The sequence below is a fragment of the Berryella intestinalis genome (assembly GCF_000814825.1).
Classification (GTDB): domain Bacteria; phylum Actinomycetota; class Coriobacteriia; order Coriobacteriales; family Eggerthellaceae; genus Berryella; species Berryella intestinalis.
This window is the reverse complement of the sequence record NZ_CP009302.1, coordinates 920183-1150868: the sequence shown is the minus strand read 5'-3', so window position 1 is coordinate 1150868 and position 230686 is coordinate 920183. Positions and strand designations below refer to the sequence as shown.

Annotated in this window: 202 protein-coding genes and 2 pseudogenes (2 of these 204 cut by a window edge); 124 read left to right on the top strand and 80 right to left on the bottom strand. The window is 62.2% G+C overall.

Annotated elements, in window-relative coordinates:
• Positions 1–161: the 5' portion of a 6-pyruvoyl trahydropterin synthase family protein gene (locus tag JI75_RS05105; protein WP_039689283.1), read on the bottom strand. Its footprint begins 259 nt before the window's first position; 161 of the gene's 420 nt are visible here — the first part of the coding sequence; its start codon is at positions 159–161; the stop codon falls past the left edge of the window.
• A 177-nt stretch (positions 162–338) separates the two neighbouring features.
• On the opposite strand from JI75_RS05105, the gene JI75_RS05100 reads away from it, so the two are divergent.
• Positions 339–833 (top strand): S-ribosylhomocysteine lyase, encoded by a 495-nt coding sequence (locus tag JI75_RS05100; RefSeq protein WP_039689281.1) that lies wholly within the window; start codon positions 339–341, stop codon positions 831–833.
• A gap of 2 nt (positions 834–835) precedes the next feature.
• Positions 836–1537, top strand: coding sequence for a 5'-methylthioadenosine/adenosylhomocysteine nucleosidase (locus JI75_RS05095; RefSeq protein ID WP_039689279.1), 702 nt, complete (start codon positions 836–838; stop codon positions 1535–1537).
• A gap of 10 nt (positions 1538–1547) precedes the next feature.
• Here the strand turns inward: JI75_RS05095 and JI75_RS05090 are convergent, their stop codons facing one another.
• Entirely contained in the window at positions 1548–3368 is a 1821-nt protein-coding gene (locus JI75_RS05090; RefSeq protein WP_039689277.1) for an elongator complex protein 3, read from the bottom strand.
• 40 nt (positions 3369–3408) lie between these two features.
• Between JI75_RS05090 and JI75_RS05085 the strand changes: the two genes are divergently transcribed.
• Entirely contained in the window at positions 3409–4176 is a 768-nt protein-coding gene (locus tag JI75_RS05085; protein WP_039689275.1) for a hypothetical protein, read from the top strand.
• A 19-nt stretch (positions 4177–4195) separates the two neighbouring features.
• On the opposite strand, the gene JI75_RS05080 is transcribed toward JI75_RS05085, so the two are convergent.
• Positions 4196–6289: an FtsX-like permease family protein gene (locus JI75_RS05080; RefSeq protein ID WP_039689273.1), complete on the bottom strand. Its 2094-nt coding sequence runs from the start codon at positions 6287–6289 to the stop codon at positions 4196–4198.
• Complete coding sequence (locus JI75_RS05075) at positions 6279–7070, bottom strand: ABC transporter ATP-binding protein (RefSeq protein ID WP_039689270.1); 792 nt, start codon at positions 7068–7070, stop codon at positions 6279–6281. The genes JI75_RS05080 and JI75_RS05075 overlap by 11 nt, the downstream gene beginning before the upstream one ends.
• Positions 7071–7310: 240 nt before the next feature.
• On the opposite strand from JI75_RS05075, the gene JI75_RS05070 reads away from it, so the two are divergent.
• From JI75_RS05070 to JI75_RS05060, 3 genes are all read left to right on the top strand, one after another.
• Positions 7311–8039: a response regulator transcription factor gene (locus JI75_RS05070; protein WP_039689268.1), complete on the top strand. Its 729-nt coding sequence runs from the start codon at positions 7311–7313 to the stop codon at positions 8037–8039.
• 1 nt (position 8040) lies between these two features.
• Entirely contained in the window at positions 8041–9591 is a 1551-nt protein-coding gene (locus JI75_RS05065) for a sensor histidine kinase (RefSeq protein WP_039689266.1), read from the top strand.
• A gap of 132 nt (positions 9592–9723) precedes the next feature.
• Entirely contained in the window at positions 9724–12078 is a 2355-nt protein-coding gene (locus JI75_RS05060) for a DUF2339 domain-containing protein (protein WP_039689264.1), read from the top strand.
• Between the two features lie 75 nt (positions 12079–12153).
• Here JI75_RS05060 and JI75_RS09395 read toward each other — a convergent pair whose 3' ends face one another.
• The 3 genes from JI75_RS09395 to JI75_RS05045 form a co-directional block, all read right to left on the bottom strand.
• A complete protein-coding gene (locus tag JI75_RS09395) occupies positions 12154–12438 on the bottom strand; it encodes a LysR family transcriptional regulator (RefSeq protein WP_039689263.1) in 285 nt (94 codons plus the stop codon).
• Positions 12439–12597: 159 nt separating this feature from the next.
• The gene (locus JI75_RS05050; RefSeq protein WP_039689259.1) at positions 12598–13221 is read right to left on the bottom strand and encodes a hypothetical protein; all 624 of its coding nucleotides are present in this window, start codon (positions 13219–13221) and stop codon (positions 12598–12600) included.
• A gap of 197 nt (positions 13222–13418) precedes the next feature.
• Positions 13419–15620, bottom strand: coding sequence for an efflux RND transporter permease subunit (locus JI75_RS05045; RefSeq protein ID WP_039689256.1), 2202 nt, complete (start codon positions 15618–15620; stop codon positions 13419–13421).
• 210 nt (positions 15621–15830) lie between these two features.
• On the opposite strand from JI75_RS05045, the gene JI75_RS05040 reads away from it, so the two are divergent.
• Entirely contained in the window at positions 15831–16748 is a 918-nt protein-coding gene (locus tag JI75_RS05040) for an NAD(P)/FAD-dependent oxidoreductase (protein ID WP_039689251.1), read from the top strand.
• Between the two features lie 180 nt (positions 16749–16928).
• Positions 16929–19034: a cell wall-binding repeat-containing protein gene (locus JI75_RS08790; RefSeq protein WP_052241618.1), complete on the top strand. Its 2106-nt coding sequence runs from the start codon at positions 16929–16931 to the stop codon at positions 19032–19034.
• Positions 19035–19146: 112 nt separating this feature from the next.
• Here the strand turns inward: JI75_RS08790 and JI75_RS05030 are convergent, their stop codons facing one another.
• From JI75_RS05030 to JI75_RS05000, 7 genes are all read right to left on the bottom strand, one after another.
• Positions 19147–19845 (bottom strand): phosphate ABC transporter ATP-binding protein, encoded by a 699-nt coding sequence (locus tag JI75_RS05030; protein WP_052241617.1) that lies wholly within the window; start codon positions 19843–19845, stop codon positions 19147–19149.
• On the bottom strand, positions 19833–20675 hold the full coding sequence (locus JI75_RS05025; RefSeq protein ID WP_205911718.1) for a PstA family ABC transporter permease: 843 nt from the start codon (positions 20673–20675) through the stop codon (positions 19833–19835). The genes JI75_RS05030 and JI75_RS05025 overlap by 13 nt, the downstream gene beginning before the upstream one ends.
• Entirely contained in the window at positions 20675–21556 is an 882-nt protein-coding gene (gene pstC, locus JI75_RS05020; protein ID WP_052241616.1) for a phosphate ABC transporter permease subunit PstC, read from the bottom strand. The genes JI75_RS05025 and pstC (JI75_RS05020) overlap by 1 nt, the downstream gene beginning before the upstream one ends.
• A gap of 105 nt (positions 21557–21661) precedes the next feature.
• Positions 21662–22609 (bottom strand): substrate-binding domain-containing protein, encoded by a 948-nt coding sequence (locus JI75_RS05015; protein ID WP_039689248.1) that lies wholly within the window; start codon positions 22607–22609, stop codon positions 21662–21664.
• A 198-nt stretch (positions 22610–22807) separates the two neighbouring features.
• Complete coding sequence (locus JI75_RS05010; RefSeq protein ID WP_052241615.1) at positions 22808–23773, bottom strand: DMT family transporter; 966 nt, start codon at positions 23771–23773, stop codon at positions 22808–22810.
• A gap of 40 nt (positions 23774–23813) precedes the next feature.
• Positions 23814–24350 carry a hypothetical protein gene (locus tag JI75_RS05005; RefSeq protein WP_039689246.1) on the bottom strand — a complete coding sequence of 179 codons (537 nt, stop codon included), beginning with the start codon at positions 24348–24350 and terminating at the stop codon, positions 23814–23816.
• Positions 24351–24546: 196 nt separating this feature from the next.
• A complete protein-coding gene (locus tag JI75_RS05000; protein ID WP_082019761.1) occupies positions 24547–25413 on the bottom strand; it encodes a MetQ/NlpA family ABC transporter substrate-binding protein in 867 nt (288 codons plus the stop codon).
• A gap of 356 nt (positions 25414–25769) precedes the next feature.
• Between JI75_RS05000 and JI75_RS04995 the strand changes: the two genes are divergently transcribed.
• Together JI75_RS04995 and JI75_RS04990 are read left to right on the top strand one after the other, a co-directional pair.
• Entirely contained in the window at positions 25770–26267 is a 498-nt protein-coding gene (locus JI75_RS04995) for a PaaI family thioesterase (RefSeq protein ID WP_039689244.1), read from the top strand.
• Positions 26268–26355: 88 nt separating this feature from the next.
• A complete protein-coding gene (locus JI75_RS04990; protein WP_039689242.1) occupies positions 26356–27621 on the top strand; it encodes a DUF2130 domain-containing protein in 1266 nt (421 codons plus the stop codon).
• A gap of 112 nt (positions 27622–27733) precedes the next feature.
• Here JI75_RS04990 and JI75_RS04985 read toward each other — a convergent pair whose 3' ends face one another.
• The 5 genes from JI75_RS04985 to JI75_RS04965 form a co-directional block, all read right to left on the bottom strand.
• A complete protein-coding gene (locus JI75_RS04985) occupies positions 27734–29818 on the bottom strand; it encodes a glutamine synthetase III family protein (protein WP_039689241.1) in 2085 nt (694 codons plus the stop codon).
• A gap of 219 nt (positions 29819–30037) precedes the next feature.
• Complete coding sequence (locus JI75_RS04980; protein ID WP_052241614.1) at positions 30038–30907, bottom strand: transporter substrate-binding domain-containing protein; 870 nt, start codon at positions 30905–30907, stop codon at positions 30038–30040.
• Between the two features lie 86 nt (positions 30908–30993).
• A complete protein-coding gene (locus JI75_RS04975; RefSeq protein WP_039689239.1) occupies positions 30994–31761 on the bottom strand; it encodes an amino acid ABC transporter ATP-binding protein in 768 nt (255 codons plus the stop codon).
• Entirely contained in the window at positions 31762–32439 is a 678-nt protein-coding gene (locus JI75_RS04970; RefSeq protein ID WP_039689237.1) for an amino acid ABC transporter permease, read from the bottom strand. It lies immediately after the preceding gene.
• Positions 32420–33079 carry an amino acid ABC transporter permease gene (locus tag JI75_RS04965; protein WP_039689235.1) on the bottom strand — a complete coding sequence of 220 codons (660 nt, stop codon included), beginning with the start codon at positions 33077–33079 and terminating at the stop codon, positions 32420–32422. The genes JI75_RS04970 and JI75_RS04965 overlap by 20 nt, the downstream gene beginning before the upstream one ends.
• Before the next feature lie 215 nt (positions 33080–33294).
• Here JI75_RS04965 and JI75_RS04960 point away from each other — a divergent pair, with 215 nt between their 5' ends.
• From JI75_RS04960 to JI75_RS04950, 3 genes are all read left to right on the top strand, one after another.
• Positions 33295–34917 (top strand): helicase HerA-like domain-containing protein, encoded by a 1623-nt coding sequence (locus JI75_RS04960; RefSeq protein ID WP_039689233.1) that lies wholly within the window; start codon positions 33295–33297, stop codon positions 34915–34917.
• A 40-nt stretch (positions 34918–34957) separates the two neighbouring features.
• A complete protein-coding gene (locus tag JI75_RS04955) occupies positions 34958–35740 on the top strand; it encodes a LysR family transcriptional regulator (protein WP_039689228.1) in 783 nt (260 codons plus the stop codon).
• 221 nt (positions 35741–35961) lie between these two features.
• Positions 35962–38175 carry an FAD-dependent oxidoreductase gene (locus tag JI75_RS04950; protein WP_039689227.1) on the top strand — a complete coding sequence of 738 codons (2214 nt, stop codon included), beginning with the start codon at positions 35962–35964 and terminating at the stop codon, positions 38173–38175.
• A 111-nt stretch (positions 38176–38286) separates the two neighbouring features.
• Here JI75_RS04950 and yaaA read toward each other — a convergent pair whose 3' ends face one another.
• A complete protein-coding gene (gene yaaA / locus JI75_RS04945; protein ID WP_240993230.1) occupies positions 38287–39057 on the bottom strand; it encodes a peroxide stress protein YaaA in 771 nt (256 codons plus the stop codon).
• A 301-nt stretch (positions 39058–39358) separates the two neighbouring features.
• Here yaaA and JI75_RS04940 point away from each other — a divergent pair, with 301 nt between their 5' ends.
• Both JI75_RS04940 and JI75_RS04935 read left to right on the top strand, forming a co-directional pair.
• Positions 39359–40270, top strand: a complete 912-nt coding sequence (locus JI75_RS04940) for an acetamidase/formamidase family protein (protein WP_039689223.1) — start codon at positions 39359–39361, stop codon at positions 40268–40270.
• Between the two features lie 40 nt (positions 40271–40310).
• Positions 40311–41699, top strand: a complete 1389-nt coding sequence (locus JI75_RS04935; RefSeq protein ID WP_039689221.1) for an APC family permease — start codon at positions 40311–40313, stop codon at positions 41697–41699.
• Positions 41700–41834: 135 nt separating this feature from the next.
• Here JI75_RS04935 and JI75_RS04930 read toward each other — a convergent pair whose 3' ends face one another.
• Together JI75_RS04930 and JI75_RS04925 are read right to left on the bottom strand one after the other, a co-directional pair.
• The gene (locus JI75_RS04930) at positions 41835–42176 is read right to left on the bottom strand and encodes an arsenate reductase family protein (protein ID WP_039689219.1); all 342 of its coding nucleotides are present in this window, start codon (positions 42174–42176) and stop codon (positions 41835–41837) included.
• A gap of 28 nt (positions 42177–42204) precedes the next feature.
• Positions 42205–43686, bottom strand: a complete 1482-nt coding sequence (locus tag JI75_RS04925) for a helix-turn-helix transcriptional regulator (protein ID WP_158407623.1) — start codon at positions 43684–43686, stop codon at positions 42205–42207.
• 222 nt (positions 43687–43908) lie between these two features.
• Between JI75_RS04925 and JI75_RS08785 the strand changes: the two genes are divergently transcribed.
• The 4 genes from JI75_RS08785 to nrfD (JI75_RS04905) are packed head-to-tail and all read left to right on the top strand — an operon-like array spanning position 43909 to position 48195.
• Positions 43909–44571, top strand: coding sequence for a molecular chaperone TorD family protein (locus JI75_RS08785; RefSeq protein WP_052241612.1), 663 nt, complete (start codon positions 43909–43911; stop codon positions 44569–44571).
• A 41-nt stretch (positions 44572–44612) separates the two neighbouring features.
• On the top strand, positions 44613–46793 hold the full coding sequence (locus tag JI75_RS04915) for a molybdopterin-containing oxidoreductase family protein (RefSeq protein ID WP_039689217.1): 2181 nt from the start codon (positions 44613–44615) through the stop codon (positions 46791–46793).
• The gene (locus tag JI75_RS04910; RefSeq protein ID WP_039689215.1) at positions 46793–47326 is read left to right on the top strand and encodes a 4Fe-4S dicluster domain-containing protein; all 534 of its coding nucleotides are present in this window, start codon (positions 46793–46795) and stop codon (positions 47324–47326) included. Before JI75_RS04915 ends, JI75_RS04910 begins: the two co-directional genes overlap by 1 nt.
• A complete protein-coding gene (nrfD, locus tag JI75_RS04905; RefSeq protein WP_240993132.1) occupies positions 47326–48195 on the top strand; it encodes an NrfD/PsrC family molybdoenzyme membrane anchor subunit in 870 nt (289 codons plus the stop codon). Before JI75_RS04910 ends, nrfD (JI75_RS04905) begins: the two co-directional genes overlap by 1 nt.
• Positions 48196–48430: 235 nt before the next feature.
• Here the strand turns inward: nrfD (JI75_RS04905) and JI75_RS04900 are convergent, their stop codons facing one another.
• Both JI75_RS04900 and JI75_RS04895 read right to left on the bottom strand, forming a co-directional pair.
• Positions 48431–49207: an SDR family NAD(P)-dependent oxidoreductase gene (locus tag JI75_RS04900; RefSeq protein ID WP_039689211.1), complete on the bottom strand. Its 777-nt coding sequence runs from the start codon at positions 49205–49207 to the stop codon at positions 48431–48433.
• A gap of 9 nt (positions 49208–49216) precedes the next feature.
• Positions 49217–50542: a coproporphyrinogen III oxidase family protein gene (locus tag JI75_RS04895; protein ID WP_039689209.1), complete on the bottom strand. Its 1326-nt coding sequence runs from the start codon at positions 50540–50542 to the stop codon at positions 49217–49219.
• 306 nt (positions 50543–50848) lie between these two features.
• On the opposite strand from JI75_RS04895, the gene JI75_RS09165 reads away from it, so the two are divergent.
• The 3 genes from JI75_RS09165 (at position 50849) to JI75_RS04885 (ending at position 54339) form a co-directional block, all read left to right on the top strand.
• Positions 50849–51019, top strand: a complete 171-nt coding sequence (locus JI75_RS09165; protein ID WP_158407622.1) for a hypothetical protein — start codon at positions 50849–50851, stop codon at positions 51017–51019.
• Between the two features lie 8 nt (positions 51020–51027).
• A complete protein-coding gene (locus JI75_RS04890; RefSeq protein WP_039689208.1) occupies positions 51028–52464 on the top strand; it encodes a cytosine permease in 1437 nt (478 codons plus the stop codon).
• Between the two features lie 96 nt (positions 52465–52560).
• On the top strand, positions 52561–54339 hold the full coding sequence (locus JI75_RS04885; RefSeq protein ID WP_039689204.1) for a phosphotransferase: 1779 nt from the start codon (positions 52561–52563) through the stop codon (positions 54337–54339).
• A gap of 35 nt (positions 54340–54374) precedes the next feature.
• Here JI75_RS04885 and ilvA read toward each other — a convergent pair whose 3' ends face one another.
• Entirely contained in the window at positions 54375–55586 is a 1212-nt protein-coding gene (gene ilvA / locus JI75_RS04880; protein WP_039689202.1) for a threonine ammonia-lyase, read from the bottom strand.
• A gap of 92 nt (positions 55587–55678) precedes the next feature.
• On the opposite strand from ilvA, the gene JI75_RS04875 reads away from it, so the two are divergent.
• Genes JI75_RS04875 through JI75_RS04865 form a run of 3 tightly spaced genes read left to right on the top strand, consistent with a single transcriptional unit; the run spans position 55679 to position 58190 of the window.
• Entirely contained in the window at positions 55679–56056 is a 378-nt protein-coding gene (locus JI75_RS04875) for a RidA family protein (RefSeq protein WP_039689200.1), read from the top strand.
• A 14-nt stretch (positions 56057–56070) separates the two neighbouring features.
• Positions 56071–57249 (top strand): MocR-like pyridoxine biosynthesis transcription factor PdxR, encoded by a 1179-nt coding sequence (gene pdxR / locus JI75_RS04870; RefSeq protein WP_052241611.1) that lies wholly within the window; start codon positions 56071–56073, stop codon positions 57247–57249.
• The gene (locus JI75_RS04865; protein ID WP_052241610.1) at positions 57246–58190 is read left to right on the top strand and encodes a DMT family transporter; all 945 of its coding nucleotides are present in this window, start codon (positions 57246–57248) and stop codon (positions 58188–58190) included. Before pdxR (JI75_RS04870) ends, JI75_RS04865 begins: the two co-directional genes overlap by 4 nt.
• A 65-nt stretch (positions 58191–58255) precedes the next feature.
• Here JI75_RS04865 and JI75_RS04860 read toward each other — a convergent pair whose 3' ends face one another.
• A complete protein-coding gene (locus JI75_RS04860; RefSeq protein ID WP_039689198.1) occupies positions 58256–60058 on the bottom strand; it encodes a glycerophosphodiester phosphodiesterase family protein in 1803 nt (600 codons plus the stop codon).
• Positions 60059–60285: 227 nt separating this feature from the next.
• On the opposite strand from JI75_RS04860, the gene JI75_RS04855 reads away from it, so the two are divergent.
• Positions 60286–60861 carry a xanthine phosphoribosyltransferase gene (locus tag JI75_RS04855; protein ID WP_039689196.1) on the top strand — a complete coding sequence of 192 codons (576 nt, stop codon included), beginning with the start codon at positions 60286–60288 and terminating at the stop codon, positions 60859–60861.
• A 78-nt stretch (positions 60862–60939) separates the two neighbouring features.
• The gene (locus JI75_RS04850; RefSeq protein WP_240993131.1) at positions 60940–62310 is read left to right on the top strand and encodes a uracil-xanthine permease family protein; all 1371 of its coding nucleotides are present in this window, start codon (positions 60940–60942) and stop codon (positions 62308–62310) included.
• 81 nt (positions 62311–62391) lie between these two features.
• Here the strand turns inward: JI75_RS04850 and trmB are convergent, their stop codons facing one another.
• The 3 genes from trmB to JI75_RS04835 are packed head-to-tail and all read right to left on the bottom strand — an operon-like array spanning position 62392 to position 65619.
• Positions 62392–63228, bottom strand: coding sequence for a tRNA (guanine(46)-N(7))-methyltransferase TrmB (trmB, locus tag JI75_RS04845; protein ID WP_039689194.1), 837 nt, complete (start codon positions 63226–63228; stop codon positions 62392–62394).
• Positions 63229–63237: 9 nt separating this feature from the next.
• Entirely contained in the window at positions 63238–64338 is a 1101-nt protein-coding gene (locus JI75_RS04840) for an endonuclease/exonuclease/phosphatase family protein (protein ID WP_039689192.1), read from the bottom strand.
• A gap of 48 nt (positions 64339–64386) precedes the next feature.
• Entirely contained in the window at positions 64387–65619 is a 1233-nt protein-coding gene (locus JI75_RS04835; RefSeq protein ID WP_039689190.1) for an MFS transporter, read from the bottom strand.
• Between the two features lie 257 nt (positions 65620–65876).
• Here JI75_RS04835 and JI75_RS04830 point away from each other — a divergent pair, with 257 nt between their 5' ends.
• The 5 genes from JI75_RS04830 to JI75_RS04810 all read left to right on the top strand — a co-directional run bounded on the left by JI75_RS04830 (position 65877) and on the right by JI75_RS04810 (position 71481).
• Positions 65877–66872: an asparaginase gene (locus tag JI75_RS04830; RefSeq protein ID WP_039689188.1), complete on the top strand. Its 996-nt coding sequence runs from the start codon at positions 65877–65879 to the stop codon at positions 66870–66872.
• A gap of 116 nt (positions 66873–66988) precedes the next feature.
• The gene (locus JI75_RS04825; RefSeq protein WP_082019758.1) at positions 66989–68422 is read left to right on the top strand and encodes a Na+/H+ antiporter NhaC family protein; all 1434 of its coding nucleotides are present in this window, start codon (positions 66989–66991) and stop codon (positions 68420–68422) included.
• Between the two features lie 90 nt (positions 68423–68512).
• Positions 68513–69280, top strand: a complete 768-nt coding sequence (locus tag JI75_RS04820; RefSeq protein WP_039689186.1) for a DUF364 domain-containing protein — start codon at positions 68513–68515, stop codon at positions 69278–69280.
• 72 nt (positions 69281–69352) lie between these two features.
• Positions 69353–70057 (top strand): winged helix-turn-helix domain-containing protein, encoded by a 705-nt coding sequence (locus tag JI75_RS04815; RefSeq protein ID WP_039689184.1) that lies wholly within the window; start codon positions 69353–69355, stop codon positions 70055–70057.
• Positions 70054–71481, top strand: a complete 1428-nt coding sequence (locus JI75_RS04810) for a sensor histidine kinase (RefSeq protein WP_052241608.1) — start codon at positions 70054–70056, stop codon at positions 71479–71481. Before JI75_RS04815 ends, JI75_RS04810 begins: the two co-directional genes overlap by 4 nt.
• Here JI75_RS04810 and JI75_RS04805 read toward each other — a convergent pair.
• The 3 genes from JI75_RS04805 to pdxS form a co-directional block, all read right to left on the bottom strand.
• Positions 71453–72505: an inorganic phosphate transporter gene (locus JI75_RS04805; protein WP_039689181.1), complete on the bottom strand. Its 1053-nt coding sequence runs from the start codon at positions 72503–72505 to the stop codon at positions 71453–71455. The genes JI75_RS04810 and JI75_RS04805 overlap by 29 nt on opposite strands.
• A gap of 123 nt (positions 72506–72628) precedes the next feature.
• The gene (pdxT, locus tag JI75_RS04800) at positions 72629–73195 is read right to left on the bottom strand and encodes a pyridoxal 5'-phosphate synthase glutaminase subunit PdxT (protein WP_052241607.1); all 567 of its coding nucleotides are present in this window, start codon (positions 73193–73195) and stop codon (positions 72629–72631) included.
• A 6-nt stretch (positions 73196–73201) separates the two neighbouring features.
• Positions 73202–74086 carry a pyridoxal 5'-phosphate synthase lyase subunit PdxS gene (pdxS, locus tag JI75_RS04795; RefSeq protein ID WP_039689179.1) on the bottom strand — a complete coding sequence of 295 codons (885 nt, stop codon included), beginning with the start codon at positions 74084–74086 and terminating at the stop codon, positions 73202–73204.
• A gap of 110 nt (positions 74087–74196) precedes the next feature.
• Here pdxS and pdxR (JI75_RS09435) point away from each other — a divergent pair.
• The 3 genes and pseudogenes from pdxR (JI75_RS09435) to JI75_RS09290 all read left to right on the top strand — a co-directional run.
• A pseudogene (gene pdxR / locus JI75_RS09435) lies at positions 74197–75150 on the top strand (MocR-like pyridoxine biosynthesis transcription factor PdxR); the annotation flags it as partial.
• 115 nt (positions 75151–75265) lie between these two features.
• Positions 75266–75673 (top strand): aminotransferase-like domain-containing protein, encoded by a 408-nt coding sequence (locus JI75_RS09295; RefSeq protein ID WP_052241605.1) that lies wholly within the window; start codon positions 75266–75268, stop codon positions 75671–75673.
• Positions 75674–75765: 92 nt separating this feature from the next.
• Positions 75766–76185, top strand: coding sequence for a peptide deformylase (locus JI75_RS09290; RefSeq protein WP_039689177.1), 420 nt, complete (start codon positions 75766–75768; stop codon positions 76183–76185).
• Here JI75_RS09290 and JI75_RS04780 read toward each other — a convergent pair.
• Together JI75_RS04780 and JI75_RS04775 are read right to left on the bottom strand one after the other, a co-directional pair.
• The gene (locus JI75_RS04780; RefSeq protein WP_039689175.1) at positions 76182–77816 is read right to left on the bottom strand and encodes an amidohydrolase; all 1635 of its coding nucleotides are present in this window, start codon (positions 77814–77816) and stop codon (positions 76182–76184) included. The genes JI75_RS09290 and JI75_RS04780 overlap by 4 nt on opposite strands.
• Positions 77817–77970: 154 nt before the next feature.
• On the bottom strand, positions 77971–78876 hold the full coding sequence (locus JI75_RS04775) for a LysR family transcriptional regulator (protein WP_052241604.1): 906 nt from the start codon (positions 78874–78876) through the stop codon (positions 77971–77973).
• Positions 78877–78966: 90 nt separating this feature from the next.
• Between JI75_RS04775 and JI75_RS04770 the strand changes: the two genes are divergently transcribed.
• Positions 78967–79836: a DMT family transporter gene (locus JI75_RS04770; protein ID WP_039689173.1), complete on the top strand. Its 870-nt coding sequence runs from the start codon at positions 78967–78969 to the stop codon at positions 79834–79836.
• 116 nt (positions 79837–79952) lie between these two features.
• Here the strand turns inward: JI75_RS04770 and JI75_RS04765 are convergent, their stop codons facing one another.
• Positions 79953–81908, bottom strand: a complete 1956-nt coding sequence (locus JI75_RS04765) for a leucine-rich repeat protein (RefSeq protein WP_052241603.1) — start codon at positions 81906–81908, stop codon at positions 79953–79955.
• Positions 81909–82049: 141 nt separating this feature from the next.
• On the opposite strand from JI75_RS04765, the gene JI75_RS09285 reads away from it, so the two are divergent.
• From JI75_RS09285 to JI75_RS04750, 3 genes are all read left to right on the top strand, one after another.
• Positions 82050–82382 (top strand): hypothetical protein, encoded by a 333-nt coding sequence (locus JI75_RS09285; RefSeq protein WP_039689170.1) that lies wholly within the window; start codon positions 82050–82052, stop codon positions 82380–82382.
• Positions 82304–83593 (top strand): vWA domain-containing protein, encoded by a 1290-nt coding sequence (locus JI75_RS08770; protein WP_240993128.1) that lies wholly within the window; start codon positions 82304–82306, stop codon positions 83591–83593. The genes JI75_RS09285 and JI75_RS08770 overlap by 79 nt, the downstream gene beginning before the upstream one ends.
• A gap of 118 nt (positions 83594–83711) precedes the next feature.
• Positions 83712–85223, top strand: a complete 1512-nt coding sequence (locus JI75_RS04750) for an ATP-binding protein (RefSeq protein WP_039689168.1) — start codon at positions 83712–83714, stop codon at positions 85221–85223.
• A gap of 29 nt (positions 85224–85252) precedes the next feature.
• Here the strand turns inward: JI75_RS04750 and JI75_RS04745 are convergent, their stop codons facing one another.
• The gene (locus JI75_RS04745) at positions 85253–85651 is read right to left on the bottom strand and encodes a (deoxy)nucleoside triphosphate pyrophosphohydrolase (RefSeq protein WP_039689166.1); all 399 of its coding nucleotides are present in this window, start codon (positions 85649–85651) and stop codon (positions 85253–85255) included.
• Positions 85652–85812: 161 nt separating this feature from the next.
• Here JI75_RS04745 and JI75_RS04740 point away from each other — a divergent pair, with 161 nt between their 5' ends.
• Positions 85813–86265, top strand: a complete 453-nt coding sequence (locus tag JI75_RS04740; RefSeq protein WP_240993127.1) for an FKBP-type peptidyl-prolyl cis-trans isomerase — start codon at positions 85813–85815, stop codon at positions 86263–86265.
• A 117-nt stretch (positions 86266–86382) separates the two neighbouring features.
• On the opposite strand, the gene JI75_RS04735 is transcribed toward JI75_RS04740, so the two are convergent.
• On the bottom strand, positions 86383–86721 hold the full coding sequence (locus tag JI75_RS04735) for a P-II family nitrogen regulator (protein WP_039689164.1): 339 nt from the start codon (positions 86719–86721) through the stop codon (positions 86383–86385).
• Between the two features lie 11 nt (positions 86722–86732).
• Positions 86733–88010: an ammonium transporter gene (locus JI75_RS04730; protein WP_039689163.1), complete on the bottom strand. Its 1278-nt coding sequence runs from the start codon at positions 88008–88010 to the stop codon at positions 86733–86735.
• 232 nt (positions 88011–88242) lie between these two features.
• Here JI75_RS04730 and thiM point away from each other — a divergent pair, with 232 nt between their 5' ends.
• From thiM to JI75_RS04715, 3 genes are read left to right on the top strand one after another with little or no spacing between them, the layout of a single operon-like run.
• Complete coding sequence (gene thiM, locus JI75_RS04725; RefSeq protein WP_052241602.1) at positions 88243–89076, top strand: hydroxyethylthiazole kinase; 834 nt, start codon at positions 88243–88245, stop codon at positions 89074–89076.
• A 3-nt stretch (positions 89077–89079) separates the two neighbouring features.
• Positions 89080–89382: a thiamine-binding protein gene (locus tag JI75_RS04720; RefSeq protein ID WP_039689161.1), complete on the top strand. Its 303-nt coding sequence runs from the start codon at positions 89080–89082 to the stop codon at positions 89380–89382.
• Between the two features lie 4 nt (positions 89383–89386).
• Positions 89387–90091, top strand: coding sequence for a thiamine phosphate synthase (locus JI75_RS04715; RefSeq protein WP_039689159.1), 705 nt, complete (start codon positions 89387–89389; stop codon positions 90089–90091).
• A 3-nt stretch (positions 90092–90094) separates the two neighbouring features.
• Here the strand turns inward: JI75_RS04715 and JI75_RS04710 are convergent, their stop codons facing one another.
• The 3 genes from JI75_RS04710 to JI75_RS04700 are packed head-to-tail and all read right to left on the bottom strand — an operon-like array spanning position 90095 to position 92815.
• Entirely contained in the window at positions 90095–90841 is a 747-nt protein-coding gene (locus JI75_RS04710) for an aminotransferase class IV (RefSeq protein WP_052241601.1), read from the bottom strand.
• Positions 90828–92210 carry an aminodeoxychorismate synthase component I gene (gene pabB, locus JI75_RS04705; protein ID WP_039689157.1) on the bottom strand — a complete coding sequence of 461 codons (1383 nt, stop codon included), beginning with the start codon at positions 92208–92210 and terminating at the stop codon, positions 90828–90830. Before pabB ends, JI75_RS04710 begins: the two co-directional genes overlap by 14 nt.
• The gene (locus JI75_RS04700) at positions 92207–92815 is read right to left on the bottom strand and encodes an anthranilate synthase component II (protein ID WP_039689155.1); all 609 of its coding nucleotides are present in this window, start codon (positions 92813–92815) and stop codon (positions 92207–92209) included. The genes pabB and JI75_RS04700 overlap by 4 nt, the downstream gene beginning before the upstream one ends.
• Before the next feature lie 150 nt (positions 92816–92965).
• Between JI75_RS04700 and JI75_RS04695 the strand changes: the two genes are divergently transcribed.
• From JI75_RS04695 to JI75_RS04670, 6 genes are all read left to right on the top strand, one after another.
• Positions 92966–93691 carry a DUF554 domain-containing protein gene (locus JI75_RS04695; RefSeq protein WP_039689154.1) on the top strand — a complete coding sequence of 242 codons (726 nt, stop codon included), beginning with the start codon at positions 92966–92968 and terminating at the stop codon, positions 93689–93691.
• Between the two features lie 193 nt (positions 93692–93884).
• On the top strand, positions 93885–94478 hold the full coding sequence (locus JI75_RS04690) for a cysteine hydrolase family protein (RefSeq protein WP_039689153.1): 594 nt from the start codon (positions 93885–93887) through the stop codon (positions 94476–94478).
• Positions 94479–94591: 113 nt separating this feature from the next.
• The gene (locus JI75_RS04685) at positions 94592–95530 is read left to right on the top strand and encodes a metal ABC transporter solute-binding protein, Zn/Mn family (protein ID WP_240993126.1); all 939 of its coding nucleotides are present in this window, start codon (positions 94592–94594) and stop codon (positions 95528–95530) included.
• A complete protein-coding gene (locus JI75_RS04680) occupies positions 95523–96188 on the top strand; it encodes a metal ABC transporter ATP-binding protein (protein WP_039689152.1) in 666 nt (221 codons plus the stop codon). The genes JI75_RS04685 and JI75_RS04680 overlap by 8 nt, the downstream gene beginning before the upstream one ends.
• Complete coding sequence (locus JI75_RS04675) at positions 96170–96976, top strand: metal ABC transporter permease (protein WP_039689150.1); 807 nt, start codon at positions 96170–96172, stop codon at positions 96974–96976. The genes JI75_RS04680 and JI75_RS04675 overlap by 19 nt, the downstream gene beginning before the upstream one ends.
• A 10-nt stretch (positions 96977–96986) precedes the next feature.
• Positions 96987–99035, top strand: coding sequence for a hypothetical protein (locus JI75_RS04670; protein WP_052241600.1), 2049 nt, complete (start codon positions 96987–96989; stop codon positions 99033–99035).
• On the opposite strand, the gene pstB is transcribed toward JI75_RS04670, so the two are convergent.
• The 4 genes from pstB to JI75_RS04650 all read right to left on the bottom strand — a co-directional run bounded on the left by pstB (position 98940) and on the right by JI75_RS04650 (position 102350).
• Positions 98940–99695 carry a phosphate ABC transporter ATP-binding protein PstB gene (gene pstB / locus JI75_RS04665; RefSeq protein WP_039689148.1) on the bottom strand — a complete coding sequence of 252 codons (756 nt, stop codon included), beginning with the start codon at positions 99693–99695 and terminating at the stop codon, positions 98940–98942. The genes JI75_RS04670 and pstB overlap by 96 nt on opposite strands.
• A 1-nt stretch (position 99696) precedes the next feature.
• The gene (pstA, locus tag JI75_RS04660; protein WP_039689146.1) at positions 99697–100554 is read right to left on the bottom strand and encodes a phosphate ABC transporter permease PstA; all 858 of its coding nucleotides are present in this window, start codon (positions 100552–100554) and stop codon (positions 99697–99699) included.
• Positions 100554–101420 carry a phosphate ABC transporter permease subunit PstC gene (gene pstC, locus JI75_RS04655; protein WP_039689144.1) on the bottom strand — a complete coding sequence of 289 codons (867 nt, stop codon included), beginning with the start codon at positions 101418–101420 and terminating at the stop codon, positions 100554–100556. The genes pstA and pstC (JI75_RS04655) overlap by 1 nt, the downstream gene beginning before the upstream one ends.
• A gap of 93 nt (positions 101421–101513) precedes the next feature.
• On the bottom strand, positions 101514–102350 hold the full coding sequence (locus JI75_RS04650) for a phosphate ABC transporter substrate-binding protein (RefSeq protein ID WP_039689142.1): 837 nt from the start codon (positions 102348–102350) through the stop codon (positions 101514–101516).
• Between the two features lie 209 nt (positions 102351–102559).
• Between JI75_RS04650 and JI75_RS04645 the strand changes: the two genes are divergently transcribed.
• Positions 102560–102898 (top strand): GIY-YIG nuclease family protein, encoded by a 339-nt coding sequence (locus JI75_RS04645; protein ID WP_039689140.1) that lies wholly within the window; start codon positions 102560–102562, stop codon positions 102896–102898.
• A gap of 184 nt (positions 102899–103082) precedes the next feature.
• Positions 103083–103757, top strand: a complete 675-nt coding sequence (locus JI75_RS04640) for an NAD(P)H-dependent oxidoreductase (RefSeq protein ID WP_052241599.1) — start codon at positions 103083–103085, stop codon at positions 103755–103757.
• A 49-nt stretch (positions 103758–103806) separates the two neighbouring features.
• Here JI75_RS04640 and JI75_RS04635 read toward each other — a convergent pair whose 3' ends face one another.
• Complete coding sequence (locus JI75_RS04635) at positions 103807–104958, bottom strand: ABC transporter substrate-binding protein (RefSeq protein WP_052241598.1); 1152 nt, start codon at positions 104956–104958, stop codon at positions 103807–103809.
• Positions 104959–105095: 137 nt separating this feature from the next.
• Here JI75_RS04635 and JI75_RS04630 point away from each other — a divergent pair, with 137 nt between their 5' ends.
• The 6 genes from JI75_RS04630 (at position 105096) to JI75_RS04605 (ending at position 113691) form a co-directional block, all read left to right on the top strand.
• Positions 105096–105638 carry an FmdE family protein gene (locus JI75_RS04630; RefSeq protein ID WP_039689138.1) on the top strand — a complete coding sequence of 181 codons (543 nt, stop codon included), beginning with the start codon at positions 105096–105098 and terminating at the stop codon, positions 105636–105638.
• Positions 105639–106721, top strand: a complete 1083-nt coding sequence (locus JI75_RS04625; RefSeq protein ID WP_039689136.1) for a FecCD family ABC transporter permease — start codon at positions 105639–105641, stop codon at positions 106719–106721.
• Complete coding sequence (locus tag JI75_RS04620) at positions 106718–107491, top strand: ABC transporter ATP-binding protein (RefSeq protein ID WP_039689134.1); 774 nt, start codon at positions 106718–106720, stop codon at positions 107489–107491. The genes JI75_RS04625 and JI75_RS04620 overlap by 4 nt, the downstream gene beginning before the upstream one ends.
• A gap of 363 nt (positions 107492–107854) precedes the next feature.
• On the top strand, positions 107855–110404 hold the full coding sequence (locus JI75_RS04615) for a Cna B-type domain-containing protein (protein ID WP_039689132.1): 2550 nt from the start codon (positions 107855–107857) through the stop codon (positions 110402–110404).
• A gap of 192 nt (positions 110405–110596) precedes the next feature.
• Complete coding sequence (locus JI75_RS04610; RefSeq protein WP_039689129.1) at positions 110597–112276, top strand: FAD-dependent oxidoreductase; 1680 nt, start codon at positions 110597–110599, stop codon at positions 112274–112276.
• A 107-nt stretch (positions 112277–112383) separates the two neighbouring features.
• Entirely contained in the window at positions 112384–113691 is a 1308-nt protein-coding gene (locus JI75_RS04605) for a hypothetical protein (RefSeq protein WP_039689127.1), read from the top strand.
• A gap of 86 nt (positions 113692–113777) precedes the next feature.
• On the opposite strand, the gene JI75_RS04600 is transcribed toward JI75_RS04605, so the two are convergent.
• The 6 genes from JI75_RS04600 to JI75_RS04575 form a co-directional block, all read right to left on the bottom strand.
• The gene (locus tag JI75_RS04600) at positions 113778–114182 is read right to left on the bottom strand and encodes a glycoside hydrolase family 43 C-terminal domain-containing protein (protein ID WP_039689125.1); all 405 of its coding nucleotides are present in this window, start codon (positions 114180–114182) and stop codon (positions 113778–113780) included.
• 96 nt (positions 114183–114278) lie between these two features.
• Positions 114279–115550 carry an SPFH domain-containing protein gene (locus tag JI75_RS04595; RefSeq protein WP_039689122.1) on the bottom strand — a complete coding sequence of 424 codons (1272 nt, stop codon included), beginning with the start codon at positions 115548–115550 and terminating at the stop codon, positions 114279–114281.
• A 37-nt stretch (positions 115551–115587) separates the two neighbouring features.
• Positions 115588–116322 (bottom strand): DUF4428 domain-containing protein, encoded by a 735-nt coding sequence (locus JI75_RS04590; protein WP_039689120.1) that lies wholly within the window; start codon positions 116320–116322, stop codon positions 115588–115590.
• A gap of 107 nt (positions 116323–116429) precedes the next feature.
• Entirely contained in the window at positions 116430–117059 is a 630-nt protein-coding gene (locus JI75_RS04585) for a response regulator transcription factor (RefSeq protein WP_039689118.1), read from the bottom strand.
• Between the two features lie 5 nt (positions 117060–117064).
• Complete coding sequence (locus JI75_RS04580) at positions 117065–118558, bottom strand: sensor histidine kinase (protein ID WP_039689116.1); 1494 nt, start codon at positions 118556–118558, stop codon at positions 117065–117067.
• Positions 118555–120222, bottom strand: coding sequence for a histidine kinase N-terminal 7TM domain-containing protein (locus JI75_RS04575; protein ID WP_158407621.1), 1668 nt, complete (start codon positions 120220–120222; stop codon positions 118555–118557). The genes JI75_RS04580 and JI75_RS04575 overlap by 4 nt, the downstream gene beginning before the upstream one ends.
• Before the next feature lie 169 nt (positions 120223–120391).
• Here JI75_RS04575 and JI75_RS08765 point away from each other — a divergent pair, with 169 nt between their 5' ends.
• Both JI75_RS08765 and JI75_RS04565 read left to right on the top strand, forming a co-directional pair.
• Positions 120392–123205, top strand: coding sequence for a Cna B-type domain-containing protein (locus JI75_RS08765; RefSeq protein ID WP_052241597.1), 2814 nt, complete (start codon positions 120392–120394; stop codon positions 123203–123205).
• Positions 123206–123409: 204 nt separating this feature from the next.
• A complete protein-coding gene (locus JI75_RS04565) occupies positions 123410–124135 on the top strand; it encodes a hypothetical protein (RefSeq protein WP_144299269.1) in 726 nt (241 codons plus the stop codon).
• Positions 124136–124211: 76 nt separating this feature from the next.
• On the opposite strand, the gene JI75_RS04560 is transcribed toward JI75_RS04565, so the two are convergent.
• The gene (locus JI75_RS04560) at positions 124212–125900 is read right to left on the bottom strand and encodes an FAD-dependent oxidoreductase (protein ID WP_039689110.1); all 1689 of its coding nucleotides are present in this window, start codon (positions 125898–125900) and stop codon (positions 124212–124214) included.
• A gap of 132 nt (positions 125901–126032) precedes the next feature.
• Positions 126033–126992, bottom strand: a complete 960-nt coding sequence (locus JI75_RS04555) for a LysR family transcriptional regulator (RefSeq protein WP_039689108.1) — start codon at positions 126990–126992, stop codon at positions 126033–126035.
• Between the two features lie 332 nt (positions 126993–127324).
• On the opposite strand from JI75_RS04555, the gene JI75_RS04550 reads away from it, so the two are divergent.
• The 18 genes from JI75_RS04550 (at position 127325) to JI75_RS04465 (ending at position 144568) form a co-directional block, all read left to right on the top strand.
• Positions 127325–128188 (top strand): respiratory nitrate reductase subunit gamma, encoded by an 864-nt coding sequence (locus tag JI75_RS04550; protein ID WP_039689106.1) that lies wholly within the window; start codon positions 127325–127327, stop codon positions 128186–128188.
• A gap of 3 nt (positions 128189–128191) precedes the next feature.
• The gene (locus JI75_RS04545; RefSeq protein ID WP_039689104.1) at positions 128192–129805 is read left to right on the top strand and encodes a (Fe-S)-binding protein; all 1614 of its coding nucleotides are present in this window, start codon (positions 128192–128194) and stop codon (positions 129803–129805) included.
• A 72-nt stretch (positions 129806–129877) separates the two neighbouring features.
• Positions 129878–131212, top strand: a complete 1335-nt coding sequence (gene hemA / locus JI75_RS04540; protein ID WP_039689102.1) for a glutamyl-tRNA reductase — start codon at positions 129878–129880, stop codon at positions 131210–131212.
• A 232-nt stretch (positions 131213–131444) separates the two neighbouring features.
• A complete protein-coding gene (locus JI75_RS04535; protein ID WP_039689100.1) occupies positions 131445–131633 on the top strand; it encodes an ATP-binding protein in 189 nt (62 codons plus the stop codon).
• A gap of 32 nt (positions 131634–131665) precedes the next feature.
• Complete coding sequence (gene dsrA, locus JI75_RS04530; protein WP_039689098.1) at positions 131666–132880, top strand: dissimilatory-type sulfite reductase subunit alpha; 1215 nt, start codon at positions 131666–131668, stop codon at positions 132878–132880.
• A gap of 30 nt (positions 132881–132910) precedes the next feature.
• Complete coding sequence (gene dsrB / locus JI75_RS04525; protein ID WP_039689095.1) at positions 132911–133966, top strand: dissimilatory-type sulfite reductase subunit beta; 1056 nt, start codon at positions 132911–132913, stop codon at positions 133964–133966.
• A gap of 187 nt (positions 133967–134153) precedes the next feature.
• On the top strand, positions 134154–135506 hold the full coding sequence (locus JI75_RS04520) for a YeiH family protein (protein WP_052241596.1): 1353 nt from the start codon (positions 134154–134156) through the stop codon (positions 135504–135506).
• A gap of 5 nt (positions 135507–135511) precedes the next feature.
• On the top strand, positions 135512–135886 hold the full coding sequence (locus JI75_RS04515; protein ID WP_039689092.1) for a hypothetical protein: 375 nt from the start codon (positions 135512–135514) through the stop codon (positions 135884–135886).
• A 152-nt stretch (positions 135887–136038) separates the two neighbouring features.
• Entirely contained in the window at positions 136039–136518 is a 480-nt protein-coding gene (locus JI75_RS08760) for a DVU0298 family protein (protein WP_052241595.1), read from the top strand.
• A 250-nt stretch (positions 136519–136768) separates the two neighbouring features.
• Positions 136769–136990, top strand: coding sequence for a hypothetical protein (locus JI75_RS04505; RefSeq protein WP_039689090.1), 222 nt, complete (start codon positions 136769–136771; stop codon positions 136988–136990).
• 82 nt (positions 136991–137072) lie between these two features.
• On the top strand, positions 137073–137579 hold the full coding sequence (locus tag JI75_RS04500) for an RsbRD N-terminal domain-containing protein (protein WP_039689088.1): 507 nt from the start codon (positions 137073–137075) through the stop codon (positions 137577–137579).
• Positions 137579–138568 (top strand): sulfate reduction electron transfer complex DsrMKJOP subunit DsrM, encoded by a 990-nt coding sequence (dsrM, locus tag JI75_RS04495; RefSeq protein WP_039689086.1) that lies wholly within the window; start codon positions 137579–137581, stop codon positions 138566–138568. Before JI75_RS04500 ends, dsrM begins: the two co-directional genes overlap by 1 nt.
• A 6-nt stretch (positions 138569–138574) precedes the next feature.
• The gene (gene dsrK, locus JI75_RS04490) at positions 138575–140266 is read left to right on the top strand and encodes a sulfate reduction electron transfer complex DsrMKJOP subunit DsrK (protein WP_052241594.1); all 1692 of its coding nucleotides are present in this window, start codon (positions 138575–138577) and stop codon (positions 140264–140266) included.
• Positions 140256–140660, top strand: coding sequence for a sulfate reduction electron transfer complex DsrMKJOP subunit DsrJ (gene dsrJ, locus JI75_RS04485; RefSeq protein WP_039689084.1), 405 nt, complete (start codon positions 140256–140258; stop codon positions 140658–140660). Before dsrK ends, dsrJ begins: the two co-directional genes overlap by 11 nt.
• Positions 140661–140666: 6 nt before the next feature.
• Complete coding sequence (gene dsrO / locus JI75_RS04480) at positions 140667–141479, top strand: sulfate reduction electron transfer complex DsrMKJOP subunit DsrO (RefSeq protein ID WP_240993125.1); 813 nt, start codon at positions 140667–140669, stop codon at positions 141477–141479.
• The gene (gene dsrP / locus JI75_RS04475) at positions 141472–142647 is read left to right on the top strand and encodes a sulfate reduction electron transfer complex DsrMKJOP subunit DsrP (RefSeq protein ID WP_205911717.1); all 1176 of its coding nucleotides are present in this window, start codon (positions 141472–141474) and stop codon (positions 142645–142647) included. Before dsrO ends, dsrP begins: the two co-directional genes overlap by 8 nt.
• Before the next feature lie 67 nt (positions 142648–142714).
• Positions 142715–143029, top strand: coding sequence for a TusE/DsrC/DsvC family sulfur relay protein (locus tag JI75_RS04470; protein ID WP_039689077.1), 315 nt, complete (start codon positions 142715–142717; stop codon positions 143027–143029).
• A gap of 75 nt (positions 143030–143104) precedes the next feature.
• Positions 143105–144568, top strand: a complete 1464-nt coding sequence (locus tag JI75_RS04465) for a cobyrinic acid a,c-diamide synthase CobB (RefSeq protein ID WP_039689074.1) — start codon at positions 143105–143107, stop codon at positions 144566–144568.
• 42 nt (positions 144569–144610) lie between these two features.
• Here the strand turns inward: JI75_RS04465 and JI75_RS04460 are convergent, their stop codons facing one another.
• The 9 genes from JI75_RS04460 to JI75_RS04420 all read right to left on the bottom strand — a co-directional run bounded on the left by JI75_RS04460 (position 144611) and on the right by JI75_RS04420 (position 153709).
• Positions 144611–145987 carry a hypothetical protein gene (locus JI75_RS04460; RefSeq protein ID WP_039689072.1) on the bottom strand — a complete coding sequence of 459 codons (1377 nt, stop codon included), beginning with the start codon at positions 145985–145987 and terminating at the stop codon, positions 144611–144613.
• Positions 145984–146730 carry a hypothetical protein gene (locus tag JI75_RS04455; RefSeq protein WP_205911716.1) on the bottom strand — a complete coding sequence of 249 codons (747 nt, stop codon included), beginning with the start codon at positions 146728–146730 and terminating at the stop codon, positions 145984–145986. Before JI75_RS04455 ends, JI75_RS04460 begins: the two co-directional genes overlap by 4 nt.
• A 126-nt stretch (positions 146731–146856) precedes the next feature.
• Positions 146857–148344, bottom strand: a complete 1488-nt coding sequence (locus tag JI75_RS04450) for a sensor histidine kinase (RefSeq protein ID WP_039689070.1) — start codon at positions 148342–148344, stop codon at positions 146857–146859.
• Positions 148332–148994, bottom strand: coding sequence for a response regulator transcription factor (locus tag JI75_RS04445; protein WP_039689068.1), 663 nt, complete (start codon positions 148992–148994; stop codon positions 148332–148334). Before JI75_RS04445 ends, JI75_RS04450 begins: the two co-directional genes overlap by 13 nt.
• Positions 148995–149046: 52 nt before the next feature.
• On the bottom strand, positions 149047–149472 hold the full coding sequence (locus JI75_RS04440; protein ID WP_144299268.1) for a hypothetical protein: 426 nt from the start codon (positions 149470–149472) through the stop codon (positions 149047–149049).
• Between the two features lie 15 nt (positions 149473–149487).
• Positions 149488–150336, bottom strand: coding sequence for an ABC-2 family transporter permease (locus tag JI75_RS04435; protein ID WP_052241593.1), 849 nt, complete (start codon positions 150334–150336; stop codon positions 149488–149490).
• Positions 150333–151139, bottom strand: a complete 807-nt coding sequence (locus JI75_RS04430; protein WP_205911715.1) for a lantibiotic immunity ABC transporter MutE/EpiE family permease subunit — start codon at positions 151137–151139, stop codon at positions 150333–150335. Before JI75_RS04430 ends, JI75_RS04435 begins: the two co-directional genes overlap by 4 nt.
• The gene (locus JI75_RS04425) at positions 151136–151849 is read right to left on the bottom strand and encodes a lantibiotic protection ABC transporter ATP-binding protein (protein ID WP_039689063.1); all 714 of its coding nucleotides are present in this window, start codon (positions 151847–151849) and stop codon (positions 151136–151138) included. Before JI75_RS04425 ends, JI75_RS04430 begins: the two co-directional genes overlap by 4 nt.
• A 195-nt stretch (positions 151850–152044) precedes the next feature.
• The gene (locus JI75_RS04420; protein ID WP_052241592.1) at positions 152045–153709 is read right to left on the bottom strand and encodes an FAD-dependent oxidoreductase; all 1665 of its coding nucleotides are present in this window, start codon (positions 153707–153709) and stop codon (positions 152045–152047) included.
• A gap of 465 nt (positions 153710–154174) precedes the next feature.
• Between JI75_RS04420 and JI75_RS04415 the strand changes: the two genes are divergently transcribed.
• The 5 genes from JI75_RS04415 (at position 154175) to JI75_RS04395 (ending at position 161252) form a co-directional block, all read left to right on the top strand.
• Positions 154175–155488 (top strand): helix-turn-helix domain-containing protein, encoded by a 1314-nt coding sequence (locus tag JI75_RS04415; RefSeq protein ID WP_158407620.1) that lies wholly within the window; start codon positions 154175–154177, stop codon positions 155486–155488.
• Positions 155489–155739: 251 nt separating this feature from the next.
• Entirely contained in the window at positions 155740–159219 is a 3480-nt protein-coding gene (locus JI75_RS04410; RefSeq protein ID WP_082019752.1) for a Cna B-type domain-containing protein, read from the top strand.
• Between the two features lie 132 nt (positions 159220–159351).
• On the top strand, positions 159352–159711 hold the full coding sequence (locus tag JI75_RS04405; protein WP_039689056.1) for a YccF domain-containing protein: 360 nt from the start codon (positions 159352–159354) through the stop codon (positions 159709–159711).
• Between the two features lie 217 nt (positions 159712–159928).
• Positions 159929–160675 carry a DUF4230 domain-containing protein gene (locus tag JI75_RS04400; protein WP_039689054.1) on the top strand — a complete coding sequence of 249 codons (747 nt, stop codon included), beginning with the start codon at positions 159929–159931 and terminating at the stop codon, positions 160673–160675.
• The gene (locus tag JI75_RS04395) at positions 160665–161252 is read left to right on the top strand and encodes a DUF4230 domain-containing protein (RefSeq protein WP_039689051.1); all 588 of its coding nucleotides are present in this window, start codon (positions 160665–160667) and stop codon (positions 161250–161252) included. The genes JI75_RS04400 and JI75_RS04395 overlap by 11 nt, the downstream gene beginning before the upstream one ends.
• A gap of 262 nt (positions 161253–161514) precedes the next feature.
• Here JI75_RS04395 and JI75_RS08755 read toward each other — a convergent pair whose 3' ends face one another.
• Positions 161515–166338: a Spy0128 family protein gene (locus tag JI75_RS08755; protein ID WP_052241591.1), complete on the bottom strand. Its 4824-nt coding sequence runs from the start codon at positions 166336–166338 to the stop codon at positions 161515–161517.
• A gap of 512 nt (positions 166339–166850) precedes the next feature.
• On the opposite strand from JI75_RS08755, the gene JI75_RS04385 reads away from it, so the two are divergent.
• The 5 genes from JI75_RS04385 to JI75_RS04365 all read left to right on the top strand — a co-directional run bounded on the left by JI75_RS04385 (position 166851) and on the right by JI75_RS04365 (position 174559).
• Positions 166851–167516, top strand: coding sequence for a 4Fe-4S dicluster domain-containing protein (locus tag JI75_RS04385; protein ID WP_052241590.1), 666 nt, complete (start codon positions 166851–166853; stop codon positions 167514–167516).
• A 17-nt stretch (positions 167517–167533) separates the two neighbouring features.
• The gene (gene nrfD / locus JI75_RS04380) at positions 167534–168772 is read left to right on the top strand and encodes an NrfD/PsrC family molybdoenzyme membrane anchor subunit (protein ID WP_052241589.1); all 1239 of its coding nucleotides are present in this window, start codon (positions 167534–167536) and stop codon (positions 168770–168772) included.
• Positions 168769–172005 (top strand): molybdopterin-dependent oxidoreductase, encoded by a 3237-nt coding sequence (locus JI75_RS04375; RefSeq protein WP_052241588.1) that lies wholly within the window; start codon positions 168769–168771, stop codon positions 172003–172005. Before nrfD (JI75_RS04380) ends, JI75_RS04375 begins: the two co-directional genes overlap by 4 nt.
• Before the next feature lie 153 nt (positions 172006–172158).
• Positions 172159–173880 (top strand): ATP-binding protein, encoded by a 1722-nt coding sequence (locus JI75_RS04370; RefSeq protein ID WP_039689049.1) that lies wholly within the window; start codon positions 172159–172161, stop codon positions 173878–173880.
• Positions 173855–174559, top strand: a complete 705-nt coding sequence (locus tag JI75_RS04365; RefSeq protein WP_039689047.1) for a response regulator transcription factor — start codon at positions 173855–173857, stop codon at positions 174557–174559. The genes JI75_RS04370 and JI75_RS04365 overlap by 26 nt, the downstream gene beginning before the upstream one ends.
• Positions 174560–174578: 19 nt before the next feature.
• On the opposite strand, the gene JI75_RS04360 is transcribed toward JI75_RS04365, so the two are convergent.
• Positions 174579–175490: a diacylglycerol/lipid kinase family protein gene (locus JI75_RS04360; RefSeq protein WP_039689045.1), complete on the bottom strand. Its 912-nt coding sequence runs from the start codon at positions 175488–175490 to the stop codon at positions 174579–174581.
• Between the two features lie 272 nt (positions 175491–175762).
• On the opposite strand from JI75_RS04360, the gene JI75_RS04355 reads away from it, so the two are divergent.
• From JI75_RS04355 to JI75_RS04345, 3 genes are all read left to right on the top strand, one after another.
• Entirely contained in the window at positions 175763–176392 is a 630-nt protein-coding gene (locus JI75_RS04355; protein ID WP_039689043.1) for a TetR/AcrR family transcriptional regulator, read from the top strand.
• 116 nt (positions 176393–176508) lie between these two features.
• The gene (locus JI75_RS04350) at positions 176509–176991 is read left to right on the top strand and encodes an HsmA family protein (RefSeq protein WP_039689042.1); all 483 of its coding nucleotides are present in this window, start codon (positions 176509–176511) and stop codon (positions 176989–176991) included.
• A 239-nt stretch (positions 176992–177230) separates the two neighbouring features.
• Positions 177231–177728, top strand: coding sequence for a DUF3267 domain-containing protein (locus JI75_RS04345; protein ID WP_052241587.1), 498 nt, complete (start codon positions 177231–177233; stop codon positions 177726–177728).
• A 37-nt stretch (positions 177729–177765) separates the two neighbouring features.
• On the opposite strand, the gene JI75_RS04340 is transcribed toward JI75_RS04345, so the two are convergent.
• Entirely contained in the window at positions 177766–178101 is a 336-nt protein-coding gene (locus JI75_RS04340) for an HIRAN domain-containing protein (protein ID WP_039689041.1), read from the bottom strand.
• 155 nt (positions 178102–178256) lie between these two features.
• On the opposite strand from JI75_RS04340, the gene JI75_RS04335 reads away from it, so the two are divergent.
• A complete protein-coding gene (locus JI75_RS04335; protein WP_039689008.1) occupies positions 178257–178751 on the top strand; it encodes a nucleotidyltransferase domain-containing protein in 495 nt (164 codons plus the stop codon).
• 71 nt (positions 178752–178822) lie between these two features.
• On the opposite strand, the gene JI75_RS04330 is transcribed toward JI75_RS04335, so the two are convergent.
• The gene (locus tag JI75_RS04330; RefSeq protein ID WP_052241584.1) at positions 178823–179905 is read right to left on the bottom strand and encodes an IS1595 family transposase; all 1083 of its coding nucleotides are present in this window, start codon (positions 179903–179905) and stop codon (positions 178823–178825) included.
• A 522-nt stretch (positions 179906–180427) separates the two neighbouring features.
• On the opposite strand from JI75_RS04330, the gene JI75_RS04325 reads away from it, so the two are divergent.
• From JI75_RS04325 to tet(W), 17 genes are all read left to right on the top strand, one after another.
• Positions 180428–180673 carry an excisionase family DNA-binding protein gene (locus JI75_RS04325; RefSeq protein WP_039689040.1) on the top strand — a complete coding sequence of 82 codons (246 nt, stop codon included), beginning with the start codon at positions 180428–180430 and terminating at the stop codon, positions 180671–180673.
• A 345-nt stretch (positions 180674–181018) separates the two neighbouring features.
• Entirely contained in the window at positions 181019–181504 is a 486-nt protein-coding gene (locus JI75_RS04315; protein ID WP_039689037.1) for a helix-turn-helix domain-containing protein, read from the top strand.
• A gap of 15 nt (positions 181505–181519) precedes the next feature.
• Entirely contained in the window at positions 181520–182353 is an 834-nt protein-coding gene (locus JI75_RS04310; RefSeq protein ID WP_082019748.1) for an ATP-binding protein, read from the top strand.
• A 169-nt stretch (positions 182354–182522) separates the two neighbouring features.
• Positions 182523–183047, top strand: a complete 525-nt coding sequence (locus JI75_RS04305) for a hypothetical protein (RefSeq protein ID WP_039689035.1) — start codon at positions 182523–182525, stop codon at positions 183045–183047.
• A 30-nt stretch (positions 183048–183077) separates the two neighbouring features.
• Complete coding sequence (locus JI75_RS04300; protein WP_039689033.1) at positions 183078–183626, top strand: hypothetical protein; 549 nt, start codon at positions 183078–183080, stop codon at positions 183624–183626.
• Positions 183623–185464, top strand: a complete 1842-nt coding sequence (locus JI75_RS04295) for a VirD4-like conjugal transfer protein, CD1115 family (RefSeq protein WP_039689031.1) — start codon at positions 183623–183625, stop codon at positions 185462–185464. Before JI75_RS04300 ends, JI75_RS04295 begins: the two co-directional genes overlap by 4 nt.
• A 174-nt stretch (positions 185465–185638) precedes the next feature.
• The gene (locus JI75_RS04290) at positions 185639–185854 is read left to right on the top strand and encodes a hypothetical protein (protein ID WP_039689029.1); all 216 of its coding nucleotides are present in this window, start codon (positions 185639–185641) and stop codon (positions 185852–185854) included.
• A gap of 9 nt (positions 185855–185863) precedes the next feature.
• The gene (locus JI75_RS04285; protein WP_039689027.1) at positions 185864–186274 is read left to right on the top strand and encodes a PrgI family protein; all 411 of its coding nucleotides are present in this window, start codon (positions 185864–185866) and stop codon (positions 186272–186274) included.
• Position 186275: 1 nt separating this feature from the next.
• Positions 186276–188732: a VirB4-like conjugal transfer ATPase, CD1110 family gene (locus JI75_RS04280; RefSeq protein WP_199909201.1), complete on the top strand. Its 2457-nt coding sequence runs from the start codon at positions 186276–186278 to the stop codon at positions 188730–188732.
• Between the two features lie 38 nt (positions 188733–188770).
• Entirely contained in the window at positions 188771–190315 is a 1545-nt protein-coding gene (locus JI75_RS04275; protein WP_082019747.1) for an NlpC/P60 family protein, read from the top strand.
• Between the two features lie 17 nt (positions 190316–190332).
• The gene (locus JI75_RS04270) at positions 190333–191031 is read left to right on the top strand and encodes a hypothetical protein (protein WP_039689021.1); all 699 of its coding nucleotides are present in this window, start codon (positions 190333–190335) and stop codon (positions 191029–191031) included.
• Positions 191028–192035: a VirB6/TrbL-like conjugal transfer protein, CD1112 family gene (locus JI75_RS04265; RefSeq protein ID WP_039689019.1), complete on the top strand. Its 1008-nt coding sequence runs from the start codon at positions 191028–191030 to the stop codon at positions 192033–192035. Before JI75_RS04270 ends, JI75_RS04265 begins: the two co-directional genes overlap by 4 nt.
• Before the next feature lie 116 nt (positions 192036–192151).
• Positions 192152–192628, top strand: a complete 477-nt coding sequence (locus JI75_RS04260) for a hypothetical protein (RefSeq protein ID WP_039689017.1) — start codon at positions 192152–192154, stop codon at positions 192626–192628.
• A gap of 7 nt (positions 192629–192635) precedes the next feature.
• Entirely contained in the window at positions 192636–195737 is a 3102-nt protein-coding gene (locus tag JI75_RS04255) for a VaFE repeat-containing surface-anchored protein (RefSeq protein ID WP_240993224.1), read from the top strand.
• A 49-nt stretch (positions 195738–195786) separates the two neighbouring features.
• Entirely contained in the window at positions 195787–196494 is a 708-nt protein-coding gene (locus JI75_RS04250; RefSeq protein WP_039689014.1) for a class B sortase, read from the top strand.
• Positions 196495–196617: 123 nt separating this feature from the next.
• Complete coding sequence (locus JI75_RS08750; RefSeq protein ID WP_082019746.1) at positions 196618–197010, top strand: helix-turn-helix transcriptional regulator; 393 nt, start codon at positions 196618–196620, stop codon at positions 197008–197010.
• 670 nt (positions 197011–197680) lie between these two features.
• On the top strand, positions 197681–199600 hold the full coding sequence (gene tet(W) / locus JI75_RS04240) for a tetracycline resistance ribosomal protection protein Tet(W) (RefSeq protein WP_039689012.1): 1920 nt from the start codon (positions 197681–197683) through the stop codon (positions 199598–199600).
• Between the two features lie 86 nt (positions 199601–199686).
• Here tet(W) and JI75_RS04235 read toward each other — a convergent pair whose 3' ends face one another.
• The gene (locus JI75_RS04235; protein WP_205911735.1) at positions 199687–201864 is read right to left on the bottom strand and encodes an AAA family ATPase; all 2178 of its coding nucleotides are present in this window, start codon (positions 201862–201864) and stop codon (positions 199687–199689) included.
• 288 nt (positions 201865–202152) lie between these two features.
• On the opposite strand from JI75_RS04235, the gene JI75_RS04230 reads away from it, so the two are divergent.
• Entirely contained in the window at positions 202153–203235 is a 1083-nt protein-coding gene (locus tag JI75_RS04230; RefSeq protein ID WP_052241584.1) for an IS1595 family transposase, read from the top strand.
• A gap of 71 nt (positions 203236–203306) precedes the next feature.
• Here JI75_RS04230 and JI75_RS04225 read toward each other — a convergent pair whose 3' ends face one another.
• From JI75_RS04225 to JI75_RS04195, 7 genes are all read right to left on the bottom strand, one after another.
• Positions 203307–203801 (bottom strand): nucleotidyltransferase domain-containing protein, encoded by a 495-nt coding sequence (locus tag JI75_RS04225; protein ID WP_039689008.1) that lies wholly within the window; start codon positions 203799–203801, stop codon positions 203307–203309.
• 159 nt (positions 203802–203960) lie between these two features.
• Positions 203961–204530: a hypothetical protein gene (locus JI75_RS08745; protein WP_052241583.1), complete on the bottom strand. Its 570-nt coding sequence runs from the start codon at positions 204528–204530 to the stop codon at positions 203961–203963.
• The gene (locus tag JI75_RS04215) at positions 204527–205780 is read right to left on the bottom strand and encodes a relaxase/mobilization nuclease domain-containing protein (RefSeq protein WP_039689006.1); all 1254 of its coding nucleotides are present in this window, start codon (positions 205778–205780) and stop codon (positions 204527–204529) included. The genes JI75_RS08745 and JI75_RS04215 overlap by 4 nt, the downstream gene beginning before the upstream one ends.
• Positions 205780–206202: a plasmid mobilization protein gene (locus JI75_RS04210; protein WP_039689003.1), complete on the bottom strand. Its 423-nt coding sequence runs from the start codon at positions 206200–206202 to the stop codon at positions 205780–205782. The genes JI75_RS04215 and JI75_RS04210 overlap by 1 nt, the downstream gene beginning before the upstream one ends.
• A 274-nt stretch (positions 206203–206476) precedes the next feature.
• Entirely contained in the window at positions 206477–207379 is a 903-nt protein-coding gene (locus JI75_RS04205) for a ParB/RepB/Spo0J family partition protein (protein ID WP_039689002.1), read from the bottom strand.
• Entirely contained in the window at positions 207366–208133 is a 768-nt protein-coding gene (locus tag JI75_RS04200; RefSeq protein WP_039689000.1) for a ParA family protein, read from the bottom strand. The genes JI75_RS04205 and JI75_RS04200 overlap by 14 nt, the downstream gene beginning before the upstream one ends.
• A 249-nt stretch (positions 208134–208382) precedes the next feature.
• Positions 208383–208751, bottom strand: coding sequence for a YraN family protein (locus JI75_RS04195; protein WP_039688998.1), 369 nt, complete (start codon positions 208749–208751; stop codon positions 208383–208385).
• 448 nt (positions 208752–209199) lie between these two features.
• On the opposite strand from JI75_RS04195, the gene JI75_RS04190 reads away from it, so the two are divergent.
• From JI75_RS04190 to JI75_RS04160, 9 genes and pseudogenes are all read left to right on the top strand, one after another.
• Positions 209200–210183 carry a helix-turn-helix transcriptional regulator gene (locus JI75_RS04190; protein ID WP_039688996.1) on the top strand — a complete coding sequence of 328 codons (984 nt, stop codon included), beginning with the start codon at positions 209200–209202 and terminating at the stop codon, positions 210181–210183.
• Positions 210184–210263: 80 nt separating this feature from the next.
• Complete coding sequence (locus JI75_RS04185; protein WP_039688994.1) at positions 210264–212342, top strand: type I restriction-modification system subunit M; 2079 nt, start codon at positions 210264–210266, stop codon at positions 212340–212342.
• Positions 212335–213474: a restriction endonuclease subunit S gene (locus tag JI75_RS08925; RefSeq protein ID WP_082019745.1), complete on the top strand. Its 1140-nt coding sequence runs from the start codon at positions 212335–212337 to the stop codon at positions 213472–213474. Before JI75_RS04185 ends, JI75_RS08925 begins: the two co-directional genes overlap by 8 nt.
• An 81-nt stretch (positions 213475–213555) precedes the next feature.
• Positions 213556–214929 (top strand): ISL3 family transposase, encoded by a 1374-nt coding sequence (locus JI75_RS04175; RefSeq protein WP_052241581.1) that lies wholly within the window; start codon positions 213556–213558, stop codon positions 214927–214929.
• Positions 214930–215363: 434 nt separating this feature from the next.
• Positions 215364–215504: pseudogene (locus tag JI75_RS09430) on the top strand (putative RNA methyltransferase); the annotation flags it as partial.
• 63 nt (positions 215505–215567) lie between these two features.
• The gene (locus JI75_RS04170; protein ID WP_052241580.1) at positions 215568–216269 is read left to right on the top strand and encodes a methyltransferase domain-containing protein; all 702 of its coding nucleotides are present in this window, start codon (positions 215568–215570) and stop codon (positions 216267–216269) included.
• Between the two features lie 48 nt (positions 216270–216317).
• Positions 216318–216596 carry a restriction endonuclease subunit S domain-containing protein gene (locus JI75_RS04165; protein ID WP_039688990.1) on the top strand — a complete coding sequence of 93 codons (279 nt, stop codon included), beginning with the start codon at positions 216318–216320 and terminating at the stop codon, positions 216594–216596.
• Between the two features lie 5 nt (positions 216597–216601).
• Positions 216602–217708: a type I restriction endonuclease gene (locus JI75_RS08740; RefSeq protein WP_052241579.1), complete on the top strand. Its 1107-nt coding sequence runs from the start codon at positions 216602–216604 to the stop codon at positions 217706–217708.
• Complete coding sequence (locus JI75_RS04160; RefSeq protein WP_052241578.1) at positions 217686–219953, top strand: type I restriction enzyme subunit R domain-containing protein; 2268 nt, start codon at positions 217686–217688, stop codon at positions 219951–219953. The genes JI75_RS08740 and JI75_RS04160 overlap by 23 nt, the downstream gene beginning before the upstream one ends.
• A 186-nt stretch (positions 219954–220139) precedes the next feature.
• Here JI75_RS04160 and JI75_RS09075 read toward each other — a convergent pair whose 3' ends face one another.
• The 4 genes from JI75_RS09075 to JI75_RS04145 all read right to left on the bottom strand — a co-directional run bounded on the left by JI75_RS09075 (position 220140) and on the right by JI75_RS04145 (position 222309).
• Entirely contained in the window at positions 220140–220589 is a 450-nt protein-coding gene (locus tag JI75_RS09075; RefSeq protein WP_144299264.1) for a hypothetical protein, read from the bottom strand.
• An 82-nt stretch (positions 220590–220671) separates the two neighbouring features.
• Positions 220672–221040 (bottom strand): plasmid mobilization protein, encoded by a 369-nt coding sequence (locus JI75_RS04155; protein ID WP_199909387.1) that lies wholly within the window; start codon positions 221038–221040, stop codon positions 220672–220674.
• 2 nt (positions 221041–221042) lie between these two features.
• Complete coding sequence (locus tag JI75_RS04150; protein WP_039688989.1) at positions 221043–222116, bottom strand: site-specific integrase; 1074 nt, start codon at positions 222114–222116, stop codon at positions 221043–221045.
• Entirely contained in the window at positions 222103–222309 is a 207-nt protein-coding gene (locus JI75_RS04145; RefSeq protein WP_039688987.1) for a hypothetical protein, read from the bottom strand. Before JI75_RS04145 ends, JI75_RS04150 begins: the two co-directional genes overlap by 14 nt.
• 135 nt (positions 222310–222444) lie before the next feature.
• Between JI75_RS04145 and JI75_RS04140 the strand changes: the two genes are divergently transcribed.
• Positions 222445–222858, top strand: coding sequence for a helix-turn-helix domain-containing protein (locus tag JI75_RS04140; protein WP_039688985.1), 414 nt, complete (start codon positions 222445–222447; stop codon positions 222856–222858).
• A 506-nt stretch (positions 222859–223364) separates the two neighbouring features.
• On the opposite strand, the gene guaA is transcribed toward JI75_RS04140, so the two are convergent.
• Positions 223365–224957 carry a glutamine-hydrolyzing GMP synthase gene (gene guaA, locus JI75_RS04135; protein ID WP_039688983.1) on the bottom strand — a complete coding sequence of 531 codons (1593 nt, stop codon included), beginning with the start codon at positions 224955–224957 and terminating at the stop codon, positions 223365–223367.
• Positions 224958–225331: 374 nt separating this feature from the next.
• On the opposite strand from guaA, the gene JI75_RS04130 reads away from it, so the two are divergent.
• The 5 genes from JI75_RS04130 to ilvB all read left to right on the top strand — a co-directional run.
• Positions 225332–226309, top strand: a complete 978-nt coding sequence (locus JI75_RS04130) for an undecaprenyl-diphosphate phosphatase (protein ID WP_039688982.1) — start codon at positions 225332–225334, stop codon at positions 226307–226309.
• A 112-nt stretch (positions 226310–226421) separates the two neighbouring features.
• A complete protein-coding gene (aroF, locus tag JI75_RS04125) occupies positions 226422–227222 on the top strand; it encodes a 3-deoxy-7-phosphoheptulonate synthase (protein ID WP_052241577.1) in 801 nt (266 codons plus the stop codon).
• Between the two features lie 77 nt (positions 227223–227299).
• Positions 227300–227569, top strand: a complete 270-nt coding sequence (locus tag JI75_RS04120) for a chorismate mutase (RefSeq protein ID WP_039688981.1) — start codon at positions 227300–227302, stop codon at positions 227567–227569.
• A gap of 421 nt (positions 227570–227990) precedes the next feature.
• Positions 227991–229664: a dihydroxy-acid dehydratase gene (gene ilvD, locus JI75_RS04115; protein WP_039688980.1), complete on the top strand. Its 1674-nt coding sequence runs from the start codon at positions 227991–227993 to the stop codon at positions 229662–229664.
• A gap of 41 nt (positions 229665–229705) precedes the next feature.
• On the top strand, positions 229706–230686 hold the 5' portion of the coding sequence (gene ilvB / locus JI75_RS04110) for a biosynthetic-type acetolactate synthase large subunit (protein WP_039690500.1). The gene runs 849 nt beyond the window's last position; only the first 981 of its 1830 coding nucleotides appear in the window; it begins with the start codon at positions 229706–229708; the stop codon falls past the right edge of the window.

The window sequence follows — 230686 nt, the reverse complement described above, 5'->3', positions numbered from 1 at the left end:
TCGAGCACCATGTCCTTGTGCGTGCCGGCGGTCTCGAGCGCTTCCTTGCCGATGTAGGCCACGACGCGCCAGCGATGCCCGTGCAGGTTCTCGCATTTGCCGTAGTAGTCGGTGAGGAAGTGGGCGCCGTCGAAGGCGGTTTCGGTTTTCAGTTCGTACATGGGTCCTCCGTCGCGTTGCGGTTGTCCGCCCATTCTAGCGCACGCCCGCAGCGCTCGGGCCCGCCGAAGGCGAAGGGGGGGGGTTTCCGTAACCGCGGAGTTTTGGGCCGAAGCCGCCCATCCCCGCTATACTACGGATCGCAACGATGAAACGACGCGCGCGAAAGAAGGAGAGCCATGGAGCGCATCGCAAGCTTCACCATCGACCATCTGCGACTGGAGCCCGGCGTGTACGTGTCGCGGATCGATCGCGATCCCGAGCACGGCAGCCCGGTCACCACGTTCGACCTGCGGATGACGGCGCCGAACCGCGAGCCGGTCATCGACACCGCGTCCGTGCATGCCATCGAGCATCTGATAGCCACCTACCTGCGCAACGATCCCTCGTGGGCAAGCCGGGTCGTGTACTTCGGCCCGATGGGTTGCCGCACGGGGTTCTACCTGGTGCTGTTCGGCGAATACGCGCCTGCGGACGTGGCCGACCTGGTGCGCGGCATGTTCGCGTTCGTGCGCGATTTCGAGGGGGAGGTTCCCGGGGCCACGCCGGTGGAGTGCGGGAACTACCACGACAGCGATCTCATGGGGGCGAAATGGTGGGCGCGCCACTACTTCGACAAGACGCTGTCGTCGCTTGACGAGGAGCACACGACCTACCCGCAGATCGGGGAGTAGCCATGGTGAGATTCGGGATCATCGCCGCCATGGAGGTCGAAGCCGAGCAGCTGAAGAACTCCATGAGCTCGCTTTCCGTGAGCCATCATATGTCGACCGAGTTCTGCGCGGGGGCGCTGGGCGGTACCGAGGTCGTGGTGGTGCGCTCGGGCATCGGCAAGGTGAACGCGGCTCTGTGCGCTCAGGTTCTGATCAGCGTGTTCCAAGTCACGCATGTGGTCAACACGGGTATCGCCGGGTCGCTCGACGCGTCTATCGACATCGGCGATCTGGTGGTGTCGACCGATGCGGTCCAACACGACATGGACGCCACGAACTTCGGATACGAGCGCGGGGTGGTGCCCCAGATGCCCATCGACTCGTTTTTCCGGGCCGACGAGCATCTGCGCGCTTGCGCGGTGGCGGCGGCGGACGCGGTTGCGCCCGGCGTGCGCGTGTTCCAGGGCAGGATCCTCTCAGGCGACCGCTTCATCGCCGACGAGGGCGACAAAAACGACATCGCGGGGACCTTCGGGGGGCTGTGCTGCGAGATGGAGGGTGCGGCCATCGCCCAGGCCTGCGCCTTGAGCAGGGTGCCGTTCGTGATCGTCCGAGCGGTGTCGGACAAGGCGGACGGATCGGCGCGCGTCGATTACCCTGCGTTCGAGAAAGAGGCCGCCTACCGCTGCGCGTCGGTCGTGCGGCATATGGTGGAGCATTTCTAGAGCCGGCTTTTCACAGGTTGCGGCGCTGGTAGAGGCCGCAGTCGGAAAATCCCAGGTTGCGATAGTAGCCGCGCGTTCCCACGGCGCTGATCACGTTCATGCGGCGGTACCCGGCGCTCCGTGCGATCGCGCAGGCCTCTTCCACCAGCCTGCGACCCAGGCCCAGATGCTGCGCACCGGTGCTGGTGTCGTGCAGCTGGGCCGCCTTCCCGTAGACGTGCACTTCGCGGATCATCGCGTCCCCGACGGACACGGGCAGCTCGCTTGCGTGTTCTCGGACGAAGTCGGCGTGGGGAAGCGACAGGCGCAGGAACCCGGCGATCTTCTCGGCGCCGTCGGATCGCATCGTCCACTGGAGGAACCGCTCGTCTGCATGGGCGGTTTCGTAGGGAAACACCGAGAGCTCGAGGGTTTCGGGAGCGGCGTCTGCGGTGCTCAGCTCGCGGTAGCGGATCTCGTCGACCGGTTTATCCGACCGGGCGACCGCGGCTTCGACCAGCTGCCTCAGGTTCGTCTTCTTGTTGCCCGCCATGATGTCGCGGGCCGATATGTCGCGGATCATGCGCGAGATGCGCGTGTAGGGCGGAGTGGCCAGAACGCAGCGGGCCAGAAGCTCGATGAGCTCGTCTTCCCCGTAAGGGCTCCAGGTTCCCTCGGCGAAGCGCTCGACGAGCGCGGTGCCGTCGACCAGCGCGCAGGGGTAGAGCTTCACCTCGTCGGGGCGAAAGGCGGGATCGCCGACCAGTCGGCGGTAGTCGGCCAGGTCGCTTTCGGGGGTGGCTCCGCAAAGGTTGGCCATCATGTGCGCATGGATCTTGAACCCGAACGCCCGCGCGAGCGCAAACGAGCGCGCCACCGCGGTCGCATCGCCCGCGCGGTTGTTCTCGCGCAGGATGGCTTCGTCGAGGCTCTGCACGCCGATCTGGACCTTCGTGCAGCCAAGGCGGCGGATGTGGGCCAGCCGGTCCGCCGTGATGCTTTCGGGCCTGGTCTCGATGACGAGCCCCACGACGCGCCGGTCGGCACGCTCGTTCAGTTCGTGCTGGGCCTCGAGCTCGGCGAAGGTCGCGGTCTGCTCGAGCGCGGCGCGCCGCCATCCGGCATGCTCGCCGTAAAGGCGCGAAACGGCCTGGTTGTAGGTCGTTTCGCGCGATGTCACGCGGTCCTGCTCGGCTTCCGCGTTTCGGGCGAGCGCCTCCGCGTCGGAGGGGATCTCCCAGCCGCGGTAGCGCTCGCGGATCCGCTCGGCCTCGCCCGCAGCCCGTTCCAGCGGGTCGTTCAGCGCGCGGAACAGCTCGCGGACGAACCATATCCGATAGCCTTCGGGGTAGTCGCACCAGGTTCCGCCGAGCACGATGAGCTCGATCTTGTCGGTGGGATGCCCCATTTCGCGCAGGGCGCGCAGGCGCGAGGACACCTGGAGGTAGGGGTCGAAGAAGTTGCGCTCGGCCCGCTGGCAGGCGGGTTCGTCGGATAGGTAGCTTTTGGGCATGCGCACGTCGTTGGGGCAGTACAGGCAGTCGCTGCCGCACGGCCAGGGCTTCGTGATGACCGTGATGGTTGCCACCCCGCTCGCCGTCCGGCGGGGCTTCATCTGTATGACGGCCAAAAGCCGTTTCTCGAGGTCGGGGTCGATGCCCCAGCCCAGCCAGCGTGCGGGATCCTCGGTTTTCACGCGCAGGTAGAAGGGGAAGAGGCGCTTTTTCGCCAGGTGCTTCGACACGTCGGCCACGTTTTCGTTGCGTGTGCGCACGAGCGCCGCAAGCTTGGCGGCATCGATCGCTTCACCCTGTTTGAGCAGGGCGAGTATGTCGAGTAAAAGGGCTTCCACAGTAGCCCCATTCTATCCTATAGAATGGGGCGCGTGACTTATGGATACTCCGGTGGCGAACATACTCTGCAGTCTGAACACGCGGTTCTACCGCGATAACGCGTGCTCGTTTTCGGCTACCCGCCAAGCCCCGTGGGAGGGGTGGGGCCGCTGCGTCGACATCGTGCGGAGCGAGGGCGTCTTCGACGGCCCGCGGGCGTCCGTGTTCGACCTGGCGTGCGGAAACCTCAGGTTCGAGGCGTATCTGCAAAGCTCGGTCGAAGGCGTCGCGTTCGATTTCTTCGCGGTGGACAACTGCGACGCCCTCGCGGCGGACGGTGCGCGAGCGGTGCGTTACCAGAGCGCAGACGTGTGCTCGCTTCTGCTTGCGGGCGGAAATCCGGCCGACGGCCTGTTCGCGCCGCCATGCTCGATCGCGGTGAGCTTCGGCTTTCTCCACCATGTGCCGACCGAGGCGGCCCGCGCGGCCGCCCTTCGCCTGCTTGCCGACAAGACGGAGGCGGCGGGATGCCTGTGCGTTTCCCTGTGGCGCTTCATGGACGACCCGCGCCTCGCGCGCAAGGCCCGCGCATCGACGGCGCAGGGCATTAAGCGGCTGGGCATCTCGGAGGGCGATCTCGAGCCGGGCGATCACCTGCTGGGGTGGCAGGATACCGGGGCCCTGCGTTTCTGCCACAGCTTCTCGGATGCCGAGGTCGAACGGCTCGTCTCGGCGGTTGCAGACGTTGCCGCGCCCGTCGGGCGCTTTCGGGCCGACGGGCGCGGTGGGAACCTCAACGAGTACCTGGTCTTCAAGAAGAAGGGGTAGGGCTTCGGGGCCTTTTCGGCTAGGCCGATGCGCCCTCGGATCGCTCGGAGGTAAGCGAGCGGGCTCCGATCCAGGTGAGCAGCGCGTACACGCCGTAGGTGGCGATGAAGGCGGCTGCTGCGATGAGCGCGGTCGTCTCGAGGTTGAAGATGCCGAACAGCTTCACAAGGTCGTCCACGACGTTGAGCGCGCAGGCGGTATGGCATACGGCAAGGGCCAGCGGGAACAGGAAGTACACGGCGACCTGGACCCCGAGGCTCCGCCCGATCGAGCCTTCCGCCACGCCCAGCCTGCGCAGCATCCGGTAGCGATCGGCGTTGTCGGACGCTTCGGTGAGCTGCTGGATGGCCAGGATGCCGGCACAGGCGATGGTGAGCGCGAACCCGATGTAGATCGCGAGGAAGGCGACGATGCCGTTGATGCCGAACCCTTGCTCTTGGACGGCTTCGCGCGTGGCGATCATGCTCGCGGCCCATCTTTCGGCGGTCTCTTCGCTATCGAAGAACTTGAACGAATCCATGAGGGCCTTCTCGTTCACGCCGTCGGCGCGCATGAGGTTCAGCGAAGTGGTCAGGCGCACGGCGGTTTCGGGCAGGGCCTCGTCGGGTATCACGATGGCGCCCGTCTGCAGGGGCATGAACTCGGTTGCCAGGGCCTCGTTGAGGGAGCGGTCGACGGTAAGCTTGGTGGAACCGACTTCGATGGCGGCGCCCTTGTCGGCCAGCAGTTTGAAGTAGCCCGCGGTGTAGTCGGTGTCGCTGATCGCCAGACAGGTTCCCGGCTTCAGTTCGAGGGGCTCCCGGCCGATCTGGGCGCGCACGGCGTTGACCTCGGAGAGCTTGATGAAGGGAACGCCGCCCTCTTTGTAGGAGGGACCCATCTCGACCCCCGCGACGCGCGGAAGCTCGTCTCCCGCCAACTCGTCGGTTTTCCCGAACGTAAGCGGGTTCTCGGGGTCTATCCACGTGTCGAGCTGCCGGACGCTGGAGGTAAGGCTGTCAAGGCGCATCTGCCCCTCTTCGGCCAGGCGTCCGTCGAGGTACGCCTTCATATCCCAGTTGCCCGCCTCGGCCGCAGCGACCTGGTTTTCGTCTGCGGTCTGTTTGAAGCCATCGTGGTAGATGCCCCACTGGGTGGTGAGCGTCGCATCGAACGCGGTGGTGCGCTGCAGGCTGGAGTTCAGCGCGGTGGTGATCCCGATGCCGCCGCACACGCAGATGAGCGCGAAGAACAGGGTCATGCACACCATGGTCATGGTGGCGGTGGCTCCGTTGATGCGCGAGTTGATCTGGCGCAGGGTGAACATGTTCAGGCCGCTTAGGTAGACGCCCTTGAACGACTGGATGAATCGCAGGAGGAATCCCGATATGGAGTAGAAGAACAGCCAGGTTCCCACGCAGACGATCACAGTCGAGGCGAGGAAGCTCGGCGAGGTGAAGTTGAGCCCGGTGTCGAGCAGCAGCTTGTACGCCACGCCGATGAGGGAGACGGCGACGGCGAACAGCACGACGGACAGAGGGAGGCTGCGCAGCTTCATCTCCTGGTTGGTGCGGTTCGCCTTCATGAGGTCGATGAGGGTGGTGCGCGAAACCGACACAGCGTTCATCAGGGACGATAGTATGAACAGCGCACCGAACACAACAAGGGTGCGCACGATCGAGGTGAGCGAGAAGCCCACGAGCCCCGGCACGGCTCCCGTGTTGTAGATGTTCGCGGCGACGTTGACGAGCGCCTGGGAGAACAGCCACCCGACACCCAGCCCGCAGGCCACCGATGCGGCTCCGACCATGACGGTCTCGAGCACGGCGATGAGGGCCACCTGCGACGTGCGCATCCCCAGGGCCAGGTACAGGCCGAACTCCCGCTTGCGCCGCCTGATGAGGAAGCTGTTGGCGTACAGGATGAGGAAGGTGAGCACGATGGTGACGAGCACCGTGGCGAACCGAATCGCCTGGGTCAGCAGCGCACGCGACTCGATGGCGCTGGCGACGTCCATGTCGGCGGTGGCGTTGAAGGCGTAGAACACGGTCACGCCCAGCACCACGGTGAGGAAGTAGATGCCGAAGTCGCTTATGGACTTGCGGACATTTCCCCATGCGATCTTAGCAAACATGCACGGCCTCCTCGGACATGCTCACGACGGAGCCCACGATGTCGGCGTAGAACTGCTCGCGCGTGCGCCCGTCCCGGGTGATCTCCAGCGCGGTCTTGCCGTCTTTGATGAACACGATGCGCTGGCAGTAGCTGGCGGACACGGGGTCGTGGGTCACCATGAGGATGGTCGATCCCAACCGGTTGATGCGCTCGAACGTTTCGAGCAGCGCGCGGGCCGACTTCGAGTCGAGGGCGCCGGTGGGTTCGTCGGCCAAGACGAGGCGGGGCTTGCCCACAACCGCGCGCGCCGTGGCGACGCGCTGCTTCTGGCCTCCCGACACCTGGTAGGGGAATTTATCCAGGACGTCGGTGATTCCCAGCTGCTGGGCGATGAAGCGGATGCGGTGATCGATCTCGCGGGGGCTGACTTTGCGGATAGTCAGCGACAGCGCGATGTTCTCGTAGCAGGTGAGGGTGTCGAGGAGGTTGGAGTCCTGGAAGATGAACCCCAGTTCGCGTCCGCGGAACAGGGCCAGGTCGCGGGGGCCGAGCTTGGAGATGTCGCGCCCGTCGATGCGCACGGTTCCCGAATCGGGCCTATCGATGGTCGATATGCAGTTCAGAAGGGTCGACTTGCCCGATCCCGACGGCCCCATGATGCCGACGATCTCGCCTTCGCGCACGTCGAAGTCGACGCCGTCCAAAGCGCGCGTGCCGCCCTGGCCGCCCTTCGAGCGTTTGGATCTCACCTTGTAGGTTTTCCCCAGGTTCCTGGCCTCGAGCACGACTTGGCTTTTCATAGCTTGCTTCCTCCTCCTTTGGATGTGTGCGGCGGCCCTTCCGACCGCCGCCGCTTTTCGGCGGTGCGGCCGAAGCGCGGCGCACCGTCTGCCCTTGGTGCGTCTCACAGATTAGAGAGGGGGGTTTGCGCCTACCTTGACGCATCCTTACATTTCCCTTATTTCGCCCCTCGGCTTGGCGCAACGTCCGCATCGACGTGGTTTAATGGTTGCGTTGAACGAGACGAAGCGAGGTGGCGCATGGGTTCGGTGGAATCGTATCTGCTTGAAAAGCATATCGTGGTGGTGGACGACGAGGCCGCGCTGCGCGATCTGGTCACGTCGATCTTCGAGCAGGAGGGTTTCAGCAAGGTCACGACGTTCGCCTCTCCTCTCGAAGCCCTGGCGTACTGCCGCCAGGCCAAGGCCAACGGCGAGACGGTGGACCTGTTCGTGCTCGACGTCATGATGCCCGTGCTCGACGGGTTCGCGCTTCTGGGCGAGATACGCGCCATCCAGGGGTTCCAGCGGACCCCGGCGCTGTTCCTGACGGCCAAAGACGAACCGTCCGACCGCATCGACGGCTTGGGGCGCGGCGCCGACGACTACATCGCGAAGCCGTTTCTGCCCCAAGAGCTGGTGCTGCGCATGCTCGCGGTCCTGCGCCGCTGCTACGCGCGGGAAAGCCCCTCCATCGATCTGGGCTTCTGCAAGGTCGACCTCGATACGGCGGAGGTCGAGCGCCCCGACGGGACGGTCATGCTCACCGCCAAAGAGCACGACATCCTCGAGGTGCTCGCTCAGAACCGCGGGCGCATCGTCACGATAGACGCGCTTTCCAACGCGTGCTGGGGCGACTCCTTCGGTTACGAGAACACCCTGATGGCGCACGTGCGGCGCCTGCGCGAGAAGATCGAAGAGGATCCCTCTAACCCGACGTCGCTCGTCACGGCGCGCGGGTTGGGGTACAAGCTGAACGTCAGGGGGTAGCGTGGCGCGCAGATCGGCTCGTCGGCTCCAGCGCCGCAAGAGCTTCGGGTTTCCCGCCTTCATCACCGGGCAGCTGGCCATGTTCTTCATGATGGGCGTGATCATCGTGGCCGTCGACTTCATGGTGCTCTCGGTGGTGTTCGCCATTGCGACCGGGGGCACCTCGTCTTCCTACGAATCGCCCACCGAGATCGCCGGGCGCGTGGACGACGCGTTGGCTCGCGGGGAAGACGGCTCGTACAGCCTGACCGATTACGATCTGGGCCAGAGCCTGACCGAACGGGGCTTCTGGGCGATGCTCGTCTCCGATGAGACGGGGGATGCGGTATGGGAGATGAACGCCCCCGACGACGCCGAGAGGTCGTATTCGCTGAGCAGCATGGCGCGCCTGGCGCGGTCGGGCTACGTCGGGTCGTCCCCGGCCTTTTTCTGGCAGCGCGACGAGGGGGTTCTGATGATCGTCGCCCCCAGCGAGGACTACGTCAACATCGTGCAGGCGGTTCCCGCTTCCGACATCGCGAGGATCCCGCTGTACATCCTGACGATCGTCTTGCTCGACGTGGCGATCATGTTCGTGTACGTGGTGCTTTCCCATCTCAGCACCCAGCGCTCGATCAGGCCCATATCCGAGGCGCTGGAAGATCTGTCGGAAGGAAAGCCCGTGTCGGTGAACGTGGGGGGCCGCATGGGCGTGATCGGCCAGACGCTGAACGAGGCTTCGGCCATCATCAGGGAGAAGGACCGTGCGCGCGAATCGTGGATCCGGGGCGTGTCGCACGATATCCGCACGCCGCTGTCGGTGATCACCGGGCGGGCGGACAAGCTGTCCAACGATGCTCGCCTGCCCGAGGACGCGCGCACGGAGGCGGCGCTCGTGCGCACCCAGGGGCTGCGCATCAAGGACCTGGTGAACGACCTGAACGCAGCCGCGCGCCTGGAATACGACACCCAGCCGCTCAACAAGGAGGGCATCGCACTTCTCTCGATGCTGCGCGAGCTTGCATCCGAGTACCTCAACGGGGGGCTTCCGAGCGGTTACGACCTGGAGTTCCAGGCGAGCTCCGCGGTCGGGCGGGCTGCGGTGACCGGTGACGTCCGCCTTTTGTACCGCGCCGTGCAGAACGCCGTCCAGAACTCGATGAACCACAACCCGCAAGGTTGCAGGATAGCCTTGACCCTCGATCGGTCGGAGGGCATCGACGATCTGCCCGTTCCCTGCGCCGTCATCGCGATCAGCGACGACGGGGTGGGGGTGGATGGCGAGAAGCTCTCCTTGCTGCAGCAGAAGATCGACGATGCGCAGAAAAGCTCGAAGCTGGCGGTGAGGCGCCTGACGGAAAGCCCGCTGCCCGTGGGAGCTCCCGAACCGCCGCCGGGATTCGTGCGCGCCCAGCGCGTGTCGGAGGCAGGCGATCACAAGGACGTCGATCCCGAACACGGACTGGGCCTGCAGCTGGTCGCGCGCATCGCTGCCGCGCACGGCGGGCAGGTTCGGGTCTACGCCCCGGCCGCCGGAGGGTTTTCCATAGCGATCTTCCTGCCGTTGGATTAATATTGCACCTGTAAGGTCGGAGATCAGGGGAACCTAGGCGGGATGCGGCGTCCCCGCCTCTTTTCGGAGCTGCGTCTGCTGTGCGGCGGATGCTCGCATCGGCTCTCCGAACCGAGGCGAAAGGGGTTTGCCATGGTTGAGAATCTCGTGCTTCTGCCGATGCTCGTCGTGGTGCTCGCGGTTTTCATAACGTATCTGGTCGTTTCCGTCGCCCGTTTGCGACAGGAGCTGCGCGATCTGCGCTCACAGGTCCTTTCGCTCTCGGCGCACCTGAACGCCGCGGATGTGCGGGTCCCGTCGGCGCCGGAGACGGCTCCTTCCGGCAAGGCGCCCGCGATGCCGGCGTCTGCTCCCGTGCCGCCTCATGTCGCGGCGACGTCTGGGCCTCCGGCGCCCCCCGTCGTTTCCCCGCAGGGTCAGGCGCCCGTTCCCCCTTCTGCCGCCCTCCCGTCGAACCGGGGCTCCTTCGAGAGCGTGCTGGGGAGAAACGTCCTGGGCATCGTCGCCTCGGTCCTCGTTTTTTTCGGGGTCGTGTTCCTGGGGGCGCTCGTTGTGCCGTATCTGGACGACGGTTTGCGCTGCGTGTCCATGTACCTGATCAGCTTCGCGTTTCTCGCTGCGGGCCTCGCGCTTTCCCTGCGCCGGCGCTCTCAGTTCTCCCTGGCCGTCCTCGGTACGGGTGCAGGGGCCCTGTTCATCTCGGTTCTCATGACGCATCTGCATTTCGGTTTTTTGGGAGAGCTGGAAACGTTCGCTCTTTTGCTGGTGTGGACGGCCGCCTGCATGGCGCTCGTTAAGCGCTTCGATTCGCTGCTGCTTTCCATCGTGGCCCATGTGGGCATGATCGTGTCGGTCTGCTTCGCTTACGGCGCGGGCTTCGACGATGCCCGCGCTGCCGCCATCATCGTCTACCAGCTTCTGGCCAGCGCGCTCGTCGTCGGGGGGAGCGCGCTGTGCTTCAGGCGGACCTACCGCTTCGGCCTGTTCGCCTCGCTCGGCCTTACGGTGGTCGCCAGCCTGTTCATGTGGGAGCGCTTCGGAGCGACGCTTTCCGTGGGATTCAGTTCGAGCTTGCCCGATGTCGCCATCGTGGCCGCATTCTCGCTGCAGTTCGCGGCCGCGTCCGTCCTTTCGGTCTTCCTCAGCGTTTCCGCCTCCCGACTCGAGTCCTCGGCTTCCCGCTTCGCCGTGCATGCGGCGAGCTTCGTCCTTTGGGTTGCGGCGTTGTTCGCGAACGTGTACTGGACTGCTTGGAAGTGCGCATCCCAGGTCGTTTTCGCGGGACTGGGCGACCGCGTGCTCGACGGTCTCGGCGCTGCGCCGGGCATCTACCATGTGGCGGGCGGGCTCGATGTCGCGGTCGCCGCGAGCATCGCGTGCCTGGTCCTCTACGCCGGGCTCATGCTGCTCATGTACGTCAGGCTCGGTTTCGACGCGGGCTTGGGGAGGTTCTCCGTCATCGGGTGCGCCGGGATCATCGCGGCGCTGATGCTGTGGCGCTGCACGGCCCCTTCTCCGACCCATGCGGCTGGAACCTTCCAGCTGTCGTTTTTGCTGCTGCTGGCAGTTGCGCTGTACGCGCTCGCCTATGCGCTGCGCGATGCGCGCTACGGTGTGGCCGGCAACGTCGCGCTCGGACTGGAGATGCTCTATCTGCTCGCGAAAGGATACGGGGAGCTTGCGAGGGTCGGCGTCTTTCTCGAGGTGTGCGCCATGCTGCTCGTGCTCGGCGCGCTGTTCTGGTGGTGGAGGGGGCTGCCCCAACCTGCGCAGAGCCGTCGCGCGATGCCCGCGGCGCTGGTGGGACTGGTTTTCTTCGAGCTTTCGGTCTCGTGGTTCGCAGGCAGGGAGTTCCCCTACCTGTCCGACGCGGTTTCGAGCTTCGTGCTGGTCTCGTCCGTCCTGGCGTTCTACCTGGCGGGTTTTCAGCGGCTTTCCCAGGAGGGGTCGGGTTGGTGGGTTGCCGCGTGGGTCAACGAGCTCGTTGCGCTGCTTGCAGCGGCGAGTGCGATTGGCGAAAGCAACCTTGGAGCCTTCGGAGCGGGCTCGATACCGCTTGTCGCGCTGTACTCGGCGGTTGCCGCGATGGCATTCGCAATCGTTGCGCTGCGCATTCGCTCTTTTTCCAGGCAGGGGGCCTGGGCGCCTGCCGTGCTGCAGGTCGTCACGGGCATCGTGTTCACGGCGCTGTGCCTGGCCGTCGTGAAGGGGTCGACCTCTCTGCTGGATTCGGGCTATGCGGTCAGCGTCTTGTGCATGCTGTGCGCTCTTGCATGCGTGGCCGCGGGATTCGCCTTGCGTCTGAAGCCGTTGAGGCTCTACGGCCTGGTATTCGCCATCCTCTGCGTTTTCAAGCTCGGCGTGGTGGATGTCGCTTCCGCATCGGCGTGGGCGCGCGTGGTGGCCTTCATCGGCGGCGGTGTCATCTGCTTCGCGATAAGCGCGCTGTACAACTATGCGGCGAAGCGCTTCGATGACGCTCTTTGATCGAGCAGTCCCGTTTTTCGGATGCGGGCCATCGTCCGCAAGGACGCGAGTGCGCCCTTGCGGTTCCTCATCGTGCTACTTGATGAGCTCTCCGGCTTCCTCGCCGACCTGATGCGCGTTTTTCTTCGCGGTGTCGATCTGGGCGAGGATGGTGCTGGTCTCCTCGTAGAACCTTTTCCCGGCGTTGGAGAGGGACAGGTTGCGGCCCCCGCGCTTGAACAGGGACACGCCAAGGTCGGTCTCGAGGTTCTTCATCTGCTGGGAGACGGCGGACTGGGTGATGTAGAGGCTTTGGGCGGCTTTGGTGAAGCTTCCGGTTTCGCACACCGCGCAAAAGCATTGGATCTGACGTAAAAGCATCGTGCACCTTCTCGACTGTAGTTGCGGCGCTTTGATCGCGCTTGTTGCCGCGATATTAGCATGTGCGATGAAAAAGGGTCGGTGCATGGAAACTGCCGTTGCGTTTATACAGATTCTCGTTACCGATCTGACGTAATCGGGGGCATTGCTCCGCAAAATCTACTTTTCAGCGGGTTGGGCGGATACGGCGGAAGCGCCGCCGTTGTCGGATCCGGCGTACTCCACGCTGATGGTCACCTCGTAAAACGCGTTGTAGTCCGAGGTTCCGCGCGAGATGGTGTAGGATTTCCCGCCGGCGGCCTCCCATGCGCCCGATTCCTTGGCCTTGCCGAAGGCGGCGTCGATGGACTCGCGGTTGAGCTCGGGCGTGGTGGAGACGATCCCGATGGAGGTTTTGTGCGCGGCGACCGCCTCGGCGATGATGGGATCGAGGTCCTCGGCGGCGCTCATGAGCGCAACGTCGCCGATGGCGGCACCCTTGTTCTTGTATTCCCACTTCACCTGGGCCGTTCCGTCCTGGGAGAGCGTGCCGTTGTACCCGTTGTAGAAGTAGAACAGCCGCGGGTCGCTTTCGAGGGCGGCCTTGATGGTCTCGTCGGCGTCGTCGGTTGCGAAGGAGAGCCCCTCGTCGAAACGCGCAAGGGATGCGGCGATGGCCTGCGGTGCGTTCTCCTTGCTGACGGAAGGGGCCGAGCAGGCGCACAGGGTCGCGGCGAGCGCGATTCCCGCGAAGGCGGTCAGGGTTTTCGCTCCGATGCGCGCGAACGGGATCGTAGAGGGCATGGTTCTCCTTTCGTCGGCGCAGGGCCAGCGCGGTTTCAAGCGTTGCTACGATACCCCACCGCATCCGATCCGCCGGGGTGATCGGCGTTCTCTGCGAAATCGCCATGCCCCGGCAGCCCCTGGGCGCTGGCGCCGGTGCGGCCGTGCGCTCGTCCGACGAAAGCGAGGCGGCGGCCTCGGGGCGCGCCGATCGGGGCCTACGCTTTGCCGGCGGCGCTTTTCGGCACGACGAAGCGGTCGAGGGCCGCGAGCGAACCGGGCAGCAGAAGCAGGATCGAGACGATGGCGATGGCGGTTCCGCGGGCGAGGGTGAGGCAGACCTGGGCGGTTGTGGGGTCGCTCGAGGTCAGGCCCAGCACCAGCGTCGCTGCGAACAGGATGGACCCCGAGGTCGTGAACGTGGGGATCGACGTGCGGTACGCCCGGGCGATCGAGGAGGCGACATCGCCGTCTTTCCGGGCATGGCGGTAGTTTTCCGTGTAGAGGATGGCGTAGTCGATGGTGGCTCCCATGAGGATGGCCTGCACCACGACGACCGCGATGTAGAACGTATCGTGTCCGAGTGCGCCGGTGATGCCCGAGGTCAGGTTGATGGAGCCTTGGATGAGGGCCACGAGGGCGATGGGGACCGCGATCGAGCGGAACGTGAGCGCCACGATGAGGAAGATGGCGGCGATGGTGAGGGCGGTGACGAGGGAGAGGTCGCGGTCGAAGGGCGCATGCGCCTCGGCGGCCACGACCGGATCGCCCGTCATGCCGAACGATCCGCCCAGACGATCCTGAAGGACCGATCGGACGGCCGCTTCGGTTCGGCGGGCCGTATCCGACTCGGCCGACGCGTCGATGTCGATCACGGCGCGCTGGACCCCGTTGGCCACCAGCTTGTCTTTCGCCGCCTGAACCGTTCGCAGGGCCTGGCTTACCTGCTGGAACGAGGCGGGATCGATCTGCCCGGCAAGAGCCGGGTTGCTTGGGGCGTCGTGGGCGAGCCAGTCCAGGAAATCGTAGAGCGAAACCGCTTCGACCGAATCGACCTGCTTGTCTGCCGCGTATATCGCGTAGAGGCGCTCGACTGCCTCGGCATCGAGTCCGAGCGACGCGGCCTGCGCTTCGGCAGACAGCGGCGCTCCGATCGTCGTCGCGTAGCTTGTCAGGCGCGCGATCCCGTCGAGGCTGCCGATATCGGCCAGAGCCGCGTCCGCCTCGTCAGAGTCGGCTGGGAGCATCAAGGCGATGCGCGTCCTGTCTCCGAACTCCTGCGCGATGGCCTTATCGTCTTCGGTCGAGGGCTGGGTGTAGAAGCTCACGCCCATGCCCGCCTTCAAAGCCATGCCGACGGCGAACAGGGCCACGAGGGCGACGACGAGGGGTTTGCGCAGCGAGAACTGCGCGCTGGCCAGTCCCTTCATTTGGGGTCGGGGGGCTTTCTTGGCGGTGCGCAGGATGACCTTGTCGCAAGCGAGGATAACGGCGGGAAGCAGCGTGAAGACCACGATCAGGCTGAAGGCGACCCCCTTCGCCAGCACGATCCCCAGATCGGCCCCGATGCCGAAGCTCATGGCGACGAGGCACAGCAGCCCGGCGACTGTGGTGGCGGAGCTCGCGCAGATGGCCGATCCGCCCCGTTTCAGGGCGCGCACCATCGACTCGTCGGGCTCTTTTCCGGCTTCGCGCTGCTCGCGGTAGAAGTTCATCAGCATGATGGAGTAGTCCATCGACAAGACCAGCTGAAGCACCGCTCCGATGGAGAAGGTGAGCTGGGAGATGCTGGGAAGCAGGAAATTCGTTCCCATGCCCAGCAAAACGGCGACGCCGATGGTGCCCAGAAACACGAAGGGCTCGACCCACGACCGGCTCATGACCAAGAGGATGATCAGGAGAAAGGCCATGGCAAGCGCGATGGTTGCCGAAAGGTTGTCGGAATTGGCCTGGACCACGGCCCCTCCCAGGAACGCGTTTTTGGATGCCCCGTCGGTTTCCAGGCCGAAATCGCGCAGCTCGTCCCGCACGCTTTCCAGCGCCGTGGCGGCCTTCTGCGAGTAGGTGCCTCCCTCCAGGCTCACCTCGAACAGCGAGAACCCGTCTTTGCGGTAGCGCGTATCGGCGCCGTCGTAGACGACGTCGGACACGTCGCCCAAGGATCTGATGCGCTCGGCCAGTCGGAGGGCTTCGTCGTCGGAGGCCCCTTCGACCATGACCGACAGCTCGCTTGTCTCTCCGAAGGCGTCGAACAGGGCTGTTAGCGTTGCCCGGCTGGGCATCGAGTCGGGGAGATACGACGACATATCACGGTTGACCTGCGCGAGCGTCATTCCGTAAGCGCTTGCGAGCGCGAGCGCGGCGAACAGGGCGACGACCGCGCGGCGATAGCGAACGACAGCACGTGCGAAGGCTTCCATCGGGTCTCCTCACCGATCGGGGGTTTCCATAGGGGTATTCTATCGTGAAAACAGGCTGCCAACAGGCTTGTTTCGGGACTGGCGCCGGCGCTTTCCCCTTCGGTCGCGCCGCTCCTGCGCGCTCTCACGGGCCCCTGTTGCGGCCGTCTTGCCGCAAGGGCGTTTCCGCGGGGGTAGAATGGGGGGAGGTTACCAGGAGAAGGGAGCGTTATGGTTGCATGCGACCTGATAGTGGCAGGGGGCGGGCCGGCCGGGGTGAGCGCGGCGGTGTACGCGGCGAGCCGCGGGCTGGACGTGATTCTCGTCGAGGCGCGCGCGATAGGCGGCGTGATCGGGAAGGTTTCGCTGGTCACGCATTACGCCGCGGTGCCCGACGGCCTCAGCGGGCAGCGGTTCGCGCAGCTCATGTCCGATCAGCTTGCAAGCGCCGGCGTTCGCGTGGTCGTCGATCCGGCGGTAAGGTTCGATCTCGACGGCGACGAGAAACTCGTCGCGTGTGCGAGCGGGGAAGAGTATCGGGCCCCGTTCGTGGTGCTCGCCCTGGGCACGACCCCGCGCTTCTTGGGCGTTCCCGGAGAGCGCACGTATCGCAGCATGAGCGCGGTTGCCGACGGCCCCGCTTTCGCGGGCAGGACCGTGTACGTGATCGGCGGGGCCGACGGGGCGGTGAAAGAGGCCCTGCACCTTTCCCGAATCGCCGCGAAGGTCCGGCTGGTGTGCGTCGAAGAGCGTCTCGCCTGCATCGCGCAGTTCCGCGAGCTGGTCGAGGAGGCGGGCAACATAGAGGTCGTGCCCGCTACCCGCCTCGCCGGGATCGAGGGCGACGGGTCCTCGGTTCGCCGCCTGCGCTTCGAGTCGGTTGCGTCGGGAGAGGTTCGGACGGTGGAGGACGAGGGCTGCGGGGTGTTCGTCTACGCCGGCGGCACGCCCAACACCGATCTCGTTTCCGGCCAGGTCGAGCTTTGCGGCGGGCGCATCGCGGTGAACGAGGGGATGGAGACGTCGCTGCCGGGCGTGTACGCGGCGGGCGATGTCAGGGACAAGCAGGTGTTCCAGGTCGCAACGGCGGTGGCAGACGGGTGCATCGCGGGAGTGCGCGCCTCTGCTGCGTTTCTCGCCCGCTCGTGAGGATGCGCCTCGCTTAAGCGGGGCCCGCTTGCAGGCACCGCGGCGTTTCGCCCGCTCGCACGGGGTCCGTTCATCAACGATGAACATTGTCGGGTTTTGGTGTGGAGCGCGTCCAGGATGGTTTCGGGTGCCGCTACAATAGGCCGACCTGTTCGCCGAACGTAGAAGGAAACACACCACATGAACATGACGAACAACGAGGTGCTTGCCTCGATCGCGCGCGTCCCCGTGCGCTGCGCCATCGCCGCGTCCCTGGTCGGGGCGTGCGCGCTTCCCCCCGTTGCGCTCGCCGCCGAGACGGGCGCATCCGAAAGCCCGGCCGTCCCCGCTCAGGACGCCGTCTCTGCGGCAAGCGAGGCTGCGCCCGGGACGGATGCGCCTTCTCGAGCGGTCGACCCGGCGAAGGATCCCCTCACCGGTTCTGCGCAGACTGAAGAGCAGCTTCAGGAATCGCTGAAGCCCGTCTACGACATCCTGTCCGAGACCGGGGACGACCTCGCCGCTTCGGGCGAGCGCGCAGCCTCCGCTTCCGCGTTCTCGCCTCAGGACTTGGCGTCTCGCTCCGATGTCGAGCGCTACCAGGGCGACACGATGTTCACCACCGCCGTTGCGGAGTCGAAGGCCGCCTATCCCGACGGATCGGATACCGCGATCCTGGCGGGCCCGGGCGATGCGTGGATCGATGCGCTGTCTGGAAGCGGGCTTGCCGGCGCGCTCGGCCCCATTCTGTTCACCCAGCTCGATTCGCTTGACGGCGATACCGCCGCCGAGCTCGAGCGCCTGGGCGCGCACAACATCGTCATCCTGGGCGGGACGGCCGCCGTGGGCGCCGAAGTGGAAACCCAGCTGCGTGCGGCGGGCAAGACCGTGACGCGCCTGGGCGGAGCCGACTGCTTCGGCACGCAGATGGCCATCTACAATTACGGAAAAGAAAAGGACCTGTGGTCGAACGACCAGGTATTCATCGCTACGGCCCGCGGTTTCGGCGACGCGCTGTCGCTGTCGCCCGTGGCGTTTGCGAACAGGGCGCCCATCTTCTTGGCGAACGGTGTGGACGGGTTCACCTCCGAGCAGCGCTCCGCGCTGTCGAAGGCGTTTTCCACCGGTGTGTTGGGAAACGTGGTGATCGGCGGCGGAACCGCGGCCATCTCGCAGGAGGATGAGGATTACCTTGCGGGGCTTTCCCGCAAAGCGGGCGGTTCGGTGGAGCGCCTCGCGGGCGACGACCAGTACTCCACCAGCTCGGCCATCGCCGAATGGGCGACCTCGACCCAGAATTTCGGATGGGACGCACTGGCGTTTTCCACGGGCAAGCTCCCGTACGACGCACTGGCGGGATCGGTTCTCCAGGGTAGGACCCAGGCTCCCTTGCTGCTGGTGGACGAGTATTTCCGCTCTACCGTCAAAGCGGCTGCCGAGCACCGCTCCGACGTGGCCCGCGTGCGCGTGTTCGGAGGCCCTGCGGCCGTGTCCGAGTCGGTGGTGAGCTCGATTGTTGCCCGCTTCAACGGGCAGGCCGATCCGTACGATCCCGCTTCGGTTCCCACCAGCGGCGTGCGCTCGTTTGCCGTGGGCACTTCGTTTGCGCATATGCTTGAGCTCGAGCAGCAGGCGAATCCCTACTTCTCGGGCGACCAGGTGAGCTCCGGGTTCGAGAAATCCGCCAACGCGCGCTTCGGCGAGAGTGCCTTCTTCTACCAGCATGCGCTGATCACCGGCGGTTATTCGGGCTCCGTCACCGCCGCTCAGCTGAACAGCTACATCGATAGGATAGTCCAGTACCAGGAAAGCCAGTACCACGTGACCTCCACTTTGCGCGGCCAGGGGCAGGCTATCATCGACGCCGCCCGCGAGTACGGCGTGAACGAGGTGTACCTGCTGTGCCATGCCGGCCTCGAGAGCGCCTGGGGATGCTCGCAGTTCGCCCAGGGGACGATCCCCGGAGCCGAGGGGTCGTACAACTTCTTCGGCATCGCCGCGTTCGATGACAACCCGAACAACGGCGGATCCTATGCGCACGGGCAGGGATGGACCACGCCCGAGCGCGGCATCAAGGGCGCGGCGAAATGGATCAGCGAGCACTATCTGAGGAACGGCTATCCGCAAAACACCATCTTCAAGATGCGCTGGAACTACAACTCCTCGACCGATGCAGTGGAGCATCAGTACGCCACGTCGCCCACGTGGACCAACGGCATCGCCGTTTCCATGGCGGCGCTGTACAAGTCCCAGGGCATCTCGATGGAGAACTCCGGGTTGGGCTTCGAGACCCCCTCGTTCTCGTAGGGCGCCGGCCCCCCTCGGGTTCCCAGCAGAACTGAAGCCAGCTGAAACCCCTTTTGCGACGTGCGCACCCTCGTTTACGGGTGCGCACGTCGTCGTTTCAGCCGGGTTCGGATCAGCGGTCGCCCCCTCGGTTTTTTGCAACGCGACCCGCTCTCAGGCGTATCTCATGGTCTGCGACGCGGCGCGCTTGGTCGAGGTTGTGAGTGACCAGCACGACCGCGCGATCACGGCTCAGGCGCATGACGAGATCCTCTATGATCTCGGTCGAATGCGCGTCCAGCGCCGAACAGGGTTCGTCGAGAAGCAGGACGTCGGGTTGCACGGCCAGCGCCCTCGCTATGCAGAGGCGCTGCATCTGCCCGCCCGACAGCTCGAGGGCGCTCTTCCCAAGATGGTTGCGGACCTCGCTCCACAACCCCACGGTTTCGAGCAGTTCGCGCACCTGGCGGTCCATCTCCGATTTGGCCGGTCGCTTGGGTGAGTGATATGCAACAACGCAGGTCAGATTCTTCTCGATGCTGAAGGGAAACGGAGTCGGGTTTTGGAACACCAGGCCGACGCGTTTCCTGAGGTCTTTGGCCTTCCAGGATTCGAACGGGCGCTCGTCGAGGAACCGCTCTCCCGAAACCTGAGCCGAAGGATCCTCGTCGATGAGGCCGTTCAAGCATTTGAGCAGCGTGGATTTTCCGCAGCCCGAAGGACCTGTGACCGCAGTCGTTCCGCGTGCGGGTATCGAGACGGATACCGACTCGAGGGCCGGTGTTCCGTTGTAGGATACGCTCAGGTCGCAGGTTCTCATCACGTTCGCCATTTCGGTCGGCTCCTTTGCGCAAGCGTTCGGGCAACGATGTTTCCCGCAAGCACCAGCACCATCATGACCAAGGCCGTTCCGTATGCCGCCTCGATGCTGCTTCCTCCCTGGGAAACCAAGAGGTAGAGGTGAAGCGGCAGCGCCATTGCGGGATGAAGCATGTCGGTCGGGGCGCTTGCGAAGGCGACTCCGCCCGTGAAGATCAGCGGGGCGGTCGCGCCCATTGAAAAGCAGGCTCCCAATATCAGGGCCGCAACGATCTCTCCCGAGCACATCGGCAGGATCACGAGCCCGAGGATCTTCATACGGCTGAATCCCAAGGCCCGCGAGCTTTCGATCATATGGGAAGGGACTTCGCGAAACGCCTTTTCGATGAGGGTCTCGATGTAGGGCATGATCATGATGCCGAGTGCGATCGAGGCGGAAAGGATCGAGCGGCCCCACGAGAGGTCCTTCACGAACAGGCTGTACGCGAACATCCCCAAAACGATCGATGGGATTCCGGCGGCGCACCGCAAGATGAGCTGCCCTGCCGCCTCTGCCTTTTCGGAGTTGCGCATGAAGGCCAGGTACACCGCGATGAGGAAAGCGGGAACGCCTCCGATCACCACCGATCCCGCGGTGAACCAGATGCTTCCGATGATGGCGGGGTAGATGCCGCCCTCTTCGCCGAGGACCGCGCCTTTCGGGGACGAGAAGAGGAAGTCGGCGTCGACGACGACAGCTCCCTTCCAGAACACGAAGGCGAAAAGCGCGCCGACAGACAGAAACATCGCGGTTGCGCCGAGCAGGGCCCAGGTTTTGACGAAGATGCCCTTCGATCGCATCATCAGAGCACCCCGCTTTTCTCGAAGCGGCTTTTGACGAGGTTACCTGCCACGTTGATGGCAAGCAGGGCGCACACCAGAACGAACGCAGCGGCATAAAGCGCGTGGTAATGGGCGGAGTCCGCCTGTGCGCCTCCCATCTCCAAGGCGATGAGGGCGGGTATGGTCTCGGCTTTTCCCAGCAAACGCGGGAACAGGTTTGCGTTTCCGATCACCATCATGACGGCCATGGTCTCGCCCATGGCGCGGCCCCAGGCGAGCAGCATCGCAACGGTTATGCTTTTGGCGCTCGTCGGCAGGATGATGGTCGCGATTGCATCCCAGCGATCGATTCCCAGGGAGAGGGCGGCATCGAGATAGCGCTCTTTCCTCTTCGCGAGGGAGTCGCACAGCGTTGAAACAAGGTAAGGGGCGATCATGATTGCGAGCACCAGGGACGCTGCCAGGACGCAGGTCCCCGTATGGACTCCCGCTTTCAGAAAAACCGGAACGACCAGCGTTATCCCAACGAAGCCGTAGACCACCGAAGGGATGCCGGCAAGCATCTCGATAGCGGCGAGAGAGACCCCGCGCACCCCGCGCGGAGCTATAAACGAGAGGAAAAGGGCCGTTCCCACGCCTATGAGCGAGGCGAAGGCGAGGGCCAGCGCCGAGACGAGGAGCGTTGCCGCGACGAAGTTGGCTATTCCGAACGACGGCTCGCCAGTGAACCCGATGGGCTGCCATGAGAATGAAAGCAGGAGCTCGGCCGGATCCGTCGATTGGAACGCGGGTAGAGCCTCGGTCGCGATGAACAGCACCACGAAGAGGAGCAGGGCCAAGCAGACCCATGCGGCAAGGGTGAAGGCTGCGCGCGCTGCGTTTTCTGAAAGCGAGGGTTTCATGGTTGGGAGAACGGCCCCTAACGGCGGTGGTGCCCGGTCCTGACGGAAGACGGCTGTGTGCGAGGCCCCTCGAGGGAGCCTCGCCTTTCTCTCAGCAAAAGCCCGTTAACGGGAATTCGGAGAGAACGCGGGGATGTACCCGTTCGCTTCGACGGCGGCGTATCCGGCCTCGGAGAAGATATAGTCGATGAATGCCTGCTCGGTCGGGGAGATCTCGGATCCGGACACGAACTGGATGGGTCGCTGAATGGTGTAGGCGCCCGAGAGGATGTTGTCCTGCGTGCATTCGACGCCGTTCACCTTCAGCGCGACGAGCGCGGCGCCCTTGGCGTTCACCTTGTTGTAGGCTCCGAACCCGGCGTATCCGATGGCCCAGGGATCGTTCGCTATGTTCGTGGCCAGCTCGGTCATCGAAGCGGACTGGGTGGCGCTGTCAGAGACCTTGCTGTCTCCCATCACCGTTTTCTGGAACACCTCGTACGCCCCTCCGGAGAGGTCGCGGATGTACACGTTGATCTTCTCGGTGGGAAGGGACGGGTCGAGCTGGTCCCAGGTCGATATCTCCCCGGAGAAAACCTTTCGGATGGTGTCGGTATCGAAGTCGGTTTTCACCTGCGCAAGGGGGTTCTGGGAGTTGATGGAGACGGTAAGGGCGTCGTGCGCGACGACAAACGAGCGGTAGTCGGCGCCGAGGGCCGAGATCTCTCCGTCTTTCATGTCGCGGGCGACCATGCCGAAGTCGGCGGTTCCATCGGTGACGGCGCCGACGCCGACACCGGACCCGCCCGGTGCGACGTAGACGGAGATGTTTTCGGCGGGAAGGGACGGGTCGACCTTGTCCCAGGTCGTGTACTGCTCGGTAAACGATGACGCCAAAGACGAGATGATGGGGTAGAGCGAGGTGGACCCGCAGAACAGGATAGACGACTGGGTTTCGGGGGCCTTCTCGGAGGGCTGCCCGCTCTGATTCGAGGCGGTCGAGCATCCTGCGAGGGCGCAAGCGGCAAGGCACGCCGCGGCGAGGATGGAGATAAGCTTGCGGTACGGCTTCATGAGGATCCTTTCAGATTGTCCGAGGGGACACGCGAACAAGCGCGCCCGACGCAAGGGGCGTTCTCGATGCAGAAAGGGAAGCGACAGCAGAAACTAGCCTCCGAACCATAGGGAATTCTAGCGCAAAGCCCGGTCCGATGCACGATCGCATTCCCGCGAGGCCAGCGAGCGGTTTCGCGGGACGCGGCGACGTCGACCCTACGGTTGGGGTTCGGGCTCGGTGGTGCGGGGGATGCGCTTGGAGGGAAGGCCCACGAGCACGATGGTTCCCAGCATCAGCATCAGTCCCAGCCAGTCGGCCCACACGAACACCGTCCCCAGCAAGATGGCGGGAAACACCGTGGCGCTCACGGGCTCGGCCGCTCCCAGCATGGTGCTCTCCACGCCCCCGACGATCGACACGCCGTGGAGGAACAGCCCGTAGGCGGCGAAGGTGCCCACCACGCTGATCACGATGATCCCCACGACGAACTTCAGGCTGATCGGCGGTATGGTGACGGGAAACATCGACGACTCGACGCCGTTGGCCGCAAGCGCGCTCAGCACGATGACGACCAGCGTCGAGAACACGCCGCTGGTGAGCATGCCGCCTCCGATCACCATGACCGAGCCGTAGCGCTCCATCACCTTGCGGGGGAACATGACGTAGAACGTAACGGTCACAGCGTTCATGAATCCCCAGAACAACCCGATAGCGGGAATCGAGAGCACGGACGGGTCGCCCTTCGTGGCGATGAAGAAGGTGGCCGCCATGGCCAAGACCAACCCGCCGATATCCTGCAGGCGCGGGAGCTTGCGGTACAGGGTGCAGGTCACGATCATGACGAGCACGATGCTGAGGCTCGAGAGCACGGTTGCGGTCCCCGAGTTCGTGAATCCGATGGCGATCGCGTACGAGGCCTGGTTGCAGAACAGCCCGAAAACCCCGAACACGATAATCCTCCCGATGGAGCGCGGGTCGCGGGAGAGCGCGGCGAGCTTGTCGTGCTGGGTGGTGTAGATGAGCACGGCGTACAGGACGCCGGCTATGAGCGTGCGGATGGATGTGAGCGCAAGCGGGGCCAGGCCGACGTCGTCGAGCAGGTACTGGATGCACGCGCCGGAAAAGCCCCAGAGCACGGCTCCCGCGAGGGTGCAGACCATACCTTTGGTGTGAAGCGACATGGGCGAATCCTACCGGACGGGCCGGATGTGCGGCCGGGGCTCAGTAATCCAGTACGAATTCTAAGATAATCCGCGCATTTTCCAAGGAGAGTTTTTCGACGGCGCCGTCTTTGAGGTAGGAGTTCACGTTGCCGGGATTGAGGCGCAGCCGCTGGTACACCGCGCTGTTGGGGATGTCCTTGCGCCGCTGCGCGCTCACCGTCTTCTCCCATAGGGCCCGCTTTTCGGCCTCGAGCCGCTCGGGGGCGCGAAAGGCGAGGGAGAAGGCGTCGAAGCATGCCTGGTATTCGCACGGCAGCAAGCGCATCGGGGTTCCGCGCAAGGCGAGCTTCTCGGCGGGCCGGCCGCCCAGCACGTTTTCCACGCGCTTGAACTCCTCGATCAGAGAGTCGTCGCGTATGTAGCGAAAAAGCCGGTCGAGGTCGTCGGTTTCGTAGGCGTACAGGAACAGCGGCGCCTTGAGGGCGGTGCATCCGTCTTGGAGCGCTCCGGCGAGATTCTTGAAGCTGAATGCCCGGGCGTTCGCAGCGCGGAGGGCTTCCCGCTTGGCCCAGCGCTCGAAAGTCGGCCGCCTCATTGTCCCACCCCCCTTCGGTTCTGCCGCATTTTCCCGCTTTGCTTAATCATAGCGCGTTGCGTAAGCAAAACGGGAAAATGCGTGGAACATGCGGAAAAGGGAAGAGGTGCCGGAGATCGCGCTCCGGCACCTCTTCGGGTCGTTTGAACGGGCGGGCTGTTCGCAGCTCGCTGGAGCCGGCGAAACGCCGCTTCGCCTAGAAGACGGGCAGAACGGCTCCGTCGAACGTCGCGTTGATGAAGTCGCGGACCTTGTCGGAGCGCAGCGCCTCTGCCAGAGCCTTGATGCCCTCGTCGTTTTCGCTGCCCTTCTTCACGCACAGGATGTTGGCGTAGGTGGAAGCTGCCTTGCCCTCGGCGCTTTCCACCGCCAGCGCGTCTTTCGACACGCTCAGCCCGGCCTCGATGGCGTAGTTGGCGTTGATGGCGGCGATGGAGACGTCTTGGAGCGAGCGGGACACCTGCGCGGCCTCGAGCTCCTTGAACGAGAGGTTCAGGGGGTTTTCCGCGATGTCGTTCACCGTCGCCTCGATGCCCGCGCCATCCTTGAGCTTGATGATGCCCTCCTGCTGTAAGAGCAGCAGGGCGCGCGCCTCGTTGGTAGCGTCGCTGGGGACGGCGATCTGGTCTCCTGCGGAAAGATCGGCCAGCGACTTCTTCTTGCCGGCGTACAGGCCGAAAGGCTCGTAGTGGACCGCGGCGACGCTTACCAGATCGGTGCCGTTCTCCTTGTTGAAGTTATCGAGGTAGGGCTGGTGCTGGAAGTAGTTGGCGTTCTCTTCGCCCTCCTGGACGGCCAGGTTGGGCTGGACGTAGTCGTTGAACTCGTCGATCTGCAGCGTGAAGCCCTTCTCCTCGAGCAAAGGCTTCACCGCTCCGCTGAGGATCTCGGCGTGGGGGGTGGGGCTGGCGGCTATCTTGATGGTCTTGCTGCCGCCCTCGGCGGTCTTGGCGTCTTTGGAGGCGCTGGAGCAGCCGATAAGGCCGAATCCGGCAAGCGCGGCCCCGGCGGCGCTGATTCCGGCGATCTTCGCGAATCCGCGGCGAGAGACTTGGTAGGTCATGGTGGTTCCTTTCCCTTGTGGCCGATGGGGCCGTTCGTGCGTCGTTCAAGTTTGCGTGTGCCATGCTAAGACTCCCATCGGGCAAATACAACAGTTTTGCTTATTGGTATTTTCGGCCATTTGTTATCGGTGCAATAGATTGCTCGGTTCTCGTTACGTTCTATAAGTTCGGTGAATGCCCCGATAAGCCCGGCGGCCGCCTTAAGAGGGGACGATCGCGCATGCGTCGGATCTCCCTTCTCGTCTCGGCGCCCGCTTTTGGGACAGAATCGGCGTATCGGGCAATTAACAAGCGGGATCGGGGCGCATAAGATAGGTGAACATGCGATTTCTCGAGAAATGCAAGGGGATGGACAATGGCAGGAAAGCTTAACCCCGCGTGGGTTTCAGGAGCGCTCGAACTGATCAACGACAGCCCGTATCTGCGCGCGCTCGGCATCGAAGTGACCGAGCTGGGCGAAGGCTACGCGCGCGGGAGCCTGAGCGTCGAGCGCGTGCACCTCAACGCGTTCGGCGGCATGCACGGGGGTATGTTCGCCAGCCTCATCGACAACATCACGTACTGGGCCATGTACGCCTCGCTTCCCGAGGGGATGGGTGCGACGACGCTCGACGTCCACGGCGACTACCTGCGATCCTGCACGGTGGGCGACCGCGTTTCCTACGAGGGCCGCGTGGTGAAGATGGGCGGGACCATCATTTTGTGCGAGTGCGACGTGGTCGATGGGCGGGGACGCATATTGGCTCACGGGACCTCCAAGATCCTCGCATCGAAGACCATCCAGCCCCCCGAGGCGATGTACGCGAACCTGCGTCCCGGCTACGTGCTTCCGCCCAAGTTCCTCGACGCCTAAGCGCTTTTTGCAGCCGCGCTCGCTTCGGGATCCCACACGCTTGCGAAAAGGGGATAATGGGTCGAAACGAAAGCGAGAGGAGTTCGGTATGGGCGAGATCAGGTGCCCCCATTGCGGCCAGGCGTTCACCGTCGACGAAAGCGGGTATGCCGACCTGGTACGGCAGGTGCATGATCGGGAATTCAAGCGCGAGCTGGCAGAGCGCCTGGAGGTCGAGCATCGGGCGGCAGCCGAGCGCGAGAAGATCGCGGTGGCGCGCGCCGAGGGCCTGCTGCGCGAGCAGCTCGCCGAAAGCCGCGCCCTGATCGAAAAGCTCACCGTGCAGCTGGAGTCTCAGGCGTCGCAAGCCCAGATGCAGTCCGAACTGGCGGCTGCGCGTGCATCCGAGGCGGTCAAAGACGAGCTGCGCGCCGCTGAGCGCGCCCGCGACGAGCTGGCCGCCCAGATCGAGCGCGATCGGGCCGACATGGAGCGCCTCAAGCAGGCCCACCAAAGCGAGCTGGCCGTTCAACTGCGCGCCAAAGACGAGGCCATCGCCCTGCGCGACCGCGAGATCGAGGGGATCCGGCGCATGCGGGCCGAGCTTTCCACCAAGATGGTGGGCGAGAGCCTCGAGCGCTTCTGCGAAACCGAGTTCGACAAGCTGCGCGCAACGGGGTTCCAGCGGGCCCGCTTCGGCAAGGACAACGAGGTGGTCGACGGGAGCAAGGGCGACTACGTGTACCGCGAGATCGACGAGGACGGCATCGAGGTCGTCTCCATCATGTTCGAGATGAAAAACGAGGCCGATGACTCGGCGCACCGCAAGCGCAACGAAGACCACTTCAAGAAGCTCGACCAGGACCGCAGGAACAAAGGCTGCGAGTACGCGGTGTTAGTGTCGCTGCTCGAGCGCGACAGCGAGTACTACAACACGGGAATCGTGGACGTGTCGTACCAGTCGGGCTACGAGAAGATGTACGTGATCCGCCCGCAGTTCTTCATCCCCATGATCACGCTCATCCGCAACGCGTCGATGAAGTCGCTGGCATACCGCCGCGAGCTTGCGCGCGTGCGCCAGCAGAACATCGACGTGTCGAATTTCGAGGACCAGCTCGACAGCATGAAGGAGAAGTTCGGCAGGAACGTGGACATCGCGCGGCGCAAGTTCCAGGCCGCCATCGACGACATCGATGCCACCATCAAGAAGCTCGAGAAGATAAAGGCGGAGCTGACCAGCTCGGATAGGAACATCGACCTGGCTAACCGCAAGCTCGAGGACATCACGGTGAAAAAGCTCACCCGCGGCAACCCCACGATGAAGGCGAAGTTCGAAGAGGCGGCCGCTGCGCGTGCTTCGGCCGAAGACGAGTAGCCTTTTCCGGTGGGTGCTGCGCCCAGCCGCCAAGTCGTTTCGGCGGCCGGGCGCGCAAGGGCGGCGCAAAGGTGCGCTTCGCACCGGCGAGACGCATCTCCGGGCGATGGTCCTACACGTAGAACAGCAGGTTGTTGTAAGACGGTGCGGGCCAGTAGTCGCGGCTGGTGATGATCTCCAGGCCGTCGATGACGCTGCGCAGCTTCCGCATCGCCGGGACGACGGTGCCGGCGTAGAAGTCGGCGGCCTGCTGCTTGTCTTGCATGGCCGCTGCCTTCGTGTGCAGCTCGTGCAGCTCGTTGGTGGCCGCTGCGGCGGCGACGATGCCGTCGGCCAGGCGCTTGGCGAGCTCTTTTTGGGAGGGGCACTCGACGCCGATCGCCTCGAGGCGCGCCACGCCCTCGGCGGTGTCCGAAGCGTAGCGGCTGATGGCGGGGATGTAGGTGCGTCGCGCCATGCGCTTCATCACGCGGCACTCGATGTTGAGCAGCTTGGTGTACTTCTCCAGCTTCACCTCGTAGCGGCTGCGCACCTCGTTTTCGGTGAGCACGCCGAACTCCTCGAACAGCGCGATGCTCTTCGGGTCGATGTAGCTGGGAAGCGCCTCTGCGGTGTTCCTGTGGTTGGCCAGGCCGCGCCGTTCGGCCTCGCGCTCCCACTCTTCGGAGTACCCGTTCCCGTTGAATACGATGCGCTGATGGTCGGTGAGCGACTGCTTGACGTAGGAGATGGCGGCTGCCTCGAAATCGGCGGGCGAGACGTTCTCGAGCGCGTCGGCGAACCCTTTCAGGGACTTCGCCACGGCGGTGTTCAGGCAGGTGTTCGCGTCGGCGAGGTTGACGTTGGAGCCCGGCGCGCGGAACTCGAACTTGTTTCCCGTGAACGCGAAGGGACTGGTCCGGTTGCGGTCGGTGTTGTCTTTCAGGAAGTTTGGCAGCACCGCCACGCCCAGATCCATAGCGACCTGGCCGGCGTTCCTGTATTCCGCCCCGTTGACGAGCGATTCCATGATGGCTCCCAGCTCGTCGCCCAAAAAGATCGACATGATGGCGGGAGGCGCCTCGTGCGCGCCGAGACGGTGGTCGTTTCCGGCGGAGGCCACCGACATGCGCAGCAGCTCCTGGTAGTTGTCGACCGCTTCGATGACGGCGGTGAGGAACACGAGGAAGCGTAGGTTCTCGCTGGGGTTCTCGCCCGGATCGAGCAGGTTCTTCCCGTCGGCGCTCATCGACCAGTTGTCGTGCTTTCCCGAACCGTTGATGCCCTCGAAGGGCTTTTCGTGCAGCAGGCAGGCCAGGCCGTGGTTGGATGCGAGCAGGCGCATCTTCTCCATGGTGAGCAGGTTCGCGTCGATGGCCCTGTTCGCGTTGGCGAAGATGGGCGCGAGCTCGTGCTGGGCCGGAGCGACTTCGTTGTGCTTGGTGCGCGCGGGGATGCCCAGCGCCCACAGCTCCTCGTCGAGCTCCTTCATGAAGTTGTTGACCGTGGGTCGGATCGCGCCGAAGTAGTGCTCTTCGAGTTCCTGGCCCTTGCAGGGCGGTGCGCCGAACAGCGTGCGGCCGGTGAGCACCAGGTCCTCGCGGGCGGCGTAGTCTTTCTCGGATATGAGGAAGAATTCCTGCTCGGCGCCGATGGTGGTGAGGATGCGCTGGGGGTTCTCGCCGAACAGGGCCAAGACGCGGCGCGCCTGGTTCTCCAGCGCGCCCATCGAGCGCAGAAGCGGCGTCTTCTTGTCGAGGGCCTCGCCGGTATAGCTGCAAAACGCCGTGGGGATGCACAGCACCTCGTCTTTGATGAAGGCGTAGCTGGTGGGGTCCCACGCGGTGTAGCCGCGCGCCTCGAACGTGGCGCGCAGGCCGCCCGAAGGGAAGCTCGACGCATCGGGTTCGCCCTGGATCAGCTCTTTTCCGGAGAAGCTGGTGATGGCCGACCCGTTTTCCTCGGGGGAGAGGAAGGCGTCGTGCTTTTCGGAGGTCGTGCCCGACAGGGGCTGGAACCAGTGGGTGAAGTGGGTGGCGCCCTTCTCGATGGCCCACTCCTTCATCGCGTGCGCGACCACGTTGGCCACGTCCAGATCGAGCGGCTCTCCCGCATCGATGGTTTTCAGGAGGCTCTTGTAGGTCGCAGAGGGAAGCTTTTCGCGCATGGTGCGCTTATCGAAGACGCTTGAACCGTAGATCTCCGAAATCTTGGACATGGATCCATCCTTCCGTAAGGCGTCGAGGTTCGCATCGATTCGCTGCGTTCGAGCGAAGGGCGAAAACGTAGCTTGCTCGTGCATAAGCATAAAGTAAAAGCCGCAGGAAAAGCGGCTGCTTCGCCGCGCGTAGCGACAAGTTAACAAAAAACGCGGCCTTCCCGCTGGGGGAAGGCCGCGCAACAGACGGGCATTTCAGCGAAGCGGGGGCGCTTCGGGCTACTTCGGCTCCACGACGAGGGTGTCTTTGTAGGCCTCGCCGTAAGTGCCGGCGAGGGTCTTGTCGTAGGCGGCGTGGAAGAAGCTCTGCGAGCCCAGCGATGCGAGCTCGTCGTTGAGCCAGGAGAGCAGCGAGTCGTTGCCCTTGGTCACGGCCGGGGCGATGGTGTCGGCGTTTCCGAGCGCGTCGATGCCCACTACGTATTTGGCTGCGTCGGCCTGGGCGAAGGCGATGACCTCGGTGTTGTCGTTGGCCCACGCCACGCCCTCGCCGTTCTCGAAGGCGGTTTTAGCGCTGGCGTAGGTGTCGAACTTCTTCATCTTGACGTTGGGCATGTTCTTGGTGAGGTAGGTTTCGGCGGTGGTTCCCGAAATGACGATCACCTCGTCGTTCGGCCCGATCTGCGACATGTCGGTGATCGGGTTGTCGGTGCGCGACACCACGCCCAGCGCTACGTTCATGTAAGGGGAGGCGAAATCGACCTGCTGGGCGCGCTCCTCGGTGACGGTGAAGTTCGCGAGGATGATATCGACCTTGTTCGTCTGCAGGTATTCGACGCGGTTGGCCGCTTCGGTGGAGACGAACTCGACCTTCACACCCAGGTCCTCGCCGATCCTGTTGGCCAGCTCGATATCGTATCCGGCGTAGTTTCCGTGCTCGTCCACGTAGCCGAAGGGGCTTTTGTCCGAGAATACGCCGATGCGCACGGTGCCGGACTCTTTGATCTGGTCGACGGTGCGCGGCCCGCTGCCCGCGGAACCTCCCGCAGAACCTCCCGAGCATCCGACGAGCAGCGCGGCTCCCAGCGCTGCCGCCGCGAGCGCGGCGAGGGCGGCCTTCATCTTTTTCCTACCGTTGTTTCCAAACATCTCAAGTACCTTTCTTCCGTACTGGTCAACCTGGTTTTCCGACGTCCGCTCACGCGCTTCGACGCAGGTGCGGACAGGTGTTTTCGCTATGCGGGCTCGTGGTGCCTGACGGCCTCGAACGTGAAGGTGCGCAGGAACCGTTTGGCCCGCTCGGTTTCCGGGTGGGTGAAGAACCGCTCGGGAACGCCCTGCTCGACCACCTCGCCGCCGTCGAAGAACAGCACGCGGTCGGCGACGGCGCGGGCGAACGACATCTCGTGGGTGACGATGAGCATCGTCTTTCCCTCGCGCGCCAGATCGAGGATGACGTCGAGCACTTCGCGCACCATTTCGGGGTCGAGGGCGGCGGTGATCTCGTCGAGCAGCATCACTTCGGGCTTCATGGCAAGCGCCCGCGCGATCGCGACGCGCTGTTTCTGTCCCCCCGAAAGCTCGCGCGGATACGCGTTTCGCTTGTCGATGAGCCCCACGCGCGCAAGCAGCGCCTCGGCTTCGCGCTCGACTTCGGCCTTATCGCGCTTCTGCACGACGAGCGGGGACAGCGTGATGTTCTCGATGACCGTTTTATGCGGGAACAGGTCGTAGCTCTGAAACACCATGCCGATGCGTTGGCGAACAGCCGCGATGTCCTTCGACGAGCCGTCGATGGGCGTCCCGTCCAGCTCGATCGTTCCGCCTTGGATATCCTCGAGCCCGTTGATACATCGCAGAAACGTCGATTTGCCGCACCCTGACGGGCCGACTATGACGATGACTTCGCCTTGCCGAACGTCGAGGCTGATGTCTTTCAGCACGACGTTGTCGCCGTAGGCTTTGCGCACATGCGCGATGCGTAGTACCGGCGTCTCGCTCATCTAGATGCTCCATTTCTTCTCGAGCTTGCCCGCCAGAAGGCTGATGGGCCAGCAGATAAGGAAGTACAGGACAAAGATCGTGCCGTAGATGCCGAACACGGCGTTGGGGCTGGTCATGCGGTTCGCTTCTATGATCTGCTGGCCGACCTTCATCATCTCGACCACGCCGATCATCATGACGAGCGAGGTGGTTTTGATCATGCGGGTGACCAGGTTAATGGACAAGGGGATAAGCCGGCGCACCGTCTGGGGCACGATGACGTGCCGATACATCTGCGCATCGGTCATCCCCAGCGCTTGTGCGCTTCGGTACTGCTGGGCCGGGATGCTGCCGAGCGCCCCGCGCACGAGATCCCCCATCTCGGCGACGCCCCAGAAGCTGAACACGATGATGGCCGAGACCTCGGCGGAGAGGTTCACGTGAAGCACGCGCGTGGCCCCGAAGAACACCACGAACAGCAAGACCAGCTGCGGCATGATGCGCACGACCTCGAGGTAGAGCCGGCTCACGAAGCGCGCCACAGGGTTCTTCCACGTCATGAACACGCCGAAGAGCAGGCCGAGCGCGATGCTTATGACGACCGAGATGACGCTGATCTCGACCGCGACCAGCAGACCCTGGAGGAGGCGCGCCGCGTTTGCACCCTTGAACAGGACATCAAGCCCCAAAAGCTCCATGGCGCAACCTCCTTTCGACGATGGTGCCCGCGATCGACACCGGCAGGATGATCATCAGGTAGAAGATGACCAGCATCACGAGGCATTCGGTGGTGTCGTAGTACAGGCCGATGAGATCCTTGGCCACGAACATGAGGTCGAGCAGGCTTATGGCGGAAAAGACGCTGGTCTCCTTCAGCAGGAACACCACGTTGGCGACGAACGACTGGATGCTGAGCGCGACGGCCTGGGGCAGCACGATGTGGCGCATGACCTGCGGCGTGCTCATGCCCAGCGACAGCGCGCTCTCGGTTTGGCCGGGTTCGACCGCCTCCAGCCCGCTTCGGAAGGTTTCGGCCATGTAGGCGCCGCCGAGCAGCGAGAGGCCGAGGCATCCGCAGAACTCGGCATCGACGGGCACGCCGAGGCGCGGTAGCCCGAAGTAGATGAAGAACAGCTGGATGAGCAGGGGCGTGTTGCGGAACAGCTCGATGTAGGCCCGCGCGATCCCGTGCAGGACCGGGATGCGGAAATGGGTGACGAGCGCCGAGGCGAGGCCGATGGCGATCGAACCTGCGATGCCTATCCAGCCGATGCGCAGCGTGAGCAGCGCGGCGTGCCCGTAAAGCGGCAGGTACTCGATCATGGCGCCGTAGTCCACAGGTCCCTCCTCCCTTTATTACCCTTAAAACCTATTAGTATTTAGGAAATAGCGAAACTATAGCGCCATACATTTTAGCGGTCAACACACGATGCGCTTGTATAACAAAGCGTAACAAAGAGCGAAGGGTCGTTATTTCTCATGAAGGTCCTTCCGCCCGCTTCGCGGTAGAATGGCTCCATGGAAAACGAGCGCCGCCGGCGAAAGGGAGGCCCATGTACGTAGAGGGTAAGTTGCGCATCGGAATGGGGGAGGCCCCAGTCGAGATGCTTCCGAATATGGCGAACCGCCACGGCCTGGTCGCGGGGGCCACGGGTACCGGAAAGACGGTCACGGTGAAGACCATCATCCAGTCCATGAGCGACGCGGGCATTCCCACGTTCGTGGCCGACGTCAAAGGAGACGTTTCCGGCATCGCGGTTGCGGGGGAGGCTTCCGAGAAGCTGGTGGCCCGCCTGGCGGCGCTCGGCATCGAGAACTACGACTTCCACGCCTGCCCGGTGAGCTTCTGGGACGTGTTCGGCGAGGGAGGCGCGCCGGTGCGCACCACGGTCACCGAGATGGGACCGGTGCTGATCGCTCGGCTGCTCGACCTGAACGAAGTCCAGCAAGGCGTGCTGAACATCGTCTTTCACATCGCAGACGACCAGGGCATGCTCCTTCTCGACCTGAAAGACCTCCGCTCCATGCTGGCGTACGTGTCCGAGCATGCGTCCGACTACACCGCGACGTACGGAAACGTGACGGGGCAGACGATCGGAGCCATCCAGCGCGCGCTGCTCCAGCTTGAAGACGCCGGCGGCGACGTGTTTTTCGGCGAGCCCGCGCTGAACATCGCCGATTGGATCCGCACGGACTCCGACGGCAAGGGCGTCGTCAACATCCTCGACTGCGTGAAGCTGGCCCAGCAGCCGCTTTTGTACTCGACGTTTCTGCTGTGGATGCTCACCGAGCTCTACGAGCTGCTTCCCGAGGCGGGCGATCTGGACAAACCCAAGATCTGCTTCTTCTTCGACGAGGCGCACCTGCTGTTCAACAGCGCGCCTGCGGCCCTGTTGGAGAAGGTCGAGCAGGTGGTGAAGCTCATCAGGTCCAAGGGCGTGGGGGTTTACTTCATCACGCAGAACCCCTCCGATATTTCCAGCGCGGTCCTCGCCCAACTGGGCAATCGCGTGCAGCATGCGCTGCGCGCGTACACGCCCGCCGAGCTGAAGTCCATCAAGGCCGCAGCGGAGAGCTTCCGCGAGAACCCCGCCTTCGACACGCAGCAGGCCATCACCGAACTCGCGACGGGCGAGGCCCTCATCAGCTTCCTCGACGAAGACGGACGCCCTGCCATCGTCCAGCGCGCGAAGGTCATCGCCCCGGCGTGTTCGATGGGCGCCGCCCCCGATGCCGACAAGCGCTACCTCATCGACAACAGCGAGTTCAAGATGAAGTACGGCACGCCCGTCGATCGGGAGAGCGCGTACGAGGTGCTGGCCGGCAAAGCCGTCGAGGCTGCGGCTGAAGCCGAGCGCCTTGCGGCGGAAGAGGCGCAGCGCAAGCTCGACGAGGAGGAGGCCAAGCGGGCCGAGAAAGAGGCCGAGGCCGCTGCGAAGCGCGCCGAGCGCGAGGCGGCTGCCGAACAGCGCAGGGCCGAACGGGAGGCCGCGGCTGCCGAACGCAAAGCCGAACGGGAGGCGGAGGCCCAGCGCAAGGCCGAGCGCAAGGCTGCCGAGCAAAACGAGCGCCTGATCAAAAACGTCGCGGCCGCCGCGCTCACATCGGTCAGCCGCAGTCTGGGCACGGGGCTTGCGCGCAACCTTCTGGGGGCTTTGAAAAAGGGCTTGAAGTAACGGATCAGAAGTCGCGCGGTATGCGGATTGAGGGGGATTCGTGACGTCCGACCAGCTTGAATGGTTCTGCTGCGCCTACGAGAGCGGCTCGTTCGCCCGCGCTGCAAAACAGCATTTCGTTTCTCGGCAGGCGTTCGGGAAGGCCATACGGGCGCTTGAGTCGGAGCTGCGCTGCACGCTGTTCGTCCGAGGGGAGACCGGCGTCGAGCCGACGCCGGTCGCGCATGCCGTCTATCCTTTGGCGAAGCGCTGCCTGTCCGACCTCGCGCATCTGAAAAAGGAGAGCGAGCGGGTTTCATCGCAGCGCAAGACGATGCGCATGGCCTTGTCGGACGGCGTTGTCGAACTGCTCCCCGCCGATTTCTTCGATCGGATCGAGGAAAGGTTCCCCTCGGTCGAATTCGTCTTCGAGAAGCATTTCTTCGCCTCGTCTTTGGACCTTCTGTCGTCTGGGGAGGTGCCGTTCGCCATCACGCCGGGCCCCGTCGATCGGCCGGGACTCGATTCGGTTTCTCTGACGAGCGAGCCTTTGTTCGTTGCCGTGCCGAAGCGGATCATGGATCGCGTGCCGTCCCGGTTCTCCCTCGAAGACCTGGCGAAGCTGCCTTTGTTCTGCCTCGATGACGCAACCCCGGGAGATCTGGGGTGCCGATCGCTGTGCGCGTCTCTGGGAATCGAGATGAACCGCATAACCCAATACCGCGATTACGAGGTGATCTTGAGGAAGGTGAACGCCGGCCGGCCAGGGGTGCGTCCTCGTTCCCGAAAGCTCGTGTTCGCGGTTGTCGCCGGATGTGTCGCTCGTGCCGTTTCCCCAAGGTGAGCTGAGGTTCGAGGTCGTGTTCGCATATCGGCCGGATGCGTTGGATGACGACGGGGCCGCCGTGGTCGGTTACGTGGGAGACGAGCTTGGCGTTTCATCGGAGGGGGCGAACCTTTAGGTTTACGCCGCGCGCGATATCGGTTCTTCCTTCGCTTCGGGCGGGCTTGCTTCAATAGAGCCAGCGCATCGGGGGGATGCGCATTCGGACGAAGGAGGACCAAATGGGAAACGACGGTTTTACCCGACGCGGGTTTCTGAAGGGCGCGGCATGGGGGGTCGCCGGCGCGGGCGCAGCGGCGCTCGGTTTGCCGGGATGCGCGCCGAAGGCGAAGGAGCCCTCGGCTGCGGCTGCGGGGTCCCAGCAAGCCGACGATCTTCTCTGGACTGCGCGCATCAACCCGCAGGATGAGGACTACCGGGGGACGGACAGCGACCTGGCCACGCTTTTCTCGCCCTGGAGTCTGGGCAGCATCGGGCTCAGCCATCGCATGGTGAAGTCGGCTGCGGGCTCGGCCTGCTACCTTGCAGGGCTTACCGACGAGCTCTTCCAGTACTACCTCAACTTCGCGCGCGGCGGCGTCGAGCTCATCTGGGTGGAGGGCGAGGCGTTTTCCATTCCCGAGGACGGGTCGGAGGTCCCTCGGGAAACCAGCGCGTTTTTCCGCCGGCTTGCAGACGAGTGCGCATCGTTCGGCGCGAGCCTTGGATTGCAGTGGGCCCCGTTCGGTCGTCCCGTCGACTCCCTGACGGTCGACCAGATTCATTCGATCGAGGACAAAGGCGCGGCGACGGCCGTTGCCTTAAAGGACATGGGCTTCAAAGCGATCGAGATCAACGCCGCCGGATTCAATCAGGGAGAGCTCTTCAACTCGAGGTTCCACAATACCCGTACCGACGAGTACGGGGCCCAGAGCATCGAGAACCGAGCCCGGTTCGTATGCGAGACCATACGCAAGATCAAGGACGCGTGCGGGGGCGATTTCGCCGTGCAGGTTCTCCTCGATGCGATCGAGGAGAACGACAACCTGGACAACAACGCAACGCTGATGACGCTTGACAGCCAGGTGACCGATCCGTTCAGCAAGGCCATGACGATCGAGGAGAGCATAGCTTTGGCGAAGCTCTTCGAGAAGGCGGGAGCCGACTCGCTCCATCTGCGCCTGGGCCCGTTGAACAACCATCCCTGCCAGTTCGCTTCGGACCTGTACTTCATCCTCGCGGGGATTGAGGGGGCCACGGGTTTCGGTACCGTGTTCGACTTCGACAGGCACTTCCAGGGTCTGCTCGACGGATCCCACAGCGGGGCGGGCATGCTGCTCGATGTGGCCGCCCGTTTCAAAAAGGAGGTCTCCATTCCCTGCGGCGTGGTCACGTATATGGATCCGGCCCATGCACCCGAGTTCTTCGAGCGCGCCCTCGCCGATGGGAAATGCGACTTCTATGTTCTGAACAGGCCGCTTACGGTGGATAGCGACTACGTGGGCAAGTTGCGCGAAGGAAGGCGCGACGAGATCGCCCCGTGCACGAGGTGCTTGCACTGCCATGCGGGCAGTAACGAGATGAACGCCGCCATGTCGTACTGCCGCGTGAACGCCCTCACGCAGCGCGTCATGCGGCAAGGGGGTCCTTCTTCCTACGAGCTTCCTGCTTTGAAGGAGAAGAAGAGGGTCGCGGTCGTCGGCGGCGGGCCTGCCGGCATGGAGGCCGCCCGTATTGCAGCGGCGCGCGGCCACGAGGTGACGCTGTACGAGAAAAGCGGCGCTTTGGGCGGCGCGGTGAGCTTCGCCTCGACGGTGAAGGGGCCTCACGAGAACCTCGACGACCTGGTTGCCTACCTGGCTCGGCAGTGCGAGCTTGCCGGAGTGGAAACCGTGCTCGGCACCGAGGTCACGGCCCAGGTTCTGGCTGAGGCCGCCTTCGACGCGGTCGTGTTCGCCACGGGAGCCAAGCGGCCCGCGCTCGAGGTCGACGGTGCCGCCGTGGTGGAGCTTGCCGATTTCATGGCGAAGGACCTGGGTGAAGACGTGGTGGTGTACGGGTCGAGCGCACAGGCATTCGACGCCGCGCTCTGGCTGACCGTCCGCAAGAAGCGCGTGACCATCGTCACCCCCGACGGCGTTGATGCGCTCGATATGCAGCAGTCGATGCATGCCAAGCGGTTCATGACGTCGGCGCTGTACGCGCTGGGGGTCAAGGTGTACACGGAGTCCGATATCGTGTCGGGTTCGGAGGGCTCTCTGAGGGTTTCCTCGCGGGCCATGGGCGTTGAGGTCGACGTTCCGTGCGACACGGTGGTCAACGCGGGCACTTGGCAGGCCGATACCGCTTTGGCGGATTCGTTCGCGGGGGAGAAGTTCGCAGTCGGAGACTGCGCGGCTCCCTTCAACATCGCTTTGGCCATCCGCAGCGGAAACGATGCGGGCCGCGCCATCTAGAGAACCTTGTGGATCGCTGGATGCCGGGGCTCGGCCCCGGCATCCAGCGCGGCGCCTTCTCGGCCGTTGAGGCGGAGCGCTTTCCGTCCGTCTCTTGTGCGCGCGCCTCCCTCACGGCACGCGCACGAAGGCCAGCGCGTCGTCGGTCGAGCGCGCGGGATCGAAGCGGTAGCCGACGTCGAATGCGCGCAGTTCGCCTGTGCATTCGACGCCGTGCTCAGCGCACCAGCGCACGAACGTCCCGCGCGCCTGCTTCGCGTGCGCGGCGCGCTGCACCAGCTTTCCCTGCGTGCTCGCTTCGTAAAACGAGCAGGTGATGAGCCGGCAGCGGGGGTTCCTCGCTCGCTTGAACCAGGGGGTCACCGTCTTGGCGTATTCGACCGAGGCCAGGTTGACCACCAGGTCTTCGTCGCCCGCGACGAGGTCGAATATGTCGGCTCCCCAAAAACCGTACAGGTCGGCCGACCCGTCGACGGACAGCTTCGCCTGCATCTCCAGGCGGTAGGGGACCACTCCGTCCAACGGGCGCAGCACCCCGTAGAAGCCCGAGATGATCCGCAGGTGGTTCTGGAGGTAGCCAAGCTCGTCTCGGGTCATGACGTGCGCCGCGAGGCTTTGGTACTGCAGCCCGTCGTAGGAGAGCACTGCGGGGACAAGCCGGCTGTTGGAAGGATCGAGCCAGCTTCCGTCCTCGAGCGCGCGCACGTAGCCGAACGCCTCGTCGGCCAGCCGGTCGCTGCAGCCCCACAGCGACTGCAGCTCCTCCTTGGAAAGGGCGGCAAGGGCCCGCGCGATCGTGCGCGAGCGCTCGACGAGGAGGGGAAGCCCTCTTGCTCCGAGAGAATCGACCGCGCGCATGGTTTTCGCGGGGGAGATGATCATCTTCACAGCTGTGCTCCTTGTCGGTTCGCGCTGTCGCGACGGTTCTGGGCGGGTCGCCCGCATCCGGGTGCGTCGGTTCTCGGCGGTTTGTTCGCATCCAGGGCGCGTCGGCTCCCGTCGGCGCGCAGACGGCGCTTCGCTGCGGCGGGGGATACCTTCGCAACCAAGCATAATACCTGGAAAACCAAGCCGTTCACCTAAAAAAACACCGCATTAGGCACTCTCGTGGCCCGTTTCTGCACACATGCCTTCCGGGCGCATCCCATAATGCCGCAAAGCATTCCTATCGAAGGGGGCGGGTATGCAGGTAATCACCGACCAAGTCTATCGGTTCTCCAAGGACAACGCTGCATGCGCGACGGCGGAGCCCGGCGAGGTCCTCGTATTCAAGACGCTCGACTGCTTCTCGAATCGGATCACCGACGAAACGGTCACTATGGCCTCGCTCGACTACGGCTACGACGTGGCCAATCCGGCCGCCGGTCCCGTGTTCGTCAACGGAGCGAAGCCGGGCGATGTCTTGGTGGTCGATATCCTTTCCATCGACGTTGCCGACGAGGGGACCATCGCCACCGACGACCATTGCGGCCCTTTGTTCGAGGGGATGCCCTACGCGACGAAGAAGGTGCGCATCGAAGAGGGGTTCGCCGTCTTCAACGACCTGCGCTTTCCCATCGATCCCATGATCGGCGTCATCGGGACCGCCCCGAGCGGAGACGATGTCATCGACGGGTACATCGGAAGCCACGGCGGCAACATGGACAACAAGCTCATCACGGCGGGTGCCCGCCTGTTCTTCCCCGTGCGCGTGGAAGGGGCCCTGCTGCAGATGGGGGACGTCCATGCCGCCATGGGCGACTCCGAGATCTGCGGGACGGGGATCGAGATACCGGCGTCTATCACCGTGCGCATCGCGCTCATCAAGGATTTCGAACTCAACTGGCCGGTGCTCGAAACCAAGGACAAGTGGTACGTGAACGCGTGCGCTCCCGAGTACCATGAAGCCTGCCGAAACGCCGCACGCGAGCTTCACCGCCTGCTGATGCGCGCGACGGGCTGGAGCGCCCCCGACACCTACATGTACATGTCCGTTCAGTGCGATCTGGAGATCAACCAGGGCTGCAAGCCGTGTGCAGTGGAGATGTCGCTGCGGTTCGGCGCGCCCAAGCATCCCGGGATAAAGCCGCTCATCGATATCGATAAGCTGCTTTAGATAAGGCTTCGAGGTTTTCGGAAAAAAGGAGAGAGAGGTCATGACGGAAGCGAAGGAAAGACAGACGCCCGGCGGGGGTGTCGAAAAATTCGGGTACAAGCAGGAGCTTCGGCGAACGCTGGGACTGAGCGACGTGGTTTTGTACGGCGTGCTGTTCATGGTGATCATCGCGCCGCATTCGATTTACGGCTTGGTTGACTACCAGTCTCAGGGTTTGCCGACGCTCGTGTACATCATCGGCTTCATCGCCATCAGCTTCACGGCGCTCAGCTACATGCGCATGAGCAACCGGTTCCCCATCGCGGGTTCGGTGTACTCCTACGTGCAGCGCGGCATCAACCCCCACGTCGGATTCATCTCGGGGTGGCTGATCCTGCTCGACTACTGCATTTCGCCCGCTCTGCTCTACGTTATGGTGGCGAACTGGGGCGTCATGCTGGTGCCCGGCAGTCCCTGGTACGTGTGGATCATCGCGTTCGTGGCGCTGAACACGTTCATCACCATCCGCGGCATCACGATCACGCGCGGGGTCGACATCGTCATCTTCGTGGTCGAGATCTTGGCGGTTATCGCGTTCGTGGCTTTGGGCTGCATGTTCATTGCCGGGGGAGGCGGCGCCGGCGCCTTCACCGTCGATCCGATCTATCAGCCGGGTAAGATCGACGCGCACTTCATCGCTGCGGCCATCTCGATCGCCGCGCTGAACTTCCTCGGATTCGACGGCATCTCCACGCTGGCCGAGGAGACGGAGAATCCCGAGCGCAACATCGGACGCGGTATCATGATCGCGCTCTGCATCATCATCGTGGTGTTCATCGCCCAGACCTACATCGCGGCGCTCATCCAGCCCGACTGGCAGAACATCGACCAGGACAACGCCTTCTTCGTCGGGGTCGAGATGATCGGCGGCCCGGTGTTCCAGAAGATCATGCTGGTCATCAACATCGTCGCGGTGGGCATCGCCAACATCATGAACGCGCAGACGGCCGCATCGCGCCTGCTGTACAGCATGGGCCGCGACAAAACCATCCCGAGCGTGTTCGGCAAGGTCCACAAGAAGTTCCAGACTCCCTATGTCGGCGCGTTCTTCATCGGCGGCATCGCTCTCGTGCTGTCGCTGTTCCTGGACATGGGCGAGCTGGCGACGTTGGTCAACTTCGGGGCCCTCGCTTCGTTCATCATGCTGAACTTCGCCGTGTTCTGGTTCTTCGTGGTGAAGGAGGGCAAGCGCACGACGTTCGGCGACATCGTGAAGTACCTGCTGTGCCCCTGGGTCGGCATCCTCATCCTGGCCTACGTGTTCACGGGATTCAATGCGCTTACCTACACCGTGGGCGTGTCGTGGCTGGTTATCGGCATTATCGTGGGTGCGGTGAAGTCGCGCGGGTACAAGGAGGTTCCCGAGGCGTTCAAGAATCTCGAGGTGTAGCCCGCCTACGCGCTTAGAGCGGTTCGCATTCGGCGCCGCGTCCGGTTTCCGGGCGCGGCGCTTTCGTTTCGGGGCTTTGGCCGCACTTGCCGCCAAACGCGGGTCGACGGGCCGCCCGCCATGTCGAGGGAGCGGCTATTCCCAGGTCTTCCAGATATCGGGCTGGTATCCCACGGTGGCCTTGCGCCCGTTGCGCACGATGGGCGTGCGGATCACCTGCTGGTTTTCAAGCAGCTTGTCGAACTTCAGCGCATCGGGCGTGTGCTCGACCAGGGCGCGGGCGTAGTCGTCTTTGCAGGCGGGATCGATGAGGGCGCCGACGCCTCCCACCGCCTGCGCCACCGAGGAGAGCTCCCCTTTGCTCAGGCCCTTCTCCTTCATGTCGATGAACTGGAATGAGATGCGGCGCTCTTTGAAGTAGCGCTGGGCCTTCTTGGTGTCGAAGCTTTTGCCGGTGCCGAAGATCTGGATGTTCATTCAGGGTTCCCTCTTGCGCCGCTTGGGGCTAAGCGCGTTGCTCGTCGTTGTTCTCATACGTTTTGATCAGCGCGAACAGGTCTTCGCGCGAATGGAGGTCGGCTTTTTCGTAGATTTTGCGCGTGTGGGTGCGCACGGTGCTTTCGGACACGAACAGCTCGGCCGCGATCGCTTTGGCGCTGCGGCCCTGCGCCAGGTAGGGGAGTACCTCGGCTTCGCGCCTCGTGAGGGAGAAATCCTCGGAGAGGCGATCGAGCGGATCGGTCGGCGCTTCGCCGCTGCCAGCGTCCTCGACCGACTCGGCTGCGGGGGCGTCCCCGTCGGCTTGCGCGGCGTGGAACGTCGAGCGGCGCGCGCCGCCTTTGCGGTAGATCATCCAGGCGAGCAGCAGCCCGTACATGGATGCGGCCGATACCGAGAGGATGGCCACCCATTGCTGGTCGCGGGTGGTGAGCGCGGCCAAAAACCCGATGCCGATGCCGGCGAGGCGCGAGAAGATCGAAATGGCCCTGATGAGACCACCTACGAAGAAGCCCGAGGCGGCGCGGTCGTAGGCGGTCGAGAACGCCGCCACGTACATCATCGTCACGTCGAAGAAGCCGTAGCCCAGCGTCGTGAGGGCGTTCATGAAGACGGGGTTGGATTCCCCGAACAGGGGGAGTATGGCGAACAGGCCGATCACGGTCGGGATGATGAAGCGGTAGGCCATGTCGAAGTCGATATGGCGCTTGGCGCACAGGGCGATCGCGACCAGCACCAAAGACAGCGCGAAGTTGGCGAACATGGGCATGCGGTGGGCGTCGTTGACCGACTGGATGCTGAGCACGGTGCTTTCCCACATGAACCCGAACAGGAAGCTCACGATGATGGAGAGCGCCATGAGGTCGAACAGCGAGATGAACGCGGGGCGGCTGTTCGCCATGCGCACGGCGTGGGCCACCGGGGGATCGCTGTGCTCCTTTTCCGTGAGCATGAGGTAACTGGCGACTATGAGGATCACCAGCAGCGCGACCGAGGGGGTCTGGGGATCCGAAGAAAGAATGCTGACGACGAGGAACAGGGCTGCCGAGAGCATGAAGACAAGGGGCATGATCAGGGCCAGCTTGGTCGGGTGCTTCTTGCCCAGCTTCTCGGCCCACGAACCCCAGAACAGCCCGTATCCCGCTCCGGTCACGATGGACGAGCCCACCAGGCATCCCAGGGCGACGTCTCCCAAGGACCGCTGGAACAGGTCGGTGAGCGCTATGCCGGCCAACCCCACCAAGGTGAATGCCAGGGCGGCCACGGGCAGCCGTTTTCCGAGCGACCGATCGCGCGACTCGATCCAAAACGACACCAAGATGAGCACCGTCATGTTCGCGGTGAACGATGCGACGACGATGATCGTCTGGATGAGGGGCGTGTCGAGGGCGCCGTTCAGCAGCACCGAGCTTCTGAACGTGAGCATGCTGCACGCCCAGAAAAACGCCATGCCGATATCGCTGGGACGCAGCGATCTGAGCGTGGTCATGCCTTCCGATCTGAAAGACGACAGAAATGCCATGTGAGAGTTCCCCCTGCTGTTCGTGTACCGAACCATGATATTAGAAGCCGCGTCCCTATCGCGAGGCATCTCGTCAGTTTTTGATGATATTAGTTTCCCACCTGGCTTTATGCGAAAAATCATCAATTTGTGATGAGGTTGTGAATCGGCGGTGAACGTAGTCTTTCGTGGGTACGAGGGGGGAAGGCTATGACTGGAATCAACGAGGGAACGGGTCCGTCAACCGAGGCGATCCGCATCTTGCGCGCGGCGGCCGACGCGTTCGCCCCGTACGGGGCCGAAGAGGGCTCAGGCGGGGAAGAGGGCGGCGAATACGGTCGCGCGCTCGGCGAGGCTCGCAGGACGCTGCTTATCGCGGGGCTTCCCGACGCGTCGCTTCCCGTCGAGTCGTTTTACCGCTCGTTCGGCGAGAAGGGCAGCGGTCTGCCCAACGTCAAGGGGATGTACGGGTCGGCTTCGGCTCAGCATCTGGAGTACCTGTATTCCCTGGCGGGTATCGAGCGCGTTCCGAGCGCGTTTTCGGCGATGCCCGACCACCTTTCGCTTATATGCGAGTTCATCGCCCTTCTTATAGAGGCGGGCGAGCTCGACGCCGCGCGCCAGGTTGCGGCGGACCACCTGTCGTGGCTGCGGGAATACGAGGCGCGACTCGTTTCGGTGCGCGACCGGGCTTCGCATGGAGCCTGTGCGGCGCAGGCGCCCGCCGCGCACGAAGAGGACGGCGCGAACGGGGCCGATCGGCCCCGGACAGACGAGGAATTCTCACGCGAGCTGCTGAAAGAGGGGATCGACGCCATGATCGGGCATCTGCATGCCGTATCGCGCGCGCTCGATCTGATGCAGCGCCTCTAAGCGTGCGAATGGATAGAGAGACGAAAGAGGGAGGAAAGAAGATGAGGGACACCTTATCGAGGCGCGGGTTCCTGCAGGGCGCCGCGGCGCTTTCGGCTGTGGCAGCCGCAAGCGGCGCGTCGTATGCAGCCTGGGCTGCAAGCCCCGACGAGCAGGGAAAGGGCTCAGAGGTTTCACGCGGGTTCACGCTGTGCAACGGCTGTTCCAGCAAATGCGGCCTGGTGTGCACCGTCAAGGGCGGGCGCCTGTGGACCGTCGAGGGGCACAAGGACCATCCGTACGCGAAGGGGACGGCGTGCGGACGCGCGCACGGCGTCGCGCAGATGGCCTATAGCGCGAGCCGCATCACGACCCCGCTGCGCAAAACCGAGGACGGGTCGTTCGTCCCCTGCACGTGGGACGAGGCGTTCGCCGAGATCGGCGAGCGCGTCAAGAAGATCCAGGCCGAGTCCGGCCCCGAGTCGATCGCGATGATCCAGGACCCGCGCCCGTCGGGCAAGTACTATTCGAAGCGCTTCATCAACGCGCTGGGTTCGGCGAACCTGTACACGCATGGATGCGCCTGCAACCTGTCGAAGGAAAGCGGGCTCACCGAGGTCATCGGCACCGGAAAGTACTCCACCGATTTCGGCAAGGCCAAGATGGTCATGTTCGTGGGCCGCAGCTACGGCGACGGCATCCGCCCCTCCTCGGTTCAAAGCGTCGCGGCGGCGGCCGATGCGAACTGCCGCGTGGTGCTGGTCGATCCGCGCCTGAACAACACCGGCATCTTCGCCACCGACTGGGTGCCCATCGTTCCCGGCGGCGATCTGGCGTTCCTTCTGGGCATGTGCAACGTGCTTATCGAAGAGGACCTGTACAACCACGAGTTCATCGAGAACGAGACCGTCGGGTTCGACGAGTTCGCCGCCCAGTGCAAGGAATACACGCCCGAGTGGGCGGAGGGCATCTGCGGCGTTTCGGCCGACCGCATCCGCGAGCTCGCCCGCGCGATGGCCAAGGCGGCTCCCGCGGCCAGCATCGAGCCTTCCTGGCGCGCCGTCAACGGCTGCTCGTACGCCAACTCGTTCGAGACCGCCCGTGCGTTCTGCGCGGTGAACGCCCTTTTGGGCAGCTTCGGCCAGAAGGGCGGGGCGCTTCTCACCTCGACGCCCAGTTTCGGCGACCTCGATCCCGAGAAGTTCCCCAAGGTTCCCAAGCCCAAGGTGAAGCGCGTGGGAGACGCCGAGTACCCGCTGGTTTTGGACAGCATGGGCTCTGCTGCGGTTGCCGCCGCCTCGGGGAAGGTGAAGGCCTTCTTCTTCTACAACTCCAACGGCGCGCGCGGCTACGGCAGCCCCAAGATGTGGACCAAGGCGCTTGAGGACGCCGAACTCGTGGTGACCATCGACATCCAGATGAGCGAGACCGCGATGCAATCCGACTTCGTGCTCCCCGAATGCTCCTACATCGAGCGTATGGAAGTGCCCGAGGCTCTGGGCGGCAAGAAGCACGCCGTTGCCATGAGGCTTCCCGTCATCGATCGGATCCACCCCGAGACGAAGTCGTGCGACGAGATCTTCGCCGGCCTGGCCGAAGCGTGCGGCGTGGGCAAGTACTTCGGCTTCAGCGTCGAGGAGCTGTCCGAGGCCCAGCTGAACACCGTCGGCACGTCGGTTGCCGAGATGCGCGAGAAGGGCGTCGTGGCGCTTCCCGACCCGAATTTCGAGTACAAGGTACCCAAGTTCAAGACGAAGTCGGGCAAGCTGGAGCTTTCCAACGAGAAGGTGGGCGCCACGGGGATGAACCCGGTCATCAGCTACATCCCGCGCAAGGTCATGCCGGGCGAAGGGGAGTTCTTCGTCATCGGCGGCAAGCAGAGCATCCACTCGCACACCATGACGCTGCCGGTCGAGTCGCTCAACGCTATTTCGCGCGAGTACGACATGGAGCGCATCTGGATGGCGACCGCGGACGCCGAGAAGCTGGGCATCGAGACGGGCGATTTGGTGGAGGTCTACAACGACAACCATTCCGACAAGGTGGCGGTCAAGGTGACCGAGCGCATCATGCCCGGCGTGCTGTTCGTCCCGTCCCATTACGGCGGAAAGTCCAAGGACCTCTCGCTGGCATACGGGTACGGCATCGACATGTCCGACTACCTCGACGGCGATTTCGAGCCCCATGTGGGTTCGATCATGAGCCAGGAGGTCGCGGTCAAGGTAAGGAAGGTGCAGGCATAATGGCACGTTACGGGATGCTGATCAACACTAAGAAATGCGTCGGCTGCTTCGCGTGCCGCCTCGCGTGCCAGATGAAAAACGAGCTCGAAGTGAAAGAGTCGTTCATCCACTACGAAGACGTCGAGAAGGGCAAGTTCCCCCGCGTGTACGCCGAGGTCGTTCCCATGCAGTGCATGCATTGCGAGGACGCCCCGTGCCAGACGGTGTGCCCGACGCACGCCACCTACACCACCGACGACGGCGTCGTGCTGGTCGAAGAGGAGCGCTGCATCGGCTGCAAGTACTGCATGGCGGTCTGCCCCTACCATGCGCGCGTCCAGATCGAGAGCACGGGCGTCATCGAGAAGTGCCGCTTCTGCTACGAGAACGGCGAGGTGGGCAAGCCCTCGTGCGTGAGCACGTGCATCTCCAAGGCGCGCATCTTCGGCGATCTGGACGATCCCGAAAGCGAGATCTCAAAGGCGATTGTCGCTCATAACGCTTTGCCTCTCGCAGGAAACCTGACCGAATCCAAGATCTTCTACGTGAGGTGATGACAATGGTGTGGGGACCTTTGATCGCGGGGTATCTGTTCCTCGCAGGCGCTGCCGCCGGCGCCTATCTGACGGCGGTGCTGGTCGAGCGGCTCGATCCCGAGGCGCGCGCCATGCGCTTCGCGGGCCGCATCCTCGGTCTGGTGCTTCTGGGAATCGGCCTGGTCATGTTGATGATCGATGCCGAAGCCGGGCTGAAGAACCCGCTGCGGTTCATCTACCTGGTGATGAACCCCGAGTCGGTTATGACCCTGGGCGTCTACTTCATCTGCGTGTTCATGGCGGTTGATTTCGCCACCTGCGTGCTCGAGTTTTTGAAGAAGCCCGTGCCGGGGGCGCTTACCATCGTCGGTAGCGTGTTCGCGTTCGCCGTGGCGGCCTATACCGGGTTCCTTCTGGGCGTGGTGAACGACTACCCGCTGTGGAACAACTCGGTTCTGCCCATCCTGTTCGTGGCGTCGGCCCTGACGGCCGGCCTCGCGGCGGTGAGCCTGGTGGGGATGTTCGCCGAGCGCGCCGCGTTCGAGAAGATGGCGCTGCTCAAGCAGATCCATATCGGCTTGGCCGTCCTGGAAGGCGTCGCCCTGTTCGCCCTGTGCGCCATCGTGTACTCGAACAGCGTGGAAGGCGCGATGGCGGTGTCCTCGATGCTGACGGGCTCGTATGCTGGTCTGTTCTGGGTCGGCATCGTCGCGGTCGGGCTGGTGGCCCCTCTGGCCATCGCCGTGGCGGAGCTGAAAAGCGAGAACGCCTCGGAATCGGGCTTCGGCCTTGCGCTGGGGGCCGCCGGCGAAGTCGGGGCCCTGGCGGGAAGCTTCTGCCTGCGCCTGATCGTCGTTCTGGCCGCCGTGCCGCTGATCCTGGTCTAGAGCGGACTCGGCCTGCGGCCGCTCACCGCCTGCAGCGACGCGTGTCGCATCGAACCTGCGAGCCGCCTTCCGGCGAGGGGGGCGGCTCTCTTCATGGTTTGGACCTGTGCCGCGCGAAGTGCGGTGCAAGCGAGCCCTACCCGCATAGCCGATGGGGCTCACTTGCGCGCTGCCGAACGCCCCGCAGTCCCTGAGGGGCGTTTCATCAAAGCCCGTATCTTCAGCTTCGGAGCCTCTATGGGCGGATCGCCCGCGCGGCGAGGCCGCGCACGGCCGCTCGGGGGAGAAGCCTCGTTCCGAAGGCCGCTATCCTGTTTGTCCATCCCGGGACGACGATCGCCTTTCCGCGCACGAGCCCCCGGTAACCCTCTTCGGCGACTTGTGCCGGCGTTTTGCAGGGAAGGGCGCTCAGCAGCGGGGATCCCTCGTCTCCGGCCGCCTTCCAGAACCCGGTCCGGGTCGGCCCGGGGCAGAGCGCCGTGCAGGTGACTCCGGTGCCGGAAAGCTCGGCTGAAAGGGCCTCGGAAAATGACAGGACGTAGGCTTTCGTCGCGAAATACGAAGCCATGTAGGGTCCGGGCATGAACGCGGCCACGGATGCGACGTTGAGGACGGCGCCCGATCCGCGCTCCAGCATGTCCGGGACGATGCCGCGGCACAGCTCGGTGAGGCACCCTACGTTGAGCTCCACCATGCGCGAGATCTTCTCGGCGTCCGCGTGCGCCAGGGGGGAGACGTCGCCGAACCCGGCGTTGTTCACCAGCGCCTCCACCTCGACGTGCTCTTCGCGCACCGACTCCAGCAGACGCTGCGGCGCCCCCTGCTCGGCGAGGTCGAGCGCGATCCAGCGCGCCTCGATGCCGTACGTGCGGGACAGCTCGCTTGACCGCTCGCGCAGGAGGCGTTCCGACCGCGCAACGAGAAGCAGGCTGTATCCCTCGCGCGCGAAGATGCGGGCGAACTCCGCCCCCAGTCCTCCGGATGCTCCGGTTACGAGCGCCGTCCGCTCCATAAGACCTCCCTAGGCACCGGCCGCATCTTCGAACTGCAAAACGCGCTCGTCCCCGGTGAGCGCAGCGCGCGCCTGGTCGCGCAGGTTGTTCAGGCCGCTGAGGAACTGGCGGTACATGACCAGCGTGAGGTAGCGCCCCTTCGGCGTGAGCGTGAGCTCGGACTCGTCGTCGGTTGCAAAAGCGCGGTGCGCGCGCATGAACGCCATCTCCATCGGCAGGCCGTTCTCGACGGTGGTGCCGAACACGCGCTGGAACTTCTTCTTGTCGAGGCGCAGGTTGTACAGGTTCAGCACGAACTGATAGCGCATGAGGTCGGTTTTGCTCATCAGGCACTTCTGCTTCACCGACATGCGGCCGCTCTCGATCCAGGAGCTGTACTCGCTGAGGCTGAAGGTGTTGACGTACAGGGTCCCGTCAAGGTGCGTGATGGCGCCCGATCCGATGGCGGGGTACTCGTCGTACTGGACGGCGTACTCGTCGACCATCAGGCTGCGCTCGCGCTCGGCCAGCTCGTTGTTGCGGTTGAACGTCCACAGCGTGCGGCGCTCGAACAAAGGATCGTCGCCCCCGGTCAGCACGCCGTCGATGATCTGGTAGAAGCGGTATTCCTTGTCGTAGTCCATAGCCCCCAGGCGCTCGACCATCTTCTGGGTGGTCGCGTTCGATATGTACAGGGGCGAGAACGTGGTCTGCTGGCAGCCGCACAGCGAGATCTTCTCGAGGTCGGAGAACAGGATGTCTTCGGTCTGCGAGGGGAAGTTGAAGATCATGTCCACGTTGAGGGAGTCGAAGTAGGGCGCCGCCTCGCCGATGCGCTCGAGGATCTCGGCGCCGCTTCCGTACTTCTTGTAACGGTCCATCTGTTTGAGCAGCTCGTCATCGAAGCTCTGGACGCCCACCGAGAGGCGCTGGACGCGGCCCTTCATCTTCTCCAGGTACTCGGGGATCAGATGGTTGGGGTTGGTTTCGGAGGACACCTCCTTGATGCTGAAGGTCTCGCGCGCCAGGTCGAGCGTTTCGCACAGCTCGTCGATCATGATGGTGGGGGTCCCGCCGCCGACGTAGATGCTCTCGAAGTCGTAACCGAGGTCTTTGAGCATGAGCATCTCTTTGCGCATGCTCTCGAAATACGGCCGCGCGACCTCTTCGCGGTACGGGTAGCGGTTGAAGCTGCAGTAAGGGCACAGCACCTGGCAGAAGGGGACGTGCATGTACAGCATGTACTTGCGCGCGGGATCGGCCTGCGGGAGGTGCGTCTCGGTGGTGGGAACCATCGCCAGATGGCTTTTGGTCATGTTCTTGATGAGTTTGGTGAGCAGGCGTTCGGAAAGCATAAGTCCCTTTCATCGGTTGATCGCATGCGGTGTCGTTGGGTGCCGGGTGCTAGTTTATAGGAGTTTCGCGCCGCGGGCGGCTCTCCTTGTAATCGGCACGAGCGGACCGTTTCCCCGCGCCCGCAGGATGCGGATCGGGGAGGCTTTCAGGCGGTCTGGCCCAGCCCGCTGCGCAGGCCCGCCGTTCGCATCGAAAGGATCTGCTTTTCGGGGATTCCGTTTGATTTGTTCAATTATTAAGTTATGATACCCCAACTGAACATCTCTCGGATTCTCCGCGGTGCGGTGAAACGCAAGGGGGCGATTATGGACAACGGATTCGAGCGCGAGCTCGATCTTCAGGTGGGCGAGCGCATCGCGCTCATGGAAGAGCCCGGTTACGAGTTCCCGCAGGCGCTGGGAAAGGCGGACTGGGCGTTCATCGTCGTCGTTCCCGCGGTGTCGCTGTGCCTTTTGGCGCTCGGCGCGGTCCTTTAGGGGGCGACATGTCGAAGCATTCCATCGCGCAGCGCGTGAACGCCGAGGCCATCTTCGGCTTGGTTCCCGTCAAGAAGAGCGAGCGTCAGTACGGCTTTTGGGATACGCTGCTGGTCACCGGCGGCTTCGCCATCGCCACCTGGTGCTATTCCCAAGGCGCGCTCTCTGCGTCCCTTCTCAGCTTTCCCCAGCTTTTGCTGGTCACCTTCGCCGTCGGCGGCATCTTCCTCATCGTGGAGTGCCTGCCCGTCGTGCTGTCGGTGCGCTACGGGATCGACCTGTGGGTGTACCTGCGCGCCGTTCTGGGCGAGCGCGGGGTGAGGGTGTTCGCCACGGCCGTCATTTTGGGGAACTGGTTTTGGTATGCGGTCGCCGCCAACATGTTCGGGTCGTCCATCGCCCAGATCGCGGCGGGCTTCGGGGTGCCGGTTGCCCCCGAGGCGGTCAGCGTGCTCAGCATCGTGAGCGTTCTGGGAGGCTCGCTCATCGCCATCGGGGGTCCCGGCGTCATCAAGTGGACCTCGCGCATCCTCGTCACCGTCCTTCTGGCCATCGGCGTCATCGTCTTGGTCCTGTGCTTCACGATGGCTCCCCTCGGCGATATCGTCGCGTACCGCCCCGACCTCTCCGAACTCGGCGGAAACGGCCTCGAGGCCTATGCGCTCGCGGCCGAGGGCATGGTGGCGTTCTCGTTCAGCTGGTCGACCCAGGCCATGGTCCTTCCGCGCCTGTGCCGCACCGAGCGCGGCGGGTACTGGGGCACCGTTGCGGCCTACGGCTTCATCGCGCCGCTTTTCGTGTTCATCGGGGGCGTGATGGCCATCGTCATGTTCCTGGTCTCAGGGACGCTGGAAAGCGACCCCACGGTCATGCTGGCGCTTCTGGGTCCGCAGGTCGCGCTTCTGTCGCTGATGCTGGTCGCGTTCGCCAACATCGGGACCCAGGCCGTCGGGTCCTACGTCAACGTCTTGGTGCTCAAGGCCGCCTGGCCCAAGATCGACTATCGCGTTTTGGTGGCGCTTTCGGCGGTCTACGTGTCCGTCCTCGCGTTCACCGGGGAGGTCACGGCGAATTTCGGCCAGTTCATCTCCATAGCGGCCTACATCCAAGGCCCCATCATCGGCATCATGTTCGTCGACCTCATCGTGCTGCGCCGCCGCAAGCTGTCGATCAAGGGGCTGTACTACCGCGAGGGGCATGATTGCTACCGGTTCAAGGGGGGAGTGAACTGGGTGGGCGTCTCGACGATCCTCGCGACCCTCGTCGTCGCCCTCGTGTTCGTGTACAACCCGATCACCGGCAGCATCCAAAGCCCCCTGTTCTGCTTCCTCACGGGCTCGGGCTTCACGGCCGTGTTCGCGGCGGGTCTGTACTACGCCCTTTCGCGCGTCTCCTCGATCCGCGCGCTGCTTCTGCGCGACCGCAGCGACCTCGAGATAGTCTAGCTTTTCGGGTCGGGGCCGCGTTTGTTCAGGCGCCCTGCGAAACGACGCTGTCTTTCGCGGGGCGCGCCGTCGTTTTTGAGGTGAACGGGATCAGGTATGCTCAATTCGTCCGATTTCTCCATTCTGAACTGCTGCGTCGGCCATCCGGGTTCGACGCGCCGGTTCATTTCCGAGGCGACGGGTCTTTCGCTCGATTCGGTTGATTCGTCGGTGGAGCGCCTGCGCCTCGACGGCTGCCTGAGCGAGGCGAACGAGGTGAACCCCAAGGGCCTTCGGCTGCTCGATCCCTACAGGGTGCGCAATGCGGTCATCATGGCGGCCGGGCTGTCGTCCCGCTTCGTGCCCCTGTCCTACGAAACGCCCAAGGGCCTGCTGCGCGTGAAGGGCGAGGTGCTCATCGAGCGCCAGATCCGCCAGCTCAAAGAAGCGGGGATCGACGACATCACGGTCGTCGTCGGGTACATGAAGGAGAAGTTCTTCTACCTGGGCGACGAATTCGGCGTATCGATCGTCGTGAACAACGAGTATGCGTCCCGCAACAACCATTCGACCGTTAAATGCGTGGAGTCGATCCTGGGCAACACCTACGTGTGCTCGTCGGACGACTATTTCACGGCGAACCCGTTCGACCGCTACGTCTACCGTTCGTACTACTCGGCCCTGTACGTGGAAGGGGAGACCGACGAGTACTGCCTGGAGACGGAGGGCGCCGATCGGCGCATCACGGGCGCCACCGTCGGAGGGCGCGACGCGTGGGTGATGATGGGGCATACGTACTGGGACCGTGCATTTTGCGAGGGCTTCCTAAGGGAGCTTAACGCCGTTTACGACCACCATACGACGATCGGAAAGCTCTGGGAGGACGTCTACCTGGACAACGTCGATAGGCTCGACATGGTGATGCGCTGCTACGAGCCGGGCGAGATCTGGGAATTCGATTCCCTCGATGAACTGCGCGCGTTCGATTCGGCGTTCATCGACAACATCGATTCTCGGATCATGGACAACATCTGCGCGGTGCTTGGCTGCGCCAAGCAGGATATTCGCGACATCGTCCCCATCAAGCAGGGGCTTACCAACCTGTCGTTTCGCTTCGCGGTTGCCGAAAGGGCCTACGTGTACCGTCATCCGGGCGCCGGAACCGAAGACCTCGTCAATAGGAAGAGCGAGACGTTCTCGCAGCGCGTTGCGAGCTCGCTCGGACTCGATTCGACCTATCTGCACGAGGACGAGGACGAGGGCTGGAAGATCTCCCGCTACCTGAATGAGTGCGCCGAGCTCGACTACGGCGACCCGGATCAGGTCGCGCAAGCGCTTGCGATGCTGAACACCCTCCATTCCTACGAGGGCGATTCCGGCTTCGACTTCGACGTCTACCAGAAGACCAAGGAGACCACGGGGCTGCTGGACGCCCAGAGGCGCCTGATGTTCAAGGATTACCGGGAGATCGCGGACATGATGGATTGGGTCGCCGAGCGCGCCCGAGCCATCGGAGCCCGCCGCTGCCTGTGCCACAACGATTCGTACTCGCCGAACTTCCTCGTGTACGACGGCGGGATGGACCTTATCGACTGGGAGTACTCCGGCATGTCCGACTACGCCAGCGACCTGGGCACCTTCATCTGCTGCAGCGACTATTCGCTCGACCGGGCGCGCGAGGTGATCGAGCAGTACTTCAGGCGCCCCCCGACCGACGAGGAGCTCTTCCATTGCATCGCCTACACGGCGATCGCGAGCTTCTACTGGTTCATCTGGGCGCTGTACAAAGACGCCTGCGGCGACCCTGTGGGCGAGTACCTCTATCTATGGTACCGCTACACCAAGATGTACGGCGCCGAGGCCCGCCGCCTCTTCTTCGCGCTTTCCCGGGATTAGGGGTTTCGTCGAAACCGACGCCGCCTCGTGCGGCGCTACAGCTGGGTTTGGATGATCTCGGTTTCCAGTCCGGCGTCTTTGAGCGCTTGGACGATCTGGTACTTGTGGTCGTGGCCGAACGCCTCGATGGTAAGGCGCAGCTCCACGGCGGCGTTGCGGTTCGCGCACACGAACTGGTTGTGGTCGAGGCGGATGACGTTGCCGTTGCTGTTCGCGACGGTTTCGGCCACGCGGACCAGCTCGCCGGGGCGGTCGGGCAGAAGCACCGAGACGGTGAAGATGCGGTCGCGCATGATGAGGCCGCGCTGCACGACCGACGACATGGTGATGACGTCCATGTTTCCGCCCGACAGGATGCTCACGACCTTCTTGTCCCTCACACCGAGGTGCGACAGCGCCGCCACGGTGAGCAGGCCCGAGTTCTCGACCACGGTCTTGTGGTTTTCCACCATGTCGAGGAAGGCGACGATCAGCTCGTCGTCTTCGACCGTGACGATGTCGTCGAGGTTGTCGCGCAGGTGGGGGAACAGCTTGTCTCCCGGTTCGAGCACCGCGGTGCCGTCGGCGATGGTGTTGGCGTGGTCGAGCTTCACCACCTCGCCCGCGGCGAACGAGGCCTTCATGCAGGCCGCACCCGCCGGCTCGACCCCGATCACCTTGATGTTGGGGTTCAGCAGCTTGGCAAGCGCGCTCACGCCGGTGGCGAGTCCGCCCCCGCCGATGGGCACGAGGATGTATTCGACCAAGGGGAGCTCCTGGACGATCTCCATGGCGATGGTTCCCTGGCCGGTGGCCACGGTGAGGTCGTTGAAGGGGTGGATGAAGGTGTAGCCGTGCTGGTCGGCAAGCCGGTAGGCGTGCTCGCACGCTTCGTCGTACACGCCGCCTGCCAGCACGACGTCGGCCCCGTAGGCCTTGGTGCGCTCGACCTTGATGAGCGGCGTGGTGGTGGGCATCACGATGGTGGCCTTCACGCCGAACTTCTGGGCGGCGTAGGCCACGCCCTGCGCGTGGTTGCCCGCGCTTGCCGTGATCAGGCCGCGGGAGCGCTCCTCGTCGGTCAGGGTGGAGATCTTGTAGTACGCCCCGCGCACCTTGTAGGCGCCCGTGCGCTGCATGTTCTCGGGCTTGAACCAGACGCGGTTGCCCGTCGCCTCCGAATAGTAGGCGCTGTAAATGAGCTTGGTCTCCTGCGTTACCTGACGGACTTTTTCAGCAGCTTCTTCGAATTTTTCCAACGTCAACATGCAGGATCCCTTTCAGCTCTACTATCGTGCGTATAGGATAAAGCAAACAGGTTCCCAGTATCCTCCTGATTCGCGCTCGAAAGGTCCGCATCATGCAAATCGTCAGCACTCCTCACGCTCCCGCCGCAATTGGTCCCTACGTCCAGGGCAACGTGGTGGGCGGTTTTCTGTTCGCCAGCGGCCAGATCCCCCTCGATCCCGAGACCGGCGAGATCGTCGGTTCCGACATCAGGTCGCAGACGGCCCAGGTGATGAAGAACGTCCGCGCGATCCTCGAGGCTGCGGGCTCTTCGTTCGACCAGGTGGTGAAAACCACCTGCTTCCTCGACAACATGGACGACTTCGCCGCGTTCAACGAGGTGTACGCCGAAAGCTTCCCCTCGCACCTGCCCAGCCGCTCGGCGGTCGAGGTGGCGCGTCTGCCCAAGGGCGCCCTGGTCGAGGTCGAAGTCATAGCCGTCGTCGGCTAGCGCGCGGGTGCTCGATGATCGACGAGGGCCGCGCTGCCGATAGGATCCCTTCCGCTGCGGTGGAGCCTTTGTTCTCGGGCCGCAAGCGGGTGAGGGCCCGCTACGACTTCACCGGTTCGACCCCGCTTGCCGGGTCGTTTCCCTACGAGCAATGGCTGTCCATCACGCGCAACGTGCTGGAGTCCCGAAGCGACGCGCGGCTGCTCGCGCCCGCTCCGGCCCAGGGCATGGTCGAGGTGCGCCGCGCCATCGCGGGGCACCTGCGCGAGCATCGTGGGATGCTGGTGTCGGCCGATCAGGTGGTCATTGGCGCCGGAGCCCAGTCCCTCTACAGCATCATAGCCCGCCTGCTGGGCCGCGACGGATCCATGGCCTTGGAGGACCCGGGGTACGGGCGCCTGGAGAAGATCTACCGATTCGAGGGGATCGAGACGGTGCGCGTGCGCATCGACGAGGAGGGCATGATCCCGCGCGAGCTGGAAAGAAGCGGCGCCCGCATGATCCATGTGCTGCCCTCGCACCAGGTTCCCACCGGTCTGGTCACCAGCCTGCAGAGGCGCTACGACCTGCTTGCATGGGCCGCTGCCGATGAGCGGCGCTATATCGTGGAAGACGACTACGAGTCCGAGTTCGTGCACGAGGGGCGCGCGGTTTCGGCCATGCGGGCCCTCGACGCGACCGAGCGCGTGATCTACGTGAACACCTTTTCCCGCACCATCGCTCCGGGCGTGAGGGCGGGGTATCTGGTCTTGCCGCCCCACCTCGCGGTGCGCTTCGCCGCCGAGCTGGGGTTCCATTCCAACTCCGTACCCAACCTCGAGCAGTTGGTGCTCGCGGAGTTCATCGGATCGGGCGAGTTCGCGCGCCACGTGGCCCGCATGCGCCGCAAGTACCGGGCGACCCTCGAGGCGGCGCTGTCCACGCTCGAGCGCATGGGGCTGTCCTCGCGCGTGCGAGGATGCCAGACGGGCCTCCACTTCACCCTCGACCTCCCGTCCGATCTGGCGCGCACGGTGCGGGAAACGCATCGGGAACGGGGTTGCGCGGTGAGGTTCCTCGATTCGTACTGGAGCCGCGGAACCCAGGGCAGCAGCACGCTCGTCATCGGGTACGCCGGCATGTCCCCGGACGAGGTGCCCGAAGCGCTCGGCGTGCTCCTCGCGCCCGGCCTGCGTTCGAGGGAGGGCCTGTGAGGTCGTATCGGGCGCATTTCCTGGCGGCCGCGTTGTCGATGGTCATCTGGAGCGCCTCTTTCGTCGCCACCAAGTACGTCTATCAGTCGATGGCGCCGTTTACGACGGGGCTCGTCCGCTTCGCCTGCGCTGCGGCATTGTTCATGCTGTTCAAGTTCGCCTTCGCGCGGATGAAGGGCTCGCCGCGCTTGTCCGAGGGGGCCGTGGAGGGCCAAGGCGCGCTCTTCCAGCTCTTCGGGTTCGACCGCGAGACGCTCAAGCTGGTGGCCCTGTCGGGCTTTTTGGGTATCACCTGCTATTTCGGTTTCGAGAACATCGGCGTGAAGTACACGAGCGCAACGAACTGCTCGCTTATCGTGGCGTCGTTTCCCGCGCTCACGGCGTTTCTGGAGTTCCTGGTCTACCGCAAGCGCCCGACCGTCGTCCAGGTCGCGGGCATGGCGCTCGCGTTCATCGGCGTGGCCGTCATCGTCGCGTCGGCCTCCGGGCCCGTCGAGCCGGGGAGAAACGAGCTGGCCGGGGTGGTCTTCCTCATGGCGGCCGGCGTCGCCTGGGCGTTCTACAACTTCATCGTGCGCAAGGTTTCGGCCGAGGTGTCGTCGTTCGACCTTTCCGCCGTCCAGAGCGTGTTCGGAGCGCTTCTGTTCGTGCCGCTGGCGCTGGTCGATGCGAACCAGACGCAGCAGTTGGGGCCCGACAGCGCCCTTGCGCTGCTCTTCCTCGTCGTCGGGTGCTCGTTTGCCGCTTACATCCTGTACAACTGGGGACTCGAGGGCATATCGGCGGCCACGGCGGTGTCCCTCCTGAACCTCATACCCGTGCTGGGGGTCGTGTTCGGCGCGCTCGTGCTGGGAGAATCGGTCTCCTTGCAGCAGGTGGTGGGCGGAGCCGTGGTGCTGTTCGGCATCTACCTGGGTTCGCGCGAGCCCGAACGGGACTAGATCCGATCGAGGCGTCCGCGCAGGCGGCAAGCGCCATGGGCGCCTCGGCGGCGCCGGGGTCGCGCCTAGAGGTTCGACGTGGCGAAGAAGGCGACGCGCCCCAGATCGGACTGGCTCGCGACCGCATCGAGCGTTTCTTCGGCCAAGTCTATCCGGTCGGTTATGACGCCGTCGACCTCGCTAAAGAGGAACCGCGCAAGCGTCCGGGGCTCGTTGCAGGTCCATACATCGACGCGCTTGCCCGCCTCCTTTATGCGCTCGACGTTTTCGGGCGTCGCGCTTTCCGCTTCGAGCCCGATGCCGTCGGCGTTGAGGTCCTCGAGGTTGCCCAGCGCGTAGAAGCACAGGTAGAGGGTCTGCGCGTCGGGATGCTCGGATTCCACGTAGTCGATGAGGTCGTAGTCCAATCCGATGATCGAGCACTGCTCGAGCATGCCCGCGTCCCTCACCGCCCGGTACACGTCGTCGGCCATGGCCCGATCGGCCGTCGGCCCCTTCAGCTCGATGTAGAGGTGCACGCGGCCCTTCGCCGCCTCGAGCGCCTCTTCGAGCGTCGCTATGGGGACCGAGCGAGCGGGATCGTTCGGATCGCGCACGGACAGCCCCTTGATCTCGTCGAGCGTCATATCGGAAACGGCCCGGTCGACGCCGCATAGCCGCTTGAACGTGTTGTCGTGGTGAACGACGTAGCGCCCGTCTTTCGTGCGCTGCACGTCGATCTCCGAGGCGTAAACGCGATGCTGCGCCGCCGCTGCGATGGATTCGGCGGTGTTCTCGGTAGAAAGGAAGCCCCCTCCGCGATGCGCTATCACCTGGACCGGGGTCGTCGTGGGGAACAGCTGGTTAAACGACGGGGCGGCCAGAACCGCAATGCCCGCGCACAGCGCGACCGCCGCGGCGGCTGTGCAGCCGAAGAAGACCCCGCGCTTCGCCCGCGGGAGCCGGGGCGCTTCGCTCGGATCGACGAGGGCTTCGTATATCGAGGTCAGGCATACGAATTGCAGCGGACCGAACACGGCCAGGAACCCGCCGAAGCCGATGAGGGACAAAGCGAGGGTGAAGATGAGGGCCGTGTGGCGCGCCGAACCCTCGGCGCCGGACAGCTCGAGTGCGGCGAGGGGAAGAGCGGCGCACAGCGCAGCGACGATCGCCAGGACGCCGGCCGCTTTGGCCAGAAAGGCGGCATAGCGTTTCAGAATGAAGCGCCATTCCCTTCTGAACAGCGAAAACGCCTGCACGATCGCATCTTTGGGGGAGAGGTCGCCCAAAACGATGAAATGGAAGGTGAGTATGCAGGAGACGTTGACGAACACGGTGAGGGCCTGGAAGGCGCGCCACAGCGCCGCAGTCGCGGGATCGGCGAGGACCACCGACATGATGAAATCGGGGACCACAAGGGAAAACGACAGGCTGATGCCCAGCTCCCTGAAAGCAAGCGGCGCGATGAAGGCGAGGTAGGCCACCGCGAGGAACCCGACCGGGGAAAGCAGGCGGGGAAGGGTCGAAACCCCTTCGGCGATGACCGAGGTTATGCGCTTGCCCTGCTGATGCAGGATATTGCGGCTCATGATGATCATGGCGTTCACGTCGAAGGCCGCGTAGGCGAACAGCGCGAGCGTCCCGATGCACAAGATGAGCCACCCTTGCCACGTTCTGAGCAAAAAGGGGATGTCGCTGCTGGTGATGGCGGGTTTGTCTGCGGCCCAGAGGATGGCTGCGGCCGCGTGCTTCAGCGCGAAGATGCACACGGCCAGCGCGGTCTTGGTGAGGGCCTGGTACAAGAGGATCTCGGGAAGGCCGTGGAGATAGGGCGAGAACGGAACGCTGCTCAGCGCTTCGGAAAACGTGCGGCGGCGCTTTTCGCTCATCGACAACCTTTCTCGTCAGATACTTGCCGCATGATTCTAGCGCAGCGCGGGCGCTTCTGCTCGGTGCGACGGCTAACCCGTGGGGTTCGATGCGTTTTTCGATACCTTGGCGATCGATGCGAAGTTCCGTCCCGCTCGGCTTCATGATATGGCAGAATAGGGAAATTCACATAACGTAGCCAAAACGCAGCCGAACGCTGCGTTTCTCGTTGTCGCAGGGGGCGATCATGGAGCTTTTGAAGAAGCGCATCATCGAAGACGGGGTTGTGAAGCCGGGCAAGGTGCTGAAGGTCGACTCGTTTCTCAACCATCAGATGGACGTCGCTTTGTTCCAGGAAATGGCGCGGGAGTGGAAGCGCCGCTTCGCCGACGCCGACATCAACAAGATCATGACCATCGAGGCCTCCGGGATCGGCATCGCCGCGGTCGTGGCGGCCGAGTTCGGCCTGCCCGTCGTGTTCGCCAAGAAGGCGCACTCCATCAATCTGGACGGATCGGTGTACACCTCGAAGATCCATTCGTACACCCATCAGCGCGATTACGACGTCATCGTTTCGAAGAAGTACATCGGAAAGACCGACCGCGTCCTCATCATCGACGACTTTCTGGCCAACGGCTGCGCCATGGACGGGCTCGTCGAGATATGCGAGCAGGCGGGTGCGGAGGTCGTCGGCATCGGCATCGCCATCGAGAAGGGCTTCCAGCAAGGCGGAGCCGAGCTTCGGGCCCGGGGGCTGCGCGTCGATTCCCTCGCCATCATCGAGAGCATGGACGACCAAACGGGGGAGATCTCGTTTCGGTAGCCGGTTTTCAGCAAGTGCGCCGTTCGCGCCGACAAGGGCCGGCGGCGTTGTCCAACCATGCAGGGAGAAAGGATGACCGTGCCGTCAGATTCGAAAGCCGCCGAGGCAGCCGTTGCCGCCGAGCTGGGGAAGTTCAGGGGAAACATCTCCATCGCCCGGGCCCTTCCATACGGTTTGCAGCATGTTCTCGCGATGTTCGTGGCGAACCTCGCGCCCATCGCGATCGTGTGCGGTGCCGCCGGGCTCGATCCCGCCCAGACGGCCATGCTCGTGCAAAACGCGATGATCGTTGCGGCCATCGGAACGCTCGTCCAGCTCTACGGGCCGTGGCGCGTGGGGGGCAAGCTTCCCATCGTCATGGGCGTCAGCTTCACGTTCGTCACGGTGATCTGCGGTATCGCAGCAACGTACGGGTATCCCACCGTGGTGGGCGCCGTCATCGCCGGCGGCATCGTCGAGGGCATCCTCGGCCTGTTCGCCAAATACTGGCGGCGGTTCATCAAGCCGGTCGTGTCCGGCGTCGTGGTCACGTCCATCGGCTTCTCGCTCCTGTCGGTGGGGGCGACGTCGTTCGCCGGGGGTTCGGGAGCGCCCGATCTGGGGTCCCCGGCAAACCTCGCGCTGGGAACGCTGTCGCTTGTGTCCTGCCTGGCCTTCCAAGCCCTCGCGCGCGGTTCGCTCAAGCAGCTCTCCGTTCTGTTCGGCCTGTTCGTAGGCTATATCGTCGCCTTGTTCACGGGTCAGGTCGATTTCTCGGCCTTCAACGGGATCGGCATCGTCTCGCTTCCGCACATCATGCCCTTCGCACCCGAGTTCAACATCGGGGCCATCGTGTCGCTCGTGCTGCTGTACCTGGTGAGCGCCGCTGAAACCATCGGCGATACGGCCGCCGTCACCTCGGTCGGCTTCAACCGCGAACCTGCGGAGCGCGAGTACCAGGGCTCCATCGCGGCCGACGGGTTCACGTCTGCGATCGCCGGCGCGTTCGGATGCACGCCGCTGACCTCGTTCGCCCAGAACATCGGCCTTATCGCGATGACACACGTGGTGAACCGCCGCGCCCTGGCGTGCGGCGCGGGCGTGCTGCTGCTCGCGGGTTTCGTTCCGGCCATCAGCGCGGTTTTCAGCAGCCTGCCCGATGCGGTTCTGGGCGGCTGCACCATCATGATGTTCGGGTCGATCATCGTGGCCGGGTTCCAGATGATCGCCAACGCCGGCTTCACGCAGCGCAACATCACCATCGCGGCCACCTCGCTTGCCATCGGCATCGGGTTCACGCAGGTGGGCGGCATCTTCGCCTCGTTCCCCGAGATCGTGCAGACCGTGTTCGTGGGCAACAGCGTCGCCTTGGCGTTCGTGGTGGCCCTCGTCATGGCCAACGTGCTGCCCGAGAACATGCAGGTGACAGGTGCGTTGGTTTCCGAGGATAGGGAGCCTTCGAACGGATAGGGCCCCTGTCGCCTCCGTTTTGCCGATCGCTTCGCGCATCGCGACCCCGCGGGACTCGATCTTGCGGGGCCGCTTTTCGTTTCAAGGGCGCGGTGCGGTTCGAAAGCGCTGCCGAGCAGCCCGGTTCCTCATGTTCTCGATCGCGTTTTCCATCCCGTGCGGGATGTAGTCGAGGTCGTCGAGGTTATCGGGAAGGAAATCGAACAGGCTGACGTCGCAGCGCGTAGCGGCTTGGGTCTTGTCGATGGGCGTGCGATCGGGCGTTGCCCTGAGCGCGAGGACGCGGGCCCCTTTGGCGGTGAGCTTGCGCTCGTACTCGGTTGCGGGCAGACCGGCGATCGGGCTGCGGTGATCGAGCGAGGTCCAGCTCACGGTATAGCCGGCATCCTCGAACTGCGTGAGGCTGTAGTCGAACAGCGGGCGGCTGTCGGTTCGCAGCAGGATGCTCCCACCGCCTTCCAGCACGGTGCGGTACTCCATCAGCCTGCGATAGTGCGTAAGCCTGAAGGGGGCCTTCTTCTTCTGCGGAAAGGGCGTGGGGAAGTTCATGGCGATCTCGGCCACCTCGCCCGCGGCGAATATCCGACCGAGCCGGGGGTCGCGTTCGAGGGGGAACAGGGCGTTGCGCAGGTCGGTGTCGCGTGCGAGCTCGGCGCCGTGCATCGAGCACACCGGCTCCGCATCGATGCCGACGAACAGGGTGTCGGGATGGAAAGGGGCGCACCCTGCGATGAACGAGCCCTTGCCGCATCCCAAATCCACGCAGATGCGCGCAAAGGGGCCGCAACCCGCCGCGGCGGACGTGCGCCAGGCGCCTTTGAGGGCCTCGGGATCGCGCACGATCCACGCTTCGGCGGCCGCGAGGCGCTTTTCCAGATCGAAGTTGCCGTGCTTGCGCGATCGGGCGGTGCGCGTCATGGTGCTCCTTTAGGAAAGCTCGAACGTGAGCTTCACGGGGTTGTGATCGCTGAAGGAGAACCCGTTGTCGATGTTCTCGGCGCTCGCGCGAACGTTGTCCGAGACGATGAACCCGTCCACCGTGGCGGTGTAGGTGACGCCCTTCTCGTAGGGGATGTCGCAGCCGCGGCAGGTGGCGACCTCGGCGAGGTTGTCCGGCTTGACCACCGAGAAGCCCGCGGGCAGGTCCTCGTCGCCCAGAACCGCTATCCATGAGGGGACCTGCTGCTGGGACGGGTAGAGCCCGGCGCTTCCGGCAAGCGCGTGGTTCCAGTCGCCCCCGCATACGACGTAGTTGCCGGCGGCGGCTTCCTGTTCCAGCATCGATTTCAGCAAGTCGAGCTGGCGGGCGCGCACCAGCCCGCTCTTGTCGTAGGCGGACATGTGGCTGTTGACGAGGACGAGCTTCTTGCCGTTGTCGACGGGGATCCGCATCACCTGGAAGCAGCGGTCGAGGTCGAAGAACTTGGTGGGGAACGACTCGTCGATGGGGTAGCTGCGTCGCTGCGCGCTGGCGATCTGGGTGTTTGCCAGGGTGAGCAGCCCGGCGTTCACCGTTCCGTGGGGCTCGTTGAACGGGTAGGCCAGAAACGCGCTGTGGAAGTTCGACGACCAGACCGACCCGTAGCCGGGGAATGCCTGTTCGAACAGGGCCTTTTGATTCACATGGAAGCTGCGGTCGGAATCGGTGTCCACTTCCTGGAGCAGCGCGAAGTCGGGATTCAGCTTTTCAACCAGGTCGATGTCGCCTGCCGTGCAGCTCTTCACGCTCTGCTCGCTCACGGCGCGTCCGTGCTGCCCTTTGGTCGCGGTGCCGTCGGCCATCACGCCTTCGTCCATGAAGAAGGTGTAGTCGGGCGTGTAGGCACCGAATCCGATGTTGTAGGAAAGCGCCGTGTAGGGCGTGTCCGCCTTCAGGGTCTCGGAGGGGTTGTTCTCCACCTCGATCGTCTGGTTATCGGCGATGCGGTAATAGGTGACCTGGAGATATACGACGTAGGCGGCGAGTGCCAGCAACAAGGCGAGCACGACGGTGGCAAGGCCGATGAGGATGCGTCGGGAAAGCGGCATGGGAACTCCTTGCTAAATCGGGGCGCAGACTGCCCATTATCGCTTAAATCAGGACGATTCGCCGTGCGCTTTCGGCATTTTGTCGAGGATCTTCGATCCTACCGGGCCGACGAGGATGAAGGTGAGGGCCAACAGCATGACGCCCGCGAACAGCGACGGAACCCCGGTGCCGACGACGTGGTTGGGCCACAGGGGGATCGAGGCTATGGGGGCCCCGAAGCCGGCGAACAGGTTGATGGAGAAGGTGATGAGGGCCGAAGCCGACCCGGCGTTGCGCTTCCGCGAGCCCATGAGGACCACGTAGGCGAAGGCGCGGCCCATGCCGCTTGCGATGATGAAGAAGGCGCATCCGAAGAGGAAGGCCGCCGGCGAAGCGGTTCCGATCGCGATGATGAGGCCGCCCGCGAGCGCAAGCAGCCCCCCGATGGCGATCATGATGGCCATGGGGGACACCTTCCTCGAGAGCCGCTCGTAGATGAAGGGCGCCGCGAGCTCGATGAGGATGGCGATGAAATAGCAGATGCTGTATCCGACATAGTCGAGGCCGAAGAATTGGAGGTACACGTAGGAGCAGGTGAGAAGGTAGGTGCCGAAGGTGAGCGGCGCCATGCAGAGCGCGAGCAGCGCCAGCATGAACGAGCGGTCGCGCGCGATTTCGAACACCAGTCCCAGCGAACCCGCGATGCTGGTGTCGGCGCGCTGCTCGGGCGGAAGCGTTTCTTCCAGGGCGAGCGTCCAGACGAAGCAGGCGGCGGACAGGACCGCGAGCAGAACGTAGATGCCGCGCCATGATGCGAAGGTGAGCAGGAGGGAACCGAGGAACGGGGCGACGAGCGGGCCGAGCACCGCGAAGGATTGGGAGATCGTCACGGCCGAAGCCAGCTTGTCGGCGTTGAACCGATCGCGCAGAACCGCCATGACGGTCGAGATGATGAGGCCGCCCCCCGATCCCGCGAAGATCCTCAGGGCGATGAGCTGCTCGGGAGAAGTGGCGCACGCGCAGGCGGCGTTCGCGGCGATGACGAGCACGGCGGCGGCCAGCAGGGGCGTGCGCCGTCCCACTTTGTCGGTGATGGGCCCGCCCAGGAGCGAACCCAGCGCGAGGCTCATCGTGTTGGCCATCATGGTCGAGTTGATGACGGCCTCGGTGGTGCTGAACTCGGCGACGAGGGTGGGAAGCGCCGGCAGGTACATGTCGGCCGCAAGCCAGATCACTGTGATCCAGATGCTTGCCAGCATGACCGTTTGCCTGTCGCCCATGCGACGCCCGACGTTTCCCATTGCTCCCCGCGATCGCGCTCGAGTGTGTTCGCAAAAGAACAGTGTAGCGCGTTTTCAGGAGGAACGGGGCGGCAAGCGGGTTCGATGCGGACCTGTTTTGCCGTTTCGGGGGCGCGGTTTCAGGCGATCTCGTCCGAGCGCCGCTCCCGTTCGAGATCCCCGCTTTGAGGGAGGGGGCGTTTCGGGTATTCTTCGGTAAGCCGCCCTGTGCATCGTGGGTGGTCTCACGCTAGGTATCTGCGGAAACGGGAGGTTCGATGCGCGTCCATGTAACGTATGCCGGCGGCACGATCGGCATGGTGGAATCAGAGCGGGGCCTCGTTCCGGGCGCCGATATGCGCACCTGGCTCTCGGAGGTCGCCGCCCTTGCGGGCCTCGAAGGGTCATCCATCGGGTTTTCCCAGATCGATCCTCCTATCGATTCGTCGAATGCCGGACCGGACCAGTGGCGCGCGCTCGTCGACGACCTCGTGCGCCATCGCGACGAGGCCGACGGCTTCGTCGTGCTGCATGGGACGGATACCATGGCCTATGCGTCGTCCGCCGCAAGCTTCGCCCTGGCGTCGTTCAGCAAACCCGTCGTATTCACGGGCTCGCAGCTTCCTGCCCGCTGCGCGGGGTCCGACGCCTATTCCAACACGGTCGGGGCGCTTACGGCGGTTTTCAGCGGCCGGGCGACGGGCGTGTCGCTTTTCTTCGGCCGCCATCTGTTCAGGGGATGCCGCGTCACCAAGCGGTCCACGTGGGATTTCGAGGGGTTCGAGTCGCCGTGCGCTGCGCCTTTGGCATGCGCGGGCGCCCCATGGGAGTGGTCGGCTGCCAGCGAGAGCGCTTGCGGATGGCCCGATCCGCTTGCGTACCGGCGCTGCGATATCGCGGTCGTCGACCTCGTCCCCGGCGTTTCGACGGCGCGGATCGAGTCGGCCGTGACCCCGCTTCCCGAAGCGGTCCTGGTGCGCGCCTACGGAATTGGCAACGCGCCCTGCGACGAGCCGGGTTTCCCCGAGCTGTTCGAGGGCCTCGCCGCCCGCGGCGTGCCCATCGTCGTGTGCTCGCAGTGCGCCCAGGCCTCCGTCGCCTTGGGACGCTACGAAGCGGGAACGGCGTTTCCGCCCGATGGCTCGGTAGGCGCGCGCGACATGACGTTCGAGGCCGCCTACGCGAAAACGGCGTTTCTGCTCTCCCAGGGGCTGCGCGGGCGCGATCTGATGGCGTGGATGGGCCGCTCCATCGCCGGCGAGCTGAGCGCCTGATCGCTCGGTCGCGTCGCTTCGACGCCCGATCGCGCCGATCGCCCCGGCATCCGTGCTCGCCCGGCCTGCGCGTTATGAGATAATCCGATGGTTGCTGTCGAGAACGAAAGGCTGACATGAACGAGAAACGCGAATCCGGCCAGGCTGAGAGCGCTGCGGCCTCGGCTGCCGTCGAGCAGGCCAAGGTCCGCTTGGAGGAAGGCGCCCGCATCGAACCCAACCCCGCCGCTTTGCTTCCCATCGCGGTGTTTCTCGTCCTGTACCTGGGGACGGGCGTGTACTTCGAGTACATCAGCCCCATCGAGGGCCAGATGGGCTTCTACATCATCTCGGTGGTGGTGGCCTTCATGATCGCCCTGGGCGTGGCCCTCGTTCAGAATCGCGGCCTGAGCTTCGACGAGAAGATCCGCTGCTGCGCGCGCGGCATCGGCGACGAGAACATCGTCATCATGCTCTTCATCTTCCTGTTTGCAGGCGTGTTCAGCGGCCTTGCCAGCCAGGCGGGGGGAGCGCAGAGCACCGCGAACATGATGCTGTCGGTGATCCCCGGGAACTTCGCGGTGCCCGGGCTGTTCTTCATAGCGGCCGTCATCTCGCTTGCCATGGGAACCAGCACCGGAACGGTGTCGGTGCTCACTCCCATCGCGGTTGCCACGGCGGCCAATGCCGACCTGAACCTCGCGTTCTGCGTGGCCAGCGTCGTGGGCGGCGCGATGTTCGGCGACAACCTCTCGTTCATTTCGGACACCACCATCGCGGCGACGAAGACCCAGGGAGCCGCGATGAAGGACAAGTTCTACGAGAACGCCAAGATCGCCATCCCGGCGGCGCTCGCGACGCTTTTGGTGATCGCGCTGGTGAGCGCATCGTCGTCCCCGGCCTCTGTCGGGACCTACGAGTTCAACGTCGTGCTGGCCCTCCCGTATTTCGCGGTTTTGGTGCTGGCCATGACGGGCATGAACGTCCTTCTGGTCCTGACGATCGGCATCGTGCTCATGACGCTTGCGGGCGCTTGGGCGCAGACCCTGTCGTTCATCACGGCCTTCACGGCGATGGGGACGGGCGCGACCGGCATGTTCGAGACCATGATCGTCACCATCCTGGTCGCCGCCATCGGGGCCCTCATGCGCCAGCACGGCGGGTTCGCCGCCATCCTGCGCTTCATCAAGGGGCATTTCAAAGGCCGCCGCGGCGGCATGGCGGGCATCGGGCTGTTGGTGCTGCTGCTCGACGTGGCGGCGGCGAACAACACGGTCGCCATCGTCATGTCCGGCTCGGTAACCAAGCAGATAAGCGAGGAGTACGGCGTCTCCCCGCGCGAGGCCGCGTCGCTTCTGGACACGTGGTCGTGCATCGGCCAGGGCATCATCCCCTACGGTGCGCAGCTGCTCATCGCGGCGGCCCTCGCGGGCGTCTCGTCGGTGTCCATCATCCCGTTTCTGTTCTACCCGTTCCTTTTGGCGGCGGGTATGATCGTGTACGTGGCCACCGACGGCCTGCGGTTTCTGAAGCGGGGCGGGGCCGCGGGAGAAGGCCCGGGCGCGCGGTAGCCGGGTACGGTTCGGTTTTCGAGGCTCGGGCCGCGTGCATCCGGCGGGCGGTGCGATCGCGGGACGAGCGGGGAAGGAAGGGCGGAAACGATGCGGAACGATCCGTGGGAGCTCTATGATCGCCTTGTCGCAGACATCCCGGAGGGAATCGCGGTTCGCGAGCTGGGAAGCGGCGGGAACTGGTGCTTCGTCGACGCGGAGTGCGGGATGGGGATCGCCCATCGCGTGACCTACGGCGCGGCGGGCCCGATGCGCGCCGACATCCGCTCGCTCGACCTGCGCTCGCTTGCCGAGCTTTCGCGGTCGTGGAACTACGAGGAGGCCTCGTTCGCCTTCGCGGCCATAAACGCCTGGCACACCTCGGCCGAGCGCCTCGAGCGCCTCGGCGCCGACGTGGCCGGCGCGCGCGGAGCGGACCGCGCGAGCGCCAACCCCTTCTCGGGGCTGCTCGATTCCGTTGCGGGCAAGAAGGTTGCCGTCATCGGCCATTTCCCCAACGTCGAGTCGCTCGAGGGCCGCTGCGACCTCACCGTCCTCGAGCGGACGTGCGCAAGCGAGCTCGACACTCCCGATTCCGCATGCGAATACGTCCTGCCTCATCAGGACTACGTGTTCGTCACGGGAACGACGCTCATCAACAAGACGGCGCCGCGCCTTCTGGACCTGTCCGCTTCGGCCGTCACCGTGATGGTGGGCCCCACCTCTCCGGCATGCGGCGCCCTGTTCGATTTCGGCTGCGACGTGATCGCCGGGAGCGTCGTGGTGGACGCGCCCTCCGCCCGCGTCGCCGTGCTGGAAGGGGATAAGCGCCGCTGGCGCGAGGGGATCCGCAAGTTCTACTGGCCGCGGGCGCGTTAAGCGCCTCTGGCGCGGCCGTCCGTGGTATCTTCTACTCTCGACGTCCTTCGAGCAGAATGATGGGTTCTCGCCGTGATCTACTACGTTGAAGACGATACCAATATCCGCGAGCTCGCGCTGTACGCTTTGCGACAGGCGGGTCTGGAGGTGCGCGGCTTCTCGGAGGCCGATGCCTTCTGGGAGGCGCTGGGTCGGGCCAAGCCCGAGCTGGTCATGCTCGACATCATGCTTCCGGGCGAGAGCGGGCTGGACATCCTAAGGCGCCTGAGGTCCCACGAAGGGACCGCCTACATCCCCGTGATGATGCTGACGGCGAAGGGAACCGAGTACGACAAGGTGATCGGGCTCGATGCGGGCGCTGACGACTACCTGGTGAAGCCCTTCGGGATGATGGAGCTGGTCAGTCGGTGCAAGGCGCTCATCAGGCGCGCCGCCGCCCCGACGGTGGCTTCCTCAGGGGAGCCCGAGGTGAAGTGCGGCCCGGTGGCGCTTTCCCCGCAGGCGCGCAAGGTATCGGTGGGCGATGCCCATCTGGATCTGACGGTGAAAGAGTTCGACCTGCTGAAAACCCTCATGGAGCATGCCGGAACGGTGCTTACGCGCGAGGTTCTGCTCGAGCTGGTGTGGGATATCACGTTCGTGGGCGAGACCAGGACGGTCGATGTGCACGTGCAGACGCTGCGCCGCAAGCTGTCCGAAGCGCATCCCGGGGCCGAATCCCTTATCCGCACCGTGCGCGGCGTGGGCTACTCCTTCGATTCCGAGGCGGGCCGATGAAGCGCTTCGCGCGCATCCGGGTGTTTTCCGACACGCTTGCGGGGCGCATCTTCGCGAGCCTCGCCATCGTGACGACCCTCGCCCTCCTGATATTCTTCCTCGTCGCCTCGGCGGTCACCTACAACGTGTACGAGGGGACGGCCGAGCGGGCCCTGCGCGAGGAGGTGGCGCGTGCGGCCCAGGTGCTCGAGGCGCTGCCCGCAGGCGAGCGGGCGGAAATCGCGACCGACCAGTTCGCCGCCGACCGCATCACGCTCATCGATGCCGAGGGAAACGTCGTCTTCGACTCCCAGGCGCCCGACGCGGCGCTTTCCAACCACAAGACCCGCCCCGAGATCGAGCAGGCGCAAAACGGCCCCGATGCCGTGGTGCTCAGGCATTCCGAGACGCTGAACACCGACACGCTCTACGCCGCGGCCCAGCTGAGCGACGGCAGCTTCGTGCGCCTCGGCCAGACCCGCCAATCGCTGGCCTCGCTCGTCCAGGGGGCGACCCTTCCCCTGGCCGCGGCCCTGGCGCTCATGATGCTGATCATGCTCGCGTTCTCACAGGTCCTTTCGCGCCGCATCGTCGAGCCCATCGCCTCGCTCGACGTGGAATCGCCCCTCAGCAACCGGGTGTATCCCGAACTGCGGCCCCTGCTGGTGCGCATGGACGAGCAGCGCGCCCTTCTGCGCTCTCAGAACGAGGAGCTCGAGTCGGCCGCCAACATGCGCCGCGAATTCTCGGCCAACGTGAGCCACGAGATGAAGACGCCGCTCCAGGTGATAAGCGGGTACGCAGAGCTGATGAAAAACGGGCTGGTGTCCGCATCGGACCAGGAGCGGTTCGGGGGGATCATCCACAGCGAGGCTCAGAACATGCGCGCGCTCATCGACGACGTGCTGACGCTTTCCCGGCTCGACGAACCGACGCTCGACCGGCAGATGGCGCCGGTGAACCTGTATGCGCTTACCGAGGTGGTGAAGACCCGCCTCATCGCGATCGCGTCCCCGAAGGGGATCACGGTGCGCGTTTCGACCGACAGCGCGTCTCTGTGCGAGGTGCTGGGCAGCAGGATGCTGCTCGAGCAGATGGTGTACAACCTGCTGGACAACGCGATAAGGTACGCGCCCTGCGACTCGCGGATCGACGCCGTGATTTCCAGCGGCGAGGACTCGGTCGGGCTGGCGGTGATCGACCGCGGCCCCGGGATCCCGCCTGAGCTGCGCGAAGCCGTGTTCGAGCGGTTCTACCGCATCGACAAGAGCCGCAGCAAGGAGACGGGCGGAACGGGGCTGGGCCTGGCCATCGTCAAGCACGTGGTGGAGCTGCACGACGGGTCGATCGAGGTGAGCGAGACGCCGGGAGGCGGCGCCACGTTCACGGTGAGCATCCCGAAAGACCGGATCGTCCCTACATCAAAAGCAGGAACAGATAGGTGAACGCGTAGGCCAGAAGGCCGCATCCGGGAAACGTCAGAACCCAGGTGAGCACCATCGATCCCGCGAGGTTCCACTTCACCGCGCGCAGGCGCTTCTCGGCGCCGACGCCCATGATGGCGGTGGTCTTGGTGTGCGTGGTGGACACCGGCATGCCGGTGAACGTGGCCAGTCCGATGCAGAAGCAGGCCGACAGGCAGGCGGCGAACCCCTGGTACTGCTCCATCTTGACCATGCTCATGCCCACCGATTTGATGATCTTGCGCCCGCCCACGGCCGTTCCCAGGCTCATCACGGCCGACACCAGCAGCACGAGCCATAGGGGGAAGCCCGCGCTCATGTCGGCGGACCCGTAGACGCCCAGCATGATGGCGAGCATGCTGAGGGACAGGAACTTCTGGCCGTCCTGGGCACCGTGCAGAAGCGCGACGCCCGCGCCCGACACGATCTGCGCCCACTTGAAGAAGCGCTCGGCCCGGGGGCGGGGGACGTCGGCGCAGACGATCTTGATGAGCCGGGTGAACAGCCATCCGGTGACGAGGCCCAGCACGGTGGAGATCCCCAGACCGTAGATGACCTTCACCCACTCGGCCCCGTTCACGCCGCCCAGCCCGCCTTGCAGCGCGATGGCCGCTCCGGTGATGCCCGCGATGAGCGAGTGGCTTTGGCTGGTGGGGATGCCGAAGGCCCAGGCCGCTGCGCCCCAGACGATGATCGCCACCATTGCGGCGGCCAGCGCGATGAGGGCCTCGCGGTTGTCCCCTCCGAAATCGACCATGCCGAAGATGGTGTGCGCCACGGCCGTTGACACCATGGTGATGGCAAACAGCCCGATGAAGTTGAATACCGCCGCCATGATGATGGCGGGCGTGGGGCGCATGGCCCGCGTGCCGACGACGGTCGCGATGGCGTTGGGGGCGTCGGTTGCCCCGTTGACGATGGTCGCCCCCATGCACAGCAAGATGATGAGCCCCAGGACCGGGTTGGACGCTATGGCGGAACCGACCGTGATAACGTCGATGTTCATGAGCTCCCTTTCGTCGATGCCGGGCGGTTCGGTGCGGCGCCCCGGCGCGCCTTTTGTGCCAGCCTCAATAGTGGCCGATCGACGTAAGGGAGCATTAAGCCGAAGGTAAAGGGAGTGTAAAGTTTAGAGCGACAAGAACAGCCGGTGTATCTCCAGGTCCTCATCGAGCTCGGGATGAAACGCGAGCCCCAGCTGGTTTCCCTGGCGCACCGCGACGGGATCTCCCCGATGGCGTGCCAGAACCCGGACGTCTTTTCGCACCTCGGTTATGCGCGGTGCGCGGATGAAGGTGAAGGGAACCTCTCCCGCGCCCTCGAAAGCCCCCGAGCTGCGAAAGCTTCCCAGCTGGCGCCCGTAGGCGTTGCGCTGGACGGATACGGGAAGCGTGGCGAAGGGCGAAAACGCCCCGTCTCCTTCTCCTTCGATCCGCTCGGCGAGCAGGATCAGGCCCGCGCAGGTGCCCAGCGTCGGCATCCCGTCGAGGATCCGCTTTCTCAGTCCTTCGAACAGGCCGTCTTCGTGGACGAGCCTGCGTTGGACGGTGCTTTCCCCTCCGGGTAGGATGAGCCGGTCGAAGGGAAGGTCGAGATCCCCCGCTTGGCGGATCTCGACGACGGGGGCGCCCAGGGCCTCCATCTTCTTCCTGTGCTCGGCGAACGCCCCCTGGACGGCGAGTATTCCGACGGTCATGAGGACCTACCTGCCGCGTTCGGCCATGAGGACCTCGATCTCGCCCTCGTTGATGCCCACCATGGCCTCGCCCAGGTCCTCGGACAGCGCGGCGATGCGCTCGGGATCCTCGAAGTTCGTGACGGCTCCCACGATCGCTCGGGCGCGCTTCTCGGGGTCGCCGCTTTTGAAGATGCCCGATCCGACGAACACGCCCTCGGCGCCCAGCTGCATCATGAGGGCGGCGTCGGCCGGGGTGGCCACGCCTCCCGCGGCGAAGTTGACCACGGGCAGCTTGCCGGTGCTGTGCACGTAGCCCACCAGCTCGACGGGAACCTGGAGGCGCTTCGCCTCTTCGAACAGCTCGTCGTCCCTCAGCGAGACAACGTGGCGGATCTGGCTGTTGATGAGGCGCATATGGGTGACTGCCTGCACGATGTCGCCGGTTCCGGGCTCGCCCTTCGTGCGGATCATCGAGGCGCCCTCGGCGATGCGCCGCAGCGCTTCGCCCAGATCGCGCGCGCCGCAGACGAACGGGGCCCTGAAGGCGGTCTTGTCGATGTGGTAGACGTTGTCGGCGGGGGAGAGCACTTCGCTCTCGTCGATGTAGTCGATGTCGATCGCTTCCAGGATCTGGGCTTCGACGAAATGCCCGATGCGGACCTTCGCCATGACCGGTATGGACACGGCCTGCTGGATCCCCTTGATCATGCGCGGATCGCTCATGCGGGACACCCCGCCCGCCGCGCGGATGTCGGCGGGGATGCGCTCGAGGGCCATGACGGCCGCCGCTCCGGCCTCCTCGGCGATACGGGCCTGTTCGGGCGTGGTGACGTCCATGATGACGCCGCCCTTGAGCATCTGCGCGAGTTCGCGGTTGAGCTTTGCGCGGTCTTCCTTCGTTTCTTCCATGCGATCTCCTTTCGCGGTTCGGCGGAAAGACAGCGTAGGCTACTTTTGGGTATAGCGTTATAGTCAGTTCATGATTAAATGATAAGGTCAGTTTTAACCTGGGAGGATCGATGCTGACCTACGACATGTCAAAGCGCGGCGGCGCGGCGCTCTACGACCACCTGTACCGATGCATCAGAGGCGATATCGAGGGCGGGAGCATAGCGCCCGATCAGAAGCTGCCGTCCAAGCGCTCGCTAGCCGAGCACCTGGGCGTGAGCCTCGTTACCGTCGAGGGGGCCTACGCCCAGCTGGTTGCGGAAGGCTACGTCCGCTCGGTGCCCCGCACGGGCTATTTCGCCTGCGCTCTGCCGGGCCCCGCGCACCCCTCCGAGCGATTTGACGGGGGCTCTGCCGTAAACGCGCGCAGGGTCGAGCCGAGCGGGGCTCGGGACGCGGCGCCGCCCACCGCGCCGTCCTTCGGGGAAGGAGGCGATGCGGAGGTCCCGCCCGCGCCGTTCGACGCGCGCACGGTCCGGGTGTGGGCGCGCGCCGTGCGCCGCGAACTCGCATCCCTGCAGGACGCGGGCATGGCGCGCTCGCTTCCTCCCCAAGGGTCCCCGCGCCTGCGCAGCGCGATCGCCGAACACCTCCGCCGGTTCAGGGGGATGGACGCCGACCCGGCGCGCATCGTGGTGGGGGCGGGGGCTCCGACGCTGTACAACCTGCTGATCCAGCTGCTGGGGAGAAACCGCGTCTACGCCGTGGAGGATCCCGGGTACCCGCTGCTGTCCCGGCTCTACGAGGCGAACGAGGCGCGGGTCGCCCTCCTTCCCGTCGACGAGTGCGGGATGATCGTCGAGGCCCTGCGCGCGACCCCGGCCACGGTCGCCCATGTTATGCCGTCCCACCAGTTCCCAACCGGGGCCATCATGTCGGTCGCCCGGCGATACGAGCTGCTTTCCTGGGCGTCCGAGGACCCGTCCCGCATCGTCATCGAGGACGATTACGACTGCGAGTTCCGGATGGCGGGAAGGCCCGTCCCGTCCCTTCAGAGCATCGACTCGTCCGGATCGGTGGTCTACGTGAACACGTTCAGCAAAAGCCTCGGGTCCGATATGCGCATCGCCTACATGGTGCTTCCCCTGCGCCCCCCTGAAGGAGCGTTTCGACGAGAGGCTGGGCTTCTACTCCAGCACGGTGAGCTCGCTTCTTCAGGATTCCCTGGCTCGCATCCTGGAGACGGGGGAGTTCGAACGCCATGCGATGAAGCTGAGGACGTCGTTTCGAGCGGCGCGCGACGAGCTGGCGGCTCAGATCAAGGCGACGGGCCTGGGAAGCTTCGCCGCCTTCGAGAACATGGACAGCGGGCTTCACTTCCTCATCGCCCTGAACCGCCCGCTTTCCGTGGACGAAGGCGTCCTTGCGGAAAAGCTGCTCGAGCGCCGAGCGCCGTTTCGCCCGCTGTCCTCGTTTTCCAAACAGCACGGGTATCGCGACGACCGGGTGCGAATCGTGGCCGACGTGTCGCGTTTATCCTGTTCGGACGCAGCTTGGGCGGCCGGGTTGCTGGAGGCGTCCGTCGAAGCCGCGCGCATCGGACGGTAGCGTTTCTCTCCGAAGGGCTTTTATGCGATACTTCGCCCGTGAGAAAAGCGGTCGAATATCCGTGCGCGGCACGGGAAGGAGCGGTGGGTGCGATGATCAAGCCCTTGGTGAAAGACGTCGAGTCGTTGTCGGTTCCCTGCGAGCGGGCGAGCGCGGCAGACGCCGGGCTCGCGCAGGATCTGCTGGACACCCTCGCGTCGCTGGACGAGGCGGCCTGCCTGGCCGCGAACCAGATCGGGGAGGCCAAGCAGGTGGTGGTGTACCTCGATTCCAACGACCGTCCCCGCGTCATGTTCAACCCTGTGCTCAAGCGGGGCCTGCGTCCCTCCCGCGTGGAAGAGACGTGCCTATCGCATGAGGCTCCCACCAAGTCGACGCGCTTCGACCAGATCCTCGTCACCTTCGACGAGCTGGTGGACGGCGCCCTCGTCCCGCGCAAAAAGGAGCTGCGCGGATGGACCGCGCAGATCGTCCAGCACATGATCGACCATTGCAAGGGAAAGCTGGTCTAGGAGCGCCTGTAGACGCACGCGCCCCCCACGTAGGTGGCCTCGACGCGCGCGTCCAAGATGAGCTCGGGGTCGCATGAGGCCAGGTCGCGATCGATTACCACGAAGTCGGCGAGCTTTCCCGCTTCGATGGTTCCCAGCTCGCGTTCGCGTCCGGCCGCGCGGGCCGACCCGAGCGTATAGGCGCGCAGCGCGTCGGCGGCGCCGATCTTTTCCCGGGGAACCCATCCTTCGGGCGGGTTGCCCTCGGGTATGGTCTTGCGCGTGATCGCCGTGTACAAACCGGCGCGCGGATCGATGTCGGCGACGGGCGAGTCGGTGCCGAAGGCGAGGGTCGCCCCCGATTCGAGCAGCGAGGCGAACGGCCACATGTAGGGAACGCGGTCGGCTCCGAGGTCAGCCTCGGGCGCTCCGGGGTCGAGCGTGATGTGCATGGGCTGCACCGCCGCGACGACGTTCAGCTTCGCCAACCGCCCGATGTCGTCGGGCTGGAAGTTCTCGAGGTGCTCGATGCAGTGCCTTCGCCCTTCGGGAAGCGGGCCGAACGCGTCCAGCCCCTCCTCGAAGATGTCCAGGATAACGTGGATGGCCTCGTCGCCGATGGCGTGCACGCGCACGGCCTGGCCCTCGGCACATGCCGCCAAGACCAGGTCGCGCATGATGGACGGATCCACGGTGGGCCGCCCGCAGTCGCCCTCGAAGCGCGCGTTTGAGTAGGGCTCGTTCACCCAGGCGGTGTGCTGGCTGGACACGCCGTCGAAGAACTGCTTGAACCCGCATGCGCGCAGGCGGTCCGAGGCGAGGCTTTCCTGCAGGTCGTGAAGGCGGCTGCGGTCTTCGAGCAGCGTGGGGAACAGATGGATGCGGCAGGTGAGCTCTTCGCGGGCCAGCAGCTCGGCGAAGAGGTCGTCGCGCACGAAGTCGAGGCCGGGCGCCGCCATGAGCGACATGTCGCAGACCGAGGTCACGCCGTTTTCGGCCAGCTTCGCCAGAAAGCCCCGGTAGGCGTCGAGCAGCTCCTCGGTGCGAAACGACGCGACGATGCGGGGCATGAGCGCCATGGCGGCCGCTTCGCGCACGATGCCCGTGAGGCGGCCGTTCTCGTCGCGGTCGTAGCTTCCGCCCTCGGGGGCCTCCGAATCGTCCGACAGGCCCAGCTCCTCGATCGCTTTGCTGTTCAGCCACAGCGTATGCGCGTCTCCCGAGTACATCGCCACGGGCCGATCGGGGTAGACGGCATCGAGCGAGCGCTTGGACGGCGTGGTGGGCGGGTTCCAATGGGGCTGGCGCCATCCCTGGGCGAGAAGCCAGCCCGTCTCGGGCCGGCGGGCCGCAAGCGGGGCGAGCGCATCGACGCAGTCCTGCTCGTTTTTGCCCCGACAGTGCAGCGCGAGGGGCGAAGAGTACAGGGCCGAGTGGAAGAAGTGCAGGTGGGAGTCGTGGAAGCCCGCGCAGACGAAGGCGTCGCCCAGATCGACGACGCTCGCCCCGCTTCGCGCGGCCAGCGCATCGGCATCCTCGTATGCGCCGACCGAGGCGAACCTGCCGTCCTCGACGGAGAACGAACCCGGCAGCGCCTCGTCGCCCAAGCCGGTGAACAGGCGCGTCGTGCGGTATATGATCGAGTCGCCCATAAGGCTCCTTTCGCATCGGAATGTTTTCACCAAGCCTAGCATGTCCGAAGGCCCGTATCCACAGGCGCTTCAAGGCCGTCGGCGGGAAGTTCCCGCGTCTTTCGGGGGCCTCCGCGCGGCGCCCGACCGGCCGAGCGGGGCGCTTCTGCGCCCGCTAGCTGATGGTGAAGACGTCGGTCCAGCGGGTCTCGTCCTCGTTCTCGCGCAGGATCTCGATGAAGGCGCGCGCCGCCGCGGTGGGGACGTCGTCTCCGCGCCAGGCTATGCCGATGTTGCGCAGGGCCGGCACGTCGAGGGGCAGGCACTTCACGTTGTAGGTGGTGCGCCGTATCGACAGCGATGGCATGATGGCCACGCCCAAACCCGCCTCGACCAGCGCCAAGACGGCATGGTTGTCCCAGGTGGACAAGATGGGGTCGACATGCAGGCCCCGGTCCTCGAACAGCTGGGCCACCTCCGACTCATCGCCGTGCTCGAGGGCGATGAACGGCTCGTTCTCGAAGGCGGATATGGGCACCGCGCTGGCCTTCGCCAAAGGATGGGCGGGGTTGACGATGGCCACGTAGCAGTCGGTGACCAGCGCATCGGCGCTGAGCCCCTCGTTCACGGGCAGCCAGAGCGTGCCCAGGTCCACGCGCCCCTCGGCCAGCCACAGCTCGATTTCCGAGTAGCTTCCCATCAGCAGCTCGAACTCGAGCGCGGGATGGGTTTCACGCAGCGTGCTGATGGCGGCGGGAAGGACGTGGGTGGCCACGCTCGAGACGGTGCCGATGCGCACGGTTCCCGACTGAAGCCCGGCGATGTTGGCGGCCTCCTCCCCGAAGCCGTCGCATTCCGACAGGATGCGGCGTGCGCGGGGGAGCAGCGCCTGCCCGTCCGACGTGAGCCGCACGCCGGTTTTGGATCTTTCGAGGAGGCGGAGCGTGCAAGATGTTTCGAGATCGTGGATCATGCGGCTGATGCTTGAGACCGAGTAGCCCAGCTTGTCGGCGGCTGCGGCGATACTACCGCTCTCAACTGCGCAAACGAAAGCACGAAGTTTCTTTGTCTCGGTATCCATCCGGTTTTCCCCTATCTTTGCAGATTATGCAAAACAACATATTGATATTCTCACTTTTCAATAGTCAAATCAAAGGTCATACTCCGCGCTATGAAAAAAGACTACCTGAAATACATTGCGGCGCTCCTGCTGTTCGGAACCAACGGAATCGTTGCAAGCGGCATCGGTTTGCCCAGCTACGAAATCGTTTTGTTCCGGGCGGGCCTGGGCGCTTTGTTCCTTGTCTCGGCGTTTTGCGTCCTGCGCACGCCCCAGCTTCTGAGAGACCCGCGCAAGCTCGGCCTCATAGCGCTGTCGGGCGTGTCGATGGGAGCCTGCTGGCTGTTCGCCTACATGGGCTACTCGGAGGCCGGGGTCGGTCTGACGTCGCTGCTGTTCGCCCTGGGCCCGGTGGTGGTGATGGCGCTTTCCCCGCTGCTGTTCGGCGACGGGCTGCGCAAGCGCACGATCATCGGCTTCCTCGCGGTTTTGGCGGGCGTGGTCCTCGCCAACGGCGGGAAGCTCGACAGCGGGGCGGCCATCGGCATCGTGCACGGCATCTGCTCGGCGCTCGCCTACGCCTCGATGATCATCCTCAGCAAGAAGGCCGGGGACGCCGACGGTCTGGAGAGCTCGACTGTGCAGCTGGTGGCCGCGTTCGCAACCGCCGCAGCGGGCATGGCGCTGTCCGGCACGGGAATCCAGATACCCGACAGCTCCGATATCGCCCCGGCCCTCATCCTGGGCCTGGTGAACACCGGCATCGGATCCTACCTGTACTTCAGCGCGGTTACGAACCTGTCGGCCCAGAGCGTGGCGGTGTGCAGCTACGTCGAGCCGGTGACTGCTGTGGTGATGGCTGCCATGGTTTTGGGAGAGAGCATGGTAGTCGTTCAATGGGCCGGCGCCCTGCTCGTTATCGGGGGAGCCGTGTTCTGCGAAGTGTCGAAGCGCTTCGCGTTCTCCCCGCACTTTCGGTAAAGCGCGCGGGGGCGAGCCGATCAACCTCGCCCCGCTCTCAAGGCTTACGCGCTTTTTCGCCAAGGTGGGGTCATGCGCCTTTGCAACAAGACGACAAGACGGGCGCACGACTCCACCTAGAGCGAGAACCTGCTTTTCGACGATGCCTGTTTCGGCTGGTCTTTCGCATGCTGGTCCATGAGGTACATGACGCAGTCGATGCGGTTGTGTCGGCGCAGCAGCTCGATCTGGCGTTCGAAGCGCCCGCCTGCGATGAACCCGCTTTCATAGAGCTTGGCGACCTGGGCCAGGCTTCCCTCCTGGGCGATGCGCACCAGGGCCGCGTCGCCGTATCCCTCCAGCTTTTCCAGCAGGGTCCTCTTCGTCGCCTCGGAAAGCTCGACGGGAGTTTCGAGCCTGTGGATAAGGGCCCCGAGGCGGTCGGGTATGTTCTTGCCGCCCTCGAGCACCGCGTCGTATCGCGCGAAGTCGAAGGGCGCCGCGCCTGCGGGAAGGGCCGCCTCCCCGTGCCCGCTTCCGGCGCCGATGAAGCAGTTCAACAGCTGGTCTGCGGGAACATGCACGATGGCGCCGTTGACGGCGAAGCGGCATACGGCGTATTCGAAGCTGCCGGTGCCGATCGAGCGGACCGAGGCGGGGATCTGGACGATCTCTTCCAGTTCGCGCGAGCAGAAGCAGTGGGCCCCGATGACCTCGAGGCCTTCGGGGAGGCTGAGGTTGCGCGTGCGCTTGAAGGCGTTGCCGTCTTCGATGCGGCGCACGGTGGGGGGAAGGGTCACGGTCTCGGCCGCATGCTGCACGGCGTTTCGCGCGATGCGGCGCAGGGTGCGGCCCTCGATGGTTCGGGGAGGGGCGAACACCTTGGCGTGCCCGTCGAGGCGCGACACGCCCGACGCGGTGGCCGCCGAAGGGACGATGGCGTGGTCTCCTTCGAGCTTGCGTATGGCGTTCGTGGCGAATTTCTGGGACACCGACAGCCCGACGGCCGGCCCGCATACGAGCGCCGCCTCGTCTCCGTCGAAATCGTACCAGGCCTCGCCGAGATGGACGGCGAGGGGGCTCGCGATGCGCGCGCCGCGCCGGCGCAGCTGCCTTACGGCAGGCGCGTCCCCGCCTATCCAAAGGGACCGGTCGAACGTCGCGGACTCCACTTGGCGAAGCGATGGGGGGTAGCGCACGCAGCTCGGCGCCGGACACCCCTGCGGCCATGCGCCGGCGTCGACCTCTTCGAGCCCGTCGGGCAGGCGCAGATCGGCTTCGCACGGGGCGTCGCCGCAGACGAGACGCTTGCCGTCGCGGGTGGCGATGCCCGCGCACCCGCTTTGCGTCGCGCTATCGAGCCGCAGGTACGCCTCGTTTTCCGGGTGGACGGACCACGTGCGCCGTTTCGAGCGAGGGGAGGCCGAGGACATGTCGAAGGGGTGCGATCCGATACGCGCCACACCCCTGCCGATATAGATGAGGTCGACCGACGCATGCGAGAACGCGCCGTCTTCGATGTAGGTGACGCTTTCGGGCACGATGATGGCCCGCACGGCGATGCCCCTGGTCTTCAGGCGGGCGAAGCATCCCGATCCCAGGCGGGTCACCGGCGTGCCGCCGATCGAGGCGGGGACGTTCACCACGACGTCGCGCCGGATCCCCGTGTTGTCGGCGAATCGGTGCAGGTTGATCCCGGTGAGCTTGAAGCCGTCCTCGCACTCGACGGCGCTGAACACGTTTTCCAGGGCCAAAGGGCGGCTGGCGGCGCGGCGGGGCGGGGGGCAGGCCGTCTCGCGCTCGAGCTCGATGTCGCTCATGAGCTCGTGGAGGACCTCCTCGTTCATGCCCATGTTCAGAGACCCGCTGGACATGAGGTCCCCTTTGGTGGACCCGCCGCTGGTTATTCGGGGGGAATCCCAGGTGGCGTGAGCGGCGGCGGTCTCTTCCTCCCAGGCCTTCTGGGGGCCGTCGCTGCGGGACTGATCGACGAGCAGGGACGGGGGAAGGGAGGGCTTGGATGCAAGCGCGCGTTCGACGAGCTCGGACAGCGCCGTGTCCCCATCGGCAAACAGCAGGTTGTTCTCGACCATTCCCATACCGCCTCACTGAAAAAGAACACCATGCGGCTGACATATGTTACATTCTCATCATACATGATGTACGGCTGGCCCGGCTCGGCCCTCGCTCTGCGCGACGGAGCCGGTTTCGACGGTGAAAGCGACGGGTGACGCATGGCGACTGAGTCGGTCGAGGCGCTTGCGCTGCAGGCGTTCGAGCTTTCGAAGCGCGAGGTTCTGGTCCACCTTCGGTTCCTGAACGGCGCATCCAACCTTTTGAAGCCCCTCGCGGTGCGCGGCAGCTCGCTTGCCACCGACGGGACACGCTTCAGGTTCGATCCCGTCGACCTGGCGCGGTCCTACGCGCGCGATCCCGGATCGGTGGCGCGCGCCTACCTGCACGTCCTCCTCCATAACGTCTTTTCTTTTTGCACCCGTATGCCGGAGAAGGCGTTGACGCGCGATGCTGGGACGTTGCCTGCGACGTCGCGGTCGAAAAGGCGATAGCGCAGCTCAATCTGGGGGGATCGGTAACCCAGGATGCCGATCGGGCCCACGTTCTCGCCTCGCACCCCGACCTGCTGAGCGCCGCGACCGCCGAGGCCCTGTACCGTGCGCTGAAAGACGCCGACCTTTCCGCGGCCGAGCTCGACGAGATCCGTGCGCCGTTTTTCGTGGACGATCACGCGCCCTGGCATCGCGTGGTCGTGGAGGAGGGGGCCGCGTGCGCTTCTGCGGACGGCAGCGTTTCGGAGGGAGACGCGCCCTCGGGAGAAGCCGCGGTAGGCGCAGGCGAGAGCGGAACCGACATCGACATACCGCAAGAGGCTGCCGACAGGGAAAAGTCGCACGCCTCGCATCGGGGCATGGCGCCCGAGGACATCTTCCAGAAAGAGGCCCCCGAGCACACGGCCGTCGCCGAAGGGGAGCGCCTCGCCGACACGATCAACCTCGACCGCTCCCGCGAGCAGTGGGAAAACGCCGCGCTCGAAATGGGCGTTCAGATGGATTCCTACCTGAAGCTGTGGGGGACCGAGGGAGCGAACCTGTCCATGAACCTCGACATGGTCACGCGCAAGCGCCGCAGCTACCGCGAGTTTCTGCGCAAGTTCACCACCCAGGGCGAGCATATCCGCGTGAACGACGACGAGTTCGACTACGTGTTCTACTGCTACGGCCTCGACCGCTACGGCAACCTCCCCCTGATCGAGCCGCTTGAGTACGTGGAGGAGCGCCGGATCCGCGACTTCGCGATCGCGATCGACACCTCCGCCTCGACCAAAGACGGGCTGGTGCGGCGCTTCCTCGAAACCACGGCCAGCGTCCTGGGCAACGAGGACAGCTTCTTCGCCGACTTCAACGTCTTCATCATCCAGTGCGACGCGGCCATCACCGACGTCGCCCGCATACGCAGCAGGCACGATCTGGACGACTACCTCGACCGACTGGAGATCAAGGGGCTGGGCGGCACCGACTTCAGACCGGTGTTCTCGTACGTGGACGGCCTTGTCGCCGCAGGCGAGGCCCCCGATCTGGCCGGCTTGCTGTACCTGACCGACGGGTTCGGCACCTACCCGTCCAAATCGCCCGACTACCAGACGGCCTTCGTGTTCGTCGATGAGGAATCCGCAGCCGCCGCGACGGTTCCGGGATGGGCCATGAAGGCCGTCCTCGAAGACGAGCAGCCGCTGGGATTTCGGCGAAGGCCCCCGGTCTAGAAGACCCGCGGCGATCCGAGCCGCGCGATACCCCCCGCAGTTTCCCTGAAACCGATCCCGCGAGCGGCCCCGGTTGCGCCGACGCCACGGACGACGATACGACAAGGAGCTTCCCCCTATGGATATCAGACAAGCGAAAGAGCAGATCAAAAACGCTATGACCGCGTACTTCTCGAAGGACGGGTTCGGAAACTACCGCCTTCCCATCGAGCAGCAGCGCCCGGTGTTCCTCATGGGCGCCCCCGGCATCGGTAAGACGGCCATCATCAAGCAGATCGCCCAAGAGCTCGAGGTGGGCTTCGTGTCGTACTCGATGACCCACCACACGCGCCAGAGCGCCCTGGGGCTTCCCTTCATCACGAAGCGCACGTACGGGGGCGTCGAATACGACGTGTCTGAATACACCATGAGCGAGATCATCGCCGCGGTGTACGACGAGATCGAACGGTCGGGCAAAAGCGAGGGCATCCTGTTCCTCGACGAGATCAACTGCGTCTCGGAAACGCTGAACCCGGCGATGCTGCAGTTCCTCCAGTACAAGGAATTCGGCCGCCATCGCGTTCCGGACGGCTGGATCGTGGTGACGGCGGGCAACCCCGCCGAGTACAACCGCACCGCCCGCGATTTCGACATCGCCACATGGGACCGCCTCAAGCGCATCGACGTCGAGCCCGACTTCGACGCCTGGCACGCCTACGCGGTCGGCGCCGGCGTGCATCCGGCCGTGCTCACCTACCTCGACATCGAGCGCGACCATTTCTACCGCATGGAAACCACGGTCGACGGCGTGTCGTTCGTCACCGCCCGTGGCTGGGACGATCTGTCCTCCATGCTCAAGCTGGCAGAAGAGCAGGACATCGCCGTGGACGACTTGCTGGTGTCCCAGTACCTTCAAGACGAGACGGTGTCGCGCCGGTTCTCGGCCTACTACGCTCTGTTCACCAAGTACCGCTCCGACTACCAGGTGGACCTCATCCTGTCGGGCGAAGCCGGGCAGGATCTGGTCGAGCGTGCCCGCGAGGCGTCGTTCGACGAGCGCGTTTCGCTGATCGGCCTTATCACCGACGCGCTGGATCAGGCCGTGCGCGCGGCCGTGCTGGAAGAGAAGGCGATCGGCTTTTTGCACGGCAAGCTCGTCGAGCTGCGCGACGGGTTGGGCGACGGGGCGGCCGCAGACGTCTCCAGGGAGCTTTCGGGGATCGCGGCGGCGCTGTCCGAGACTGTGCGCAGCGAGCGCGCGGCGGGTGTTCTGTCGAGCGAGCGATACTTCGTCTACGAGCGCTCCGTTCAGATGATCGACGGGTTCATGGGCGATGCGCCGCGCGGGGAGGGGCTGTCGTTCGACCGCGTGAGGGAGCTTTTCGCCCAGACGGCCGAAGGGCTCGACGGGCGGATCGCCGAGGCGTCGCGCGCGCTGGAGGGCGCCTTCGGGTTCGTGGACGCCGCCTTCGGGGACGACCAGGAGATGCTCATGCTGGTCACCGACCTGTCGGTTAGCCGCTACGGCATGGAGTTCATCAACGGGCACGGGTGCGACGCGTACTTCGAGCACAACAAGGCCCTCAGATTCTACGAGCGCGGAAACGATCTGGCCCAGCGCATCGGGCGCATCGATCTGGAAGGGGAATAGCCTTCGGGGCGGGTGCGGCCCGCTCCGCCTCAGCGGACGAGCCCGTCGCGCTTCATTTGCTCGACAAGGCCGATATCGGCCTCGACCCAGTCGAGGCCGCCCAGGGCATCGGCGTCGGCCCAGAGCGCGCTGCGGTGCTCGAGCAGGCTGAAGGTCGGGCTTGCGAGGCGGGTGCGATAGCAGCGCATGCGAAGGTGGAAGTCTTCGTAATCGTGCTCGACCGTGCGGTACAGCCCGTCGATCTCGATATCGGCGTCCAGCTCCTCGCGTATCTCGCGCACTAGGGCGGCTTCCGGCGTTTCCCCGGGCTCGATCTTTCCGCCGGGAAACTCCCATTTCCCGGCGAACGCTCCGTGCCCGCGCTGGGTGGCCAGCACGGTGCCGTTCTCGAGGATGAGTGCGGATACCACGTCGAGGGTCGTGCGCATGCCTGGGCTCCTTTCAGTCGCTTTGCAGCATACCGCATAGCGCGCCCGTCGCGCGCGGGCGCGGCTGCATCCGCCTGCCCGGCCCGCCGCCGGGTTCGCCTGCATCCGTGCGCCGACGTGGTATGGTGGCTTTCGCAACGCAACGGGAGCGAGGAGGGTGCATGGAGCCGCGCGGTCTTCCGATCGACAATTCGGGCATGATGGTCACCGTGGCCTACAAGGGGTTTTTCGACGACGGCTCCGTGTTCATGGAGACGGGGGAGGACGCCCCCATCAGCTTCCCCTGTCTCGAAGGGTGGATGCCCCCGGCGTTTATCGACGCCGTGCGCACGATGGTCCCGGGGCAGGTCGAAACCGTGCGGGTTTCGGCGGGCGAGGCGTACGAGGAGCGCACCGACGAGCGCGTCAAGGTGGTCTCCCGGGCAGACATCCCTGAGGGGGTGCGCCTTGTGGTGGGCGAGATGGTGAACCTCGAGGCTCCGTCGGGACAGACCTATCCCGCCCGTCTGATCGAGTTGACCGAAAAGAGCGCCACCTTCGACATGAACCACGAGGCTATCTGCAAGGCGCTCAATTTCGAGATCAGGCTGCTTTCTGTGGAAGAGCTGCGCTAGGATCTCCGGTTTCGGCGGCTTTTGCTCTCGCGCGGCGGGCGCCCCGCCCCGAATCCCCAAGGCGACGGCCTCGGTGCGGGGTGCCTTCCGACCTTCGCGCGAAGGCTCATCCGGCGGCTACAGCGCGTCGGGGCCCTGTTCGCCGGTCCTGATGCGGATCACCCGCTCGAGCGGTTCGACGAATATCTTGCCGTCTCCCACATCCCCGGTCCGACAGACCGACGTGATGACGTCGATCAGCTTGTCCACTTCGTCGTCGCACACGGCGAACTCGCATTGGATCTTGGGGACGATGTTCATGATGATCTCGTTTCCCCGGTAGTACTCCTTCCAGCCGTTCTGCCGGCCGCATCCGTGCACGGAGCTGACCGTCATGCCCCCGATGCCGTTTTCGAGGATCTCGTCTTTCAGCGCCTCGAGGAAATCGGGGCGGATGATCGCTTTCACCATTTTCATCGCTGGTCCTCCTAGTCCATTCCGTCGAATGCGGGGTACGCATCCTCGCCGTGCACGGTCACGTCCATGCCGCGCGCCTCGTCTTGCGGGCTCACCCTGAGGCTTCCGCCGAAGCACGCCTTGACGACAAGCGCGATGGCGGCCGTGGCGACCACGACGAGCGCCAAGGTGACGGCAATGCCCGCGATCTGGCTTAACAGGAGAGAGGGATCCGCGGTGTAGAGGAGGCCTCCCCGGTCGGTCCAGGACAGCTCGGGAACGCAGAGCAGTCCGACCAAGATGCCCCCGACGATGCCGCCGATTGCATGGCATCCGAAGGCGTCGAGCGCGTCGTCGTAGCCGAAGGCGGATTTGAGCTTCGCTATGGCGAAGTAGCACACCGGGCTTGCAACGGTGCCCATGGCCGCAGCGGAAAGCGGCGTGACGAACCCGGCGCCCGGCGTGATGGCCACCAACCCCGCAACCAGCCCGGTCACAGCGCCGACGAGGGTCGAGTGCCCGGTTGACAGCTTGTCGACCGCCATCCACGACAGCATCGCCGCTCCCGAGGCGACGAGCGTGTTCATCATGGCGAGCACGGCGACGCCATCGTCGGCGGCAAGCGCCGAGCCCCCGTTGAAGCCGAACCAGCCGAACCACAGGATCGCGACGCCGATCGAAACCAGGGGCGTGTTGTGCGCTCGGTAGTTGGCGTTACCGTATCCGCGGCGCTTCCCGCACATGATGGCCAGGACGAGCCCCGCCACTCCCGAGGAGATGTGGACCACGTCTCCGCCCGCGAAATCGAGCGCCCCGATGGTCTCGCCGATGAGGCCGCCGCCCCACACCATGTGCGCGAGGGGCCCGTAGACCAGCGCCACCCACAAAGCCAGCGTTGCGACGACGGCCCCGAACTTCATGCGCCCGGTGACCGAGCCGACGATGATTCCCAGGGTGATGATGCAGAACGCCCCTTGGAACAGGGCGAAGGCCATGTCGGGCAACCCGTCGACGTAGGTCCCGACAACCGATGCGGAACCGTATCCGTTCAGCAGGAGCCGATCGAAGCCCCCGATGATCTGTCCGATCGGGTTCGCGTCCTCGGGGGAGAACTGCTTGCCGAACGCGACGGAAAACCCGAACGCCATCCACATAACCGAGCTGATCCCGACCGAGACCAGGGTCATGGCGATGGTGTTTCCGACGTTCTTCTTCCGCGAGAGCCCTCCGTAGAAAAACGCGAGTCCCGGTGTCATGAACAGGACCAGCGTCGCTGAGAAGAGGATGAGTACGGTCAATGATGTGTCCATAGCGCTCCTTTCGCTCGTCTGACGGGTTCTTATTTTTGCCGTCGCGGGAAAAGCGCAGGTTAATGGAATGTTACGTATGGTTAATCCTTGGTTTCGCCCGTGTTGTCGCTTTGTTTCGGGCCGCGCCCGCTTCGGGGTCCGATGGGACCGTCCCTCCGTTTGGACCTGCGCCGTCTTTCGAGGTCATGGTAAAGTCGAAACCATCATGAACCGAGTCGAGGAGGTTGTTGGCATGGCACTCACAGCGTTGGGCTCCCGCATAGCCGAAACGGTGGAGCGTACGAAGGCGGCATGCCCGCTGGCGGGGTCGATCACCAATGCCGTCACGGTGAATCTGGTCGCCAACGCGCAGCTCGCCGTCGGCGGGTCGGCGGCGATGGTGAACTTCGCCGACGAGGCCGAGGGCCTGGTCGAGATCGGCGGCGCGTTCTACGTGAACATGGGGACGCTCGTGCCCGTGCATGCCGAGAGCATCCCGGCGGCGGCCCGCGCTGCGCACAAGTGGGGAAAGGCCCTGGTGCTCGACCCGGTGGGCATCGGCCTGGGCGGCGTTCGCACCCGCATCCTGCTCGATGTGAAGCCTTTCCGCCCGCTTATCGTGAGGGGCAACGCCTCGGAGGTCATCGCGCTTTCCCGCCTGTGGGGGCTCGAGGCCGTCGCGGAAGGCTCCGGTCCGCGCGGCGTCGATGCGGTCGACGGGGTGGAAGACGCCCTGAGCGCGGCGCGCGCGCTGGCGCGCTTCACCGGCGGCGCCGTGGCGGTTTCCGGGGCGGTCGACCTTGTGACCGACGGGTCGCGGGTGGCGCGCTGCAGCGGCGGCAGCCCGCTTATGACCAAGGTCACGGGTATGGGATGCTCGCTTGGCGGAGTGGTGGCCGTGTACGCGACGCAGGCCGATCCCTTCACGGCGGCCCTCGCCGGCGCTTTGGCCTACAACCGAGCGGGCGAGCGTGCGGCGGCGATCGCGTACACCCCCGCATCGTTCCAGGTGGCCTTCATCGACGAGCTGTACCGCGCGACCGGCGAGGACGTCGCCTCGCAGCCCTTCGAGATCGAGGAGGTCTAGACCGTGAACACGCTGGTTGCCGTCGCTATCGCCCCGTTCGGCGTGGGCGAGGAGCTGTCCGGCGAAGTGGCCGAGGTGGTGCGGGTCATCCGCGCATCCGGTCTGCCGAATCGGACGTATTCCATGTTCACCGAGATCGAAGGCGAGTGGGACGAGGTCATGGACGTCGTGAAGCGCGCCACCTTCGTTTTGGCGGAGAAGGGGATCCGCACCGAAGTGGTTCTGAAGGCGGACATCCGACCGGGCTTCTCGAACATGATGGACGCCAAGGTCGAGCGGGTGGACGATATCCTCGAAGGGCGGTGAGGTTATGCGCGGAAAGCTCGATATATCGGCCTACCTGGTGCTGGGCCCCGAAAACGTCGCAGGGCGCTCGGTCGGAGACGTCGTTGCCGCCGCGGTTTCCGAAGGGTTCACCTGCATCCAGGTCCGCTCGAAGGTGTGCTCGGCGCGCGAGCTCATGGCATGCGCGGACGAAGCGGCCCGATCGATCGCGCGCTGCGGCGCTTCCGAATCGGTCGCGCTGCTGATCGACGACCGCCTCGATGTGGCGCTGGCCGCGCGCGAGGCGGGCGTGAAGGTCGACGGGGTGCACGTCGGGCAAAGCGATATCCCGGTCGAGGTCTGCCGCAGGTTCTTGGGCGAGTCGGGCATCGTCGGCTTGTCGGCGCGGCCTGACGAAATGCTGGAATACGTCAAGACGGCCGACGTCTCGTGCGTGGACTACTTCGGCGTGGGCCCCTTGCACCAAACCGCGACCAAGCCCGATTGCGGCTTAGACGAAAGCGGCAACGTCATCGTCAAAACGTTAAGCGAGATCGAGGCGCTGGTCGCGGCCAGCCCGGTCCCCATCGTGGTCGGGGGCGGCGTGAAGCGGGACGACCTCGCCGCGCTCGGGAAAACGGGTGCTGCGGGGTTCTTCGTCGTGTCCGCGGTATGCGCTGCAGACGACCCCGCCCGCGCCGCAGCCGAGCTCGTCTCGGCATGGCGCGCGGCGCAAGGCTCCCGCGCCTAACGATCAGGCGCCGCCGATGAAATCGAGGTAGCGGGCGCGCAGCTTCTCGGCGACGGCTCTCGATGGGAGCGCGCGCCCCTCCAAAGAGCGCACCGGCATGATGCCGAACAGCGAGTTCGTCAGGAAGATCTCGTCGGCGCGCGCAAGCTCGCCCGCATCGATGGGGCGCCGCTGCGCACGCGTGCGCTCCAGCACCCACCCGCGCATGATGCCCGGCAGCAACCCGCAGCCCTCATCGGGCGTGACCAGCTGCCCGTCGATCACGGCGAAGAGGTTCGCGGTCGCTCCCTCGGTCGCGAAGCCTCGGGTGTTCAGGAAGAGGGGCTCGTCGAACCCCTCTTCCTGCGCGGCCCGCTTTTCCAGGGCGTTGTCGGCGTAGTTCAGCGTTTTATGGGCGACGAGCGGGGACGTCTCGTTGCGTCGCACGGAGCTGATGCGGCAGTCGAAGCCCCGCTGCCAATCCGGTTCCGCGTAGGGGTTCTCGCGGCAGGTGCCCACGACGTTGCCCGGCGTGGCCGTGATGCGGCAGGCGAGGCGCCCGCCGCGTTGCCCGAGTGTCTCCAATTCGGCGACAACCGCATCCTCCGATACGGAAAACCTCAGGAAACCGCAGGTTTTTCTCAGACGCTCGAGATGCCGGTCGAGCATGACGAACCGCCCGTTTTCCAGGGCGACGGTTTCGAAGGCCCCCAAGCCGTAGAGGAAGCCCTCGTCGATGTGTACCATGGTGCGGGCCTTATCTTCGCACATGGGCGCCTCCGGCTCCGATGGCCTCCAAAACGGCCTTCGCCTTCAGAAGGCACTCGTCGTATTCGAAGGCGGGGTCCGAGTCGTAGGTGATTCCCCCTCCGACCCCGAGGGTGTAGGCGCCGTCTTCCCAGACGGCGGTTCTGATCACGATGTTGAAGTCGCATCCGCCCCGTGCCGATAGGTAGCCGATCGACCCGGTGTAGAGCCCGCGCCGCGACCGCTCAAGCTCGTCGATGATGCGCATTGTCTCGATCTTCGGGGCCCCGGTAACCGATCCTCCGGGAAACGCGGATTCGAGCGCATCGAGGGACGAAACCCCGTCGCGCAAGGTCCCCGCGACCGTGGACACGAGGTGGAAAACCGTCGCGTATTCCTCGACGGCGCAGTGCGACGGAACCACCACCGAGTCGGGCCTGCACACGCGTGCGAGGTCGTTGCGCTCCAAATCGACGATCATGAGCAATTCGCTGCGCTCTTTCTCGCTTCGCTCCAGCTCACGGCGCATCGCGGCATCCTCGTCGGGCGTCGCGCCGCGCTTGCGGGTTCCCTTGATGGGCCTCGTCTCGATGGTTTTCCCGTCGGATCTCGCGAACCGCTCCATCGACGAGCACAGCACCTTCCAGTTGCCCCCGTCGATATAGGCGCTGTAGGGGGCGGGGGAGCCCTCGCGCAGGGCGCGGTACGCCGCGCGGGGGTCCCGGCCGGTTCGAACCCTCATCCTCTGGGTGAGGTTTCCCACGTAGGTATGCCCCCGCTCGATGTAGCGCCTGAGCTCGCGCACGGCGCGCTCGTATTCGGCCTTCGTGAAATCGGCCGACACAGCGCCCGGGGAGGTCGGCCCGGCCTGCGAAACGAACGGGGCCTTGGCGGCGGCCAACGCGCGCGCCGTTCGGGACATCTCGCCGATATCCGTCGATTCTCCCTGGTAGCAAGCCCAAAGGGTGCGCGTTCGACGGTCTTCGACCAGCACGAGGTCGTGGAAGGCGAACCAGGCGTCGGGTACGCGGGTTTCGCGCGCATGGCGCGACGGGCCGCATTCGGCCGCGCGGCCGTAGTCGTAGGAGAAAAACCCCAGAGCGCCTGCACAGAAGGGAAGCTCGGGCGCTTGCGGGCCGCGATCGCGTCCGTCGAGGCGCGCGAGGCGCCCTTTCAGCGCATCCGAGAGGTTCGAGCGAACCTCTCGTCCGTTTTCGAAGGTGCGCCCGTCGATCTGCTCGAGCACGAGGTAGGGCGAAAGCCCGAGGATCGAGAAGCGTCCCAGGCCGCCCTCGGAAGACGAGTCGAGAAACACCGTGCCCGGCTGGGTTTGCACGCAGTCGAATACCTGCGCGAGGGGCGCGTAGGGTTCTATCCGCTCGATGCGCGTCATCGGCCCGCCTCCCTGCGATCCGCTTCGCCGCAGCGGGCCAGGAAGGCCCCCAGAACCTCGTCCCCGTATTGGGTGAGCAGCGCCTCGGGATGGAACTGCAGGCCGAAGACGGGGTGTCGCCGATGGGCGATCGCCATGACCTGCCCGTCGTCCGAGCGCGCATCGACGCGCAGGCATTCGGGAAGCGTCCGCTCGTCTGCGGCGAGGGAATGGTAGCGCGTCGCCTCGAACCGAAGCTGCAGCCCTTCGAACAGTCCCCGGCCGTTCGTTTCGACGACCGATACCCGACCGTGCATCGGGCGCGCCAGTTGCACGACGCGGCCGCCGTAGGCCCGGACGATCGCCTGGTGCCCCAGGCACACGCCCAGTATGGGGACCTCGCGGCCGAAGCGCCTCACCGCATCGATGCATATACCGGCCTCGTCGGGGCTTTTGGGGCCGGGCGACAAAACGATGCCCTCCAACTTCCCCTGCAGGCGCAGCGCGTCGACGTCGGCGAGGCGGATGCGGTCGCTGCGCACCATGACGGTATCGGCGCCCAGTGCGCGCAGGCGGCTTTCCAGCATGTGGACGAAGGAGTCGAAGTTGTCGATGATGAGAAGCATGGGACCTTTCCGCAGCGTCGGTTCGTAGGGAGGTTAGCGCACTTGCCCCTCGATCGCAAAGCCCCTTGAGGGCAGACGGCCGTCTTTCCCCTCCGCATCCGGCCGATACGCGTTTATACTGGCCTGGTTGCGCGTTCGAAAGGGGTACCCATGCCTGGATTGGGAACGGTCATCAACGTGGTCGCGATCGTCGTCGGCGGCGCCTTGGGCGTGCTGGTGGGCGACCGCATGCCCCCGCAGATGAGGGAGTCGCTTCTGAGGGCGAACGGGGTGGCCGTCATGTTCATAGGCTGCTCCGGCGCACTGGCGGGCATGCTTTCGATCCAAGGGGGAGGCCTGGCTTCGGGGCGCGCCATGCTGGTGGTCGGATGCGTGGTGGCCGGGACGCTTTTCGGCGAGCTGGCGAACCTCGACGGGTGCGTCACGCGGTTCGGCGAATGGCTGAAGGACAAGAGCGGAAACGCCAAGGAGCAGCGTTTCGTGGAGGGGTTCGCGACGGCTTCCATGACCGTGGCCGTGGGGGCCATGGCGGTTATCGGGGCGGTGAGCGACGCGCTGTTCGGCGATCTTTCCATCCTGGCCACCAAGGCGGTGCTGGACTTCATCATCGTCATGGCCATGGCCTGCTCGCTGGGTCGCGGGTGCGTGTTCTCGGCTGTGTCGGTGGGCATCGTCCAGGGGGCGGTCACCGTCATCGCCCTGGCCGCGGGCCCGTTCGCAACGGAGCCCGCGCTCGACAACCTCAGCCTGGTCGGCTCCATCCTCATATTCTGCGTGGGCGTCAACCTGGTATGGGGCGATAGGATCAAGGTGCTGAACATGCTCCCCGCGCTGGTTATCGCTCCGCTCGCCGCCCTCGCGCCGCTTCCCCTGTAGCGCTTCTGCCATCGGGGCGCATGCGGCCCCGATGGCCCCGCATGCGTTACGTATCTCGAAAATCGCGGCGTTATCGTACGTGGTCGGGACCGCGCTGCCCTATAGTGGGGTGCAGCGACGTGGTTTTGCGCGCATTCGGAGGGATCGATGGGGGCGGGACGGGGTTTTCGCTCCGGGAAGGGAGGCGAGGCGCATGGCGTACGTACCTATGCCCATGGACACCGCATGGCAGCGGGAATCGGGGATCGACCTTGAGAAGACGGCGGTCGTCGTGGTCGACGTGCTGGGCGGCGGAGAGGGGACCCTGCCGGTTTTGGAGGACATGGCCGCGTGGTGCGTCCGGATCGTGCGCGCGGCCCGATCGAAGGGCGTGCCGGTCGTGTTCGCCTGCGACGCGCACCTCCCTTCGATCGATAGGGAGCTCGAGTTGTGGGGCGACCACGGCATCGCCGGGTCGGAAGCGGCCAAGCCCCTCGACGCGTTCGAGGTGCAGCCGGGCGACTACGTCGTGCCCAAGCGCCGCTACGATGCCTTTTTCCAGACCGACCTCGATCTCACGCTGCGCGAATTGGGAGTCGACACGCTTGTGGTCATGGGGTGCGACACCAACATCTGCGTCATGCACACGCTTGCGGGCGCGTACTTCCGCGGGTATCGAACCGTCGTCCCCGCCGAGGCCACGGCGACGTTTCTCGTGGGAGACCAGCAAGAGGGGCTCTCGTACTTCGCGCGGTGCTTCGATACGCGCGTGGTGCGCGCTCAAGAGGTCCTGGGGCTTTTCGCGTAATTAATTCCCAATCGAGGGGTGACGAACTCCTCGATTGATGTTAGATTCTCCTAACAAATATGAAAAGGGTGTTCGAATTCGTTTCGAGCCAGCGTATCTGTTAGGAGAAAACCGTGCGAAACAAGCTGTTCAAATCGATGGCCGCCGCTCTGGCGGCCATGGTGTTCGCGTTCTCGCTTTCCGGCTGTGCCAAGGCGGCGACGTCGGAGGGCGGGCAGGCGTCTGCGGCGAAGCCCGTCGTGTACACCACGTTCTTTCCGGTAACCGACCTCACGTCGCGCATCGTCGGCGACAAGATGGAGGTCAGGACCATCATCAAGGGCAACCAGGAGCCCCACGACTTCGAGCTTCAGACCAGCGACCGCGCCGAGATCTCGAAGGCCGATCTGATCGTGTACAACGGCGCCGGCATGGAGGGCTTCGTCGCCGATCTGCGCGATGCGGTGGGCGACGATAGCAGGTTCCTCGACCTTTCCGAGGGCCTCACGCTGCTTCAAAGCAAGGACGCCGCGGGCACCGACCATGCCACCGTGAACCCCCACACCTGGCTGAGCATCAAAAACGCCCAGGCCGAGCTGGAATCGATCTGCAACAAGGTGAGCGCGATGGATCCTGCGAACGCCGCGTACTATCGGGCGAACCTCGAGTCGGCCCGGTCCGAGTTCAAGGCCCTCGACGAGCGGTTCGAGCGCGAGCTGGCCTCGGTTCCCGCCGATAAGCGCTACTTCGTCACCTCGCATGCGGCGTTCAACTACCTGGCCGACGATTACGGCCTGAAGCAGGTCGCGGTGACCGGCATATCGCCCGAAGACGAACCGTCGGCAAACCAGCTTGCCACCATCGCCGATTTCGTCGAGCAGCATGGCATCGGCACCATCTTCTTCGAGGGAACGGCCACGCCCAAAGTGGCCGAGACGCTGGCGCGCACGACCGGGGCGAAAACCTCGACGCTCTACACGATGGAGCGCTTGACCGAGGACGAAGCCGCGCTGGGGTACCTCGGCCTGATGGAGCGCAACCTGGCCAACCTGATGGAATCGTTCGGTGAGTAGCGCGCTCGAAGCGGTCGGCCTGCGGTTTTCCTACGGCGACGGGCCCGTGCTGGAATCGGTTTCGTTCTCGGTCGCCGAAGGGGAGTTCGCCGCCATCGTCGGCGACAACGGGGTCGGCAAGTCCACGCTGATGGGCCTCGTTTTAGGCGACCTCGTCCCCGATGCAGGGGAGGTCAGGCTGTTCGGAGACCCCCGAGCGACCGACGACCATCATGCCGACATCGCCTACGTCTCCCAGGACGCGGTGCGCGGGTACCGGAATTTCCCGACCACCATCGAGGAGCTGGTTTCGGTGCACCTTGCGCACCTGAAGGCGCGGGCGGATGTCGGATCGCTGCTCGAGACCGTCGGCCTCGCGCAGCACCGTAGACATGCGCTGCGGCAGCTTTCGGGAGGCCAGCTGCAACGCGTGGGCCTTCTTGCCGCGCTCGTGAAGGGCGCCCGCCTGGTTCTTCTGGACGAGCCGACGACGGGAATCGATCGGAAGTTCTCCGCCGAGCTGTACCGGATACTGCGGAACCTGTGCGACGAAGGGCGCACCGTGGTGATGATCACGCATCATCTCTCGGAAGCCGCGCCGTTCATCGACCGGGCGCTGCTTTTGTCGGACGGGCGTTTGAGCGAGCTCGATCCCTCTGAATGGGGGGCGGTCCGGTGAACCCCTTCGACTACGATTTCATGCAGCGCGCCTTCGTCGTCGGAACCGTGCTGGCGGTGATCCTGCCGCTCATAGGGCTTCCCATCGTGCTCAAGCGGCTTTCGATGATGGGCGACACGCTGTCGCACTCGTCGCTTGCGGGTGTGGCGGCCGGCCTGTGCTTCGGGTTCAACCCGCTGCTCGGCTCGGTGGTCGCCTGTGTGGCGGCCGCCCTGTGCGTGGAGGCCGTCCGATCCCGGCTGCGATCGTATCAGGAGATCTCGACGGTCATCGTTTTGGCGGCGTCCATCGGGCTCGCCGGCATCTTCAGCAGCTTCGCGGGCGGGGGAAACGCCATTGCCTCGTATCTGTTCGGATCGATCGTGACCATCAGCGATCTGGAGTTCTACCTGGTCTTAGGCGTGGCGGCCGTCGTGCTCGCAGCCTATCGGGTGCTGTATCGCCGGTTGTACCTCAGCGTGCTCGACGAGGCGTCGGCGCGCCTTCTGGGTATCGACCCGCGCGTGTTGAACTTCGCGTTCGCCCTGATGGTTGCCTTGTCGGTGTCGATAGCGGCCAAGACCATCGGGTCGCTCATCGTCTCGTCGATCCTCGTTATCCCGGCGATCTGCGCCATGCGGTTCGCGCGGACCTATAAGGGCGTGTCGGCCCTGTCGGTTGTGTTGTCGGTCCTGTTCGTGTACGCGGGGCTCCTCGTCTCGTACTACGGGAACCTCAGGCCCGGCTCCGTGATCGTCCTCATATCGGTAATAGGCCTTCTTGTGGCTTTGTTCGTGAAACGGAAGTAAGGAGCGTCATATGAAGAAGACGAAGGCGGCCCTCGGGGCCGTTGCGATCCTGACGGTTTCGGTGACCGCAGGCGCCCTCGCGGCGACCGGCGCACTCACCGGCGGAGAGGCGGCACGCAGCGCCCAGCAGGTGCTGGAGGCGACCGAGGGCGCCGCGGCGGGCGAGCGTCCCGCAACGTCGTACAAGGCAGACGAAACCACCGAGGTCCTGATCGATGCCGAGGTGTCTGCCGACGAAATCGTCAAGATCGTCAAACACGGCGATCACTGGCACGTGTTCACCAAAGACGGGCGCGAGATCATCACCTACACCGATCCCAGCAAGGCGGGAAGCGCCGCCGATCTGGCGTCGACCGCAAGCGTCGTATCCGCCGGCGAGCTGAAGTCGATCACCGGCAACGGCGTCGTGCGCATCCTGAAGCATGGCGACCACTACCACATCTACACCGCCGACGGCCGCGAGTTCATCACCTACGAGGATCCCAGCTCGCTGTACCCCGGCATCTCGATCGGAACCTACACCGGAAGCCATGGCGGGCACGGCTCGCTTGCGGGCGGAGGGTCGTGGCATAGGGTCGGGTACGGTCCGGGCGTCGACGCCGGCCGCACCGGGGATGTCGGAAACGGCGGTTCGGGAGCCCTCCCCGAAGCTCCGCGCGTCGAGCCCGCACCCGCGCCGGGCGGCCCCAAGCTCTCCTTCGTGCAGGTGGTCTCCCTGTCCGAACTGGCGAAGCAGCCCATCGTGAAGATTCTGAAGCACGACGACCACTACCACGCCTACACCGCCGACGGGCGCGAGTTCATCACCTACGAGGATCCCTCGTCGGTCTTTCCCGGCATCAAGATCGGGACGTATACGGGCAGCCACTCGGGAGGCAGCGCAGGCCCCAAGCCATCGGACCCGGTTAAGCCCATCAAGCAAGACCCCAACGATCCCAGGCGCGTGGTGAAGATCGAGCACCACGAGGACCACTGGCATATCCACCGCGCCGACGGCACCGAGGAAGTGACGTACACCGATCCGAGCGAGCTGTATCCCGATATCGAGATCGTCGAGTACGATGAGGGCAAAGGCCACGGGTCCGGGCCGATCGAAGACAGTGAGCGCTTCACGTACGACGAGGTCGAAGCCAAGCTGATCGTGCCGCTCGAGTACATCACCTACGGAAACGTCACCCACACCACGGGGTTCGACCGCGATAGCCAGCGCTTCATCATCCCCCATCACGACCACTACCACTACGTCTCCATCGAAAGGATCATCCAGCTTGCGAAGGATCCGCGCGACGTCTTCCACGGACACACGGCGCGCCAGGTGGTGGCCACGCTGAAGTACCTCGTTTTGCACCCCGAGTCCCGGCCCAAGGGCGAGAACGGATGGGGAAGCGATGCCGAGATCGAATCGCCGGGCGGCTCGGATAACGGGGGAAGCGCAGGACATGGCGATTCGGGTTCTGACGAGGTCGATGACGAGGGCAAAGTCGTCGTGCGCATCGTGAAGGAGCCGACCTGCTGGGTCCTGTACTACAGCAACGGCGAGACCAAGGTCGTCTTCAGCGACCCCAGCGCGAACTATCCGGGCGTGAAGATCGAAGGGTCGAACCCCGGCGGCTCTACCGGCATGACCGACGACCAGATCATCGAGAAGTACAGCCGCGCCTACGGCATGACGCGCGACGAGTTCGAGGAGATCCTGCTCGAGCTCCCGTATGCGCCCCTGTCGAGCATCGTGTTCAACGATGACAAGACGGTCGTCATCCACGGGAAGAAATACGACTTCAAGATGCCGGGCGCCCCTGCCGCCGGCGCAGGCTCCGACGAGGGCGCTTCGAACGGGGAGGATGCCGCCGATTCCGAGAGGGATGCAGAGGCGCGGGCGACAGCGCCCGCATCCTCCGAGGCTCCCGCGCCCGCCGCACCTGCCGCGCCAAGCGTCGAGAAGGCGGCTGCCGTCCAGGCCGGATCAGCCGAAGCGCCCCGAGACGTAGTCGAGGGTCCGCTGGTCGCGCGGGCTGTTGAACAGCGCGTCGGTTCGGTCGAACTCGACCAGCTCTCCTAGGAGAAAGAACGCGGCGTTGTCGGAGACCCTGACGGCCTGCTGCATGTTGTGGGTGACCATGACCACCGTGTAGCGGGTTTTCAGGGTTCCCACCAGCTGCTCGATCTGCTCGGTCGATATCGGGTCCAGCGCGCTGGTCGATTCGTCGAGCAGCAGGACCTCGGGCTTCACGGCCAGCGCGCGGGCGATGCAGAGGCGCTGCTGCTGGCCGCCCGAGAGCCCGAGGGCCCCCTTGTTCAGGCGGTCTTTCACCTCGTCCCACAAGGCGGCGCCTTTCAGCGACTCCTCGACGATGTCGTCGAGGTCGCGCTTCGCGTGCGTTCCGTGTATCCGCGGTCCGTAGGCGACGTTGTCGTAGATGCTCATGGGGAAGGGGTTCGCTTTTTGGAACACCATGCCCACCCGCTTGCGCAGCTCGTTGACGTCGGTTTTGGGCGCGTACACGTCCTGGCCCTTGAACAGGACCTCCCCTTCGATCCGAACGCCCTCGATCAGATCCTGCATGCGATTGAGCGTTCTGAGGAAGGTCGACTTCCCGCACCCGCTCGGCCCGATGAGGGCGGTGACCTCGTGCTCGGGGATGTTCATATCCACACCCTTCAGCGCGTGCTGGTTTCCGCTGTACCACAGGTTAAGGTCGGTTATCTGGAACGCATCCATGTCAGTCCTCTTTCGTACCGAGTTTTCTTGCGCAAAGCGTTGCGGCTATGTTGAGCAGCAACGTGAGAATCAGAAGGATCGTCGCAAGCGAGAAGGCAACGGACAGCTCGCCCCGCTCCGTCGCGTAGACGTACAGTGCCACCGTCAGCGTCGCGCTGGACGACGAGAGGGCGGTCATGAAGCTGTTCAGTATCAGCCCGAACCCGGCGGTGTAGAGCAGCGCGGCGGATTCGCCCACGATCCTGCCGATGGCCAGGATGCACCCGGTCGCGATGCCGTCGATGGCGTTGGGCAGGACCACGGTGCGGATCATGTGCCACTTCCCGCTTCCCAGGGCAAGCGCCCCTTCGCGGTAGGCGTCGGGCACCGTTTTCAGGCTCTCCAGCGTGTTGCTGATGATGGTGGGCAAAACCATCACCACCAAGGTGAGGCCGCCAGCGAGGATGCCCGCCTGAAGCCCCATGATCTGGATGAAGAACAGCATGCCCACCAGGCCGAAGATGACCGAGGGGATGCCGGTCAGCGTCTCGACCGCGAAGCTGATGATGCGCACGATGCGCTTATCGGGCGCGTATTCGTTGAGGTACACCGCCGCGCACGTGCCGAACGGGATGACGATGACCATGGCCACCAACACGATGTAGAGCGTGTTGAGGATGTTGGGGAGGATCCCGATCGTGTCGTGCACGTAGCTGCTCTGCGTGGTGAGGAACTCGGCCGTGATCCCCGACACCCCGTTCGCGAAGATGTACCCGATGATCGCGGCCAGCACGATGCACACCGAGGCGCCGCTCAAACGGACGAGCAGCTTGAGCAGAAAGGATCTGATCCGTCGGGATCTGCGTATTCTCGCTTCCATTACTGGGCCTTCCTGCGGATCACGAGGTTCAAGACGATGTTGACCGCCACGATGAACGCGAACAGCACCAATCCGATGGAGAACAGCGCGTCGCGATGCAGGCTGCCGTAGGAGGCATACGACATCTCGCTGACGATCGCGGTGGTGAGGAAGCGAACCGGGTCGAAGAGCGCCGGCATGTTCGCGACGTTTCCCGCAACCATGATGATGGCCATAGCTTCCCCCAAAACGCGTCCCACGCCCTGGACCACCGCCGCCGCGATGCCGCTGCGGGCGGCATGGGCCGAAACCTTGAAATAGGTTTCCGTATCGGTTGCTCCCAGGGCGAAAGAGCCCTCTTCGTATTCCTTCGGCACCGCATCGAGGGCGGCGGTCGAGACGTTGACGATGTAGGGGAGGATCATGACGGCGAGCACCAGAATGGCTGCGAGCAGCGTCGCGCCCGACGAGAGCCCGAACGCGTTCTGGATGGCGGGGACTAACACGATCATTCCCACCAACCCGTAGACCACCGACGGGATGCCCGCGAGCAGCTCGACAGCCGACCTGATGACGCGGCTGATCCTGCGATCGGCGAACTTGGACAGGTAGAGGGCCGTCATGAGCCCGACGGGGAATCCGATCAGCAGCGCCCCGAGCGTCCCGTAAACGCTCGTGAGGATGAACGGGAGGATGCCGTAGCGCTCCTTCGCGGGGTTCCATGTTTGCCCGAAGAGGAATTCGGGGAGGCCGATCTGGGCGATCGCGGGGGTTCCCGATACGACGAGGTACACGGTGATGCCCAGGACGAAGAAGACCGACAGCAGCCCCGAGAACAGGAATATGCCGTGGAAGAGCGCTTCAATCGACTTGCTTTTCTTTTTCATCGCTTGGTTCTTTCGATCGACGGAACGGGGGCGCGCTCGCCGCGCGCCCCCGATGGCTGATGCGCACCCGTCGTTTCCCGACGGGTGCGGCGCCTATGCGAGGGGAACGGCCCCCGCCTTCCTGATGAGTTCGGCTGCCGCGGGGCTGATCGCGAAGTCCACGAAGGCCTGCGCCTCGGTCGACAGCTCGGATCTTTCGGGCACGATCAGGTTGAAGGGGCGCTGGATGGGATACGTCCCGTCGAGAACCGTCTTCTCGCTGCACGTCACGCCGTCGATGTTGAGGGAGTAGATTCCCTTCTGGCCTTCGACCGACGAGAGCGAGGCGTATCCGATGGCGTTGGGGGAGCTGGCGACCGCGGTCATGACCGCGCCGGTGGAGGTGAGCTCTTGCGCCAAGACGCACTGGTCGGAGGTCTTGGTGACGGATTCGAAGCCGTCGCGCGTCCCCGACCCGCTCTCGCGTCCGATGCAGGCGATCTCGAGGTCCTTGCCGCCTACTTCGGACCAGTTCCGGATCTTGCCGGTGAATATGTCGGTTACCTGCTGGAGGGTGAGGTTCTGCACGCCGCAGTCCTCGTTCACGACGACGGCGATCCCGTCGAGGGCGACGGTGATGGGCGTAAGCCCGGTCTCTTTGTCCTTGAGGGCGCGGGAGGACAGCCCGATGTCGCAGCTTCCCTGGGAAACCGATTCGATCCCCGTTCCGGAGCCGGTGGCATCGTAGGTTATCTTCACCGTGGGATTGTCGGCCATGAAGGCCTCCGAGAGGGATCCGATCACCTTTTCCATGGAGGTGGATCCGTTGGTCGAGATGGTTCCGGACAGATCCGAGGACGAATCAGACTTGCCGCAGCCCGCCAGGCTGAAGGCAAGCACGGCCGATGCCGTCAGGCCGATCAGCATCTTCGCTATTCCCGCGCGTTTCATTCGATTCCTTTCCGACGAGGTTCCCTTCGTGGCTTTTTCGCCATGGGTAGAATTGAACCGCGCGGATGAAAAGGAAGCGCAAAGCGAAGGTAAAAGCGATGTCATAAGTTTATTAGGGGAATGTAAAGGCCTGTCTTTCGTTGCAGTTCGATCCACTGGCCTCGCGTCGGTTACACTGTGCGGGGAAAGATCGGCAAAGGAGCGATGCGGTGGATAAGTCGAGGCGCAGCCAATTGAAGCGCGAGGCCCTTTCGTTCAAACCCCGTATGGGCGTGGTGAGGTTTCTCTGCAAGGAAACGGGCGAGCGCTTCCTGGTCGCCGCTCCAAACGTCGAGGCGCGCGTGAACCGGGTGCGCTTGCAGGTTGAGACGGGTACGATGCGCAATAAGCGCTTCGAAGAGCTGTGGAGGCGCTGCGGGGAAGAGGGCTTCGAGGTGTCGGTCGCAGAAGAGCTCGAATACGCCGACGGCGTCGAGGACTATACGGATGAGCTCGATATTCTGCTTCAGATCTGCCTTGAGCGCGACGGTGGGGCCCAGCGGCTTTAGGCTTCAAGAATCTGAGCCGCCTTTACGCGATCGGCGCGTCGGAGCCCGAGAGTGGAGCCTTCGTTACGAGGGGGATTCGGTTTTACGCTACGGTTGCGTCCAGACGGCACGCGCGCTAAGTTTCGAGGGAAGATGAGAGACGGCCGAAAAGGCGCCTCTGTCCACCGAATAGAAAGGGGTCGCTATGGCCGAATTCACCCACGAGGAGCTTCGGTCCCTCATTGACGAGACGTTCGCTACGCGCTTCACCTGCAAGCGCTACGATCCCGAGGGACGCATACCCGATGAGGATTTCGCTTTGCTCCTCGACGTGGCCCGTCGCAGTCCCAGCTCGTTTGGATTGGAGCCGTGGAGGTTCCTCGTCGTCGAAAACGAGGGGCTGCGGGAGGACCTGCTCGAAGTGGCCTGGGGGGCGAAGAAAAACGCCGATCGCACGGTGGTCATCCTGTCCCGCAAGGGCGCTTCCGCCGATTCGGATTTCGTCGAGCGGACGCTTCGCGAGGTGCAGGGCGCCGAAGGGGAGGCTCTTTCGCAGCGCCGCGACTTCCTGGCGGCGTTTCAGCGCAACGACCTTCCCATGGAAGGCGACGACGACCGGCTTTTGGAATGGGCGGCCCGCCAGGCCTACATCGTTTTGGGGAACATGCTGACCAGCGCGGCTCTGCTCGGCATCGACTCGACTCCCGTGGAGGGTTTCAGCGTCGCGAAGCTCACGGCGCTTCTCGCGGATCGGGGGTTGATCGACCCGGACGAGTACGTCCCCACGCTCATCGTGCAATTCGGCAGGAAGGACGCCTCGCATTTCGAGCCGGTCCAGCGTCGCCGCAAGGCGCAAGACGTCATCCAGGTGGTGAAATAGGGCAGGGGCGCGAAGGTCGCGAGAAGCGGCCTTCGCGCGTGCGGGAAGATCACAGCTTCGAGAGATCGACCTGCCTGAATTCGTAGCCCTTCTCGGCCAGATCGGCCGACAGGGGCGCGCCGAGGAAGAACCGGCTTATCTCGTCGAGCTTCTCGGACGGTTCCACGTCCGAGAACGCGTCGGGGTACACGGTTGCGCCCACTTGGTAGCAGTTCGCCAAAGCAAGCTCGACGTTGGTCGAGTAGAACCGGTAGGAGATGAGCGTGGCGACGCGTCCGTCGCGGACGGCGTCGAGCGCGTTGAAGTAGTCCGGGTTCGCCTTGTAGTCGTCGGCTACCAGCGCCAGGTTCCCGCTTTCCAGGAACACGTGGTCGGGGCGCGCCGCCGACACCGCTTCCAGGTCGATGGTGAAAGGACCCGAAGCGCCCGAACCGTCTGCGATGTTGGTCACGCCGCATGCTGCAAACGGCGGAAAGCCCGCTTCCGTCCCGTCGAAGCCGTGGCCGCCCCGGTACGATATGCCGCCGGCATAAGCGCTGATGCTCCCATACGATTCAGACCGCGCCGAACGGTCGGCGAGGTCCTGTTCAGCGGCTTTGAGGTACGACACGATCTCGTCGGCGCGCGATTCTTTGCCGAGGACCTTCCCGAGGAAGGCGATGTTGTCGTAGTATCCCGGTCCGAATATCGCTTCGGGTTGGTCGATGCACACTACGGGTATCCCGGTCTTTTCCTGAAGGGCGTCGGCCTCGTCGGCTTTCAGGCCGCCTGCGATGACGACCTGGGGTGCGACCGTCACGATAGCCTCCGCATCGGGGGAGACGCCCTTGGATCCGCCTTCGCCGATGATGGGGAGTTTGGCGAAGGTCTCGTGGTTCACGTGGCGGTACGCGCAGCTCACCATGTCGTCGTGCTCGGCTTTCTCGACGCCGACGACTTTGTCTACGGCTTGGAGATAGCAGATGGGGCGCAAAGAGCAGCCCACGCCGACCACGCGCTCGATGTTTTCAGGTATCTCGACCGACCGTCCCTGCCTATCGACGACCGTGACTGCGGCCTGGGTCAAGTTGCCGTCGGATTGGCTTTGGGGCGGTGTGCAGCCGACAAGGCCGCCCCCTGCAAGCGCCATCGCCGCAAGCGCGGCGAATGCGATCTTCGCGATCCGCCCGACGACATGCGGATTCACCGAACGAAATCCCATGATCCCTCCGTTTCCCGTCGATTTCCCTCCGTCTAGTATTACGAATGGTAGATTCGTAATAACATTGCCGCTATAGTATACAGACGAGCCTCGTGTGAGGAAATGAAAAATCGTATTATTCGATGGAAGGACGGGCTATGCTCTCAGCTGATCTTTGGGAAAAGGCCGCGCGGTTCCACGGACACAAATGCCCGGGCCTCGCGATGGGATTCAAGGCGTGCGAGGGGGCCATCGCGCAGCTGGGGCTGTCCGAGGGCGATGCCTCGGTTGACGAAGAGCTGGTCTGCGTGGTGGAGAACGACGCGTGCGGGGTCGATGCGGTGCAAGCCCTGCTCGGGTGCACGTACGGCAAGGGCAACCTCATCTCGCGCTTGCGCGGGAAGATGGCCTTCTCGTTCTTCTCCCGCGAGAGCGGTCGGAGCGTGCGGCTGTGCCTGAAACCCGGCTGCGGCGAGGGGCTGGATCGCGCTGCGTTCCAGGATTACCTGGTCTCGACGCCGTACGAGCAGCTGTTCGACATCGGGACCCCGTCCTACGGACTTCCCGAAAGCGCGAGGATCTTCAGATCGCAGCGCTGCTCTGTTTGCGGCGAGAAAACGGCGGAGTACGCCCTGCGCCTGCAGGACGGAAAGCCGGTGTGCCTCGACTGCTACGATCCGTACGAGCGCGAGGGCTTCTAGGTGGCGGCTGCCCGCCTGCAAGCGGAGGGAGAGCTTGGTTGCGCAGAGCGCCTCGGGGCGGCGGCAAGGCGCTCCGAGCGCAGATGCACGGCATCGATCGCCGCGATAACGATCGGCATGGTGCTCGCGGCCATGTTCAGCCTCTCGTTCGGCGCCTCCCATATCGATCTGCCCACAAGCGCCGCGGCTCTGTTCGGCATCGGGAGCGCCCAGGATGTGGCCTCGGTGCGCTCCATCAGGCTGCCGCGGGTGGCGTGCGCGATCGTCTCGGGTGCGGGGCTCGCCTTGGCCGGAGCCGCGCTGCAAAGCGTGCTGGAAAACCCGCTGGCGTCCTCTTCGACGGTGGGCATATCGCAGGGCGCCGCCTTCGGGGCCACCTTCGCCATCCTTGTCGCGCTGCCCGCATTCGCCGGGTCGGGAGCGAGCGTGGGGATGGGGGCGACGGCGTTGTTCGCGTTCGCCGGAGCGATGGCGTCGAGCCTGGTGGTGCTCTTGTTCTCGCGCTTCGGGTCGATGCGGCCCGAGAGCATCGTGCTGGTGGGCGTCGCGCTGTCGGCCCTCTGGGCGGGCGCGTCGACCATCATCCAGTACTTCGCGAACGACGTCGAGCTCACGAAGGTCCTGTTCTGGCAATTCGGCGACCTGGGACGGGCGACGTGGTCGCAGATCGGGTTCATGGCACTGGTGGGGGCGGGTTGCAGCGCGTACTTCTTCGCGAACCGATGGAGCTACAATGCGCTGCAAAACGGGGCGCATGCGGCTGCGGGCCTCGGCGTCGACGTGGGCAAAACGCGTGCGGCGGGGGTTGCCGTGGCATCGCTTATGGCGGCGTCCATGGTTTCGTTCGTGGGCCTCATCAACTTCATCGGCCTTATCGCTCCCCATATCGCACGGCGGATGGTGGGCAACGACTACCGCTTCTTGCTGCCCGCGTCTTTGGTTTTGGGGTCGACCATAATGCTTCTGTCCGATCTGGCGGCCCGGATGGTTCTTTCCCCCGTCATCCTTCCCATCGGGGCCATCACGTCGTTTTTGGGCGCCCCGCTTTTCCTGTACCTGCTGTATCGGGGGTACCGCCGATGATCGAGGGAGTTTTGCAGGCGGCGGGGTTGGCGTATGCGTATCGCGGGGCCTCCCGCAGCGTGTTCGACGGCCTGAATGCAAGCGCCGAGGCGGGATCGATGCTGGCGATACTGGGGAACAACGGGGCGGGCAAGTCGACGCTGCTGGACCTTCTCGCGGGCATCGCGAGGCCCGCGAAGGGGAAGGTGTCTGTTTCAGGCGAGGATCTGGCCGCCATGAGAAGGCGCGCCGTCGCGAAGCGGATAGCGTATGTGACGCAGCAGCAGGCGATACCCCATCTGAGGGTGTACGACGAGGTCCTCCTCGGTCGAAAGCCCCACATTGGATGGAGCCTCGCCGACAAGGACCGCTCTGTTGTCGCGGACTGCCTGGTTGCACTGGGCCTCGAGGGTTTCGCGGATCGGTTCTGCGACGAGCTTTCGGGAGGGGAGCGCCAAAAGGTGCTCATCGCCCGGGCGTTGGCCCAAGAGCCCCGGGTGCTGATACTGGACGAGCCCACGAGCGCTCTCGATCCGAGAAACCAGCTTGAGGTCATGGCGGCCATCCGCTCGATCACCCTCCGCGAGAATCTGGCGACGGTGCTGGTGCTGCACGACATCAACCTCGCCCTGCGGTTCTGCGACCGGTTCATGCTGGTGCGGGACGGGCGCGTGGTCGCGCGGGGAGGAAGGGACGTCGTCACCGACGAGGCCGTCTCCGAGACATACGGCACGCGGTTTCGGATCGTCGAGGTTGAGGGCGCGAGCATAGCCGTGCCCTGCATCGCTTGATCCGCCCGCCGTTGGCGTTTCCGGCCAGAGTTCAGGCGCGCTTCGAGGTCGGCCTGGGGATTCTGCCCATCGGCTGGTTTCGATCCCTCGGCGGTCCCTCGGTTTTCGAATCGTTTCGGTTCGAGCGGGGACACCATAACGAGCGGTAAACAAGTTCTTCCTGCGCCGATTTTGCGCGCAATACCTTCTTATGAGTGTTGCCATCGGCTTTGCTTTTGTGTTTAATCTCCCATGAAATAACTCAGATATTTTCGCGGTCGCGCCCTTCCGCGCGGCCGTGTAGAGGCTGGCCCGATCGCCCAAGCCGCCCGACCTGTTCGGACGCTGGGCAAAACACGATAACGGGCCCGGTAAGGAGATTAAATGAAAAGGATATACGCATGCCTGGTGAGCGTCGCCCTCGTTGTGGGCCTTTGCGCTCTGGGCGCGCCCAAGGCGCTCGCCGCCGGCGAGGCGAGGGCCGGGTCGGACGCCTCGGCCTACTTCCACCCCACGATCACGACCGAGGGCGACTCGGTGGCAAACGGCCAGTACGTCGCCTTCAAGGTGAGCTACACCATCGACCACGGCAGGATCAGCGCCGGCGACTACATCACGGTGAAGGTTCCCGATGCGTTGAAAAACGTGTCGCTCGCGGTGAGCTCGCAGGTGTTCGCCCAGAAGATCGATCTGGGAAACGGCAGCTACAAGCTGGTGTTCAACGAGAACGCCGCGAACGCGATTTCCGGTTCGTTCTCGATTTCGGCGTTCGGCAGCAACGCCTCGGACACTTCGAAGCAGGCGACGGTCAGCGTCGGCAGCGCGTCGAAGACCATCACCGTCGGAGCCGGAACCCATGGCAGCGGAGTCGGGCCCGAGACGCGCGGCATCATCAAATGGGGCTACAGCGGTGACGGATACACCCAGGATACGGCCCTCACCGGCGTGTACGACCAGGATAGAGACGTTTCCGTTACGTACGCCATCGACGTCGATCCGCGCATGTCGGTGATGCTGGGCGCTCGGGTTACCGACACGCTTCCCGCCGACATGACGCTTAACCCCTCGTCGATCAGGATCGTCACGGAATACGCCAACAAGCAGACCGGCCCCGAGCTTCCGGCCGACGAGGTGGCGCAGATCGCCAAGGTGTCGGGCCGCACGATGACCTTCGATTTCGCCGATCGGCTGGACGGAACGAAGTACTACCGCATCTACTACACGGTCACCGTCGCCAAGGGCACGATGTCGAAGATGGCGAACAGCGCCACCATCAGCTATACCGGCTACAACGGCCTCGACACCGAAACCTCGACGTTCACTATCAAGGCCAAGTCGGGCTACAGCAGCTCCATCGGATACAAGAGCGTGGACAAGACCGAGATCGGTGACGATCCGGCCGACCAGACCGTCACCTACACCATCGACTTCGAGAACGACCAGGAGTTCTCCGCAGGAGAGATCAACCTGGTCGACAAGCTCGACGAGCGCGTCACCTACGTTGATTCCTACGGATCGGACTACTTCTCGCTCGTATACGATCGGACCTCCCATTCGGTGAAGATCTCCAACACGAAGCCCATCCCCGCCAGCTCCAAGCAGTCCGTCACCATCGTGACCGATTTCTCCCGCGTGCCCGCCGGCACCACCATCGAGAACACCGTGGGCGGCAACACCACCAAGACCAAGAAGGTGTCGGGATCGCTTGCGTTCACGGCGAGCAAGACCGTCGACGGAAAGCAGCCCGCGAACGCGGAGTTCTCCTTCGAGCTCCTCGACTCGTCGGCGCAGGTGCTCCAGGTGAAGAAGAACTCCGCTGACGGCACCGTCTCGTTCGATCCCATCTCCTTCGGAAAGCGGGATGTGGGCAAGACCTACGTCTACACGGTAAGGGAGGCGCGCGATCAGAGCGCGAGCGGATACGTGCTCGACGAGTCCGTGTACACGGTGCGCGTCACGCCTATCGATGCGGACGGGGACGGGACGCTCGAATGCGTGCCCGAAATCACGAAGGGCGGCGCCCCGGTTGCGGCCATGACGTTCGACAACAAGCTGAAGACCGTCGATGTGGCGGGGTCCAAGACCTGGAACGACGACGGGAACCGCGACGGGAAGCGTCCGTCTGCCATCACCGTGAGGCTGCTTGCAGACGGGATCGAGGCCGATCGGAAAACGGTCACCGAGGCCGATGGTTGGGCTTGGAGTTTCGCCGGCCTGGCGAAATACGACCGAACGGACGGCCATGAGATCGATTATCGGATCGCCGAGGACGCGGTGGAGGGCTACGCTTCTGTCGTTCGCGGGTTCGATCTGGAGAACTCCCACGCTCCCGACAAGACGTCCGTCACCGTGACCAAGGCGTGGCTCGACGGCAACGACAAGGACAGGCTGCGTCCCGGTTCGGTGAAGGTGCAGCTCTACGCCGACGGCGCGGCTCATGGGAGCCCTGTCGTTCTCGATGAGGCGGGATCGTGGTCGCATACCTGGAACGACCTGTTCGCGAACAAGGACGGTCGCGCGATCGAATACACCGTGAGAGAGATCGACGTCGCGAAAGGCTACGAAGCCTCCGTGACGGGCGATGCGCAAAGCGGCTTCATCATAACCAATCGCCATGATCCCGTCGAAGAGCCGCCCGCGCCGAGCGAGCCGGAGGACCCGAAGCCCGTCGATCCGCCTGCGCCCGAGAAACCGCAGGATCCGAAACCCGTCGATCCGCCCGCACCGAGCGAGCCGCGGGACCCGGAACCCGACGAGCCGTCTGCCCCTTCGGACAACGGCAGCCCGACTGCGAGAAAGGCGCCCTCGGTCCTCCCGGTGACGGGTGACGCGGCCGCGCCGTTCGCGCTCGCGGGAGGTGCGGTCGTCGGCCTGGCGGCTGCGGCTGCGGCGCTTTTCCTTCGAAGGAGGCCTTCCGAACGTTTCGGAGCGTGAGCTTTCTGATTCGGGCCTATCGATTTTCGATACCTAGGGAAAAGACGGCGCTTTCGACCGCCTGATCTGATCCAACGCAGCGCGCTAACTATTCGTTTTCGCTATCTTTACGCCTTTGATCTGCGGGGTTACATTCCAGCCGTTATCGGTTGAACTTCGGTTCGGTTGATCGGTTCGGGAAGGGGTAGCGTTATGGGAAGGCATGATCTGAGTCGCCGAGACATCTTCAAACTGGGCGGCGCCATCGGTTTTACGACGGTTGCCGGCGCGGCGCTCGCCGGGTGCGGAGCGGCACCGAAAAAGGCCGGATCGAAAGGCGGCGGCTCGGCCGGCGCATTCGACCCGGCTTCGATCGAGTGGGACCACGAGGCCGACGTCGTCGTCGTGGGCAGCGGGACGGGCTCGTACACCGCTTTGCGGTGCGCCCACGACGGACATGACGTCATCGTGTTGGAGAAGGCCGCGCAGACCGGGGGTTCGACCATCTACTCCTCGAGCGTCGTGTGGGCTCCCTGCAACGATCTGGAGATAGCCGAGGGCATAGAGGACAGCAGGGAGGAGGCCCTTGCCTACATCCAGGCGCTTTCGGGGGACACGTTTCTTCCCGACGAAGCGGAGGCGTTTTTGGACAACGTGAACGCCGCCGTGCGCAACGTCACCGATTTGGCGGGGGTTGAATGGGCGATTTGGCCTTCCGGCATCGACTACAGCGTCTTTCTTCCCGGGGGAAAGACGCGCGGGCGGGCCATCCTTCCCAAAGTCGGCGAGGGCGAGACGAGCGTCGGCAAATTGAACGGGCCGGTCATCGCGGCCGCGACGAAGCTGGGCGCCAAGTTCATGACCGAGACCCCGGCCCGCTCGTTCATCAGCAGGACGCTCGACGACGGTTCCATCGAGGTGCTGGGCGTGGTTGCGCAGTCGGGTCGGAAAACCGTCAACATCAGGGCGAAGAAAGCCGTCGTGCTGGCCTCGGGGGGCTTCGATTGGAACATGGGCATGATGGAGAACTACCTCAGGACCCCCGCTCGATACAGTTGGGGCGTTGCGAGCAACGAGGGCGACGGGCAGAAGATGGCCATGAAGCTGGGTGCCGACCTGAGGCTTATGGCCGAGGCGTTTCTGTCGCCCGGTTACAAAAAGGACTTCGAGGAGGCCCGCGAAGACGGCAGGTCCCAGCTGTCGAACATCATCAGGGACGACGCAAAGCGTGGCATCATCTTCGTCAACAAGCACGGAAAGCGCTTCACCAACGAATGCGCGACGTACGACTGCGTCGGGAGGAGCTTCGGCGGGTTCGAGAACAACGGAGAGCATCGCGGCTGGGCCAATCTTCCGGCATGGGCGATCGTCGATCAGGCTGGGGCGGATGCGCATGCCTTCAACGGCGGCGAGAAGGGCAAGCCGGGGCCGAGCTACACGCGGTTCGATACGCTCGAAGAGCTGGCGCGCGCGTGCGGGATCGACGAAAGGGGGCTTTTAGCCCAGATAAGCCGCTTCAACGAATACGCGGAGAAAGGGGAGGACCCCGATTTCGGCCGCGGGCAGGACTATTACGGGCAGCATTCGACGTATTCGAGCCCGGGCTTCGAAGGCCCGTTCAGAACCTTGCAGCCGATCAGCACCGCACCGTACTATGCAGCCGAGATCGTGCCGGTGGTGCTCGGCACTATGGGAGGCATCAAGACCAACTCGCACGCGCAGACCGTCGATATGGACGGAAACGTGATCGGCAGGCTCTACGCGCAGGGAAACGTGAGCGGGATAGGGGCAGGCGGGGCGTGCTACACCGGGGGAGGCGGAACCCTCGGCCCGGGTATCGCCTATGGCGAGATAGCCGCCAACGAGATCAAGGGCCTGTCCGATTGGGCGTGACGTACCGTCGCACCGCTTAGCCGGACGCTTGCCGGGCGGGTCTTCGGGGTACGCGAACGGGTAGAATCAGCGTATCTCGAAGGTCCGCCGCATGTGAGGGGAAGACGATGGGAAACGATCTAGGTATACTGCGCGCCCCGGAGTTCCTCGCGCTTCTGAGGAGGGCGTGGGCCGAACCTGTGCGCAAAAGCGACGTAACGCCCGACTTCGTTCCCAACGGGTATTCCCCCGACGAGGTATGGGCCGCCCTGACCGAAGTGCGCTACGCCCAGTCGTACCGCAGCCCGAAGAGCCTCGATACCGTCAAAGGCGCGTCGCGCAACTGGCATAACGTCACCGAAAGGCAGTACCGTACGCTCAGAGAGCTCGAACGGTTGACGTGCACGGGTTCCGAGCTCGACGACCTCATATCCGCGTGGGCCGACGGCTCGTTCATCACGCAGCCCTACGTCGAGGAGATCGCGACCAATCTGGCCTACGATGGCTACGAGGCCTCCTACGAGGATGTGCGCGCGGTGCTGATGAGCGAGCGCGACGCTGCGACCGACGCCGAGGACATCGCCTTGAACTTCCATAGAATCATGGGCGACCTTCCGCGCATCTCGAAGGGCGCGGCGTTCGACGAACCGACGCTTCGAGCGATGTACGGGTACCTCGTGCAGGATTCGCACGGCGGCCCATCGGCTGCCGATGCGCCCAGGATCCCCCGCTCGCCGCTTGAACGGCACTATGTCCATGATGCGGACGAATTCGGCTGCGACCAGCCTTCCTTGGCAGACGTCGTGGAGCTGACGCGCACGCCTCGCTGCGAGCCCAGACGGCATCCCATCATGCTCTCCATGTTGGTGAACTGCCAGTTTTGGCGCACCTCGGTGCTTCCTCGCTGCAACAACCTCATGGGCTGCATCGCCAGCCGGTTCTTCCTCGTTCTCGAGGGCTACCCCGTGTTTCGCTACGTTCCCAAGATAAACATCCTGGACAAATGGCGTTATGGGCTGTACGGGGACGAAGCGTGCGGTTTCGAGGAGGCGATCGCATGCATCGACGGCATGATGGACTGGACGCTGTACTACGATGCGTTCATGACGTTGATGCTGAAAGAGATACGCTTGATGCGGGAATCCCTGGCGAAACGCGCCGCCAGCGACCGAAAGGCCATCGAGGGCATCCGGTTCGTCCCCCATCTGTCGTATCGCCAAAGAGAGGTGCTGCGGCAGGCCGTGCTTGCTCCCGAGAGGCGCTTCTTCATCGCTCAACAGCAGAAACGCTACCAGGTTGCCTATTCGACCGCGCGCAAGGACCTCGAATGCCTGGCCGATGCCGGCTACCTCACCCGCATCGTGGAGGGCCAGGCGTATTCGTACAGGGCGGCGCGGGGCCTGGTGGTCGCGCTTTCCAGGCTCCCTTCGCAATGACGGCTCTGCACCCGCGCATGCTGCCGGTCGCAGCTTGACGACAAGCTCTTGGCTGCGACCGGCACTCCGCGCTTTAACAAGCGCTGTTACTTGGTTTTGGAGAAGACCAGGGCGGCTCCTTCGGCCTTCATGGACACCTTGCCGTCTTCGAAGGTGATGACGTCGGCCACCGTTTCCCCGTCCGCTTTGAGCTCGAGGTCGGCTTCTGTGGCGCTCTTGACCTTCCAGGTTCCTGCGAACTCGTCGCCGAAGAACACAAGCGTCGCCGTTCCGTCGTCTTTCAGGCTGAGCTCGACGCTGATGCCCATGCTTTTGAGCGTGTCGATGTCGCCCGAAGCGATGCTGTCGTCCCCGGTGATGTCGACGAGCTCCCATTCCCCGGTGAAGTTCGCCTTCCCCTTTTCGATGTCGGCGTTGTTTCCGCCCGAGCAGCCGGTCAATGCGAGGCAGAATGCCGATGCCAGCGCCAATGCGACGATCAGTTTCTTCATAACGATCCCTCTCTTTCCCTGTCTTTCCTTGTTTTAGCGCCCGTTTCCCTTGCGATCCCTTCGTCGCGAGGTATCTTGCGTATGGCCCCGCGGTCGTTACGGGCGCTGGTTACCGCAGTTCTGGCAGAACCTTCCCTCGTTTCTCGCTCCGCATCGGCAGGTCCATTCGCCGGATCGGGGTTCGGGTCGGTGCGCGCCGCATTGCTGGCAGAAGTTGGCTGCGCTTTGAGCGCCGCATTGCGGACAGGTCCAACTTCCCTGTGGCTCGGGTTGCGCCATCTGGGACCGCCCGAGCTCGCCCGCTGCTGCGAACCCTCCGCCCGCAGCGGTCTGATACTGCGACGGGGGAGCGCCTTGGCCAGCCTGTCCTGCGTTGAACAGGCTTTGGGCGTTCATGCCTCCCATGGCGTTTGCCATACCGAAGCCCATGAACCCGGTCATGGCTCCGCCCTCGTTCGATGCGGCAGCGCGCATGGCGTCGGACTGAGCCGCTGCAATGTTGGCCGCGGCCATAGCGGGATCGCGCATAACGGCTGCCTTCTGCAGCTCCTTGATCATCGCCTCGTCTTCGGCGGAAGCCGCTATGGTGTTCACGCCGAACGCGGCCACTTCGATGCCGCGCAGCTCCCTCCAGTCCTTCGACAGCTCCTCGTTCAGGATGTCGGCCAGTTCGGATGCATGCGCCGGAATGGCGCTGTAGCGGACCCCCATGGCCGATATGCGAGCGAAGGCCGGCTGAAGCGCTGTGAGCAGCTCGCTTTTCAGCTGGCTGTCGATCACGGAACGCTCGTAGGCGCCTTCCACATTTCCGCAGACGTTCTTGTAGAACAGCACCGGATCGGTGATGCGGTACGAGTACTCTCCGTTGCAGCGAACGGCGATGTCGATATCGAGGCCGATATTCGTATCGACGACGCGGAACGGGACGGGGTTGGCGGTGCCGTATTTGTTCCCGATGATCTCTTTGGTGTTGAAGAAGTACACGCGCTGGTCTTTGCCGGGATCCCCGCCGAACGCGAAGCGCTTGCCCACCTGTTCGAAGGACTTCAGGACGCCTTCTCCCAGGTCTCCGGAAAAAACGCTGGGCTCGGTCGAGGTTTCGTAGACGAATTCGCCCGGCTCGGCGCACACCTCCACCACCGCACCCGATTCCACGATGATCATGCACTGACCCTCGTTCACCGCTATGACGGAGCCGTCCGAAATGATGTTATCGTCTCCCTTTGTGTTGGATCCCCGCTTGGAGCTCCTTTTCACGCCGCGCGCGGCCAGCGTGTCCGCTCCGAGGGAGTCGCAGTAGAAGAACTCGCGCCACTGGTCGGCCAGAACACCGCCGAGCGCCCCGACGCCTGCTTTGAGCAGTCCCATATCGCCCTCCTTTCCCCTGGTTTCGGATCAGGTCCGCTTACATGCCCATGGCGCCGCCGCAGTACTCGCAGCGCCCGCTCTCATCGGGCGTGGTGGTCGCCCCGCAAAACGGGCAGGTGCGTGCCGCTTTGGGAGCCGCTGCCGCAGAGGCTTCGTCGCGTACGGATTGGCGCATGCTGGCGAGCTCGCTTTTGATCTCTGCCGCACGGCGCTCTGCTTCCTGGAATTCGACCGAGAACCGCTCTTCGATCGTGTGGTCGTTCGTCATGAACCTGATCTGCTCGAACCAGGGCGAGTTGATGTGGATGGTCACCCATACCTGGTAGTCCACGTCGTAGCGCGGGGGATCGTAGCTTCTGCGGTTCCCCTCGTCGTCTTTCCAGAAAAGCTCCTGGCGCTGCTCTTTGGTTTCCACTTCGCAGCCCGTGGCCTGCGCGTAGGTCATGACGTCGGGATTCGCGTCGCGCCAGTTTTTCTGGGAGGTCACGATGAATTTGCGCGCGTCTTCGTCGAATATGACGCGGGTCGCTTCGCCGACGGTCTTCGTGGGGTTGAACGCCTCGACCGCCTTCTTATTTTCCTCGCGATATGCGAGCTGCTCCCTGATCTGGTCCAAGGTGCTTGAGCGTCGTTCGCTGAAGAAGGGGGAGAGCTTGCTTGCGCACTCCTTGCACAGATACCCGTCTTCCAGCTTCCTCTTTCCGAGCAGCCCCAGCTCGTTGCCACAGACACCGCAGTTCTTCTTCTCGAGCAGGTTTCCGAACAGCCCCATGGGTATCTCCTTTCCGTCTTCGAGCCTCGGGAAGGATTTTCGGTTACGGAAAGGTTCGGCGGAATCTCCCTTGGGCTCAAACGGAGGACCCGTATGGGACGCGCGGCTCATTTTTCAAGCGGATCGGGCTCTTTGACGCTCGGCACGATGTATCCGTTGGAAACCGCGTTGACCGCCAGCTTGAGGATGCTGTCGTATCCGGTCTTCGCGAGTATTTCCGATATGCGGCGCTTCAGGGTCCCCTCGCTGAGGAACAGCCGCGCCGCGATCTCTTTGCGGGTTTTCGTCTCGCACACCAGGCGCAGAATGGCTATCTCTTCGTCAGACAGGGGGACTTTCTCGTCGAAGCGCTTTTCGTGGGGGAAGGTCGTGTACCCTTCGGCGGTTGCGCGCATGACGGCCAGCAGCTCGTCGGTGCCGATGTTTTTGTAGACGAAGCTGTCGACGCCCGCCTCGCGAGCCTGTTTGACGAACGTGATCTCGGGCATTCCCGTCATGATGACGATACGGATGTCGGGGTGCAGTTCTTTCAGGCGCCGCGCGGCGGCGATCCCGCTCGATCCGTTTTCGGTGCACACGTCCATAAGGACGAGATCCGCCTTCTGGGTTCGCGCTATGGCGATCGCGTCGGCTGCATCGGACGCTTCTCCCACAACCTGCATATCCTTTTGCGCATCGATGGTGCGGGCAAGCGAGTCCCTCAGCATCATCTGGTCTTCTACGATCGCAACGCGCATGGGGCTCACTCCTTGTTCTCGCAGGGGGCGGGTTTGGCGGAATCATACTCCCAGACGTGCGGGAAAACGGCTTCGATTCTGAATCGCGGGGTCCAACGTATCTCCAGGACGCCCCCAACGGCCTGCGCAGCCCGCCTCATCCCCGGAATCCCGGAACCTTCCGCAGGTCCGTCAGCGCAGGTGGTTCCGTCGTTGTCGATGGTAAGGACCGTGCACGGTGCGCATCCCTGCTCCCAGTCGGTTTCACGGGTCGAGATCGATGCCGTTACATGAAGCGCCTGGGCGTGGCGAACCGCGTTGGTCGCGGCTTCCCGGATGATCGAGACCATGGCCGACGCGACGCCTGCGTCGGCCGGCAGCTCGCCTTTTCGCTCGACTGTTACTCCGATCAGGCCGAACGTATCGATGATCGAAGCCAATTCGTCGTGCGCGGTCAGGTTGGGGTTCGGGTCCAGGTCTTCGAGGATCCCCTTGAGCAGCGGGCGCATCTGCGCGATGGACGCATCCGAAAGGTCGCCGTCTTCCAGAAGGCGGTGAACCATGGAAAGGCGCTGGCCGATGATGTCGTGCACCCGTGACTTCATGCGAACCATCGCCCTGTCTTCAGATATGCGGACGACCGCTTGCATGGAATCGCGGATCTCGTCGCATCTCAGCTCGAGCTCTCTGTTCGCTTCCGCGATGTTTCTCGAGAGGCGCACGTTTTCGGTCACGTCGTACGCCATTATCCTCATGCAGCGGCGGCGACCCAGTTGTGCCTGATCGAATGAGACGAGGCAGACCTCGCCGTCGGGAAACTCGATGTTGACGGTATCGTCGGAACGGCTGCGCGATCCTGCCGTGAGGGCCGTCCCGCGCTCGCGCAGCGAGTCCCTGATCCCGCGAGCGTCTGCCAGATCCATAGGCAGCCCGAGCTTCTCCAGGTAGTAACGCATCCTATCGTTCAGTAGCAGGATGTCTCCGCGAGTGGTCGCGCATAAGATCCCATCGGGCATCTCCTTGATCGATTCGGCGATGGACAGCCATGTAACGTGCGACTTCATGTGGAGGGCGTCGCGGACAAGCGCGACAGGTACCCTGATAGCGAACAACGCCGCATCGATCGTAAGGAAGGGAACGCCCGTGCCGACGACGACGGGGAAGAGAAGCGGTGTCGCGCATGCCGCGAGGGCCGCTTCGATGAGGAAGACGGGGTTTCGGCGCTGCCACGCAAGGTAAGCGGCGAGCACGGCTGCGACGGCGTTCAGGTGGAGGAAGGCATCGACGGGGATGACGAGGAAAGCCAAGCGGATCCCCACGCCGTTCAGCGCGAGCGACCCCGGGACGACCACATGGGCGAACACCAGCGCCTCGTAGACGAGGGATTCGACGGGCGTCCGGGGGTCCTGTCGAGCTCCGAGACAGAAGGTGTGCCCGATCTGTGCGACGGCCAGAACCAGGTAGATCACGCCGAAGGCTATCAGGGTTGCGGCGTCCCAACTGGAAAAAAGCTCCATCATGATGCCGACCTCCCGCTTTCCGCGATCACCGCGAGTTTGACGGCTCCCTCGTCCGCTGTCAGTCGGTAGGCGACGTTTCGCTGGTCGAGCGTGCGGCGCAATTCGGCGCACCACTCGCTGTGCGTCGCGTCTTCTCCGCCGTCGAACTCCAACAGGGCGCGAAGCTCGACGCTTCCCTCGGACCGGTCGGTTAAAAACAGCATGACAACGGGGTTTTCGCAGAAGAAGGCCTTGATGACGAAATCGTAGAAGCAGTCGTACAGCGTGTTCATGGTCGCCGCCGAAAGAGGGGCCTCGGTTTCAACCAACGCGGCGCATTCGATGCCGACCGATCGCAGGTCGCCGGCCGTTTCGTTCATGATGACGCGCAGGCGCTCGATGCCGAAATCGTCTCCGTCCCTTTCCGCGAGCACAAGCCCTCCCTTGCGTTTGCAGTAGGCGACGAGCATCCGAACCATGGTGAGCACTTTGCGACGCTCTTCCTGCGATTCGGAGGTTTTCATCGTCTCGGCCTGGTCCAGCAGAGCACCGATCGATTCGACCGTATCGCGAAGGGATGCATCGATGCTTTCGAGCAGCTCGCGTTCCCGTTCGGACTGATGCAGCGATTCCTTGAGGTTCCGTTCGCGTTTCAAAACCTCGTTTTGCCTGATAAGGCTGGTATGTATGCGCTCGAGCCTGGTGCGCGACCGATTGATTTCCGAAACGTCTTCCGCTAGAAGGACGTAGCCTCCCGAAAGGCGCTTCAGATGAAACGCCTTGTCGGGATCGTCCTCGTCTCTGAACACCGCCTCGTCGGGGCCGCCTTCCAGATATGCGGGCAGCAAAGCATCGAGCGCGGGCGCCGGCTTCGATCGAGCCGTTTCGTAGATCGTCCGTCCTTTGCGCGACAGGATCCGCGCATCGAGGGGAAGCCCGCTGAACGCCTTTTCGTACATGATGAAGGAAGGCAAGAGGCCGAAATCGAGGCACAGCTCGAGCGCGAGCGAGATCAGGACGATGTATGTGAGCGAGAAGTTCGACCCGACCGCGAAGGTGTGGCGCAGCACGTAGAGCGCATGGTATGCCAGGCCCACGAAAACGAATACCGCGACTAGAAGCGCGATACGGCGGATTCTCTTGCGGCCCGCGAATGCAAGCACCGCGGCGAACGAGAGGAACATGACGATTATCAGGCTGCTGGCAAGCCAATATAGGGGTCCGTACGTGTACGAGGAGTTCCACCCGGCCTCGGTCGCGTCGAACACGAACGCAAGGTGGTGGGTGTCGTTTGCGAGGATGAAAAGGGCGATCACCGTGCTTGCGGCAAACAGCGCGGCCTTTACGATGCGCACGGCGACGAGGCGGTCGAGCGCAGCGGCTCGAAACGCCATGGAAAGGCAGAGGGCTGGTGTGAGCAGCAACGGGATATAGAACGCATACCAGCACAGCCTGGCCACGGAAGGCGAATCGCTCTCGTATTTCACCATAACGAGGACGAGCCATGCGATGAACAGCGATGCGATGGTCACCAGGCGGCGGCGGATGATCTTGTCCGAGCAGCGGTAGTAAAGCGAAACGCCCCAGAAAGTCAGCGCGAGGACGCTTATGACCATCGGTTCATTTCCCATGAGCGCCACCCCGCATCGCGTCGCCCCTCCCGAATAGATTACCCCTCCCGTCATTGTAACGCGCTTGGATGCGTGGTGGCATCAACCCGAGAACAGCGGCTTGCATTTGCGGGGGGGGGGGGGGTAAACGTCGGCGCCAATAGGATCATCATACTTGGCTTTTGCCGTCTCGTCGCACGGAGGCGGATGTCATGGACGGATGATGCAGGAGAAAGGGGATCGTATGAAACGGAAGCTTTGCTGCCTCATGAGCGCGGTTCTTGCGCTGGGCGTCTGCTTTCCCGGCGCGGCGCTGCAGGCGGCAGCCGCCGAGAGCGCGCCTTCTCCTTTGGCGTCCGAAGCTCCCGTGGGCGTCGTCGGGGAGGAAGCGGTCGATCGGCAGGCGCCCGATTTGACGGGCGACGTGCGGGCGGACGCCGAAGAACCGCGCGATGCGGTTTCGGCCGATACGGCGGTCGATCCTTCGCCGAAACCTTCGGGCGTTGCGGCCGACGCCGCGGCTAAGGTACCGCAGGAAACCAGTTTCATCTGGGTGAACGGTAGCTCCGGATCGGACGCGAGCGACGGTAGCGAAGCCTCGCCGGTTGAGACGTTCGTCAAGGCCAAGGAGCTTCTGCAAGCATTCGGAGCCCAGGGTATCTATGTGTCCGGTGCATTGAAGGTCCCCTCTTCTGCAACCTGGGATCTGGGAGGCAAGGCGCTTCTGCGCGCCGACGGCTACCGCGGCGAGTTGGTTATCGTGGATGCCGGCAAGCACCTCACCTTAGAAAACATCGTGCTTGACGGTAGGAGCGGCGAGGGTCAGATAGGCGCGGCATCGGGCGGCGACGGTAAGGGCGGGTCCCTGGTGGGCGTGTATTCGGGGACGTTGACGGTGGCCGACGGAGCGGTTCTGCAAAACAACTGCATCCAGAGCGCCGGTCACTGGTACCCGGAATCGGGCGGCGGAGTGTTCGCCAACAAGGCAACCGTGAACATCGAAGGCGGGACCATCCGCAACAACCAGGCGGTCTGGGGAGGCGGGATTTACGGCATCTACGGTTCGGTCATCAACATCTCCGGCGGCGTGATCTCGGGAAACCGTGCGGATGCCGGCAAACCTCTTCCTGATGTTGACAAAGACTACGGCGGATCGGGCGGAGGGGTCTGCGCACACGAAGGCACCGCCGTCAACTTCTCCGCCGGCACCATCACGGGCAACTACGCGTCCGAGCGCGGCGGCGGGATCTCGATGGGCACGTTTTACGCCTCGACCACTACGAGCGCGGTGCTCACCATGACCGGCGGCTCCGTAACCGAGAACAAGGCGGGCTCCAGCGGCGGCGGGATCTTCGTCCAGGCGGGTTACAGCGCTTCGGGCCACGGCGGCACGCCCACGTACAGCATCGCCTACATCACGGGCGGCACCATCTCCGGCAACTCCATGACCGCCGAGGGCAAAGGGAACAAGGCGTTCGGCGGCGGAGGCATCTATGTCAACGGGTATTCCAGCAAGTTTTCCGATTTCCAAAACGGGGAGCTGCACCTCGCCAACGTCGAGGTGTCCCGTAATTCAGCCGCGTCCGAGGGCGGCGGATACGCCGCCTGCCCGGTGTCGACGACCGAGATCAGCCTGACAAACGGTGCGACGTTTTTCGGCAACGCCACCGATGGCGGCAATGCGCGCGAGCTCTACATCCTCGCATCGCTTGCCTACGGTGCGCACAGCGGCGATCCGGTTTACGAGATCTCCCCGTCCATGCTGGGCGGCGGAGCGTACGGATGGGTGTTCGACGGCGGCGCCGAAGTCCCGCTCGATAAGCTGAAGGGCACGCTGAGCGCGTTTTTCAACCAGAGCCTCTCGCTAAGCAACAACCTGACCGCCGACGATGCCGGCGTGAAGAAGGCCCTCGGCTTGGCAACCGTCCACATCACCGGCAACACGTCGGCCACGCGGGGCGGCGGCATCGGTTCGAACGGCAGTACCTTCGTCGGAAAATCGGTGGAAACGACGGAGGTTTCCGTATCCAAAACGTGGAACGATGCGAACGACAAGGACAAGGTGCGCCCCGATTCCATCAAGGTGAACCTCTACCGCGATGGCGACTACGTCGGCTTCCAGACCGTGTCTCCCGATAACGATGGGAATTGGTCCGCGACGTTCGGGAACCTTCCCAAAAACGATCCGAACGGGCGTAAGTACGCCTACACGGTCGAAGAGCGCGCGGTCGGCGGCTATACGGCCGAGGTGTCGGGTGATGCGGCAAACGGCTTCAAGATAGCCAATACGCTTACGATGGATGTCTCCGGTGCGAAAACCTGGAACGACGACGATGACCGCGACGGCCTGCGGCCTGCATCGATCGTGGTGAACCTGATGAACGGCAGCGAAAAGGTCGCTTCCAAAACCGTGACCGAGGCGGATGGGTGGCGCTACAGCTTCACGGGCCTCGCGAAATACGATGCGGACGGAAACGAATGCCGCTACACCGTGACCGAAGACGCGGTTGCCGGATACCAGGCGACGGTGAACGGCACCGACCTCGTCAACGTTCATGAGCCCGATAAGGTCTCCGTCTCCGTTTTCAAGGTGTGGAAAGACGGGGGCGACAAAGACGGGAAGCGTCCCGGTTCGGTCAAGGTCCAGCTGTATGCGAACGATGTCGCCCTCGGCGATCCTGTAGTGCTCGATGCAGCGTCCCTCTGGACCCATACCTGGTCCGATCTTTATCGAAAGGAAGGCGGGAAGGATATTTCCTACACCGTGAGGGAGGCGGACGCGCCGGCGGGCTACACGGTTTCTGTGACCGGAGACGCCGCGGCGGGCTTTATCGTGACCAACACGAAGGTCGAAGAGGTTCCCCCCGGCCCGAAGCACAAGCCGAAAAAGGAGGTTCCGCCTCATCCGAACGGCGGGTCCAAGAAGGTCGTGAAGGTTTCGAGCATGCCCGGGACGGGCGATGATGCAAGCGCGCTGGTAGTCGTCTGCCTTGCGGGGCTGGCATGCATCGGGTCGGCGGCCGCAGCCGTAAGCGTGCGGCGTCGCAACGACGAGTAAGGGAAGCTTTCGGTTCCGGTCGGCAGCGAAGGCGAGGGGGCGTCGGCTTTGGCCGGCGCCCCCTCGCTCTATCATGGGCCGCATGTCCCATAATGGGCCGCCCCTGTGCCAAGGAGTTTTCTTTGCTGGTATAGTCGCAGGTGAAAGCTTTGCTTTTCGCATATTTGCATACGGCGGGAGAAACGCTCGAGCAAGGGGGCGACCATGAAGAAACGAACCGTCTTAGTTGTTGCGATTGCCTGTGCCGTCGCTGTAACGGCGATCCTTGCGGGCTGCTCGGGCAGCCCGTCCGACACCCCAAAGGAAACGGATCCGTTCGCCCAGATGACGCCCGAAGCCAATATCCGGCCTCTGTACATCGATCCGGGACAGCTCGACTCCGGCGAGAGGTCGAGCGATGTCTGGACGGGGTATCGCGACGGGAAGAAGACAGGAGAGCAGCTCTTTTTCACCTACGTGCTGGGAAGCGACTCTCTGTTCAGTATCACCGCACTCGACGAAAACGGAGACAGGGTCGACGACAGGTCCCAGTTCACCAACGTCGAGTCTGAAGACCGTCACCTCGCAACTCCCGAAGACGCGGAGGGCGCCAGATACGACATCGTGTTCAACGACAACTTCACGGCTTACGACTACGTGTCCGAAACCTGGTATACGCGCGGGGACATGGAAAAGCTTCTTGCGGAATTCCCCGGCGCATGGACATCGTCTCAAAACGGCGATTTCCAGCTCACGTTCAAAGAAGACGGCACCTTCGAAAGCATCTACAGGGGGGATGTGAACGGGGCTGGTTCCTATACGATGAAGGCCAACAACGTCGTGCAGCTGCAATATGAGGATCGCGAATGGCAGTCGAGAAAGGTCGAGTTCGCCGAAGACGGAGAACTTACCGTGATCGACGTCGATAACCTTCGGTATAAGAAGATATAATGTATCCTCTCGTGCGGGGAGGGGCGAATCGGCCCCTCCCCGTTGCGTTTGAAGCATGAGCGAGGCACCTGCGCTGTTAAACGCGCAGGCCGCACGGACCGACGCTTTCGGGTTCGAACGGCGCCTCGAGCGACACCTGCTCGAAATAACCGTATCCACCTGCGACGTTCGCGCAGTCGAATCCGCGCTGCGAGAGGATGCGGCACGCCACGTAGCTGCGCAGACCCGATTGGCAGTACACGTAGAGCCGCTTTTCGGCGGGGATCTCGCCGAGCCTTCCGCGCAGCTCGTCGAGCGGGATGTGCAGCGCTTCTTCCAGGCTTCCCTGTGCGAACTCGGTGGGAGTGCGGATGTCCAGCAGGATTCCCTTGTCCCCGCAACCCAGAGCCTCGCTCCAGCGCGCTTGGCGCACTCGTCCGTCAAGGAGGTTGCCGATCACGTACCCCGCCATGTTCACCGGATCTTTCGCCGAGGAGTAGGGCGGCGCGTAGCACAGGTCGAGGGTTTCCAGGTCGGCTGCGGTCATGCCGGCGCGTATGGCGGTGGCCAGCACGTCGATGCGCTTGTCGACCGCGTCGTAGCCGACGATCTGCGCCCCGAGGATCCGCCCGCTGGGTTTCTCGAAAACGACCTTGAGCGTCATCGGCTTCGCGTCGGGGTAATAGGTGGCATGCGACGGCGACAGCAGAAGCGCGTAATCGAAATCGAGGCCCGCGGCCTCGGCGTCCCGCACGTTGAGACCCGTCGCGGCCACTGTGAGGTCGAACAGTTTGAGGATGGACGATCCCTGGGAGCCGTCGTAGGTGCTGGGTATGCCGCAGATGTTGTCCGCGGCGATGCGGCCCTGCTTGTTCGCCGGACCGGCCAAAGGGATGGCTGCCGGCAGACCCGTTACGGCATGGACGACTTCCACCGCGTCTCCCACAGCGTAGATGTCCTCGTCTGAAGTGCGCATATGCGCGTCGGTCCGGATGAACCCCCTTGCGTTCAGCTCGAGACCGGCTTGTTTCGCCAGCTCGCTTTCGGGCCGAACGCCGATGGCGAGGACGGCGAAATCGGCCTCGATCGGCTTTTTGTCGCGCATAGCCACGCGGATGCCCGCCTCGTCTTCGGAAAACCCCGTGACATCGGCCCCCAGGCGCAGGTCGATCTTCTCTTCGCGGATGCGGACCTGCACGGGAGCGGCCATGTCGGCGTCCAGGACGGGCATGACGTGGTCGTCGCGCTGGAGCAGGGAAACGCGGATGCCGCGCTCGACGAGGTTTTCGGCCATCTCCAAGCCGATGAAGCCCCCGCCGACGATAACCGCCCGCTTCGGCTTCTCGCGTTCGATGAAATCGCTTATGGCGAACGTGTCCTCGACGGTCCTCAGCGTGAACAGGCGCGAAGATTCCACGCCGGGGATGGCGGGAACCGCGGGTCGCGCACCGGGGGACAGAATCAGCTTGTCGTAGGGAAGCTTATAGGTGGTGCCGTCGTCGAGTTTTTCGACCAGCACGGTTTTGGCCGCACGATCGATCGAGAGCGCCTCGTGTCGGACGCGCACGTCGATATCGAAGCGGTTTCGGAAGCTCTCGGGCGTTTGCAGCGTGAGCTTCGCCCGATCGGCGATGACCCCTCCGATGTAGTAGGGAAGGCCGCAGTTGGCGTACGAGACGTATCCGCTCCGCTCGAGGATGACGATCTCGGCGAATTCGTCGAGGCGGCGCAATCTTGCGGCTGCCGTGGCGCCCCCTGCGACGCCCCCGATGATAACCACTCTCATAAGGTCCTCTTCCTCTCGTCGCAAAACCGCATATCCCCTTATCGGGACGGCACGCGGTCGCCGTTCGATTCTAACTGGGCGCCTGGTCGCACGGCGGTGCCAGGCTGCAGATTCAGGCGCGTTTTCGCGGGCTTATCCCGCGATCCGCTCGAGGGGTTGTCCCGGCAGGATCGGCTTGGGCAGAAGAGCGCGCAGCGTTTCCTCGCAACGCACCTCCTCCAAGAACCACTGCTCTTCGGGCGTGAGCATGACCTTGCGGTTCGTCACGATGTTCAGGGGACGTTCGAGCTGGCAGTCCTTCAGCCTCAGCATCCGCATCCGTCCTTGGCGGCATTCTTCCTGCACCGTGAGCGCCGAGATGATGGTGACGCCCAAACCGGAGAGGACGGCTTCTTTGATCGCCTGCGTGCTGCCCAGCTCGATGGCGATGTTCAGCTCGTCTACGTCGAACCCGCCCTGCTGAAGGGCGCGTTTGAGCACTTCCCGCGTTCCCGAGCCGTTCTCGCGCGTTATGAAGCGCTCCGATATCAGCTCGTCGAAGGTGATCTCGCCCCGATCTCGCCACGGGTGGTCCGCCGACACGATCAGCACCAGCTCGTCGCTCCAGAACTGCTCGACCTCCAAATCGTCCTCTTCGGGCGCAACGCCTTCGACGAAGCTGATATTGAGGTAGTTGTTCAGCACTTCATTTACGATGACCTGCGTATTTGCCACTTGGACGTTGTAGCGCAGAAGCGAATGGTCGCGCTGCGTGATGCTCATCATGTGGGGCAGGAGGTACTCTCCGATGGTGAGGGTCGCCCCGATGTGGATGTATCCGGTCCGGTTCGCCGAGTAGTTGCGTATCGTTTCCTTGGCCTGCTGCGCAGTATGTAGTATTAGGATAACTTTTTCATAGAGGATATTTCCGGGATCGGTAAGCGTGACGCCGCGGTTGGTTCGGTAGAACAACGGCGCCCCGTACTCGTGCTCGAGGTTCTGAATCTGGATGCTTACGCTCGGCTGGCTGATATGCAGGCGCTTCGATGCCTGCGTGATGTTTCCGACCTCGGCCACTTCCTTGAAAACCATGAACTGCTCTAGCGAACTCATACAAGTTCCTCCCCGATACTGCCACCCAAACTCTCTCTTATACAGTCGGTGCTCTAACCGGCAGGAGACGCGCTCCTGCGGGGAAACTGGAGGTATTCGGTCATTCAATCTACATGCGACTATATAACATGGACGCATGGCAAAAAAGGCGAAAAACAAGATTTTAGGCGCCTTGGCATTACTTTTTTCTATGCTGCGATTGCGATTTCCCATTTTACAACGGGCAGAGCGCCCCGTAGATTTAAAACCGCCTGCAGTACCGTGCAATTGGGGGGCACGGGTTCGTTCTTTTGGGTTTTCTGCGATTCATTATAAGGCGAACGGGGGGTTCTATGGTTCCTGCTTCGGTGGTGTCCGTCTTCGTGCTGGTTGCCTGCATCGGTTTTCTGATTCTCAGCGCACGCCTGTTCATGAAGTACTCCAAGTTGTCGAGGCATTCGCGCTTCGACCTGTATCCCATCCCGACAGAGGGCAGCGGCCGCGCGGCCTACGGCGGCTCCTACCTCGAAGAGGACCGCTGGTGGGAAAAGGAGCGCACGTACGATCACGGCTCGGAGATCAGGTACCTCGTCAACGAGATGATCTTCATCAAGAAGCTGCGCGACAACCAGGCCTCGCTGTGGCTTCCGTCGTTTCTGTTCCATGCGGGCATCTACCTGCTGTTCGCGTGGTCGGTCCTGCTCGTACCGGGCGCGTTCTTCCCGTCATCGATCATGGTTATGGTGCTGTTCACGGTTGGGGGGATCGGGTTCACATTCGCCACGGTCGGAGCGCTCTTGCTGCTGTACCGCCGCTTGTCCGACCCGGCGTTCAAGGGAAGCACCGCACCCGTCGATTACTTCAACCTGCTGCTGATCCTGCTGGTGCTCACCACGGGCATCTACTGCTGGACGAGCATCGTCAGCCCGCTTGCCGTCGCGCACGGCGTTCTGACGATGAGCCTCCCGCCGCTTCCGGTGTTCCTCGCGGTGCACCTGGTCTTGCTGGGCATCATGCTGGTCTATATCCCGCTGAGCAAGATGGGGCATTACGCGGGCAAGTTCTTCGCGTTCCACAAGGTGCTGTGGGACAACGACCCCAACCTGCCCGGAAGCGACGTCGAACGGGGCGTCCGCGAATCCGCTGCACAGCCGGCGCGCACCCAGTGGTCTGCGCCGCATACGCGTCCGGCCTCGAAAAGCGAATCGGAGGAATAGCGCATGAGCACGACGACCAAGCATCTCAAGCCGCGGGATATGGCCCGTAGCGCCGATGTGCTTTCCCCTGTCGACGACCTGGCGACGCTTCCCGCGCCCTATGATGAAAACGGGCTCGAACCCGGCTTCAAGGAGCCCAAGGAGCAGTGGGCGGCCGAGCACTGCGCATCGCTCGACGGATTCATCGCGCTCGACACGCTGAAGCGGCCCGAGACCAAAGAGGAGGAAGACGAATTCGTTCGCCGCTTCCTCGCAGGACTCGAGAAGCTGTTCCAGGACGCGAACAGAAACGCCGTCCAGCCGCTTGCGCTGACCATGGAGTACTGCGCGAAGTGCAACACCTGCTCGTCGGCATGCCATATCTACGAGGCGGCCAACGGCGATGAGATCTACAGGCCCAGCTTCCGCGCCGACGTGCTGCGCCGCATGTACAAGCGGCATTTCACTCCCAGCGGGAAGTACCTGGGCAACTTCGTCGGCGCCGACGTCGAGGTGAACTGGGAGAGCATCGCCCGTTTGGGTGAGAGCGCCTATCGGTGCAACCTGTGCCGCCGCTGCGGGCAGGCATGCCCCATGGGGCTTGACAACGGCCTGGTCGCGAGGGAGATACGCAAGCTGTTCAGCCAGGAGCTGGGGATCGCCCCCACGCCCGTGCACGCGAAAGGCACCGAGCTGCAGCTGCGCGTGGGCTCGACCACGGGACTGACCCGTCCCGCCCTGCTCGATACCTTGGAGTTCATCGAGGAGGACATCGAAGAGCAGACCGGCCGCAAAGTGAAGTTCCCCATCGACAAAGAGAGCGCCGACGTCTTGCTCCTGCATAACGCCGGCGAGTTCATCGCCTGGCCGGAAAACCCCGCGGCGTTCGCCATCCTGCTCGACGAGGCGGGTGTGAACTGGACGCTCAGCTCGGAGCTCATGGGATACGACGGCGTGAACTACGGTGCGTGGTACGACGACGTCCAGCTGAAGAAAATCGCGACGGCTCAGTTCGAAGTCGCGAAGAAGCTGGGCGTGAAGCGCATCGTCGTGGGGGAATGCGGGCATGCCCACAAGGCCCTGGGCGTAAGCGCCGACCGGCTCGCCGAAAGCGGGGACAAGGTCCCCGTGGAAAGCTTCATACCGCTTATGGCGGAACTGGTGAGGACGGGGCGCCTGAAGTTCGACCCCAAGAAGAACGACTTCCCGGTCACGTTGCACGATCCGTGCAACGTCGTGCGCCAGATGGGCATCGTCATGCCGCAGCGCGAGATCCTGAAGGCCATCGCGCCGCAGTTCAGGGAGATGACCCCGCACGGGGTGGACAACTACTGCTGCGGAGGCGGAAGCGGGTTCGCCATCATGAACTCGTACAACTTCGGCGACTTCAGGAACAAGGTGAGTTCCCGGAAGAAGTTCGAGCAGATCATCAATGCGTTCGGGGACGAGTTCTCGAATCCCGACGTGGTCAAGTTCGTATGCGCCCCGTGCTCGAACTGCAAGGGCACGATCCGCGACATACTGAAGGATTTCAAGGTCACGAAGAACTACAACGTGCACTACGGCGGCCTGGTCGACATCATGGTCAACGGGCTGGCGAGCATGGAGAGGCCCTACTTCGAGTTCTTGCGCGACTAACCCTTCCGATGGGGACCCGCTGGGAAAACCAATCCCCGCCGGATCTGCGATACCTGCGATTGAGGAGCGAACGTGCACTGCATCATCGTCGGTTTGAACATAAAGAGCGCGCCCATCGATGTGCTTGAGAGGCTCAGCGTCCATCATGCGCGCGTGCAGGCCCTCGACCAAGAGCTCAAAGATGCAACCGGCGTCGACGGTGCGGTGGTCCTGAACACCTGCAACCGGTTCGAGATCTATGCTACCTGCGACGATGCTCAGGAAAGCCTCGCGCGCATCCGTGCGTTCCTCTACGCGCGCGGAGATGGGGAGGGCGCACCGGGATCGGGCGATCTCGATGCGCTTCTGTACTCGTACGTCGACGACGACGCCGTGCGGCACTTGCTGGAAGTGGTCTCGGGGCTCGATTCCCTCATCTTGGGGGAAGCCGAGATCCTCGGCCAAGTGAGCCGCGCCTACAAAGCCGCCTGCCAGGCTGGCACAACCGACAAGCTCATCAACGTGTGGTTCCAGCGGTCCCTGCGATTCGGGAAGCGGGTTCGCACGGAGACCTCGCTGGGAAGGCATCCCGTGTCGATCGGGCACATCGCGGTCGATCTCGCACTGAGGGAGGTCGGAGGAGCCGAGGGAAAGCGGGCGCTTATCATCGGGGCCGGGGAAGTGGGGGAGCTGACGGCGAAATACCTGCTTGCCTACCGGTTCCCCATCGTGATGGTGGCGAACCGCTCGCTTTGCAAGGCGCGCGAGCTCGCCGGGCACTACGGCATCGAAGCGTGCTACCTGTCAACGCTCGAGCAGCAGCTCGAAGAGGTTGACCTCGTCTTTTCGGCCACGTCGGCCAAGCGCTTCGTCGTCGATGCCGATGCGGTGGCACGCGTTATGGCCCGTCGCCCCGATCGGCCGCTTCTGTTCGTGGACATGGCCCTTCCGCGCGATGTCGACCCGGCCGTGGCCGACATCGAGGGCGTGAGCCTTTACAACATCAACGAGCTGCGCGGCTTGGCCGACCGCAACCGCGTCGAGCGGGCGCTGGCAGCCGAAGGGGTGCGTCGGCTCATCGAAGGGGAGCTGGTCGATTTCAACGCCTGGATGCAGTCCCTTGCAGCCGTCCCCGTCATCACGGCGCTGCGCAAACACGCCGAGTCCATCAAGCGGGAGCGTTTGGCCGCCGCATTCGAGAAGCTCCCGAACCTGACGCCGTCGGAGCGGCATGCGGTCGAGGTTCTGGCCACCACGATAACCGATCGGTTCGTGCGCGCGCCCGTTGAAGCGCTGCATGACCAATGCGCATCGCAAAACTTTTTATTTTACGCTGAAACTATCAAAGAGCTATTCGACCTCGATGTCGAAGTGAATAAGGGATCCGTCCGGGAAGAGGAGGAGCAAGCGAACCGGCAGGCCGTTTAATCCTTCTTGAAAATACCTGGTTGTTAGCTGTTTCATAGGGTTTTCACCTATGGCGTACCTTGTTGCGCCCAGGTAAATCGCAAGCCTCGCCTCAGCCATAGGCTACGTTAATGTTCCGATTAAACACACATATTTTCCCGAAAAGGAGGTACGTGATTGAATATGTTCGGGGTGTGAATGACAGAAATACGTTGATGATCCGTCACTAAAAAGAAAAGAAGAGGGAGGACCTATGTTCATCGTTTCGATCGACGAGGAAATGTGCAGCGGCTGCGACTCGTGCGCCGAAGGATGCCCTGCCCATATCTTGGGCTTCGATGGCGAGCATGCGTTCGTTTCGGGCGACGAGGCCGAATGCCTCGGATGCGAGGCGTGCATTTCGGTGTGCCCGAGCGACGCCATTACCGTAACGGAGATGTAGGGGATCGTTAGACAGCGATAGGAGGAGGGAATATGGCAGAAGAGAGCAAGACTCCGCAGTTGGACGACTTGGAGAAGGGCCCTTGGCCGAGCTTCGTCAAAGAGATGAAGCGCGCCGCCGAGAAAAGCGACATGAGCGCCGATCTCGTGGGTCTCGTCGAGCGTTCCTACGTGGATAAGATCGGCCACTGGAAGCACGGTGGCATCGTGGGCGTGAAAGGTTACGGCGGCGGCGTCATCGGGCGCTACACCGACCTTCCCGAGGAGTTCCCGAACCTGAAGGAATTCCACACCATGCGCGTGGCCGCGCCGAGCGGCTGGTTCTACACCACCGAGAAGCTGCGCGAGATCTGCGACATCTGGGAGAGGCATGGCTCGGGCCTGACCAACATGCACGGCGCGACCGGAGACATCATCTTCCTGGGAACGACCACCGCCGAGCTGCAGCCCACGTTCGACGAGCTGAGCGAGCACAACATGGACTTGGGCGGATCGGGTTCCGACCTGCGCTCCCCGAGCTGCTGCGTGGGCCCCGGCCGCTGCGAGCACGCCTGCTACGACACGCTCGACATGTGCTACGACATCACCAACGAGTTCCAAGACGAGCTGCATCGCCCGATGTGGCCCTACAAATCCAAGATCAAGATGTCAGGCTGCGCCAACGACTGCGTGGCCGCCGCCGCCCGCGCCGACATCTCCGTCATCGGCACCTGGCGCGATTCCATCACCATCGACCAGGACGAGGTCAAGAAGTACATCGACGAGGGCATGGACGTGAAGGCCGAGGTCGTCGACAAGTGCCCGACCCGCTGCATGGCCTTTAACGCCGAAACCGGCGAGCTCACGCTCAACCCGCGCGAATGCAACCGCTGCATGCACTGCGTGAACCGTATGGGCAAGGCCGTCAAGCAAGGCAAGGACAAGGGCGCCACCATCCTCGTCGGCGCGAAGTCCACCATCGTGAAATCCGCCTTCATGTCGTGGGTGCTCGTGCCCTTCATGAAGATGGAAGCGCCCTACACCGAGTTCAAGGACCTGGTGAACCGCATTTGGGATTGGTGGGACGAGAACGGAAAGACGCGCGAGCGCCTCGGCGAGACGATCTATCGCGTCGGCATGGGCGAGTTCCTGCGCGGAATCGACCTGCCCGCCGTTCCCCAGATGGTCTACCGGCCGCGCTCCAACCCGTATGTCTTCTGGCAGCCCGACGAGGTTGAGCAGACCGAAGCACCCGAAGCGACCGAATAGACGACCTGTAGAAAGATGAGGTGATTGCACATGGCCGTTACCGATCAGGGACCCATCCCGTACAAAGAGCAGCTCCCCCCGATCGTCCGTGAGAACTACGGAAAATGGGAGTACCACGAGTTCCCCCGTCCCGGCGTGTTGAAGCACGTCGGCCCGGCAGGCGCGCTGTACAGCGTCCGCGTCGGCACGCCCCGCCTGCTCGCCGTCGATTCGATCCGCGAGCTGTGCGCGCTGGCAGACAAGTACTGCGACGGGTACCTGCGCTTCACGACGCGCAGCAACATCGAGTACCTCGTAACCGACGAAGCCAACGTCGAGCCGCTCATCGCCGAGTGCCATGAGCTCGGCTATCCCGTCGGCGGAACGCATCATGCGCTGACCAACATCGTCCATACGCAGGGCTGGGTGCACTGCCACACGCCCGCAACCGACGCCTCGGGCGTCGTGAAGGCCATCATGGACGACCTGTACGAGTACTTCGTCACCGACGCGCTGCCCCACAAGCTGCATATCTCGATGGCATGCTGCCTGAACATGTGCGGCGCTGCCCACTGCAGCGACATCGCCGTGGTCGGCATCCACCGCACGGTTCCGCGCATCGACCACGACATGGTGCGCAAGAGCACCGAGATCCCCAGCCTCGTGGCGTGCTGCCCGACCGGCGCCATCCGCCCCGACCCCAAGAACAAGAGCGTGAAGGTGGTCGACGAGCGCTGCATGTACTGCGGCAACTGCTACACCATGTCGCCCGGCATGCATATCATGGACGGCCAGAACGACGGCTTGGCCATCATGATCGGCGGCAAGGTGGCCAACGCGCGCACGAACCCCGAGTTCTCGCGCATGGTCATCCCGTTTTTGCCGAACAACCCGCCGCGCTGGCCCGAGATGACCGAAGCGGTGCACGGAATCGTCGACGCCTGGGTCCAGAACGCCCATAAGGGCGAGCGCCTGGGCGAGTGGATCGAGCGCATCGGCTGGGAGCGGTTCTTCTCGATCACGGGAATCCCGTTCTCCGACAAGCTCATCGACGACTACATCTTCTCGCGCGAGTCCTTCAGGACCTCGGCGGCGTTCAAGTACTAGGTTTTAGGTTTTTGTTTGTCATGTCGCCGTCCGTAAGGGGAGGGCGGCGGCATGGCGCTTACGGCGGCATCTTTCCAGCGGCTTCGCCGTAAGCGCATACGTCAAAGGAAGGCATCGTTGGGGGCGCCTTTCCATAGAACCAGAGGCGCTTCCCAATGACCGAAATGGAGGGAGATGCTGATTTATCATGACAAACAACACTAAATCAAACGCTGGGCTGAAAAGCCTCTATCTGAAAGAGGACTGGTGGGCCGTATGGATCGGCCTGGGCGTGGTTATCATCGCGCTCATCATGTACGCTGCGGGTAGCACCATCGGCATCATCAACGTGGGCTTCCCGAAGTTCGACGACTGGGGGCAGATGCCCGGCCTGGTTGGGCCCCTGCTGCCCAAGCTGGTGATTCTCTACTTCGTCATGGGCGCGGTGTTCACGGGCGCCATGACCATCATGGGCCAGCCCGCAGGCAAGTTCTTCGCGGGTTTCACCGTTTTGTACATCATGGCCATTATCGTCCAGATCCTGGGCGCCTGGACCGTCATGAAGAGCCTGAACCTCGAGGCTCCGGTTCTCGCCCTGATCATCGGCATGCTTTTGGGCAACTTCCTGAAGATTCCCGATTGGTTCAACGCGGGCATGCGCACCGAGTTCTACGTGAAGACCGGTATCGTGCTTCTGGGCGCGACCCTGCCGTTCACGCTGATCATGAAGTCCGGCCCCATCGCCTTCCTTCAGGCCACCGTTATCGCCGTGTCCACCTTCCTGGCGATCTACTGGGTGGGCGCCCATGTGCTGAAGCTCGAGAAGCCCTTCGCCGCCACCCTCGGCGCGGGCGGTTCGATCTGCGGCGTGTCGGCCTCCATCGCCATCGGCAGCTCGGTCAACGCTAAGAAGGAGCACACTTCCATCTCGATTTCGATGGTCGTGATCTGGGCTACCGTCATGGTGTTCCTGCTTCCCATCCTCTGCCGGGCCTTCGGTCTGTCCGACGGCGCTTCCGGCGCCTGGATCGGCACCTCCGAGTTCGCCGACGCCGCCGGTATCGCCGCTGCGGCCCAGTTCGGTGACGGAGCCACCACCACCTTCACGCTGATGAAGGTCGTCGGCCGCGACATCTTCGTCGGAATCTGGGCGTTCATCCTGGCCATCGTCTCCGTCACGTTCTGGGAGGCCAAGAAGGCCGACGGCACGCGTCAGAAGCCCTCTGCGGGCGTCATCTGGGAGCGCTTCCCGAAGTTCGTCATCGGGTTCTTCATCGCGTCCATCATGATCAGCATCGTGACGCTGTCCTCCTCGCCCGAGTTCGCTGCCGGGATCTCCAAGGGCGTTACGTCTCCCATCGGTGGCGGCGGCGGTCTGCGCGGCTGGGCGTTCACCCTGTGCTTCCTCTGCATCGGCCTGACCACGCGCTTCCGCGACCTCACCAAGACCGGCTGGAAGCCCTTCGCGGCCTTCACCGCCGGCGTTGCCGTCAACGTCGTGCTCGGCTTCCTGTTCTCCACCATCATCCTGAACGATTACTGGACCGCAGTCGGAGCGTAGCGACCATGGCCGAGAACGCGACATACAACGAAACCTGTATTCAAGAGGCATGCTTCTTCCTCCCGTTCTTCGAATCGGGGGAGTGGCGTACGAAAGGCAAGTCTCCGTGGGAGGTCGTCAAAAAGACCCGCATGACCCCTGATGCGCTGCGGTCGCTTGCCGCATACACGGAGCGTCGGCTGTCGCGTAGCGCCGATCTGATGGAATTCCTGATGAGCATAAACGATTCATGGGACGTCACCGTGAAGAAGAACGGCGTGTACCTCGAGACCGATGCGATGATCTTCGAGGACATCCTTCCCATGATCGAGCAGGCGGGCTTTTCCGAAGACGATTACGTGCTGTACAGCGAGTACACGCGCAAATGGGGCATGATCTAGCTTTTCGCGCGCGTCTTCGGCGGCCTGCCGCCGCTTGTTGGAACCCCCCGGAAGAGAGCCGGCGCCTGGAAAACGGTGCCGGCTCCTTCGGGTTTCGTCGGGCGCAAGCCCGCATCGTCGGTTCGGTTCTCGCGCGTTGGAAGGGGGCGAGTATGGCAAGGATAACGAAAGACGGCGTGCGCGTTCTGGTCGAGCACGGTGATGACCAGGATGTTTTAAGAGCTTTCGACGAAGACCCCGACCGCGTCAGACGCTACCTCACGCGGCTTTCGTACGCACCGGACGATCCTATCCGCGAGCGGGCCGTCGAAGCGATCCGACTGTTGTCGCAGGAGAGGTCGGCCTCGATGCCCGAGTTCTTCCGCGAGACCATCCGCCGGCATATCTGGGCGATGAACGAGGAAGGCGGCAATATCGACTGGTCGGCTCCCGAGATCATCGGCGCGATCATCGCGGGAAACCCCGAGATGTTCGGCGGGTTCTTCTCGTTTACCTACGTCGCGGCGGTAGACGAGCCGACGTTTCAGCCGAGCCTCGTGCGCGCGTTCGACCTGGTGTCCGATGCGGCGCCCGACCTCGTCGGGCAGTACGCGGCACGCATCGAGGAGCTGAGGGGCGCTTTTCCGCACTGAACGTGCGGGGCCGCACCGCCGCTCTGCGCATCCGGCGATTCCGATAGCTGATGGAAGCGCACGGGTGCAAGCCGCGGTTTCTCGACCGCATCAGCGGATTGTGGCGACGGAAGGTTCTCTAGGTATTGTCTTTTTCAATCCCACGATGAATTCAATGTATTTTACGCAGATGAACGGGAATGATTAAATATTTTTGTGCAAGTTCCACTGGGTGTTTTAGTCCGTCTTTGATTCGAATGGGGGCTCTCTCATGGATAAAGGACCTGCAAATCCCGAGATAAAAGAAAAGGTTCTCGCATTCCTCGACACGGTTGAGAAAGCGAAGAGCAAAGAGATCGCCAAGCAGATCGGCGAGCCCAAGGCGGCGGTCGATCTGGCGGTCAAGGAACTCGCCTTCGAGGAGAAGGTCGAGTACCTCTACATCACTACGACTTATGTTGCTTTGAAGGGCAAGGTCGCTCCGCCCGAATAGGCCTTTCGCCCGTGCGCGCAATGGGGGTTGCGCGCACGGTCTGCTGTTCGGGGGTTCAAAAAGGGGTCAGAGAGGGGGCAGGATGTCTGCGCATCTGAGGATACAAGGCGGTCGCGAGGCCATCGTGCGCGCATGGAGCGACGTGCTTGCGGCTTCGTCAGGTGCAAGCGTCCTTGAAGGCGAGGTTTCCTCCCAGCGCTTCAGCAACCCGGTCGCCTACCGCATCGACCGAGCGGCGCGCGAAGTCGTGCGGTTCCTGTTCGAGGGCGATTGGGGCGCCTCTGTTCCCGAGTCCATAGACGACGCGTGCCATGTGCTCGCTTTGCAGGACGCAGAGCCTTCCGTTTCGCTCGGTTCCTTTTTCCGGTTGCGTCAGATCGCGCTCGAGCGCATGGACGGCGAGATCGATCGGGCAACGTTATTGCAGTTAGACGAGCGGATTGATCGCTGCGTGCTTGAGGCGCTCGACTGCCATGTGCGCTGCCGCGAACAGATCATGCAGATGCGGATAGGCGAGCTGAAGCGCCGCGAGAAGATGCTCGAGCGTATGAGGGAGACCCCGGTGACCGAACTAGGGGAGGGTTGGTAATGAAGATAGCGGCTCCTTTGGGAATCGTTTTGCTGCTGGCGCTGGGCGCCTGGATCGGCGCAGACGCATTGGGTTTGCGCCTGCTGTTCGGAACGATCGTGCCCTACGCGGCGATCGTCCTGTTCGTCGTCGGCTTCATCGTGCGAGTCGTGCGCTGGGGGAAATCGGCGGTTCCGTTCCGCATTCCCACCACGTGCGGCCAGCAGAAAAGCCTTTCATGGATCAAGCAGGCGAAAACCGACAACCCGTCGGGCTACGGCGGCGTTATCGGGCGCATGCTGCTCGAAGTGCTGTTCTTCCGCTCGCTGTTCCGCAACAACAAGGTCGAGAAGCGCGCAGACCAGCTTGCCGTCGGTTCGGCCAAGTGGCTGTGGCTGGGAGCGCTTGCGTTTCACTGGTCGATGCTCGTCATCGTCTTGCGCCACTTCCGGCTGTTTCTCGATCCCGTGCCGATGTGGGTGCAGGTGATCGAAGGGGCCGACAGCGCCTTCCAGATCGGGGTGCCCATCCTCTACATCACCGATCTGCTGGTGGTCGCCGCGCTCACGTTCTTGTTCCTAAGGCGCGTCGTCGTGCCGCGCTTGCGCTACATATCGCTGTCGGTCGATTTCTTCCCGCTGTTCTTGCTGCTGGGCGTGGTTCTGTCGGGAATCGCCATGCGCTATGTCTTCCGCGTCGACGTCACGGCGGTCAAAGAGCTCACCATGGGTCTGGTTACGTTCTCCCCGGCGGCTCAGGCCCCGGCCGAGCCCATCCTGTACGTCCACCTGTTCTTGGTTTCGGTGCTTTTGGCCTACTTTCCCTGGAGCAAGCTCATGCATGCCGGCGGCGTGTTTTTCAGCCCCACGCGCAACATGGCGAACGACAGCCGCGCGAAGCGCCACGTGAACCCCTGGAACTACGGCGTGAAGGTCCACAGCTACGCCGAGTACGAAGAGGAGTTCGGCGAGAAGATGAGAAAAGTCGGCTTACCGTTGGATTCGGAGTAGGCAGCTATGGCGAAGTTACCTGACAAGTTGGAATTCCTCGACTACGACTACGCCATGCCGGCCAAGGGCTGGATGGACGAGCCGGTTGAGTTCAAGAAGGGCATGTACTGCTACGGCGTGAAGCCCGACAAGCTGGAAACGGTGGGCATGCCCCATCCGCACAAGTGGTCTCCCACCGACGAGGACTGGAACCTTCCCGAGAACTGGAAGGACATCATCCTTGACGGCATGCAGGACCTCATGAAGAAGTACCGCTCGTTCCCGCTGTTCATGGACGTGTGCGTGCGCTGCGGGGCCTGCGCCGACAAATGCCATTTCTACATGGGCTCGGGCGATCCGAAGAACATGCCCGTGCTGCGCGCCGAGCTTCTGCGCTCGGTGTACCGGCGCTACTTCACCGCGTCGGGCCGCGTGCTGGGCCGTGCGGTCGGCGCGCGCGACCTTACCGTGGACGTGCTGAAGGAGTGGTGGTACTACTTCTACCAGTGCACGGAGTGCCGCCGCTGCTCGACGTTCTGCCCCTACGGCATCGACCAGGCGGAGATCACCATGATGGGCCGCGAGCTGCTGAACATGGTGGGCCTGAACACCGACTGGATCGCGGGACCCGTGGCGAACTGCTACATGAAGGGCAACCACGTGGGCTTGGAGCCCCAGGCCATCATGGGCAACGTCGAGTTCCTCATGGACGACCTCGAAACCGTGACCGGCAAGGCCATCAGGCCCTCGTTCAACCGCAAGGGCGCCGAGATCCTGCTGGTCGTCCCCTCGGGCGACCTGTTCGCCGAACCGGGCACCTACACGTTCATGGGCTACATCATGATGCTCGAGCAGCTGGGCATCGACTACACGCTGAGCACCTACGCCTCCGAGGGCGGCAACTTCGGGTTCTTCACCAGCAACGAGATGGCCAAGCGCCTCAATGCGAAGATCTACGCCGAGGCGAAGCGCCTCGGAGTCAAGTGGATCCTGGGCGGCGAGTGCGGGCACATGTGGCGCGTGGTGAACCAGTACATGGACACCTGGAACGGCCCGGCCGATTTCCTCGAGCAGCCCGTATCTCCCATCACGGGGACGGTGTTCAGAAACGCTGCGTCCACCAAGATGGTGCACATCGCCGAGTTCACGGCCGACCTGCTGTACCACGACAAGCTGAAGCTCGACAAGAGCCGTAACGACCATCTGTCGGTGACTTTCCACGACTCGTGCAACACCGCTCGCGGCATGGGCATCATGGACGAGCCGCGCTACATCATCAACAAGGTATGCAACAACTTCTACGAGATGCCCGACGAAACCATCCGCGAGAAGACGCTGTGCTGCGGAAGCGGCGCGGGACTGAACGCGGGCGAGAACATGGAGCTGCGCTTGCGCGGGGGGTTCCCGCGCGCCGAGGCGGTTCGGTCGGTGCGCGAGCGCTACGGCGTGAACACGCTGGCCAACATCTGCGCGATCGACCGCGTGGCGCTGCCGCCGCTTATGGACTACTGGGTTCCCGGAACGCGCGTCACCGGCGTGCACGAGCTGGTGGGCAACGCGCTCATCATGGACGGCGAGATCGAGCGCACGCTTGATCTGCGCCTCGAGGAACTGCCCAGCGTGCGCAAGCGCAAGGAGGCCGAGGCGGCAGCAGCGGCGCAAGCCCAAGCCGCTGACGGGTCCTCGGAAGAGGGGAAGGGGGCCGCCGATGGGCGCTAAGGCGAAGATCGCCCTGTTCGTTGCCGTGTTCTGCCTGATAGCGGCCGTTCCTTTCGCCGCGAATGCCACCGCTCCGGCGAAGGATCCGAGCGTGAGCCTGGACACGCCGACCATCAACGCGCTTCCCGAGAAGCGCTGTGTCGAGTCGGCCGAGTACATGCGCGCGAACCACATGGTCATGCTCGAGCAGTGGCGCGACGACGCGGTGCGCGACGGGGATCTCACCTATGTGAACAGCCGCGGGGAACGGTTCGAGAAGAGCCTGCATGAGACGTGCCTTTCGTGCCATTCCAACCCCGACGAGTTCTGCACGGCGTGCCACAGCTATTCGGGCGTGTCGCTGTACTGCGAGGATTGCCACAACATGACCGATGCCGGATTGCAGGGGAAGTAGGTCGACGTGACGAGGACGAACAACAAGCGGATGAACGGCCTTGGGCGCCGTGATTTCGTCAAAGCCGGAATCGGAGCCTGTACGCTGGGTCTCGTGTCGCTTACGGGCTGCGCGACGCGGGAAACGACTAACGAGCAGATCGTATGCGACCTGTCCAAAAACGGTAGCGAGAAGCAGTACGGTCTGGTCGTGAACGTGACCAAGCTCAACGAGCTGGGAGTGCTCAAAGATATCATCGGGGCCTGCCACGCCGAGCACAACGTGCCCGACACGCGCGACCCGAAAACCGCCGTCGAATGGATGATGGACGTCAGCTTCGAGGAGGCCTTCGAGGACATCGCCAGCGAATACACGGCCGATCGCGTCGCCCACCTGCGCTACCCGGCGCTGTGCAACCACTGCGCCGAACCCCCCTGCGTGCGCGTGTGCCCCACGAAGGCCACGTTCAAGCGCATCGACGGGATCGTCACCATGGACTACCACCGCTGCATCGGCTGCCGTTTCTGCATGTCGGCCTGCCCGTACGGCGCACGGAGCCTGAACTTCAGCGACCCGCGGAAGTTCTTGGGCCGCGTGAACCCCGACTATCCGACGCGCAGCAAGGGCGTGGTCGAGAAATGCATGTTCTGCTCGGAGCGCATCGACAAGGGAAAGCTCCCCTTATGCGTCGAGGCGTCGAAGGGTTCCATCCTGTTCGGCGATCTGAAAGACGCCGGCTCGGATGTCCGTCGGGCGCTTGCGAACGCCTTCTCCATCAGAAGGCGCGTCGAGATCGGCACCGACCCGAGTGTCTACTACGTGTTCGAAGGCGGTGAGTAGCGTGCTTGAAAAGGCGTTTCATGGATCCAAGCTGTATTGGGGATGGGTCGTCGCGCTTCTGGCGATGATAGGCATCGGCGTGGCGGCTTATGCGAACCAGTTCCAAAACGGCCTGGTCGTCACGGGCATGAGCCGCGATGTGAACTGGGGCCTCTACATCGCCCAGTTCACCTTCTTCGTGGGCGTGGCGGCGTCGGGGGTCATGGTGGCCATACCGCTGTACCTGCACAACTTCAAGGAGTTCGGCAAGGTCGTCATCTTCGGCGAGTTCCTGGCCGTCGCCTCGGTGCTGGTCGCGCTGCTGTTCATCGTCATCGACATGGGGTATCCCACGCGCGTGTTCAACGTGATCCTGCATCCCACGCCCACCGCCATCGTGTTCTGGGACGTGGTGGCGCTTTCGTCCTACCTGATCGTCAACATCCTCATCGGATGGGCGGCCGTAGGGGCCGAGCGCAAGGGGGTCGCGCCGGCGAAATGGGTGCATGTGCTCAGCTTCGTCGCCATACCGCTTGCCATCAGCATCCACACGGTCACGGCGTTTCTGTTCTGCGGCATGCCGGGGCGCGACTACTGGCACACGGCCATCCTGGCCGCGCGTTTCCTGGCCTCGGCGTTCGCGGCCGGTCCTGCGCTCCTTATCATCATCTGCCTGATCATGCGCAGGCTCTCGGTGTTCAAGGTGGGCGACCGTGCGATCGACGCGCTCGCCAAGATCGTATGCTACGCCATCATCACGAACGTGTTCTTCTTCCTGTTGGAGGTATACACGTCGTTTTACAGCAACATCCCTGCGGGCACGTATCCGCTCCAGTACCTGTTCTTCGGCTTGGACGGGCATGCGGCGCTCGTGCCGTTCATGTGGGAGGCTGCTGCGGTGCTGGCCTTCCTCGGCATAGGGCTTCTGCTGGTGCCGAAGCTGCGCCGCAACCACAAGGCACTGGTGGTCGCGCTGGTGTCTGTGTTCATCGCCTGCTGGATCGACAAGGGCTTGGGGCTCGTTCTGGGCGGCTTCGTGCCGAACTCGTTCGGGCATGTGGTGGAGTACGTTCCCACGGCAACCGAGCTGTTGGTGATCCTGGGCGTGTACGCTATCGGGCTTTTGGTGCTCACCGTGCTGTACAAGGTGGCAACCGGGGTGCGCAAAGAGCTCGCGCAGGATCGTTAGGTGTTTTACCGCAACCGCGGTGGAATAAGGATGTATTGGTTCGTCACGAAAAGGAGATGGATGCACCATGGCTGACCTGCATGTTGGAGACCGCGTTCTCGCGCTCGACGAAGACGGCTTCCTCGAGGACCCCGCAGAGTGGGACGAGGAGGTTGCCGCGAAGCTGGCCGAAACCGAAGAGGTCGAACTGACCGACGAGCACTGGAGGGTTATCAACTACCTGCGCCAGTACTACGCCGACTTCGGCGTCGCCCCCATGGTCCGCAAGATGCTCAAGGACACCGGCCTTTCAAACGCCGAGGTGTACGAGCTGTTCCCCAGCGGTCCCGGTAAGGGTGCCTGCAAGATCGCCGGCCTCATGAAGCCCACGGGCTGCGTCTAGGCCGTACCGCTTCGTATTCGCGACGGGCCGCCGTGCGTCGCATGACGGCCCGCCCATCTTCCGGAGGGCTGCAAAATGGGTGAACAGTCGTTCGAGCTGCCGCGTCTGATGATCGCGGCTCCGCATGGGAAAAGCGGCAAGACGGTTATCACGACCGGTTTGCTGCGGGCTCTGAAGGATCGCGGTCTGAGCGTCCAGCCGTTCAAGAAGGGTCCGGATTACATCGATCCGGGTTGGCACGCCGTAGCCTGCGGCTCGCGCAGCCGCAACCTCGACAGCTGCTTCATGGACGCGCCGACGATGCGCCGCGTGCTTCGCGATGCGTCGGTCGGGGCCGACTTGGCGCTGATCGAAGGCGCGCACGGGCTGTTCGACGGGTCCGATGCCGCCGGCACCAGCTCGTCTGCCGAGGTGGCTAAGAGAACCGCCACGCCGGTGGTGCTGGTGGTGGACACCACGCGCATGACGCGTACCACAGCGGCCGTCGTGCTGGGCTGCATGCACCTCGACCCCGACGTCACCCTCGCCGGCGTCATCCTGAACCGGGTTCACGGCCCGCGCCACGAGAACACCATCCGCACCAGCATCGAGCGCTACTGCGGCGTTCCCGTGCTCGGAGCCGTCCCCAAAGACGAGCGACTGCTGCTGCCCGACCGGCACCTCGGCTTGGTATCGAGCGTGGAGGTGGGCACCGCCGACTCGTTCGTGTCCGGCGTTGCGGACGTGCTGGGCGAGCACATCGATTTCGAGGCGCTTCTCGCCGTTGCCTCAAGCGCCCCTGCGCTCACCTGTCCCTCGGAGCCTCTTTTCGCGTCGCTGCGCATCGATGCGCGGGACAAGGAGCGCGTGAAGATCGCCGTGGTGCGCGACCGCGCCTTCAACTTCTACTACGAAGAGAACCTCCATGCCCTCGAAGCCGCCGGCGCCGACCTCGTTTTCGTGGACAGCATGAACGACCTCGGCTTGCCTGACGATATCGACGGGCTCTACGTGGGCGGAGGGTTCCCCGAAGTGTTCGCATCCCAGCTCCAAGCCAATGTTTCGTTCCGGACGAGTGTGAAGCGCGCGATCGAGGCGGGCGTGGCCGGCTATGCCGAATGCGGGGGGCTGATGTACCTCACGCGCACCATGCATACCGACGAGGGGGCGTTTTCCATGGTGGGCGCGTTCGACGCCGAAGTGCGCATGGAAAGGAACCGCCAAGGACACGGCTACGCGAATGTGGTCGCCCGGGACGAGCACCCCTGGTTTGCGGCGGGCACGAAGATCGTCGGTCACGAGCACCATCATTCAAAGGTGACCGTTGCGAAAGGAGAGTGCTCCTTCGCATTCGACAACCAGCGCGGCCGCGGCATCGAAGACGCCAAAGACGGGCTGTGCCTCAATCGCACCGTGGCGGGCTACACGCACGTGAACGCCATAGCGTCGCCGGTATGGGCAAGCGGCTTCGTCGAAGCTGCGCGGGCGTACAAGGCCGAGCGCCGAAAGAGCCGTGAACCGCGCATGCTCGAACCGTTCTTCGTCCTGAAGCGGGCTTAGAACTTAGATAGATCAAAGTCGATTCGCGTCCCTTGTTCGACCCTAAACAACAAGGGGTTCGGCGATCATGCCCTCGAAAAGGCGGTCGACGTCGTCGAAGACCTTATCCATTTCCTTGTCGATAATGCCTCTGACGTATTGGTCGCAAGCATCGGGTTTTTCTACCAGCACCCACTTCAACTGTTGGTACGAGTATTTAGCGAAGGCCATCCACTGTGGATAGTTTATAACCATGGGATTCTGCGTGAAGCAAACTTTTCCGGCGTTGATGGCTGTCGCCGAGGAATGGGCTATGAAAAGCATAGTCGCGAGCTTTGGATGCTTTTCTCGATCATTTGCCACCGGAATAGAGTCCTTGATGGGTGTCCCCGATTTGATCTTCCTTACCGCATAAGCGAAGCGCACGAAGATCTCGGCGACGGCGACGGGAATGGACGACGAGCAGAAGTGAACGAAGTCATAACCGTTCCAATACATCCCCTGAACTACTTCGGCGATCGTTTGGTCTTCTTCGAATAAGCTTCCGAATTGCATGAGGTTGAAAAGCCCCATGCAGGGGGCAGGCAACCCAGCTGGAGTTGCAACATCCGAAAGGAAATGGGTTATCTGTTTAATGAGCGCCTGTACGAGTTCTGTTTCCCGCCTGTCAGCGTATCGATCGATGACTTGTACAACGATCTTTCCGTTCTTGTCGATCGTTGTCATCCTTCCTGTAAGAATATCGGAAACGCCAACTACAAGACCTAGAAGTGGATCGTGGCCAAGCGAATATAAACGGTGCATGCCCGGAACAAGGCCCTCCACGTCCACGTGCGTGGTGGTGAATCCTTTGTTGACCGGGGCATCATAGGGAACCTTGCTGGCCCTTTCTAACTGTCTTATCTGCTCAGGAGTAAAAACTCGCTCAATATGATCCCTGATATAGTCTGAAAGCGGACCGGCCTTCAATCCACTGGAGGTTTTCTTTGGGACTCCCACCAGCAACGTTTCGATGGCAGCTGCGAGAAGGCCCGCTCCAACGGAAATGGCGATATCGATCCCATCAAGCTTATGGATTGAGTTGTACTCTGCATTAAGGGTCTTAACTACTTCTATGTTGTTTGCGAGCTCATCTTTCGAAAAAAGGTCCTCGAGAACAACGTCCTCTTTGCCGTTGCGAACAGATTCAGCCAGCAATTCATCCCACGAGGGAAGGCTGTTGCGAAAGGCTGTTCGAGATGGAACCACAGAGCGAGAGGCTGTGGAAAGGTCTTCTACTGGCAGATCATAGCCAAGCGACGTCAAAATCCGTTCGCTTCTGGTTATGGTTGACTCAATACCGACCATTTCCGATTTGGAAATAGAGCTCAATAGTTCGCTCTGGTTGGCAAGGACGGTATTTATTTCCCTTTCCGTCTTCGTATACTTGTAGCGATTCACGATGCATCAAGATCCTGTCGGAGATCTTTGACTGCGCGTTCGAGCAAAAGATTCAGCGACTGCAGATAATCTAGACGTTCTCTATTCGCATCCGATTCGTCTTTCAATGCTTGGATAATTGCTTGATGTTTCTGAAGGGCCTCTTTGTAAAGCCGTTCCTTTTCCTGATGAAGCTGTTTCGCTTTGATGTTCGCGGCGATTTTTACACCGGTTCCGGCAGCTACTGCCACAGGGGCCGCCAAAACAAAAACACCCGCAGCCATACCTCCTCCGACAATTGCTCCAGCGGTAGCAAGCCCAGACGTCAAGCCCGCTGCCGACAAGCCGACGGTTCCAAGTCCATACAAAGCTGCGAAAGAACCGATGCCACCAACCGCAGCCCCTAGAGCGCCCCCCATTACTTCTGGAATGGCGCTTTCTCGGATGGTTCTGTTCTTGTCATCGAGAGCCGCGGCCGCTTCATTCACAACGTTCACTACCGGTTGCAGCGACTCAATGTTTTGGAAATTCATCGATCGTTTTTCCTGGATGGACTTTTTAACGTTTGTGACACCGTCGGAAGCGACCTCGATGGCGTCGTTTGCCACATCGCTTATCTTGGAACCAACTTCTCCCGCTTTTTTCGAAGCGCTGGACGCTAGCTTACCTGCGCTTTCGGATGCATTACCAGCAATGCTGGCAACGGTCTTGCCTGCCGAGCGAACGCCCTCGAGAGGCTTGATGTTACGAGGATTAATGACCATCAGCATATCCTTCCAAGATCTTGTAACCGCATATCGGTGACTATATCACCACGGCCTTCATTCGCTCATTACGTATTTCTCCGCAGGTCAAGCAATCCGAAACGCGTTGAAGTTTGCGGTGAGAGTTTATCCTGAGAAACCAACACGAGGCAGCCGCATTTCCACATGCGCGCCGAGGACGTTGCCTTCGCTGTCGGCGAGGTTGGAAAGCGCGAGTTTTCCTCCGTGGGCGAGGGCGATGTCCGAGGTGATTGAGAGGCCGAGCCCGAAATGCGGGGCCCCAGTGGCACCCGCGTTCGAACGCGCGGCATCGTCGCGAAAGCACCGCTCGGCGCCTCGTTTGAGGGCTTCCTGCGAAAACCCGGGGCCGTCGTCCTCGACGGATAGGATGAAGAGGTCCTGATCGGCATCGTGGGAGAATGCGAGCGACACCGAGCCTCCGGCAGCATGGTCGCAAGAGTTTCCTACGAGGTTGAGCACCGCGCGTTCGAGGGCCTCCGCATCCCAGAGGGGCAGGGCGCTTCCCGCTCTGCAATCCGCGCAGCCGCTGCGAAAGGCCGCCGACCGCGCAACGTCGAGGTAAAACCCGCGCGCCGAGACGAGCCTTCGCGCCGCAGACTCCAACCGATCAGCTAAAGCGGATGGATCCGTAGCCTCGACACGGAGCTGATGCGCCTCTCCGCGCGATGCGTCCACGATCTTCGTGACGAAGCCGTCCATCGACAGCACCGCGCGACGCAGGGCATCGACACATGCCGCAGACTCCTCGTTGAGTTTCCCCTCAGCCGCATCCTCGGCAAGCAGATCAGCATTGCCAAGCGCTATCGTAAGCGGCGTTTTGAGGTCGTGGGCAAGCGCGGCGACCTGGTCTCGGTTTCGCATCTCGGCCTCGCGCTGCGCTTCGATCGACTCCTTGAGCGAAACGCGCATGCTATCCATGGCCTGCAGCACGTTATCCACTTCGGCCACGTGGCTGCGCGATACAGGTTCGTCCAAATCGCGCCTTCCAACGGCTTCCGCCGCCCGCAAAAGAGGGTTCATCGTGGCGGCTATTCTGCGTCCCGCCCGCAAAGCGATCAGAGCGATGACGACGACCAGCGCCGATATCGCGACCCATAGGAAAAGATCTTGGGGGTTGGGCAGCGCATCGCGCGTCCCTTTATCGGCCCATTGGGGAACGATCTCGTAGCACAGCACGCATCGCTCGCCCTGCGCGAGCGTTGTGACCGAGAAGAAATACGAAGCCGTCTGAACAGCCGAATCGCCGTCCCCCTCGGTTGAAGCCGCGAGAGCCCGGGCCTGGTCGAGCTGCGAGCCGGCCATATCGGATGCTTTCAAGGCCCCATTCGCGTCGAACAATGCGTAGCGGTATGCAGAGGAAACGGCGCCTTCGTCGAACGACGCTTGGCCGGACAGGATGCGCCTGGTCTCTTCCAAATGCGATTCGCCGTAATTGGCCGAGAGCACCGCTCCCGACCCCATTTGGAAGACGAACGCCCCCAAGGGGATGCCGACGGCGAAGACGGAGCTGATCAGCACGTACAGAAAGTATTTCGACACTATGAGAGCCAAAGGAACCCGCTTGGGCCGCAAGCCCGACCTCATGCCTCCCATCGATAGCCTCTTCCTCGTATCGTTTCGATAGGATCGATTCCCGCTTGCCGCAGCTTCGCCCGCGCATTGCTCACGTGCATGGAGATGGTGTCGTCTCCTGCGTCCGAGATCCACCCCAGCGCTTCGTTTCTGATCTGGGAACGCGAAAGCGTCTGGGCCCGGTGGCGGGCGAGGAACTCGCACACGGCGTACTCGGTCGCCGTGAGGGGAACGGGGGTTTCGTTCACGAAGAGCTCGAGGGCGTCCAGGTTGAAGCGAGCGGCTCCCACAGCGAGCACGTGAGTTCGCGCGCGGCTTTCCCGTCGCAGGTAGGCTGCCACTTTCGCGCGCAATTCGGCCACTCCGAAAGGCTTGCGGATGTACTCGTCGGCCCCAGCGCCCAATCCCCGCACGGCGTCCTCTTCGGTCACCTTGGCAGTGATGAAAACGATGGGGCCGTCCACGCGGTCTCTGATGCACTTGATCAATTCGATCCCGTCGAGTTTCGGCATCATCACGTCGCAAAGAACAAGGTCGTAGCGCGACAGATCGAGGGCCGGAACAGACGTGGGGTCGTTTACCGCATCAACCGAATGGCCATCGCGCGAAAGAGAGCGAACGAGCAAATCCGTTATCGCGCTCTCGTCGTCTATTGCGAGGATCCGCGCCATATCCGTACCGTTCCCTTTCTTCGCATTGCGAGGATGACCTGCCGCATCCCCATCATAGATCGAAGTCCGTCGTAAGCGCCTCACGGGCAGCTTGCGGCACTTCGTCTTCTGCGATGCTATCGTAATGCAATCCGGAAGTTCCCTTGGCTTCGATCTTGATCCAACCTTCGCCCGACGCTTTGCGGCCGAACAAGATGATATCAACCGTCATATCCCTCCCGTTCTCATCCGCCGCGTTCACCTCATAGACGTAGTTCGTGCCCGATCCGGAGGCATCGCGGTACGAGTCGAAGTACGAATCCGGATCGGGGCAGGGTGCCCATACCGTGCGTTGGGGTAGGGGCAGCAGGCTATCGGCCAGGCTTTTGCCGACCGTGACCGCAGAGGAGCACCCTTGCAACACGGAGGCTGCAAGCGCGATGGCAGTCAGGATACATACGACGACCGCCGCGCGGCCGACCGAGGTTCTTGGTCTCATATCCATCCCACCTTTCTAGCTTTCGTGTTGCGCAGGTTCGAATCGGCTGATCCATAACGAGAGGATGATCGAAAGAAGCGCGCTCGCGGTAGCGCACAGGCATCCGGCTTCGACCAGACGGTCTGCGATTCGGACAGCGGCGCTTGGATCAGCCGAACCTGCTGCGATGGAGATTTCCACAGGAAGAGAGCCCAAAACTACAGCCCAGCTGGTTGGAAGCAGCGCAAACGAATTCGCCTGAGCAGCGGTAAGCTGACCGGTCATAAGCCCGTGAGCGAGCCCTCCTATCGAGAAGAACGCGAGAACGAGCCCGACGGCCCCGGCCGAAATCGCTACGTTGCGACCCCATCGGAGGGCTATCGCGTACGAGATGAGATACATAGGAACGCTCCCCAAACCAAGCCCGGCGACCGACGCAGCGTAAGCCGCGGGTTCCAGCACAGCTTTTCCTCCAAAGGCGAGGATCGCAGCGAACAGGGACACAGCAAGGCCCAGCGCGGTCGCTCCCATCAGCCAGAGCGAGGAGATCCGGGCAGCAAGCGCTCGTTGTCTAGAGGGGGCCGATAGCAGATTGGACAGGCCCGTCGCCTCGGTCTCGGCGTCGGCATCGATACCGCACACCAAACCGACCGTCAGGGGCATCACGGCGCCCAGCAGCTGCACGAATGCATCGAGTCCCATCGAGGGATCCCAGGGCGCGTAGGCGAAGTACGCCCCGCTCGCCGATCCAACCCCCGCCGCACAGACCGCATGCAGCAGCACGAGCGGAGACCGATGCAGCCGCAACGCCTCCGAGGCAAGCGCTCGGGGAAACGTTGCTTTAAGGCACTGTGCGGGGTTTCCCGGTTGTGTCGCCGTTCTCATCGCAGTTCCTCCGATCTTGAAACCCACATCGCGCCAGCGGTGGCGAGCGCAGCAGTCAGGGCGCAAGCCGTCACAAGCGCTAACGCTACGACCCCGCCTTGCCCCATCGACTCAACGAGCGCCATGCCGATGGAGGCCGGCTCGCCGCTGGGCAGGACCGGCAGGAACGCGGTTGGCAGCACGATGGTGGCCGTCGGGGGGACAAGCGGCCAGAAGGGTATCGCCGACCAGCCAAAGCTCAAGCCGAGCTGCATGAAAAGGGGGACGAAGGCACCCGCCAGCATGCCTGCGCGCATAGTGAGGAGCAGCGTGGCCGGCACCATCCACGAACTCGCCACGGTCAGGACAAACGCCGTTTCCAGCATCGGCAGCATGCCCGCAGATCCTTCGGGGGCCGCCAGCGAAGCCGCCGCATAAACGATGAAAACTGTCAGGTTGGACAACAGGGAAAGCGCCAAACACCATGCAACCTTCGCGCCCCATACGTAAGAGAGCGGAATCCCGCAGGAAAGCAGCCCGCGGTTTCCCATGCGCGCATCGGCGTTCGCGACGGTAGCTGCCACGAGCGAGATGGAGATCGGCATCAGCAGGGCGTACCAGTAGTTCCACAGTGAATACTGGATGCCGAATTGCGGGGCGTTCAAGGCGACGTGCAGCGCAAGAAGGGGGAAGGGCAAGGCCAGGGCTATCGCCAACCGCATCGGAGCGCCATGCTTGGACTTCAAAATCTCCGCTTTAAACGCCGAAGCGAATGCCGACCCGCCTTTTCTTGCCGGAAAGGATTCCAGATTGCGAGATCTCATAGCGAGCGCTCCTTTCGACAGACGTCCATGAAGAGCTCTTCGAGGTTTTCACCTGGTCGGAGCTCGCTCTCATACGCCAGCTTCCCGCCGACGATGATCCCCACGGAGTCGGCCGTGTGTTGGACCTCGCCGAGGATATGGCTTGAAAGCAAAACGGTGATCCCCTGTTCGGGGAAGCTGCGGATGAGCCCGCGCAGCTCCTCGATACCGATGGGGTCGAGTCCGTTGGTAGGTTCGTCGAGGATGAGCAGTGACGGGCGGTTGATCAGGGCGAGTGCGATGCCCAGCCGCTGCTTCATCCCCATGGAGAAGCGACCTGCGCGCTTGTTGCCCGTATCCGCAAGCCCGACCGTCTCGAGGGCTTCGTCGATGCGCTGTCTGGGAATGCCTAAAAGGGTCGCGCGTACCTGGAGGTTTTCCCTTGCGGTGAGATTGGGGTAGAGAGGCGCCTGTTCGATGAGCGACCCGATGCGGTACAGATCGCCTCGCTGCCAGGGATGGCCTTGAAAAACAACCTGGCCGGAAGTCGGACGCAGCATCCCTGTGATCATTTTGAGCGTGGTGGATTTACCGGCTCCGTTCGGTCCGAGGAGCCCGTATACCTTGCCCCGCTCGACGTGGAGGGAGACCCCATCCACGGCCACTTGCGCGTTACCGCCTTTTCCGAACCGCTTGACCAGGTCGCGCGTCTCCAGAATGCATTCCGCCATGCCGCATTCCTTTCATTCGAAGCTTGCTTTGCCCTTTCCAGTTTGCGCAGGCTTCTTAAAGAAACGCTAAAGGTTGTGAGGGGGGTCGATCGTTTCCGGCTAAACGCTCTTGTGCGAAGACAGTACGGCCTTTTTGAAAAAAGACGTGCCGCGCAACGAGGGCGCGGCACGTCTGAGAGGCTTTCCTTTATACGCTTACTTGGAAGCGAGGGTTTCTCCCACTAGGTAACCCCAGGTCACGCATCGGCCTTGCGAATTGCCGGGAATGTTGATGGGGTAGTCCACTGCATAGAAGTCGCCGGAAACGTTGCCGACGGCGTAGAGGCCCTCGATAGCGTTTCCCTCGGCATCGGTCACGGCCAGGTTCGTGTTCACCTTCAACCCACCCACCGTGGCGAGCACGGCAGGGAGCGCCTTCATCGCATAGAACGGCCCTTCGACGACAGGCGTGAGGAATACGGCATCCTTACCGAAGTCGGGATCGCTTCCCTGAGCGCACAGCTCGTTGTAGCGCTCGATGGTCGCCTTGAAGGTATCGACGGGAATACCGCACTGTTTTGCAAGGTCATCGAGGGTATCGGCTTTGAAACCCATTCCCGATTCGACAGCGGCGTCGACGCCTTTCTGGCCGGCCTCGCCGTCCCATTCCCCTGATCCCAGAACACGGAACGTATCCCAGAACATGCCGCCGCCGTAAGGCAGGCCCGCCAGATTGTCGCGCACCCAGTTCGCGTCGAAGACGGAGTAGCTGCATTGCCCCGGCTGGCGCAGGTAGTTCAGCGATTTTCCGTTAACCCAGGTCGCTTCGTTGAAGAACCGTTCGCCGCGCTGGTTCACGGCGAGGAACGCCGATTGCTGATAGGCCCCGGCTTGCGGGTGAAGCATGGGCGGGAAATGACCCTGCTGCATAGCACCGCCCGCCCAAAGACCCATTTTGTGGCCGTCCCCGGTGTTTTGACCGACAGGTGTGTAGAGCTTCGCGTCGCATTGCGCGATCTCGGGGGCGTAGTATTTCAGCATCTCCTCGTCCCCTACGATGTCGCCCGTGGCAAGCACGACGCCTTTAGCGGCTTTGTACAGGGTGTATTTACCACCCGCACCCTCGACGAGCGCACCCACCACTTTCCCATCCTCTTTTTTCAGCTGAGCGACAGGCGAATCGAACACGTAGGTCGCACCCGCAGCTTGCGAGTCTTCGAACATGAGCTTCGTGGCGTCTCGCGACCAATCCCGTCCGGCGGTTTGCTCGGGACCGCCGAAGAATACATGGTAGCCGGGAGAATCGGGAAACTCGGGGTCACGGGAGTACCCGTCCCACAACAGCACCGAGACGCCGCCCTTCTCGCATTTGTCTATGAGCCAGTCCATGGCCTCGCCCGACCTGTTGAAGTACAGCGACACCAAGGCCTCGTTCACACGGCTACCGCAGCAGTGCACCCAATACTTCTGAGCTTTCGACCGGTCGATGGAAAGCCCAGCGGCGCGGATCACTTTCGAATCGACCACCCCGATGCCGAATCCCCGGCCCGACCAAGTCGAGCCCTTTTCAAGGACCGTGACCTTCAGCCCCCGCTCGGCCGCCGAGCAGGCAGAGGCGATTCCCGACATGCCGGCTCCGACGACCACGACATCGGATTCGATGGTTTCAACGATGTCGGCATCGGGAACTTCGGCCGGAGCAGTGAACCATGACGGTTCTCCCGAAGACGCGTTGTTGCCGGCGGCCTTTTCGGCGCGATTTGCCGGAGAGCATCCAGCAAGCCCGAACGTCGAGGCCATGGCGGCTGCAAGGGCGCTCGCTCCCGCACCTTGGAGGAAGAACCTGCGATCGATTCCCTTGCCCTCATGTACGTTGTCCATACTATCCCTCCTTGTAGTGATGTTTCCCATCCGCGATACGGCCCGGGCCCAATCGCGTTTCCCTTGCTTGACGGTAGTGTCTGGCGGCTGCTTGCGATAGCCCCCGAACGGGTCGTTCGGGCTTCAAGCAGGGGGACACGTTTCGGGTGGTTTGGCAAAAGCACCAGGTGAAAGGCTTATTCCTGTGAAACGGGAATAGGTTGCCCGGGTATGCGGGGGTGGGGAAATTCGCTAGACTGCTTTCGAGACGAAAGGACGGTGCGCATCGTGTCTGCTTCCCGCGCTAAAAAGCTCATTCAGGGTATGCGACTGCACCATCTGGGTTTCTGTCTCTTCTGGGCGGTGACGTTCGTAGCGCTTTCCGGCTTCAGAGGAGGCGCCGTCGCCGGGGGATCGTGGCATGCTTACCTTGCTTTCGAGCAGATCGCTCTTCCCGTTGCGGTGGGCGCTTTGGCGGGTTGGTGCATGTGGTCGCGCGCACCGCTCCCTTTTCGTAGCGCACTGCTAGCGGGGTCCCTGCTGAGCGGAGGAGTTCTGCTGTACTTCTTCTCTTTTCAGCTTGATAGGGGCGACATCGTTCTTGCATGCATGGCAGGCGCTTTGCTGGGATGTTCCTGCGCGCTCTTCTTCCTTCTGTGGCAAACATTTTTCGCGACTGAAGGGCAGCAGCATGCGATGGTGTACATTCCCGTGTCGGCCGCTCTGTCCGTCATCCTGTACCTGCTGATCGGGTTATTGCCGACGCCGATGCTTGCCCTGGTCTCGATTGCGGTTTTGCCCTTCATGGCGACGTACACGCTTGAAAAGAGCCTGTCTGAAGTTGAAATGTACCCGATCGAGCCGTTCGACCGGACGTCGCTCCGCTCGACCGTTCGCGACCTGTGGCGCCCGGTCTTCTGCGCAAGCGCCATCGGCTTCATGTGGAAACTCGTCTCGAATCTACCCCTTTTGGCATCTATGGACGGCTATGGGAGCTACGCAACGCTTCTAGGGTTCGGAGCGGCTGCCCTCCTGGTGGCCTTTCTAGAGCTGTTCTTATCCCGGGGATTTGCCATTCTTCAGGTTTACCAGGTTCTTTTCCCATTGATAACGGGAGTGTTCCTGCTTCCGGTGTTCTTCGGCGAGCGCTATGCGGCGCTGCTTTCGGGGATGCTCATGTTGGGATTCGAGGTCGTGAACCTTTTGCTGATCATCACCTGCGCAGTGTATTCAGCCAGGCATGCTCGATGTCCGATCGCGTTGTACGGATTGTGCATCGTCCCAGTTTTAACGAGCTTGGCGCTGGGAGGGAGCTTAGGGAGCATGCTCAGTCCCTTGGCGGCCTTCGATTTCGCCTTTGTGGTGAACGTCCTTTTCGTCTGCATTTACCTGCTGTCATTCGCTCTGCTGCTGGCATCGCGGGGGAGGGCCTCCGAAGCGCCCGCCTCCATTGCCGATGAGGAGCTCGCCGCGTTTTCCGGCGGAGGAACTGATGCATATGCGGGTTCGTCGGGGCTTTCCACCGTAAACGGTCCCGAAACGATGAATGGCGGCTTCGAAGCGACAAGGTTCGACAGGGAAGCGGCGACCGATCGCTTTCTGCGCGAAGGAGGGCTGTCGACGCGCGAGATGGAGGTTGCCGGCTTGCTTCTAAGGGGCCACACGATGGCCGCTATCGCATGCAAGCTGTTCATCTCTGAAAACACGGTGCGCGGCCACGCGAAGAGCATCTACCGTAAGTTCGGCGTCCACTCGCGCCAGGAGCTTGTCGATCGTCACGAAGAGGCGCTTTCGGAGTAGCGAGCCGAGGTGCTTGCGGCGTATGCCCTCCGTAGAGATCGTAAAACGTCTCTTTCGCGACGTTTATCTCATAACATTAGCAGTTCTTTTGCATGTCTCTCAGTGACCTGCCGCCTGTTCTAGTATTATCTCTGATGCATGATTTGACATAACACTTTGTCGAGCGCCGCCGTTATCGGCGGTGCGGTTTGGTTGAGAACGAGGGTTTTGTCCCAAGCGGTTCGAAAAGAGCGTACGGAAACGGAGCATCGATGAATGTAGCATCAAGGGCGCGTGTGGTTCTGGTTGCAGCTGCGACGGCGGTCGCGCTTTTCCTCGCAGGATCGGGGACGGCTTTCGCCGCTCCGGTTTCGGTGTCGAACGAAGCCGATCTGCGGGCGGCTGTGTCGGCCGGCAGCGACGTCGTTCTCGCCGGAAACGTAACGCTTACCGCCGAGCTCTCGTTCCCCGGAACCTACCGGGGCGAGATCGACGGCGCAGGGCACACCGTCACGGCCGGCAGCTCGCTGTCCCAGATGTTCAACCTCTCTTCGGGCACGCAGCTGTCCCTTAAGAACGTCACGATGAACGGAGCCGACAAGGCGCGCCATATCAAGGGCGAAAACGCCGTCCTCTCCATTTCCGGCTCGACCTTCACGAACGGTACGAGCGAAAACGACACGGTATCCAACGAAGGCGGCTCCATCAGGCTGGTCGGCGGAGAGCTGAAGATCAATGCGGGCTCGGGCCAGACCGCGGCCACCGCAGGCCAGCTCACGTATTTCGCCTCCAACAAGACCGTCGCCAATGCGGCCGCCCCCGCGCACGCCCTTCCTCATGGCGGCGCCATCTTCGTCACCGACGGCAAAACCACCATCGAGGGAACCACGTTCCAGGGCAACAAGACGGGCAAGGTCCTTGCCGTGGGCTCGTCCAGGGGCGGATGCGGAGGTGCGGTCTACCTCGACGGCGCCAACGGCTCTTTCACCGACAACGCAAACGTATACGAAGGCAACGAGTGCTTCACGGCGGATGACGAAGGCGGGAACCAGGGCGGCGCCATCTTCACGTCCGACGTTGCCATCAAGTCCACCAACAGCACTTTCAAAGTGGGCAAGAACATCAACACCGGAGGGGCCATCTACACCCGCTCGAGCTACGGCAGCACGATCGATAACGCGACGTTCACCATCGACCAGGACAACGGCTTCGCGATCAGCGGCGGCGCCGTTCAGCTCGACGTCAGCACCTCTATGACGATTTCGAACTCGACGTTCACCCAGGCCCGCGGAAGCGTTCGATTCGCCGGCGGCTTGATCAACGTGGTTGGGAAGACCGATCTCGTCATTCGCGACACCACGTTCGAAGGCCAGTACCGAGGAGGGTTCCCGTACTGGGATCATCCGGGCCACAGCCAGTGGGCGGCTAAATTCGGCGGCGCGATCTGCTTCGAGGGAACCTTTGCCGAAGACGGGCAGGGCAAGTTCCTCCCGGCTTCATCGGGTACGGCCACCTTGGAAAACGTCAGCATATCGAACATGGGGGCCAGCAATGCCGGCGGCGCCATCTCGGTGGGCACGGCCATGAACATGCCCTCCAGCATCGCGCTGAACCTCACGAACACCACGATCGAGGAAACGGGAACCATCCGCGAGGACGTGAACACGCTCCCGGCAACCGAGCTGCCCTTGACCGAGTCGGACTACAACGCCTCGGGCCAGCCGGTAAACCACACGAACGCGCCTAACTACGTAGGCGGCCAGATCTTCATGGGCATCGGATCCAAGCTGAACATCAACGGCGGTGCGTACTCCAAGGGGGCGACGTCGCGCGGCGGCATCATCTTCAACCAGGGCACGGCCGTCGTGTCGGGTGGCGCGAGGATCAGCGAGGGCTACACGAACGCGCGTGGAACCGACTTCCAGCAGCGCAGCGGTTACGGTGCCGGGATCTACAACGCCGGCGCCCTTACCATCGATGATGCCACCATCGCCAACAACAACGTGCGCGTCGGACCCAAGAGCGTCGACGTCGATCCGGACGAGCTGTCCGGCGCATCCGTGTACGCCTACGCTCCGGTAACCATCACGCCGAAGGCGTCGATCGCCGAGGACGTCAGGGTTCTCGACGGGCAGTCGTGGATCAACCTCACCGGTGAGCTTGTCAACAAGATCGGCGTGTCCATCAGCGAAACGAAATGGGCTCCGACGGGGGATTTCGCCGCCTATGCCGAAAACATGCAGATCAAGTGCGGTTATCTGGTCGCACGCGGCATCAACGGATACGAGCCGACCCACGGCGATTCGGCCAAGCTGTTCATGATGAGCAAGATGCCCGAAGCCGATTACGCGGCGGCTGACGCCGATCCGCTGGGTGTGTGGGACTTCCTCCTCAACCCCTCTCATGAAGTGGTTGTCGGCAAGCGGGCGGCCGTGACGTTCCATGGCAACCGCAACGATGCGAACCCTGAGCTCGTTTCGTTCAACAAGCAGACCGGCGACGATCCGACGATGGAGGCCGTGTACCACTTCTATTCGGACGCGCTGGCTGAGGCGCCGTACGTGGATAAGGCCACCATGGCGCCGGTGACCGGCATTGCGGTCCCGAGCGAATACCCTGCAAGGGATCTTCACGCGTTCATCGGATGGTTCGATCGCCCTGATGAGACCGACCCCGCCGACTTCACCGCCGACAATCCGTTCGACGTGGCGGCCATTGTCGGGCCTCGAACGATCGAAACGCATTTCTACGCAGGTTGGGCGCCTATGCATGAGGTGGAGGTGCTGAAGCGCTGGAGCGCGGATACGCCCGAGGACGAAAAGACCGATGTCGTGATCTCGGTATCCGCCAGCTACGATAAAAGCGCCCTTCCGGAGGGCTCTGCTAACAGGGAAGTGCTTGCGGACGACAAGGGAGCCTGGACCGAGGGGAGCCTCGATGTGCCCGTAACCGTCGGCGGCTCCGGAAAAGCGTTTGCGGCCTCTCACGTAGCGGTGTACGACAAGGACAAGCAGCTGAAGTCGCTTCCCGTCACGTATACCGTCGACGAGAAGAACGTTCCCGCGGGCTTCGCAGTTACGGCGACGGAGTCCGCTCTGGAAGCCTCTTCGCCCTCAACCGAAGCTCATCCCAAAGCGACGTTCTCGGTTACCAACTCGCCCGAAAGGATGGACATCGCGGTAGCCAAGGAGTGGTCCGATGCCGATGATCGGGACAAACTGCGACCCAAGACCGTTACCGTTCGCCTGAAGGCAGACGGCGTCGAAGTGGGATCGAAAACCCTTTCTGCCGACACCGGCTGGAAGGCTGCGTTCGAGGGCGTCCTCAAGCACAACCATGGCCGCCAGATTTCCTATGAGCTGGTCGAAGACGCTGTGAAGGACTACGAATCAGCGGTCTCGGGTAACGCGGCAGATGGCTTCAAGGTCGTGAACACGCACGAGCCCAAACAGCCCGACCCGGTGGATCCGGTAGACCCCATCGATCCCAAACCTGTCGATCCCGTTGATCCCGTTGATCCCAAGCCCGTCGACCCGATCGATCCGAAGGATCCCGTGTCGCCCGTGCAGCCGAACCCCTCGGATCCGAGCGGTGGAGAGAAAGCTGCCAACGGTTCCGTTACCGTGGCGCCCAAATCGGCTGCGCGCTCCGTGATGCCCGTGACGGGCGACGGACTGGCTGTCGGAGGCATCGTGGCCGTAAGCTGCGCAGCCCTGATCGCCCTGGTTGCAACTCGTAGAAGGGCGAAGTAAAAGCACAGTAAATGCCGAATAAAGCGGACGGGTCTTCCTGAAGGATTTGAACGGTGATCGATACCGCCTTCCTTTCGCGAAAAAAACAAGGCCGATAATGGATGATGGTTTCTCGTGTGACAGGAGGATACTATGCAAACCATCGGGAACATTATTTGGATACTCCTTGGCGGTATATGGACCGCGTTAGCGTGGGCTATCGCAGGCATAGTGTTCTACATCACGATTATCGGAATTCCGCTTGGACGCCAGGCCTTCAAGATGGCAAAGCTAACGTTAACGCCGTTTGGGAAAACCATTGAATACGGTGGCGGTGTTCCGTCGCTCCTGGCGAACGTTATTTGGGTTCTTTTTATCGGCATCTGGGAAGCAATCACATACGCAATCTGCGGCATCGTATTTTGCGCGACTGTTGTTGGCATTCCATTTGGAATTCAGCTTTTCAAGATGGCCAAATTATCACTGCTGCCGTTTGGAGCTAAAGTTTATTAACTTCTTAAAGTCGAATATCGAGAATGCCAAATGAACTTGCGAGCAAAACGGCTGCCAGTACCACAATCAGAAGTGTGACAACAATGCCGAAAATATGCTTTAGTTTCATCTCGACCCCTTAAAGCAACCACCGTTAAGAAATTCTGACGAGGAGAAGAACTCGGATTTTCTACAGTTGTAGAGTAACCATATTTATAGAAAGAGGTAAGGAGGCAATATGGATAACGACCCCCAAAGAAAGGGAGCTGTAAACGGCGAATGCACCGAGGGTCAAATCCATCTTGAGCAAGTACCTGAAGCTCCAGCGCAACAGGGCGAATGCGGAACGGAAAAGGAATCGGGGGCAAAAGCAAAGATCCTTTTTGGAAGGTGGTCTTTGAAGAAAACCGGATTGGTTGTTGTTGTCGTCGTTGTTTCAATTGCCGTCGTTTGCGGCATAGTTTTGCCCCTTGCGCTCGATCGCAATGGGACACGATATATTACAGAGTCGGAATTAAGAGATGTGGTTAATGTCGAAAACCTGAATACCATTGATTACACGTACAAAGGCATAGCCGAAAGTCACAGCAGCTTTCTTTGGATGGACGCTGTCGATTATCGAGTCAAATATACCGCTCACGTTCGGGCAAGCTACGATATGTCAGCTATCGAATTCTCGATAGACAAAGAGAACAGCATCGTGACAGCCTACATTCCGCCCGCGACAATATCTGATCCCATCCTAGACAACAACCAATTCGGATATCTGCCTGAGAAAACAAACGCGGAACTACCCACCGTCATAGCTCTATGCAAAGAAGATGCAGCGAAAGAAGTAAACAGGGAACAAATACAAGCAGAATCACTCAAGAGCCTCGAAGACACCATCCGTGCACTTACGTTACCGCTACTCGGTGATGATTTGAGTCTGCAATTCAAAAGCCTTTCCGAATACAGTGGAACTGGAGAGCAAAATGAATCCTAGAAAAGCAGCGTGCATTGCAGTTTTGATATCCGCACTCGCTCTTTGTATGACCGGTTGCAGAAAAGAAGAAAGCAATACACCCGACTTTTCCGGATATACAAAGATTGCGGAATTGGCAACGAAAGAATGCACTTATCACAATGTCGCTGAAATATACAACGACGGAACCGATATCCTCTTCGGGATAAATGTAGGGTACAAGAAGGCATGGTTTGAGTATGACTGCAAAGTGACCCTTGGAATCGACGTATCAAAAGTAAAGATCGAGGGACCCGATCAAAACAACGTAGTCACCATCTACATCCCGGAGGCCCAAGTTATCGGACTTCCGGTGGCCGACGAAAACACCTTCTCCGACATCTATAAAGATACCGGACTGCTTACGGGAATTGAAACCTCTGATCAATCAAAGGCTTATGAAATCGCTCAAGAAGAGATGAAGAGGTCGATAGAAGCCGATACCGATTTAATGAACCAAGCAAAGGAGCAAGCAAAGACCCTTCTAGGGGGATATGTTCAAAGAATAGGTGCGTCCATGAATCAAAACTATGAGATTAAGTTTGTAGACGCCATCTAAGAGCGTAAAACAAGATGAGTTCAACATAGGCCGCTGGGGCCGCACCCACGTCCGGTTCAGGAAGGCTAGGAGCTCGCTTTCCAGGCTCGTCTCCCAAGGGACGCTCTTTACCTACCTGGATCCCGAGCTCGCGTGGGAAACATTGTCCTATAACCCCAGTTTCCCTAGTCCGACCCCTTATGCAACGAGCCCCGAGATCGTACGATCTCGGGGCTCGCTCGGTTATCCAACCGTGCCGCAGGCTGCGGCATCGATTGCGCAGTTAGGACTTCCTCTTACGGGTAGACAGCTTGTAAGCCGCAGCGCTGGAAAGCGCTACCGCAACCGCCAACCCTGCAAGGATCCCAAGGTCGTCTCCCGTGCGGGGAGAAGCGCTTCTGGGAGCCACGACCTTCACCACCGTGTGGGGAGCTGCCGTCTCATCGGGGGTCTTCTTCCCATTATCGATGGGAGCAACGGGTTTGTCGTCGGTAGGTGCGGCCTTGTACGTGTTGGTGAAGCGCACGGCGCCGTCCATGCCATCAGGGTAGGCAACCGACGCCACAAGGGTGCCGTTCGCCCCGTCAGAAACCGTGACAACGACCTTGTAGGCATTGCTGTCGTACGTAACGTTGGCGAGGTTACCGGGAACCTCCTTCACCTCATAGGAGTAGACACCGGGCGTTGTGTAGGTTGCCTCGCCGAAAGACGCCTTGTGATCCTTGGAATCAGCTTGGACCGAAACCGCGGAAAGGGGAGTGGCCGGAGCCCCGTCAAGGGGCGAGATCTCAAACCGGAAGGAATCATCGGACTTCCACGCCCGACCCTCCAGTGCCTTCTCGACCTCGATAGAAGCCTTTACGGGCGCAGGCGCGATAACTTTCATGGTGAGCTGAATCGTCTCGTCGTCAGTAGCGACGAAATCCTTGCCGTCGGGCCACTGCACGCCGTTCCACGTGAACGAGAAAGCCCTATGCGTTCCCGCAGCAGAAGTGGCCGACGCACGGAAGCTGCCGCTGACCTCGCCTTTGATAGTGAGGAGGGAATCCGGGGCAGCGTTTCTATCGATCTTGATGCCGGGAACGACCAGCTTCATCCAGCCGTCGGCCCCGCCCGCCGCATCGACGATCTTCTCGAGGTCGCTGTAGGTTTTGATCCCGACGGGATCAGAAAGCGCAAACGTCACCGTTACGGTTTTCCCGCTGACGTTCACGTCGCTTACGGTGAAACCGCCGCCGAAGTCGACGGCCTTAACCTTGGAGGCGTCCAGATCACTGGGAAGCGTCATGCCGTCGGGCACCGTGAACGCCGCATCGAACGAGAAGCCTCCGATGTCCAACTTGATGCCGTCGTGGTCCGCTCCCGGATAGACGGCTTCGATCTTGTTCATCTGGTCCTGGATGGAAGCTGCGCTCACAGCGCCCGTCAAATCGAACGTAGATCCCTGAACGGCCTCGATAACCGCATCGTGCTCGGTATTAGCGCCCACCAGCATATCTGCAGGAAGGTTCGATTCCATCGGCGCTACGGCGACAACCGTGAAGTTGATGCCGGGATCGTTGGGCAGGGTGAAGTCGCGGCCCTCATCGGTCTGCCGGCCGGTCCAGTTGAACACGAAGACCTTAGCGGTTCCCGAATCCTTCTTGATGGCGCTCGCCTTGAACGAACCGGACACGCTGCCGGAAACCGTGGCGGTTTCCCCGGCAGCCAGATCGTCGTTGATCTTGATTCCGGGGATCGTAACTTTCATGATGTCGCCAAGGTTGTCGGCAACGGCCGTTTGAAGGTCCTTGTAGGTGTTGATACCGGTCTTGAGATCCATCTTGATCGTAACGGTATCACCCGAAACAGTCAGGTCGGATACGCTGAACGTGTCAGAGAAGCCCTCGAGCTTGACGGACTTCTTGGACAGACCTTCGGGAAGCGTCATCTTGCCGGGGATCTTGAAGCTCGCCGTAAACGAAGAGGCCATGTCCTCGAGCGCGATCGCGTCGTAATCGGTTGTGTTGGGGAACAGCGCCTCGATGCCCTTCATCTGGTTCTTCACCACGGAAGCATCGATCGTGCCCGTGAAATCAAGCGTCTCGCCGGGAACAACATCGTATACGGCGTCGTGCTCGGTTTCCGAACCGACCACGATGTCGGCGGGGATCTCCTGATCCATGGGCTTTACCACCAGCAGGGTTTGGCGGATATCGTTTCCACGAGGATCGGCGCTGCCGGCGATCTGATCACCGTTCCAGGTGAAGTCGAACTTCTTGACCTTACCGCTCACGGTGTTTTTCGCATACGAGGAGAATTCGCCGCTCACAACGCCCGTAGCCGTCAATTCCTGGCCGTTGGTCACGGCGTTGGAATCGAGCGTCAGCCCCTCTACCGTCACGGTGATGGGTTTGGCGATGCCGGATGCGTTTTGATCCTGGGCAACCATGGTTTGCACATCGTCTTTACCCGTTGAAAGCACGGCGTCTTTCAGCTGCTTGTAGTTCTCGAAGCCGCCTTTCAAACCAAAGCGCACCGTGACTTCCCGCCCATTGACGCTGACGCCGTCGAGGTTGAAGCAATCGCCCAAGCCCGTCGCCGTCACCTTGGGATTGGCGGGGATCACCACCTCATCGGGGAGTTTAATGGTGGCTTTGAAGGCGGATGCAGTGTCGGAAAGCGAGATCTTGGCAAGGTCGTCCAAACCGCCCGCGATGGAACTTTCAAGCGCATTCATCTGATCGACTATGATCTGGGCATCGACCGCTCCGGTCATGCTGAAGGCCTCATCCGTGGCGACTTCCTTGATAGACGTCGTCTTTTCCTGAGCCCCGCTCCACATATCGCTCGGGATAGAGCTTGCTCCCGCGATCTTTTCGATGGAAGGGTCGGGGTTCCACTTCAGATAGAACGTGAGGTCTTCGGTAAGTTTCACCTTGTCGTCAATGGTCGCCCTGGTAGAACCGGCCGTGTCGCTGAACCAATAGTAGTATTTGTGCGTGGTCCAGAAGAAGACCGTTTCCTCAACATCCTCGTTTCCGAGCACATGGTAGCTTCGCGTTGCGATTCCCGTGTAGGCGGCATCGGTGTCGCTGCTCACGGGATCGGCGATGCCCTTAGTCGAAGCGGTGACAGTACCGGTGCCCAACGACTTCAGCAGGTCGTTAAGGGTCATATCGTCGGATACCTTGGCCTGCTTCTTCGCGACTGCGATCTCGCCGCCGTTCGCATCGGAGACGATATCGAAAACGTCGGGGTTCTTCTTGAAAACGCTATCGGCGGTAAACGCACCGCCGTTTGCAGAGAACTTGACCGAAACAAGCTTGTCTTCCCAGGCTGCGTAAAGGTTCAAAACGGCCGTTCCCGCAGGGATGCTCAGCGTGTCGCCAACCGCAACCGCGTTACCCGCACCGTCGGGCTCGGTAGTCCAGCCCTTGAAGATCTTGCCGTTGCGCGCAAACGCAGGCGCAGCCTTCGTCACGTCGTCGATCGAGAGGACCTGCATCGTGCGGGCCGGGTTGCTCGAAGAGGCAAGATAAGTCACATCAGTATCGGCGCCGTTGTGGTACTTGACCGCGTAAGACGAAGCGTCGCTTTCCCACTTCGCGTACACCGTCGTATCGGCTGCAAGCACGACGCTGGCATCGAAGGCCTTTTCAGTACCTGCGGCGTCTTTGTAGAACCAGCCCAGGAACTTATAGCCCGGGGCAAACGGGTCATCCGGCATGGACACCGAGCCGCCCTCGACGGATTTTGCAGCCCCAAGAGCGTATCCGCGCATCGCGCTTGCCGTCTTGTCAGCCACAGATCCATCGGCGTACGCTGCGTCGACCTTCGAAGCGGCGTCGTCGGCATTCAGCTTGAAGGTCGACTTGGCAGCGGGTACCCACACGTGCTTCTCGCCGTCGCTCGACGCTTTGGAGACGGAGTAGTCGTACGCCTGGCCATCCTTGTTGAGGGGGTTGAGCATGTTGGTGGATGAATCCGCAAGGGTGAACAAAGAAAGCTGCTCGTCGCCATTAGCGGCACCGTTGGTAGGGATGGTGCTGCCAAGGCTGCTGTTGTAGCTCGGAGCGTACTTCACCAGATAGGAACCGCCCGTCACGATGAAGTTCTTCGACGTCTGCCCGGCTCCGTTGTCGCTATTCTTGGCTGCCGGGGTCTCGACCAGGCAGTTTTCCTTAAACTCGATCGAACCGTTGGTTTGGGCGCCGAAAAGGGCGCCGGCATTCTTGCCGTTTCCCTTGATGGTGGAGTTCGTGAGAACGACTTTGCCGGTGTTCACGTTAAGGCCGCCCGTACCGTTGTTAGTGAACTCCAACGTGGAGTTGGTGACGTTGATGGTGCCGTTTGCCGCTCCGATCGAAATACCCGCAGTCGATCCGGCGTTTGCTTTGATGTACGAGTTCACGATGCTCGAGGATGACTGGATAGTCATGCCCGTCTGTCCGTAGAACGACGGGTTGATGGTGAGGTCGGAGCCTTCCATGTTCAGCTTGTTCATGTAGAACGTCTGCCCGAACCCTTTGACGGTAAGCGAAGCGTTCTTCAGATTGAGGTCACGCGCATCGAACCAGGTGCGTGCCTGGGAAGTCACGTTGACCGTGCAGTTCTCAAACGTCATGCCCGAAGCATAGAAATTGGTATTGCTCTTATCGTCGGCCGTGATAACCAACTTGTCTTTGCCCGATGTTCCCTTCACCGTGCCGCCGAGGAACAGCCCGCACGTTCCGCTTCCCGCTGCGTTGTTCTTAAAGACGTAGGTGCCATCGGTGATGGTGGAGCCCTTCTCCGAGGTAAGTGCGGTTTTGAAACCCGTCATCGTGAGCGTTCCCGCGCCCTTGAGGGTAGAGCCGCCCTTCAGCACGATGCCGTTGATGCTGTTGCCGCTCCCGCTGATCGCAGCGCCTTCGGACTCGATGAAAAGCGTGACGCCCGAGGGGATGTTTGCGGTCGCGGAAAGAGCGAGGTTGCCCTTAACGTGGATGACGTTGATCGAGGTGTCGGCAGCCTGGCGCTCGAGCGCCTTGCCAAGCGTCTTCAGCATGGCACCGGCAGAGCCGTCATTCGAGTCGTCGCCGTTCGTGCCGTCGACCCAAAGCTCGGTAAGCGCCTGGGGAGCCATTGCGGGTTTGCTTTCCGCCGAGGCCGCCGGCTCAACGGCGGTTTCAACAGCGCTGGTTTGATCTGCGGTGTTTTCAGCTGGTTTTGCGGCAACGTCAGCGGTTCGATCGGCTCCCTCCGTTGCGCTGTCGTCCGCGCCGCCGCTTGCCTCTGCATTCGTAACAGACGGGGCTTCAGCTGTTGAGCGCTCGTCTACGGCTCCTTCTGTCGGAAGGGCATTGGCGATGCCGCCGATCGGAAGCATGGACGAGACTAAAACGCCTGAAATCCCAAGTGCGATGACCTTTTTCAAGATCCTACGTGACCTCTTCACGATGTTCTCCCTTGCTTTGCGGTGCTTGGTCCGTATGTAACTCTGCATTTTACTACTTTCCATAAGAAAAGGTCTATGAACTGGGCGTTAATGTTTTACTAATAGTTATGCAAGAAAGAATGAATACGGCTGCTATAGAGGTTACCCGGGCTCCTTCCTATACTTGCCCTTATGAGGGGGAACAATCGAAGGGAGGGGACATGGCAGCTTCGAGCGAAGGCTTGTCCGAACGCGCGCCGCATTGGGGGATGGTCATCGACCTGTTCAAATGCATCGGATGCGACGCCTGCACCGTTTCCTGCAAAGCCGAGAACCGAACGCCGCCCGGCATCACCTACAACGTGGTGCTGGAAGAAGAGGTGGGAACGTATCCCAACATGCGCGTGCGCATGACGCCGCGTCCGTGCATGCAATGCCAAAACGCGCCCTGCGTGGAGGTCTGCCCGGTGAAGGCATCGTATCGGGGCGAAGACGGGATCGTCGTCATCGATGCGAACCGCTGCATCGGGTGCCGGTACTGCATCGCGGCTTGCCCCTACGGTGCGCGCTCCGTTGACGAAGGGATGTCGTATCGCACCGAAATGCAGGCGGCCGACCAGGTGACGGTGCCCGAGTACGGCGTCGAGCGCACGGGTCACATAAAAGACCAGGGTCTCCAGGGAACCGCGCGGAAGTGCACGTTCTGCTCGCACCGAATCGCCCACGGGGAGGTTCCGGCTTGCTGCGAAACCTGCCTGGGAGACGCCCGGGTGTTCGGGGATCTGAACGATCCGGAGTCGGCGGTTTCCAAGCTCGCATCTTCGTCGCGCGCATCGCGGCTCAAAGAGGAGCTGGGCACCAATCCGTCAGTCTATTACCTGAGGTGATAACAATGGCATCTAGAATGGCAAACACCGCAGCACCGGGACGCGCCCCTTTTAGAAGGCCCGCCCTGGCGTGGGTCGCTGCGACCTTCGTCTTGATAGCTTTGGGCGCCCCCTTCCTGTTCGCGCGCTTGTCCGAGGGGCTCATCATCGCCGATACCACGAACCGCGTCCCATGGGGTTTGTGGGTGGTCGCCTACACTTGGTTTTCAGGCCTCGCCGGGGGATTGTTCCTGATCTCGTCGCTTTGGTACCTGTTCAGGATAAGGCGCTTCGCTTCCGTGGCGCGCCTTTCGCTTGTGGGGAGCCTGGTCTTTCTAGCTGTATCCATGGTTCTCATCGGCCTCGACCTGGGGGCCTTGGGCAACGCCGCGGGGGCGATCCTGCATTTCCGTTGGTCCTCGGCGCTTTCCTGGGAAATCAAGCTCTACCTTGCGTTCCTGGTCATCGCGGGAATCCAGCTGTTGCTCGTCCTTAAGGGCGATCCGTCTTGCGAAACGCGGCGCGCAAACCGCAACTTCGCCATACGCGTCCTTGCGGGGTTGGGCGTTGCTCTGTCGTTCGTCGGCCCTCCCAGCGGTACGGGGATGCTCTTCGCCGCCGTCAAGGCGCGCGATTTCTGGAGCGACGGAGCCACCGTCGCGCTGTTCTACGCCGCCGCCGTGGTGACCGCCGCATCGTTTCTGCTGGTCGCCAGCGTCGTCCTAGCCCGCATTCGCCGCGAGGCCCCCGACTCCGAGACCACGAAGGGTCTTGCGTGCGTGCTTCTATCGTCGATGGCCGTATCGGCTTTCGCCACGTATTTCCAGCTGACGCCATCGCTCCTGCCTGCAGAATCGTCCAGCGGCCAAGCAGCTCAGATCATCCTGACCGGCTCCTTCGCACCGCTGTTCTGGATCGGTGCGGTGGGGATCGGCTGCGTCTTTTCCGCCGCTTTGGCTGTAGCGGCTCTGCGCAGCGGAAGCGGCGCATGTGCGGCTGCTGCCGGCGCTTGCGCATTGATAGGCGTTTTCGCGCTGCGCTACGCATTCGTGACCGTCGGTTTCCTCGTTCCGCTGCTGCCGGGGCTTCCCGCAGCCTCGTACGCCCCCAATATCGCCGAGATAGGGGTGGTGGCTTTCGCTTCGGGGCTTGCATTGGGTCTGTTCGGCCTTTCACTCAGGCTGCTCGACCCCGACTCGGTAAGGGTTCGGGGAAGCGAAGCGGCCGCAACGGTGAGCGAGATGAGACGGGACGCCGGAGAGGGGGCCCTGAAATGAAACGAGACGAAGTGAACGTAAAAGACAACGAGCTGGAGAATGCCGAGGCGACGGAAAGGGACCGCTTCGGAACCCCCTCGCGACGGGCGGTTGTCGGAGCGGGTTGCGCTGTGGCCCTCGGTGCGGTTGCCGTGGGCGCGGGGATCGCATCGCACATAGCCGGCAACGACCCTTACACCGACGACGCGCACGGACGTGGGGACTCGACCGATTCCTACACGGCCGAGGACGTGATCCTGTCGATGTGCAACGGCTGCAACACCTCGTGCCCCATCAAGGTGCGCATCTGCGACGCGGCCGAAGACGCGCAGGGAGCGACAGCGCTGGTGCGCAAGATATCGGGCAATCCGTATTCCCCGCTGAACACGCAGCCCTATGCCCCGATGCCCTACGGCACTTCTCCCCGCGACGCGTTGGTCCCGGACGGGTCCTTCAAAACGAAGGGCCGCTCTGCGAGCGGCGGCGTCACCTGCCTCAAAGGCCAGGCGGGCGTTCAGATTGCCCACAACGCCCTGAGGGTCACCGAACCCTTGCGGCGCGTCGGCAAGCGCGGCGAGGACCGGTGGGAAAGCGTATCGTGGGATACGGCCCTCAACGAGATCATCAACGGGTCGGACGCCTTGGGAACGCCGGGCATCTCCTCGTGGTGGGCCTATGCCCCCAAAGAGAAGGTCGATGCCGACGTCGCGCTGGTGAAATCGGGCGCGATGTCCAAAAAGGAGTTCGACGACAAATGGCGCGACACGCTCATCGATGTCGATCACCCCGACTTGGGACCCAAATCGAACCTGCTGTGCTCGTTCGGAAGCGACCGCGGGTTCATCAGCAGCCGATTCGTCCAGAAGGGCCTGGGCACCGTTAACACCTACGGGCACGGCGGCGTATGCGGGTTCACGGGCGCCGTCAGCAACGCCCGCACGCACCCGACCACCGGTTTCAACCGCATGTACCCTGAAATCGACCACTGCGAATGCCTGATCATCTGGGGAACCGAACCCATGACGGCGAACAAGGGGCCCACCTGGTTCGCCCCGCGCCTTTCAGTCGCGCGCGCTCGCGGGATGAAGCTGTTCGTGGTCGACCCGCGGCAGGGGAGAAGCGGGGCGAAAGCCGACCTGTGGCTTCCCGTCGTTCCCGGAAAGGATACGGAGCTCGCGTTCGCCATGGCGTCGTGGATCTTGGCGAACAAGCGCTACGACGAGCGATACCTGACCGCCCCGGGAAAGCGCGCGGCTGACAGCATCGGCGAGCCCACCTGGTCGGATGCGACGCACCTGGTAGCCGTCGACATGCCGAACCGCCCCGTGGTAACCGCCAAGCTCCTCAGCCGGTCCGCAGACGGCACCCCCGACGATACCCGTTTCGTGCTCGTCGACGGCGAGCTCGTTTCAGCGGACGAAACCGTCGGCGCCGCAGATCTGGAGGTCGATGCCGAAATCGAGGCCGACGGGAAGACCATACGGGTGAGAAGCGTGTTTTCTCTGCTTAAAGAGCGGATAAACGAGCATTCCCTCGACTATTACGCCGAGCAGAGCGGCATCGACGTGTCGATTATCGAAGAAGTGGCGCGCGAGTTCACTTCGCACGGCAAGCGGGCGGCCATCACCTCGTACCGCGGACCCTGCATGCACACCAACGGCTACGATGCCGTGCGGGCCATAAACTACCTGAACTTCCTCATCGGCAACAACGACTGGAAGGGCGGAAACCTCGCTTCGGGGGCGAAGTACGAAACCGGCAACGGGCGCTACGACCTGGCCACGGTTCCCGGAGGGTACAAGCCATGGGGCATCGCGGTATCCCGCCACAACGTCGCCTACGAGAAGACCTCGTATTTCGAGCAGGACGGCTATCCTGCCAAACGGCTGTGGCTTTCCATGTCCACGAACCTGATACAGGAAGTGGTGCCGACGCTGAGGGCCGGCTACATCTACGACCATCTGGGCGCGCTGTTCATGCATCGCTACTCCCTCGTGGATTCGGCCCCGGGCGGAGACCGCATGGCCGACGTGCTGACCGACACCGACAAGATCAAGCTCATCGTCGCGTTCGACGTCGAAATCGGGGACACCGCGCGCTACGCCGACTTCATCCTGCCGGACCGGACGTTTCTCGAGCGGTTCACGCAGGAGGGGATCTACCCCACCCAGCCGTTCAAGCTGCTTCCGCTGGGCCAGCCGACCACGCGCATCTTCGAGGGACCCCGTCCCACCGAAGCCGTGTACATCGAGCTTCTGAAGCGGATGGGCAAGCCGGGCGTGGGCGAGGGGGCCATCCTGAAGGGAAAGAACGGCTCCGATGCGGCTCCTTCGGCACTGAACAGCGAATACGACTACTGGATGAAGCTGGTGGCGAACGTCGCCTACTCGGACGAGCCCGTTCCCGACGCTGATGCCGACGAACTCGCGCTTTTCGAGAAGGTGCGCAGGCGGGCGCTGGGCGATGGGTTCGACATCGATCAATGGAAGGCTGCCGTGATGCCCGAAGAGTGGCCGAAGGTCGTGTACGTCCTCAACCGCGGAGGGCGCTTCGCACCCGCCGACCGGCTTGCGGGAGACGGCTTCGAAGGAGAATGGCTCCAGTACCGCTACGGGGCGCTGTGCGCTTTCTACGATCCCAAGACGGCGGCGACGAAAGACGCCCTGAGCGGCAAGAACCATGACGGGCTCGCGCATACCACGCCGATCACGTATGCGGACGGAACCGAGGTGGAAAAGCCCGGGGAGTACCCGCTTGCCATGATCACCTGGAAGGCGCGTGCGAACGGTACGTACCGCCTGATGCCCTCGTCGTGGTTGCGCGAGGTGGAGACGGAGAACTTCGTTTGGATGTCGCCAAGCGACGCCCGCGCCCGAGGGCTCGAGAACGGGGACGCCGTCGAAATCGAGAGCTCGGCGGGTTCGGCCCAGGGGCATGTGAAGGTGACCGAGGGCATACGGCCCGGTGTGGTGGGCAGCGCGTACTCGTTCGGCCACCGGGGGTCGCGCGCCTACCCGATCGTCGTGGACGGCGTCACCTACGATGCGGCGCCCGATTACCTGGCCGAATCGCGGGTGAGAGACGGCGAGATCCCGGGGCATCAGGAGACGGGCCTTGCGGGGGGCCGCAACCGAGGGTTCAGGCACAACGCCCTTCTGCCCGACGACGTGGTCGAAGGCGGAGGAGGGCTCATGGACCGCATAGGAGGCGGCGCCGCCCAGCTCGATTTGTGGGTGGAGGTCAGAAAAGCATAGTTAGGCCGGAGGGCGAGCGGATCTCCCGCTCGCCCTCCGCATATTCGGGTATCCTCGATCCGAGGGATTTTCGACTCGAAACATCCGAGTTTCAAAAGGGAAGGGTCGATCCGCCGAAGACGGCGCAAACGCTCAAGGGGATCGGGGGTTCGCGTGGCGCAGGGTGAGACAAAGGCGAGCATTGGGCTGAAGGCCAAGATCATCGGCCTTCTGGGAACCGTGCTGCTCGCATTGGTGCTGGTCGACGTCGCATGGACGTACCACACGCAGAAGCAGGCGACCGAAGGCGTCATGCTGCAGGAATCGCGCATCTTGGTTACGGAGATGAACGCGGTATGGAAATTCGTTTCCATAAACCAAGACATTATCAACCGCTCGGCAGACGGAACGTACGACTACAAGGGCCTGCATTGCGCTCTCGCCGGGGAAGAGGTGGCGACGTTTTTCTCGGACGACTCCGACTACTCGATCCGCTTCACGCGGCTTTCCCCCCGCAATCTGAGGAATTCCCCGGACGAGTACGAAAAAGACGCTCTCGAGCGCTTCGCCGACGGCACGACGAGCGAGCAGTACGGCTTTTCGAGCCAGGACGGACGGTCGGTGTTTCGCTACCTGTCGGTTATGAGGGTGTCGGAGAACTGCACGGAATGCCACGGACGCCCCGCAGGACAGATCGACCCGACGGGATACCCGAAAGAAGGCTGGGAGGTCGGCGATGTGGCTGGGGCCGTGAGCGTAACGGTTCCCACCGACTGGTACTTCTCGAATATGCACGACGCCATCCTGCGAGGCGTGCTGTTTTTCCTAGCGACGATGGTCTGCATGGCGGCGATCGTCTATTTCGCGCTTACGCGCCTGGTCACGAATCCGCTTGCGAACCTGAGGCGCACCTTCGTCAGGATGTCGTCCGAACCGTCCGCAACGGGGCTCGATACCGCCGTCGAACGCGTCCGGCCCGTTTACTCCTCAACCGAGATCGACGATCTGCTCGCACAGTTCGAGCTGATGGCAGAGCGTCTGTCGTCGATGTACTCGAACCTCGAATCGCAGGTGAGGGACCGCACGACGCAGCTTTCCGCGGCGAACGAGGAACTCGAGCGGCAACGGCAACACGTAGAGCGCGTCAACGACCGTCTGAAGAGGGAGAACCGGTTCAAATCGGACTTTCTGGCCATCGTGAGCCACGAGCTGCGCACCCCGCTCACCTCCATCCTCGCCTTCACCGACCTGATGGAGGAAAGCGTGCCGGCAAGCAACGCGCTTGCGCGCACTCAGCTCGAAGAGATCGGGAAAAACGGGCGCATACTGCTCGAGATGGTGGACAACGTGCTTGAAACCGCGCGCATCCAGGTTGGATCCGAGAAACTCAACCTCGAATGGATCGATTTGGGGGACGTGGTGGGCATGGTCGAGGCATCCAGCAGGCCGCTCGCCGAGAAGAAATCTATAGACTTCACCGTCTCCATCGGCTCGGACGTGCCGATTATCAGGGGGGATTGGGAGAAAACCCGCCGAATCCTCGTGAACCTCGTCAGCAATGCGATCAAGTTCACCGGAAAGGGCGGAACGGTTCACGTCGGAGTCTCCTACGATGCGGCCGACGAACAGGTTTCGCTTAAGGTCGTTGACAGCGGGATCGGGATTCCCGAGGATAAATGGGATCTGATCTTCGAGCGGTTCTCGCAGGAAAACATGTCGACAGTGAGACGCTACGGCGGAAGCGGCTTAGGGTTGTCCCTGGTCAAGGAGCTTTCTGAGATGCTGGGCGGATCGGTTTCCCTGACAAGCGAACCCGGTTCGGGCAGCACGTTCACGGTTCGGCTACCGATCAAACAGGAAGGGGACGAACATGACGAAGATCATGCTTATCGATGACGACGAAAGCCTGCAGGTTCTCATCGGGCAGATCGCCGCGCGGGACGGTTACGAGTACTGCTGCGCCGCAAACGGCGTCGACGGCCTCGATATGCTGCGCACCGAGCGGCCCGATTTCCTTATTCTCGACGTCATGCTTCCCGACACGAACGGGTTCGAGATCTGCGAGCGCATCCGATCCGAAGGGGAGGAGCTTCCCGTCCTGTTCCTGTCATCGAAAGGGGATATCGTCGACAAGAGCATCGGATTCAAGGCAGGGGCAGACGATTACCTGGTGAAACCCTTTCAACCCATAGAGCTTTCCCTGCGCATCAAAGCGCATTTGCGGCGCAGGGCCCCCGCCGCCCGAACCGATCCGCGCGCAACCAAGAACCGCGATTCCTACCATGTGGGCGACTTGGAGGTGTTTCCCGGGAAGTACGAGGCGCGCCTTCGGGGCGAACCGGTGGCGCTCTCCGTGCGTGAATTCGAGCTGCTCGAACTGCTTGCGTCCGATCCCGGCAACGTGTTCACCCGAGAGCAGATCATCCGGCATCTCTGGGGAGACGCCGAGGCGGCCGACCCTAGCAGCATCACGGTTTTCGTGCGCAAGATCAGAGAGAAGATCGAGGACGACCCGTCGCGGCCGCGTTATCTCACCACCGTATGGCGCGTCGGGTATCGGCTCGCCGAGGATTAGAGGCGGGCAAAGGCATCCGTTATGCGAGGTCTTTGCGCAGAGGAAACGTCCTCAATCGTCCTGGCTGAACCGTTAGATCCACGGGAAGAAGAGGCCCGTCGTCGCCATCCATGCCGCAGCGCATATCTCCATCGAGGCATTCGACGCGAATATGCGACCCGCAAAGAAACATCACGTTGTCGTTTTCATCGATGCTCTGGGTCACCGCATCGGGGACCAGGGACAGAAGCGATGCAAGCGACGCATCTTTGAGCGCGAGCAAATAGATGAGCCCGTTATCGATCTCGGTGTCGGCGTTGGAGATGAACAGGTTAACAAGCGTGTTCGCCGACAGAGCCACGAATGAATTGATATCTTCCACCATGGCATCGCCGTCGACCGAAATGCGCAGTCGATGATGCCGATCGTCTCCGATTCGCTGCAATTCGCTGGCCACGTATGCCAAGAAACCGAACCGGGCCTTGTCCTCCGACGGCACCTCGCGGATTCCCTCGGGGAGGGACCCGCCCGTTAGGGTGTAAGTGAAAGGGACTCCGTTTGCGAAACAAACGTCGAGCGGAATGGCGGTATCGAAGTCAAGCGCCTCGAGGGTTTCGACCGCATCAGATGGCAGGCCCAACGTTCGAGCGAAGCCGTTTCCGGTTCCTCCAGGTAGTATCCCCAAAATGGGGATCTCCTCTTTTTCGCCCACCCCGTCTAGAAGCCCGCGCACCACGGTGCTTACGGTGCCGTCGCCGCCCATAGCGAATACGGCGTCGAACCTGTTTTCACGCGCATCCCGAGCCAAAGCCATAGCGTTATCGGCGCTTGTGCTGACGTGGGCTTCCACGACGTCGAAGGAAGACCGAAGAAGCCGCTGCGCCTCTTCGGAAACAGACGCACCCTCGCCGCGTCCTGAAGAAGGGTTGATGATCAGCCTGGCGGTTCGCATGGGCATCCTTCCTGCGAAGGGGTCTCCGACGGGTTAAGGAGAGTCTGAAAGGTCGTTTGCGGGTTGTCAAACCTTCCATCGGGGATCGAGCTTGATCCCGATGGGAGAGGCCTCCTCGAACGGCGCCCTTCGATGAGAAACGCGACGGGCAGGGGATAGGGTTTTTTGCCATCGGCTTGAAACATGCAAACAGCGAGAAGGTTTCTATAATGAATTGCCGAGAGCTATTGGATAGCGATCCGTTCTGCCGCAAACCGCAGGGAAGATAGCACATGGCCGTAGATCCCACCTTTTCCGTTGGCGAGACTCCAGGAAGTCGCGCCCTCGACCCCGCGAACGACGACATCGCGGCCCGAAAGCGCAGAATCGTTGATGCTGCCGTCGAAATAGGCAGTCGTCAGGGTCTCGCTGCCATATCGGCCCGAGGCGTGGCACGCGCTGCAGACGTTTCGGTCGGCTACCTGTACAAGGTCTTCCCCGCGAAAAGCGATATCGTCGTAGCCGCCGCCACGCATTACTTCGAACAGGCGCTCTACAAGGATCTATGCCATACAACGACCGGGGAATCGTACATCGATTACTGCCGGAGGCTCTGCGACCGCGCCACAGAGGCCGTCGCTACGTTCAGGGGCGAATGGCTCAGAGATGCGGAAAGCCTTCCGCATGCCGACTTGATAGCCGCCCGGATTCGCATGGGAAGCGCGATAGAGCATGCGAAAAAGGGCCTCGTGGCGGTTCTCGAGAATGACGCCGCAATCGATTGGGAAGGCGTGCTGGCAAGCGTAAACGCCGCTTCGGTCGCCGAATTCACCGCTCGTTCCCTGGTGGAGTCTTTGCGAGAGGGGAGTGGAGGACACGAGGTGCTGCTCGCCCTTCTAGAGCGTGGGCTCTACCGGGTTTAGGCGCCCGGGCCTCGTGAACATGAGCCCCTTGTTGTTCACGTTGCGGATCCTAGTATGAACCCATCGAAGGGCCGAGGCGAGGTACCCGGCCCGTAAACCGATGGGACGGTACTTACATGAACAACATGCTTGCAATCGCATCGGGAGCTATCACGCTTGCCCTCGTTTTCTACACGATCGGCGTTTTCACCGAACGGCGCGCCGGTTCCCTGAGAAAAAACCATCTGGCTTTTTTCTATCTGGGCCTCGTATTCGACACGACGGGGACGGCCTTCATGTCCCAGATGGCGCACGGCGGTTTCGCCAGCCCGATACACGCGGCAACCGGGGCTCTTGCAATCGTGCTCATGCTCGTTCATGCAGTGTGGGCCACGGTCGTGTATCTGCGGAAGAACCCCGAGGCGATCGCGCGATTCCATCGCCTGAGCATGAGCGTCTGGCTTGTCTGGCTCGTTCCATACATCTGCGGCATGTTGATGGGAATCCCCGCGATAAGCCTCGGCTCGAATGCGGCGGCGCTCGTTGCAGTCGGGTTATCGCTTGCGATAGGTATCATCATGTGCGCGCGTCAGACCCCGAATCCGCATCGACAGGCGTAGCGGGTCCTCTGGCAAAACGCTCATGGCGGCTATGAGATAATAGTTCGTGCCGCTCGTTCATCCCTAACTCTCGAAAGGATATCGCCGTGAGCCAAGGCAGTAGGAACCAAGCACCAGATGCGCGCCGCCTTTCCGCTGCCGAGCAACGTAGGGCCAATCGCTTTCGGACCGTATGCGAATCGATGAGCAGGGAAGGGTATGAACAACATGAGCTTCTTATCAGTCCTATAGGGGCGAATGTGGCAGTTTTGCTGGCGGCGGTTCCCCTTACGATGCTGACGTTTGCGCTGTATGCAGCAGTGGCGGGAGGGTCCCCGAATCGCTTCGAGTTCACGTTCGACCCGCTGGTTCTCGTCGCGGTAATTGCGTTGATCGTCGTCCACGAGCTGATCCACGGATTTACATGGGGGCTGTTCTCGAAGAACCATTACCGCGACATCGAATTCGGCGTCATCTGGAAGTGCCTGATGCCGTACTGCACCTGCACAGCCCCTCTTAAGAAAGGGCCCTACATTCTCGGAGGCCTCATGCCGCTGATGGTTCTGGGGCTGATCCCGCTTGCATACGGCATTGTCACCAGCACGCCGGGCGTTACCGTCGTAGGAATGCTGATGACCCTGTGCGCGGGAGGAGACGTGCTTATCGTGATAAAACTGTTGCGTTTTCGGACCACTGCGTCCGACGTCGTGATTTACGACCACCCCACCTGCGGGGGAAGCGTTGTGTTTACGCGGTAGAGCCGTGGCCAATAACGGCTGGGGGATGGACGCGCGGTTATTTCCCCGCGGTTTTGTCAGTCACGTAGAGGCCCACACGCACTTGCTTCCAGGTGTCCGCTGCGGGATCGACTTTGAGGATGCGGCATTCCAACACGTCGCGGTGTCCGAAGTGCAATAGCTGTGAGACTATACCGTTTTCGCTTCGAGGCACATACCCGAGTTTAACTCCATCGCGGTAAATGGCCACCGCATCGGGGTCCGCTGCATTGTCGGACTCGGCCACAAGGGAAAGCCCTTCTCCTACTTTCAATGCCGAAAGGACGGTGGCCCCGTCCCAATAACGCATGCCGGCGATGTCGAAATCTGCGATATACCGAGTTCTGCATTCCATTTTTTCCCTCTCATCAATTCAACCAGTAGTCAGATTCTACAGCGGGGCCGATTCACAGGTGTCCCCGTTATCCGTTGTGTTAGACCACTTTGGATACTGGGACTTTTCCTATAATCTTTCTTGCTTAAATAGCAGGCGAAAGCGAAGGAGCTCCTATGGTCACCAAGGATGATGCGTGTTGGATAATCGGCCTTTCCGCAGGTGCGGGCATTGGCGTATATCTTGATGGCGGCTGGGGCGTCGATGCGCTTGTCGGGCGTGAGACCAGGGCTCATAACGACATCGACCTGTTCGTTCAGCGCGGGGATTACCAAAGGTTCGTGGATCTAATTGCTGATGAGGGGTTTTCCGAGGTGGCTGCATCTTTCACCACCGAAGATCACACGGTGTGGCAAGACGAGGCGGGGCGCATCGTCGACCTGCATTGCTTCGATTTCGCCGAGAATGGCGATATTCTGTATCAGGGAGATCGTTTTCCCGGGGAGGTCTTTTCGGGGAGGGGGCGCATCGGCGAGGTGGAGGTGTCGTGCATCGACCCCGAAAGCCAGCTGTTGTTTCACTTGGGCTATCAGCATGACGAGCACGACGTCCACGATGTCATGCTCCTATGCCGTGAGTACGGTTTCGACGTTCCCGAAGAATATCGCTAGCTGTTGCTTTTTGCATCGGGTCACGACTTCAGCGCTTGCCGCAGATGCGCTGCGCCAGACCGCCCTGGACATCACGCCACGCCGTATATGGCCCTCCGCGCACGCGAGTCCCATTTCGCCTGCTTGATCCAGTACTCGTAGAACGGATAGGGGGTCACCTTGTACTGGCGCCAGGTCTTCTCGTACGTGCCGCGGGCCGCCTGCCTCACTATGAGCTCGGCGAGCTCGTCCGCGCTCCTGCGGACCTTGAAGCACCACGTCCACTTGAACCAGGCGAGGTAGTTCTCGAGGCGTCTCGTGGAGACGCCCCGGAACCTGCCGATGAAGTGCCTCATCTGGGAGTGGAGGCTGTTCACCCTGTTGATGGCGTGCTCCTCCCTCTTGCTGGCGATGTGCTCGCCGACGCCGAGGGCGGGCAGGACGCGGCGGTACACGTGCGCACGGTCCGTCGAGATTATCGCGCCGACCGCGAGCTTGTCGGCGAGCAGCTCCCTGGCTGCCGCCTCGTCGAGGCCGCCCCTCCCCGCGATCTCGTAGAAGATGTCGCCGGCGTCGTTGATGCCGGTGAGCACGCATATCTTCTCGTGCCCGTCGGTTCCCTGCGACCTTGCGCGGGGCTTCCTGGGCACGCCGGACTCCGACCTGGAGCGGTTTCCCTTGAAGCTCTCCCTGAAGAAGCACTCGTCGAGCTCGGCCCCGCCGCCGGCCTCCACGCGGAAGGCGGGCATGCGCTTGGCCATGGCCTCGAGCAGCCTGTGGCGCATGAAGAACGCCGTCTTGAGGCACACGCCGCACTTTTCCGCCGACTCGCGCAGCGGGAGCATGTCCACGTGGCACTCCGCGAACCTCATCCAGGCCGACCTGTCGAGCTTGGTGGTGGAGAAGATGCGCATGGTGGCGTCGGTGAAGGTCCTGGCGCACCCTCGGCAGAGGAACCGCTGACGGCCGCGCCCGTCTCGCCCCCTCTTCACGTAATGCGGGGAGCCGCACCAGGGGCAGGCTCTGTCGGGATCGTCTTCCGCCCCCTCGCTTGCCGCGAGGTCGAACAACTCCGCGTCTATCAGCGCCTTGAGCGATCTCAGGGCCCTGCTCTTCTCGGCAGCCGTCATCTGCGGGAGGAACTGCCTCGTCAGCTGGGTGAGCACGTCTTCCATTGCAACCTCCATCTTTCCTGATGATGGAATTGTCGCAATTGGGGGTCCTGCTGCGTGTACTGTGCATAGGACACTTATCCAAAGCGGTCTAACACAACGATTAGGACGGACAGGCTCGAATAGCTCCAGGTAATACCATTTTTCAAGCTCGCCAACTACGCGTGAGCCTGTCGGTCAAGCCTGCCTGCACGTAAGAGCAGCATAAACACAGCACGGGTGGTGATGCGATGTACGTCAGGAACAGTTAGCGCCGGGCGAAGGTCGCATTTCAGCATTGGCGCTGAGCATCCTGCACCGTCGAATAGCGAGGCACTTTCACAGCTGCTGGGACAATCTGTCTCAGCGAGACATCCAACCGATATTATGCCAGTTTCTTGAATATGGGACTTAGGGAACCCAAGGGAACCGAAGCCCATTCCTCTCAAAAGACTCCTTTCCCGCTTTCGTGTAGAAGGCTGATGAACGTACATGGCGTAACGCCGCGGAACGCAGCGATACGGCGCGGAAAGGATAGGAGGACGCATGAGACCACAAAGCGACTGCAGCGGCTGCACTGATCAGAACCAGGCCGTGAGTGGCCCCAGCGAATGGATGACCGTAGCCGAAATGCAGGAATACATGCATGCCGGAAGGACCAAGGCCTATGAGCTCATCAAGGCCGGAGAGGTCAGGTCGTACAGGCTGGGAAGGAGGATTCTCGTGAACAGGCTGTCTCTTGACCGATACATAAAAGCAAACGGAACACTTGGCGACCAACCGAACAAATGAGGTCCGAGCCATGTTGATTGCACCCGAAGCTTCGGCGCTATCGAAGGGCGAGGCATCGTCTTGCCGCCTCAAACGAACTCGAAACGAGGCAGACGATGAATGATGCAACAGGACCTAGACCAGTGCCACCTCAGGACTACTACAGCGCCCAGCAGGTGATGGACTTGCTGAGAATAAGCAAGAGAAGGCTGTACGAGCTCGCGGAACGCGATGATGACCCGCTGCCCCTCAGGACTTTCCCAGGGGCAAAGCGTGGATCGATAGCGGATCGGAGGGAGCTCCGCGATTGGGTCCTTCGTAACACCGTCCTAGTCCGCGAGCGCGAGCAAAGGGGCTAGGAGAAAAATGAAGGACATCAAGAGCGCGGGTGATGAGCGCGCTTCCCCTGAAGGGTTCATCACGTTGCATGGGTTCATGATGAAAGGAATGGGACTCTCTGGAGTCCCGCTCCTCGTCTTTGCCCGCATCTACGGCTTCAACTCGGCAGGATTGGACTTTTATGAGAGCAAGCCCCATCTCGCAAGCTTCCTGAACACAACGGAGAGGTCCGTATACAGGGCCTTCTCGGACCTGCTCGAAAAGGGGCTGATCCAGGAGTCGGGCTCCCATCGACACGCAAGCGGCGTCGAGACGAAGTGCTACTCGGTCGTATGGTCGGCCATTCCCCCGAGGGCGAGGGGTCCAGACCCTGACAAAACGTCACCCCCTGACAAAACGTCACCCCCTGAAATCTTGTCAGTCGAAAGGGCACAGGGGGATGACGAATCTTCAGTCCCCGGGCTGACGAATTGTCAGCCGATAAGAAAGGCTGATAACAAAGGTTTCAGATAGGAAAGGCGGCCTCGTTTGAAGGACGAGAGGAATCCATTCATTACGCTCGAGGAGGCAAGGGCCAGGGGATTGAGGCACTCCGAGCCGGAACCGGTTGCCTGCACGTACTGCGGGCGGGCAACCGTTCCCCTCGGCATCGAGTACGGCGGCGAGGTCAGGTGGATCACCCATGAGCCCTGCGGCTGCCCGGAAGAGCTCGAGGCAAAGCGGAAAGAGGAGGAGAGGGAGGCCAAGGAGGCCGAGTCCAAGCTCCAATCCAAGTTCCTCAAGGCGGGTATCGCCAGGCGCTTCCTCGGCGCGAGGGTCGACCTAGAGGCATCGGCTCGGTACCTGTCTAGCTTCGGGGGAAACAGGGGAGCCGGGCTCTACATCGAGGGATGCGTGGGCTCCGGAAAGACCTACGCGGCAAGCGCCATCGCGAAGGCGTTCGTTCTGTCGGGCTACAGCGTGGCCATGGGAACGACCCTCTCAATGCTCGAGGAGATCAAGCGCAGCTACGACGACGACCGCGCGCCTGGCATCAGCCGCTATGTCGGCAGCGACGTCCTGATCATGGACGACATAGGCAAGGATACGACCAGCTCCTGGGCCCTCACAAACCTCTTCCAAATCGTCAACTCCCGCTACGAGGACATGCTCCCGACCATATACACGTCGCAGTACGACGTAGACACGCTGCTGTCCCGGATGGCCAGATACGGGGACCGCGAGACCGCCGAGGCGATCGTCTCGAGGATCGTGCAGACCTCGACGCATGTCCGCCTGCCGAATAGGGACAGAAGGCGCGAATCCAGCTTTTTCGGTGAAGACGGAACCAAGGGAACCCAAGGGAACCTTAGGCGTCGATGACGGCAGCAGCGTCCCTCCCACTGCTGGTATAAGCGCATTTGGCGGCGAGGAAGAGCTGGTCAGCTGAAACATCCCCGCAAACGAAAACCGAGCTCGTGACTCCTAGCGCCTCGCCGCCGCCAAGCAGAGACCCACTGGGACAGATTGTCCCACCGACGAAAGGACCGACATGGAGGGCTTCGCACCCATCACCGGAGAGGAGCACGAGCTCCTCGTGGCCAAGTGCCAGGAGAACGGCTGGCTCAAGCGCGGCGGCTACGACTGGCAGGATGACCCCTTCATGGAGGAATACCCCTACGAGTTCTCCAAGGCCGAGAGCATCGAGGATCTCCGCAACGCGTTCGCGCGCGGGAACTGGGCCATCAGGCAGGGTTTCGTCTACGAGGACCTCGCCTTCATCCAGCAGGTCAACGGCGGCGACGAATGGTGGACCTGCAAGCGCTTCGACGGGGAATGGGTCGACTTCGAGAGCTGGAGCTTCGGTCGGATATCGCTAGACCCCGCGGAGTTCGAGGACGCGATGCTACATATGCGTCACGCGACCAAGGAGGAGTGCACATCCCTGCGCTACATGGACTCGAAGATACCCGAGAGGCCTCAGAGCCTCGCCGACAGGGCCCAGGGAGCCATCCAGGCGTCAGCAACGCTCGATTCCGCAACTCAGCACCGACAAGGACCCAACCACACAAGATAAGCCAGGAAACTTAGAGAAAGGCGGCATGTTATGCCAAGCGACTACGGGGACGACTCCGGCGAGAAGCTCGTCGACTGGATGCTGAGAATCGGGCAGGATGCGGGCGGCGCGGCGATGTCGGCAGGCGCCGAAAGGCTCGCAAACGCCTTCAGGAACGCGCGCGGCCAGGTCGCAGGGACCCCGGACGCCGTCGCCGAAGAACTGGAAGACGCGCCTCAGTGGGCGAAGCTCAGCATGGCTGAGTTCGAGCAGCTTCCGGAATACGAATCCATCAGGCAGCTCATCGACGAGGAACTGGACAGGGCCTCCATCGAGCATGCCTTCCACAACGATGGCGAGCGTGGCTTCCTCGTTTTCAAGGTCGAAGACGCGCCGGACGTCGACGAGGTTTTCGCGGACCTCGAGAGGAAGGCGTCCGAGGCGCTTGACGAAGCCAAGGAGAGGATCGCCCAGCCCAAGTCCAGGGATGCTGAGAGGCTCGCCGTGAAAGCCGAGCAGGCCAAGGCCGCCTCGGCTGCAAGCAAGGCAGCCCGAGAACAGGTTCGCCAGGTGGAGCGCTTGGAGCAGAAGGCTCGATGAGAAGCGATGTGCTCTTCGCCGCCATATGCTCGGCGATCTCCTTCCTCGTCGGAAACGTCATCGCGGGCCATGCCCAGGAAACCGGGACCAACCCGCTCATGGCGGGTGGGGGATTCGCGGAAACCCTCCCCGACTCCCTTGCATCGGGCCACCTCTTCTACGCAGACACCCTCTCCGTCGCGATCGGCGCGGCCTGCGCCTGCGCGGTGTGGCTTTTCTGGGCCAGGGAGGCTGAGCGCATGGGAAACTACCGGCGCGGCGAGGAGCATGGAAGCTCCAGGTGGGCGACCGCCAAGGAGATGGGGGCCTACGCGGATTCCAAGGATCCGGACAACAACATCATCCTCTCCTCGCGATCCAAGAAGCGCTTCATCGACACGTCCCACGACCAGAGGACGGAGACCAACAACAACATGCTCGTGGTGGGAGGACCCGGAACGGGCAAGACCCGCTACTACGTCAAGCCGAACCTCTACCAGCTGAACGCCAACTACTTCATCACCGACCCGAAGGGGACGCTGATCATGGACGTCGGCTGGCTCTTCGAGGAATCGGGCTACGACATCCTCACCTTCGACACCATCGACTTCTCCAGGTCCATGCACTTCAACCCTCTCGCCTACGTACGCGACGAGAAGGGCATCCTGAAGTTCGTGGAGTGCCTCGTGAAGAACACGACGGGCGACAAGGAGCATTCCGGCGACCCCTTCTGGGAGAACGCCGAGAAGCTCCTCTACACGGCGCTGGTGGGATACCTGATCGCCCACTGCCCGCCCGAGGACCGGAACGTCGGCGGCCTCATCATGCTGCTCGCCCTCGCAGACGCCCGCGAGGACGACGAGGACTACATGAGCCCGCTCGACATGCTTTTCAACGAGATCGAGACGGGCAGGCGCCTGGCTCCCAAGGCCACGGCCACCGCCTACGACCCCGAGCGGAGGGACTTCGACGAGGGGGTCGAGGCATTCGAGTGGATCGAGGTCGGCAAGCCCGCGAAGCCGGAAGAGGACTTCTCCCTGGCCACCTACAAGCAGTTCAAGGTGGCGGCCGGCAAGACAATGAAGTCCATCATGGTCAGCTGCAACGTCCGCATGAAGCCCTTCGACATCGACGAGGTCCGCGAGATCCTCTCCTACGACGAGATGGACCTCGGCCACCTGGGCGACGCGAGCAGGAAGACCGTGGTCTTCGCGTCCATGTCGGACACGGACTCCACCTTCGACTTCCTGTTCGCGCTGCTCATGCACTTGGCGATGGACACGCTATGCGAGGTCGCGCTCTCGAGGTTCCAGGGCCGGCTCCCGCGCCCCGTCCACTTCATGTTCGACGAGTTCGCCAACATCGGCCGGGTGCCCGACTTCGAGCGGATGATCACCGTGACGCGCAGCCGCAACATCGCCGTGTCGATGATCCTGCAGTCCCTCTCGCAGCTCAAGGAGACCTACGGCGACAACAACGCAGCCACCATCGTCAACGCCTGCGACACCTTCGTCTATCTCGGCGGCAAGTCAAACGAGACCAACAAGGAGATATCGGAGATGGTGGGCAAGCAGACCGTGAAGAACATGACGGTGAACGACTCCCGCGGAGCAAACCCCTCCACCACGAGGAACTACGGCGTGTTCGAGCGAGACCTGATACAGGCCTCCGAGATAGCGCGAATGCCGAGGGACGAGGGATTGGTGCTGATCAACGGCGCGCAGCCCTTCAAGGACAAGAAATACGACCTGCGCAAGCATCCGAGGTCGGCAAGGCTCGAAGGCCGCGGTCCGTTCGACTTCAAGGAATACAGAGCGAGGAGGTGGGCCTATGAGAGGGATTCCCTCGTAGCTGAGTGAGGGTTGCGGCAAGCGCGCGGCGCACAAGGCATCGGAACGCTTCCACACATGCCGATGCTGCCGCAGCCCCATGCAAAGGAGCACGCACGTGCCCCTGAACCCAATTCTAACACCCCGCGACAGCCCATCTTCCACATGCGGGCCAGGGGTGACAATCACATGCAAAGGAGACACATGCTAAACAACATCATCAGCCTCGTTTCGGGCTGCGTGACGTTCCTGGGCGGCTTCCTCGTCGTCTGGGGCGCGGTCAGCCTCGGCCTCGCAATCCGCGAGCAGCAGGGCGGCAGCCAGATCGCGAGCGCGATTTCCACCATCGCCGGCGGCGCGATCATCATCGCCGCATCCATCTACTTCGGACAGCTGGACACTTCCTGGCTCCCTAACTAGGAGGTTGGAATGTCCCTTCAGATCCCCGTCCAGAAGGACATCGGAGAGTACGAGGAGAAGATCGTCGGCAAGCTCAGCCTCAGGACGCTCGTCTGCGTGACCCTCGGCTTCGCAAGCGCCATAGCAACGGCGGCGATCATCTACTTCTGGATCGGCATCGAGGTCTCGAATGCCGCCTTCCCGGTCATGTGCGCAAGCCTCCCGTTCTGGCTGGCAGGCTTCTGGCGGCCTTTCGGCATGAGGCTCGAGCAATTCATCCCCAGGTTCGCCGCCCACCACCTCGATGACCAATCCCTCCTCTACAGGAGCCCGACCGACCCGGCAATCGCCGCAGTCAAGACGGGCAAGACCAACAGGCGCGCACGACGCGCAGCCAAGCGAAAGGGGGCAGAGCTCCATGAGCCAACGAAACAGCAATGACATGAAAGCGCCGCAGGCCAGGCCCGGGATGCTGGCACTGCTCCTTGGGGGCGCCGGCAAGACCAGCAAGACCAAGAAGGCGAGCGACGAGAAGGCGAAATCCCAGAAGAGGCTCAGGCGCTCGGCGAAAGACATATTGCGCTACATCGGCTACGACGCCATGTACAAGGACGGCATAGCCCAGGTGGAGGACGGCCTCTTCAGCCAGACCATCGAGTTCTCCGACATCAGCTACCAATCCGCAAGAAAGGAGAACCAGGAGAACGTATTCACCGTGCTATCGAGCCTCTACAACTACTTCAGCGCGGACACCTGCTTCCAGCTCACCATCGCAAACGTGCCCATCCCCGACAGGGAGATCGGCAAGAGGGCGTTCTTCGAAAAGGGCGACGAAGCGACCTCCAAGTACGTCGAGGAGTACAACGGCATCCTCAACGACAAGATGAGGGAGGGCTTCTCCAACCTCGAGCGCCACAGGTACCTGACCTACATGGTCGGCGCCGCCGACGTCGACGGCGCAATCCCAAAGCTCTCGCGCATCAAGGGCGACTGCATCCAGACCCTCTCGCGAGTCCGGTGCCAGGCGCACGCCCTCGACGGCACCGAGCGCCTGCGCGCACTCCAGTCGCAGCTCAGGCCGAAAAGCGAGTTCACCTTCGACTGGGACAAACTGTCCCACAAATCGAGCCTGCGCACCAAGGACCTCATCGCGCCTATGCTCATCGACTTCAAGCCCCAGGGCAGGGCGGACGCATTCAGGGTGGACGACGTCTATTGCCAAGTCCTGCTTATCAAGAGCTTCGGATCGGTGCTCGAAGACTACTACATCGCAAACATCATCGACCTTCCGATCCCGCTGTCCGTCAACATCCATGCCCGGCCCCTGGCTCAATCCGATGCGCTCGCCCTGGTGAAGGGCCAGCTCGACTGGATGGACAAGGAGATCATCGACGAGCAGCGAACCGCGGTGAGGAAGGGCTATGACTACACCATCCTGCCCCCCGAGCTCCGCTACTCGAAGGAGGAGGCCGAGGAGCTCCTCGACTTCCTCAGGAACAAGAACGAGAGGCTCTTCCGCTACACGGGCCTCATCTACACCTATGCGCCGACCCTGGAGGAGCTCGACAGGCAGGTCGAGCAGATCGTGAGCGTCGCCCAGGGCAACTCGCTGGGCGTGGAGCCGCTCTACCTGCGGCAGCGCGAGGCGCTCAACTCGGTGCTTCCCCTGGGCAACAACCACGTCGACGTCTTCAGGTACCTGACGACCGGCCAGATCGCCATGCAGATGCCGTTCGCCAGCCAGGAGCTGAACCAGCCCGGCGGCGGTTACTATGGCCAGTCCAAGCAGTCGGGAAACCTCGTCATCTGCGACCGGGGACTCCTTGCGAGCCCGATGGGCTTCGTTTGCGGAAAGCCCGGCAGCGGCAAGTCCTTCTCCGTCAAGAGGGAGATCACGAATACCATCCTCGCGCATCCCGGCGACGAGGTGATCATCTTCGACCCGGCCGGAGAGTACGGCAACCTCATCAGCGCCTTGGGGGGAGCGAACATCCGCCTTGCGCCGGGAACCGACACGACGCTCAACCCGTTCGACACGGCTGCCGTATCGGACCGCAGCGACGCGACCAAGCTCGCCTACAAGACAGACGCGATCCTGGCCCTCTCGTCCGCGCTCATGGCCGAGGGATCGGAGGGCCTGCCGGAGAACGACAGGTCCATCATCACGAGGTGCGTCGGCCTGGCCTACGACCGCTGCGCCCTCGAAGACAGGCTCCCGACCCTGGAGGACTTCCATGCCATCCTCGCGGAGCAGCCCGAGGCCGAGGCCAGGGACATCGCGCTTCGCTACGAGCGCTACGTCCATGGCGCCTTCAGCTTCTTCAACGGCCAGAGCAACGTCGGCTTCGAGAACAGGATCACCAACATCGACATGCACGAGCTGGGACAGAACATGAAGGTGTTCGGCATGCTCACCGCCTTGGAGATGGTGAGGAACCGTGTCATGGTCACGCCTCCCAGGGATGTCGTCACGTGGCTCTACATCGACGAGGTCCAGTCCCTCTTCGGGCACCCGACCATCGTCGACTACTTCGCCAGGCTCTGGCGCGAGGGCCGAAAGTTCGGCCTCATCTGCACCGGAATCTCCCAGAACACCTCGCACATGCTGCTCAACGCCAACGCGCGAGACATGGTGATCAACTCGGACTTCTTCCTGCTCCACAAGCAGGGCCCCGCCGACCTCGAGGCATGGACGGAGATGCTCGATCTCTCCACGGCAGAGAGGGGCTTCATCGACGAGTCCATCAAGGCCGGCGAGGGCCTCCTCGTTGCAGGCGGCATCCGAGTCCCGATCAAGGACGACTTCCCCAAGGGAGAGCTCTTCAAGCTGTTCGACACCAAGCCCGCGGCGATCGCAGAGCGCTCCATGCGCGAGGGCCCGATCGGCGGTGCGAAGTGACGAAGGCAAACGCCTTGTCCCAAAACGACGGAGCTTCCATGGCCGACCTCGTCATCAGCGAGAAGGTCACCCTGGCGAACACCGGCACCATCACCGACGACGAGGCCCAGATGCTATCGACCCTCACCGAGAGGAAGAGCGCAGCGGGCATCAGGGAAGCCGTGGAACGCACGACGGGGCAAGCGAGAGGGCATAGGCGCACCTTCGCCTCGAAGGCGGAAGAGACAGCTATCGCCGAGTCCGCAGCCGGGAAGAGCGGCATGGCCAAGGCGGCAGCTGCCAAGGAGATGCTTGCGAGGATGGCCGTCGACGAGCTCGACGACAGCGAGGAGCTCGAAGGAAGCTCCAAGGCCTACGACGCCCATCGATCCGCCAAGGCGATCAAGGGGCGTATCGCCTCGAGAAGGGCAGCCAGAAGGGCTGGGTCCAAGTCCGCCACCGCGCTGGGCGCAAAGCAGGGCGCCAGCGCAACGTCTGCCGCGGCGACGGCGGAGGCGTCCAGGGCCGCGGCGGCCCAATCCGCGGCTGCGGCCTCCCAGGCCGCAGCCTCGTCCTCCGGCGCCGCTGCGATCGGCGCAGCAGGCGGGGCCGGTGCCTCAATCGCGCTCGGATCGCTCGCGGCCATCGCCGCCTTCGTCATCGGCGTCCTGATCGTCAGCAACCTCGTCAGCGCCCTGTTCGGCTTCTGGGAAAACGAGGCGAACAAGCAATCGCTAGATGGCCTGCCGCCCTACATCACCTACGAGATGGTCGAGGCCGCGCTCGAATGCCAGGAGAAGTACGGGCATCCCGCCGGCTGCACCCTCGCGCAGATCATCGTGGAGAGCGGCCAAGGCAACACCATGAGCAGGCTTGCGACGCGAGACCACAACCTCTTCGGCATGAAGTGGGCGGGGAGCTTCGCGGGCTGCCCCGAGGTCGCAGGGAAGAGCGCCTGGGTGACCAGCGAGGAGTACACGGCCGGCGTCCACACGGCGATCACCGCGTACTTCACGGTGTTCAAGTCCGACGTCGACTGCATCAAGTTCAGGAGCAGGGTCTTCCTTCAAGCCGAAACGTATGCGAACAACGCAACCATCCGCGAGGCCATGGAGAAGCATGACTCGGACCTCATGGCGGAGGGCCTGAAGGATGCGGGCTGGGCCACGAGCTCGACCTATGTCGAGAGCCTCAAGTCCGTGATGGACACCTACGGCCTGAGAAGGTTCGACACCATGACGGTCGAGGACCTCAAGAGCTCGAGGGCGAACGCGAACACTATCGTGGCGGCCGCTTACAGCCAGCTCGGCGTCCCATACGTATGGGGCGGTTCGACTCCCGGCAGGGGCCTGGACTGCAGCGGACTCACCCAATACTGCTACAGGCAGGCCGGGATCGCCATCAGCCATTACACGGAGAGCCAGTACAGCGAGCTCACGCACATCCCCCTGTCCCAAGCGCAGCCAGGAGACATCCTCTACAAGCCGGGGCACGTGGCCATCTACATAGGAGAGAACAAGTACATCCACGAGCCCCATACCGGAGCCGTGTGCTGCATAGGAACGGGAATCAACTACTTCACCTGCGCGCTGCGCAAGGTATGACGAAAGGAGCAAGCCCAATGAACAAGAAGAGACTCATGCTGGCGTGCGCAATCGGAGCGCTGGTGCTGCTCGCGGGCTCGGGGGTTGCCCGCTGCGCCATGCAGCCCTCGGAGGACCCGGCAACCGGGCAGGAAAAGGAATCAGCCCAGAAGGCCGATGCCGACAGCATCAAGAGCTACCTTGGAACAGCCTGGAGCGCCGACGGCGGCTCGAAGACGATGACCATCGCCGACGGGGTTGTCATCGAACGCGAGGGCGACTCTACCTCGGTGACCTACTACGAGGTCGTCTCCGAGCGATCGGACGCTGGCGGGATCTCCGTCAATGTGACCACGACGAAAACCCCGAGGGACGCCCCCGCCCAAGGCGTGATGAGGATCGATGCGTCGACCGAGGAGGTCTCCATCACCTGCGACGCCTTCGCGCTCTCGACCACCTACACCCTTGACGCGGCGCCAGACGCCAAGATCACCCTCTCTGCGCATTCGGACAAGCTCAACGAGCTCCTCGAATCAGACGACGAGAGCATCTCCAACGCGCTTTCGGCCTGGGCGTCAAAGCGCTCTCCCTACGCAACGTCCGCGGCATGGGACGGCGAGGTCTACATCGACTGCAACGGCAAGACCGTGACGACCTCGTTCACGCTCAACGACGGAGCCAGCACCCTGGTCCAGCTCCGCTACGACCAGACCACCAAAGAGCTGAGCGCCCTATGATCGCGGCGGTCAAGCGCATAGCGGGGCAGAGGGAGTTCAAGCTCGCCTTCGTCATCGCCCTGGCCTTCCTGGTCCTCACGCTCGTGCCATGCCAGAACGCCTACGCGTCGATCGCCGACGACATCAACTCGTGGCTCTGCGACCTTCTCCGCGAATGGAGCAACTGGATGTTCCACGCGCAGGTGAGCGTCCTCGGCTCGATCGGATACGAGGGAATCCTCGACGCCCCCTTCTCCTCGATGCTCCAGAGCTCGAGCGACGTCTCCATGTACGACATCGCCAGGGGCACCTGGCAGGTGGCGATACTCCCCATCGGATGCGGCGTCCTCGGCCTGGTGTTCACCTTGAAGCTCATCGAGATCTCCCAGCGCATGGACGGCAACCAGAGCATGCCGGGCGTCAAGGAGGTCGTGTTCCTGCTCGTGTTCTTCGCCGTGTTCCTGTTCCTCATCCAGAACAGCTTCGACATCATGGCCGCGATCTACGAGGTCATCGGACTTGCGGTCGACAGGGTAGAGGGACTCTTCGGAACGGGCGGGGCCATGAGCCTCGCCGAGGTCTCCATCGTCACCACCGAGGACGACGTGTCGGCCCTCATGGCAATGCTCGTCGTCTCCCTCATCAGCTGGCTTGTGGTGCTGGTGGCCTACATCGTCGCCCTCGTCGTCTGCTGGGCGCGAGCCATCCAGCTCTACATCATGGCGGCCTTCAGCCCGATCCCGCTTGCCTTCCTGGGGTTCGAGCACACCAGGCAGATCGGCATCGGCTACCTCAAGAGCTTCCTCGCCGTGTGCGTGGCGGGCCTGATCATCCTGGTCCTGCTCATCTCCTTCCCAGTCGTGCTGGGGGGAATCGTGAGCGTCAACCCCGGCACGGGCACGCCGGTGGACACCATCGCGAGCGGCCTGACGTACGCGCTCCAATACCTGGCCATGTGCGTGCTGCTGGTCCTGTCCCTGGTCCGAAGCGGAGCCTGGGCCCGAGACATCGTGAGCGGCTTCTAGGCACGGCCTTAGGCGGAGGGAGGTGATGCCCTTGAGATGCGGCAAGGGTTGACGATCGAAGACGAGCCGGGACTTCCACATTGCCCGGCAAATAGACAAGCAAAGGAGAAACACGCATGGAAGACAAGAAGAACGTTTACATCACCGTGCACAAGAGCTTCGTGAGGGAGGGAATCGAGTACTTCGACAAGAAGACGGGCCAGATGGGCAAGTTCAACTCCGTGACCCTGCCCCGCGACACGGTGATGGACGGCATGGATCTGAGCTTCTACCAGTTCAGCCCCCTGTTCGTGAACGAGTCGCGCTTCAAGGGCGAGGACTTCAGGGACATCCCGCTGCTGGCCGACAAGGAGGTCTGGCTCAAGCGCACCGTCATGGACCCGGACGGCAACCCCGTGACCGATGAGTCGGGACGCCCCGTCAAGAACACCGTGAAGGTCATGCCGGGCCAGCTCAAGGAGGCGCTCGACTCAGGCAGGGAGCGTTACCTCGCATCGCTCTCCGAGAGGGCGAAGGGCGCCCGCGAAGGCTCCCGCGAGCTCGCAGGCAACACAGGCCGCTCGTCCATGAGCCGAGAAGACATCCCGTTCTAGGAGGCGCATGATGAAAGCGAAGACTACGGAGAGAATCGTATCCTCCAAGATCATCAGGGTCGTCATGAGCATGGCCCTCGCATTGAGCGTGTGCGTAGCCACGCCCATGAATGCATTCGCGGCAGGCAGCGTCAACGTCACCATCGGCGACGACATCCCGTATGCGGGCTATTCCACGACCCATATGTATGCCGACGGCGAGGTCGCGTACTGTGCGGATCCCCAGGCCAGCACCCCTGCTCCCGGCACCTACAGCAAGAGCGGCGTGAGCGACGCCGACCTCATCGCGGCCATGTGGTTCAGCTACGGCGCGCCCGGCTTCGACGCATCCATGTTCCCCGACTCCTGGTACGACGGCAGCGGGTGGAGCGCCGACAAGTACAAGGCCGCAAGCCACGTGATCCTGGCCTATGCCTACCAGGGTTCCAAGGCCGATGCCGTCTTCGGCACCAACGGCGACTTCGAGGACTGGGCACGCAGCGAGCTGCTTGGCAAAACCTGGAAGTCCATCAAGGCGAACAAGGGCAAGGTGTCCACGGGCTTCGAGGCCTTCTGCATCCACACGGGCCCTGGCACCCAGGTGCTCATGAGCTTCACCTGGGACAAGGGAGGCCTCAAGGTGGCCAAGGTTGACTCCCAGGCAGGGGCCGAGCCCCAGGGCGATGCGACGCTTGGCGGCGCTAAGTACGACATCGTCAACTCCTCCGGCAAGTACGCCCTCGTCGACGGCCGTTACTACGCAAGCGGCGAGGTGGTGAAGACCATCACCGGGTATTGGGACGGCGACGCCGGCGCGTATATCGCCAAGACCACCTCCAACGTGCTGCCTTGCGGCACGTACACCGTGGTCGAGTCCGAGGCCCCCGAGGGCTACCTCGTGTCCGACTGGTCCGTTAAAGCCGAAATCAATTCTGACGGACAGGTCGTCGACCTCACATCCAGCCCCTGCGCAGACGACGTCATCCGCGGCGGCGTGCAGGTGACGAAGTCCGACGTCGAGCTGGGAGCCTCCGAGGCCCTGGGCGGCAACTCCCATGACACCTTGACTACCGGCTCCACTCTTTCCGGCATCGAGTTCACCATCGCCAACGCATCCGAGCGCAAGGTCCTCGTCGACGGGAGCTGGTACGAGCCCGGCGACGTCATCGAGACCATCGCGACCGCATGGAACGACGAGATGGGGGCATACACCGCCCAGACCGCTGCCGACGCGCTTCCCTACGGCACCTACACCATCCAGGAGACCAAGACCAACGACTCCTACCTGCTCACCGACGGCAGGCCCCGCACCTTCCAGGTGAGGGCAGAGGGCGTGCTGGTCGCAGGCGACAGGTACGAGAGGCCCCTGGAGTTCTCCGACCAGGTGGTCCGCAACGACTTGGAGATCGTGAAGATGGCAGAGGACACCAACGCATCCCTGCAGGTGGCCTTCAAGGTGACCAACGTCTCCACCGGCGAGTCCCACGTCCTCGTGACCGACCGCAACGGCAACGTCTCCACGGCCTCCTCCTGGAACAGGCACAGCGACAACACCAACGGCAACGACGGCCTGCTCTCCTCGGAGAGCATCAAGGCAGCCGACATGGATCCTAAGGCCGGCGTATGGTTCTCCCTTGGCGAGGACGGCTCCAACGCCGCCGTCGATGACGGCCTCTCCGCACTCCCTTACGGCAAGTACCTCCTGGAAGAGCTCCGCAGCGACTCCAACGAGGGCTACGACCTGGTGACCAAGACCTTCGTGATCGAGCGCGACTCCACCGTGGCCAAGCCCGTGTGGATGAGCCTCGACGACAAGGAGGGCCCGAAGATCCAGACCGAGGAGACCGACAAGGCCGACGGCGACCACGTGGCACAGGCTTCCGCCGAGACCACCCTGGTCGACACCGTCTGGTACGAGAACCTCAAGAACGACGGCACCGAGTACACCGTCACCGGCACCCTGATGGTGAAATCCACCGGAGAGGCCCTGCTCGATGCGGATGGCAACGCCATCACCGCCACCAAGACCTTCAAGCCTAGGCAGGAGGCCGGCGAGGTCCAGCTCGAGTTCACCTTCGACTCCAGCCTGCTCGCGGGCGAGGACATCGTCGCCTTCGAGTCCATGACCTCCGACGGCATCGAGGTCGCCGTGCATGCCGATATCGATGACGAGGACCAGACCGTGCACTTCCTCGACATCCGCACCACCGCCGCCGACAAGGCCGACGGCGACAAGCTGGTGACCGGAACCGAGATCACCGTGGTCGACGAGGTGGCCTACGAGGGCCTCGTCCCCGGCACCGAGTACACGCTTGAGGCGGCCCTGGTCGACGCCGAGACCGGGGAGCCCGTCATGGTCAAGGACGGCCTGATAGAGAGGCAGGTGACCGGCAGCGCTACCTTCACCCCTGATGAGGCCGATGGCACCCAGGCAGTGGAGATCGCCTTCGACGGCACCGGCCTTGGCGGCAAGAGCCTGGTAGTCTTCGAGAAGCTTTTCGCGGCAGACGTCCAGCTCGCATCCCACGAGGATCCTTCCGACGAGGGCCAGACCGTGACCGTGGCCGAGATCGGCACCAAGCTCACCGATGCCGCCGACGGCGACCAGATCATCGTCACCGGCAAGGTGAAGCTCATCGACACCGTCGAGTACAAGGGCCTCGTCGCGGGCGATACCTACACCGTCCACGGCACGCTGATGGTGAAGTCCACCGGCGAGGCGCTCACTGACGCAGAAGGGAACCCTGTCGTGACTTCCGCTGAGTTCGTAGCAGAGAAGGCTAACGGCACCGTTGACGTAACCTTCGAGTTCGATGCATCTTCGCTCAACGAAGGCAACAACCTTGTCGCATTCGAGGAGTGCCTGACCGCCGAGGGTAACCTTGCGGCGGCCCATCAGGACATCAACGACGCGGGACAGAGCGTCGTCGTCGACAACCCTGACACACCTGAGGTTCCCAAGACCCCTTACGACAAGACCGGAGCAACCACACCCGTCAGCACCATCGGCATTTTGGCGCTCGTAGGTGCAGTCCTCGCCGGTGCGGGCGCAGCGGCACTTGCGCTCATGGGCCGTCGCAAGAAGGGGGATGCTGGCGAATCTGAGCCCGATGAGGAGGTGACCGAGTAAACGGGAGGGCTGCGAGGCCATTGCGCCTCGCAGCCCTTTTTCTCTGCATATGAAGAACGGAACAAGGAAAGTGCTTGTCGCACTCTCGTGCCTGGCGATTGTGGCAGGAGTCGCCATGTTCGTGTTGGGGCAGGGCGGGGTAGAGCAGAACCCCTCCCCGACCTACCAACGCGCAATCACGGATCCAGATGAGGAAGGCCAGGACAGAGTCATCGACTGGGGTTCGCTCCCGGACAGCGTAATCGCATGGGTCTACGTGCCTGGCACCACCATCGACTATCCGGTTGTCAGGGGATTTACCGAGGACCCGGGATTCTACCTATTCCACGATGCAGAGGGGCGATACTCCGCATGGGGCACTCCCTACGTTGCCAACGGCTGCGAGGAGGGTCTGGAAAGCCCCCTAGTCATGATCTACGGGCACCACATGTCGGACGGGACGATGTTCGCCCCGCTGGCGGGTTACAGCAGCAGGCCTTTTGCTGAGGAACATGCTGAAATCATCTTGTACACGCCTGAACAAACCCTGCATCTCGAGCCTGTGCTCGTCAACGTCATCAACGCCAACAAGAAGAACGTGCGCCTGAGTTTCGGCGATCAGGGGGAGCTGGAAGAGTACATGGCCGCAGAGGAGGCGGAGAGCGAGGTCGTGCTTGACGGATACCGTTCCGGCAGACAGGTATTCGCCTTCGTCACGTGCTCGTACGAGACGAGCAACTCGAGGACAGTCGTCTATGCGATGGAGGCCGAATCATGATTCACGCAGCATTCTTCGCAGCCGGCATGGTCATGGGTCTCTGCGCTCTAGTGTGCTATTGCTGCATCAGGGTTGGCTCGATGAGTGACGACGGGTGGGACGATTTGGCACTCGAGGAGGAGCATGACGATGCAGCCTGAGGATCGGGTAGCCGTTGATCAGGAAGCCCTCAAGGGCTTGCGTTCCAGATTGGGCTTAACCCAGCGCTCGGTAGCGACCTGCTCCGGACTGACGGAGTCGGCCTACAGGAGCTACGAGCTCGGTGATCGAAGCCCCAGTCTGAAAGATGCGGAGGCTATAGCATGGGTGCTCGGCGTTCCCTTCGAGATGCTGCTGGACCATACGCCGATCAGCATTACAGCCGCAGCTGCATCGCTGATGCGAATGGAAGAGCTGGGATACCTGACCATCTTTCAAGACGACTTCTCGACAATCAACCTGATGGCGGCGAGCAACGCCCTTGCTCGTGAGCTGCGCGCCATACGAAGGCTAGCTGCGGATGATGAACCGACATGAGCCCCGGAGGGAATGCTCATGTACGGTAAGGAAGCAAGCAACCGAAAACAAGAGATAGACCGCCAGCACTACACTATTCCGAACCAAAGACCAAAAGATAAGCATTGTGGGAAAATCTAAACTTTTGGATTTTCCTACAATGCCAACTACGGCGGAATCCCTCCCACTCCTTATATCTTTCTGTATACATTGAATTTGTATTTAGTAAAATGCAGACAACACCACGGATCGGCTTTTGGCTGGACAATTCCAACCAAACACCGCAGCAGACAGCAGAAAACATTCTGAACGTTAGGAAGCCGGTATGATTGTTACATATAAGGGGAAGAAAAATTTCTTTTAGATACTTGTTTTCCTAAAACTGATGTGATATAATAATTCAAGTCCAGAAAAGGAGTAAAAAATATGCGGCAAGGTATTCTTAAATAAAACTATAATCAAATAGTGGGAACAAAGGATTATGATAGTACCTTTTGTAGGGGCTTAGTTTTTTGTACCCAATTTAAGAATACTTTTGCCTTATCAATTTTGACATATCCCCAAAAACAGCACTCACAAACAGGTGTATGCTGTATATGTGTATGTCCGCAAATTATCATCCCCAGTGGTAAAAGTATTTTACTGCTGGGGATTTTTATGCCCTTTGGGGCTGTAAAGGGAGGACAATCACATGAAAATAATCAATATTGGAATTCTTGCCCATGTAGACGCTGGAAAGACGACCTTGACGGAGAGCCTGCTATATGCCAGCGGAGCCATTTCAGAACCGGGGAGCGTCGAAAAAGGGACAACGAGGACGGACACCATGTTTTTGGAGCGGCAGCGTGGGATTACCATTCAAGCGGCAGTCACTTCCTTCCAGTGGCACAGATGTAAAGTCAACATTGTGGATACGCCCGGCCACATGGATTTTTTGGCGGAGGTGTACCGCTCTTTGGCTGTTTTAGATGGGGCCATCTTGGTGATCTCCGCTAAAGATGGCGTGCAGGCCCAGACCCGTATTCTGTTCCATGCCCTGCGGAAAATGAACATTCCCACCGTTATCTTTATCAACAAGATCGACCAGGCTGGCGTTGATTTGCAGAGCGTGGTTCAGTCTGTTCGGGATAAGCTCTCCGCCGATATTATCATCAAGCAGACGGTGTCGCTGTCCCCGGAAATAGTCCTGGAGGAAAATACCGACATAGAAGCATGGGATGCGGTCATCGAAAATAACGATGAATTATTGGAAAAGTATATCGCAGGAGAACCAATCAGCCGGGAAAAACTTGCGCGGGAGGAACAGCAGCGGGTTCAAGACGCCTCCCTGTTCCCAGTCTATCATGGCAGCGCCAAAAATGGCCTTGGCATTCAACCGTTGATGGATGCGGTGACAGGGCTGTTCCAACCGATTGGGGAACAGGGGAGCGCCGCCCTATGCGGCAGCGTTTTCAAGGTGGAGTACACCGATTGCGGCCAGCGGCGTGTCTATCTACGGTTATACAGCGGAACGCTGCGCCTGCGGGATACGGTGGCCCTGGCCGGGAGAGAAAAGCTGAAAATCACAGAGATGCGTATTCCATCCAAAGGGGAAATTGTTCGGACAGACACCGCTTATCCGGGTGAAATTGTTATCCTTCCCAGCGACAGCGTGAGGTTAAACGATGTATTAGGGGACCCAACCCGGCTCCCTCGTAAAAGGTGGCGCGAGGACCCCCTCCCCATGCTGCGGACGTCGATTGCGCCGAAAACGGCAGCGCAAAGAGAACGGCTGCTGGACGCTCTTACGCAACTTGCGGATACTGACCCGCTTTTGCGCTGCGAGGTGGATTCCATCACCCATGAGATCATTCTTTCTTTTTTGGGCCGGGTGCAGTTGGAGGTTGTTTCCGCTTTGCTGTCGGAAAAATACAAGCTTGAAACAGTGGTAAAGGAACCCACCGTCATTTATATGGAGCGGCCGCTCAAAGCAGCCAGCCACACCATCCATATCGAGGTGCCGCCCAACCCGTTTTGGGCATCCATCGGACTGTCTGTTACACCACTCCCGCTTGGCTCCGGTGTACAATACGAGAGCCGGGTTTCGCTGGGATACTTGAACCAGAGTTTTCAAAACGCTGTCAGGGATGGTATCCGTTACGGGCTGGAGCAGGGCTTGTTCGGCTGGAACGTAACGGACTGTAAGATTTGCTTTGAATACGGGCTTTATTACAGTCCGGTCAGCACGCCGGCGGACTTCCGCTCATTGGCCCCGATTGTATTGGAACAGGCATTGAAGGAATCAGGGACGCAACTGCTGGAACCTTATCTCTCCTTCACCCTCTATGCGCCCCGGGAATATCTTTCCAGGGCTTATCATGATGCACCGAAATACTGTGCCACCATCGAAACGGCCCAGGTAAAAAAGGATGAAGTTGTCTTTACTGGCGAGATTCCCGCCCGCTGTATACAGGCATACCGTACTGATCTGGCCTTTTACACCAACGGGCGGAGCGTATGCCTTACAGAGCTGAAAGGATATCAGGCCGCTGTCGGTCAGCCGGTCATCCAGCCCCGCCGTCCAAACAGCCGCCTGGACAAGGTGCGCCATATGTTTCAGAAGGTAATGTAAAGATACATACTGGCGTAACCCTTGCTCCTGAGTGCGGAGAAGGCGTAGGACAGCATGTAGTAGATGTTCTTGACCGGGATCATCGTTTAGCTCACGGCAGCCCTCAGGCGCTGAGTCCATTCCTTGACCTTGCCCGGTTCGTCGTACCAATATTCGCGCAAGAGCGGGACAAGCTCGTAGTTGACGATCGTGCTGAGGCGTGCGGAATCCGCTTTTCCGTTCGGGATATTGCAGAAATAGCTATGGCCAATGCAGAAGCCCTCTCCTAGAGTTTCGTCCTCGGCGATTTCAGCATTAAGAGCCTTGACGGTTGCGATCAGCGCATCAAATTGCCTGCTGTCCAGATTGTCCGCATATGCCCCAAAGCCATCTGAATCGAATCCAGGACGGATGTCGAAGAATGCGAATCGCCTGCGAAGGGCGTAGTCCAACATCGCCAAGCTTCTGTCGGCGGTGTTCATCATGCCGATGATTCGGACGTTTTTCGGAACAAAGAACTCTTCGTCCGAGTACAACAGATTTAAGCCAACACCTCGCTTGTCGGCTTCAATGAGCATGAAGAGCTCGCCGAAAATTTTGCTAAGGTTGCCCCTGTTAATCTCGTCGATGATGAGGAAATACTCATTATCGCTGTCGACCTCTGCTTTTTTGCAGAACCGGTAGAACGGTCCTTTTCTCAGCTCGAACCCACTGCCGGAAGGTCGGTAACCTTCGATGAAGTCCTCGTAGGAATAACTTTGATGGAATTGCACCATCATGACCCTTGATGCGTCTTTCTGACCCATGAGGGAGAACGCCAATCGCTTTGCGCAGTATGTCTTCCCGACACCAGGCGCGCCCTGGATGATCACGTTCTTCTTCGTACGGGTAAGGAAGGAGAGCTCCTCATAATCTTCCTCGCTCATAAACACGTCGTCGAGGAACTCGTCTTTCGTATATGCGGGATAGGCCGATTCGGGCGCCTCTTCCTCGGACTCGTAAGAGGAGAAGAGGCCTTCCATCTTTTCAACGTAATCCTTGTAGGGAGTAATGTCCGTAAGGGTCTTGATTGCTGCTTGACCCGGATGCTCCCAGGTTCCAACGTGGGTCCATTCAACGGATCTGACATTGGACCTGTCTTTTCCCAAGGACGGCACATAGCGGTAGTCTGAGGTGACAATACCCCTGCCGATGACCTCGGAGATTCCGCGCTTGGCGTAGACAATATCGCCAGGCTTCATCTCGTTCGCGAATTGCCAGGTCGCGTGGGCGGCGTTCTTGTAAGGCTTGGAAGGGTCGATCTTTTCCTTCATGGCCTGCTTCATGGCTTCCTTGCTCGCATAGGCGGACAAGTCCCCGATCTGCTCCCAGCCGATGGCGATTTCTCCGCGATCCCTGAGCTCGTCCCAAAGAAACGCCCCTGAGCCAGGTGAGTATAGCCAGTAGTGCGTTCCCCTTACATCGGTGAGAACCTCATCGGTGGCGACATCATCGCTGGCCGCCTTCCTGTTTTCCTCATTAACCTTTTCGGAGACAATCCATGCCTCATGGGAAAGCGAGGGGAAGTCGGAGAAGCAGTAGTCACCATCAGCGAACGTTGCTGCAATGCGGTCGCAAATGGACAGGTATTCGCTTGCCTGGGGAACTTCTCGAAGAGCCTTGACCTCTGCCCTGATGTCCTCGGGGAAACCAGACATCTCGTCGATAAACCAGCGGTTTCGGCTGTCGAGGTTTAGGAAGGAATAGGGACGGATCCAGTAGAGGCCCATCGTGAGCTTCCAGCGGTTACCTTTAAGGTCCTTAACGGCATCAAAAGAAGAGGAGAAAACGTCTTTGTTCTCCTCGGTCTTGGCATCCGCGAAAGTAATAGCAGCGCCAAAGAGGGTCCACAGGTTGTCGATATCGTTTTCTCCACGAGAAGCGTCATCTCTGAACCTGTAGAAGGTAGCATTAAGGTTGTTGAGGACTGGGACTCCGTCGAATGATTCGGGTACGGGGGAAGACATCCCGAATTCCTCAGCGAAGGCGCCCATGATCGTCTTTCGATTCTTGTCGGTGATGCCCTTGTTGAAAAGGCCGATGACGGTGAAGGGGTCAATGTCAGCAGGAGGGTTTTCCGCTTCGAGCTTAGGGAGCTTCAAGCCAGCTTTCGAGAAAACGGATTGAATTGCGCTTACTAGCTCTCCTCTATTACCCATGTACCTAAGGAGCGAGTCTGCGAATTCTTCGTAGAAGCTAATCCACTCCGTGTTTCTTTGAGCCGACTGCATGTGATCATCACCCAATTTGATATCTCCTCGCCCAATGCCTTTTTCCAGATAATTCTAAGGCATTTGTAAAGCGAAGCATTTTGCCTGACGGTGACTTGAGCTGTTTGATACTCGAGAGTCTCAACACCGGGCGCTGCATTCGCTGGCCAATGCCCATTACTGGGATTCTAGAACGAGCGTTGGCCAATCTATGTCCGCGCTAACCGTTGTGTTAGACCGCTTTGGATAAGTGTCCTATGCACAGTACACGCAGCAGGACCCCCAATTGCGACAATTCCATCATCAGGAAAGATGGAGGTTGCAATGGAAGACGTGCTCACCCAGCTGACGAGGCAGTTCCTCCCGCAGATGACGGCTGCCGAGAAGAGCAGGGCCCTGAGATCGCTCAAGGCGCTGATAGACGCGGAGTTGTTCGACCTCGCGGCAAGCGAGGGGGCGGAAGACGATCCCGACAGAGCCTGCCCCTGGTGCGGCTCCCCGCATTACGTGAAGAGGGGGCGAGACGGGCGCGGCCGTCAGCGGTTCCTCTGCCGAGGGTGCGCCAGGACCTTCACCGACGCCACCATGCGCATCTTCTCCACCACCAAGCTCGACAGGTCGGCCTGGATGAGGTTCGCGGAGTGCCACGTGGACATGCTCCCGCTGCGCGAGTCGGCGGAAAAGTGCGGCGTGTGCCTCAAGACGGCGTTCTTCATGCGCCACAGGCTGCTCGAGGCCATGGCCAAGCGCATGCCCGCCTTCCGCGTGGAGGCCGGCGGCGGGGCCGAGCTCGACGAGTGCTTCTTCAGGGAGAGCTTCAAGGGAAACCGCTCCAGGTCGGAGTCCGGCGTGCCCAGGAAGCCCCGCGCAAGGTCGCAGGGAACCGACGGGCACGAGAAGATATGCGTGCTCACCGGCATCAACGACGCCGGCGACATCTTCTACGAGATCGCGGGGAGGGGCGGCCTCGACGAGGCGGCAGCCAGGGAGCTGCTCGCCGACAAGCTCGCGGTCGGCGCGATAATCTCGACGGACCGTGCGCACGTGTACCGCCGCGTCCTGCCCGCCCTCGGCGTCGGCGAGCACATCGCCAGCAAGAGGGAGGAGCACGCCATCAACAGGGTGAACAGCCTCCACTCCCAGATGAGGCACTTCATCGGCAGGTTCCGGGGCGTCTCCACGAGACGCCTCGAGAACTACCTCGCCTGGTTCAAGTGGACGTGGTGCTTCAAGGTCCGCAGGAGCGCGGACGAGCTCGCCGAGCTCATAGTGAGGCAGGCGGCCCGCGGCACGTACGAGAAGACCTGGCGCCAGTACAAGGTGACCCCCTATCCGTTCTACGAGTACTGGATCAAGCAGGCGAAATGGGACTCGCGTGCGCGGAGGGCCATATACGGCGTGGCGTGATGTCCAGGGCGGTCTGGCGCAGCGCATCTGCGGCAAGCGCTGAAGTCGTGACCCGATGCAAAAAGCAACAGCTAGCGATATTCTTCGGGAACGTCGAAACCGTACTCACGGCATAGGAGCATGACATCGTGGACGTCGTGCTCGTCATGCTGATAGCCCAAGTGAAACAACAGCTGGCTTTCGGGGTCGATGCACGACACCTCCACCTCGCCGATGCGCCCCCTCCCCGAAAAGACCTCCCCGGGAAAACGATCTCCCTGATACAGAATATCGCCATTCTCGGCGAAATCGAAGCAATGCAGGTCGACGATGCGCCCCGCCTCGTCTTGCCACACCGTGTGATCTTCGGTGGTGAAAGATGCAGCCACCTCGGAAAACCCCTCATCAGCAATTAGATCCACGAACCTTTGGTAATCCCCGCGCTGAACGAACAGGTCGATGTCGTTATGAGCCCTGGTCTCACGCCCGACAAGCGCATCGACGCCCCAGCCGCCATCAAGATATACGCCAATGCCCGCACCTGCGGAAAGGCCGATTATCCAACACGCATCATCCTTGGTGACCATAGGAGCTCCTTCGCTTTCGCCTGCTATTTAAGCAAGAAAGATTATAGGAAAAGTCCCAGTATCCAAAGTGGTCTAACACAACGGCGCTAACGGACACCCTGCACTTACATGAACCTGAATACGGCTTTAATCAGCCATCTGATAAATCCTGAGATGCACTTACCAATCAGCTTCATCCATATCACCCCAATCCTCTGAGACGACCCTCGCGCCGCCCTTCTCCGGTTGCTTTTCCATCGCTGCTAACGCGTACTCGACCGCGGTCTTCGTCACTCCGGGGATAGCTGGATTCTCCTCTCCGGTCTCGATGACCATGAAGGCATGCAGTTTCCTTATCCTTTCGAGTACGCCGTCGTTCGAGGCACCGATGCGCATGAGCGCGGCTGACTCGAACTCCCTCATATTGCAGACATCACCGGCGATCCTCGCGATGACCATCTCTCCATCGACGGTGACGTCGCATAGCTCCTTTGCTTCCTCCGCGGTAGAGAGTAGGAATCTCCATCCGCGGGACCGCCTTGCAACGGGGATTCCCGCGGCACCCTTTCGGAACTCGGGCTTGGCGGCGTAGTAGTTCGCGACCAGCCAAAGCCCCTCTTCCTCGATGTCGCCCAGGCCGATCTCGAAATCCGTGAGCATGTTCTTCGAATCGAATGGCGCAGAAGTGGCATAGGCGTTCGTATCAAACACATCGATGCGCCCACCCGGGTAGGTGATCCTGATGTTCATCGCTCGTTCCTCCTTCGCTGTTGCTCACGTTGCCTTGCAGCCAGGCTTCTTTGCTCGTTCTGGTTCGTCCTGGACCTGCGCCTGTCGACAAGCTCCTCCTGCCTCTGCTCGTACCTGACCTGCTGAGGCATAAGCCCGTGCTCGGTCATATACTCCTTCGCCTGCATGAGCCTCTGGGCGCCCTCGCTGCCGATCTGGCCGCGTCGGGAGAGGGTAGCGAGGCGAGCATCGAACTCCTCCAGGGACTCGACATCGAACTTCGCGCAAGTCTCCAGCGCAGCGGAGAGTTTTGAAAGGTCCTCCAGGTCGTTCAGCTCGACAGCGTTCTCGGCGCGCTTCCTGATCTCGTCGATTGATTTCTCGGTGGGTCTGTATGCCCCGCTCCTATCGAAGCGCCGCTGCAGCATCTGCTTGCCGTAGGTGTAGCCAAGCCGCTCTCCGGAGACCTTCTTCGAAGGCCAGTCCGCAAGCGAGAAGATCCAGTCGTCCCGGCGCGCCTTCGAGGAGTTGTCGGCCACATGAACGTCCAAGGCGTCCAGGATCGCGAAGAACTCCGCCTCGCTGGCGGCCATGGTCTTCGCAAGGGCCACGCGCGCCCTGATATCGCCGACCCAGGTGTATCCGCCCGCCTTGGCGATTTCCCTCTCCTGCCGTCCCAGGTAGACGTTTCTCCGTGTCCTGGGCGCGTTAACCTTGTTCTTCTCAGCCGCGTCAGCCTTGCCCTCAGATGGCTTCCTCTGGTTCGACAGGCCCGAAAGTCCTCGCTCCCGCGCCATGTCCTGCAGCGCCCGGTTAAGGTCCTCGGGGTGCTCGGTGTGCATTCTGTTGCCAGTTAGGAGGTTGGTGCTATTGACGACGATGTGGGCATGGGGGATGCCGCGAGCGTTGTCGTCGTGGTAGACGATGGCGATCTGGTTGTCGGGGAAGAACCTGAGGGCCCAGGCGCTTGAAAGCTCCCGCAGCTCTGCAAGGCCGATGGCGTCATCTGGGTCCGGGGAGAGGACGAAGTGCTTGAAAGTTCTGGCCCTCATTCCATGCCAAGGTTCGTCATGTCCAAACTCGGCCCTTGTCGCATCCATCTCGACATCCCAGAGCACAAACTCCTTCTTGTCCTCGGGAGTGTCGATGTCTTTACGCTCGTCCCACGAGAGATTGAAGAAGTCCCTTGCTAACGCGCGGTTCTTCTTCTCCAGATACCGCCTGATTCCGACGGTTGAGCCATGCCCCGATATCGGTTTCAGAATTGGCATTACTTGTCAGCCACCAAAACAAGGCTCTGCATCTGGCCGAGCTCGTAGGCGAGGCGCTCAGCGTTGCGGTTCACGGTGACGAGCTCCACCTCGATCTCCTCCGCCTTGGTGCCGATGAACTCTCGGTCGATGGTGCCGCGCGCGACGTAGTAGTTGATGGAGTTCATCGCATGGACCGCCTGGTTGTAGTGGTACCCCCATTTGGTCAGCTCCCTCGACATAGCGTTCATCGCCTTTCGGTCCACGAGAATCGCATGCTCCGCCTCGGGGTTCTCCTCGGTGGCCAGGGGGATTCGCACGAGGTATCGGAGATACTCGGACTTGGTCAGCCCCGCATCCTCGCAGCGCTTCTCCAGCTTCTCGTAGTCTTCCTGAGCCATGCGGAAGGTGAGCCGCTGTTCCTTGTTGGTCTTCTTTGCCATGGTTTGCTCCTATGCTCTCCGCGCATCGCGCGGTCGTGGTTTGTCTAAAGCAGGGGCGCGGGGGATCCCCCGCCAGGCGAGCCGCTTTTCTTTTCACCGCGGCCGCCTGCTATTCCGGGCGTACTCCGGAGCGAGCCCTCACACAGCTCGCGACAAAGCTGCTCGAACGTGCCCGGAACAAATGCCTTGGGCTGTCAGATTTCTGTCTGACGCCCATGGGCTACTTGCTGGATTTGCCGCCTGAGCCCCTTACGGGACCAGGCGGCATGAAAGGTCATCTCTTCATGAAGCGGGCCGTCATCTCCGCAATCTCGCGGAGGGCCCGCAGGTCGTGGTCGGTGACGTTGCGGTGCGGCTCGTCGAGCCACGCGGCGATCTGGCGCTTGGCCTTCGCGAGCCTCGGGTCGGCAACATGCTTCGCGCCGGCGTACTCGACCACGTAGTCGGACAGCTGCTTCTTGCTGACGAGGCCGCGGCCCTTGCGCTCGTAGAGGTCCGACTGGTCGGGCTTCGGAAGGCTGCTCAGCGCCTCCACTGCGGCGGCGGTGAGGTTGCCGCTGTCTGCCTCCGAGGCCCATTCCGGGGAGAGGTCCTCGGCAATCCTTCGGGCCATGCGCTCCTCGCGCTGGATGGTCTTGCCGGAAACCCTGCGGCCCGTCTGCTGCTCGATAATCCTGGCCTTGACGTCCTCGGTGCGCATTCCCGTGAGGGACTTGTCCTTTTGCCGCAGTGCCCTGACCTCCATGCCGAGGGCGCTCGTTGCGGCGGCCCTCTCGGAAACGGTCAGCGCCCTGACGAAGTAGTTCGCCGTGTGCAGCAACGTCACGGACTGCTCGTCGCTGATTCCCTCGATGATGCGGCAGGGCATCTTCTCGTACGAGGGGTCCTCCCTGGAGAGTAGCTCGTATGCCGCCTTGCGCCTGTGGCCCGAGATCATCTGCCATGACCCGTCGCCCATCTTTCTCACCAGCGGGATGTCCGTTAGGCCGTTCTCGGCGATGGAGAGGGCGAGCTTGCGGATGCTCTCGCGTTCCATGGAGTAGGTTACGTTAGCGGGGTGGTCTGCGATGGTTCGCACGTCGATCTCGACGACGGGGTAGCGCTCCCTGGTCTTGGATGACTGGTCAAGAAGCCCTGTGATGGAGAAGCCTGCGGCCACGTCCCTAGGCGAGCTCATGTGATATCTCCTCGGCGAGCGCCGCGTAGTCGAGCGCCGGCCTGCTGCCGGGCTCGAAGGCCGTCACGGGCTTCCACTGCCAGCTGCCCTCGCAGACCTTCGAGCTGGCGTGGATGACGGTCTCGAACTGGGACTGCGGGAAGAAGTTGTCCAGCACTTGCGCGCCGGTGGACTCGGCGTTGGTCATGCGTCCGGGGACGCAGGTGCGCAGGATTCGGTACTTCGGTGTCGGCATCCTAAGCGCCTCGGCGATCGACTTGGTCGCCTCCACCGTGAGGGCGGTGCCACGCATGACGGTGGAGTCCAGCTTCACGGGAATCACCACCAGGCCGCCGTCGGCGGCGGCGAGGTAGGCGTTGAAGGCGAGGCGCTTCATGACCGGGGAGCAATCGATGAGGCAGACGTCGTAGTCTTCGGAGGCGTCGTCCAGGGCGAACTTGAGCCTCTGCTCGCGCAGGAGCAGCTCGTTTTGGTCCACCAGCTCGATGGTGGAGGGGATCACGGAGAGCCCGTCGGTGTCGGTCTCGTAGGCGAGCTTGGAGACGGGTCGTCCTCCGTAGAGGAGCTCGATGGAGGTGCGGTCCTCGGCGGCTGCCCTCTCGTAGAGGCCGAAGAAGTCCGTGGCGGAGGCCTGGGGGTCGAGGTCGATCAGCAGGACCCTCTTGCCCTGGGAGGCGTAGATGCTGGCCAGGTTCACCGCCGTGGTGGTCTTGCCGACGCCTCCCTTGTAGTTGGATATGGCTATCGTGCGCATGGAAATCCCTTTCCTTCTTGCATCGGTGGCGCGGGCGATGTGGAAGTCCCGCGCCAACGAAACCTTATTTCGTCTGAATCGTACGTTTTTGTCCGACAAACACATCATATCACAAAACGTACGATAACGTACGATGTAAGAAGGAAAGGTGCACCGCGGAGATCCATGGGCATGGGCTCGTCGTGCGAGCAAACGAAAGCCGGGCGCCCCTGCGGGCGCCCGGCCTCCTCCTCGGAGGAGTGGAGGTCGCTACTCCTCGTCGGACTCCATCGTGGAAAGCTGGTTGATGTGATGGCGCAGGAGGGCTCGGTCCTCGCTCACGACCATCATCGAGATTGCGTCGAATCGGACCGAGATGTCACCGCGCTCGGCGTTCTCCGCGAGCCACTTGGCTGCGAGGGCCTCGCGCTTGACGCGGTCGTTGTCCTCCTCGGGGAAGCCGTCGGTGGCGTTTTTGGCCTCGACGGTGACGAAGACGATGGTGTCCTCGTCCATCGCGACGACGTCGATGGTGCCGAAGCCGTCGGGTGCCTCCCAACTGGTGGAGAGGACTTCGTAGCCCCTGCGCTCCAGGAACCTCTCGGAAGCGGCGATTGCCTTCTCGTGCAGATTGCTCATAACGTGACCTCCTAGTCTTATCGGCTCGCCCCTGTGGCTTGCCTTGTGACACGGAGAGCGCGCGGGTCCGAGGGGGCGGAAAGGGAGGAAGCGAAGACATGTCTTGGAACAATCATCCCCATGCCGCTAGTTTTCCGGAGCGCAGCGGTTTGTTTCGGCGGGATCCAAACCTCCCTCCCACCGCCGAAAGAAATCGGAAAAATATCGCGGCCCTTGTAGCCCCTGCGGTTCCGTGCGAGCGTGCGTGGTCAAGGAAAGCCAGGGCGGGATGGCATGCGGAGGGCGCGTGGAAGATGCGCGGGCGGAATCGCCACCCGGGAGGCCGTGGCCGCTGGGTGCCAAGAGGCGACACTATGGGACACCCATCTATTCGGTAACCGCGTTCTGCGATAGAATACGAGGATATATTTGTCGGACAAACCCCAAGGCCAGAGACGGTGAGGCTCCCGTGACGTACAACAACAAGGCCAAGCTGAAGACCCTCTACGTCAAGCAGATCCTCGAGGAGGAAACCGACGCGGAGCACGGCCTGTCGATGAGGCAGATCATCGAGAGGCTGGAGCAGTTCGGCATCAAGGCTGAGCGCAAGAGCGTCTACCGCGACATCGAGGTGCTTCTGGAGTTCGGATGCGACATCCAGACCTACCAGAGGAACCCAGTGGAGTACGCCATAGTCCGGCGAGACTTCGAGCTCGACGAGCTCATGCTCATGGTTGACGCGGTGCAATCGAGCAAGGCGCTGACGAAGCGGCAGTGCAACGCGCTGGTGACCAACATCAAGCTGCTCGCCAGCGACCACCAGAGGGCGCTCCTGGAGCGCAGGATCCACGTCCCCGGCAGGATCAAGACGAAGAGCCAGAGCGTGTTCGCGAACGTGGACGCCATCCACGAGGCCCTAAGGCTCCGCAGGAAGGTGGAGTTCGCCTATTACCGCCGAAACGTCGACGGGGAGCGCTACGCGACCCGAGACGGGAGGCCGCACGTCGTGACGCCCGTGGAAATCGCCTATGCGGACGGGTTCTACTACCTGACCGCCTGGGACGACGACCACGGCAACATGGTCGAGTACCGCCTCGACCGAATGGGCAAGGTGAGGGTGTCCGATAGTGAGGCCTCCCGAAACGACGAGATAGCCCATCATGTCTACGATGAGGGGAAGTACGAGTACTTCGGCAGGTTCGGCGGTGAGGAGGTCACGGCGACGCTCAGCGTGAGGGCCGACAAGGTCGAGATCGTCATGGACCGCTTCGGAGACTCGGCGGAGATCTCCAGGATCGACGACGCGTCCGCCAAGGCCCATGTCCGGATCAGGAAGAGCGAGCAGTTCTTCGGCTGGATCGCCGGCATGGGAAAGACGGTAACTATTGCCGGGCCAAAGAGCCTGGTTGAGGAATACAAAGAATACTTGAGAGATTTGCTCAAGGATGAATAAAGCCCTTTGAAGAGAGAAAGCAGCATCTTTTTCGCTGCGAAAGGTTCAAACGGAGTATAGCTTTTGCTGCTTGGGAGGAAATGATGGCTGGAGATAAGAAAAGCTTTAATTATGCGAATGAAATATGGAACATTGCCGACTATGTTCGCGACATCGTAAAGCGAAAGGACTACAACAAGGTTGTTCTTCCGTTCGCTCTTCTGCGCAGGCTGGAATGCGTCCTTGAGCCCACTCGCGAAGCCGTTTGTGATTGTTTCAAGAAGAATGAAAGTAAATGGGGTCGCGAGCACGACAACTACTGCTTCATATCTAATAAGCCTTTCTATAACGTCTCCAACTATCGACTTTCAACTTTGCCTTCTACGGGTACTCTCCAGGCGCTGAACAACTACATCGACGCATTCTCGCCCAATGCTCGTTCCATCATGCAGCGTTTCAAGACCGGCGAGGTGTGGGGTTCGCTGGAAGAACACGACATGCTCTATGAAGTTTGCAAACGTTTTGGCAGGTTCGACCTGTCTCCTGAAAATGTTTCTGACCGTGAGATGTCAGAAATCTACGAACACCTTATTGAGAAATTCGGTGATGAGATTGCCGAAGACGCGGAAGACTTCATGACCCCTAAAGATGTTGTTCGCCTTGCAGTCACCATGGTCTTCGCAAACGATGACGAGCTGATGAACTCCGACTCTGGTATCGTCCGTACTCTGTATGATCCCACCTGCGGTCATTGCGGCTTCATTACGGACGGCCTTGACCTTCTCGACGAATGGCACTCCGAAAAGAAGATGGTTGCTCCAGCATCGATCCTTCCTTACGGTGAGGAAATTGAAGCAGAGAACTGGGCAATGGGCAAAGCTTCGCTTTTGCTTCGCCATACGGGCACCTCTTCGACCGAAGACCTGTCTCGCTTTATCGCTTACGGCGACACGCTTCTTTCCGATGCTGATACAGGCGATGCCTTCCCGGGCAAAACCTTTGACTATATTCTGAGCAATCCTCCTTACGGCAAGAAGTGGGAGAAGGAACAAGATAGCGTTAACGCTGAAGCGGCAAAGGGCTTCAATGGACGCTTCGGTGCCGGCACACCGTCCATCTCTGACGGTTCCATGCTGTTCCTGCAGCATCTGATTTCTAAATTCCACAGGCGTGAAAAGGACGGTTCTATAAAACCGTCTCGCGCTGGTATTGTTCTTTCCGCGTCTCCTTTGTTCAATGGTGATGCTGGTTCTGGCCCTTCCAACATTCGCCGTTGGATTTTGGAACAAGACTATCTGGATTGCGTTGTAAAGCTGCCTACGGATATCTTCTTCCGTACTGGCATTGCAACTTACCTCTGGATTTTGACCAACGATAAGCCTGCTAACCGCAAGGGTATGGTTCAGCTTATCGATGCATCTGAACAGCGGACCCAGCTTCGCAAGCCTAAGGCGAAGAAGCGTTTTGAGTTGTCGCAGGCTCAAATTGACCATATTGCACAACTTTATTACGACGGTCGACAGACCGAGGAATCTGTGATCGTTCCTGTGACTGACTTCATGTTCCGCAAGGTCACGACCCAGCGTCCTCTGCGTGCAAAGATTAATGTGAATACGAGCAAGTTTGAAGATCTTCTTACCTCTTCAAAGCCGATGTCTAAGCTTGATGCGGACATTGCAATGGCTTTGAAGGATGCTCTGGGAAAGGAAGCTGGCTACCAAACCTGGGCTTGGGCCGATGAGTTTGCCAAGGCGTTCATCAAGAGTTATCCGACTAAGATTAAGCTAACTGCAGCACCGCTTGCAAAAGCCATCCGTTCCACGTTTGGTGAGACTAACTCTGAATGGGATGTTCTTCTGGACAAGAAGGGCGAGATCGTTCCTGACCCTGAGTTGAAAGACTTTGAGCAAATCCCGTGGGGCATGGACTTTGGTGACTACATGACAAACGAGGTCTTGCCTTATGCCGAGGACGCCTGGATTGACCAGAGCATTGAAGATACTTGGGTAGGTCCTGACAACCGTATTGCTGGTGGTGTCGGCATCGTGGGTACTGAGATTTCCTTCAACAAGTATTTCTACAAATACGTTCAGCCCGAAGACCCCCAAAAAATTGCTGATGAGCTTCTTGAAATGGAGACCGACCTTGAGACCTTTATGAAGGAGGTCTTCAATGATTAGGCCCATGAAAGATTCTGGTGTTGGCTGGATTGAGGAAATTCCTTCAAATTGGTCAACCAAAAGACTTCGGTTTATGTTCTCTTTTGGTAAAGGTCTTTCCATAAAGAAAGAAGACTTAACCGATGAGGGCGTTCCCGTCATTAGTTATGGTCAAATTCACTCGAAGAAAAATCCTGGTACACGCGTTGTTGATGAATTGATTAGGTTTGTTCCAGAGGTTTATTTGAAGACAAACCCCAGTTGTTTATGCTCGAAGGGCGATTTCATTTTTGCAGATACATCCGAGGATTTGGGTGGATGCGGAAATGCCGTCCTGATAGACAAAGAGTATCCGATATTTGCGGGATATCATGCGATTACCGCGCGTCCAATCATTGATTGTGATAGTAGGTTTTTTGCATATATGTTTTTGACCGACGGATGGCGTGACCAGTTTAGAAAAATGCTCATAGATGTCAAAGTCTATTCAGTCAATCAAACGCGTTTGAAGAACACGACGGCAATTATTCCGCCTTACGACGAGCAACAAAGTATCGCAGACTACCTCGATGAAAAGTGCTCCCAGATCGACCAAGCTATCGAACGCTGCAACAGCATTGCAGACCGCCTTGCCGATTACAAGAAAACCCTAATCTTTCATTGTGCTACCAAGGGTCTCAACCCCGATGTGGAGATGAAAGCCAGTGGCATTGAATGGATTGGCGATATTCCCAAAAACTGGGAAACCCGTCGTTTGAAGTACTTGTTTGATATAAAAAAAGATATTGCTGGCGAAGAAGGCCACACAGTGCTTTCCATCACTCAGCGCGGTATCGTGCCAAAAGATTTGGAAAGTAATCAGGGGCAAGTTGCAGAAAGCTATGCGAATTATCAGCTAGTTGAGCCTGGTGATTTTGCGATGAACCACATGGACTTGCTAACTGGTTGGGTCGATATCTCAAAATATCCTGGCGTAACAAGCCCTGACTATCGTGTCTTCAAAATCCAAAATCCCAACCTATCCTTCGACCGATATATGCTGTATCTGCTCCAGACTTGTTATTCAAAGAAAATCTGGCTCTTCGGTGGTTTCTGTGGGAGAGATTCCGGCATAGGCCCAGCTCAGCGGGCGAAAACAACGATCTGGAACTGAAACGGCCCCGGGAGGGGCCGTTTCCGCGTCATCCGCCTATGATTACTAAGCCAAATTCAGACAACCGAAGAGGTGTGACGCATGAAGAGTCTACTACTTCTCGCCCTCGGTCTGGCCCGCACGGTCGTCCTGGGCGCGCGCATCGAGGCCGAGCGCATCGTCGTGAGCGTCCGGCCCTACAAGCGCGAGCAGCGCCGCTGCCCCGTATGCGGCAGGGCCTGCGACTTCTACGACATGGCGAACCGCGGGGCCCCCAGGCTGTGGAGGGCGATGGACCTGGCGCGCTCGGCCTGCTACCTGGAGTACGCGCCCTGCAGGGTGCGCTGCCCGGAGCACGGCGTGCGCACCGAGGCCGTCCCCTGGGCGCGGCACGGGGCGCGCTTCACGCGCGACTTCGAGGACTGGGTGGCGTGGCTGGCGGTCCGCTGCACCGCCTCGGCGGTCTCCGAGCTCGCCCGCGTCGAGTGGCACAGCGTGGGCGGCGTGTGCAGGCGCGTCTACGCCGAGCTGGAGGCCGCGCGCGGCGCCTCGAGGTTCGACGGCGTGCGCCGCATCGGCATCGACGAGACGTCGTACAAGAAGGGCCACAAGTACGTCACGGTGGTCGTCGACCACGACCGCGGCTGCCTCATCTGGGCGCACGAGGGCACCGGCAAGGACGTGCTCAACCTGTTCCTCGACGAGCTCACGCGCGAGCAGAGGCGCGCCATAGAGGTGGTGACCGCCGACGGCGCGAGGTGGATAAGGCAGCTGGTCAAGCGCCGCTGCCCCAACGCGAGGTGGGTCATGGACCCCTTCCACGTGGTCCAGTGGATGAACGACGCGCTCGACGCCGTGCGCTGCGAGGAGTGGAACGCCGCCAGGGCCGCCGCCAGGGCCGCCAGGCCCAGGCCCGAGGGCAAGCGCGGCAGGCCTGCCAAAGGCGAGCTGCCGCCCGAGGAGGTCAGGGCGCTCGAGGAGGAGGCGGCCTCCATCAAGGGCAGCCGCTACGCGCTCGTGAAGAACCCCGAGGACCTCACCGACGGCCAGAGGGCGAGGCTCGAGGCGCTCAAGAAGAGGGCCGGCTCGCGGCTGGTCAGGGCCTGGGAGCTCAAGGAGGACCTGCGGGCCGTCTTCCGGGCAGCCGACGGCTCCGAGGCCGCCGAGCTGCTCGACGACTGGATGCACAGGGCCGCCTACTGCAAGATCGCCAAGGTCGTCGCCGTGGAGAAGAAGGTGCGCCGCCGGCGCGACGACATCATCGCCGCAGTCGAGCTCGGCATCAGCAACGGGCGCGTAGAGGCCATCAACAACAAGATCAAGGTGGCGGTGAGGATGGGCTACGGCTTCCGCAACACCGACAACCTCGTGGCCCTGCTCATGCTCAGGTGCGGCGACTGCCAGCCCCAGCTCCCGGGTCGCCCGGTGAAGGCGAGGAAGAAGGGCGTGAAGGGAGCGAAGAGCGTTGCTGCCTAGGCTAGCCCCTTGTCACACAAACTACCGAAGCCTCCTTTTTTCACCTGCTGAAGGTTATCAATCTTCTTATTGAGTATCTCGGCATTCTTTCTTCTGCCAATGCCCTGGCGGGCAGATCCACCCCCCTTTCGGCTGGTTCGGGGGCACAGGCATGCCCTGACGGGCAGATCCACCGCCCTTTCGGCTGGTTCGGGGTCGCAGGCATGCCCTGACAGACGGCTGCATTGCCCATATGCGTTTTGCGCGCGAGGACCCTGTTGCTCCTGTCAAAAGCGTGGCGAAATGAAGTGGCCCAAAAGAGGGCAGCAGAATACCGAAATCCCAGCTTGAAATAGCTCAGCTATTTGTCACTGTGCGGTTCTGCCTGCTGTGATTAGCCATGCACTGCTGGGGAAGACTCATCCGCTAGAATTGCTTGGACGAAAGGAGACGCAATGGTACTCGACAGATACGCGCGATTTGCTGACAGCGCCGACGTGCTCTCTTGCCCCCTTTGCCACAGCGCCCTGAAGCTGCAGGAAGGGAGCCTCGTATGTCCGAAGAGGCACTGCTTCGATATCGCAAAGCAGGGGTACGTAAACCTTCTAGGGCCCTCCAGGCAGTCAGCCCACTACAGCAAAGAATCCTTTGAGAGCCGCATGGCAATCCTGGAGGCAGGGTATTACGACCACGTGAAAGAAGCCGTCCTCACCGCGGTAGGAAGGGCCCTTTCCCCAAGCGAGGGTCCTGCAGCTGTGAACGCGACGCCATTCCGCGTGCTCGACGCGGGATGCGGAGAAGGCTTCTATGCACGTGCAATCCGAGAAAACCTCTGTGTCGACGTGGTGGCGTTTGACCTCTCAAAAGACGCCATGCTGATGGCGGCCCGCCACGATTCCAGAAAGGCGGTCAAATGGCTGGTTGGCGACCTGACGAACATCCCCGTGCTGAAAGGCTCCATCAACTGCGTGGTGGACGTATTCGCTCCCTCGAACTACGACGAATTCAAGCGCGTTCTCACCCCAACCAGAAACGCCTCCGCGCCAGGAGTGCTGGTCAAAGTGGTTCCAGGCAGCAATCATCTTACGGAGCTGCGCCACCTTGCTGAAGGATCTTTGCGCAGCAAGGAATACTCAAACCAGCTGGTGACCGATTGCTTTGAGAAGCACTTCAAGATGACCGACCGCATCAAGGTGACGCGCACCTTCGAGATGTCCGAAAGGGACGTCCGCGTGTTCGCCGAGATGACGCCGCTGCTGTTCGGCATCGACGCGGAGTCCCTAAATCTATCGCGTGTGAAAAGCATCACCATCGAGGCTGAATTGCTGGTGGGCACCCCTCGCTCCCAAGGCCCTTCATGAGCTCAGCCAGCTCATCATCCTCTTAATTGCAGGGCTGAAGGACAGCCCTTGTCAACCGCCCCAGAAGAAATCTTCTATGGCTTAGGCGCCGGTGTTAGTGGTTTGGGCCGTTGGCGTCTTCAAGCTCCGGTGTTCAAGAACTTCGTATTTCCTGTTCCGCCGATTGAAGAGCAGAAAGCAATTGCTGGTCATCTTGATGTCAAATGCGCTCAGATTGACCAAGCTATCGAGAAGCAACGTGCCGTGGCCGAAAGGCTCGCAGATTACCGCAAGTCTATCATCTACCAGGCTGTGACTGGCAAGATCGACTGCAGGAAGGAGGCATAGCAAATATGCCTGCTGGAGACATCCATTTGGAGACTGAGTTCGAGAAGTATGTTGCTCGAAAACTCACCAACTTGACACAGCTTGATGGTGTTAAGTGGGTTAAGTCCGATAATGACAAAGGTTTTGACGCGGGGACTGCGCTGGTGTTCGACGACTTCATCGAGTACCAGCGTCGTATCGACCCTGAAAAGTTAGAGAGAATGCAGAAGCAGTCTCCTAACAACTGGCGCGAGAACCTCAAGCGCAACTTGATCAAGTACCTGGAGAAGCCGGAGAAGGGCACCATTCAGGTGCTTCGCTACGGTTTCCCGATGGCAGGCTTCCAGAACATCACTTGCGCTGGGGCTTATCCTGACGACCCTCGCGACGCGGTCGCAAAGCACAACTACGAGAACAATGTCCTTCGCGTTATGCGTCAGGTTCATTATCAGACTCAGGGCAAGAACTCCATCGATTTGGCGTTCTTCATTAATGGTATCGCAGTCGCAACCTGTGAAATCAAAACCGAGATGACCCAAACTGTTCATGACGCCATCATTGAGTACCAAACAAGGCGCAAACCCATTGAACCTGACACCAAACGCAAGAATCCTCTTCTCGCATACAAGCGTGGCGCTGTGGTTCATTTTGCCATGTCCGAGGATGAGGTCTGGATGTGCACAGACCTCTCCCCGAAGAAGCCGAAGTTCCTTCCGTTCAACAGAGGCAACGACGGTCATGCGGGCAACCCTCCAATGCAGAAGGGCGACGCTGAGTATCCGACCGGCTATTTCTGGAATGACATCTGTATGCCCGAGAACTGGGTACGCATCTTCACGAATTTCATCTTTGAGGAAGTGGATAATAAGCGTCAGCCGGACGGTTCAACCAAGCTTTTCAAGGTTCAGCTATTTCCTCGCTACCACCAGTGGGATAGCGTTCTGAAGATTATTGCTGATGTTAAGGAGAATGGCCCTGGTCAGCATTATCTTATCGAGCATTCGGCGGGCTCCGGCAAGACAGAGACCATCTCCTGGACGGCTCATGAGCTCATCCGCTTGCGCGACGAGAAACGGCAACAAAAACAAAGTCTTCACCAGCGTCATCGTTGTGACCAATCGTGTTGCCCTTGATACCAACATTAAGAAGACCATTCCCCAGCTCACGCGCACCCGTGGTGTTATCGAGTTGATTGACGATACTTCGGGCTCCAAAAACGGCAAGTTGGTAAAAGCCCTCGAGGAGAAGCGCGAGATTATCGTCGTCACCGTCCAGACCTTCAAGTATGCCCTTCAGGGCATCGCTACTCTTGACGCGCTCAAGGATGCAAACTTCGCAGTCATCATCGACGAGGCCCACCAGGGTCAGGGCGGCTCCGACTCCCAGGGCGTGTCAGCTGCGTTGATGTTTGCCTCTTCTGGTAAAGCGGTCGATCTGAACCGTGAAGACTATGCGAGCGACGAAGAGTTTGCAGAAGCACGTACCAGGCTCATTCAGGAGTCCCACCTTATGCCAACCAACGTCTCCTTCATGGCGTTCACGGCAACACCTAAGGCAGAGACCAAGACTCTGTTCGGTACACCTTCGGGAAGGTTTGACGACAGCGACCGCGAGATTATGACCTCCTTCCACCTGTATCCGATGCGACAGGCAATTGAGGAAGGTTACATCCTTGACGTTTTGAAGGGTTACATGCCTTACAAGACGGCTTACAAGATTGCATCAGAGCACAAAAAGGATGCTCTCGTTGACCCCAAGAAGGCGTTTAGCGAGATTGCAAAATGGCAGTCTTTGCAACCGACAAACGTAATGGAAAAAGTAGAGTTCATCATTGAACACTTTATGAAAAACGTCGCCCACCTCCTTGACGGCCACGCCAAAGCTATGGTCGTGACTTCTTCACGGCCTAATGTTGTGCGCTATAAGTACGCGATCGACGCTTACATCAAGGCTCACCCTGAGTATGATCGAGATAAAGTTGCCGACGCACTGAAGTTTTATGTGCCTGGCGAACCTTTGGTTGCGTTCAGCGGTAAGGTCAATGGGACTCAGGCAATCGTCGATGAGGACAAATACCTCGAAGATAATCCTTTCGCGATGATTCGCCGGGACTACGACTACACCGAAGTCAACATGAATGAGCTTGGTCACAAGACCATTGAGGACGCGTTCGAAGACCAAGGGAACCGTTTCCTGATTGTTTGCGACAAGTTCCAAGTCGGCTTTAATCAACCCAAACTCTGCGCAATGTATATCGACAAGTACATTGCGAACGACATCGAGATCGTTCAGACCTACTCCCGGCTGAATCGCACGTATCACAACAAAGAAGAAGTGTTCATTGTCGATTTCGTCAATGACCCTGATACTGTTGTTGCTGCATTCAAGAAGTACGACAACGGCGCCGAGATGTGCAAGGCTCAAGACCCTGATATCGTCTATGACGATAAAGAGGCCTTGGACGAATGGGGCATTTATACCCTTGGCGACTTTGAAGATTACAAGGCAGCTCGCGTCAAAGAGTTCATAGCCGTGTCCAAGGATGAGCGTGAAGCTAGTCGCACTGCCCTCTATAATGCCGTGGCTATTCCAACTAACCGTTGGAAAGAAGCCATGGATGCGGCAGTTACCGAGAAGCGTCAATGGCATGACTTGGTTGAGACCTCTCGCGCAAACGGTGATATTGAGACCGAAAAGATGGCAGCAGCCAAGCTGAATGAGTCCAATGAAGCAATTAAACATTTGCTCGGCTTCCGTAAGAAGCTACATCATTACCATTCTGCATATAGCTTTATATCTCAGGCAATTGCTTTCGAAGACCCTGAATTGGAAGCCTTCGATGGTTTCGCGAAGCTTCTTGGTCATCGTCTGCGTGGCGGTTCAAGCGATGATTTTGACGTTAGCGGATTGGTTATGACAGAACTAAAGCTCGTCAGGCTGACTAAACCTGAGACGCCTGAGGAAGCAACTCCTCTTCGTCCGATGAGCAAGGGCGGAGAAAGCCGTACGCCAAAGGAAGAATGGCTGTCTGATATTCTTGCCGCAATCAACGAAATGTTCCCAGGTGGAGACCCCTTGGCTGCTGCGATTTTCCTCAACGGGGCTGCTGATTTTGTTGAGACAAGCGATATGACCTTGGCACAGATCAAAAACCCCTCTAATAGTAAAGAAACCGTATTGGCTGGCGGCAGAATCAGGCAAAGTGCCCAGAAATATGCAATGACCTACAAGAACGAAGACTACGATGCATTTGCTGACAGTACCCTGTCTGACTCGCAGTCTTTGGCTAGAATGGCAAGCCTTTTGTACGATCTTGTTTTGGAGGGAAAGCGAATTTCCGTCGAAGATTTAAGGCGCCACATTCTAACGGAGTCTTAAAGAATTGCATCCCTTTGTTTCGGGAGACAGCAATGGCCCGCCCGTAATGGCGCGGGCCATTTTTTGCGTTCTCGAGAAATAGCGAAATAGGGAGAGAGCTCAATGGCGACAAAATTGAGTGCGTCTCGTCTTTTGTCGAAATCGTATAAATAGAGCAGCAATTCAATAGCGCCGACGGCTCATTGATTACATACGGAATGAGCATGTACTCTCTTGACCAATTATTACTATGCTTAAGTTTTCAGCCGTGCCTTCAATTGTTATGCTCGAGATGGTGTCACCGGCCATATAACGTACTGATTTGTCGCTGATCCAAGCCCAGCAGCAATCAACCTCGATGTTGTTACGAAGGGGAATGTGGTTCGGTACTGCTCCTTTCCATGCCCTTAGGTCGAAACTGGCGGAACAGAGTAATACGAGGTCATAGTTTTCAAGCCGTAAAAGAACCGGGCTGTGCGGAACCCTTGATCGCGCGCAACAGTCATAAACAATCATGATATCAGCAATATATTCGCCCTCCACGGGATCAAGGTGATGAAGCAGGTAGTCTTCGGAGAATGATTCTTGCAGCACCAGGAAACCCCTGCGAATAGCAAGGTCCTCGGAAATATGTGTAGCTAAGACGGCTTCTTCCACGAGCAACCCCCTTGATTTTTGAAATACTTTACTGATTTTAATGAGGGGTCCTATGCCTCCATGTCCCCACGAACGGACACCCTCACTCTCTTTTCAAATCCCATACGCTTTGGTTTTCGGTATCGATTTCGGCGGGCTTTTCAGATGGCTCTAGCCCGGCAAAGATGGTGGACAGAACCTGCAAGGTAGCCTCCGTAGAAGCGCTGATTTCGCCTCCTGCGCGGATTCTGAGCAGTTGCATATAGATTTCCGCCATCGTGCCCTTCAGGGCCTTGTAGACCCTCGTAGAGGGCTTCACGACTATCTCGTGGTCCATCAGTTTGGCCATGATGAAATCCTGCTTGTCCATCCCGCTCAGCTTGGCCAGATTGGTGATCCGCTCGTATTCCTCCGGACTCACCCTGAAAGCCATGGTCTTCGACCTCTTGCGCGCGGAGTTGGGGCAGGGCATGGCTAGCCTTCCTTGGAGCAGTCAAGGGCGCTGGCAATCTCGGTCTGCTTGTTCGGGAACAGGTGAGCGTAGCGATAGGTGATATCGGTGCTCTCGTGGCCAACGCGATCAGCGATCGCCAACGCGGAGAAGCCCATCTCGATGAGCAGGGAGACATGACTGTGCCTCAGGTCATGGACCCTGATTCTCTTGACGCCGGACTCCTTGCATCCGCGCTCCATCTCGTGCGTCAAGTAGTACTTCGTCACGTCGAAGATGCGGTCATGGGGACCAAGGTCCTCCCTGAAGTCTTCCAGGTACTCCTTCATCTCCTCGGCGAGGAACTTGGGCATGGCAATCCTTCGCACAGAGTTCGGAGTCTTCGGGTCGGTGATGGTATCGATGCCTTTCAAACGCTGATACGACTTCGTGATGCTGAGCTCCGAAGTCTCGAAGATGAAATCGGATGGGGTGAGGGCGAGCAGCTCTCCACAGCGGATACCTGTCCAGTAGAGGACCTCGAAAGCGTAAAAGGAAAGGGGCTTGTCCATGATGGCCTCCGAGAACCTCAGATACTCCTGCTTCGTCCAGAAGTTCATCTCTCCGCCTTTCTTCGAGCCCATCTTCGTTACCTTCCTGCACGGGTTGCTTGTCAGGTCGTAGTAGCGCTCGGCATGGTTGAAGATGGCATTTAGCTGGTTGTTGATGGTTCTGAGATATGTGGCCGAGTACGGCTTGCCATTGGAATCCTTGTGGTCGATAAGCTGGTTCTGCCAGCGGACGACGTCGATGGGCTTGATCTCGGACATCCTCATTTTCCCGAAGAAGGGAATGATCTTGTCCTTGATCATGTACTCCTTGGTCAGCCAGGTGTGCTCCCTGATTCGAGGCTTGATCTCGGTGGCGTATACGTCGACGAAGTCCGCGAAGAGCATGTCCATGGTCTCGTTATGGACAGCAAGGAAGTCCTTCTCCCACATGAGCGCTTCAAGCTCGGTGGCAAAGCCTCTCTTGACCTTATGGCGCTTCGCGCCCCTGCCATCTCGGTAGAAGCACTGTGAATAGAAGGTTCCGTTCTCGCTTCTATATACGGGCATCTTCATCACCGGCAAAGAATCTTGCCTCGAAATGATCAGAGCGGACGCGGCCCTTGACCACAGCGCGACCCTTCTTGATCTGCTCCTCGTTCATCTCCTGGATGATCTTGTAGGCGAACCCTTTCGACATGTTCAGCCTCTGTGCGACCTGCTCGGCGTTGAGCATGGTTGGCTTGCCTTCTTCCTGGTTCATTTGTCCTCCTAACATCGTACGAATATGTACGTTATATATGAGCGAATCATAATCGTCCGGTTTCGTACTGTCAAGAAATTGCGTACGTTTACGTACGGTGCTAGAATTACGAGGTTTAGATTTTCAGGAGGGAAGATGACGACTGGCGAGAAGATCAGGCACTACCGCAAGCTGCGCGGGCTCTACCAGGGGGAGCTGGGTGAGAGGATCGGCGTCTCCGAGGGCGCGATCCGCCATTACGAGACGGATTTCAGGACTCCCAAGCAGCCTCAGGTGGAAGCCATCGCCGAAGCCCTCGACATCTCTCCGCTTGCCCTGAAGGACTTCGGCGTGGAGAACGCCCGTGACCTCCTGGGCCTCCTTCTGCAGCTGGAGGATGAGTTCGGAATCGTGCCCGCTGAGGATGGCTCTGGTCTTTCTATCGACGCGTCTGCCGAGAAGGCGCCCAAGACGACCCAGATGCTCAAGGCCTGGGCCGCGAAGCGAAACGAGCTGGAATCCGGCGAGATCACATCGGAGGAATACGCCGACTGGAAGGCCAAATTCTAGGAGTAAATATTTACTGAAACGCGAGCAGGTGGCTTTACCCCCGCAATTGGGAGTAAAACACCTGCTTTTCCTATACCTGAAACCCACCATTCGAAGCGTGCTGAAGCCGATGAAATCGCTTGGGGGAGTAAATTTTTACTCCCCATTGTTGACCTGCGGTTTTGCTGAAAAGCCACCATATTTCATCCCGTTGAGTTTCAGTTGAGTTTTGGGGTCCGTTTTGCCCCACTGGGACAGGCAACTGGGACAATTTACTCCCTCAACGAACCTTTTACTCCCCGTCCGCTGGGTGCCGCCGTGTCCGTCCTGTACGGCAATTAGGAGTAAAACTTCCTAAAACAGCAGGTCAAAAGCATAAAAAATACCCCCGATTCCAAGTGGAAATCGGGGGTATCTCGCTCAATTTACTCCCCAAAGTTGCTGGGGGCTTTGCGTTTCTTCCGTACGCTGCGACACTCTGCGGTACTCAGCGGACGGAAATTCGACGCCTCGAAATAGCCTTTCGGCTACTCCCACTCGATCGTCGCGGGGGGTTTGCTGGTGATGTCGTACGCCACGCGGTTCACGCCCGGCACCTCGGCCACGATGCGCCCAGAAATACGGGCCAGCACGTCGTAGGGGAGCTTCGCCCAGTCGGCGGTCATGGCGTCGCTCGACTCCACCGCGCGCAGGATAACCGGCCGCGCGTACGTGCGCTCGTCGCCCATCACGCCCACGCTCTTCACGTCGGGCAGCACCGCGAAATACTGCCACACGCTGTGCTCGCCGTTGCGCTCTCCGGTCTCCTCGAACAGGCGCGCGTTGTACGCATCCAGCTCCTCGCGCACGATCGCATCCGCGTTCTTCAGAATCTCCAGCTTCTCGGGATCGACCGCCCCGATGATGCGAATGGCCAGACCAGGGCCGGGGAAAGGCTGGCGATGCACGATGTGGTCGGGCAGGCCCAGCGCGGTTCCCAGCGCACGCACCTCGTCTTTGAAGAAGCGGTCCAGCGGCTCGATCAGATCGAAGTGAACCCCGTCGGGGAAGGGGATGAGGTTGTGGTGGCTCTTGATGGTGGACGCCTTGCCGCCCGTCTTGCGCGCGCCGCTCTCGATGATGTCGGGATAGATCGTGCCCTGCGCCAAGAACTTCACGCCGTCGAGGTCCTGCGCGACGCTGAAGAACTCGTTCCAGAACTGCGAGCCGATGATCTTGCGCTTCTGCTCGGGGTCGGTCACGCCCGCCAGAAGCTCGGCATAGCGCTCCTCGGCATGCACGTGCACGAAATCCACGTCGAACTGCCTGGTGAACACTTCCTCGACCTCTTCGGGCTCGTTTTTGCGCAGCAGACCGTGGTTCACGAACACGCACGTCAGCTGCTTGCCGATCGCACGCGCGCACAGCGCGGCCACCACGCTGGAGTCAACGCCGCCGGACAGCCCCAGGATCACGCGATCGCCGCCGACCTTCTCGCGGATGGCCGTCACGCTCTCTTCGATGATGCTGTCCATGTTCCAGTTGGCCTCGAGGCCGCAGATCTTGAACAGGAAGTTCTTCAGCATGTCGTTGCCGTGGGGGGTGTGGCGCACCTCGGGATGGAACTGGGTGGCGTACAGGTTGCGCTCGGCGCACTCCATGGACGCGACGGGGCAGGTCTCGGTTCGGGACGTCACCACGAAGCCCTCGGGAACCTCGCTCACCGCGTCGCGATGGCTCATCCACACGGTCTGCTCGTCGGGCGTGCCGCCCAGAAGCGAGCTGTCGCCCTCGCGCACGATCTGCGCCGCGCCGTACTCGCCCTTCTCGGTATGCCCGACGGTGCCGCCCAAGGTCACCGCCATGATCTGCTGACCGTAGCAGAAGCCCAGCACGGGAACGCCCAGGTTCAGCACGTCGGGATCGATCTTAGGGGCGTCCTCGGCGTACACGCTGGCCGGACCGCCCGACAAGATGACAGCCGACGGGTTCAGCCGCCTCAGCTCGTCGGCGGAAACGTCGCAGGGGACGATCTCGGAATACACCGACAGATCGCGGACGCGGCGCGCGATCAGCTGACCGTACTGCGCCCCGAAATCGAGGACGACGACCTTCTGCGTGCTTTGGGCTTCGTTAGACAAAACGGCTCCTTCTCGAATCGCTGCCAAGCACCCCGCTTGGCGAAAAGCAGCGCGCCGCCCCTTTCCGGCTCGCGGGCGCGCAAAACATACCTGCGAGCATTATAGCCGCGCACGCGGTCCGTGGACGGCTCGTCCGAACGTTTCATCAGCGCGGCACAGCCGCAAGGCGGGGAAGGGATGCGTGCGACAGCGAACTCGAAAAGCGGGCCTTGGTCTACCGACGCGGCGCAACCGCAAACGGAGCCGCGCGCCGCGTCCCATGATGCTTTGATGCTCCATGCGCGCCGAAGCGCACCGGAGGGCTTCGGTGCGCTAGGATGGTCTATCGTTTGCAATCCGCGCACCGCCACCGAAGAGGTAGGAAAGTCACCTATATGGATCTCATCGAACTTCTGAAAGCCCTGCTGTTCGGCATCGTCGAGGGCATCACCGAATGGCTGCCGGTCTCGTCGACCGGGCATATGATGCTGCTGAACCAGTTCGTCGGCCTCGACGTTTCGCCCGCGTTCTACGACGTGTTCCTCGTGGTCATCCAGCTCGGGGCGATCCTCGCGGTCATCACCACCTACTTCCGCAAGCTCAACCCCTTCGCCATCCGCAAGACCCCGGCCGAGCGCAAAACCACCTGGGGCATCTGGGCGAAAATCGTCGTCGGCTCCATCCCGGCCGCCATCGTGGGCATCCTTTTAGACAACTGGTTCGAACAGCACGTGATGAACAACGGCAAGGTGGGTTACATCGTGGTCGCCGCGGCGCTCATCGTCTACGGCGTCGTCTTCATCGTCATGGAGGCCGTCAACCGCCGCCGCATCGCCGACGCCCAGGCCCCGCGCGGCCGCCACGCCGCCTGCAAGCCCGGCGATACCGAATGCCAGCGTATCCGCTCCTTCAAATGGACCGACGAAAAGGAGGTCGAGGACACCTCCGAGGTCATCTCGAAGGTCCGCACCTTCGACGAGCTGTCGCTTGGCAAGGCGTTCGCCATCGGCGTCTTCCAGAGCCTCGCCATCGTGCCGGGCACCTCGCGTTCCGGCTCCATCATCATCGGCTCCATGCTTCTGGGAACCTCCCGCACCATCGCCACCGAGTTCGCGTTCTTCCTGGCCATCCCCATCATGGCCGGCTGGAGCCTCCTGAAGTTCGTGAAGCACGGCTTCGACTACACGCAAGGGGAGTGGGCCATCTTCGGCGTCGGCATCGCAACCGCCTTCATCGTGTCGCTCATCTCCATCAAGTTCCTGGTCAACTTTGTGAAGCGCCACGACTTCACCGCCTTCGGCGTCTACCGCATCTTCATCGGCCTGGCCGTGCTGGGCTACTTCGGCGTCCTTCTGGGAGGTTTCGCCCAGTAAGAGGGCGGGCACGAGGTACACTGCAAGGAGCTTCACCCGCCTGGCCGCCGCGCCCTTCGTCCCGAAGGCGCGAGCCGAACCGATCCGCCGACACCGCGCGAAGGAGGAGACCATGAGCCCGGATCCCGCCGACAAGCTTCCCGACCTGGGACAGCGCGGCGATACCGTCACGCTGTTCGCCGGACCGTGCTCGGTAGAGTCCTTCGAGCAGTTCGACGAAGCGGCCGCGTGCATCCAGGGCCTCGGGCTGACGTGGATCCGCGGCGGCGCCTACAAGCCGCGCACGAACCCGTACTCGTTCCAGGGCCTGGGCGAGGAGGGGCTGCGCATCATGCGCGACTCCGCGCGGGCCCGCGGCCTGAAATCGCTCACCGAGGTGATGGACACCGAGCTCGTGGGCCTGGTCGACTCCCACGTCGACGGCATCCAGATCGGCGCGCGCAACTTCCAGAACTTCAGTCTGCTGCGCGAAGTGGGGAAGGCGACCGCGCAGTCTCAGAAGATGGTGCTGTTCAAACGGGGGTTCGCCGGAACCATCGAAGAATGGCTGGCCGCAAGCGACTACCTGTCCATGGAGGGCAATCACAACATCGTTTTGTGCGAGCGCGGCCTGCGCACCTTCGAGACCGCCACCCGCTTCACGCTGGACATTTCTGCCGTGCCCGTGATCCACAAGCTGTCCACCATGCCGGTGTGCGTGGACGTGTCCCACGCAGCCGGCCAACGCGACCTGGTGCCGTCCCTGGCAAAAGCCGCCATCGCGGCCGGGGCCGACAGCATCATGGTTGAAGTGCACCCGAACCCGCGGGCCGCGAAGTCGGACAGCGCCCAGCAGCTGTCGCTTCCGCAGTTCGAAGCGCTGGTCGAAGAGCTGCGCGCCATAGCCGCCGCGTTGGGGAAAACCGTCGTATAGGAAGCAGGAACCCGAAGCCCGCATCGCCGCGGGCGGGGGAGCGCCGGACCGCAAGCGCGAATGGAAAGGGGATTGCGATGCCTGAAAGCCAGAACCTCGAGGCTATCGCGCGAAACCGCGCCGAGATCGACCGCATCGACCGCGAGATCGTGCGGCTCCTGAACGAGCGCTGCGGGCGCTCGCTTGCCATCCGCGACCTCAAATCGGCCGAGCACCTGGGCATCTTCGACGCTCGGCGGGAAGAGGAGATCCTCGAGAAGACCGCCGAGGCCAACGAGGGGCCCCTCGACGACGAGCACGTGCACGCCGTCTACGCCGCCATCCTGCGCGTTATGAAAGAGGCGTGAGAGCGCCCTGATGTGTTGCCCTTGTGTGCGCCCGATTTTCACGACCGCGCCCCGAGGGGGCGGCGTATACTTCGCAGCAGTTCATTACACGAAATGCGATGACGAGGACAGTACGAGCTAGTTCATCTTCAAGAGAGTCGGCGGTTGCTGCAAGCCGATGGTGAATGCTCCGAATGCCCCCTCCGAGCAGTTCTTCTGAACGCTGCGCAGGCACCGGCCAACATCCGCTCTGCCCGCGCGGTCAGTAAGCTGAGCCGGCGGCCCCGTTACAGGTCTGAACGAGCGGATCCGCACCGTTGCAGGTGCGGTGCACCCACATACCGCTGGTTCTCTCTGAGGTCCCGAGCAGGCTTGCTGCTGCGGGATTTTTTATTGCGGTCGCCAGCTTGCCGGCAACCGGGCGAAAGAGAGAGGTAGCACGATGGATTTGAGAAGCTCGCAGATCACGCAGGGCGTCATGCGCGCGCCGCACCGCAGCCTGCTGAAAGCCGACGGCGTCACCGACGAGGAGATGGGCCGCCCGCTCATCGCCGTCGTCAACTCGCGCAACGACATCATCCCCGGCCACAACAACCTCGATAAGATCGCCGACGCCGTCAAGGCCGGCATCTACATGGCCGGAGGCGTCCCCTTCGAGATCTCGACCATCGGAGTGTGCGACGGCATCGCCATGAACCACCGCGGCATGCACTACTCGCTGGTCAGCCGCGACGTCATCGCCGACTCGCTGGAATGCGCCGTCGAGGGCCACGCGTTCGACGGCATCGTGTGCATCCCCAACTGCGACAAGGTCGTCCCCGGCATGGTTTTGGGCGCCCTGCGCGTGAACATCCCCACGGTGTTCGTGTCGGGAGGCCCCATGCTCGCCGGCAAGCAGCAGGGCGGATGCGGACCTTCCACCGACCTGAACACGCTGTTCGACGGGGCGGCCGCCGTGCAGGCGGGAAGGCTGTCCGAGACCGAGCTGAAGTACTTCGAGAACACGGCGTGCCCCACCTGCGGAAGCTGCTCGGGCATGTTCACCGCCAACTCGATGAACTGCCTGTGCGAAGCCCTCGGCATCGCGCTGCCCGGCAACGGAACCATCCCGGCCGTGTACTCCGAGCGCATCCGCCTGGCCAAGCACGCGGGCATGAAGGTGATGGAGCTCGTCGAGAAGAACGTGCGCATCGGCGACATCGTCAGCGAGGCCGCCATCCACAACGCCATGTCGTGCGATATGGCGTTCGGGGGCTCCACCAACACGGTGCTGCACCTCACCGCCATCGCGCGCCAGGCGGGACACCCCATCACGATGGACGACTGGGACCGCGTCTCGGCGGCCACGCCTCATCTGGTGAAGCTGCAGCCCTCCGGCCCGCGGCCTTTGTCGGATCTCTACGAGGTGGGCGGCGTTCCCGTGGTGATGCACGAGCTCGACCGCGCCGGCAAGCTGGACCACGCCGCGCTCACCTGCATGGGAACGCTCGACGAGTACCTGAAAACCTGCACCAGGCCCGCCGACGGCGAGGTCTGCCGCACGGCTGAGAACCCGTTTTCCCCGGTGGGAGCGCTGCGCGTGCTGCACGGCAACCTCGCTCCCAAAGGCGGCATCGTGAAGAAGTCGGCGGTCGATCCCTCCATGATGACCCACACGGGCCCCGCCCGCGTGTTCAACAGCGAGGAGGAGGCCTGCGCCTGCATCAACGCGGGCGGCATCAACCCGGGCGACGTCGTGGTCATCCGCTACGAGGGCCCCAAGGGCGGCCCCGGCATGCGCGAGATGCTCACGCCCACGTCGTCCATCGTCGGCATGGGCCTGTCGACCAGCGTGGCGCTGCTCACCGACGGGCGCTTCTCGGGCGCGACCAAGGGACCTGCCATCGGGCACGTCAGCCCCGAAGCGGCGGCGAGCGGCCCCATCGCGCTCATCGAGGAGGGCGACTCCATCACCGTCGACATCGAAGGCGGATCGCTCAACCTCAACATCAGCGACGAGGAGTTCGAGCGCCGCCGCGCCGCATTCGTCCCGCTGCCCCCCAAGCACAACCACGGCGTGCTGGCCAAGTACGCGAAGCTTGTCAGTTCCGCAGACGAAGGAGCGTTTGTATCGTGAGCGAACCCACTAAGAACACCGCCACCAGCGAGCGCGCGGCCATGACGGTCGCCCGCGCCGGCGCGCCGAAGGGCCCGGGAAGCCGCAACGCCAAACAGGGCATGAGGATGACCGGGGCCCAGGCCGTCATCGCCTCGTTGGAGGCCGAAGGGGTCGACACCCTCTTCGGCTACCCGGGAGGCCAGGTCATCCGCATCTACGACGCCCTGTACGACTCCGAGATCATCGAACACGTGCTGGTGCGCCACGAGCAGGGCGCGGTCCATGCCGCCGACGGCTACGCGCGCGCAACCGGCAACGTGGGCGTCGTGCTGGTGACGAGCGGCCCGGGAGCCACCAACACAGTCACCGGCATCGCGACGGCCTACATGGACTCGGTTCCCCTGGTGGTCATCACCGGGCAGGTCCCGCGCGCCGTCATCGGCACCGACGCCTTCCAGGAGTCCGACATCGTGGGCATCACCATGCCCATCGTCAAGCACAGCTACCTGCTGCAGTCGGTAGACGAGCTCGCCTCCACCTTCCGCGAGGCCTTCCACATCGCGAAGACGGGGCGTCCCGGCCCGGTGCTCATCGACATCCCCTCCGACATCACCATCGAGGAAGTGGTGTTCGAGTACCCCGACGACGTGAACATCCCGTCGTACCGCCCGACCTACCGCGGCAACGCCAAGCAGATCCGCGCCGCGGCCGAGCGCATCGCCCAGGCCCGTCGCCCGGTGTTCTACGTCGGCGGGGGAGCCATCGCGTCGAACGCGTCTTCCGAAGTCACCGAACTTGCCAACATACTGCAGATCCCCGTGGTCACCACGCTGATGAGCAAGGGCGTCATGCCCACGGACGATCCGCTGAACCTCGGCATGGTGGGCATGCACGGATCGAAGTACGCGAACCTCACGCTGAACCACGCCGACCTCATCATCGCCGCCGGCGCGCGCTTCTCAGACCGCGTGACGGGCAACGTGAAGAGCTTCGCGCCCAACGCCGATCTCATCCACATCGACATCGATCCGGCCGAGATC

Coding starts and splice junctions, on each gene's coding strand:
- JI75_RS08760 (WP_052241595.1), top strand. CDS start 136,039: ATGGCAAGGATAACGAAAGACGGCGTGCGCGTTCTGGTCGAGCACGGT.
- JI75_RS04695 (WP_039689154.1), top strand. CDS start 92,966: ATGCCTGGATTGGGAACGGTCATCAACGTGGTCGCGATCGTCGTCGGC.
- JI75_RS04715 (WP_039689159.1), top strand. CDS start 89,387: ATGCGCGGAAAGCTCGATATATCGGCCTACCTGGTGCTGGGCCCCGAA.
- JI75_RS04765 (WP_052241603.1), bottom strand. CDS start 81,908: ATGGTCGAGAACAACCTGCTGTTTGCCGATGGGGACACGGCGCTGTCC.
- JI75_RS04375 (WP_052241588.1), top strand. CDS start 168,769: ATGAAACGAGACGAAGTGAACGTAAAAGACAACGAGCTGGAGAATGCC.
- JI75_RS04505 (WP_039689090.1), top strand. CDS start 136,769: ATGGATAAAGGACCTGCAAATCCCGAGATAAAAGAAAAGGTTCTCGCA.
- JI75_RS04590 (WP_039689120.1), bottom strand. CDS start 116,322: ATGGGGCTGTTCGGAAACCTGCTCGAGAAGAAGAACTGCGGTGTCTGT.
- JI75_RS04545 (WP_039689104.1), top strand. CDS start 128,192: ATGAGCACGACGACCAAGCATCTCAAGCCGCGGGATATGGCCCGTAGC.
- JI75_RS05070 (WP_039689268.1), top strand. CDS start 7,311: ATGGGTTCGGTGGAATCGTATCTGCTTGAAAAGCATATCGTGGTGGTG.
- JI75_RS04820 (WP_039689186.1), top strand. CDS start 68,513: ATGCGGAACGATCCGTGGGAGCTCTATGATCGCCTTGTCGCAGACATC.
- JI75_RS04185 (WP_039688994.1), top strand. CDS start 210,264: ATGATGGCTGGAGATAAGAAAAGCTTTAATTATGCGAATGAAATATGG.
- JI75_RS04280 (WP_199909201.1), top strand. CDS start 186,276: ATGAAAGCGCCGCAGGCCAGGCCCGGGATGCTGGCACTGCTCCTTGGG.
- JI75_RS04630 (WP_039689138.1), top strand. CDS start 105,096: ATGCTCTCAGCTGATCTTTGGGAAAAGGCCGCGCGGTTCCACGGACAC.
- JI75_RS09395 (WP_039689263.1), bottom strand. CDS start 12,438: ATGCTTTTACGTCAGATCCAATGCTTTTGCGCGGTGTGCGAAACCGGA.
- JI75_RS04520 (WP_052241596.1), top strand. CDS start 134,154: ATGACAAACAACACTAAATCAAACGCTGGGCTGAAAAGCCTCTATCTG.
- JI75_RS09290 (WP_039689177.1), top strand. CDS start 75,766: ATGATCAAGCCCTTGGTGAAAGACGTCGAGTCGTTGTCGGTTCCCTGC.
- pstC (WP_039689144.1), bottom strand. CDS start 101,420: ATGAAAAAGAAAAGCAAGTCGATTGAAGCGCTCTTCCACGGCATATTC.
- JI75_RS04535 (WP_039689100.1), top strand. CDS start 131,445: ATGTTCATCGTTTCGATCGACGAGGAAATGTGCAGCGGCTGCGACTCG.
- nrfD (WP_240993132.1), top strand. CDS start 47,326: ATGACAATGGTGTGGGGACCTTTGATCGCGGGGTATCTGTTCCTCGCA.
- pdxT (WP_052241607.1), bottom strand. CDS start 73,195: ATGACCGTCGGAATACTCGCCGTCCAGGGGGCGTTCGCCGAGCACAGG.
- JI75_RS04565 (WP_144299269.1), top strand. CDS start 123,410: ATGAAGAAACGAACCGTCTTAGTTGTTGCGATTGCCTGTGCCGTCGCT.
- JI75_RS04450 (WP_039689070.1), bottom strand. CDS start 148,344: ATGGGAGGCATGAGGTCGGGCTTGCGGCCCAAGCGGGTTCCTTTGGCT.
- JI75_RS04405 (WP_039689056.1), top strand. CDS start 159,352: ATGCAAACCATCGGGAACATTATTTGGATACTCCTTGGCGGTATATGG.
- JI75_RS04560 (WP_039689110.1), bottom strand. CDS start 125,900: ATGAGAGTGGTTATCATCGGGGGCGTCGCAGGGGGCGCCACGGCAGCC.
- yaaA (WP_240993230.1), bottom strand. CDS start 39,057: ATGATCATCTCCCCCGCGAAAACCATGCGCGCGGTCGATTCTCTCGGA.
- JI75_RS05030 (WP_052241617.1), bottom strand. CDS start 19,845: ATGGCGAACGTGATGAGAACCTGCGACCTGAGCGTATCCTACAACGGA.
- pdxR (WP_052241611.1), top strand. CDS start 56,071: ATGATCGACGAGGGCCGCGCTGCCGATAGGATCCCTTCCGCTGCGGTG.
- JI75_RS04195 (WP_039688998.1), bottom strand. CDS start 208,751: ATGAGCAATCTGCACGAGAAGGCAATCGCCGCTTCCGAGAGGTTCCTG.
- JI75_RS08785 (WP_052241612.1), top strand. CDS start 43,909: ATGACTGGAATCAACGAGGGAACGGGTCCGTCAACCGAGGCGATCCGC.
- JI75_RS04580 (WP_039689116.1), bottom strand. CDS start 118,558: ATGATGGAGCTTTTTTCCAGTTGGGACGCCGCAACCCTGATAGCCTTC.
- JI75_RS04675 (WP_039689150.1), top strand. CDS start 96,170: ATGGGGGGCGGTCCGGTGAACCCCTTCGACTACGATTTCATGCAGCGC.
- thiM (WP_052241602.1), top strand. CDS start 88,243: ATGGCACTCACAGCGTTGGGCTCCCGCATAGCCGAAACGGTGGAGCGT.
- JI75_RS04970 (WP_039689237.1), bottom strand. CDS start 32,439: ATGGAGCTTTTGGGGCTTGATGTCCTGTTCAAGGGTGCAAACGCGGCG.
- JI75_RS04400 (WP_039689054.1), top strand. CDS start 159,929: ATGGATAACGACCCCCAAAGAAAGGGAGCTGTAAACGGCGAATGCACC.
- JI75_RS04930 (WP_039689219.1), bottom strand. CDS start 42,176: ATGAACATCCAGATCTTCGGCACCGGCAAAAGCTTCGACACCAAGAAG.
- JI75_RS04860 (WP_039689198.1), bottom strand. CDS start 60,058: ATGAGCGAAAAGCGCCGCCGCACGTTTTCCGAAGCGCTGAGCAGCGTT.
- nrfD (WP_052241589.1), top strand. CDS start 167,534: ATGGCAAACACCGCAGCACCGGGACGCGCCCCTTTTAGAAGGCCCGCC.
- JI75_RS04365 (WP_039689047.1), top strand. CDS start 173,855: ATGACGAAGATCATGCTTATCGATGACGACGAAAGCCTGCAGGTTCTC.
- JI75_RS04415 (WP_158407620.1), top strand. CDS start 154,175: ATGTGGTCGCGCGCACCGCTCCCTTTTCGTAGCGCACTGCTAGCGGGG.
- JI75_RS04620 (WP_039689134.1), top strand. CDS start 106,718: ATGATCGAGGGAGTTTTGCAGGCGGCGGGGTTGGCGTATGCGTATCGC.
- JI75_RS04290 (WP_039689029.1), top strand. CDS start 185,639: ATGCTAAACAACATCATCAGCCTCGTTTCGGGCTGCGTGACGTTCCTG.
- JI75_RS08755 (WP_052241591.1), bottom strand. CDS start 166,338: ATGGCTCCCCAGGCGCTTACCGAGCTTTGGGTCGACGGCACGAACGGC.
- trmB (WP_039689194.1), bottom strand. CDS start 63,228: ATGACGCGCACCGCCCGATCGCGCAAGCACGGCAACTTCGATCTGGAA.
- JI75_RS04750 (WP_039689168.1), top strand. CDS start 83,712: ATGGATATCAGACAAGCGAAAGAGCAGATCAAAAACGCTATGACCGCG.
- JI75_RS04420 (WP_052241592.1), bottom strand. CDS start 153,709: ATGGACAACGTACATGAGGGCAAGGGAATCGATCGCAGGTTCTTCCTC.
- JI75_RS04500 (WP_039689088.1), top strand. CDS start 137,073: ATGTCTGCGCATCTGAGGATACAAGGCGGTCGCGAGGCCATCGTGCGC.
- JI75_RS04305 (WP_039689035.1), top strand. CDS start 182,523: ATGGAGGGCTTCGCACCCATCACCGGAGAGGAGCACGAGCTCCTCGTG.
- JI75_RS04200 (WP_039689000.1), bottom strand. CDS start 208,133: ATGCGCACGATAGCCATATCCAACTACAAGGGAGGCGTCGGCAAGACC.
- JI75_RS04910 (WP_039689215.1), top strand. CDS start 46,793: ATGGCACGTTACGGGATGCTGATCAACACTAAGAAATGCGTCGGCTGC.
- JI75_RS04670 (WP_052241600.1), top strand. CDS start 96,987: ATGAAGAAGACGAAGGCGGCCCTCGGGGCCGTTGCGATCCTGACGGTT.
- JI75_RS04335 (WP_039689008.1), top strand. CDS start 178,257: ATGGTCACCAAGGATGATGCGTGTTGGATAATCGGCCTTTCCGCAGGT.
- JI75_RS05000 (WP_082019761.1), bottom strand. CDS start 25,413: ATGACCTACCAAGTCTCTCGCCGCGGATTCGCGAAGATCGCCGGAATC.
- JI75_RS05045 (WP_039689256.1), bottom strand. CDS start 15,620: ATGGAAGCCTTCGCACGTGCTGTCGTTCGCTATCGCCGCGCGGTCGTC.
- JI75_RS08740 (WP_052241579.1), top strand. CDS start 216,602: ATGCCTGCTGGAGACATCCATTTGGAGACTGAGTTCGAGAAGTATGTT.
- JI75_RS04640 (WP_052241599.1), top strand. CDS start 103,083: ATGGCCGAATTCACCCACGAGGAGCTTCGGTCCCTCATTGACGAGACG.
- JI75_RS04410 (WP_082019752.1), top strand. CDS start 155,740: ATGAATGTAGCATCAAGGGCGCGTGTGGTTCTGGTTGCAGCTGCGACG.
- JI75_RS05080 (WP_039689273.1), bottom strand. CDS start 6,289: ATGTTTGCTAAGATCGCATGGGGAAATGTCCGCAAGTCCATAAGCGAC.
- JI75_RS04975 (WP_039689239.1), bottom strand. CDS start 31,761: ATGAGCGAGACGCCGGTACTACGCATCGCGCATGTGCGCAAAGCCTAC.
- JI75_RS04990 (WP_039689242.1), top strand. CDS start 26,356: ATGGGCGAGATCAGGTGCCCCCATTGCGGCCAGGCGTTCACCGTCGAC.
- JI75_RS04440 (WP_144299268.1), bottom strand. CDS start 149,472: ATGAGACCAAGAACCTCGGTCGGCCGCGCGGCGGTCGTCGTATGTATC.
- JI75_RS04210 (WP_039689003.1), bottom strand. CDS start 206,202: ATGGCAAAGAAGACCAACAAGGAACAGCGGCTCACCTTCCGCATGGCT.
- JI75_RS04515 (WP_039689092.1), top strand. CDS start 135,512: ATGGCCGAGAACGCGACATACAACGAAACCTGTATTCAAGAGGCATGC.
- JI75_RS04465 (WP_039689074.1), top strand. CDS start 143,105: ATGGGTGAACAGTCGTTCGAGCTGCCGCGTCTGATGATCGCGGCTCCG.
- JI75_RS04890 (WP_039689208.1), top strand. CDS start 51,028: ATGTCGAAGCATTCCATCGCGCAGCGCGTGAACGCCGAGGCCATCTTC.
- JI75_RS04395 (WP_039689051.1), top strand. CDS start 160,665: ATGAATCCTAGAAAAGCAGCGTGCATTGCAGTTTTGATATCCGCACTC.
- JI75_RS04710 (WP_052241601.1), bottom strand. CDS start 90,841: ATGTGCGAAGATAAGGCCCGCACCATGGTACACATCGACGAGGGCTTC.
- JI75_RS04615 (WP_039689132.1), top strand. CDS start 107,855: ATGAAAAGGATATACGCATGCCTGGTGAGCGTCGCCCTCGTTGTGGGC.
- JI75_RS04355 (WP_039689043.1), top strand. CDS start 175,763: ATGGCCGTAGATCCCACCTTTTCCGTTGGCGAGACTCCAGGAAGTCGC.
- JI75_RS04745 (WP_039689166.1), bottom strand. CDS start 85,651: ATGCGCACGACCCTCGACGTGGTATCCGCACTCATCCTCGAGAACGGC.
- dsrJ (WP_039689084.1), top strand. CDS start 140,256: ATGGGCGCTAAGGCGAAGATCGCCCTGTTCGTTGCCGTGTTCTGCCTG.
- JI75_RS04255 (WP_240993224.1), top strand. CDS start 192,636: ATGATGAAAGCGAAGACTACGGAGAGAATCGTATCCTCCAAGATCATC.
- pstC (WP_052241616.1), bottom strand. CDS start 21,556: ATGAAACCCTCGCTTTCAGAAAACGCAGCGCGCGCAGCCTTCACCCTT.
- JI75_RS04340 (WP_039689041.1), bottom strand. CDS start 178,101: ATGGAATGCAGAACTCGGTATATCGCAGATTTCGACATCGCCGGCATG.
- JI75_RS05015 (WP_039689248.1), bottom strand. CDS start 22,609: ATGAAGCCGTACCGCAAGCTTATCTCCATCCTCGCCGCGGCGTGCCTT.
- JI75_RS04840 (WP_039689192.1), bottom strand. CDS start 64,338: ATGCCGCTTTCCCGACGCATCCTCATCGGCCTTGCCACCGTCGTGCTC.
- JI75_RS05085 (WP_039689275.1), top strand. CDS start 3,409: ATGGATACTCCGGTGGCGAACATACTCTGCAGTCTGAACACGCGGTTC.
- JI75_RS04585 (WP_039689118.1), bottom strand. CDS start 117,059: ATGCGCGTTGCGATCGTAGAAGACCAGATGATGCTGAGGGACTCGCTT.
- JI75_RS04270 (WP_039689021.1), top strand. CDS start 190,333: ATGAACAAGAAGAGACTCATGCTGGCGTGCGCAATCGGAGCGCTGGTG.
- JI75_RS04650 (WP_039689142.1), bottom strand. CDS start 102,350: ATGAAACGCGCGGGAATAGCGAAGATGCTGATCGGCCTGACGGCATCG.
- JI75_RS05060 (WP_039689264.1), top strand. CDS start 9,724: ATGGTTGAGAATCTCGTGCTTCTGCCGATGCTCGTCGTGGTGCTCGCG.
- JI75_RS04830 (WP_039689188.1), top strand. CDS start 65,877: ATGCGCGTCCATGTAACGTATGCCGGCGGCACGATCGGCATGGTGGAA.
- dsrK (WP_052241594.1), top strand. CDS start 138,575: ATGGCGAAGTTACCTGACAAGTTGGAATTCCTCGACTACGACTACGCC.
- JI75_RS05040 (WP_039689251.1), top strand. CDS start 15,831: ATGGTTGCATGCGACCTGATAGTGGCAGGGGGCGGGCCGGCCGGGGTG.
- JI75_RS04770 (WP_039689173.1), top strand. CDS start 78,967: ATGAAAAAAGACTACCTGAAATACATTGCGGCGCTCCTGCTGTTCGGA.
- JI75_RS04835 (WP_039689190.1), bottom strand. CDS start 65,619: ATGGGAAACGTCGGGCGTCGCATGGGCGACAGGCAAACGGTCATGCTG.
- JI75_RS04425 (WP_039689063.1), bottom strand. CDS start 151,849: ATGGCGGAATGCATTCTGGAGACGCGCGACCTGGTCAAGCGGTTCGGA.
- JI75_RS04900 (WP_039689211.1), bottom strand. CDS start 49,207: ATGGAGCGGACGGCGCTCGTAACCGGAGCATCCGGAGGACTGGGGGCG.
- JI75_RS04555 (WP_039689108.1), bottom strand. CDS start 126,992: ATGAGTTCGCTAGAGCAGTTCATGGTTTTCAAGGAAGTGGCCGAGGTC.
- JI75_RS04155 (WP_199909387.1), bottom strand. CDS start 221,040: ATGCCCTGCCCCAACTCCGCGCGCAAGAGGTCGAAGACCATGGCTTTC.
- JI75_RS04700 (WP_039689155.1), bottom strand. CDS start 92,815: ATGCTTCTCATCATCGACAACTTCGACTCCTTCGTCCACATGCTGGAA.
- JI75_RS04170 (WP_052241580.1), top strand. CDS start 215,568: ATGGCAATCCTGGAGGCAGGGTATTACGACCACGTGAAAGAAGCCGTC.
- JI75_RS04605 (WP_039689127.1), top strand. CDS start 112,384: ATGGGAAACGATCTAGGTATACTGCGCGCCCCGGAGTTCCTCGCGCTT.
- JI75_RS08925 (WP_082019745.1), top strand. CDS start 212,335: ATGATTAGGCCCATGAAAGATTCTGGTGTTGGCTGGATTGAGGAAATT.
- JI75_RS04885 (WP_039689204.1), top strand. CDS start 52,561: ATGCTCAATTCGTCCGATTTCTCCATTCTGAACTGCTGCGTCGGCCAT.
- JI75_RS04810 (WP_052241608.1), top strand. CDS start 70,054: ATGAAGCGCTTCGCGCGCATCCGGGTGTTTTCCGACACGCTTGCGGGG.
- JI75_RS04225 (WP_039689008.1), bottom strand. CDS start 203,801: ATGGTCACCAAGGATGATGCGTGTTGGATAATCGGCCTTTCCGCAGGT.
- JI75_RS04575 (WP_158407621.1), bottom strand. CDS start 120,222: ATGACGGGAGGGGTAATCTATTCGGGAGGGGCGACGCGATGCGGGGTG.
- JI75_RS04175 (WP_052241581.1), top strand. CDS start 213,556: ATGAAGAGTCTACTACTTCTCGCCCTCGGTCTGGCCCGCACGGTCGTC.
- JI75_RS04940 (WP_039689223.1), top strand. CDS start 39,359: ATGCAGGTAATCACCGACCAAGTCTATCGGTTCTCCAAGGACAACGCT.
- JI75_RS05010 (WP_052241615.1), bottom strand. CDS start 23,773: ATGTCGCTTCACACCAAAGGTATGGTCTGCACCCTCGCGGGAGCCGTG.
- JI75_RS04780 (WP_039689175.1), bottom strand. CDS start 77,816: ATGGGCGACTCGATCATATACCGCACGACGCGCCTGTTCACCGGCTTG.
- JI75_RS04980 (WP_052241614.1), bottom strand. CDS start 30,907: ATGTTTGGAAACAACGGTAGGAAAAAGATGAAGGCCGCCCTCGCCGCG.
- JI75_RS05100 (WP_039689281.1), top strand. CDS start 339: ATGGAGCGCATCGCAAGCTTCACCATCGACCATCTGCGACTGGAGCCC.
- aroF (WP_052241577.1), top strand. CDS start 226,422: ATGAGCCCGGATCCCGCCGACAAGCTTCCCGACCTGGGACAGCGCGGC.
- JI75_RS05005 (WP_039689246.1), bottom strand. CDS start 24,350: ATGAGGCGGCCGACTTTCGAGCGCTGGGCCAAGCGGGAAGCCCTCCGC.
- JI75_RS04925 (WP_158407623.1), bottom strand. CDS start 43,686: ATGACCACGCTCAGATCGCTGCGTCCCAGCGATATCGGCATGGCGTTT.
- ilvA (WP_039689202.1), bottom strand. CDS start 55,586: ATGTTGACGTTGGAAAAATTCGAAGAAGCTGCTGAAAAAGTCCGTCAG.
- JI75_RS04275 (WP_082019747.1), top strand. CDS start 188,771: ATGGCCGACCTCGTCATCAGCGAGAAGGTCACCCTGGCGAACACCGGC.
- JI75_RS04385 (WP_052241590.1), top strand. CDS start 166,851: ATGGCAGCTTCGAGCGAAGGCTTGTCCGAACGCGCGCCGCATTGGGGG.
- JI75_RS04740 (WP_240993127.1), top strand. CDS start 85,813: ATGGAGCCGCGCGGTCTTCCGATCGACAATTCGGGCATGATGGTCACC.
- JI75_RS04285 (WP_039689027.1), top strand. CDS start 185,864: ATGTCCCTTCAGATCCCCGTCCAGAAGGACATCGGAGAGTACGAGGAG.
- JI75_RS04595 (WP_039689122.1), bottom strand. CDS start 115,550: ATGGGACTGCTCAAAGCAGGCGTCGGGGCGCTCGGCGGTGTTCTGGCC.
- JI75_RS04120 (WP_039688981.1), top strand. CDS start 227,300: ATGCCTGAAAGCCAGAACCTCGAGGCTATCGCGCGAAACCGCGCCGAG.
- JI75_RS04215 (WP_039689006.1), bottom strand. CDS start 205,780: ATGCCAATTCTGAAACCGATATCGGGGCATGGCTCAACCGTCGGAATC.
- JI75_RS05025 (WP_205911718.1), bottom strand. CDS start 20,675: ATGATGCGATCGAAGGGCATCTTCGTCAAAACCTGGGCCCTGCTCGGC.
- JI75_RS04140 (WP_039688985.1), top strand. CDS start 222,445: ATGACGACTGGCGAGAAGATCAGGCACTACCGCAAGCTGCGCGGGCTC.
- JI75_RS05075 (WP_039689270.1), bottom strand. CDS start 7,070: ATGAAAAGCCAAGTCGTGCTCGAGGCCAGGAACCTGGGGAAAACCTAC.
- JI75_RS04825 (WP_082019758.1), top strand. CDS start 66,989: ATGAACGAGAAACGCGAATCCGGCCAGGCTGAGAGCGCTGCGGCCTCG.
- JI75_RS04330 (WP_052241584.1), bottom strand. CDS start 179,905: ATGGAAGACGTGCTCACCCAGCTGACGAGGCAGTTCCTCCCGCAGATG.
- JI75_RS04430 (WP_205911715.1), bottom strand. CDS start 151,139: ATGAGATCTCGCAATCTGGAATCCTTTCCGGCAAGAAAAGGCGGGTCG.
- pabB (WP_039689157.1), bottom strand. CDS start 92,210: ATGACGCGCATCGAGCGGATAGAACCCTACGCGCCCCTCGCGCAGGTA.
- JI75_RS04260 (WP_039689017.1), top strand. CDS start 192,152: ATGGAAGACAAGAAGAACGTTTACATCACCGTGCACAAGAGCTTCGTG.
- JI75_RS04995 (WP_039689244.1), top strand. CDS start 25,770: ATGGCAGGAAAGCTTAACCCCGCGTGGGTTTCAGGAGCGCTCGAACTG.
- JI75_RS04265 (WP_039689019.1), top strand. CDS start 191,028: ATGATCGCGGCGGTCAAGCGCATAGCGGGGCAGAGGGAGTTCAAGCTC.
- JI75_RS04635 (WP_052241598.1), bottom strand. CDS start 104,958: ATGGGATTTCGTTCGGTGAATCCGCATGTCGTCGGGCGGATCGCGAAG.
- JI75_RS04600 (WP_039689125.1), bottom strand. CDS start 114,182: ATGAAGAAACTGATCGTCGCATTGGCGCTGGCATCGGCATTCTGCCTC.
- JI75_RS04360 (WP_039689045.1), bottom strand. CDS start 175,490: ATGCGAACCGCCAGGCTGATCATCAACCCTTCTTCAGGACGCGGCGAG.
- JI75_RS04455 (WP_205911716.1), bottom strand. CDS start 146,730: ATGGTCATTAATCCTCGTAACATCAAGCCTCTCGAGGGCGTTCGCTCG.
- JI75_RS04875 (WP_039689200.1), top strand. CDS start 55,679: ATGCAAATCGTCAGCACTCCTCACGCTCCCGCCGCAATTGGTCCCTAC.
- JI75_RS04130 (WP_039688982.1), top strand. CDS start 225,332: ATGGATCTCATCGAACTTCTGAAAGCCCTGCTGTTCGGCATCGTCGAG.
- ilvD (WP_039688980.1), top strand. CDS start 227,991: ATGGATTTGAGAAGCTCGCAGATCACGCAGGGCGTCATGCGCGCGCCG.
- JI75_RS08765 (WP_052241597.1), top strand. CDS start 120,392: ATGAAACGGAAGCTTTGCTGCCTCATGAGCGCGGTTCTTGCGCTGGGC.
- pdxS (WP_039689179.1), bottom strand. CDS start 74,086: ATGGAAGAAACGAAGGAAGACCGCGCAAAGCTCAACCGCGAACTCGCG.
- JI75_RS05050 (WP_039689259.1), bottom strand. CDS start 13,221: ATGCCCTCTACGATCCCGTTCGCGCGCATCGGAGCGAAAACCCTGACC.
- JI75_RS04295 (WP_039689031.1), top strand. CDS start 183,623: ATGAGAAGCGATGTGCTCTTCGCCGCCATATGCTCGGCGATCTCCTTC.
- JI75_RS04935 (WP_039689221.1), top strand. CDS start 40,311: ATGACGGAAGCGAAGGAAAGACAGACGCCCGGCGGGGGTGTCGAAAAA.
- JI75_RS04150 (WP_039688989.1), bottom strand. CDS start 222,116: ATGCCCGTATATAGAAGCGAGAACGGAACCTTCTATTCACAGTGCTTC.
- JI75_RS04985 (WP_039689241.1), bottom strand. CDS start 29,818: ATGTCCAAGATTTCGGAGATCTACGGTTCAAGCGTCTTCGATAAGCGC.
- dsrM (WP_039689086.1), top strand. CDS start 137,579: ATGAAGATAGCGGCTCCTTTGGGAATCGTTTTGCTGCTGGCGCTGGGC.
- JI75_RS04445 (WP_039689068.1), bottom strand. CDS start 148,994: ATGGCGCGGATCCTCGCAATAGACGACGAGAGCGCGATAACGGATTTG.
- JI75_RS04205 (WP_039689002.1), bottom strand. CDS start 207,379: ATGAGCTCGCCTAGGGACGTGGCCGCAGGCTTCTCCATCACAGGGCTT.
- JI75_RS05095 (WP_039689279.1), top strand. CDS start 836: ATGGTGAGATTCGGGATCATCGCCGCCATGGAGGTCGAAGCCGAGCAG.
- JI75_RS08790 (WP_052241618.1), top strand. CDS start 16,929: ATGAACATGACGAACAACGAGGTGCTTGCCTCGATCGCGCGCGTCCCC.
- JI75_RS04435 (WP_052241593.1), bottom strand. CDS start 150,336: ATGAGAACGGCGACACAACCGGGAAACCCCGCACAGTGCCTTAAAGCA.
- JI75_RS04855 (WP_039689196.1), top strand. CDS start 60,286: ATGGAGCTTTTGAAGAAGCGCATCATCGAAGACGGGGTTGTGAAGCCG.
- JI75_RS04230 (WP_052241584.1), top strand. CDS start 202,153: ATGGAAGACGTGCTCACCCAGCTGACGAGGCAGTTCCTCCCGCAGATG.
- JI75_RS04690 (WP_039689153.1), top strand. CDS start 93,885: ATGGCGTACGTACCTATGCCCATGGACACCGCATGGCAGCGGGAATCG.
- JI75_RS04915 (WP_039689217.1), top strand. CDS start 44,613: ATGAGGGACACCTTATCGAGGCGCGGGTTCCTGCAGGGCGCCGCGGCG.
- JI75_RS04960 (WP_039689233.1), top strand. CDS start 33,295: ATGTACGTAGAGGGTAAGTTGCGCATCGGAATGGGGGAGGCCCCAGTC.
- JI75_RS04735 (WP_039689164.1), bottom strand. CDS start 86,721: ATGAAAATGGTGAAAGCGATCATCCGCCCCGATTTCCTCGAGGCGCTG.
- JI75_RS04775 (WP_052241604.1), bottom strand. CDS start 78,876: ATGGATACCGAGACAAAGAAACTTCGTGCTTTCGTTTGCGCAGTTGAG.
- pstB (WP_039689148.1), bottom strand. CDS start 99,695: ATGGATGCGTTCCAGATAACCGACCTTAACCTGTGGTACAGCGGAAAC.
- JI75_RS04350 (WP_039689042.1), top strand. CDS start 176,509: ATGAACAACATGCTTGCAATCGCATCGGGAGCTATCACGCTTGCCCTC.
- JI75_RS08745 (WP_052241583.1), bottom strand. CDS start 204,530: ATGAACATCAGGATCACCTACCCGGGTGGGCGCATCGATGTGTTTGAT.
- dsrB (WP_039689095.1), top strand. CDS start 132,911: ATGGCCGTTACCGATCAGGGACCCATCCCGTACAAAGAGCAGCTCCCC.
- pstA (WP_039689146.1), bottom strand. CDS start 100,554: ATGGAAGCGAGAATACGCAGATCCCGACGGATCAGATCCTTTCTGCTC.
- JI75_RS04730 (WP_039689163.1), bottom strand. CDS start 88,010: ATGGACACATCATTGACCGTACTCATCCTCTTCTCAGCGACGCTGGTC.
- JI75_RS08750 (WP_082019746.1), top strand. CDS start 196,618: ATGACGATGCAGCCTGAGGATCGGGTAGCCGTTGATCAGGAAGCCCTC.
- JI75_RS04895 (WP_039689209.1), bottom strand. CDS start 50,542: ATGCTTTCCGAACGCCTGCTCACCAAACTCATCAAGAACATGACCAAA.
- JI75_RS04315 (WP_039689037.1), top strand. CDS start 181,019: ATGAAGGACATCAAGAGCGCGGGTGATGAGCGCGCTTCCCCTGAAGGG.
- JI75_RS09285 (WP_039689170.1), top strand. CDS start 82,050: ATGGCGACTGAGTCGGTCGAGGCGCTTGCGCTGCAGGCGTTCGAGCTT.
- JI75_RS04145 (WP_039688987.1), bottom strand. CDS start 222,309: ATGAACCAGGAAGAAGGCAAGCCAACCATGCTCAACGCCGAGCAGGTC.
- JI75_RS09165 (WP_158407622.1), top strand. CDS start 50,849: ATGGACAACGGATTCGAGCGCGAGCTCGATCTTCAGGTGGGCGAGCGC.
- JI75_RS04250 (WP_039689014.1), top strand. CDS start 195,787: ATGAAGAACGGAACAAGGAAAGTGCTTGTCGCACTCTCGTGCCTGGCG.
- JI75_RS04470 (WP_039689077.1), top strand. CDS start 142,715: ATGGCTGACCTGCATGTTGGAGACCGCGTTCTCGCGCTCGACGAAGAC.
- JI75_RS04550 (WP_039689106.1), top strand. CDS start 127,325: ATGGTTCCTGCTTCGGTGGTGTCCGTCTTCGTGCTGGTTGCCTGCATC.
- JI75_RS04610 (WP_039689129.1), top strand. CDS start 110,597: ATGGGAAGGCATGATCTGAGTCGCCGAGACATCTTCAAACTGGGCGGC.
- JI75_RS04950 (WP_039689227.1), top strand. CDS start 35,962: ATGGGAAACGACGGTTTTACCCGACGCGGGTTTCTGAAGGGCGCGGCA.
- dsrA (WP_039689098.1), top strand. CDS start 131,666: ATGGCAGAAGAGAGCAAGACTCCGCAGTTGGACGACTTGGAGAAGGGC.
- JI75_RS04300 (WP_039689033.1), top strand. CDS start 183,078: ATGCCAAGCGACTACGGGGACGACTCCGGCGAGAAGCTCGTCGACTGG.
- JI75_RS04805 (WP_039689181.1), bottom strand. CDS start 72,505: ATGAACATCGACGTTATCACGGTCGGTTCCGCCATAGCGTCCAACCCG.
- JI75_RS04325 (WP_039689040.1), top strand. CDS start 180,428: ATGAGACCACAAAGCGACTGCAGCGGCTGCACTGATCAGAACCAGGCC.